Below are 230,686 nucleotides of genomic sequence, written 5' to 3'. Positions count from 1 at the left end.
CAGTTGCTGGAAACCTTCAACGACACCGCCGTGCCGTTCGACGCCGCGCTCACCGTGGTGCATCGCCTGGAGCAGGCCGCAGCAAGCCACCCGGAGCGGCCCGCGGTCGAGTACCGGGATGGCGTCCTGAGCGCGGGCGAACTGAACGCGCGCGCCAACCGCATCGCGCACCGCCTGCTGGCCGCCGCCGAGCTGGGGCCGGACGCGCGGGTCGCGATCTGCATGCACCGGTCGGCGCACTTGATGGCGGCGATCCTTGCCGTCTGGAAGTGCGGCGCCGCCTATCTTCCGATCGACCCCAACTATCCGGCGGCCCGCATCCGCACCATTCTCGAGGATTCCGGCGCCGCCCTCGTGCTGACCTGCGACGGCCTCCTGCCCGCGGCGCTGGCCGGGATCGCGCCGGTCGTGTCGCTCGACGCCGTCGGCGACGCCGGCGACGACACCAATCCCGGCCGCCCCGTGTCGCCCGACAGCCTCGCCTACGTGATCTACACGTCCGGCTCCACCGGCAAGCCCAAAGGGGCGATGGTCGAGCACGCCGGCATGCTGAATCACATGCTCGCCGAGATCGACGAGTTTTCGATCTCGGCATCGTCGGTGATCGCGCAAACCGCGCCGCACTGCTTCGATATTTCGGTCTGGCAATTTTTCACGGCGCCGCTCGTCGGCGGCAAGACCGTGATCGTCGACGACGAATGCATTCGCGACCCCGCGAGCTTCGTTGCGTATCTGGAAACCGCCCGGATCGGCATCCTCGAACTGGTGCCGTCCTATCTGTCCGCCGTGCTCGACCGCGCGTCGGAGCAGCCGGCGCGGATGCGGCACCTGCGGCACCTGCTCGTCACCGGCGAGATGGTCAGCCCGGCGCTGGTGAAACAGTGGTTCGACGCGTTCCCGGACATCCCGCTGGTGAACGCGTACGGCCCGGCCGAAGCGTCCGACGACATCGCCCAGCACCGCATGACGTGCGCGCCGGCCACGCCTTACGTACCGGTCGGCAAGCCGATCCGCAACGTGCGCATCTACGTCGTCGACCCGCAGATGAACCTGTGCCCGATCGGGATTCCCGGCGAGCTTTGCGTGTCCGGCGTCGCCGTCGGCCGCGGCTACCTGAACGACGAGGCCGCGACGCGCGAGGCTTTCGTCGAGGATCCGTTCCATCCGGAGCGCGGCGTCCGCCTGTACCGCACCCGCGACATCGGCTGCTACCTGCCCGATGGAACGATCGTGCTGCACGGCCGCAAGGACCACCAACTGAAGATCCGCGGCTACCGCATCGAGCTCGGGGAGATCGACAACGCGCTGGCCGCCATTCCGGAAATCCGCCAGGCGGCCGCGCTCGACTATCGCGACGAGGCCGGCCGCGCCGCGCTGTGCGCGTATGTCGCGTTCCGCGACGGCGTGTCGCTGAGCGACGCCCGGATTGCCGCCGCGTTGTCCGCCACGCTGCCGGACTACATGGTGCCCGGCATCTACGTGGTGCTCGACGCGCTGCCCCTGAGCGGCAACGGCAAGATCGATCGCAAGGCGCTGCCGCCGCTGGAGCGCTCGCGACTAGCCGCCACGGCACACGCGCCGACGCCGCCCCGCACGCCCACCGAGACGCTGCTGTGCCGCATCTGGGGCGAAGCGCTGGGCATTCCGTCGCCCGGCATCCACGACAACCTCTTCGCGCTGGGCGGCGACTCGATTCTCAGCATGCGCATCGTGTCGCTGGCCGCGAAGGCGGGCCTGAAGATCACCACCCGGCTCATCTTCCAGCATCCGACGGTTGCCGAACTCGCCGCCGTGGCGACGCGCGGCACGGTCGGCGCGGCCGAGTTCGTCGCGTCGTCCGGCCCGCTGCCGCTCACACCCATCCAGCAGCGTTTCTTCGCGCAGCACAAGGACGACCCGGACCAGTACAACCAGGCGATCCTGCTCGACGTGCCGGCGGATTTCGATCCGGTCGTGCTGCGCCAGGCGCTGCGCCACGCGGCCAAATGGCATGACGCGCTGCGGCTGCGTTTTCGCGCGGGCGCGTCCGGCTGGATCCAGGAAGTCGTCGACGATCCGGAAGTGCCCGTCGTCGTGTCCGACCTTGCGCGCGACCAGCTCGCGCAGCACGTCGCACAGTCGCATGCGAGCCTGAATCTCACGCACGGCCCCGTCGTGCGCGCGGACCTGTTTCGCCTCGACGAAGGCCGTTCGCTCCGCCTGCTGCTGGTCGCCCATCATCTCGTGGTCGACGGCGTGTCGTGGGGCGCGCTGCTCGAAACCGTGTACGACGCCTATACGCGCCTGCGCAACGGCAAGGCGCCCGAATTCGCGGGCGGCAGCGCGACCTGGACCGCATGGACCCGGGCGATCTCGAACTGGGCCGGCTCCGGCGCCGCCGACGCCGACCTCGCCCATTGGCAGGCCCTCGCGCGTGCCGCGCTGCCCGGCCTGCCGCTCGATCGCGATGCGTCCGCCGACGCCAATACCGTGTCGTCCGCCGAAACGATCGTGGTCGAGCTGGGCGAAGCCGCCACGACGGCGTTGCTGGGCGCCGCGCCCCGCGCCCATGACGCGCAGGTCAACGACCTGCTGCTGGCCGCGCTTGCGCGTGCCGTCAGCGACTGGAGCGGCTGCGCCGACGTGCTGCTGGATCTCGAAGCGCACGGGCGCGAGGAACTGATCGACGACCTCGACATCTCGCGCACGGTGGGCTGGTTTACGTCGGTTTTCCCGGTCGTGCTGACCGTCGATGCCGGCTCGCACGATCCGGCGCGCCTGATTGCGTCGGTCAAGTCGCAGCTGCGCGCCGTGCCGAACGCGGGCATCAGCTACGGCCTGCTGCAGGACCGGCTCGACGGCCCGGCTCCGCAGCCGCCACTGCTGTTCAACTACCTGGGCCAGACCGACCAGCTGTTCACCGCCGCACGCGACTGGAAACAGGCCGCGGAGCCAAGCGGCGACGGCCGCCATGCGAACCAGCGGCGCGAGCACCTGCTCGACGTCAACGCCTACGTGACCGGCAACCGCCTGCACGTTGCGTGGGAGTTCAGCCGGGCCTGCCACGACACGGACACCATCCGGCGCGTCGCGCAGGCCTACATCGCGGCGCTCGACACCCTGGTCGCCGGCCACGCCGTGGAGTCCGCGTCGTCCCGGCCCGCGACCGGCCTGCCGCAGGCGCCGGCCTCGGTGCGGCCGGACGAGATCGCCGACGTCTACGCGCTCACACCGACCCAGCAGGGCATGCTGTTCCACAGCCTGTACGAACCCGCGTCGGATGCGTACTTCAGCAGCCTGAATTTCACGATCGACGGGGCGCTCGACACCGAACGGTTCCGTCGCGCGTGGGATACCGTGGCGCACCGGCACGACATCCTGCGAACCTCGTTTCACTGGGAAGACATCGAAAGCCCCGTGCAGGTCGTGCATCGCCGCATCGACTTGCCGTGGCACGACGAGGATCTGCGCGCGGCGTCCGCCGCGGAAGCCGAACAGCGCTGGGAAGCCTACGCGGCGCAAGACCGGGCGCGCGGCTTCGACTTTGCCCGCGCCCCGCTGATGCGGCTCGCGCTGTTCCGCGTGGGCGATCACGCATGGCGCTTCCATTGGAGCCATCACCACATCCTGCTCGACGGGTGGAGCTCCGCCCGGCTCCTGAGCGAAGTGGCCGCCGCCTACCAGGCGCCGGCGGCCGAAGGTGCTCAGGAGCGGGACGCGCCGCCCGCCTTCGCCGATTACGTGCGCTGGCTGGCATGCCAGGACGCTGCCGCGGCGGAACATTTCTGGAAGACGAAGCTGGCGGATTTCCCGGCGACGACGCCGCTCGTGTTGGGCCGCCCCGAACTCGACGGCACGGCCGCGCCGGGCGCCTACGTGGAAGAGCCGCTGCTGCTCTCCGAAAGCGACACGCAACGGCTCGTCACCTTCGCGCAAACCAGCCGTCTCACCCTGAACACGCTCGCGCAGGGCGCGTGGGCGCAGTTGCTGAGCCGCTATAGCGGCGAACCGGACGTCGTGTTCGGCACGATCGTGTCCGGCCGGCCGGCGTCGCTGCCGGCGTCGGACGAAATGGTCGGGCTGTTCATCAACACGCTGCCGGTGCGGGTGCGCATCGACGCGCGGCCGACGTCCGCGTGGCTCGCGCAATTGCAGATGGATCTCGCGCAGCAGGAGGACTATGCGCACTATCCGCTGGCCGACATCCAGACATTCGCCGGCCTGCCGCCCGGCGTGCCGCTCTTCGAAAGCCTGCTCATCTTCCAGAACTATCCGGTCGAGGAAGCGCTGGCCGATGCGCTGCCCGGCCTGCGGATCGGCGCATTCCAGGTGTCCGATCCGAACAATTACCCGCTGACGCTGGTCGTGACGCCGGGCAAGCGCCTGTCGCTGCAGGTGCTGTACGACGACGGCCGGTTCGATCGCGACACGATCGTCCGCCTGCTGCGCCATGTCGAGACCCTGCTCACCGGCCTGGCCGGCGCGGCGGATCGCCCGAACCGCAGCCTTGCGCTGCTCACCGCCGCCGAGCGGGACGCGATCCTGCACGGCGGCAACGATACGTTCGCGCCGGTGCCGTCCGACCGGACGCTGCCCGACCTGATCGAGGCCGTCGCCGCCGCGCACCCGGAACGCATCGCGATCCGCTGCGGCACGGAGGTGCGCACCTATCGGGAGCTCGTCGAAGGCGCCGGCCGGATCGCCGCGCATCTGCTGCAGACAGCGCCGCTCCAGCCTGACGACCGGATCGCCGTCTGGATGCCGCGCTCGCCGCTGATGCTGGAAACGATCCTGGCCATCTGGAAGTGCGGCGCGGCGTATGTGCCGGTCGATCCGGCCTATCCGGCCCAGCGGGTCGAGACCCTCCTGACGCTGGCCCGGCCGGCCGTCATCGTCGGCACGGACTGCCAGCCGCCGCCGGCGCTGGCGTCGATCCCGCGGGTCGATCCCGCTCGCCTGCCCGCCCGTCAGGATGCCGAAGCGCCGACGCCGCGCTGCCGGCCGGCGGACCTCGCCTACGTGATCTTCACGTCGGGTTCGACCGGCCAGCCGAAGGGCGCGATGGTCGAACATCGCGGCATGCTCAATCACGTGCTCGCGATGGCGCGCAGGGTCGGGCTCGGCGCGCGGAGCGCGGTCGCCCAGACCGCGTCGCACTGCTCCGACATTTCGGTCTGGCAGTGCTTCGCGGCGCTGGCGTCGGGCGGCACGACGGTGATCTATCCCGATGCCGTGATTCTCGAGCCCGCGCGCCTGATCGACAGCCTGCACCGCGACCGCATCACGGCGATGCAATTCGTGCCGTCCTATCTGGCGACCTTTCTCGGCGAACTGGAACGGCACGCGGCACCGGCCTTCCCGCACCTCGAAACGCTGCTGACGATCGGCGAAACGCTGCAGCCCGCGTCCGTACAAGCCTGGTTCCGCCTGAATCCGGCGGTGCGGCTCATCAACGCCTATGGGCCGACCGAAGCGTCGGACTCCGTCGCGCATTACAGCATGACGCGCGCGCCGGATCTGCCGGCGATCCCGATCGGCCGGCCGATCGAGAACCTGCGCGTCTACGTCGTGGACGCCGACATGAATCCGTGCCCGGCCGGCGTCAAGGGCGAGATCTGCATCGGGGGCGTCGGCGTCGGGCGCGGCTACCTGTTCGACGAAGCCCGCACCCGGGCGGTGTTCCGCGACGATCCGTTCAGCCCGGAACCGGGCGCGCGCCTGTATCGCACCGGCGATATCGGCTGCTTCGGGGCGGACGGCAATCTCCACTTCTTCGGCCGCCGCGACTTCCAGGTCAAGATCCGCGGATATCGCATCGAGCTCGGCGAAATCGAAGCCGCGCTGACCGGTCTCGCCGGCATCTCCCACGCCGTCGTGGTCGCTCGCGAGACGCCGGATGCGGGCATGACCCTGTGCGGCTATGCGTCGGGATCCGGCTGGACGCCCCAACGCCTGCGCGACGCCCTGCGCGAACAGCTGCCCGCGCATATGGTGCCCGACACCGTGATGCTGCTGCCGGCGCTACCGGTCATGCCGAACGGCAAGATCAACCGCGCCGCGCTGCCGCTCCCGGAGGCCGCGTCCGCACCCGACGGCGTGGCGGCCGAACCGCGCACGCCGGTCGAAGCGGCGCTGCTGCGTATCTTCGCGGAGGTGCTCGGCCGCCGGCCGAACGGCGTCGACGACGACTTCTTCGAGCATGGCGGCCAAAGCCTCAAGGCGATCCAGATGGTCAGCCGGATCCGGCGCGAACTGAAGCTGAACGTCGCGGTCGCCGACATCTTTCATGCGCCGACGCCGCGCGCGCTCGCGCGGAAGCTGGCGTCCCTGCCTGCCGGCGACGCCACCACCGACGACGCCGATGCGCTCATCCCGGCGCTGGCCGTGCAACCGTCCTACGCGGTGTCCCGCGCCCAGAAGCGGATCTGGCTCGCCAGCCGCAGCGCGGATCCATCCACGTACAACATGGCAGGCGCGCTGCAACTGGACGGCGCCGTCGACACCGCGCGCCTCGTCCGTGCGTTCGACTTGCTGGTCGATCGCCACGAGAGCCTGCGCACCGTGTTTGCGATGATCGAAGGCGAGTTGCGGCAACGCATCCTCACCCGCGAAGCCTCCGGTTTCCGGGTCGAGCAACAAGATCTCGCGGACGACGCCGGGCCGCAGGCGATCGATGCGCTGATTCGCGCGGAAAGCGCGCAGCCGTTCGATCTCGCGACGGGGCCGCTCTTTCGCGTCAAGCTGGTCCGGCTCGCGCCGGCGAAGCATCTGCTGCTGCTGAACATGCACCACGCGATATCGGATGCCTGGTCGATACGCGTGCTGACCGACGACCTGCATGCGCTGTATGCGGGACGCGACCTGCCGCCGCTGTCGATCCAGTATCGCGACTACGCCGCGTGGCACAACGCGAGCCTCGCCGGTCCGCGCGCCGCCGCGCATCGCGCGTACTGGCTCGAGCAACTGGCGCCGCCGCTGCCCCGCCTGCAACTGGCGTCGGACTTCCCGCGTCCCGAGCGGCCCGGTCATGCCGGGCAGACGCTCGAAGTCGAGCTACCGGAGCCGCAGGCGGCGGGACTCGCGACGCTGGCGCGCGCTCACCATACGTCGCTCCATGCGGTGCTCCTCGCGTCGTTCTGCGTGCTGATGCACTGCTATACGGGGCGTGAGGACATCGTCATCGGCAGCGTGTCGGCCGGGCGCGACAGCGAGCAGCTCGAATCGCAGATCGGCGTGTACCTGAACACCGTCGTGCTGCGCGTCCCGGTGCGGAAATCCGCGACCGTCGCGGAGGTGATCGACGGCGTGGCGAAAGCCTCCGCGGACGCGCTGGCGCATGCGTCCTATCCGTTCGACGTGTTGCTGGAGGACCTGAAGATTCGCACCCCGGCGGGCCATTTCCCGATCTTCGACATTCAAGCGAACTACGTGTCGATGCCGGCGCCGCGGCCCGGCCTCCGCATCACGGACCTCTCGCAGGCGGACACGACGGCCAAGTTCGACCTGTCCTTCCAGGTCGTGGAAAGCGAAGGCCGGCACCTGATCCAGTTCATCTACAACACCCACCTGTTCCGCCCGTCGACCATCGCCGCGATGCGCGATCGGCTGCTCGCGATCCACGACGTCTTCCGCCGCGATCCGGCCACGCCGGTCGATCGCATCCCGCTCTCCGACGATGCGCCCGCCGCCGGCCCACGGGTCCGGGTCGGCCTGCGCCTGAAGCGCGCGCCCGAGGTCACGGCCGACGACGCGCTCGAGGAGAAGACGTGATGCGGGCCCGCCGAGCGTGCTGCTTCGGGTTGTTTCAGGTGAACCAAACGTCTCAAGGAGTTTTCAGTGCAAAACAATAACGTGCTGGTCACCGACCATCGCTATGCGCACATCGCGCAGTTCTGGCGCGACAGCCTTTCCCAGGTTGCCGGCGTCTACCGGATCGCGCCGCACGCCCCGAGTCGGCAGCCGGGCCCGCTGTCCCGCACGGTGCGGCTCACGCCCGCGTCGCTCGACCTGTTGCGGCGCATCGGCGACGGCGAGCTTGCCGAATTCGCCGTCACGGCGGCGGGCATTGCGCTCCTGCTCTGGAAATACTTCCGGATGCCGGTCACGGTGCTCGGCACGCCGGGGCTGGCCGAGCACGCGCCGGCCCCGGCCGCCACCGTTCCGCTGATCATCGAGGTCCGTCCCGACGAGCGCATCGAGGACTACCTGGCGCGCGTGGCGGGGATCGTCGAAGACAGCTACGCCGAGCCTCAATTCCCGCTCGAAACGCTCGTGCGCAACGAAAAGGACATGGATCTCGCGCAGCTCACGAAAGTCGCGCTGGCGGACGATCGGGTGCACCACGCGCCGACCGGCCGTGACGACGACCTGCAGTTGCATCTGCGGCTCGCGCGCGGCGAAATCGAGCTCCGCTATAGCGGAGCCATCGAGCCTTTCATCATCGACGGTTTCGCCGGCAGCCTGGGCGTGGTGCTGGAGGCCTTCGAACACCTCGACGCGCTCGTCGGCGACATCGAAGCGGCCCCGCCGGAAGAGCGCCCGCTGCTGGCCGCCTTCAACGCAACCGCGACGGTCGGCCCCAGCCACCCGACGGTCGTCGACATGTTCGAAGCGCAGGTTGCCCGCACGCCGGCGGCGCCGGCCCTGGTCACCGACAGTTCGCTGATGACCTACGCCGAGCTGAACGCCCGCGCCAACAGCCTCGCGCATCAATTGCGCGAACACCACGGCGTCGGGCCGGAATCGCTGGTCGGCATCATGCTCGACCGTTCCGAATGGATGATCGTCGCGATTCTCGGCATATTGAAGGCGGGGGCGGCGTTCGTTCCGCTGGACCCGGCGTATCCGGCCGAACGGATCAACCACATCCTCGGCGACACCGGCCTGTCGCTGCTGGTGACCCAATCGAGCCAGCTCGCGCAGTGGTATGAATTCTCCGGCGCGACGCTGCTGCTGGACCAGGAACTCCCCGGCTGGACGCCGCTGCCGGACAACCCGCCGTACCGTGCCGAACCGGCGCACCTGGCCTACGTGCTCTACACGTCCGGCTCGACCGGGAAGCCCAAGGGCTGCCTGCTCGAACACCGAAACCTGGCCCACTACATCGCGTGGGCCGCCGGGTATTACTTTCCGGACGGCACGACCGGCAGTTTCGGCCTGTACAGCTCGCTGTGCTTCGATTTCACGCTCACCAACATCTTCTGCCCGCTGGTGCGCGGCAAGACGCTGCGCATCTATCCGCAGTCGGAAAGCATCGACACCATCCTGGCCCGGATGTTCCAGCCCGGCAGCGGCGTCGACACCCTCAAGCTCACGCCCACCCACATTCACCTGCTGGAATACATGAACCTGCCACGCTCCGGCGTGCGCAAGGTGATCGTCGGCGGCGAGGAGCTGACGCCCCAGCACATCGCCACGCTGCGCAAGATCGATCCCACGATCGACATCTACAACGAGTACGGCCCCACCGAGGCGACGGTCGGCTGCATCGTCGAGCGCGTCGAGGACGCGCCGTCCACGGTGCTGATCGGCCGGCCCATCGCCAACACCCGGGTGTACATGCTCGACGACGCGCTGCGGCCGGTTCCGCTCGGCGTGCCCGGGGAAATCTGCCTCGCCGGCGCCGGCCTAGCGCGCGGCTACCACCAGCGGCCCGACGTCACCGCCGCGAAATTCGTCGAGCATCCGTTTCCCGGCGAAGCGCGCATCTATCGCACCGGCGACATCGGCCGGTGGCTACCCGACGGACGTATCCAGTGCTACGGACGCGTCGACCACCAGGTCAAGATCCGCGGGCACCGTGTCGAACTCGGCGAGATCGAGGCCGCGATCGCCGCGCACGAGGATGTCGTCGGCGCGGCGGTCATGGTGCGCGAATCCGCCCACGGGGTGCGCAAGCTGGCGGCCTACGTCAAGGGCGCCGCGAACCTGAGCGTGCCGGATCTCCGGGCCTATCTGGCCGCGAAGCTGCCGGACTACATGGTCCCGTCCGACATCGTCCCGATCGCCGAATTTCCGCTCAACGCGAACGGCAAGCTGGATCGCCCGGCGCTCCTGGCTATGGAGCCTGCCGCCGCGCCCGACGCCGCCCATCTCGACGCCACGCCGATCCAGCTCGAGCTGGTGCGCATCTGGCGCGACGTGCTCGACAATCCGACCGTCGACCTCACCGGCCGCTTCTTCGACTACGGCGGCGATTCGCTGCAGGCCATGCAGCTGGTCTCGCGGATCTGGAGCAGCTTCGCCGTCGAGATCGGCATCGACGCGATCTTCGAACTCCAGACCATCAGCGCGGTGTCCGACCTGATCGAAGCGTCGTCGCCCCGCGCCGGTTCGACGGCCGGCCACATCCTGCCCCGCTCGCGCGCGAACGACCTGCCGCTGTCGTTTCCGCAGCAGCGGCTGTGGTTCCTCGCGCAGCTGGAAGGCCCGTCGGCCACCTACAACATCTCGAGCGCGCTGCGCTTCGACGGCGAACTGGACATCGCGCGCCTGCGGGCCGCCGTGTCCGAGATCAGCCGGCGTCACGAGATCCTGCGCACGACGTTTCCCGCCGTCGACGGCCGCGGGGTTCAACGCATCGCGCCGCCGGCGCCGGTCGCGCTCGACGTCGTCGACGTCGCCGACGAATCCGACACGCTCGCGCTGCTCGCGGCGCAAGCCGACCGCCCGTTCGATCTCGCCGCCGGGCCGCTCTATCGCGTCGTGCTGTACCGCGTCCATGAACGCCTGCACGTCTTCGGCATCGTGATGCATCACATCGTTTCCGATGCATGGTCGTCAGGCATCCTCATCGGCGAACTGGCCGCGCTCTATGCCGGCCGGTCGCTACCGGAGCTGGCCATCCAGTACGCGGACTACGCGGTGTGGCAGCACGAGCGCCTGGCGTCCGCCGACACGCATCGGAAACTGGCGCTGCTGAGCGCCGCGCTGGCGGACGCGCCGGACCTGATCGAACTGCCCACCGACCGCCCCCGGCCCGCCATCCAGCAGTTCCGCGGCGCGGTCCTGCCGTTCCAGTTGAGCGGCGCACGCGCCGACGGGCTGCGCGCGATCGCGCGCGCGTCCGGCACCAGCACGTTCATGGTCGTGCTCGCCGCGTATGCGCTGCTGCTGTCGCGATACAGCAACCAGCAGGATCTCGTCATCGGCTCCCCGATCGCCAATCGGCGCTCCAGCATGACCGAGCCGCTGATCGGCTTCTTCGCGAACATGCTCGCGCTGCGCGTGGACCTGTCGGGCAATCCGACCTTCGGCGAACTGCTCGCGCGCGTGAAGCGCGTCGCGCTGGACGGCTACAGCCGACAGGAGATTCCGTTCGAGCAGGTGGTGGACGCGCTCGAACTCGAACGCAACCTGAGCCGCACGCCGGTTTTCCAGGTCGTGTTCGCGTACGAGAAAGCGCAGCCCCAGGCGGTGAGCTTCCCCGGTCTGGTGGCCACGCCGGTATCGGTGGAGACCCATACCGCGAAGTTCGACCTCACGCTCCATGTCCAGGATGCCGACGACGGCCTCGCGGGCTCGCTGGAATACAACCTGGACCTGTTCGACGCCGCCACGATCGAGCGCATGGCGGAACACTTCCGTACGCTCATCGACGCCGTGATCGCCGATCCGGACCGGCCGCTCGGCACGCTGTCGCTGTCGAGCGACGCGGAGCGGCACTTGCTGACCGTCGAGTGGAACCGGACCGACACGGATTTCGGCGAGGCCGCCGCGCAACCGTTGCATCGGCTGTTCGAACAGCAGGTCGAGCGCACGCCGGATGCCGTCGCCGCCGTCTTCGACGACGTCTCGCTCACCTACGCCGAACTCAACCTGCGCGCCAACCGCCTCGCCCACCGTCTCATCGAACTCGGCGTCGGCCCCGATGCGCTCGTCGGCGTCGCGATGGAACGCTCGCTCGACATGAGCGTCGCGCTGCTCGCGATCCTCAAGGCCGGCGGCGCTTATGTCCCCGTCGACCCCGACTACCCCGCCGAACGCGTGCGCTTCATGATCGACCACGCGCAGTTGCGCTGGCTCCTCACCCAGCAGCACCTGCTCGCCGCGCTGCCCGACACCGACGCCCGCGTGATCGCCGTCGATACCGACGATCTCGATCTCGATGCCGCACCTGCGTCCAACCCCGCACCCGCGCTGAACGGCGACAACCTCGCCTACATGATCTACACGTCCGGGTCGACCGGCCGGCCCAAGGGCGCGCTCAACACCCATCGCGCCATCACCAACCGCATCCTCTGGATGCAGCACGCCTACGCGCTCGACGCCGACGATGCCGTGCTGCAGAAGACCCCGTTCAGCTTCGATGTCTCGGTTTGGGAACTCTTCTGGCCGCTCGTCACCGGCGCGCGCCTGGTGTTCGCCCGCCCAGGCGGCCAGCGCGAGACCGACTACCTCGTCGACCTCATCGAGCGCGAACGGATCACCACGATCCACTTCGTGCCGTCGATGCTGCGCGCGTTCCTCGACCATCCGGACCTCGCCGCGCACTGCGCGTCGCTGCGGCGCGTCGTGTGCAGCGGCGAGGCGCTGCCCCACGACCTGCAGCAGCGCTGCCTCGAGCGCCTGGACGTCAAGCTCTACAACCTCTACGGCCCCACCGAGGCCGCCGTCGACGTGAGCGCGTGGGAATGCCGGCGCGACGACCCGCACCGCATCGTCCCGATCGGCCGGCCCATCGCCAACACCCGCCTCTACATCGTCGACGCGCAGATGCAGCCCGTGCCGGTCGGCGTGCCCGGCGAATTGCTGATCGGCGGCACGCCGGTCGGGCGCGGCTACCACGGCGAACCCGAACTGAGCGCCGAGAAGTTCATCGCCGATCCGTTCTCCTCCGACCCGCTCGCGCGCCTCTACCGCACCGGCGATCTCGCACGCTACCACCCCGACGGCAACATCGAGTTCCTCGGCCGCATCGATCACCAGATCAAGCTGCGCGGCCTGCGCATCGAACCCGGCGAAATCGAGGCGGCGCTGCGCGCGCATCCGTCGGTCGACGACTGCGTCGTGATCGCGAGAACCGAAGGAGCCCGAACCTTCCTGATCGCCTATGTCGCGACCGCGGCGCCGGACCTCGCCGATCTGCGCGGCTTCCTGGGCGGCAAGCTCGTCGACTACATGGTGCCGTCGCAGTTCGTCGCGCTCGAGTCCCTGCCGATGCTGCCCAACGGCAAGATCAACCGCAAGGCGCTGCCGCTCCCGGCGGATGCGGTCGACGCGCCCCAGCCGCACGCGCCCGCCGTCACGCCCCGGGAAATCCTGCTGGCGTCGATCTGGCAAGACGTGCTGCAACTGCCTTGCGTCGGCATCCACGACAATTTCTTCGAACTCGGCGGCGACTCCATCCTGAGCATCCAGGTAATCGCGCGCGCCAATCAGGCCGGGCTGCGCGTGACGGCGAAGCAGCTGTTCCAGTATCAGACGATCGCGCAGCTGGCCGCCGCACCCGAGGCGCGGGCGGCGCACGCGCCAACCGTGAGCCCGCTGGGCGATGCGCCGCTCACACCGGTGCAGCACTGGTTCTTCGAACAGGAGATCGATGCACCGTCGCACTACAATCAAACGGTCCTGATCCAGGTGCCGGCGGATATCGATGCGTCGAGGCTCGCCGACGCGTTCCGGCAAGTCTACGAACATCACGACGCGTTGCGACTGCGTTTCTCGCATGGTGCGGACGGATGGACCCAGCAAGTCGTCGCGGGCGGCGAGATGCCGGCGCTCTTTGCGAAACAGGTGATCGCCGGCGACGCCGACGAACGTCTGGCGGCGATGCGCGCCGCCGCCGCCGACGCGGAGCGCGGCATCGACATCACGCACGGCCCGTTGCTCGCGGCCCGGCTCTTCTGCCTGGCCGACGAGCCGCTCGCCCGCCTGTTCGTGTCGGTCCATCACCTGGCGGTGGACGGCGTGTCGTGGCGCGTGCTCCTCGAGGACTTGCATGCCGCCTACCACGGCCGGCCGCTGCCCGAGAAAACGACTTCGTTCCGCGAATGGGCATTGCATCTGCAGCAACTGGCCCGGTCGCCCGCGATCGGCGACGAAGCCCGACTGTGGCAAGCCCTCCTTGCGCAGCAGGTCGAGCCGATTCCGGTCGACTATCCGGCCGCGGGTGCGGCCAACCACGGCGCCAACAACAGGGCCAACAACGCGGTCGGCGACGCGTCATCCGTTTCATTCGAACTGGACGAAGCCGCCACCGCCGCGTTGCTGCGCCGGCTGCCACGGGCCTACGACACCCGCATCAACGACGTCCTGCTCGTCGCGCTCGCGCAAGCCTGCAGCATGGTCACGGGTAACACCCGCACCCGGATCGATCTCGAGAGTCACGGCCGCCACGTGTCGGATGCGCCGCTCGACCTCACCCGGACGGTGGGCTGGTTCACGTCCATCTACCCCGTCGTGCTCGACGCCGACGCGATGCACACGCCGGAGGACGCGCTGCGTGACGCGCGGCAGCAGCTGCGCCGGATTCCGGCCGACGGCCTCGGTTATTCGCTGCTCCGCTACCTGAGCCCCGACGCCGCCGTGCGCGACAGTCTCGCCGCGTTGCCGAAGGCCGATATCCTCTTCAACTATCACGGGCAGCTCGATACCGTGCTGCGGCAATCCGACGGCTGGCGCCCGGCGGCCGAAGATCTCGGCTCGCTGCGCGCCGGGCAGTCGCAGCGCACGCACGCATTCGAGATCGTCGCGGCTGTCGTCGACGGCAAGCTTCAGGTGGACTGGCGCTACGGCGAGCGGCTCCACCGGCGGCAGACGGTCGAGAACCTGGCCGCGCACTTCAAGGACCGGTTGCTCGACTTCGCGGCGTCGGTCCCCGACACCGCATGGGACGACATCGAGGACAGCTACCCGCTCTCGTCGCTGCAGCAGGGCATCCTGTTCCATTCGCTGTACGACCTGGATCCTGCCGCCTATTTCCAGCAGTTCAGCTTTGTCGTCAGCGGCCCGCTCCAGGTGCCGGCGCTCCGGCAGGCGTGGGCCAATGCGCTCGCGCGCCATGGCGTGCTGCGCACCGCGTTCGCGTGGGCCAATCGCGATCATCCGGTCCAGACCGTGCTGCGCACGGTCGAGCTGCCGTGGACCGTGCTCGACTGGCGGCACCGCGATGCGTCCCGCCGTGCGCAGGACTTCGATGCGTTCCTCGCCGACGACCGCAAGCGCGGCTTCGATCTTCAGCGGGCGCCGTTGTTCCGCTGCACGCTGATCCAGGAAACGGACACGCGCCATCGCTTCTGCTGGAGCGCGCACCACATCATCCTCGACGGCTGGAGCACCGCGACCCTGATGAAGGAGGTGTTCGCCGACTACCTGTCGCTCGCCCGCACCGGCGCGCCCGCGGTCGCAGCGTCGGCGCCGGGCTACCGCGCGTACATCGACTGGCTCGCGCGTCATCCCCGCTCGGCCGACGAAACCTGGTGGCGCGCCGAACTGGCCGGCTTCCATGCCGCCACGCCGATCGCGGCCAGTCCGGCCCGGCAGATCGCCGGCGACGCCGCGCGCGAGGACACGCGCAGGACGCAGCAATTCCTGCTGGACGAAACCCTGACCGCACGGCTGCAAGCGCTGACGCGTGCTCATCGCGTCACCCTCAACGTCCTGATCCGCGCGGCCTGGGCGTTGGTGCTGCGGCGCCACGCCGGCACCGACGATGTCGTCTTCGGCGTCACCGTGTCCGGCCGCCCGCCGATGCTCGACGGCGTCGAGTCGATCGTGGGGCTGTTCATCAACACGCTGCCGCTGCGCTTGCGTATCGCGCCGGAGCGCCCGTTCATCGAATGGCTGGCGGAAGTCCATGCGGCCCAGACGGCGATGGAGCCGCATTCGTACAGCTCGCTGGTCGATATCCAGTCGTGGAGCGACGTGCCCGCCCGCGACAGTCTGTTCGACAGCCTGCTGGTCTTCGAGAACTTCCCGGTGGCCGCCGCCCCCGATCTCGGGCCGGACGACATCGAGATCCTCGACACCCGCGCGTTCGCGGAATCGAATTACCCGCTGACCCTGACCGTGCACCCGAACGAGCGCATCGGCTTCCATATTTCGCACGATGCACACCGCGTCGCACCGGATGTCGTGCGGCAGATGCTCGGCACCCTCCGCACCTTGCTGGAACGATTCGCCGACGACCCGACCCGGCGCACCGGCGAGCTCGCCGATCCGCCGGCCGCCGGCGGCTCGCCGAGCGCACCGCGCGGCGAGCCCGGGCCGGCCACCGAAGCCGCCGCCGGGGCGGCCGCGGCGGCATGCGCCGTCGCGCCTACGGCGGACGAAAGCACGTTGCTGGAGATCTGGCGGCGGATCTTCAAAAGAGACGACATCAAGATCAGCGACAACTATTTCGACCTCGGCGGCCACTCGATCATCGCGATCCAGCTGATGGCCAATGTCGAGAAGGCGTTCGATCGCCGGCTGCCGATTTCCTGCCTGTTCGAGAACCCGACCATCGAGAAACTGGCGGCGGCGCTGGCCACGAAAGAACCGTCCGCGCCCGCCGGCGGACTCGTGCCGATTCGCGACGGCGGCCCCGCCGCGCCGCTCTTCCTTCTGCCGGGCGCCGGCGGGAACGTGGTCTACTTCCACCCGCTCGCGCACCACCTGAGCGGCGCCCACCCGATCTACGGGCTGGAGGCGCTCGGCCTCGACGGCTCGTGCGCGCCGCTCACCCGCGTGGAAGACATCGCGGCCCGTCATATCGAACGCATCTGGCCGCGGGTGGGCGCGGGTCCGTACTACCTGGCGGGCCACTCGTTCGGCACGCAGGTGGCGTTCGAAATGAGCCGGCAACTTGTCGACAAGGGCGCCGACGTGAAACTGCTGGCGATCTTCGACGCGTCCGCGCCCATCGACAGCCCGGCCGCCGCTTACTGGCAGGACTGGGACGACACCGAATGGCTGGTCGCGATCGCCCATGAAATCGGCACCTTCCTCGGGACCGACCTCCAGGTGACGCGAGCCGACCTCGTCGATCTCGATCCCGACGGCCAGGCCGGTCTGATCCTCGAGCGGATCGGCGACCGCGGCAACTGGTTCGCGGACGCCGGGTCCGACCGCCTGCGCGCCTACCTGCGCGTCTACCAGGCCAACTTCAAGTCGCACTACGCGCCGCAAGCCACCCCGCTGCCCGTGCCGATCGCGTTGTTCCGCAGCACCGAACGCGATCCCGGCGACTACGCGCCGTCTGCCGAGATCGCGCAGCTTCGCCTGGACCCGAGCTGGGGATGGTCCCGCTTCTCGGCGCTCCCCGTCGCGGTGACGGACGTCCCCGGCGACCACCTGACCATGCTGCTCGATCCGCATGCCGGCGTCCTCGCCGCCCATGTCAATTCGTTTCTGGAAAAACTGCCCTCATGAAAACAACGCCGACGATCGACAACACTTTCGCCCGCAAGGTCTGCATCAACCTGGACCGGCGCCCCGACCGCTGGGAAGCGATGCAACGAAAATTCGCAGAGCAGAACATCTGCACGGTGGAACGGCTGTCCGCCGTCGATGCCAGGCTGGTGAGCGTGCCGGAATCGTTGAGCCATATGCGTCCGCAGGACTACGGCTGCACGATGAGCCATCTCGCCGCCGTGAAACAGGCCCAGGCCGCCGGCGCGAGCGAAGTCCTGATCTTCGAGGACGACGCGTTCTTCGACGCCGATTTCGCCGCGCGCTTTCCCGAGTTCATCGCGCAAGTGCCGGACGACTGGCACATGCTGTTCCTGGGCGCGTATCACTTCACGCCGCCCATTCCCGTCGCGCCGAACATCGTCAAGGCCGTGGAGACGCTCACCGCGCACGCGTACGTCGTCCGGGACTCGCTGTACGACGCGTTCATCGCGATCAACGAAAACCCGCCGGCGATCAACGACCGTAACAACCTCGTCCTGCAGCAGACCTTCAATTGCTACTGCTTCGAGCCGAACCTGGTCGGACAGGAGTCCGGCTACTCCGACATCATGGACGAAGTGATGCCGGAAAAGCCGCTGACCTATTCGATGCCCATTCCGGACGGCTGGTAATGCCTGCGTCCCGTGCTCGCCGCGATCCCTCACTCGACAGGCCATTGACCCTCATGCAAATCACCCCCGTTGACCCCGAAGCGGCGTTCGTACAGGCCGCGCTGAATGCGCTTCACCGGGACTGCAAGCTCGGCGACGCGATTTCACTGGCTTATGGGAAATGCGAATCGGCTGCCGGCGTGATCGACCTGATTTTTCCGTTGATCACGAAGAAAGTGCGGATCGATTACATCCTCATGTACAGCATCGAAAGCAATCCCCGCACGCTCCTGCAATTTCTTCGGCAGGTCGATGCGCGGCTGACAGGGAACGAAAACTGGACGGCCGCCTCGGTCGAGGCCGCGTTGCGCAGCGTGGCCGATTCGGCGGACGGCGTCGGCTGGGAGCGTGCGCAGCGCCTGCTGAAGTGCTGCATCCTGTTTTCCGATTCGCCGCTGGAAATCGTGAAAAGCATCACGTTCCTGGGCAAGCACGAAACCTCGTCGAGGTTGAGATCAGCGGCACGAAACGTCGAACTCAGCCACCTGATCAACTGAGACCTACTGGCCACTCATGGATTCCGCTCAAAGCAAATCGCCGCCATGGCATTCCGCCGTCACCCTGATGTGGCGCAGTCATCCCTGGCTGACGCTGGGCACGGTCCTGACGGGCCTCGTCAGCGGCGTCGCGTCGATCGTGGGCGTCGGGTTGATCAGCACCGTGCTGCGTGACCCGGACGATCGACAGACGCTGTTGCTGATCTTCATTGCGGTGAATGTCGTCGCGGTGGTCTGCAGGAGCTGCGCTGCCGTGATGCCTTCCTATGCCTGCATGAAAGTCATGACGCGATTGCGCGTCAACCTGTGCAAAAGGATCCTGGCGACCCCGCTGGATGAAATCGACCGGCGCGGCGCCCCCAATGTCCTGACCATGCTGACGCAAGACATTCCGCAGCTGAGCCAGACCCTGCTCACCATCCCGACGATCATCGTTCAATCGGTCGTCCTGATCTGCAGCATCGCCTATCTCGCCTACCTCTCCTGGATCGTGTTCGCTTCGACGATCATCCTGACCATCGTCGGCCTGGTGCTTTATCTGTTTTTCTATCGAAAGGCGGTCAATTTCACGGAGCGGGTTCGCGATGAATTCGTCCAGTTCAACGAATATACCCATGGCCTCGTGTTCGGAATCAAGGAGCTCAAGCTCAACCGGGCCAGGCGACGCTGGTTTACCCGGGCCGCGATCGAGTTGTCGTCGAAGCGCGTGGCGGGATTCAATTACATCGAACGCTTCTGGTTCATGAGCGGCGACAGCATCGGCCAGATCACGGTAGCGGTCCTGCTCGGATGCCTGCTGTTCGGCGTGCCTTCGCTCGGCGTCGTGGACCCGTCCGTACTCACGGCGAGCATTCTGGCCGTGCTCTACATGATGGGGCCCTTGACCATGCTGATCAATATCCTGCCGGTGGTGGCCGAAGGCAAGACCGCGCTCGCCAGGCTGGCTGAATTCGGTTTCCTGATCGACGACACGCAGGATTCACGCACCGAGCCGCCCTCTCCGGGCACCGTGGAATCCCCGTCGGCGAAGTCATGGAAGGTCATCGAGTTGAACGAGGTGACGATGAACTACCGCGACGACGCGTCGTCGGTCGACTTCGTGCTCGGCCCGATCAACATGACGATTCATGCGGGCGAACTGGTCTATGTCATCGGCGGAAACGGCAGCGGCAAGAGCACGTTGGGCAAGGTGCTCAGCGGCCTCTATGCGCCTACCGGCGGCACCATTTCCCTCGATGGAAAAATCATCGACGACGAGGCCAGGGAACGCTACCGAAACCTGTTTTCCGCCGTCTTCACCGATTTCCATTTGTTCAACCGCATCATAGGACCGGATCGGGGCAATGAACGCATCGAGCTTGCCCGGAAATACCTCGAAACCCTGAAATTGGCGGACAAGATCGAGATTTCCGGCCGGACGTTCTCGACAACCCGGGCCTTGTCGACCGGGCAACGCAAGCGCCTGGCGTTGCTTTGCGCGTACATCGAGGATCGTCCGATTTATATCCTGGACGAATGGGCCGCCGATCAGGATCCGATCTTCAAGCGATTTTTCTATGAAGTGCTGGTACCCGATCTGAAATCCCGCGGGAAATGCGTCGTCATCATTACCCACGACGATCAGTATTTCAAGCTGGCGGATCGGGTCATTCGCCTGGATAGCGGCCGCATCTTCTCCGATACGGCCCTGTGCGACGCCCGGGCCGAAGCTGCCGGATGAGCGGCGATCCGGATGCGGACACGGTGCGCGCTGTCTGTCGCCGACGGGCGGAACAGCCGCCGCGCGCCGTACCGGATTCGGCGACCGGCGATGCTGCGGCTGTCCCGGCAATCCGTTACAGACGCGTGCGCGGGCGGGTGTTTAAATCATGTCGGCATCCATGCGCACAAGCGCAGCTTCAACGTCTCATCAGGAATCCTTTCATGGAGTTCAGCAGATTGTTCGCACACGTCGGCGAAGCGATCTCGAGCAGCGGCAGCCGACGTTTCCCCCGAATGATGTACAACCTGATCTCCGCGGCGGTCCCCGTCGACGAGATCCGCATTTCGGAGCTTGCGGTCGACGCCGCGCCCGACGGCAATCCCGGGGTGCGCAGCCTCGGTGCGGTCGGTGCGGCGCTCGCGAAGGCCGACCCGGCCGCTGCCTGTTGCGGGCCGCAGTTGCCGCCGCACGCGGCTGCGAGCCGCCTGCACGTCGACGACACGCTCGCCGGCCACGACCCGATCCACGCGCAGCTCGACCGTTTCGTCCTCATGCAGGCGGCGATCGTGTCGCCGCGTTGCGCGCAATTCCACCTCGTGACCCGCAAGCGGAACCACTGTTACGTGATCTCGTTGTATCGCACGAGTACGTTCGACGATTTCTCGCCGCTGGAGCGGACCTTCCTCAAGGAACTCTCGCACGTGCTGTTTCCGATCGTCGCGAGCCATGTCGCGGCGCGCGATTCGGCTGCACCGGCCGCCCGTATGATCACCGCCGCGCCGCCGGCGACGCAATCGGGCCGGGAGCGCGTGGCGCGGCGGTTCGCCGACCGGCTGCGGCAAGCCGGCGTCAAGCTGTCGACGCGCGAGATCGAGGCCTGCACGGCACTGCTGGCCGGCGACACGGTGCCCGCCATCGCCGTACGTTTCGCGCTGCGCGAAAGCACCGTCGAGACCTACCTGAAGCGGGCAGCCGTCAAGCTGGGCTTCGGCGGGCGTCATGGCCTGACGCGCTGGATGCTCGACGAGACGGCCGGAGCCGCGACGGAAGCCGGCCGGGACGGCGCGAGAAGCGTGCGGCGCGACTACGCGCCGCCGCGCATCGGAACCTGACGGCCCGCTGCCCGAACGCGCATGCGTGGCGGCATGGCGTGCGTCGGGTGCGGCACGCCAGGCACTTCAGCGCGCGCAACGCCGACGCAGGCGACGCACGAAACAACAGGACGGCTGCCGCCGGCCCCCACCTCGAGTCGCACGCCGGCAATCCGGCCGGCGACGCAGCCCGGGCTGCCATACCCGATGACATCGTCGTCATCGCCCGCTACGACGAGCGTCGGCGCGGGCACGCGCGTCAGCCATCCCGGCACGTCGGCCGGCGGTGTTCGTCGTGCGTCGACGGTGTGACGGCGTCACGCCGCCGACGCGCACGGCACGGAATCGTCGATCATCCATTTCGTGAGCCCGTGCCGGCCGCTGATGCCGAGCTTCACCGCGGCGCGCTTGATGTACGTCTCGACCGTACTCTCCTTCACGCCGAGCTCGCCGGCCATTTCGCGCAGCATCTTGCCCGCGAGCAGGCCGAGGCACACTTCGTTTTCACGTGCCGACAGCGCAACCCCCGCGCGCGCGAGCCGCGATTCGAACTCGTGACGCAGCGCCTCGACGCCGGGCATGCCTGCCGCCGCACCGGGCGCCGTCGTGCTTTCGAGCTCGCCGTGCCGGCGCGTCGACGCATGCCACTCGACGAGCGGCAGCAGCGTATCGGCGAAATTCTTCAGGAACGACATCTCCTGCAACGAGAAGTCGCGATGCGATGCCGTGCGATGCAGCGAGATCACGTAGCGGCGATTCGCCTTGCCCGACACGAGATGGCACTGAAATCCGCCGCCCGGTCCGCGCGACGGCGCGGCTTCGCCGCCATTGCCGCCCCGCAGCAGCGGATTGATGTGAATGAGCTGCCGGTCGCAGGCCGCCAGGATCCGGTTCAACGGCGGATGCGCGGCCGGTTCCCGCTCGCCGTGCGAGGCCGGCGCGCCGCGCCCGTCGCCGCCCGGCGCGCCGAACGCGCCGAGCGACTGGACGCGGACGACTTCGCCCGCCGGCTCGTCGAGCGTCCATTCGGTCATCCGGGTGATCGCGAGCGGAATCGATTCGACCAGCAATGCATGCATGTCGGATGCGAACCGCTCACTGCCGGCGCTCGAAATCACCTTCCCGAGCTTCGCGAACATCTGATTCTCCTTGTTGTGCGTGCTTGAGGACGTGGCGCAACGCCGGCACGGGTGAGCCGGCACGGTTTGCGCGGCGCGCATCTGGCCTCGCTGCGTCGCGCGCCTTCTTCGGCGGGCCACGCGCCGCCGCCATCGCGCGCCGATGCGTTCGGCTCACGCGATACGACGGCGCGCCGTTCCCTGTTCAGCCCGATGCGAGATCGCATGCGGGGACGGTGGCCGCGCCGCATTCAACGGTCGGCTGCGGGCCCAATGCGTCGGCGCCCCATTCGCGATCGCACCATCGCGCGTCGAATGGCACGGCAACGTGGCGCGGGCCGTCGGGCAAGCATCCATCGCCCGCGATCCGTAAGACGCAGTGCGCGTGCGAACGATCTTCAGGCGCGGCGAATGCCGCCTCGACACTGACGATCGAGCGATCCGATGACAAGCGTGAAACAGGCACGATGTTTCCCCCGTATTGGACGGCGCGATGCGGTCGGCGTCGTATTGATGGACGATCATGACTGGCGAAGCTGCAACAGGCTGAAACGTCCATTTCAAGCGATGCGCGTTGCTGGATGAAAACGCGTCGCCACCAGACGTGCTGAATACCTGAATTGGAAAACCCGGCGCCGCCCCGGAGTGGGCGCGTGCCCGGCGAATTCAACGAAAAATCGCGATCAAAAAGCGAAACGATTCTTTCCATTGAATTTTATCCATGTATATCCCAGCCGCGTATGATAGCGACGATTTAAGACATTTGTGGTTAACCTGACATCTATTTTTAAATCACACCGCTCGCGAACCGGAAATCGCTCAATCCACACGCCACCCATTGGCATGATTATGAATGCGCGGATAAACCAACATCCGCTTACCACGAACTTTTGCAACAATCACCCAAGCGACGCATACCACGAATTTTCATCCGGGCGCCTTATTCGATCAAAGAATTTCCGAATTTCACCATACCCACCCGCTCACCGAGCTGGCTTCAAATATTGTCCACCTGACGTTATTTCGATTCGCTCAACGATCGATTCAATTCGCGCGGCAGCAAAGCATAATTTCCGCCTCCAGCCTGCGACAGGCTTGCCACCGATACCGGCGTTGCAAAATATCCACAAGGGGAGAAGTCACCTCTCGTCACGAAATTTCCATATTAAGTAATCGGAAATTCGTCAACCCCGCCGCTTGCCACCCGACAGATAAATTGCTAGGCTTTCGACCGAAATACATGACATATCGTCAATCAATTTTGAACATCGGCCGGGTTTATTTAAAAAACCGAAACATGGGAATTAATATTCACGTGAAATCATTTTTTATCGATCGCCTCGGCTAGCGCTTCGCCGCACGCGATTTCGTCGAATCTCCCTATCTGCTTGCCGCCAGAATGGGCCGACGGCCAATTGAAGAAGTCGCCCGGCGGTTTTTCGATGTCCTTTTAGATGCCCATGGTGATGCGCGGTCGCGCATTGCCGAACGCACCGTCTTTTTCAATCCTGGCCTGCCAACGCGCAACGCTTTCCACGCGCCGTGCCTGCTCGAATTGCCACACGAGTCTCAACGCGTCATTTGTCGTCTTTCCAATCTGCAAAACAATTCCGAACAATTGGAGCACACCATGAGTCACGACTTCCGAGACGAACCTGCGCCGCGTCGCGCCTTCCTGGCCGACATGGCAAAGCTCGCGGCGGCCGGCATCGTCACCGGCTGGACCCCGCTCTATCAGATTGCGGCGCATGCGCGGACAGCCGGCGACACCCCGCCCGGCTTCCCGGCCGACATCCCGCTTTACAAGCAGGCGTTCCAGAACTGGAGCGGCGAGATCGCCGTGCAGGACGCATGGACCGCCGCGCCGCGCTCCGCCGACGACGTCGTCGCGACGGTCAACTGGGCGCGCGCAAACGGCTACCGGATACGCCCGCGCGGCTACATGCACAACTGGTCGCCGCTGACGCTGGACCCGGGCGCCGGCGCCGCGAACCTCGTGCTGCTCGATACGACGAAGTCGCTGACGGCCGTCTCCGTCGACACGACGGCGCGTCCGGCGCGCGTCACCGCCCAGACGGGCGTCTCGCTGGAGTCGCTGCTCGCGACGCTCGAGCCGTATGGCCTCGGCGTGATTGCCGCGCCCGCACCGGGCGACATCACGCTCGGCGGCGCGCTCGCGATCGATGCCCACGGCACCGCGGTGCCGGCGGCCGGTGAAACCTTGCAACCGGGCCACACCTACGGCTCGCTGAGCAATCTCGTGGTCGCGCTCACCGCGGTCGTGTTCGATCCGGCCCGGCAGCAATACGTGCTGCGCCGGTTCGAGCGCAGCGATCCCGAGATCGGCGCGTTCCTCACGCACATCGGGCGGGCGTTCATCGTCGAAGTCACGCTGACGGCAGGCCCGAACCAGCGGCTACGCTGCCAGAGCTACGTCGACATTCCGGCATCCGAACTGTTTGCGCCGGCTGGCGCGACGGGCCGGACGATCGCGTCGTTTCTCGACGCCTCGGGCCGGGTGGAAGCCATCTGGTTCCCGTTTACGACCAAACCGTGGCTCAAGGTCTGGACGCCGACGCCCAGCAAGCCGTTCCTGTCGCGCGCCGTCACGCAGCCGTACAACTATCCGTTCTCCGATTCGATCTCGCAGTCCATCTCGGATCTCGTCAAGCGGATCGTGATCGGCGGCGAAGGCGGATTGACGCCGCTGTTCGGCCAGACGCAGCTGGCCATCACGACGGCCGGTCTCGCACTCACGCTCAGCGGCGACATCTGGGGCTGGTCGCGCACCGTGCTGCAGTACATTCGACCGACGACGCTGCGCGTCACCGCGAACGGCTACGCGGTACTGGCGCGGCGCGCCGACGTGCAGCGCGTGATCAGCGAGTTCGTGCAGTTCTATCAGAACCGCGTCGACACGTACAAGGCGCGCGGCGAGTATCCGATGAACGGTCCCGTCGAGATCCGTGTCACCGGTCTCGACAAGCCGGCCGATGCCGGCGCGGGCGCGGTCGTGCCGGCCTTGTCCGCGCTCAAGCCGCGCCCCGACCGGCCGGAATGGGATACCGCCGTATGGTTCGACATCCTGACGTTGCCGGGCACGCCGGCCGCCGATCGCTTCTATCGCGAGATCGAGCAATGGATGCTCGCGAACTACACCGGCTCGTATGCGACGGTGCGCCCGGAATGGTCGAAGGGCTGGGCCTATACCGACACGGCCGCCTGGCAAGACGACACGATGCTCACCACCACGATTCCGAACCTGCATCGTGAAGGCCAGCCGGCGTCGAGCAACTGGGATACGGCGCGCGCGACCCTCGAACGCTACGACCCGCACCGGATCTTCCGGTCGCCGCTGCTCGACCGGCTGATGCCGTAGCGATCCCGGCGGAAGCCGGCCGCCACGGCTGTCACCGGACGGATCACGATGACCGTGCGCGAACCGGACAGGTTCAAGGTCATTCAGGACGTGGCGAACGGCAAGCCCGAGCCGTGGCGAACGGCAGCGTCACGGCGAGCGCCGGCCGGGCGGCGCAATGCTTCATCACGCGATACGACACCCAGCCACCCGCGCCCTTGACGACGAGCATCAGCGTGCGGAACAGGCCGAACGCCCAGGTCGCGCCATGCATCGGCACGAGCGCCTTCAGCACCACCGGCCAGTCGCTCTCCAGCACCGACACGACGACGCCGAGCAGCATGCGGTACCGCAGGTGGACGGTCATTGGCCGTCGTTGCCGCCGGACTCGAGCAGCAGGTACTCGCCGTCTTCCGCACTGCCGCAGCCGATCTCGACGAAGCCGCACGCGGCATAGAACGCCAGCGCCGGCGCGTTGGCGCGCAGGCACTTGAGCCGGTAACGCGTGGCCGGCCAGCCCGGCAGCGCGCGCAGCAGCGCCCGGCCGACGCCGCTCCGGTGGTGCGGCCGGTGCACGTGCAGGTGGTGGATGAAGTGGTCGGGCTCCCAGACCGACACGAAGCCGGCGAGTCGCCCGCCGTCGTCCTCGGCGACCCTCAACCGCTCGCCTTCCGTCTGGGCCTCGAAGTCGGCCAGCTGGAACGCGCCGGCCGGCTGCCAGACGAAGGTCTCGCGGCGCGAGCGCAGGAACAGCTCGCGCAGGGCCGGCGTATCGGCGGCCACGGCGTCACGTACGATAATCTTCATGATTCGCTTACCTCGCGGCAGTTGTGGTTGCCGGGCCGGCACAGCCTGGCAGGCTCTCCATCACGTCGGTGACGAAGCGCTCGGTGTCCCAGCTGTGGTCCATCGTCGCGCCCAGCCGTGTGATGACCGCGCGGCACGACGACACGTTGCTGAGCCCCGCCGGGCAGCGTGACTGGTTGCGCGCGTCGCAGCACACGGTCGGCTTCCGCGAGTTCGACGGTGGGCACTTCTATCTGTTGGAAAACCCGGCCGTCGTTCAGCACGCGATCGGCGAGGCGTTGGCCGATGCGGTACGGTGCGACACCGCTGAGGCTTCGTCCAGCCAGTGCCGCCGACATCGACGCGCGCCGTGATGCCGGCACTCGCGCGCTCGCCAGGACGGCCAGACGCCGCGACGCAGGCATCACGAGGCGCCGTCGCGCCCCTTCGGAAACACGCCGCGGCTCATCGCGTCGAGCTGCCGGACGATCTCCGCGCGCAACTCGGCCGACACCTCGATGCTGTCGAGCAGTTTCGAGATCCACAGCCCGTCGGCGGCGAGCCGGCAAATCATCAAGGTCGCGGCCTGCTCGAGCGGCACCGGGTCGGGCCGCGCCCATTCGCGCATCGGCACCGACCATCGCTCGCGCGTGTCCTGGTCGGTAATCATCGACGCAACCAGCACGCGCAGCACATCGGTGCTCGCAGCCGGATGCGACTCGTCGAGCACCGCATGCACGTACGCCCGCGCCGCCGCACCGGCGCCGTCGGCATCCGCCGCCACCCGCGCGGCCATCTGCGCGGCGAACCGCTCGGTCGCCTGACCGAACAGCGCATCCAGCAACCCCTGCTTGTTCGCGAAGTGATATTGCAGCGCGCCCTTCGTCACGCCGGCGCGCTCGGCCACCGCGTCGAGCGTCAACGCGGCCACGCCGTGATGTGTCGCGATTTCCGATGCGGCCGCCAGCAACTGCGCGCGCACCTGATCAGGCGCTTTTTTTCGACGCACGCCGGCGGTGGCGGCAGCCGGCGCCGACGATGCCACAGGCGCCCGCGCACCGGCCGTTCCAGCCGGTTCGACGGGCGCGGACGCAGCGTGCGGCGCAGGTTCGAGGTGTTTTTTCATGGTGCGGATGGTAGCACCCGGCGTCTCGATATAAACATTCCGGCCGGATGGTATGATCCGCCGCATGACGACATCCACCCCCTCCCCCTGGTCCGCGCTCGATACCGCCATCGCCCGCGGACGCGACGCCCTCGTGCGTCTCCAGCAGCCCGACGGCAGCTGGTGTTTCGAACTCGAATCCGATGCGACGATCACCGCGGAATACATCCTGATGATGCATTTCATGGACAAGATCGACGACATCCGCCAGGAGAAGATGGCGCGCTACCTGCGCGCGAACCAGCGGCTCGACACGCACGGCGGCTGGGCGCTGTACGTCGACGGCGATCCGGACGTGTCGTGCAGCGTGAAGGCGTACTTCGCGCTGAAGGCGGCCGGCGACAGCGAGCATGCGCCGCACATGATCCGCGCGCGCGACGCGATCCTGAAACTCGGCGGCGCGGCACGCTCGAACGTGTTCACGCGCATCCTGCTCGCGACGTTCGGCCAGGTGCCGTGGCGCGCGACGCCGTTCATGCCGATCGAATTCGTGCTGTTCCCGAAGTGGGTGCCGATCTCGATGTACAAGGTCGCGTACTGGGCGCGCACGACGATGGTGCCGCTGCTCGTGCTGTGTTCGCTGAAGGCGCGCGCCCGCAATCCGCGCAACATCTCGATCCGCGAGCTGTTCGTCACGCCGCCGGACGAGGAACGTCACTACTTCCCGCCCGCGCGCGGGATGCGCAAGCTGTTCCTCGCGCTCGACCGCACGGTGCGTCATGTCGAGCCGCTGATGCCGAAGCGCCTGCGGCAGCGCGCGATCCGCCATGCCGAGGCGTGGTGCGCGGAGCGCATGAACGGCGAGGACGGGCTCGGCGGCATCTTCCCGCCGATCGTGTATGCCAATCAAATGATGCAGGTGCTCGGCTACCCGGACGATCACCCGCATCGCCGCGACTGCGACGATGCGCTCGAAAAGCTGCTGGTCACGCGGCCCGACGGGAGCATGGTTTGCCAGCCGTGCCTGTCGCCGGTGTGGGATACCGCGTGGAGCACGATGGCGCTCGAGCAGGCGCGCGGCGTGGCGGTGGCGGAAGACGGCGAGCCCGGCGACGCACGGCGCGCACTCGACGAGCGCATCGCACGCGCATACGAGTGGCTGGCCGAACGCCAGGTGAACGACCTGCGCGGCGACTGGATCGAGAACGCGCCGGCCGACGTCCAGCCGGGCGGATGGGCGTTCCAGTACGCGAACCCGTATTACCCCGACATCGACGACACGGCGGTCGTCACCGCGATGCTCGATCGCCGTGGCCGCACGCATTGCAACGCGGATGGCACGAACCCGTATGCGCCGCGCGTCGCGCGCGCGCTCGACTGGATGCGCGGGCTGCAATCGCGCAACGGCGGCTTCGCGGCGTTCGACGCCAACTGCGACCGCATGTACCTGAATGCGATCCCGTTCGCCGATCACGGCGCACTGCTCGATCCGCCGACCGAGGACGTGTCGGGCCGCGTGCTGCTGTGCTTCGGCGTGACGAAACGCGCGGACGAACGCGCATCGCTCGCGCGCTGCATCGACTACGTGAAGCGCACGCAGCAGCCCGACGGCAGCTGGTGGGGCCGCTGGGGCACGAACTACATCTACGGTACGTGGAGCGTGCTGGCCGGCCTCGCGCTTGCCGACGAGGACAAGTCGCAGCCGTATATCCAACGCGCGATCGAATGGCTGCGCTCGCGGCAGCATGCGGACGGGGGCTGGGGCGAGACGAACGACAGCTACATCGACCCGAAGCTGGGCGGCACCAATGGCGGCGAGAGCACGTCGAACTTCACCGCGTGGGCGCTGCTCGCGCAGATGGCGTTCGGCGACTGCGAATCCGATTCGGTGAAGCGCGGCATCGCGTATCTGCAGTCGGTCCAGCAGGAAGACGGCTTCTGGTGGCACCGCTCGCACAACGCGCCGGGCTTTCCGCGCATCTTCTACCTGAAGTATCACGGCTATACCGCGTACTTCCCGCTGTGGGCGCTCGCGCGCTATCGGCGGCTGGCGGGCGCAGCGGCGGCGCGGGCTTCGGCCGCGCGCGGTGCGGCGGCAGTCGCCGCACCGGACACGGCGGTCGCCTGAGCGCTCACATGGCGGCGCAAGGCCGTCACACGAAGCCTTCGTCAACCAGCGTACAACCCTGCGCCGTGATCTCGTGCCGCTGGCCCGAGCCCCCGGCCACGCGGCTCCAGCTTTCGGACACGAGCACGGCCGCGGCGCCGTCGTTGCGCAGCGCATAGCCGAATCCGCCGTACATGCCCGGCACCGCGAACCACATGCGTGCGGCCTGCGCATCGAGTTCAAGCAGCGGTTCGAGTTCGGGCAGGCGCAGCGCGTCGACGCGCAAGTGTGCGATGCGGCCGAGAATCATCTCGTGGAAGTGGCGCTGGATGTCGCGCAGCGTTTCGTCGGGTACGAAGCGCCGCGGCTGCGGCGTCAGCAGATCGACGAGATGTCGATGCCCGCGCTGCTCGGCAAGATCGACCGGGCGCGCGCCATGTGCATCGCGCAGCATGCGCCACGCGCCGAGCTGCAACAGCTCGACGACAACCTCTTCCGGTGCGCCGCCGCAGGCCGCCTGATGCAGCGGCGTATAGCGCGACGTGCCGCCCAGCCGTGTCGCGTTGACGAGCCTCGACTGCTTCGCCACGAGATCCAGCATCGTCGCCCAGTCGCCGTTGCGCGCCGCATCGGCCAACGCATGCCTGCGCGCGACCTCGGCTTCGTCGAGCACGTCGGCGCCCGTGATTCCATCCCATGTGATGCTCAATCGGCTCTCCTCGTGTTTCGCGCCAGCGCTATCGTAGCGCGATCACGCAATGCCTCTTCGGATAGACGACGCATCGAGCACGTCATGATCCAGCAGCAGGTTCAGAAGCTGGCGGCGTGATTCGATGCCGAGCCGACGCGCCTGCCGCGCCCGCGCCATCCAGGTTGCCGCCGCACGCGCCGAGCACGCCGGCCAAGAGCAGCCCCCACAGCAGCCGCGCGCGAGTGGTCTTCCGCATGTTCCCCCCTGACTGGACTATCCGGACACGCCCGGAGATCTGCCCGGATTCTGCACAGGGGATGCGATGCACGTATTTCGTTTTGCAGAAGCGTGCCGATACAGGTATCGGTTTTTTTGGAGAGAGCCGGCCAGGTGGAACGGCCGGCTCGTCGGTGGAAACGTTACCGCCGGCCGTCGAGCGCCGCGAGGATCCCGTACGCGGCCTTCACGCGGTCCTCGTTCGGATAGCTGCGGTTCGCGAGCATCACGATCGCGATCCGCTTCGACGGGACGAACGCGACATAGGTACTGAAGCCGTTGGTCGAGCCCGTCTTGTTGATCCACGTATCCGCGCTCGGCGCGAGCGGCGGCTCGATCGCGGTGGCCGGCAACCCGTCGCGCAGCATCTTCATCGAGTTGCCTTCGAGCAGCGTCGGCAGCGCGACCGGATACGGATACTGTTCCCAGATCAGGTCCTGCGTCAGCGGCCCCGCGCGGAAATAGCCGGTGTGCGTGCGTTCGAGCGCGCGCTGCAGGCGCGGCGCGGTTCCGGTCAGCCCCATGTTCGCCTGCACGAAGCGCAGCAAATCGGCCGCCGTGGTCCGGACGCCGTACGCCGGCTGCCACAGCATGCCGCCCGTCATCCGGATGGGCTTGCCGTCCTGCGTATAGCCCTGCGCGTAGTCGGCCTGGCGTGCTTCCGGCACGTCGATGTACGTGTGCGTCATGCCGAGCGCAGGAAAGAGCCGCTGCTCCATCAGCGCCGCGAAATCCTTGTGCATCGCCTTCGCGGTGAGCCACCCGAGCATACCGACCGACACGTTCGAATACGTACGGTACGTACCCGGCGCATGCGCGGGCCGCCAAGCGCCGAGATAGCGGATCAGGCCTGCGTCGTCGCGGATGCTGTCCGGCACCTGCACCGGCATGCCGCCGGACGTGTGCGTACCGAGCTGCAGCAGCGTCAAGACACCGAACGGCTTGCCCTGCAGCGCGGGCAGGTACTTGGCAGCCGGGTCGGTGAGCGACAGTTCGCCGCCCTCCTGCGCGTCGGCCGCGAGTGTCGCGGTCAGTGTCTTGCTGACGGAGCCGATTTCGAACAGCGTATCGCCCGTGACGGGCTTGCCGGTTTGCGTCGACATCACGCCGTAGTCGAACACGTAGGGCTTGCCGTCGGCGACGATGCCGACCGCCATGCCGGGAATCGCATACTGCTTCATCAGCGGCGCGATGTGGCGGGTGACGGTGTCGTGGAGATCGTCCTGCGTGGCGGCGGCCGCGCGGCCGGCCGTGGCGGCGGCGCATGCGGCGACGAGCAGGGTCGCGGCGAAGCGTGTCGCGTTGAATCGCATGGTTGCGGTTCCCTTGATTTCTGATGGTTGCGTGAACAACGGATCCGGCCGCGCCACGCGGAAATCGCATGGCCGGCCTGCCGAAGCAGGACTATCTCCTGTCGGCACGCGGCGGACAATCGACGATATGTTGCGCGAGCCTAAAGAAAAACTAATGAGATACCCGAAGCCTTGCGTTGCCCGGACGCCATTCAGGAACGCTCGCCGGTTTGCCGGAAAACCTGCCGGTTTTAACAGCATGCCATTCGACGACCGAATCGCACCGCGTCGAAAATCGGTGAAAAAGAGATAAGTCTTGTCAGATCGGCATACGCGGGTACGCGGCGCGATCGAACGGGCATCCCGACGCGCGCGCGTGCACGGCGGCCATGATCCTGCGCGGCTACGGACACCGCGCGGGCGCATTCGGCTTCGCCCGCGACGGCGCGCATTCCCGCCATCGCTACATCGACGAACTGCGACGGCACGCCGAAGGCGGTCATCCGGCGGCGATGGCCGCGTTATCGGGTTTCCTCTGCGACGGCCGCGACAAGTCGCACTACCACTACCGCGAAAGCGTGCGCTGGATCATGGGCGCACAGGCCGTCGCCCCCGACGACGAATACGTGCTCTACATGACGCGCGCATGCCACGAGGACGGCATGCTCGGCAAGCTGTTGTACAAGCTGCACCGAAAGCAGATCAAGGCGCACGAGATTCCGGGCAGCGACAACGCGATGGTGTGAGCCCCAGGGCGACGAACGCGCGGGCCCACGGTCGGGCCGGATGAATTCATCGTGCTCGCCCGGCACGATCGTAACCGGTACGGCGATCGCCGCGAGATTCCGCGCGCTGTAATCCGGTTGCGTGCGCATCGTTTCGCCGACCGCCGCGACGCATGCGTCGAACCGGTCCGGCGTCGCGCACGGTTCCGCGTCGTCCTTGCGGTGCCGCGCGAAGCAGCGGAACAGGGCCGGTCGTCGCGCGGGCTGCGGCCGCAGCCGGTCAGGCCTGCGTCGACACCAGCCCGCCTGCCGTCGAGCCACCCGTTTTCTCGATCGCCGCCGCCAGTTGCGAGATCGCGGTCGCGAGCGCGCCCGAGATCGCGCCGGCTTCCGCGCTCAGCGACTGCTGTTCGACCGCGGCGGCCGGATCGTCCTTCGCGCGCTGCGCCGCGCTCGCCATCTGGCGCTCGATCGTGGCCAGCTGTTTCTGCAGCCGATCGATCAACGCTTTCAGCTGGGCGACCGCCGGGCTGTCCGACGATCCGCCCGAGCCGCCGAGCGTTTCGCCGGTGGCGCCGGTCGAACCCTGCGTGCCGGTGGCGCCCGTCGTGCTCGTCGCACCGGTGGGATTCGTCGCGCCGTCGGTGGACGACGTTGCGGCGGGCGCGGCCGAGTGGGTCGCCGCGGCGCCCGACGACGTATTCGCGGTCAGGCCGCCGTCCGCCAGCGGGGCGCGCGTGGTTGTGGAGAAATCGATTTGCATGGTGTCGGTCCGTGAGTCGGTTGTGTCGGTAAACGACGAATCGTGACGGGGGCAGGAACCACCTTCCAACTCGTTTACGGCATTCGTCACACGAAACTTGAGTCTCGGGGACGGACGGGATTTGCCGAAGATCGCCGCGTTTTCGCCGCGAAAGGGCCAGATTGGCGACACGGCGGCGCTGGTAAAATTGCCGGTTTGCCGGCCCGGATTCGCGTGCCGACCGCCGCGGGGCTCGAGCGCGCGACGCCGCCGGCCTCGACTCCCGTCCTTCCGGGTTCGGCGCGCCCGCCACGCGCGTTGGCGCCGCGGTCGAGGCTTCGCGGCCGGCTTTTCCGTCCGCCGGCATGCCCCGCGCGCCGATTCGCGCGGCGCACGCCGTTCGGCGCGCACTCACTTCATCACGCATTCGAGGAACACACGATGGCCCGCATCGGCGCCTTCTGCATCACGACGTGGCTTGCCGCCGCGATTCTCTACTTCGGCCAGCACTCCGTCGCGATGATCGTGTTGAGCGGTGTCGTCGTCTTCGGCGGATTCGATCTGCTGCGTCCGTAAGCGCGCGTGGCGGCGACGCCCTGCGCGGCCGCGACGGCCGACGCGACTGTGATAGCCTCTCCCGCACCATCCATCACGCGCACGCCTCGCCGGCGAACGGGAGACAGGAACTTGAATCGCGACCTGAACCGCCATCCAACGGCGCTCGCCTGCAAAGTGTGTTCGGCCCAGGCGCGCATCTGCGGCCTGGTCGATTTTTCGCGCTGCGGCGCCGATGTCATGGCCGGCAAGAAAGTCGACCCGTATGCCGGCATCCCGATCTACTACCACGCGTGCGAGCAATGCGGCTTCACGTGGGCGCCCGCGTTCGACGACTGGACGCACGACGATTTCGCGCAGCATGTGTACAACGCCGACTATGCGCGCCACGACCCCGATTACCTCGAGATCCGTCCGCAACAGCACGCCGACCTGATCTGCGGCAGTTTTCCGGAAATGCGCGAAGGCCGGATTCTCGACTTCGGCTCGGGGCTGGGCTTGCTGGAACGGAAGCTGTCGTCGCGCGGCTTCGCGGACGTCACCTCGTACGATCCGTTCTCGCACCCGGTTCCGCCCGAAGGCCGGTTCGATACGATCCTGTCGTTCGAAGTGTTCGAGCATCATCCGGCGCCGCTGGCACTCTTCGACCAGATCGCGCGCTACCGGAAGCCCGACGGCGCGTTGCTGTTCCAGACGTCGCTGATCGACCGCGACATCATCGAACGCGGCATCGATCAGTGGTGGTACTGCGCGCCGCGCAACGGGCACCTCTCGTTTCACACCACGCGGTCACTGACGCTGCTCGCCCAACGCCACGGGCTCGAATACGGCGCGTTCAGCTCCGAACTGCACGTCATCTTCGATCGTGCGGCGACGCCGCGCTGGCTCGACAGGTTTCTCAAGCCGTAACGGCTTGCCGGCCCGCCGGCAAGCAACGAGCGCCGCGCGCATTCACGCGGCGTTTCACCGGCTGGCTCCCGCTTGCGCTTGCGCGGCATCACGCGGCACACGCCACCGTCAGCAGAGCGCGAACGTCGGCACGGCCGGCACGGTGGGCGCGACCGTCGCGGAACCGGCGGCGCCCGATGCCGGATCGATATCGCCGTTACAGCCGGCGAGCCAGCGCATCCTGGCGAGTGCTGCGCTGTAAGACAGGAATTTCCGGCGCGATTTCGATGTCGTGTCGTTCTCCCGAATTGCGTCGTTTCGACGGGCACACACGGCAGCCCCTGCGCGCGCCCGCTTGCGTTTATCGCGCGCCGGCCTGGCGCATGCGCGTCGCGGCCGACGATCCGCCGGCCGTCATCTGCGTGTAGTCCGCATTCGGACCGGACGGCGGCGTCAGGTTGTCGGCGGCCGCCCACTGCGTCGGCGTCGCGGACAGCGCGTAGTGCATCGTGCCGCCATTGGCGATCTTGCCCAGCGGCAGCCATGAACCCGCGTAGTCGGCGCCGTTGACCTTCAGCGACTGGACATACGCAAACGACGGGCGCCCCGCACTGTCGATCGTCACCTGCTGGTCGCTGTCGAGCCGCAGCGTCTTGCCGTTGCCGAGCCAGACGGTGATCCCGCTGAACTGCGGCGTGGACAATGCCAGCCCCGCCTCCGACGGAATGACCGGGAACATCCCGAGCGCCGCCCACACGTACCAGCTCGACGTCGCGCCCATGTCGTCGTTGCCCGGCAGCCCGTCGCGGCCGGTCGTGAACGCCTTCGACATGATGATCGGGAGAACGTACTGTGCGCCGCTCGGCTGCCCGGCCCAGTTGTATCCCCACGGCGACTGGAACGACGGTTCGTTGCCGATATACAGGTGGTTCGACGATTCGCCGCCGTTCAGGCTGCCGGAGGACGGCACGGTCGAGAACGGCGTCGTGATCGCAAACAGGTTGTTCAGCCGCGTGACGGCCGCCTGCTTGCCGCCGATCGCGTCGATCAGCGCGCTCCAGTCCTGCGCGAAGGTCCAGAAGTAGTTCGGTTCCGTCGATTCGTGGAACGAACCCTGCACGAGCGTGCCCAGCGTGCCGGGCGCCGAGCCGGCCGGCGGCGCGTTGCGCGCGGCGATCACCTTGTTCGTGTCGTCGAAGATGTTGCGCCACCACCCCGCCCGCGTGTACAGCGTGCCGATGTCGTCGGTCGTCACGCCGACCGATGGCGCGTTCAGCACGCTGGCGGGCAGCGCCTGCAGGAATGCGGCGGCGGAACGGTCGCTCAGGACGCGCTCGATGGTTGCCGACGACGAGTGACCGTCGTCGCTCTGCGACAGGTAGTGGGCCGTCAGGAAATTGGCGAGCCCCGCTGCGCTCGTGCGGTCGTTGCAGGCGCTGGACGGATCGAACACGGACTGCTTCGTCAGGCGTGCGGCCGACACCAGGTCGAAATCGGTCGCGCCGAACTTGTACGCACCGGCAATCACGTTCAGCGCGTTGTCGCCTGCCATCGGCGTCGAGTCGTCACTGCCGTCGACCCAGTGCGGGAACGCGCCGCACTGCAACGCGTCGACGACGAGCGACTGCATCATGTCGCTCGATTCCTTCGGTGCGAGCAGCGCCAGCAACTGCGCCTGCGACCGGTAGGTATCCCACAGCGAGAAGCCCGTGTAGTGGTCGCCCGTGCCGCCCAGCGAGCCGTCGGCGCGCCGGAACGCATAGTCGCCAACCCTGGCCGTCGCGCGCGGCGCAACGGTGCCGGTCTGGTCGACCGACGTCGGATAGCTGCCGTCCGCGTTCCTGGGCTGGCGCATGCTGCGGAATTCGCCGTTCGTGTCGCTGTAGAGCGTCGGCGTGCCGAACACGCGATAGAGCGCGGTGTAGAACTTCGTCAGATTCGCCTTCTGCGTCGCGTTCAGCGCGGCGGGGGTCGCGGCCTCGTCGATCTGGATCGTGTTGAGCCGGTCGTTCCACAAGCCGGACGCGTTCTTGCGTGCGTCGTCGAACGCGAGTTTCTCGCCTTCGGCTTTCAGGTTCGCCTGCGCATTCCGGACGCTGACGGACGACACCCCGACTTTCACGGTGACGGTCCGGTCCGCGTCGGTCAGGTCGAACTGCAGCGTCGCCGCGCCGTTGCTGGCGGTATTCACCGCCGACGTGCCCGCCTGCTTGCGCAGCGGCTTGTCGAAGGTCGCATAGAAATACACGGGTGCGTTCCAGACCGTGCCGTACGGCGTGCAGAACGCGGGCGCCACGGCCTGCCCGCTCATCGACTTGCCGTCGCTCGCGCGCGCCAGCGCGACGTGGTTCGCGGTGACTTTCGTGGCGCCAGCATCGCTGTTGCCATTCAGCTTCGCGTCGATCGAGAAGAAGCCCTTGTCCTTGTTCGTGTACGTGAAGCGCGCGATGCCGGAGCGCGCGGTCGCGCTCAGTTCCGTCACGATGCCGTTCGACAGCCGGACCTTGTAGTACCCGGGTTCGGCCGTTTCATCCGCGTAGCGGTACCCGATGCCGACCGGCCGGCCGCCCGATGCCACGGCCGTTGCCGCATCGGTCGGCAGCATCGCGACCGTGCCCTGTCCCGGGCACCCGACACCGCTCAGGTGCGTCACGCTGAAGAAGTCGATCGTGCCGCCCGTCCCGCCCGACGACAGGTAGCCGCCCGAGCCGTTGAAGTCGTCGCGCGGCGTGTTCGGCCCGAAATTCACCATCCCGAACGGCACCATCGCACCCGGGCTCACGTTGCCCGCGTAACCGGAATCCGCGTTGACCTGCGTGCCGATCAACGGATTGACGAACTGCGTCAACGCCATGTTGCTGCGTTTCGGCGCAGCCGGTTGATCGGGCTGGGACGGTTGCGACGGCCCCGCGGTCGGCGGCACGGTCGACGGCGTGTCTCCCGCGCCGTTGTCGGCCGTCCGGACCCCGTTCACGTCGTCGCCGCCACACGCGGCCAACGCCGCGCAAGTCATCGCGGCGACGAGCAAGAGTCGTGGATGTTTCATTTTTCGTTTAGCACCGTTAATTAAAACGATTGATCCGGCGCCGATCGTTGCCACCGCAACCGTCGCCTCCACAGCCCTGTCTCCGGGAACGTTACAGGCTTCCCAGGGGCTTACAGTGCCGCAACGACTGTTTATTCACTACGAGAAGTTTCCCGAATTTTCAGTTTGTTTAACTAAACAATTCGGCGTTAAGCGGCTTGGGGTACCCATATCCACCATTTGTTGCGTTGCAACGGCGACACATGGAAGGGGCATGGAAGGGCGCCAGGTGAATCCGGGCGCCGCATGAACTAACGAAACCGAACGAGTCGATGCCGGGCGCGTCAGCGCGGCAACGTGCGCAACGAAGACGGGCCGCCCGACAGCGCGATCCGCTTGCCCGTATCGTGCAGCGTGCCGCCTTCGACCGAATAGAGCGCGAGTTGCCGCTCGACGTTGAACTGCACGATCACGTGCCGGCTGTCGGCGGTGAACACGATGCCCTGCGCGGCTTCGCCGCCGGGCAGCTCGCTCACCTTCACGGCCTGCCCGTTGCGGATCTCGAACAACAGCACCTTGCCGATCTTGTGGCGGCCCGGATTGTCGGGCGTCAGGTTCGAGCCGTCCATCGCCTGCACGGCGATCCACTTCCCGTTCGGCGAGATCGCGACGCCCTCCGGCAGCGACGGCACCGTCAGGTACTGGACCGTGCGGAACGGCACGCGCGACACGTCGATCAGCGCGACCGAATCGGCGTCGCCCGCCAGCGTGCCCGTATAGCCCGGCAGCCCCGCGAGCCCGACGTTGCTGACGACGGCCCAGCGGTTGTCGCTCGACACGTCGATCGTGTAAGGCGCGACGCCGGTGCTCAGGCGCGACCCGCTGTCGGTCACCTTGCCGTCGTCGACGTTCAGCACCGCGATGCCCTGCTCGTCGCGCAGCGACACGAGCGCATGCTTGCCGTCATGCGTGAAGCTGATCCCGGCCAGCCGCTTCTTGCCGATCTTCAGGTTGCCGTCCAGCGTCACGTTCGTGCCGTCGATGCGCAGGATCGACACGCTGCCGTCGACGTTCGCGACCAGCGCGAGCTTGCCCGAGCGGTCGATCGCGATCCCTTGCGGATGCGTGCCGAGCTCGATGCGCGCGATCGACGGCGGCGCGGCGTCGAGATTCACGACTTGCAGGAACGTGTCGAACACGAGCTGCTTCGCGGCCGTGTCGTAACGTGTCGGCGCGCCGACGAGCGCGAGCTTCGCGTCGGGCGTGATCGCGACCGCCTGCGGCGGCCCCTGGATGCCGTTCTCGACATCGACCTGCAGCGCGACCTTCGGCGGGAACGTGCTGGCGTCGAGCAGCGTCAGCGTGTCGGCGGGCGGCGCGGCCAGATAGGTGTCGCGGCCCTCGACGCGCTGGTACTTGCCGTCGTTGCCGGACACGATCCAGTCGGCGGCATGGGCGGCAACGGCCGTCGTGGCGAGGGTCAGCGCGGCGAGCAGGCGCGCGCTGCGCGGGCGGAAAGGATTCGAATGCATGGCGGTCGGTTCTCCGGATCGGTTGCGGACGCAATGAATGGATCGACCCAGCTGCTCGACGGGTCGACGCCACCGCATGATGCCCGAAAGCCGGCCAATCCGGCGCCTCGCGCCCGGTTCGTTTCCGTCAATCCGTCCGCTGCGTCCGCTGTGCGCCGGACGACGGCCACGCGTCGACATCGTCGAGCGGATACACGGGCCGCGCGAGCCGCTCGTAGCGGAACAGCCCGTAGTCGGAACCCGTCACGCCGCGGCTGTCGCACTCGACCAGCGCGGCCGCGATCGGCACGAACACCGGCCGGCAATACATCCGCGACTTCAGCAGCAGGAAGCGCGCACGGCGCGGATCGACACCGACGCTCTCGAACACGCCGAGATCCCAGGGCTCCTGCGTACGCTCGCTGATGACCAGCGTGGCCGCGCCGATATCAAGCACGGCCGTGCGGCCCATGTATGCGCGCTGGCCCGTGTAAGTCGGCCCCGTGATCACGTATTCGCCGTCGGTGAGCGCGCGCACGATGCCGGTCGCGCGGAACGGCTCGCGCCGCACGCCGCCGTGCGACGGCAGGCGGTTGCCGACCGGTACCGTGACGGTCGCGCCGACACCCGCGTCGATCAGCGCCGCGACGGCCTGCGGGTCGCACAGCGGCCCGCTGACGATGCCGTCGAGCCCATACTCGAGCGCGGCCTCGAGCAGGTCCATCGTGTCGCACGGGCCGCCCGACATGCAGTTGTCGCCGTGATCGAGCATCAGCACGGGGCGATCCGCGCCACGCGCGAGCGCCGCAGCCTGTGCAACCGATTCGGCGAGCGGCGCGCTGCGATAGACGAAATCGTCGCGCTCGTCCCAGATCTGCCGTGCGATGCGCTCGGCCACCGCGTCGGCCGCGGCCCGGTCGCCATCGGCCACCACGACGACGCTGATGCACGGCGCGGGAATGTCCGCGAGCGAGAAGCCGGGCAGCACCGAGACGGCGAGCATCCCGTCGGCCTCGGCCGCGCGCGCGGCCTCCACCGCGCGCCGCATCGCACCTTCCGCGCTCGCGCTGCGCAGCGTCGAGGTCATCAGCGGCGGCTGCCGCCACGCGAGCACGGGCCGCGCGCGGCCGTGCAACTGGTCGAGCAGCACGCGTGCCGCATGCTCGCCGGTCTCGACCATGTCGACGTGCGGGTAGGTCTTGAAACTGACGATCACGTCCGCGTGATCGATCATCTTCTGCGTGACGTTCGCGTGCAGGTCGAGCGCGACCGCGATCGGTGCGCCGGGCAGCGCCGCGCGCACACGCGCGAGCAGGTCGCCCTCGCCGTCCACGCTCTGCTCGGCCACCATCGCGCCGTGCAGGTCGAGCATCACCGCATCGCAGCCGGGCGCTGCCGCGACGATCGCGTCGCAGATCGCCGCATACGCGTCGGCCGCGACGGGCCCGCTCGGGTTCGCGGCCGCCGATACGGGCGTCACGATTTCAGCGCCCTCACGCTCGGCCGCATCGATGAACGCGGCCATCGCGGTGCGCATCCCGCGGTTCGCGCGATACGCGTCGTCGCCCCAGTCGGGGCCGGTGCGGCCGAACGCGGCAAGCGGCGTCGGCACCGGCGAGAACGTGTTGGTCTCGTGGTTCATCCGCGCGATCAGGATCTTCATCGCACGCGGCCCACCGCGCCGCGCATGCGTTCGGTCATCTCCGTCATCTGCATCGTCGAATTCCTCCCAATCGATCAATCGATGTACAGGGGTGCGGTGCCCCTTCCCGCGGGACGCCGCCGCCCGGGCAGCGCATCCGCGCGTCGCTCAAGCGTACCCCGTCGTGCCCTTCGTCTCCAGATACTCGACGAGGCCGAACTCCGCATACTCGCGGCCGTTGCCCGAGCGCTTGTAGCCGCCGAACGGCGCGGCCGGATTCCATGGCGGGTAGTTGATGTGGACATTGCCGACCCGCAGCCGCGCCGCCACCCTGCGCGCCCGCTCGGGATCCTTCGACTGCACGTAGGCCGCGAGCCCGTAGACCGAATCGTTCGCGAGCGCGACGGCCTCGTCCTCGGTGCGGTAGGTCATGATCGCGAGCACCGGCCCGAAGATTTCCTCGCGCGCGATCGTCATGTCCGGCGTGACGTTCGAGAACACCGTCGGCCGCACGTAGAACCCGTCGCCGAGCCCGTCCGGCCGCCCGGGGCCGCCGGCGACGAGCGTCGCGCCTGCTTCGATTCCGAGCCGGATGAAGTGCTGGATGCGGTCGAACTGCGTGCGGCTGACCACCGGCCCGATGCCGGTTTCCGTCGAACGCGGATCGCCGACGACCGTGCGTTCCGCCTCCCGCCGCGCGGCCTGCTCGGCCTGCGCGAGATCGTCGACGTGCACCAGCATGCGCGTCGGCGCATTGCACGACTGGCCGCTGTTGCTGAAGCAGCTGCGCACGCCGCGCGTGACCGCCTCGTCGATATCGGCGTCGGGCAGGATCAGGTTCGGGCTCTTGCTGCCGAGCTCCTGGTGCACGCGCTTCACGGTATCGGCGGCCGCCTTGGCGACCTCCACACCCGCGCGCGTCGACCCCGTGAACGACACCATGTCGACGACCGGATGCCGCGACAGCGCGTCGCCCACTTCATGCCCGTAGCCGTGCACGAGGTTGAACACGCCGGGCGGCACGCCGGCTTCGTGCAGGATCTCCGCGAACAGGATCGCGCTGAACGGCGCGATCTCGCTCGGCTTGAGCACCATCGTGCAGCCGGCCGCGAGCGCCGGCGCGACCTTGCACACGATCTGGTTGATCGGCCAGTTCCACGGCGTGATCAGCGCGCACACGCCGATCGGCTCGTGCGACACCAGCAGCGAATCGGTCTGCGTGCTGAAGCGGAACGACTGCAGCGCGCGGATCGTCTGCTCGAGGTGCGCGGTGCCGACCGCGGCCTGCGCTGAGCGCGCGAACGCGATCGGCGCGCCCATCTCCTGGCTGATCGTCTGCGCGACCTCCTCGTAGCGGCGCTGATAGATCTCGAGCACGCGCCGCAGCAACGCGACGCGCTCGTCCACCGGCCAGCGCGAATACGTGTCGAACGCCTGCTTCGCCGCGCCGACCGCGCGATCGACGTCGGCCGCGCCGCCGATCCTGAGCTGCGCATACGGCCGCGCGGTGCTCGGGTCGATCACGTCGATCGACCGCGCATCGGCCGGATCGAGCCACCGGCCGTCGATATAGGACTGTTGTGAGGTTCGCATCGCATGCTCCTGAAATGAAGGACGCCGCGCTCAGCGCGTGGCCCGTGCATAGGTGTCGACGAGGACGTCGCGGATCTTCGCGACGAACCACACGATCTCGTCACGCGACATCACGAGCGGCGGAGAGAATTGCACGATCGGCGTGCCTTCGTGATCGACGCCGGCGCGACACAGCAGCCCTGCGTCGAAGATCGCGGGCGCGAGCAGCGTCGACACGAACGCCTGCGCACTGATGCCGGCCGCCCAGCGGCGCGCGGCCTTGTCGGTCACGAGTTCGAGCGAGTAGTGATAGCCGTCGCCGCGCACGTCGCCGACGCACGGCAGTTCGAGCAGGCCGTCGAGCGTCTGGCGGAACACCGCTTCGTTGCCGCGCACGTTCTCGAGCACGCCTTCGCGCGCCATGATCGCGAGGTTCGCGAGCGCGGCCGTGCACGCGACCGGGTGGCCGCCGTACGTCGCGCCGTGCAGGAACATCTGCTGCGGGCCGTCGAGCACCGTGTCGACCACCGCATCGCTCGCGATCACGCCGCCGAGCGGCACGTAGCCCGACGCGATGCCTTTCGCGAACGTGATGATGTCCGGCTTCAACCCGTAGCGCGCGGAGCCGAAATATTCGCCGAGCCGGCCGAACCCGCAGATCACCTCGTCCGCGACGAGCAGCACGCCGTGCCGGTCGCAGATGTCGCGCAGCCCGGCGGCATAACCGGCCGGCGGCGTCAGGCTGCCGCCCGCGTTCTGCAGCGGCTCGACGACGATCGCGGCGACGGTATCCGGCCCCTCCTGCACGATCAGCGATTCGATCTCGTCGAGCAGGTGGCGCGTGAACTGCGCTTCCGTCTCGCCCGCCGGGCGCCCGTAGCGCTTCGTGTTGCCCACGTGCCGCACGCCCGACATCAGCGGCTCGAAATGCTTGCGGAAGTTCGTCATCCCGTTCAGCGCGAGCGCACCGAACGACGTGCCGTGATACGCGACGCGACGCGCGATGAACTTGCGCCGCTGCGGCTCGCCGCGCGCCTGATGGTACTGGCGCACCAGCTTGATCGCCGATTCGTTCGACTCCGAGCCGCTCGACGTGAAGAACACGCGATTCAGGCCTTCCGGCGCGAGCGCCGCGAGCTTGTGCGCGAGACGGATCGCCGGTTCGTGGCCATAGCCCCAGTTGGTCGCGAACGGCAGCCGCACCATCTGCTCGCGGATCGCGTCGCCGATTTCCGCGCCGTGGCTGTAGCCGACCTGCACGCAATACAGCCCGGCCAGCCCGTCGAAGTAGCGCTTGCCGTTGCGGTCGACGAGCCAGCAGCCTTCGCCGCGGTCGAACACGGTCAGCGCGTGGTCGCGATACGCATCGGCGTGCGTGAAATGCATCAGCAGGTGGCGTTTGCCGATGGCCTGCAGGTCCGCACCGGGATTGACGTCAACGGCGTTCATGGATGATTCCTCCTTCAGGGTTTCAGAGCCGGCGGCCGGCAACCGGCCACCGGTCGTTCAATTCATCGACAGCGTCGGTGCCGGGCGCGTGAAGCCGCGCGTCAGCCACACGAGCTGGCAGAGGCCGAGCACGAGCCAGCCGATGCCGACGTAGAACGTCTGGCGCGACAGGCCCGACCAGAGCCACACGTTCATCGCGAAGCCGATCGCCGGCATCACGCCGAACGTGATCCAGCCCGCGAAGCGGCGATGCTCGGCGCGGCACAGATAGCTGCGCATCACGCACAGGTTCACGACCGCGAACGCGACGAGCGCACCGAAGCTGATCATCGTCGACGCGAGGTCGAGCGTGATGAACAGCGCGGACAGCGACACGATGCCGACCGCGAGCGTCGCGCGCACCGGCGTGCGCAGCCGCGCATGCAGATGGCCGAATACGCGTTCGGGCAGCACCCGGTCGCGCCCCATCGCGAACAGCACGCGCGTCACGCTCGCCTGCCCGGCCATCGCGCTCGCGAAACAGCCGGCCACGTACACCGCGACGAAGAACGCCGACAGCGTGCCGCCGCCGATGCGCCGCATCAGTTCGAGGCTGGCCGAATCGAGATCCTTGAATGCGTGCCAGTCGGGAAACACTACTTGCCCGACGTAGGCCACCAGCATGAACAGCACGCCGCTCGCGAGCGTGCAGAGCAGGATCGCGCGCGGCACCGTGCGCGTCGGCTCGCGTGTTTCCTCCGACAGCGTGGTAACCGCATCGAAACCGAGGAACGACAGGCACAGGATCGCGGACCCGGCGAAAATCGCATGCGCATCGCCCGACGACGGCAGCGCGACGGCCATCGATAGCCCTTCACCCGCCGCGACCCGCGCGGAAGCGACGAAGAAGATCGTGATGAACACGAGCTGGCTCGCGATCAGGATCAGGTTCACGCGATTGACGAGCCGGATGCCGACGATGTTCAGCCCGGTGATCAGCACGATGCTGCCGACGATCCACACGCCGGCCGGCACGCCAGGGAAAATCTGCTTCATGTAGATGCCGATCGCGAGGTAGCTGATCATCGGGATGAACAGGTAGTCCATCAGCAGGGCCCAACCGACCATGAAGCCGGCCGACGTGCCGAAGTTTCGGCTGGCGAACGTATAGGCGGACCCGGCGCTCGGCATCAGCCGCGCCATGTGGCCGTAGCTGCGCGCGGTGAACAGCATGGCGACCAGCGTGAGCGCATACGCGGCCGTCAGGTGCCCGTTCGTCTCGCTCGTGACGAGCCCGTAGGTCGTGAACACCGTCATCGGCAACATGTACGCGAGGCCGAAGATCACCAGCGTCGCGAGCCCGATCGGACGGGGCTGGCGGCGCTCGTCCGCATCGCCTCGCATGGCGTGCGCGCCGAACTCATGCGTCGCGGCGGCCGATGCGTATCGACCTGGGCTGTCGTTGTCCATGCTGTCCTCACGTGGGTGGCGTTCACGGCGTCAACACTCGTTCGCCCGGCGCGGCCGGCGGCGCACGGCTGGAAGAAAGTGTGGTGCGCCAAAAAATCGGCCACGAATGAGAAAAGCGGACGTATTCAGGGGATATTTACGGACACGGTGCCGCGCGTCGCGCCGGCGAGTCATGCATGATGCGGTGCCGCACTGGCGTTTTGCGGACATTCCGGCTATGTTCTACGCGACCCCGTCGCCCCGTCAGCCCCATGAACAGCCGCTCCCATCCCAACCCGAGCCGGGCCGAGCGCAGCCTGCGCTCGTCGCTCGGCCTCGCGCGCCCGGCCGGGCGCCAGGAGGACATTCCCGCCACCGTCCACGCGATCGCGGTCGCGCTGGACGAGTGCCGCGTGCGGCATATCGACGGCGCCGCGCTGCTCGAAGGCACGGGGCTCGGCGCCGACGAAGTCGCGTCGCCGAACCTGCACGTGAATCGCGGCCAGGAGCAGCGCTGCTTCCGCAACCTGCTGCAACGCAGCGGCGTGCCGTCGATCGGGCTGTCGATCGGCGCGCGGTTGCATGTGTCGACGCTCGGCCTCGCCGGCTACGCGATGCTGATCAGCGGCTCCGTGATGCAGGCATTCCGGTGCATGAGCCAGTTTCCGCTGTTCATGGGGCTGTATTTCGACGTGCGTATCGATGCGCATCCGGACGGCATGAGCGTGACAATCGGCCGTTACAACGGCGAGCCCGATCTCGAGGTGTTCCAGGTCGACATGTGCCTGTCCAGCCTGCGCCTGATCGTGTCCGATCTCGTCGGCAAGCCCGTCTGGCCCGCGCAGGTGCAGCTCGCGCGCCGCACACCGCGCAACGCGGCCGACTACACGCGCCACTTCGGCTGCAAGGTCGCGTTCAACGCGAACGACAACCGCCTCGTCTTCACGTCGGTGAACGGCACGGAGATGCCGCTTCTCGCGAACGAAGTCAGCTTCAATGCGTTGCATGGCCAGTGCGAGGCGCTCGAACGGCAGTGGGCCGCGTCGGTCGGCACGCGCTTCGCCGATCGCGCGAGGGAGCTGATGGCGCGCGACCTCGCGCGCTTCAAGTCGATGACGTCGCTCGCGAACGCGCTGCACCTGACGGAGCGCACGCTGCGCCGGCGGCTCGACAAGGACGGCCTCACGTTTCAGGCGCTGCTCGACGACGTGCGCCGCGACGAGGCGGTGCGGATGCTCGACGACCCTGAGCTGACGGTCGCGGCCATTGCGGAACGTCTCGGCTACAGCGAGCCGCGCAGTTTCCGCCATGCGTATCGGCGCTGGACCGGGCACGCGCCGCGCGCCGGCTTGGACTCCGACGCGTGAAGCGCAACGGGCGCCCGTCTGGACAACCCACGGTAAGCGCTCCCGACGAGCGATGGCAATCCGGCTGCGTTGCCGGTATCAGGACGCTCCGCACACGTAATTCATGACCAGCGTCTGAATGGAGTCTCGCTGGACATAGTCGTAGTCATCCGCGTCTTCACGAGAAACATGAACCTGGCCCGGTTGAGTTCCAGTCATGCGGGTCTTGCCCATCGCCCAGGTCTTGTTCGCGCAGTCGAATATCCAAATGGAAACGAGGCTCTTCACCGGAAACGGCGCCGAAAAACGGCGCGGCTCGGCGTAGACGATCCTGACCGTCACCCACGAATTGAGCGGGCGTCGCTCGACAGAAGCAGGGGCGACATAGAGCGCGATAGCCGGACCCGGGCCAAGCGTGACCCAGTTCTCCGCCCATGCGCCGCTTGCGACGAGCGCAAGCAATGCGCCCGCGATCCAGCGTTTTTTCATTTTCATTCCTCGAATCCGGTTCGATGAATTCCGGCGTCCCGATTCTACTTTCCCTGTCGACGCGAAGTGCGCATTTCGATCCGGATCATTCGCCGGCCTCGACGTATTTCGGTTGATCGACATCCGGTCATGCGTATCGATTATTTATCGAAAAGCCCCCAACCCGGAATGAAGATCGCCTCGAATCGACTCGCGTAGAATGCCCGCAACAATCAAGCATCAAGCCGAGCGGGCCGCCCTTTCATTCCACTCGCACCGGCGCAACGCGAACAAGACAACTCGAACAAGCCCCGTGGCATCCGCCGACGGCGCCGCCCCGACCGGGCGGGCGCCACCGCGACATCGCCCGCCGACGAAGCATCCATGAGCAAACCGATCCTGTACCTCCTTGCCGGCAACGGCAGCGCGGCCGACTGGTGGGACGATGCGCTGCCCCACTTCCGGCATTCCCGGCCCGTGCCGCTGGAACTCCCGGGCTTCGGCGACAACCCCGCGCCGCCCTGCGAGGATCTCGCCGCGTATGCGCAAGCGCTGCTGGACGCGACCGAGCCGGGCCACGCGATCATGGCGGTCGGCGTGAATGCGCTGCTGGTGCTGCACGCATTGCAGCGACGCCCCGGCCACTTCAGCCGCAGCGTGCTGCTCGCGCCCGTCGGCGCATTTCTGTGGGAACGGCGCCTGCCGAAACTGATGGCGCCGAAACCGCTGCGCAAGACGATCCACTGGCTGCTCGCGCACTACCCGGCGCTGTTCGCCCGCAAATTCTCGAACCTGACCTGGACACGCGCGCAGTACCGCCGCATGGGCGCCGGCTATGCGCGCTGCCGCGCGTTCCTGCCGCACTGGGATCTCGTGCGCGCCGATACCGCGCTGCCGCTGCTCGAGTGGGTCACCGATCGCATCGAACTCGTGTGGGGCGACCAGGACAACGTGCTCGGGGTGCGCCAGGCCGCTGCGTGGTCGGCCATCCTCGCGCGCGCCGACCTCACCGTCACGCTGCAGGCCGGCTGGGGACACTATCCGTGGATCGACGCGCCGGCGGCGTTCGTGCAATGGCTCGAAGCGGGCGACGCCGGCTTCGTCGCGCATACCAAAGGCGGGCGCCTGGCGCTTGCCGCGATGGCCGGCCTGCCCGTGCCGCCCGCGCTGTCGCTGACCCGCGCCGACGATCCGCGCCTGCCCGGCTTTCTGGCGAGCCAGCCGGACGCCGAGTGGGCGATCCGCTCGTCGAGCCACGGTGAGGATCAGGCCGACGCGGCCAACGCTGGCCTGCATACGACGTTCCTGCGCGTCCCGGCCGCGCAGGCGGCCGCACGCGTGGCCGAGTTGCTCGACGGCGGCCTCGAGGAAACGGTCGTGCAGCGCTTCATCGCGCCCGTGCTGTCGGGCATCGCGTTCGTGCGGCATCTGGCCGTCGAAGTCGAATGGGTGGAAGGCCACCTCGAAACGCTCGCCGACGGACAGGCCAGCCCGCAACGCGCGATCCTGTCGCGGCTCGGCGAGCCCTGGCAGCGCGGCACGTTCCCGGCCGCGCACGGCCTGAGCGCGACGCAGCTATGGACCTTCCTGCAGCGCGTGCTGCGCGCGTTCCACTACGTGCCGGGCGATGTCGAATGGGCGTGGGACGGCCAGCAGCTGTGGCTGCTGCAGTACCGTCCGATCAGCCGCTACGGCTGGCATCGACACCTGACCGCCGCGAACATCGCCGAGATCCTGCCGCCTCAGCCGAGCCGGCTGGTCGAGTACGCGCAACGACGCGCGGCCGGCAGCATCCCCGCCATCATGGCGCGCTGGGATGCGCGCGTACTGCAGGATAACGAACCATTCACCGCGCTCTATGGCGGCGCGTCGTACATCAACAACGACCTGTTTCTCGCCCGTCTCGCCGACTGGGGCGTCTCGGCCGGCAACTACAGCGGCGAGATCGGCGGCGCGACGCCGCCGCTGCGCTGGCGTCCGCTGCGGCTGCTGCGTTCGCTGCCGGTGTTCTGGCGCATGCTGCGCGTCGCACGCGGGCATCTGCCGACGCTCGAGCGCGGCTTGCAGCGCTTCGACCAGGAGCTCGCGACACTCGTCGAGCGGCGCGCCGACGGCCAGCAACTGGCCGACTGGTTCACGCGCTTCTACGTGTTCGTCGTGCAGGGCAACCTGTGCATCGCGTCGTCGCTGGCCAGCAGCGGCGGCGCGCTGTGGGGCCGTCCGCCGACCGCATACGGCCAGCTCGACGACAGCCCGCATCGGCTGCCGTGGGAAACCGATCCGGGCACCGCGCGGCCCGCACCCACCGACCTGCCGCTACAGCCATTTCCCGACTGGCCGCTGCCCATCCGCGTGCTCCAAGCACTCGGCGCGCCCGGCATGCGCGGCTGGTATCTACAGGTACGCGAGTGGTATCGCGACAACCTGATGCGCGTGTTCTTCCGCCTGCATCATGCGATGCCGGCGGCCGACCGCGACGTGTGGTTCGCGCCCCATCCCGATCGCCGCGAACGCAACGGCAGCTTCTGGCAGGACGGCAGCGAAGGCGCTGACGAGGCGGCCGGCTTCATGATCTATCCGGGCCACACGCAAGGTGTGCTCGGCCTCGACATCCTGCTGGAAGACACGCTCGACCCGGGCCGGCACGCGCAGTACCAGGCGGCGCGCGCCGTGATCGCGCGCATGGGCGGCCGGCTGTCGCACGGCGCGACGCTGCTGCGCGAACTGCGCAAGCCGTCGGCCGTGCTGCCGCGCGTCGATGCCACGTGGATCGGGCGCGAGGTGCGGCTCAGCGACGGCCGACTGACGCTGGTCGAGTAAGCGCGACACGGTTGCCGCGCGCCTGCGCCGGTACTCAGCGCACCGGCGTGCGGACTTTCCCGTCGACCTTCAGCGTGCGCCGGTCGTGCGCGGCTTCGTATTCGACCGTCTGCGCGGGCGTCACGGCGCCGTACGAACGACCGTTCACGTAGACGGTGCCGTCCCGCAGCTCGACCCGGTCGCCGTTGACCGTCGCGGTGGCCCGTTCGCCCTGCAACACCGCGCCCGAACAGCCGGCGGTCGAGAAGCTGCGGACCGACGTGCCCGGCATCGCGGCGACCCCGCCCTGATCCGCCGCTTGCGTTGCACTGCAAGGCGGCGCATCCATGCTGCCGGCAGCGTGGACCGTGCCGGCGCCGATGCCGCACCCGGCAAGCAACGCAATCGTCATCGGCTTCAGATGGTTCATGGCGAGCTCCGTTGTCCGCAGCCGCGGATCGATGACCGGCCGACGCCCGCGTTCGCATGGCAGGCGGTCCGGAGGCACCCAGTATGCGTCCGGTTCGTGGCACGCCGCCATCCGCACCAGTACCACTCACCGCCATCTCGGCTCACGCCGACTTCGGCCTCCGGAAACGCGCCCCCCGGCATGACCCGCCCCCATGAAGATCCACCTTGATCAAGTTGCGACACGCAACTATTATTGATTGCGATCCGCAACCTTCCCGGGCCAACCATGGACCTCATCGACGCTCCCGCCAAGCCTCGCGAAGCGACCATCCTCGAGCTGCGCGACTTCTCCCGCAAACTGGTTCGCGAGCTCGGCTTCATGCGCGCGACGCTGGCCGACAGCGACTGGGCGCCCTCGGCCGTCCACGCGATCCTCGAGATCGGGATGGCGCCCGGCATCAACGCCCGCGATCTGGGCAACCTCCTGCGGCTGGACAAATCGAACACGAGCCGGCAACTCGCGCGGCTCGAGGCAGCCGGCGTCGTGGAGCGGCGCGTGTCGAGCGACGACGCGCGCGCGAGCGAGCTGTACCTGACCGCCGACGGAAAAAAGCTCCAGAAACGAATCGACACGTTCGCGACGGATCAGGTGTCGAATGCGCTGCGCCGCATGGTGCCCGCCGACCAGCAGGCACTGCTGCGCTCGCTCGCGCTGTATGCCGATGCGCTCGCCCAGGACAACGCCGCCAAAGCGCCTGCCGCGGCGCTCGACGCGCCAACGATCCGCGAAGGCTACCAGCCGGGTTGTATCGGCGATATCGCGGGCCTTCATGCGCGCTTTTATTCGGAACACTGGGGCTTCGGCGCCTTTTTCGAAAAGCGGGTGGCGACCGAGCTGGCCGAGTTCGCCGGTGCGCTGCCGGCTGAAGGCAAGGCGCTTTGGCTGTGCCAGGAAGACGGGCGGACGCTCGCGTCGCTCGCGATCGATGGCGACCCGGCAACGGGTGTCGCGCACCTGCGCTGGTTCATCGTGAACGATGCGCTGCGCGGGTCGGGCGTCGGCCGCCGGCTCATGACGGAAGCCATGCGCTTCGTCGACACACGGCGGTTTCGCGAAACCTATCTGTGGACGTTCAAGGGACTGGACTCGGCGCGCCATCTGTACGAGTCGTTCGGCTTCACGCTGACCCACGAATCCGCGGGCACACAGTGGGGAACCGAGGTGGTCGAGCAGCGCTTCAGCCGGCCGGGGCCATCGGGCAGTTGACGGTCGGCGGGCTATCGCCGCCCTGAAGCTGATCGGCGCCGTCTACGCGACGACGCGCGGCACGGTGTATTCGACGACGAATGCAAACGACGTGATGCGTGTCACGCAAGAGCGCGCGCTGACGCTGCAGCGCTTCGAATCGGATGTCGCGACGCAGGGCTTCGACCTGACCGGGCGCCTGCCGCCGGTGACCGATCCGACACCCGAGCGCGTCGCGACCGTCCCGCCACGCGGTGCGCGTTTCGAACCAAGGTTCTCCCCTGCGTGGGTTCAACTCATTCGGGCCGCCTGCCCGATCAATCCGATGAGCCAGCGCAGGCCGCTGTCGCCCTGATGCGCGGTCTTCCACAACGCGCTGACCTGATGGATCGGCGTATCGAACGGCAACGGGCTGATGCGCAGGCCAAGACTACGGCTCCAGGTGCGGGCGATGTAGTCGGGCACCGTCACCAGCACGGGGTTGTCGCGTGCGATGAAAGGCTGGGTGGCAAAGTGCGGATTGGAAAATATCACGCGCCGTTGCTTGCCCAGCGCCTCCAGCCGTTCGTCGATCAATCCTCGAAGTTCTCCCTTGAACGAGGTGAGCGCATGCGGATGCGCCAGAAACTCGCTCAAGCTCAACGTGTCCCCTCGCGTCCGTATCAACTCCGGGTTGTAGAGGCAGACGAAGCGCCAATCCAGCAGCGTGCGCTGCTGTTGCCATTGAGCGCATTCGTTGAACACCCCCAACGCGACCTCGATCTCATTGCGTTCAAACATGCTGGAGACACGGTGGCAATCCGTATCCAGCGAGATGAGCCTCACGCCCGGCGCCTCGGCGGCCAGCAATTTCAACAACGAAGGAAACAGCGTCACCGCAATCGCCTCGGAAACACCGATCCGGAACGTCCGATTGGCGTCCCGGGCATCGAACGGCTGGCCAACCCGCATGGTCTCGTGAAGGCCGATCAGCAGCGCGTCGATCTGCCGGGAAAGCTCCAGCGCGCGAGGCGTGGGTTCCATTCCCGAGCGGCCGCGCACGAACAACTCGTCGCCAAAGGCGGCGCGCAGTCGTTTCAGCGCACCGCTCACCGCGGGCTGACCAAGAAACAGCCGCTCCGCCGCACGCGTGACGTGGCGCTCCTGCATGAGCGCATGGAAGACCAGCAGCAAATTGAGATCGAATCGACGAAGATCATTCTCAATGATGGAAGTCATCATGACAAACAATTGGAGTGATAGTCGGCCTAGCATGCATGCTATCTCCACCCGCTGCAACCGACGCAGCGCGAACATCGAGGAATGCTCGCGAACGGGCCGCGGCCCGGGTCAGCGCGGTCTCCCCCGGTGTGATGGAAACACCGTAGTGGAACACCGTGACCGGCGAAGCCCGGCAGGCCTGCTTCGCACGGCATGCAAGCGACTTGCCGGCGGGATGCGTCGGTCAGCCTGACGATGGCGCGCAGGCCATCGCCTTTCTCGTCGGGAATGGCTATACCACCGGCACCATCATGGAATGCGATGGCGGCTTGCGTCTCGTCTGAGCACGAGATGCGTGCTCGACATCCGGCGCTGCGACCCATGGAAGGTCCTGCGTCCTATGACTGAATCGAACGGCATTGGCGTTTCGAGCGCCGGTGACGACAAGGCGCACGCGAAGAAGTCGATCCTTGCGCCGCTACGCCTCTTTATCTCAACTTGTTTGAAAGGAGAAAAATTCGTGTCCAGGCAAATCTTCATCAACCTGCCCGTGCAGGATCTGTCAAAAGCAACGGCCTTCTATACCGCCATCGGCGCCGGCAAAAATCCACAATTCAGCGACGACACAAGTTCCTGCATGGTGTTGTCGGACACCATCTTCGTGATGCTCATGACGCGTGAGAAATGGACGCACTTCACGAAGAAACCCATCGCCGACGCCCGGCGCGAAAGCGAGGTGATGCTGGCGCTCAGCGCAGAGGATCGCGACAGCGTGGACAGGATGACTGAAGCCGCCGGCGCGAACGGCGGCACGGCGGACGTCAATGCCAAGCAAGACCTCGGCTTCATGTACGGACGCAGCTTCGAAGACCCCGATGGCCATATCTGGGAAGTGATTTTCGTCGATATGTCCCAGATGCCCCAGCAATGAAATACAGGAATCCATAGTTTTTGTTCCGCATCGTTTACCTGTGAATTCACGGGCCAAACCGCCGTGAAAAATGGAAATCGATGAAAATCGCACACGCCGGAACAATGATCTTCGGTGGCAGCTCAGGGATGGGGCTCGCACTGGCGCAACGCTGTCTCGATGCCGGTGCAAGCGTCATCGTCATCGGGCGCAGCGAAAACAAACACGAGCGTGCTCGCGAAGCATTGGCCAGCGCAGCGAGGCTGGCTATCGTCGTCGCCGATATCGCGCAACCGAGGCCGTTCCCCAAGATTGGCCAGGTTCATCACGGCCCGGCCCCTGTCTGCTACAGCGATGATCCCGCCGGGGCTCGCCGCACGGGGCTCCCCGTCCCGCCCCCCGGCGCTCGCCTAGCTGCGGCGACTGCCGAAGAGCCGCATCAGCATCAGGAACAGGTTGAGAAAGTCGAGATAGAGCGCAAGCGCCCCCATGATCGCCTTCTTGCCGGCGATCTCGCCCGCTTCGCCCGCGATGTAGATACGCTTGATGCGTTGCGTGTCGTACGCGGTGAGTCCCGTGAACACGAGCACGCCGATCACGGAAACGACGAACTGCAGCGCCGACGAAGCCAGGAAGAGATTCACGAACCCCGCGATGATGATGCCGATCAGCCCCATGAACAGAAAGGAGCCGAAGCGCGAGAGATCGGCCCGTGTCGAGTAGCCATAGAGGCTCGTTGCGCCGAACGTGGCCGCGCTGATGAAGAACACGCGCGCAATGCTTTCGCCCGTATACACGAGGAAGATACCGGAAAGCGAGAGCCCGACCAGCGCGGCGTAGGCCCAGAAACTGATCTGCGCCGCGCCGAAGCTGATGTGCTCGATGCGCAAGCTCAGAAACATGACCAGCGCCAGCGGTGCGAGCAGCACCACCCAGAAGAGGGGCGTTCCGGCGATCGACCGGTAAAACCCGGTTGACGCGCCGAGGTACGCAACGGCGCCCGTCAGCGCCAGGCCCCCGGCCATATAGTTGTAGATGCGCCGCACATACTGCCGAAGGCCCACGTCGTCGCCGCCCGATACGCGCTGCGACTCTTCTGCTCGCGCCCCCTGTCGAAAGTCGTTTCCCATGATCGATTCTCCTCGGATCGCATTCGTGGCGGCCGCGCTTCGTCGTAGCCGTTCCCGTGATCAATCTCGCCCCTCGGGTCACCGGGCACCTTGACGCACATCAAGCCCATCCGGCGCCGCCCCCGCTCTGCAGGGCCTCGCGCGCATCCGAATGGCAGCGCACGAAGCCGCGGATCTGCTTGAGTTGCGTCAAGCCGCGCGCGATACGCACCGGCATGGCCTGCCGCATCCGGGTCGGTTGACGCATCTCAATCGCCGTGCCCGGAACACGGATATCGTGGCCCGAGCGCTCGCCAATGACGGCAGCGCGATCCGGCGTCCCCGGGCGTCGACAGCGGTTTCACCCAATCTGAACAGGGGCATTTCCATGCAACGCAGCACACGGGATTCGGATCGAGCCTCCCGCCGACGCGCGGCCGGCATCGATCGGGACAACAGCCGGTTCTATCTGGTGGGCGGCGGCATCGCGTCGCTGGCGGCGGCAGCCTTTCTGATCCGGGACGGCGACATTCGCGGCTGCAATATCACGATCATCGAAGCGCTCGATCGCCTCGGCGGCAGCCTGGACGGCGCGGGCTCGGCCGAGGAAGGCTACGTGATCCGGGGCGGCCGCATGCTCGAAAGCAAATACCTCTGCACCTACGATCTGTTTTCATCGATCCCGACGCTCGACAAGCGAGGTTCCGTCACCCGCGAAATCTTCGACTGGAACGAGACCATGCGGACCGCGTCGAAGTCGCGCCTGGTGCGCGACGGCCGACGGGTGAACAAGCCGCCCTTCGGGCTCGACGAAGCGCACATCGTCGCGCTGGAACGCCTGTCGATCGAGCCGGAAAGCATGCTCGGAGACAGCCGGATCTCGGATCACTTCAACGCCGGTTTCTTCACGACGAATTTCTGGCTGATGTGGTGCACGACCTTCGCGTTCCAGCCCTGGCACAGCGCGGTCGAATTCAGGCGCTATCTGCTCCGGTTCGCGCACATGGTGTCCGGATTCAACCAGCTCCAGGGCATCATGCGCACGGTCTACAACCAGTACGACTCGCTGGTGAGGCCGCTCGAGAAATGGCTCGACGAGCGCGGCGTGCGGTTCGAGTCGAATACCCGCGTGACCGATCTCGTGTTGAGCCGCACCGAGGGCGACACCCGCGTCGAGGAAATCGTCTGCGAGCGCGACGGCGTCACCCGCCGAATCGCGGTGCGCGAAGGCGATTGCGCGATCGTCACGCTGGGCTCCATGACGGAAGGATCGAGCCTCGGCGGCATGGACCGCCCCGCGACGCTCAACGGCCGGGCCGACGCCGGCGCGTGGGCGCTGTGGGAGAAGATCGCCGCAGGACGGCCGGCATTCGGACGCCCGGCCGCGTTCGCCGATCACATCGACGAATCCAAATGGCTGTCGTTCACGGCCACGCTGCGCGAACCCGTCCTGCTCCAGCGGATTCGCGACCTGACCGGCAATGTGCCCGGCGAAGGCGGCCTGATCACCTTCGCGGAGTCGAACTGGCTGATGTCGATCGTCGTGCCGCATCAGCCGCATTTCCTCGGTCAGCCCGAGGACGTCAGCGTGTTGTGGGGATACGGGCTGTTCGTCGACGCGCCCGGCAACTTCGTCGAGAAGCCGATGGCGGCCTGCACGGGGCGCGAGATCATGACCGAATTGCTCGGACATCTGCGACTCGCCGAGCAGGCTGGCGACCTCCTCGCCAGGCTCACCTGCATCCCGTGCATGATGCCGTTCATCACGAGCCAGTTCCTGGCGCGCCAGGACGGCGACCGGCCGCAGGTGACGCCGGAAGGCACGGCCAATCTTGCTTTCGTGGGGCAGTTCTGCGAGTTGCCGGACGACGTCGTGTTTACCGTCGAATACTCGATCCGCAGCGCGCAGACGGCCGTCGCGGCACTGCTCGATCTCGACCGGCGGCCGCCCCCGGTCTACAAGGGACAGCACGACCCACGGGTGCTGTATCGAGCATTCACGACGCTGCACGATGCCTGAGCGCGGGCGGATCGTGGTTGGCGGGTTGCACTGCCGGCCTCCCGATCCCGCCCCGAGCATGCTTGACCCATGTCAACGGCCCGGACGCTGCCGCGACCGACGATGTTGCCACCCGGAACGATGTGCGCCGTGGCGCTTCATGCAGACATCCGAACGACGGGCCCTGCCGCACGCGGAGTCCGTCTGACGCGATCCGACTGTCGCGCGGCGGACGCATGATCGGACGCCGCCCATCGATGCCGGCGCGTGACAAAGGGCCGGCCTCGTCGTTATCGCATCGCACGGTGAAAACCGGGCGATTCGCCACGTGTCGAGTGTCCGTCACGCGGCGCGTCACTTGCAGGAGCATGGCATGACCCAAGCCGACCCAACCTCCCCCGCCCCGCTTTCCGACGCGCTGCTGCATCGCATGAACGCGTGGTGGCGGGCCGCCAACTATCTGTCGGTCGGGCAGATCTACCTGCTCGACAATCCGCTCCTTCGCGAGCCGCTGCAGATCGCGCACGTCAAGCCTCGCCTGCTCGGCCATTGGGGCACGACGCCGGGGCTGAACTTCATCTACGTCCATCTGAACCGCGCGATCAACGCGCGCGATCTCGACGTGCTGTTCATCGCCGGCCCGGGCCACGGCGGCCCCGGCATGCTCGCCAACGCCTGGCTCGAAGGGGTGTACAGCGACACCTATCCGAACGTGCCGCAAAACGCCGAGGGCATGGCCGCGCTGTTCCGCCAGTTCAGCTTCCCCGGCGGCGTGCCGAGCCACGTCGCGCCGCAGACGCCGGGCTCCATTCACGAAGGCGGCGAACTCGGCTACTCGCTGTCGCATGCATTCGGCGCGGCCTTCGATCACCCCGGGCTGATCGTCGCCTGCGTCGTGGGCGACGGCGAGGCGGAAACCGGGCCGCTCGCCACTGCCTGGCATTCGAACAAGTTCCTCGATCCGGCCTCGGACGGCGCAGTGCTGCCCATCCTGCATCTGAACGGCTACAAGATCGCCAGTCCGTCGATCCTCAGCCGCATCGGCCAGGACGAACTGGAGAGCCTGCTGACCGGCTATGGCTATCGGCCGCTGTTCGTCTCGGGCGACGAGCCGATGGCCACGCACCAGCGCATGGCGGCCGCGCTCGACGACGCGCTGGACGACATTCGCGGCATCCAGGCGCGGGCGCGCAGCGCAGGCAACCTCGGCCGCCCTCGCTGGCCGATGATCGTGCTGCGCACACCCAAGGGCTGGACCGGCCCGAAGCGCGTCGACGGCCTGAAAACGGAGGGCAGCTTCCGCTCGCATCAGGTGCCGATCGCCGACCTGAAACAACCGGCGCACCTGCACTTGCTGGAAGACTGGCTTAGCAGCTATCGCCCCGACGAACTGTTCGACGCGGACGGGCGTCCGTGCGAGGCGATCCGGTCGCTGGCGCCGGCCGGATCGCGCAGGATGAGCGCGAATCCGGTGGCGAACGGCGGCGGCGAGGCGCGCGAGTTGCGGATGCCGGATTTCACCTGCCACGCGGTGGCGGTGCCCGCGCCCGGGCAGGTCGACGCACAGGCCACGCGCGTGATGGGCGGCTTCCTGCGCGACGTGATGTCCGCGAATCTGGCCGACCGGACGTTTCGCGTGTTCGGCCCGGACGAAACGGAATCCAACCGCTTGTCGGCGCTGTTCGACGTCACCGCGCGCACCTGGATGGCCGCGACCGATCCCGACGACGTCCAGCTCGCGCCCGACGGCCGGGTCATGGAGATGCTCAGCGAGCATACCTGCCAAGGCTGGCTCGAAGGCTATCTGCTGACCGGGCGGCACGGGCTGATGTCGTGCTACGAAGCGTTCATCCATATCGTGGATTCGATGTTCAACCAGCATGCGAAATGGTTGAAGGCGTGCCGGGAAATCCGCTGGCGGCGGCCGCTGCCGTCGCTCAACTACCTGCTGACCTCGCACGTCTGGCGGCAGGACCACAACGGCTTCAGCCACCAGGATCCGGGGTTCATCGATTTCGCGGTCAACAAGAAGGCCGACACGGTGCGCGTCTACCTGCCGCCGGACGCGAACACGCTGCTGGTCGTCACCGATCACGCGCTGCGCACCTGGAACCGGATCAACGTGATCGTCGCCGGCAAGCAGCCGGCACCGCAATGGCTCGACCTGGATGCCGCGATCCGGCATTGCAGCGCCGGCGCGGGCATCTGGGAGTGGGCGGGAAACGACGGCGACGGCGAGCCGGATGTCGTGATGGCTTGCGCGGGCGACGTGCCGACGCTCGAGACGCTCGCCGCCGTCGACCTGCTGCGCATCCATCTGCCGGCGTTGCGCGTCCGGGTCGTCAACGTCGTCGACCTGATGACGCTGGAGCCTGCCGACGTCCATCCGCACGGGTTGAGCGACGCGGATTTCGACGCGATGTTCACGACGAACCGGCCGGTGATCTTCGCGCATCACAGCTACCCCGCCCTGATTCACCGGCTGACCTATCGCCGCGCGAATCACGCGAATTTCCATGTGCACGGTTTCATCGAGGAAGGGACGACCACGACGCCGTTCGACATGACGGTCCTCAACCGGGTCGACCGCTTCCATCTGTGCGAGGCCGTGCTCGATCACGTGGGCGAACAAGTGCAGGCGGGTGCGCATTTCAGGCAGTACCTGCGCGACAGGCTGGTCGAGCATCGACGTCATGTGGACCGGTACGGCGACGACCTGCCGGAAATCCGCGACTGGCGCTGGCAGGCGACGCCGGGCAGCCGGAACCCGATGCGGTGAGCCGCTCGATCAAGCGGGGCGAGTCGCTGTACCGCGCGCACGATCCGTTCCAGAGTCTCTACTCGGCCCGCACCGGCTCGTTCAAGACGATCGTCATGCATCGCGACGGCCAGGCGCAAGTGACCGGATTCCAGATCGCCGGCGAGCGCGTTCCGGCGTTTGACTTGCATCAATCGCCTGCGCGGGGCCGCGCATAGACTGGGTCGGACGACTTGCCGAACGCACCGCGCGATGACGACCGCTCCAATGACACGCATGCCGGGATACCTGCTCGCCCTCGCGTGGCGCGCGGGCGGAACGGCGTCCGGCCCAGGTGCGGCCAAGCCGAGACTCGGCGGCCGCGCGCACTGGGGCGACACCGCGATGCCGCTGCCCGCCGAGCGTGGCGGCCCGCTGTCTTCCGAGGACGCGCATACGCTGATTCGCTGGGTCATGAGCCAGTAAAAGCGTCGGCCGCCGGTGACGGCGGCCGCCCTCCTTCGTCGATTCGGAGCCCATCGTGCGAATCACCCTGCATCTCGATACTTTCGCCTGCGACAACCCTTCGGCCTATGCCATTCTCTGGATCGACACGGCCATGCGTCGCTGGTCGCGCGAAGGTCATGCGGGGATGGACCTGCCCGCGTGGGGGACGCTCGTCCGCGAAGGCAGCGCCACGCTGATGGCCGGTCCCGACGACGCCGGCGCGCTGTGCTGGCTCGACGATTTCGATCTCGACGCACCGTCCGGGCCGTTCGAAGGCCAGGCCGGCATCGCGCGTTGGCTGCGCGATGCCCGGCAGGCGCCAGTGGCTGGCGCATGGCGGGTGCAGTGTATCGACGATACGGCCGAGACGCCGGAGCACGAGATATTCACGGGCGACGAGGAAGATTAGCCGGACCACCGGCGCCGACTGCGCCGCCTCCATCGCCGCGCCGGATCGACTCACGCCTGGCGAACCGCGGTGGGCCGGTGGGCCGATGCGTCGAGCCACGGCGAATGGTGTCCGATGCGCGGGACGTGTCAGCTCAGGTTGTCGTGGGTCTCGGCAGCGGCGATCCCGGCAAGTTGCCGCTCGGCGATGTCGAATGCCCGCTTCAGCGCGTCCATGGGATCCATGCCCGTCATATGCGGAACGGGACGAAATTCCCCCTTGCGCGTGATCAGATCGAGTCGCACGTCATACGTCGGCTGGCGGGTCGACGCGCCCATGGCCTCGATCGCGAGATGGCAACCGGCCAGTTGCAGACTGAACGGCTCGAGGCGCATCAGCTGGATGCTCGCTTCCGCCTCCAGCTGAGCCGACCCGGCGAAGCCGGAATAAGCGATCTGCATCCCGATTCCCATGTTCCGCTCCTGTTGATCGCGCCGATCGGCGGCGAGAACCGGTTCATCAGTGTGGGGCACTCGCCATACCCGATTCCGTGCATCCATCTTCCGGGGCGACGGCCCGGCCTCATTGATGTGCGTCAAGCGACGGACATCGCCGCACGCTGTCCGCCAACCGGCGCGGGTCTCGCGAAATCGGTGCCGGCCAGCCGGCCGGGAGCGCAGCGGGGCCCCACCAACGCCGGCTCGTTCAGTCGGAGACCATGCAGACATCGGCGATCTGCCAGGGCAACAGCCGCAGGCCGATCGGTAGCCCGGACGGTGGCAATCATCGGCACCGTACCGTCAGCCACACGCGGCAACCGGACGGCCACGGTGCCCGGCACCGCGCGCCGGATACCGCGGCGGCCTGCGGGGCAGCAGGTCGGGCCCTGCACCTGCCCGCGCCGCCCGCCGCACGAAACCGTCGAACGCGGCGAACGAAGCCAGACCTTCATCTTCGAAGCTTCGGAATCCGCAGCGTTGACTTTCATCAAGCGCGAGCACGGTTCCGACTGGCCCTCGAAAAAACAACGGCGCCGCCCGGATTGCCTGGCGGCGCCGTCGACGACGACGCGCAGCGTCCCCCGGTTCGCGCTAGCGCGCTTCGATCAGATCCATCACCTCGACCTACCTCCCCGCCTGGACACCGACCACCGACGCACCCGAGTCAACGCGACGTATCTTCCGCGGTCGACGCTGCGCGCGCATGGCGACCGCGATTTTCCGTCAACCGCGCAGTGAAATATCGGTTCCATATCGAGCGCGCGTGATTGCGCGCACCTTGATGAGACATGTGCCGACACTATAATTTTTGAAGGCAGATTCGCATTCGAACGGTCATTTCGAACTCATCGAAAAAAGGACGCATTGGCGCCGCCCTCCCGTCCGGTCGTCGGATCGGTAAAGTATGATGGTTGTCTCGTCCCGCCGATTCCCGCTGCGCCCATATCGGCCGGATTCTCCATCATCAGCCAGGCGCGAGCGCAGGAGCCACGCATGCTGGACAACCCGCCCATTACCGAAAATCACCTGCTTGCCGCGCTGCCGGAAAACGAACGCGCGCACCTCGCCCCTCACCTGACCCTTGTCGACATGCCGTTGGGAAACGTGCTGTACGAGTCGGGCGGCCAGATGCATCACGTCTATTTTCCAACCACGTCAATCGTGTCGCTGCTGTATGTGATGGAGGATGGCTCGTCCGCTGAAATCGCGATCGTCGGCCATGAGGGCATGATCGGCGTGTCGCTGTTCATGGGCGGCGAAACGACGCCGAGCCGCGCCGTCGTGCAAAGCGCGGGGCAGGCCTACCGGCTCGACGCGCGCATCCTGAAAGAAGAATTCCGGCGCGGCAATGCGATGCAGCGCCTGTTGTTGCGCTATACCCAGGCGCTCATCACGCAGATGGCCCAGACCGCGGTGTGCAACCGACATCACTCGATCGACCAGCAACTTTGCCGCTGGCTGCTGCTCAGCCTCGACCGCCTGCCTTCGAACCAGCTGCGCATGACGCAGGAACTGATCGCCAACATGCTGGGCGTGCGCAGGTCGGGCGTGACCGAAGCGGCCCTGAAGCTGCAGGACGCGGGCCTCATCCGCTACAACTACGGCCATATCGAAGTGCTGGATCGCCCCGGACTCGAAAAACGCGTGTGCGAATGTTATGGGGTGGTCAAACGCGAATTCGATCGCCTGCTTCCCGATCTGAAGCGACTCTAGCCGCTACTGCGCCGCATCGTACCGGCCGTTCCCGCACGTGCCCCTGGCGCCACGCGAAGGCGTGGAAGCGACCCGATATCTCCGTGGCAACGTCTCATCCGGCTACCCTGTACACCGGGAACATCGGCGCGCCATCGCCACGATCGATACCTCCGCGATCAGCGATATCGCTGAATACCGGCGACGACTCGATGGATTGCGGTCACGCAGGGCGCTGACCCGCGCCGCGCCGTGCAACCCGCGCTAACGGTGCTTGACGTGCGACAACTTCCGGTGATGCTTTCGATGTGCCGGGCGGGAAATCATCCTGGTGACACCGCCGATCGACGGCGGATCGCTGGCGGGGAATGTCCCCTCGACTGCCTCGTCGACATTGCGTTCGCTCTTGCCGCCGTTCGTATGCTGCTCTCGATACCTGCTGCGCATAACCGCCTCCGTGGCGCTGAGTGTCGGACGAGGCTGGCCGGCTTCGACTGACCGGCGTATCGACGGCCAGCCAGCGTGGAATCCCGCCGATTACGACGCCAGCATAGGCCCGATTTGAAAATTCCGCTGGACGCGGATCGCGAGCCACCGCGAAGCGCCGCGCATCGGGAGACGAGCCACGCGCACCGGCAAACCGTCCGGCATCGGACAGACTGAGCCACGCGTCCCGCGTATAGCTAAGCTACCGGGCCGAATTTTCCGTCGACCGAGTGAGTCGCGGTACGTCGACTCCTTCAGAAATTTCATCAGGATCCACCATGACACCCGCTCTTCTCGCCGCCCCCCGAAAGATTGCCTACGCGTTCTCCCTGGCGGCAACAGTCACCTTCGGCGCAGCCGTCTTCCCCCAACTCTCGAAGGCCGCCGGACCCGCACCGGACCGGTCACCGCCCCACGTCATGACCGTGGCCGCCCAAAAGTCGGTCGACGGGCGCATCAACAGCCTGCACCAGCGACTTGGCATCACACCCGGCCAGGAATCCCTGTGGCAGCCAGTCGCGCAGGTGATGCGGGACAACGCGAAAGCGATGGAGACGCTCAGGAAGATCCGTAGCGATCATGCGAGCAGCATGAGCGCGATGGACGATCTCCACTCCTATGGCGATGTCGCCAACGTGCACGCCGATGGCGTCAAAAAGCTGACCACGGCATTTCAGCCGCTGTACGACAGCATGTCCAATACGCAAAAGCAGAACGCGGATGCGATTTTCCGTGGCAACGACCACCACCTGATCAAGAAACAATAGTTCCGGACCGTCCGCCGATACCGGCTGTCGATGGCAGTCACTGACCAGCGGATTCCGGATCCGTACACTGGAGAACATGATGGACGTTTCTATCGGACATGCACGGCGAACCACAATGGCGCCGAGATCGGGCATGCGACTCGTCGGCCTGATAGTCGCGATCGGCTGCCTTTTCGCCGCACCGCCGTTGCATGCGGAGAGAATGAATCACGGTTTGGACCAGGGCAATCACGCGCGCATGACACATCAGGATGGTCGTCACTACGGCCATTACCGGAACGGTGGCCACGACGGTTATGACGGCGACGAGGAGTATGCGTATGGCGCGCCTCCGATGGTTTACGCGCCGGTACCGGCACCAGGCATCTCGCTGTTCATGCCGCTGCGGCTGCGCTGAGACACGAACCGAATCCGGCAGCCTCGGTCGCCCGGCAGCCCGTCGACGTGTGGATCCTAACTGCTTCGCGATCCTGACGACGAAGACCGAGAGGATGTTCCGCGACATATCGGGAAGGACGGCTCGCCGCCGGATGGATCACCCCCGTGCTCAAGCGGGTGCATGCTTTGTACGGTTTCGTACCGCATCGGCCATTCGGCGCGTGTAGCGTTTCAACCATGCCGACCATCCGAGGGGACGCGATCGGCAGGAATCGCTCGGCACCAACGGACAAACGACTGGATGCCACGGTGTGACAGGCAGTTCAGCCGGATCACCGACGTGCCGGGCATCGCTCTGGCGAGGACATCATGTTGCGAAGCATTCGAAGGTTGCACGGAGACACGGTTCGAGCGAAGGACGGCGATATCGGCCACATCCACCAGGCCTACTTCGACGATGGCAACTGGTGCATCCGTTACCTCGTCGTCGAGACGGGCGACTGGCTGCACGACAGGCAAGTGCTGGTCTCGCCATATTCCGTCACGCATGCCGATCCCGAGACCCGCACGCTATACGTCAGCCTCACGCAACAGCAGGTGAGGGACAGTCCGAATGTGGACACGCACAAGCCGGTATCGCGCCAGCACGAGATCGAGTACCTGCGTTACTACAACTACCCGACCTACTGGGGTGGCCCGAACCTTTGGGGAATGGGCGCATACCCTGCTTTCGATCCCGCCGGGCCGTCGCAGGACGCCGACGCGGGCGATCCGCTTCTCCCGCACACCGCGCCGGCCGGCACAGCGGCGGATACGCATCTGCGCAGCACCGGCGAGGTCGACGGATATCGGCTCGAAGCCAAGGACGGACATATCGGTCACGTGTCCGACTTCATTTACGACGATGAAGCCTGGGTGATCCGCTATCTGGCAATCGACACGTCGAGCTGGTGGTCGACCGGCAAGGAAGTGCTGATCGCGACTCACTGGCTCGACCAGGTGGACTGGCCCACGGAAACGGTATCGACCACGCTCACGCGCGACGCGATCCGCCAGAGCCCGCCATACGACGACTCGCAGCTCGTTCATCGCAGCTACGAGATCGAGTTGCACGAGTTCTACGGCAAGCACGGCTATTGGCACGGAGACCGATAACGCTGACCCGCGCAACGGGTAGCCAACGCAACCCCCTTCCATGCGGGATATCGCGTGACAGGACGCCAGGGAGCAGCTGCATGACCTCAACCGATTTCCCGCCAACCGAAGGTTCGGCACTCGATGCGCTCTGCATCAATACGCTGCGCTTCCTGTCGATCGATGCCGTGCAGAAAGCAGCGAGCGGACATCCAGGCTTGCCGCTCGGCGCCGCACCGATGGCCTATGCGCTATGGATGCGCCATCTCAAGCATCACCCCGCCAATCCGGCGTGGCTCGATCGCGATCGCTTCATCCTGTCGGCCGGACATGGTTCGATGCTGCTGTACAGCCTGCTTCACCTCACCGGTTACGACCTGCCGCTCGATCAGATCGTCCGCTTCCGGCAATCGGGCAGCCTCACGCCCGGCCATCCGGAGCGTGGCCTCACGCCGGGCGTCGAGACGACCACCGGCCCGCTCGGCCAGGGCCTCGCCAACGCCGTCGGCATGGCGATGGCGGAAACGCGGCTCGCCGCGTGCTACAACCGCCCCGGTTTCGAGATCGTGGATCACCGCACCTATGCACTCGTCAGCGACGGCGACCTGATGGAAGGCGTCGCGGCGGAAGCCGCATCGCTTGCCGGCCATCTCCGGCTCGGCAAGCTGATCTGCCTGTACGACGACAATCGCGTCACGCTATCCGCCGGCACCGCGATCACCTTCACCGAAGATCGCGCGCAACGGTTCGACGCCTACGGCTGGCATACGGAAACGGTCGACGACGGCAACGACCTGGCCGCCATCGACGCGGCGCTGCTCGCCGCACGTGCCGAGCAGCGGCGTCCGTCGTTGATCCTCGTGCGCACGCATCTCGGCTACGGCTCGCCCAACCGGCAAGACACCTACCAGGCTCACGGATCGCCGCTCGGCGACGCCGAGGTGCGCCTGACCAAGCACAACCTCGGCTGGCCGCCCGATCCCGCGTTTCATATCCCCGCACCGGCGCTCGCGCATTTTCGCCGGGCGCTGGCGGAGGGGCAAATACGGGAAGCGCACTGGAACACCTTGTTCGCAGCCTATGCGCGCGCGTTTCCCGAGCTGGCGGAGATGCTGCTGAGCTCGGTGCGCGGCGCGCTGCCCGACAGTTGGGACCGCGATATCCCGGTCTTTCCGGCCGATCCGAAAGGCATGGCGACGCGGGTCGCATCCGGCAAGGTGCTGAACGCCCTCGCCCCCCGCGTCCCGTCGCTCATCGGCGGCTCCGCCGATCTGAATCCCTCCACCTTCACCGCGCTGACCGGGCACGGCGATTTCGAGGCCGCCGGCATGAACGCGCTCGACCGGCAAGGTTCCGACGGCGGCGGCTGGAGCCGCAGCGGCCGCAATCTGCATTTCGGCGTGCGCGAGCATGCAATGGGCGCGATCCTGAACGGCCTGGCGGCCCACGGCGGCATCGTGCCGTTCGGCGCGACCTTCCTGATCTTTTCCGACTACATGCGTCCGCCGATCCGGCTCGCCGCATTGATGCGTCTGCAGGTGATCTACGTGTTCACGCACGACAGCCTCGCCGTCGGCGAGGACGGTGCGACGCATCAGCCGATGGAACAGCTTGCCGGCCTGCGCGCGGTCCCGGGCCTGCTGGTGATTCGACCGGCCGATGCCAACGAAACGGCCGTCGCGTGGCGTGTGGCGCTCGAAGCGCGAGAACGGCCGACCGCGCTGATCCTGACCCGCCAGGACGTGCCGACCATCGATCGCCTCCGGTTCGCGCCGGCAGAGGGCTTGCGGCGCGGCGGCTACGTGCTCGCCGATGCCCCCGACGGCCGCCCCGCGCTGATCCTGATCGCGACAGGCTCGGAAGTCGGGCTCGCGCTGGCCGCGCACGCCGAGTTGCTCGCGCGCGGCGTGGCGGTTCGGGTGGTGTCGCTGCCCTGCTGGAGATTGTTCGACGCTCAGCCCCAGTCGTATCAGGACGCCGTGCTGCCGAAGTCGGTCGGTGCGCGGCTGGCGATCGAAGCGGGCGTGTCGCAAGGCTGGCACCGCTATGTCGGCGATCGTGGCGACGTACTCGGCATTGCGGGTTTCGGCGCGTCGGCGCCGGGCGCCGAGCTGATGCGCGATTTCGGCTTCACGGTCGAGAACGTCTGCGACCGCGCACTGAAACTGCTCGCGTGACCGTTGGGCGGCCCATGCGCGTATCAGGCGTTCGAGCCGCCACCGGCATTGCGCGTGCCGGCTTCGAGCACCGCGTCGACCATCGACTGCGCATCGGACACGATGCGCGCCACGTGATCCTCTCCGTTGAAGCTTTCCGCATAGATCCGGTAGAGATCTTCGGTACCTGACGGCCGCGCGGCAAACCAGCCGTGCTCCGTCATCACCTTGATGCCCCCGATCGCGGCCCGGTTGCCCGGCGCCCGATCGAGTATCCGGACGATCGCCTCTCCCGCCAGTTCGGTGTGCGTGAACTGATGCGGCGTTAGCCGCGCCAGCAGCGCGCGCTGCTCAGGTGTGGCTGCGGCCTGTACCCTCCGTTCGGCGGGCGCGCCGAAGCGGTGCGCCAGGTCGCGGTAATGCTCCGCCGGATCGCGGCCGGTTCGGATCGTGATTTCGGCCGACAGCAACGCGGGAACGATGCCGTCCTTGTCGGTCGTCCAGGGTTGCCCGTCGAGCTGCAGGCACGTGGCCCCCGCACTCTCCTCGCCGGCGAACCCCAGCGTGCCGTCGAGCAATCCGCCGACGAACCACTTGAAGCCGACGGGCACTTCGTAGATTGCGCGATCGTGTGCGCGGGCGACACGATCGATCATCTCGCTGCAGACGACCGACTTGCCGACCGCCGCGCGAGCGGGCCATTTCGGCCGATGCGCGAGCAGATAGTCGACAAGCACCGCGAGATAGTGATTGGGCGGCAGCAAACCATCGCTGCGTGTGACGATCCCGTGCCGGTCGTGGTCGGTATCGCACGCAAACGCGACATCGAATTGGTCTTTCCGCGCGATCAGGCTCTGCATCGCATACGGCGACGACGGATCCATGCGGATCCGCCCGTCCCAGTCGACGCTCATGAAGCGAAAAGTCGGATCGACTTCCTCGCTGACGATCGCGAGATTCAGTTGGTAACGCTCGGCAATCGCACCCCAGTAGTGCACGCCGGCGCCGCCGAGCGGATCGACGCCGAGCCGGATCGGCGCGCCGCGCAGGATGTCCATGTCGATGACGCTGGCCAGGTCGTCGACATACGCCGCGAGGAAGTCGTACCGGTGCGTCGTGGCGGCATTCGATGCCGTCGACAACGAGACGTGGCTCACCCCCGCGAGCCGCGCTTCGAGCAGATCGTTCGCGGCCGCTTCGATCCATCGGGTGACGGCTTCCCCGGCCGGGCCGCCGGTCGCCTGGTTGTACTTGATGCCGCCGTTGTCCGGCGGATTGTGCGACGGCGTCACGACGATGCCGTCGGCGAACCCGGCATTGCGTCCCCGGTTGTACGTCAGGATCGCGCGCGAAACGGCCGGCGTGGGCGTGTATTCACCCGGCGGCGCCAGCATGACCTCGACGCCATTGGCAGCCAGCACTTCAAGCACGCTCGCCTGCGCCGGTTCGGAAAGCGCATGCGTATCGATGCCGACAAACACCGGACCGTGGATGCCGTGCGAACGTCGATACCGGCAGATCGCCTGCGTGATCGCGAGGACATGCCACTCGTTGAAGCTGCGGGTCAACGCGGAACCCCGGTGTCCCGACGTGCCGAACGTCACGCGTTGCGCCGGGACTGCCGGGTCCGGCATATCGGTGTAGTACGCGGTCACGAGGCGGGGAACGTCGATCCACAGCGCGTAAGGCGCGAGCCGGCCTGCCAGCGGACTGACGGGCATCGCGGCCGGCGCGCCCGGCGGGTCGGATGTAGCGGGATTCAACATGCCTCCTGTCTGGGACCCAGCCGCCATTCTCGTTCGAGCGCGAGCCATGACTACCGCCACGCGCCCGGCGGATGGCGGGCGCCGCCGCGCCCCCCTCGAACGCGCGACGCGGCGGCCGTGCTCAATGCGCGGCCAGCTTGCCCGCTCGACGCTCGAGCATGAGGAGAAGGGCGATGATGCTGACGAGATGCATGCGTTCCGAGGGTGCCAAACGGCCATGCTCCAGAATCGATTCCAGCCGAATGCGCCAGAGGGCCCATGGCGCAGGCTCACCGAGCGTGACGCGTGCAATGAGTCGTTCGAGTGAACGCAGATCTCCCTCTATTGCGGTATGCGCCATGGTCACGCTCCGATTGTCATGAGGATCGGCGAACAGTCTATGACGAAGCACTGCACCACTCTGCCCGCTACCGTACATCGCGTGCATGCCGGTTCGGGCGCGTCGTCCCGGCCGCGTCAGCAGCAGCCACGCGTCATTTCGATCGCGATAGTTGCGACGGTTGCGCCCGGTTCTTTGTCCGCCATCGGACAGACGCCGAATCGACACGCTGCGAACGTGGTACGACCGGAGCGATATTGTGCGACGAATGCAAGGCATCGACGCCCAGTCCGGTGTGTGCCGTCCCGCGCGTGCCGCGTGCCGCCTGAACGACACCGCATGGCGACCTGCGTTCGACGCTCGACGCGCGGCGAGCGCGACGTTACCCACGCAGGACATTCAAAGTGACCGAAACCATCGGATGCCTCATCTTCGGAGCCCTGCTGATTTTCATGGGACTCATCGGGTCGTCGCTCAAGCGTCTGCCGCTGAGCGCGGCCATGGTGTATCTCGGGATCGGCTTTCTGATCGGACCGGCCGGCCTCGGCTTCCTGTCGCTGACATTGCCGGACGACGTCACGCACTTGCGCATCGCGGCCGAAATCGGCTTGCTGATCTCGCTGTTCGCGATCGGCCTGAGGCTGCGTGTCCCGCCCGCCGATCGCCGCTGGATGCTGCCGATTCGGCTTGGCGTCGTCGCGATGATCTTCACCGTCGCGTCGATCGCCGCGCTCGGCATGCTGGTGCTGCATTTGAGTCTCGGCGTCGCGGTACTGCTGGGCGCGATGATCGCGCCGACGGATCCCGTGCTCGCTCATGACGTCGGCGTGCGCGACGCGGGTGACGTCGAACTGGTGCGTTTTTCGTTGTCCGGCGAAGGCGGGATCAACGACGGCACCGCCTACCCTTGCGCGGTGATCGGCCTGCTTGCGTGCGGGTCTGGCACGATGTCGGAGCTTCACTGGAGCATGCTCGGCGGCATTGCATGGGGTATCACCTCCGGCGTGGGCGCCGGCTGGCTGCTCGGCTTCGCCACCGCCCGGCTCGTCGCATTCCTGCGCAGCCGCCACGGACAGGCGCTCGGCCTCGAAGGGTTCTTCGCGCTGGGCCTGATCATGCTGTCGTACGGCGTGACGCTCGCCATTCATGGCTACGGGTTCCTGGCCGTGTTCGCCGCGGGCGTCGCGATGCGGCGTGTCGAGCATCGAACGAGCGGCCGGAAGACGTCGAAGGAGACGGTCGGCATCGTGGACAGCGAGGATGTCGAGGCCACCGCCACCGATCCCGACAAAGCCCATGCCTTCGTCGCGGAGTCGGTCATGGGATTCACGATCGAGCTCGAACACATCGCCGAAGCCGTGCTGATCCTGCTGATCGGTGCGCTCGTCTCCCGCTATTGGGTTGACATGCTCACCTGGGCCGGCGCGGCCGTGGTCGCGACCCTGCTGTTCGTCATCCGGCCGGCGGCCACCGGGCTCGCGCTGATAGGATCCCAGGCGTCGCGCCACCAGCGCCGGCTGATCAGCTGGTTCGGCATTCGCGGCGTGGGTTCCCTGTATTACCTGATGCTGGCCCTCGAGCAAGGGCCGCGTGCGCAACTGTTGCCGCTGGTTCCATGGGTACTGGCCATCATCGCCATGTCGATCGTGCTGCACGGCATTTCAGCCGCGCCGCTCATGCGTCGCTATGCGTGAGATCCAGCGCGGGCGCGGTGGCGCGATGCGTACGCGGGTCGAACGGTTCGGCGGGATGCCACACCCGACACTCGCGGTGTCGGGCGGCAGTCTTCCCATGAACCTGCAGCGTCGATAATGTCCCGCGTCACAGCCTGCCCAGCAGCATCAGGATGAGTAACGCGACCAATACCAAGCCCAGCAATCCGCTTGGACCATAACCCCAGCCGTTGCTATAGCGCCAGGTCGGGATCACCCCGACCATCAGCAGCACGACAACGATCAGTAGAAGAAGTCCCAGTGACATGTCGTCTCTCCTCAATCAATCATCCGGCGGGTCATGGCGCAGTGCGTTCGCCCCGATGGCCATCGAATGCAATCGAACCGATGTGTCCGCCGATACGCTCCCGTGCGCTTCCATGTCGACGCGCGCACGCGCCGTTCGCCGCCTGTCGCGTCGAAATGGGCGGTGCCGTATCTCGAATGCCGGAGTAGCCGGGAAGTCAGTCGTCCTGCTCCTTCATGCAGAACACGTGCTCGATGCACCCGGTTCGGGACGTGCATCGACTCTTTCGAAATCAATGTAGGCGGACGCACGCATGGAGTCTGTCCGGCAACGTACCGGACGCGTGCGGATTATCGCGGACATCGGCGCAAATCATCGGCGTGCCGGTCCGAAGCGACGCCAGCCGCCACTGCACGGCATCGTACCGACTTCCGCTGTTCGCTCGTCCATTCTGGGTCGGCACGCGCGCATGCGCTGCCGATGCCGATACGCGCTCGGCGCCACAACGCGCCGACACACTGCCGATGGTCTCGCCGTGCTCCGGTTCGAGCGGCCGGATCCATGCGAAGCGGCATTCACCGGAGAAGCTCATGAACGACCTGACTCGGAAAGCCCGCGGCATGCCGCAACAGCATCGGAAATATGCGCAAGATACCGCGACCGATGACGGAATGCCCATTGCCCCCGAAAAGCCGAGGCTGACGAACCCGAACGCGCGCGAGCAACCGCGCACCGCGGAGCAAAAGCGTTCCGACGCGAGCGCGCGTCCGGGAACGGTATGTCGATCGACTCGATAGCGTATTCAGCCCGCTTCAGCCACCACGCGCTCAGGGTCGTGCGATGCGCCGGCCCACACCCGTCAACGGGCGGCAGAGTGCCCTCGTTGCACTCCGGAGCGTGAAGATGGCGCGGTCGGCCCGCGCCTATGTCCGGGGCAATCCGTCAGATTCCACGAATGGCTCGAGAGCCTGGAGCGCCGCACGTTGCCGGAAGAACCCCCGGTCCGGATTGGCGGCAACTGCCACGCAGGGCAATCCGGGCCCCGTCGCGAATGCTCAGGGGCACGTCGACAGTCGATGATCGCGGGCGCCGCCCGCGAGGTTCGTCACCTGCTTTTTCGCGAGCGGCTTGGTTCAGTGGAGATGTCCACCGAACAGCCCGAGCAACCCGATGACGATGAGGTAGATCGCCACGATGTAATTCAACAGACGGGGCACCACCAGAATCAGAATGCCGGCGATCAGCGAAACCAGTGGGCCCGCGCTCGTGAGAATGTGCATACGCCCCTCCGCAAGAATGAAAACAACCAATGGAAACCAAGCCGCTCTGCGTCCGCCGCTCGTTACAGCGACTTGAGCCGGGTGACCTTCGTGCCTTCCAGCGTCACGCCGGCCATCAATCCGTTGTTCGTCAGTACGAATGCTTCGATCGGCGCGGTCGCGGTGCTGGTGTCGACATTGCCGTTCGCGCCGACTTTCAGTACTGCCACCGACGCGTCGCCGCCCACCGACCAGCCTTCGCTGTTACGGAAGCGACCAAGCGCATCCTCGGTCATGAACAGGAAAATGATGGCTTTCGATTGCGCACCGATCTGCAGGCCGATCGAGCCGGTCGTGGTGCTGTAGTAACCGACCGTGCTGCCGGCAACGCGCAGCGAGCCTTCGCCGTACTGGGCGCCGACGAAGAAGCCGGCCGCGATGACCGACGGGAATACCAGCACGCCGCGCGCCTTGCCGACGAGTTCACGCGAGCCTTTGGCGGTCGTGTAAAGGCGTGCGAGGGTCGAGTCGACGCCTGCATCGATGGTGTGGCGTTTGTCGGTCTGGTGACCACTGGCGTCGGATGTACCGGTCGTCGTGCATCCCGAGACCGCGAGGCAGATAGCCAGGATCGATCCCGGCGTACCCCATAGAAATGTTCGTCGCCGCATGATTCACCCCAGGTTGTTCGTGGATCCCCCTGACGCTACACACAGGCGAATGCGAATGCGGTACGAAAGCGTACCAAGCCTGCAAAAACAGACAACCTTCTCAACCTGGCTTCGCGGCGATCGATGAAATCGCCGCCCGCATGCATACGCTGGCGCGCCGGCGGCGATCCGCGTACGGCATCGTACCGACTTCCATCGCGATTGCGCTCAGTGTGTCTTCGGGCGCACCGGTTGTTCCGCGTAAAGCGCCCGATACGACGCTTCGATGGTTCCAGGTTTCGTACCGATCAAGCAGGCGACCCATGTCAAGGAGCAGTGTGATGAACAGGGATCAGGTGAGAGGCCGCATCGCGGAAGCGAAAGGCAGACTGAAGGAAATGGTCGGCAGGATCATGGGAAATCGATCGACCAGAATGCAGGGCACGGTCGAGCAGGTCGTCGGAAAGACACACGCGTCATTCGGTGACGCGAAAGAGCAATTCAGGAAGCGGCCGTAGGGGGTTCGCGCGAACGGTTCCGTAGCGCCGCGCGATTGGGCTACGTGATGCGGATTCACTGGATGTTGACCGCGCGTGCAGGCAACATCCGGCGAGACCCGTTTCCCGACTGACCGTCACGATGCCGCAATGCGTCGGGGGTGGTGGTCGCCATGCGCAGCGGCAAGCGGCTTGTGCTGCTCGTTTCCCACGCCGGGAAAGAACGCGTCCCACGCGTCCCGGACACCTTTCGCCGCGGTCGCATCTGCGGTCGCATCCACTGCGTCGCCCGACTTGTCCGGATCGGAGCGCAAGCCTCGCCAGCGCGTAAAGGTGAGCATCGGTTTTTCCGTCCATTCGCCATCGCCAAACTTCGCAAACGCCGTGTCGCCGCTCACCAGTCTCACTTCATACCATCCGTCGCGAACGGGCGCGTATTGGTCCAGCGCAAACCATCGTGTAGATTGGGTTTTCATCATTGCCTCATGGATCCATGAATCGTTGTACAGGACAAAATCCGGTCTCGCCTGGTCGACGCATGCGCGCTAGCTAGTCCGCACACCGATTCAGCCACAGACGGCCTGCCGCCGTCATGTTGATCGAACCGCCGGTGCGCGACTCGTATGCAAGCCCGTGAGCCAATAGTTCATCGGCTATGGCGCGTGGAATATCAGCCTGGGAATCCGGAATTCGATCAAGCGATTTGAGGGTCTCGACGACCTCGAGTGAAAGTGGGATGCACATGGCGGCCTCCTCGGTGTTGAGTTCATCGTGAACCGGAAGACGCGCGTTGGTCTGTACGGTATCGACTATTTGGAAGCAGATTCTTCCGCAACCGCACCGCAACCCGGTGATCGACCCGCATCGAAAATATGCTTCGGCATCCGATATTGTTATTGCGAAACCATTGTCGAGCGCGCACACTGAAGATACCTGCCGGCTTGTTGTCAAGGCATCGGCGCCCTTGAATCCTTCGGCGCCAATCGTTGCTCTGTCAGGAGCAAATCATGACCATCCCCACGCTCGAATATCGCGGACATGAACTCCGCGTCTATTCACAAATGCTTTTCCCGCCGTTCGGCGATCCCCACGCTCCCGGCCCGAAGCGTTTTGCTTCAGTCGTTCGCATCGACACGATTCCGGCGACCTCCGCAACGGCACCGCGTTACTCGACCATTTTCGAGCATGGCGCTCCGCAAACGGCGGCGCTCGCACTCGATCTGGCGATGCAATTCGGCAAGGACATCGTGGACGGCAAGATCGCCCCTGCGGCGATCTGATCCGTGCGCCACATCCGACCCGACGCGAGCACACCTCACTCAGGAGCGATCCATGAAATATCACTCAGGCACCTCAATCGATCGGCGCGATGACGCGACCCGGCAAAAGCAGCGGGATGATCTGGCCCGTGCCGACGTCGAACGCGCCGAAAAGCGCATCCGCCAAGATGCCGGCATCAATTCCAATGCGAGCAAGTGGCGTTATTCGCGTCCAGACAATCGGGCGAGATAAGCTGTGCTAGCACCGCACACTGTGGCAGGCCGGTCCCGCATGGCGGGTCACCGGCGTGCCGGGATCACGCATACCGGCGCAGACGCATCGAGAAATCGGCAATCGCCTTGATGCCGCTCTGCTCCGCGCAACGGCACCAATCCTGCAACTGAACCAGCAATTGCTCGTGCGACGCGTGTGACCACGTCCATAGCTCGAGCAACGCCTCGTACATATCGACGTACACGCGCATTCGCCGGTTCGCATTGGGGCTCGTCAGCGCCCGCAGATCGGGCTTGCCCCGATGGCCCCAGGCCTGGCGCAACCAGCGTTTCATGGCGAGCGCGAACGCGCGCTTGTCGTCGCGGCTCATGTCCTTGATACGGTGCAGTTCCCGCCGGCAGGCGGGTTCGAGCATGCGCGCATAGGCGGCCATCACCGCATGGCGGTTGCGGATGACCGCTTGCAGCGTTGCGTCGTCGACCACTGCCTTGTTCGGGAGCAGGCGCGGCTTCGTAGCGACGCGCCGAACGGTCGCCAGTCTCAACGCCGCCAACAGGCGGATGTACAGCCAGCCGATGTCGAACTCGAACCATCGGTTCGACAGCCTGGCGGACGTCACGTATGCGTGGTGATTGTTATGCAGTTCTTCCCCGCCGATCAGGATGCCCAGCGGGAAAATGTTGGTGCTCGCATCGGGCGTCGCAAAATTCCGATAACCGCTGAAGTGGCCGCAACCGTTGACTACGCCGCCGGCCCAGAACGGAATCCACATCATCTGGATCGCCCACGCCGCCACGCCGGGCAGCCCGAACAGCCCGACGTCGATCACGGCGAGCAACCCGACGCCGAGATTCGGATAGCGGGCATAGACGTGGCGTTCGAGCCAGTCGTCGGGCGTACCCGATCCATACCGGCGCAGCGTTTCCTCGTTCCGCACTGCCTCCCGGTACAGTTCCGCGCCACGAAGCAGCACAGTCGCGAGGCCACGGGTTCGCGGGCTATGCGGATCCTCCGGGGTCTCGCTTCTCGCGTGATGCTTGCGATGCACCGCGACCCACTGCAGGGTCAGCATGCCGGTCGTCAACCATAGCCAGAACCGGAAAAAGTGGCTGACGCACGGGCGCAGATCCAGCGCCCGATGCGCCTGACAGCGGTGCAGGTACACGGTCACGCTGATGATGGTGACATGCGTGAGCACGAACACGACCCCCGCAAGCTGCCACCAGGGCAGCCTCAGCTCGCCGTTCAGGAGAAATGCCAACATACCGGTCGCACTCCGGGTCACACACGTATTCGCGCGCTTCGCCGCGACGGCGAGTGCGCGTGCCGATTCCCTACCCGTCGGCCGGCCTATTTCCCGACCTGGTTGCCGACAACGCCGCCGACGGCCGCGCCGCCCACCGTGCCCAACGCACTGCCGCCCGTCAGGACCGCGCCGGCGACGCCACCGACACCCGCCCCGATCACGGTATCCGTTCCGCGGCGAGACATACCGCCGCAACCCGCCAGCACGACGATCGTCAACGTGACGATCGCCATCTCGACTGCCATGGAATGTAGCTTTCTCATGATCATCCCCTCGGGTTGCCGCCGCGCCGTCCGATCCGGCACGACGCACGGAAGCCCATGCGCTGACATCCCGATGAAGTTCGGGACGTCGGTTCATGATGGGCGGTGAATCGCGCACAGTCCGTCCGCTAACGTACCGGCCCGGATGCCGCCCCGTCGCCTCACAGAAGCACCGCTTGCGCCGCCCCCAGCGTCACGACCACGCTGTGACGCCGACCGTCGTCCACGAGTCGCACCATCGCTTCTCCGGCGGCGAGCCGCACGCCATCCACGACGAGGCGGGACACGCCGCCGCTGACGTCGTCCGGATTCTCGACGACGATGTCGTAGTGCGACGCCCCGTGGCGCAGCGTTGCCCTGAAGCCCGGCCAGGATCGCGGTATGCACGGTTGAATGGACAGCAGGTCGCCATGCCTGCGCAGGCCGAGCAGGCCTTCGATGCCCGCACGATATAGCCAGCCCGCCGAGCCGGTGTACCAGGTCCATCCGCCACGGCCGACATGCGGCGCGACCGAATAGACGTCGGCCGCGACCACGTACGGTTCCACCCGATAACGATTCGCGCCGCTGCGCGTGCGGCTGCGATTGACCGGATTGAGCAGCGCGAACAGCTTCGCGGCGCGATCTCCGTCACCCATTTGCGCAAACGCAAGCACCGACCACGTGGCCGCATGCGTGTACTGGCCGCCGTTTTCCCGGATGCCCGGCGGATAGCCCTTGATATAGCCGGGATCGACCGGCGATCGATCGAACGGCGGCGCGAACAGCAATGCCAAGCCATCGTCGCGGCGGATCAGCCGCGCCTCCAGCGCGTCCATAGCCTGCGCGGCGCGCGCCGGGTCCGCCGCGCCCGACAGCACGCTCCACGACTGCGCGATCGCGTCGATCGCACATTCGGCGTTGCCGGCCGAGCCGAGCGGCGTACCGTCGTCGAAGTAGCCACGCCGATACCACTCGCCATCCCACCCCGAATCGGCAAGCGCATCGCGCAACGCGCCGGCGCGCGTCAGCCAGCGCGCCGCCAGTTCGCCCGCGCCGCGCGCCGTGGCGAGCGGGGCGAACGCCGTGAGCGTCGCATGCAGGAACCACCCGAGCCAGACGCTTTCGCCCCGCCCGGCCTCGCCGACCCGGTTCATGCCGTCGTTCCAGTCGCCCGTGCCGAACAACGGCAGGCCATGCTCGCCGACCTGCGCGAGACTCGACTCCAGCCCGCGCACGCAATGCTCGAACAGCGACGCGCTCGTTTCCGAGACGCGCGGGATGAAAAACGCGTCGTGCTCGTCGGCGGCCAGCGGTCGCCCGTCGATGAACGGGATCGACGCATCGAGAATCGCGCGGTCGCCGCTGACGTCGACGTAGTGCGCAACCGCATGGGCGAGCCAGACGCGATCGTCGGAGATCCGCGTGCGTACGCCGCTGCCGCTTTCGGGCAGCCACCAGTGCTGCATGTCGCCCTCGGGAAACTGGCGCGCCGCCACCCGCAGCAGATGCTCGCGCGTCAGGGCCGGGCGGGCGACCGCGAGCGCCATGCCGTCCTGCAGCTGGTCGCGAAATCCGTACGCGCCGCTCGCCTGATAGAAGCCCGCACGCGCCCAGATCCGGCACGACAGGGTCTGGTACAGCAGCCAGCGATTCAGCATCAGATCCATCGCGCGATCGGGCGTTTCGACCTGAACGGCGCCGAGCGTCTCGTCCCAGAACGCCGTCACGGCGGCGAATATCGCGTCGAGATTCGCCTGACGGTAATGCGCGATCAACTGTCGCGCCGTTGCCGCATCGGCGCCTTCGCCGAGCAGCAAGACGATTTCGACGCTGCCGCCGGGTTCGAGATCGACCGTGGTCTGCAACGCGGCACACGGGTCGAGCCCGGCGCCGACGCGGCCCGACAACGGCGACGCGCCGGCCCTCCCCGGAAAACCGGCGGGATCGCTCAGGACGCCATTGCGGCCGATGAACTCGCGCCGATCCGCGCTCCACGAGGTTTGCAGGCCGCATAAATCGGCGAACGCCACGCTGCCGCGATACACCTGACTCCAGTCGTTGCGGGCAAACAGCGCGCCGGTCGGCGGATCGATCTCGCTCGCGGTGTGGGGCGCCGCGACGCTGCGCGGCGCCCCCAGCGCCCACTCCGCATAGGTGGCGACCGACAGCCGGCGGCGCCGACTCGACAGGTTGCGCAACGTCAGGCGGGAAATCTTGACAGGATCGGCCAGCGGCACGAACTGCAGCAACTCGACGGCGACGTCGGCGGCGGAATGCGCAAACCGGCTGTAGCCCTGGCCATGACTCGCCACGAAAGCGCTCGCGCTCGGCGCGTCGTCGCCGATCGAACCCGCCTGCGGCCCCCAGCGCACGCCCGTCTCGTCGTCGCGGATGTAGAACACTTCGCTCGGCGGATCGGTGACCGGGTCGTTCGACCACGGCGTCAGCGGATGCTCGCGGCTGTTCGTCACCCAGGTATAGCCGCCCCCCTCCGCCGATGTCAGGAAGCCGCACGACGGATTCGCGACGACGTTGACCCACGGCATCGGCGTGCATTGACCGGGCTGCAGGATCACGACGTATTCGCGGCCGCCGCGCGCGAAACCGCCGATGCCGTTGAAGTATTCGAGACCGGCGCCGGCCTGTGCGCCCTTCGGTGACGGAATCGCAGGCGGCAGCAGCGGCGGGCTCGCGGCATCCGGGCGCGCGGGCAGCGGCGAAGCCCCGAGGCGCCGCAATTGATCCACCAGACGGCCATTGCGCGCGGCAAGCACGGCCCGCGCAACGGCCGGAAACAGCGCGCGCGCCGCCACCGCCATCAGGTCCTCGCGCAGCACGAAAATACTGCCCCGTCCGGCTTCGCCCGGCGGCTGCCGGGGCCGCACCAGCCCCTCGAGCGCCGCCTGCAAATCCTGCACATACGACGCCGCGCGCTCGTTGATGATGACCAGATCGACCTCGAGCCGCTTCATCCGCCAGTACTCGTGCGCGCGAATCAACTGCCGCACCATGGCGATGTGCTCGATGTCGTCGATCCGGACCAGCAGTATCGGCAGATCCCCCGATACGCCATGCGTCCATAACGGCGACGCGCCCACGCCGCCCGCCGCCGATATCGCTGCCGCATGGCGCAGCAGCGCCGCGGAGCCCGGCCGCATCGACGCATCGCTGTAGAGCATGTATCCGGCCAGCTGCTGGAACAACGCGGCCTCGTCGAGGCTCACCGCGCTGTGCCGCAGTTGCACCTGCGCCTGGGTCCACGCGAGCATCGCCGCACGCGCGAACGATTCGCCGTCGCGATGCTTGTCAACCAGATCGAGCAACTGCGCGCGCGAATCCGCGACGATGGTCCAGTAGACGATGCTCGCCTTCGCGCCCGGCTCGATGCGCAGTTGCCGCCGCAACGTGAACGCCGCGTCCAGCACCGCGCCTTCGGAAGCGCTCAGCGCACGCCGTTCGGTCAGCGCAAGCGGCAAGCGAACGCTGCGTCCGCGTCCGATGACACGCAATCGATCGGTATCGAATTCTTCCGCGCCGACGGTTTCGCCGGCAGTCACCGCCAGATGAGCGGCCCAAACCTCCGCCTCGTTCGGCGCGCGCTTGCGGCGCGTCGCCAGGATGGCGCCGGATGCCGGCATGTACTCGGTCTCGATGAACAGCTTCGAGAATGCGGGATGCGCGTGATCGGCGGCGGCCGGCGCGAGCACGATTTCCGCGTACGACGTGAATTCGATCACGCGCGGCCGGGTGCCCGTGTTGGCTACCGACACCCGACGCACCTCTGCGTCGTCCTCGGCGGATACCACCACCTCGAGCGACGTCGTCAAGGTGCCGTCGCGACGCACGAACTCGGCGCGATCCTCGGTGAACGTCACGTCGTAGCTGTCCGGCACCACGCCAGTGGGCTGCCATGTGGCCGACCAGACGTCACCGTTCTCGGCGTCTCGCAGATACAGATAGCTGCCCCAATCGTCGCGCGTCGCGTCCTCCCGCCAGCGCGTAACGGCCAGATCGTCGCGACGGCTGTAGCCGGACCCCGCGGCCGTGAGCATCACGGCATAGCGGCCGTTGGACAGCAGATGCGTGACGGGGGCGGGATCGTTCGCGGACAGCAGGCGCCGCGCCACGCCGGCATCGATCCCATGCATCCTGCCGGCGGGGCGCGTGTCGACCCGCGGCCGCCCTGCCGCGACCCGGCCCGGCACCCGCTCCTGCAACAGCAGCTCGGTGGCTCGAACGGCCGGTTCCGCATGGAAGAAGGTACGAATGCGCCCGCCCAGCAACGCATTGGCGATCGCCACGATCGACATGCCCTGGTGATGCGCCATGAACGCCTGCACGATGGCAACCGGCACGCCTTCCGGCACGCGTGCGGGCGTATAGTCGAGCGCTTCGTAGAAGCCGAAGCGCCCGCACGCGCCGGCCGTGCGCAGCCGTTCGAAGTTGCACGCGGCGGCATGCGGCGCGACCATCGCCGCTAGCGCGGTCGCATAGGGCGCGACCACCAGATTCTGGTCGAGATCGCGCTTGAGCCCCAGCTCCGGCACGCCGAAGCTCGAATACTGATAGGTCAGCTCGATGTCGCGCGTGTTGTACGCCGACTCGGACATGCCCCACGGCAGCCGCAGCCCGTCGCCATAGGCGATCTGCCGACGCACCACCAGATGGTTGGTCCGCGCGAGCAGGCTGCTGTCCGGCGCGCGCATCACGAGCGACGGCATCAGGTATTCGAACATCGATCCCGACCACGAGACCAGCGCGGCGCCGTGCCCGATCGGCGTCGCCAGGCGGCCGAGCCGGAACCAGTGGCGCGCCGGGACATCCCCTTTCGCGATCGCGACGAAGCTCGCCAGGCGAGCCTCCGACGCCAGCAGGTCGTAGTTGCCCGGATCGCGCTGGCCGTCGGCCACGGCATAGCCGATCGAAAGCAGGTTCCGCACCGGGTCGAGCAGAAAGCCGAACTCCATCGCATAGGCCATCTGCAACGCGGAATCGGCCAGCACCTGAAGACGCTTGTTCAGCACGTCCGCTTCGTCCGGCGTGCGCGTCGCGTCACGACAATGCCCTTGCACCCCGTGCTCCAGCGCCTGCGCCCAGAACAGCACGTCGTCGACGTCGCCGCCCCGCACCCGGCCGACCTCGTCCATCAGCGCGCGCGCGACGTCGGCGACTGTCGCAGCGAGGATCGTGATCGCGTTCCATTCCGTCGCGGCGCGGCCGTCCGTCGCGGCGAGCGTGTCCTCCAGTTCGGTCGCGGCCCGCTCGAATTCGCCGTGCAAGGCCGTCCGGGCGTCGCCATTTCGGCACACGGCCTTGCGCAACAGCGCCAGCGTATCGCCGATCCCTTCATGCGCGGCCTGCCATCCCACGCCAGCGGGCTGATTCGCCCACGCCCGGCAACCGTTGCCGAGCGCGATCAGGTGCCCGGCAAGATTGCCGCTGTCGACCGACGATACATACCGCGGCTCGAGAGGCCGCAGGTCGCGCGTGTCGTACCAGTTGTAGAAATGGCCCCGATAGCGCGACATCAGCCGCATCGTCGCGAGCGTCGCCTCCAGCCGCGACACCGCGTCCAGCGTGCCGAGCCAGCCGAACTCGCGGGCGCTGACGACGGACAACAGGTACAGCCCGATATTGGTGGGCGAAGTCCGGCGCGCACAAACGGGCTTCGGGTCCTCCTGGAAATTGTCCGGCGGCAGCATCTGATCGTCCGCCGTCACGAACGTCTCGAAATAACGCCAGGTCCGGCGCGCGTCGCGCCGCAGTTGACGCGCATCGTGCGGGGTCACCGCCAGTTCGCCCGCCGGCCGTGGTGCACGGCTCAGCCAATACGCGATCGCCGGCGCGGCGAGCCAGACGAGTGCGAACGGCACGGCCAGCCAGCCCGTATGACGATCGAAGCGCCAGCCCGCCGTCAGGCTGGCAGCCGCGGCAAGCAGCGCGAGCGTCACGCCGCCGCGCATTTGCAGATAGGTGGACGCGAGGGTCCGCCGGTCGCGCGCGCCCGCTGCGGCCGCTGTCGTCCATTCGAGCAGGTGGCGACGGCTGATCCCCAAGCGAAACAGCGTGCGCGCGATCGCGTCGCCCATCGACCACGCCTGCTGCGGCAGCATGACGATCGACAGGCCGAACCGCGTCAACGCGAAGCGCAGCTCCATCGACCACGCATGGAGCACGCTGCGCGTCGTCATCCTGACATGCGTGCGCCGCCAGCGCGGCACCAGTCCGCTCAATACGGGCAACAGGAACGGCAGCGCGATCGTCACCAGCACGAAGGCGCTCCAGCCGAGCGATACGGGGAGCGGCTGCATCCATCCGGCCAGTAGCGCGATCAACATGGCGGGCGCCGTGAGCGTGCGGCGCAGGTTGTCCAGCATCTTCCAGCGGCCGACCGCCGTCAGCCGTTCATGGCCGGAAATCAACCAAGGCAGGAGCTGCCAGTCCCCGCGCGCCCACCGGTGCAGGCGTCCCGCCGCGACGTCGTAGCGGGACGGCGACGCTTCGACGACCTCGACATCCGACGCCAGCCCGGCCCGCGCGAAAATGCCTTCGAACAGATCGTGACTGAGCACCGTGTTCTCCGGCACGCGGCCGGCGAGCACCGCCTCGAACGCATCGACGTCGTAGATGCCCTTGCCCGCATAGGAGCCCTCGTCGAACAGGTCCTGGTAGACATCCGATACGGCCGACACGTAGGGATCGATGCCGTGCGCGCTCGACGACACGCGCTGGAACAGCGACCCCTCGTCGCCGCTTGCGAGGGACGACGTGACGCGCGGCTGAAGCACGCCGTAGCCTTCGACGATGCGCCGGCTCGCCGAATCGAATACCGGCCGGTTGAGCGGGTGCGCCATCTTGCCGACCAGGCGGCGCACGGTATCGCGCAGCAGCCGCGTATCGGCATCGAGCGTGATCACGTAGCGCACGTCAGGCGGCACGCGCGGCGGCCTGCCTGCCAGCGCGACGAACGTCGTGTCCGACGCCCCGCGCAGCAACCGGTTCAGCTCGTGCAGCTTGCCGCGCTTGCGCTCCCAGCCCATCCAGCACCGTTCGCCGTCGTTCCACACGCGCTTGCGGTGCAGCAGCAGAAAGCGCTCGCCCTCGCCCGGCGCCGCCGGATAAAGTCGATTCAACCGGTCGATACCCGCCGCCGCGGATGCCAGCAGCCCATCGTCGCTGTCTGCGTGCGGGGTGGGCGCGTCCACCCAGTCGGAGAGCAAGGCGAAGTAAAGCGCGCCGTCAGGGCTCGCCAGGTGATGAATTTCCAGTTGCTCGATCTGCTCGCCGAGCGCCGCTTCCGTCGTCAGCAGCACCGGCACGACGACCATCGTGCGCAGGCCCGGCGGAATGCCGTCGAGCAAGGCGAGGCCGGGCAGGATCTTCGCACCGACATCGCGCATCACGCTGCGATTGACGAGCGCGATCGCGGTATCCAGCGCGGGTAGCAGGCCGGCGACGCCGAGCCAGATCAGCCAGTGACCGGGCGGCTCGATGCGAGTGAGCCACGCCAGCATGGCCGTGAGCAGCAGTGCCGCAATCAGCCCGATACGGCCGAGATAGCCGCCGAGACCGGCGTGGCGCGTCAGGCGCCGCAACCACAACGCAACGGGCGGCCGATAGCCGATCTCCGCCTCGAACGCGGTGCGGCCGTCCGCCAGCAGGTAGTAACCGGGGTCCGTCTCGCGGGCCGGCACCGCGCCGCCGGCCGGCACGCGGCTCGCCCCTTGCGCCGCTGCATCGGCGACGACGCGACGGGCAATCTCGAGTTCGCTGACGGGCGCGCCGCGGGCAAGCGCTTCCACCGCGTCGCGATACAGGTTGCGCGTGGGGAAATCCATCTCCGCGAAGCCCGGATGGCTGCGCAGCACCTGATCGACCAGGCTGATGCGCTCGAACAGATCGGTCCAGTCCACCTCCGAAATCAGCCGCATGCTGGTGATCACGTTGCGCACGGTCAGGCTGGCGGCGCCCTGCTGATGGTTGACGGAGGCGACGATCTGGTCCGGCGTCGCGCCGCGCGCCGCCAGGTGCCGATGCAGCCACGCCAGCGCCGGCGCGACGGCCGGATCGGGATCATGCAGCCGCTGAATCAGTTGCACCGCGAACGCATCGTGCAATACGGCCTGCTCATAACGGGCGACGAGCGGCTCCGTTTCCACCCGTGCCTGCCCGCGTTCGCCGAGCAGGCGATCCGCGAGCGCGTCGGCGTCGAGTCGCGCGTGCCGATCGTCGATGATCTGGTCCGCGAGTCGCCGCAGGTTTTCGATCAAGACGATCCGCAGCGTGATCGCCACTGCCCACAGTTCGCCGATCGTCAGCGGTTCCACGGCCTGATAGGCGAGCATGAAGCGGCATAGCATATCGGGATCGAAGCGGCTGTCCGTATGGGCGACGAATGACCAGTTGATCTCGAATACGCGCGGATACCCGGCAAACGGCCCGTTGCCGAGCTTGGGCAGTTGCCGGTAATAGCGCGGGGAAAGATCGTCGCGGATCTGCCGTACCTGCTCCGCGACAAGATAGTAGTTGTCGAGCAGCCACTCCGCTGCCGGCGTGATTTCCTCGCCGCGCGCATCCGCGGCCACCGTGTTCCGGTACGCCTTCAGCAGATGATCCGCGTTGTCCTTCAGCCGCGTCGCCAGAGACGGGCCAGAGGGCGCCCCGGGAAGTACCTTCTGCGCACGCGCCAGACTGCCCGCATGCTGCGCAAGCCGTTCATCGCCGAAGAACTCCTCGCGAATCGGCCGTGCATTGCTCCATGGCGATGTCCGGCGTCGCGAAACACGCGCAACGTGAATCTTCAACGCACCTTCTCCCAATGACCGCACCACCCGTCCGGCGTCATACCCGGTGCGTCGCACCATCAACCCGCCTCCGACAGCGATTTCGCGATGGGTTCGAAACGCACGTCGCGATGCTGCGCGGATCGATCGGCGGCGTTCGCGCACGCCATCGACACGAACGCATCGCGAGTCATGCGCAGCGCGCTCGCCGTCATGTCGATGTCGCGCACGATGCGCTTCGGCAGGCACAGCGCGATCCGCACGGAACTCGAGGTCACGCCGGTCAGGTCGATATCGAAGAACCGCCAGATTCCGTTACCCAGGTCGACATCCGACGCCTGCAATATCGCCATGTCCGTGGTCGGCGGCGGCACGAGACGCGCGGAGCGGTCATAGCAGGCCATGACCTGTCGCGCCGCGGCCGCCTGCAACTCGCCATACGAGTCGCCCTCCACATCGATTTCCGGAAAATCCGGAAGCGCGCCGCGATAGCGGGGATTCCCGTGATGCGTGATATAGACCGGATATTTCATGAACCGCTCCCGACAGAAAATGACGACGAACGTCATCATGCGTCGCGGCGGCCCGACGAGTCGGTACGCTGAAGAACAGTCTGCGGGGCACGTTTCGTGGTGACCTGCCCGCCGTTCACACCCCGGATCGCCCGATGCCTCGCCACCCGGTCAGTCAGGCACAACGCGCTCGATCGAGGTACGGCACCGTACCGATCGGCACTGCAATGGCGCGCACACTCACATCAAGGGCCTCTGTCCCTGTTGCCAGAATGCCCAAGACGACCTGGGTGCGGCGTGCTTCATCGCTCATCCGGCAGGCCGTTGTCACCCAAACGGAGCCTCACCATGAATCCCGTCACACTCGTTTTATCGGCTGCGTTCGTCCTCGCGGCATTCGCCGTCGGCGCGTGGGGCTACCTGTATCTCGCGGTCTCCCTTTTTATCGTCGCGGTCCTGATCGCGTTGTCCGTGCGGGTCGCCAACGTCTGGGAAAAGTTCGTGATCCTTCGGATTGGCAAGTTGCAAAGCGTCAAGGGTGCCGGTTTCTTCATGATCATTCCAATCCTGGACAATGTTGTCGCGATCATCGACGAACGTATTCAAACCACCGCCTTCAACGCCGAACAAGCGCTGACCAAAGACACCGTTCCTGTCAATGTCGACGCCGTGATTTTCTGGCACGTCCATGACGCGCAGAAAGCCGCGCTCGCCATCACCGACTACCGGCAAGCCATTGACCGCGTTGCGCAAACCTCACTGCGGGAAATGATCGGGGCATCGATGCTGGCTGCATTGTTGTCGGATCGCAAGGCGGCCGACATGCACTTGCGCGACGAGATTGGCAGAAAGACCGTGGAATGGGGCGTGACCGTCCGCTCGGTCGAGACCCGCGATGTCGCGATCCCGGTCGCGCTGCAGGATTCGATGTCGCGCCAGGCGCAAGCCGAGCGCGAAAAGCAGGCACGGGTGATCCTCGGCTCGGCGGAGGCCGAAATCGCCGCCAAGTTCGTCGAAGCGTCGCAGGTCTACGAAAATCATCCGGGTGCGCTTCAGTTGCGGGCGATGAACATCATCTACGAAACGACGAAGGAACGCGGCGCGACGATCCTGATTCCCAGTGCGATGGTGGACAGCCTGAATCCGGTGCTCGCGCTTGCGATTGCCGGGCATGACGCGGCAGGCGCCGCGCCCGTGCCTTCGCTCAAGACAGCGGCGTAATCGCCAACTGGCATTCACTCCGCTGCGACGCCTTGCGCAGATCGCCCGGCGAGTGCATCGCGCCTCGTCCCGTCAACCGGTACACCTGTTTTGCACTTCGACCCGTGCAACACCTGCCCCCGGAGGGGGCGCGTTCGCCGATTTCGTCGCGGCGCGTGATGGCGAGCCCGGCGCGCAGTCGCGCGCCGTTCGCGCGACGCCCGGGCCTCAGGGTTCGATCAGGCGCGAATGGTCGGTGAAGGCCACGCCCGTGTCGGCCGGGCTCGCGAGCTGCGCGGACTGGCGCGCGGGTTCGCGCGTCGCGGCCAGCCAGCGCGTGAACTCGGCGGCGGTCATGCCGACCGCCGCGGCCGAGCCCGACGACGATGCCGCGGCAAGCGCCGCGTCGTCGTGGCGCGCCGCACGCACCTTCGGCGCGGCGGCACTCGCGGCGGCCGGCGCAACCGATGCGGTTGACGCCGCCGGCGGGCGGGCCGGGGCGATGCGGGCGTGCTTGCGGCTCGGTGCGGTCGCGGGCGTCGGTGCGGCGGCGGGCACGACGGTCGTGACGATCTCCTGCGGGTTCTTCGCTGCCGGGCTATCCGTCTGCATCGCGAACGATTCCTGCCGATCCGCCACCGGCTGCATGCTTTCCGGCGCAACGACGGCGGCCACCGGCGCCGCGACGCCCGCCTCCGGCGTTACCGAGATCGCCGCCTCGTAGAACGTGTCCGGTGACGGCGCACGCTTGCGGATGTCGATGATGTGCGTCGCCGCGACGCATACGGAGCCGAACACGAGGCCGACGAGCAGCGTCATCAGCGTCGGCCGCAACCGGCGCCGGCCGTGCGACGCCGCCCACGCGCGATTCTCGGTGCCGAAATCCGCCGCCCGGACAGCCGCGATGCGCGGCGCCTCGAACGGCTCGCGCGTCACGCGCAGATCGAACACGCTCGGCCGGGGCCGCCGGCTCGCGACGAACGGCGTGCGCCGCCGGCCATACGGCGGCGGCACGTCGGAATATGGATGCGCGAGCGGTAGCGCAAAAACGCCGGTGATGTCCTGCATGCCCATGATGATATTGACGCGGCACTGCACGACGTCCGCCGTGACGACCCGCGCTCCCGTAGAGTGACTCGATGATGGCGAGTATCGCCGTTCGTGCCGCGCGCCGTAAATCGGACCAGGCCGGATCGGCGCGTCGATACCGTCAGCCTGGTCCTACCGGCGGGCGAACGGCCGCGCCGGATGCGCGCACCCCAACCGGCCGCGACGCACATCGATCCCGTCATTCATCGTCAACGCCCGGCGAGCCTGCCGGCCCGTACGCATCGGGCCGATCAGGCAGCGTTCAGAACCGGCCGCGCAGGCCGATGAACACCTCGTTCGACGACAACTTCGACTTCAGCTGCTCGTCGCGCGCGAGCACGCGGTTCGCGAACGTGTTGTAGCCGGTCTCGACGTTGCCCATGTCGACATAGCGATATCCGACATCGATCGAGAAGCGCTTGTTGATCGCATAGCTGACGCCCGCGCCGGCCGAATACGCGAGGTTGGTCTGCGTGCGCGACGCGAAGCGGCGCGTGTCGTTGGTCTGCCAGCCGTCGGCCGATACGATCGCCACGCCCACGCCGAGCGTGCCGTACACCGAGAAACCGCGGCCAAGATCGAAATCCTTGTAGCCGTTCAGCATCAAGCGCTGCGCCGACACGTGGAACTCGTTCGCGTTCGCGTCGAACGGCGCCCAGTAGCTGACGAAGTTGTCGGTGCGCTTGAACGTGTATTCGCCTTCCGCGCGCCAGCCGTTGCCGAACTGGTAGCCGAGCGCCACCGCGCCCGTCACGCTCGAATTGCCGTCGGGGCCGCCGACGCGATTCGTCACGCGCGGGCTCGTCAGTTCCATGTTGGTTGCGTTGTCGAACGCGCCGACCACGCGCGCGGTGGCGTAGTAGCCCGCGTCGCCCGGGTTCTGCCGCTTCGTTTCCGGTGCAATCGTGTCGGCCAATGCAGCGCCCGAGAACAGCAGGGCGAGCGACGACGGGAGGGCGAATTGCTTGATCATGAACAGGCGTCCTTCTCGATGATTCGTGGAAAACCTCATCGTAAGGAGTGCACCGCATTCGCAGAACCCGTTCGCCTACGGGTTGCGCCTCCGTAGCGCTACGGAGGCGACGCCGCCGCGAACGCCGCATAGTCGCGCACGAGTTCGACGAGCGACGCCGCGTGCAGCTTGTCGAACACGTTCGCGCGATACGTCTCCACGGTGCGCGGCGACAATCCGAGCACGCGTGCGATTTCCTTGTTGCTGCGGCCGCGCACGATGCCGTCGAGCACCTCCCGCTCGCGCATGCTCAGCGTGGCGACCCGCGCCGCGCGCAACTGCTCCTCGCCATCACCGTCGCGCCGGTTCTCGTGCTGGCGGATCGCCTGCTGCACGGCGTCGATCAATTCGTCGTCGTCGACGGGCTTGCGCAGGAAGTCGCTCGCGCCGCGCTTGAACGCGCGCCGGCATGCATCGACGTTGCCGTGGCCCGTCAGCACGATCACCGGCAGTGCGCGCCGCGCGCTCAACCGGTCGAGCGCGTCGAGACCGCTCATGCCCGGCATGCGCAGGTCGAGCAGCACGCAGCCGAGCGCGCGATCGTCGGCGTCGGCGAGAAACGCCTGGGCGTCCGCATAACAACGCGTCGGCAGCCCGACCGTGCGCAGCAGCAGCGCGAGACCGTCGCGCACGGGTTCATCGTCGTCGACGATCGCGACGATCGGCATGTCGTGCGGCATCGCTTGTGTCCCGTTCATGCGCCCGCCTCCTCGGCCAGCGGCAGCAGCAGCGTCGCCTCGACGCCGCCCGACGGCCGGTTGCGGATCATCAGCGTGCCGTCCTGCCGCTGCGCGAGCGTGTCGCACAGCGGCAGCCCGAGGCCGAGCCCGTTGTCGCGCGTCGTGAAGAACGGCTCGAACAGGCGCGGCAGCGCGTCGTCCGGTACGCCGGGGCCGTTGTCGACGACGCTGAAGCGATAGTGCCGGCCCGCGCGGCCGCCGCTGATGCGAATCTCGCCGAACGGCATGCCGGCCAGCGCGTCGCGCGCATTGCGGATCAGGTTGTGCAGGATCTGTTCGACCGCGACCGGCTCGGCCACCGGCGCGGCGCGCGGCGCCGCGTTGTGCCACTGCAGCGCGATGCCTTCGCGCGCGAGTTCGTCGCGATGCAGGAACAGCACGGCCTCCATCACCGCATCGGGATCGAGCGCGAGGGCGCGTCCGCCGCCGGCCGACGTCATCGCGCCACGCAGCCGGTCGAGGATCGCCGCCGCGCGCTTGGCCTGCGCGACGCTCGACTGCAGCGCGCGCCGCACGCCGTCGCGTTCGGCCGGCAGGTCGAGCATGCGTTCGGCGGCGCGCGTATGCGCGACGATCGCGGTCAGCGGCTGGTTCAGCTCGTGCGCGATCCCGGCCGCCATCTCGCCGAGCGTGTCGGGGCGGCCGAAGCGGTCGATCCGCTCGCGCGCGTGCTCGCGCCGCCGCGCTTCCCGCAAGCGCCATGCGCCGAGCGCACCCGCGACGAGCAGCGCGGCCACCGCGTTCCACAGCGCGATCGGCAGCCACGGCAGGTCGGCCACGGTCAGCGTGCGCGTGGTCTTCAGCACGAACGCCTGCGGCTGCGCAGGCAGGCGCTTCTCCAGATGCATCGTCCAGCCGAACGGGGTCGCGGGCGCGTCGCGCCGCAGCAGGCCGAAGGTGCGATCGCGCAGTTGCAGCGTCGCCGACGACAGCGCATCGGGCCAGTCGCCCGGCTGCAGCAACCGGCGCGGATCGATCAGCACCGCCCATCCCGTATCGCCGACGAGCCAGTAGCCGCCGTTCGCGTCGAACGTCAGCGCGAACGTCGCGGCGCCGTCGCGCGAGGGCACGCCGGCGGGCAGCCGCCCGCCCGTGCCGAGCCACCCGCCGCCGCGCTGCCGGTGCGCGAGCGCGTCGAGCTGCGGCATGCGCTCGCGCAGGCTGTCGAGCATGTTCGACGGCGGCGCGGACAACGCGGTGGCGCCGAGCGTCGCGAGGATCGCTTCGTGCTGCGCGGCCTTCTGCGCGAGCAGGCGAATCACGATGCTCGAGTTCTGGAAGAAGCGGTCGTGCGCGTCGGCGACGAAGCGCGACGTGACGAACGCCGTGCCGGCCAGGCTGAGTGCGAGCCAGGCGAACAGCACGGCGGCGCGGAGGGAAGGTTTCATTGTCGTTGGCGGAAACGGACGGCAGGCAAAACGCAAGGGATGCGCGGCCGGCGCACCACACATCGCACATGGCGCACGCATCGGCTGCAAGGTTGCATGCGCAACGACATGAAAATGCCGCCGCGCCACGCGGGTTCCGTCACATTGTCGGCACGACGCCGCTGCCCATGGTCCGATAACGCCGACGGCAACGGTCAGCCCCGTCCTAAATCGCGGCACCGCCCGCGCTTTCCGGAAAAAACCTGCAGAAAACCCGCGCACATTCGGACTGGGCCGATGTTCTTGCGATGCCGAACACCCCACAATGGCCTCACCTGCCGCTCGCTGCCTGGATGCGGGCGGCCGGGGTTTCCATAGTCGATATTTGTCCCGCCGCCCCCGGCGGGATCTTTTTTCCGAAGCCGTTGCATCGTGACCGACGCATCTCCGCTCGCCATCGCAATTCTGACGATCGACCACCCGAGCCGCCACGCGTTCGACGATCGCCTGCGCCGCGCCGGATACGGCTACGACCGCCTGCGCATCGACGACATCCTCAGGAAATCCGGCTACCGCCCCACCCGCTTCGAATACCTGCCCGAGCTGCTGTCCGCCTGCGACGCGCGGCCGTTCGACCTGTTCGTCGTGCAGTGCGAATCGGCCTGCTTCCGCACGCTCGAGGCGATCCGCACGCTGCGCGCGCGCTTTTCGGATACCGCGCCGATCCTGTCGATCAGCCAGCGCGACGACAAAACGGCGCGCGCCGTCTGCTTCGCGGCGGGCGCCAACGAGCACCTGCCCTACGCGTCGCCGCCCGAGCTGCTCGTCGCGAGCGTATCGACCTGGCTCCGATGGGCACACCACCGGACCACGCATCATCGGCACTGGCGGGTCGGCCGCTTCGAGTTCGATGCGGCCGAACGCACGATCCGCGTCGGCGGCCGCGAGCACGTGCTGACCGAGAAGCACTTCCAGATCACGACGGCGTTCTTCCTGAACATGGGCCGCGCGCTCGGACGCGCGCACCTGAGCCAGCTCGTGTGGGGCTCGCTCGTCGCGACGGCGAGCCGCCGCGTCGATACGCACGTCGCCGCCCTGCGCGACCGGCTCGAACTCGACGGCCGGCACGGCGTGCGGCTGATGACGATGTACGGGTTCGGCTATCGGCTCGTGATGTGCGAACCGGGCGATACCGGCGGGACCGACGAGGCCAACGAAGCCGACGAGGCCGGCACCCTGCACGACATCGACGGCATGCCCTGAACGCCCGGCCGTGCAAGCGCGGGCCCGCGCTGCCGCCATGCAGCACGGGAACGGGTCCGACTCCATTATCATGGCGGAACCCTGGCCGACTCCCCGCTCCCGATGGACCACCGCGCCGCACCCGATCGCCCGCGCCCGGCCGCCCGCGCCGCGGCCCCTTCCCGCCCGCCGGTCGGCCGCCGGCAGCGCGCGCTGCTCTACGGCGGCGGCATCGCCGTGACGATCGCGATCCTGCTCGCCAGCGGCCTGATGCTGTATGCGGTCGCGAAGGAAACCATCCACGAGCGCTACACGGCGTTCGCCGTGCGCCACTTCCTCGTCCAGTTCGAATTCAAGCTGCGCATGACCGGCATGGTTTCGCTCGTCACCCACGACGAGGCGTTCCACGCCACGCGCGCGACCGACCCCACGCTGGTCGCCGACCTCGACGCCGGGCACGGCCGGCTCGAACTGAAAGGCAGCGAGCGCATCCCGTCGATGCTGGTGCTCGCCGACCTGTCGCCGGCCACGCCGGCAGCGTCGTACGAACGCGATCTCGCGATGGCGAGCGACCTCACCTATCGCGTCGGCGCGTATCTCGCGAACCACGATACCGAGCGCGCCGTCGCGGGCTACGTGTACCGCCCCGATCGCCGCTTCGCGCTGGTGATCCCGGCCCCCGCCGCGGGTTCGGTGGGGGCGGGCGCGGCCGGCGCGTCGGCGTTGCTCGCGCAGGTCGCGGCCGGCCTCGAACCGCCCGCCGCCGGCCGGTTCATCTGGCACGCACCCGCTTACGATCCGGTGCAGCGGCGCGACGTGTTCCGGCTCGTCGGCGCCGCGTATGCCGGCGGCCGGCCGTTCGAGGTGCTCGTGTCGACGCTGCCCGTCGACGTGCTGCGCACGCGCCTGACCACGGAGTACGCGACCAACGGCGCGATCATCGCCGATGCGCAGGGCAACGCGCTGCTGCGCACCGGCGCGGCCGTGAGCGACGCGGCCACGCTCGCCACGCTGAAGCGCCTCGCCGCCCGCACCCGCGCGGCGACCGGCAGCGGCCCGCGCACCGCCTACGGCGGCGGCCTGTTCGCGCTGAGCCAGCCGATCCCCGATACCGACTGGACGGTCGTGCAGGCGTTCACGCTGCGCTCGCTCGCCGCCGCGATCGGCCTGCAGGCCGGCTGGTACGTCGCGGTGATGCTGGCCGCGCTCGCGCTCGTGTGGGGGCTGCTGGTGCTGTTCGACCGCCGCGTGCTGAAGCCCGACGATGCGCGCACGCGCCGCGTGGTCGAAAGCGAGAACCTGAACCGGACGATCGTCGAAGCCGCGCCGTCCGGCATCGCGCTGCTGTCGCTCGCCGACGGCACCGTGCTGCTGCAGAACGACACGATGCGCGCCTACGACGCGCGCATCGCCGCCGCGCCGTCTCTCGCGGCGCGGCTGCTGGCCCGCTTCGACGCGTCGCCCGGCGCGAGCGCGTGGCAATCCGACCTGCACGTCACGCTGCCGGCCGGCGGCGACGAAACCGTCGACCTGCTCGTCAATCTCGTGCGCACCCGCTACCGCGACGCGGACGTCGTGCTGTGCAACTTCTCCGACATCACGTCGCAGAAGAACATCGAGCGCAAGCTCGACGAGGCGCTGCGCGCGGCCGACGCCGCGAACGACGCGAAATCCGCGTTCCTCGCGACGATGAGCCATGAAATCCGTACGCCGCTCAACGCGATCCTCGGCAACCTCGAGCTGATCGGCCGCGAGCCGCTCGCCGACACGCAGCGCGAGCGGCTGCAGACGGTCGAGGGCGCGTCGTCGGTGCTGCTGAACCTGATCAGCGACATCCTCGACCTGTCGAAGATCGAGGCCGGCCAGATGACGATCGAGGCGATCCCGTTCGATCTTGCGGAGGCGATCGAGCAGACCGGCGCAATGTTCGAGCCGCTCGCGACGGCGAAGGGGCTGCAGTACGACGTCGTCGTCGACGATGCGCTCGCGTCGCGCTACGTCGGCGATCCGGTGCGGATCCGGCAGATCGCCGCGAACCTCGTCGGCAACGCGATCAAGTTCACCGACCGCGGCGACGTGACGCTCGAAGTCTATTTGCGCGACGATGCGGACCCGGCGTCGCCCGTCGTGATCGGCGTGAGCGACACGGGCATCGGCATGACCGACGCGCAGCGCGCGGCGCTGTTCCGGCCGTTTACGCAGGCCGATACGTCGATCACGCGCCGCTACGGCGGCACGGGGCTCGGGCTCGCGCTGACCCAGCACCTCACGCAGATGATGCACGGCGCGATCGACGTGAAGAGCGCGCCCGGCGAAGGCAGCACGTTCGTCGTCACGCTGCCGCTGCGCGCGGCGACCGATGCGGAGATCGCGCAGCACCGCGCCGAAACCGCCGACGCGGACGCCGACACCGTCTCAGCGCGGCCGGCGCTGGCCGCGCGCGTGCTCGTCGTCGACGATCATCCGGTGAACCGCACGCTGCAGCAGAGCCAGCTCGTCACGCTCGGCTACGCGGCCGATGCGGCCGACGACGGCGCGTCGGCGTTGCGCCGCTGCGCCGACACGCGCTACGACCTCGTGATGACCGACCTGAACATGCCCGGCATGGACGGCTACACGCTCGCGCGCGTGCTGCGCGCCCGCTACCCCGATTTGCCGGTGATCGCGATCACCGCGCATGCGAGCGCGGCCGAACATGCGCGATGCGCCGAAGCCGGCATCGTCGCGGTGCTCGTGAAGCCGGTGCTGCTCGACACGATCGACCGCACCGTGCGCCGCTTCGCGAAGGTGGCGGCGGCCAGCCAGCCCGCGCGAAACACGCTCGTCGATCTGGCGGAAGGCCCGTTGCCGCCGGACGTGCATCGGTTGTTCAGCGACACGCTCGACCGCTCGCTCGCGGCGATTCGCGATGCGCTCGCGCGTGGCGACGTGCCCGCGCTGCGGGCGGAACTGCATTCGCTGCGCGGCGCGTTCGCGACGATCCACGAGCACGCGGTGGCCGATGCGGTGCGCGACATGCAGGACCTCGTGCAGGCCGGCGATCCGGCCGCGCTCGGGCCGCTGGTCGACCGCACCGAGCGCCTCGCGCGCGACACACTCCGGCGCCGCGCGGCGCAGGCGCCGCAAGCCTGAGCGGCCGCCGGCCGGCGGCTGTTTTTCCTTTCCTCCCAGCCCTCTCCCGGGCCGCCCGTCGCGGCGGCCCGTTCGCGCGTTCGCGCGTGTAGGACCAGCCCTACAAACATCCCTTTCCGAATAGGTTTTGGACGACAGATTCGGACGAGACCGATCCCTACCATTGGCTCATCAACCTGACGAACTGAAAGGAGTAGGGTCAATGAACAAGACGTATCGCAACATCTGGAACACGGCGACAGGCACATGGACGGCCGTGGCCGAAACGGCGCGCTCGCGCTCGAAGGGGTCGGCACGCGCGGCGCGCCAGGCCGTGGCGGCGCTCGCGCTCGGCAGCGCGTCGATCGGCGGCGCGTTCGCGGCGGATGCGTGTACGACCGAGGATGGCATCGCGGGTTCGGTCGATGCGGCAGGTGTGTGCAAGGTCACGGCCCCGCGCACGATCGGCACGGATGCGATCGGTACGGATTCGATCGGCACGACGGCCGCGCTCACCGACGACTACTTCAAGGTCCAGACTGCGACAGGCGGGAGCGTCGGTGCCGTGGCCTCAGGCGCCAACGCCGTTGCGATCGGGCAATCCGTGACGTCTAGCGGTTCCAGTTCGGTTGCGATCGGCTCGGGCACCGCCGCATCCGGCCTTCATTCGATGGCACTCGGGGCGTCTTCGAGCGTCGTCGGAAACAGCAACCTGGCGGTGGGCGATGGTGCAACCGTCACATCGCTGACCACCGCGCCGACGAACGCCATTGCAATCGGCAAGGGCGCCAACGTATCCGACTCAGGGGTGGCCGGAGCCACCGGCTCGATCGCAATCGGCACGAACGCGGCGGCCGGCGGCACGGGCACGATCATGATCGGGACGAGTGCGCGCCATTCGGGCTCCGGCGCGACGGTCGTGGGTACCAATGCGAGCGCGATGGGCGGCGGCGCGGGTGTTGCGATGGGGGTCAACAGTGCGGCCGCTGGCAGTGCTTCGGTTGCGATGGGCCCGGACGCAACAGCCACCGGCACGGGCTCGATTGCAATCGGCAATCAGGCTGCAACCACGGCCGCCAACAGCGTGGCACTCGGCAATACCGCCACGGGCAGCGCCGTCAATACCACCGCGATCGGCAGCAATGCCAAGGCAACCGGTGCCAACGCGACCGCGTTCGGCCAGAGCGCGTCCGCCGGCGGCCAGTCGGCGATCGGCATCGGCTTCCGGGCCAATGCGCAAGGCACCAACGCGGTTACCCTCGGCGTGGATTCCGCGGCCACTTCAACGTCCACCGTGGCGATCGGTGATAGAGCATCGGCAAGTGGTACGTACGGGATTGCGCTTGGGGCCACCAGTGTTGCGAGCGGCAACAATAGCGCGGCAATCGGTAACGGTGCAAAGGCGGCCGGTAGCGGCGACATCGCATTCGGTTTCAATGCCGTGGCAGATCATGGCTCCCCCACCCTCGGCCAGTCCTCGATCGCAATTGGTTCGTATTCGAATGCGACGGGCGCAGGCTCGCTCGCGCTTGGCGGGGTGAATACGGCCAGCGGTTCGAACTCGGTGGCCTTGGGGATTTTCTCTTCGGCGGGCGGCACGAACAGCGTGGCGCTGGGCGCGAATAGCGTGACGGCAGCCGACAATACCGTTTCCGTCGGCTCGGCCACGCTGAAACGCAAGATCGTCAACGTTGCCGCCGGCACCGACGGCACGGACGCGGTCAACGTGGATCAGATGAACGCCGCGGTCGCGGCGGCGGACAATCCGTACATCCAGGTCCTGGGCGCCACCTCGGGTGCGACGGCCGCGGTTGCGACAGGATCGGCTGCAATGGCAATCGGGAATAGCGCATCGGCAACGGGCGCCAATACGCTGGCCCTGGGGTCCGGAGCCACTGCCAGCGCCATCTATGGCGCGGCAATCGGTACCGGCGCAACGGCGGCTGGTAGCGGTGACATTGCATTCGGTTTGAATGCAGTGGCAAATCATGGATCCCCCACCAGCGGCCAGGGCGCGGTCGCAATTGGTGCGTATTCAAATGCGACGGGCGCAGGTGCCGTCGCGCTCGGCGGGTCGAATACGGCCAGTGGTTCGAACTCGGTAGCCTTGGGGATTTTCACTTCGGCGAGCGGTACGAACAGCGTAGCGCTGGGCGCAAATAGCGTGGCGACGGCCGACAATACCGTTTCCGTCGGCTCGGCTTCGCTGAAACGCAAGATCGTCAACATGGCCGCCGGCACGCAAGCCTACGATGCGGTGAACGTCAGCCAGCTCGCGCCGGTCGTGACCGCACTCGGCGGTGGCGCAACCATCGATCCGACGACGGGCGCCGTGACCGACCCGACGTACACGCTCACCAACGGCGGCGCGCAAACGACGGTCGGGGGCGCACTCGGTGCACTCGACGGCGCGCTCACGACCGCCAACGGCAACATCGCACGCAACACGGGCGACATCACGACGATCAACACCAAGCTCGACGGCCTGTCGAACGGCACGGTCGGCCTCGTCCAGCAATCGGCTGCCGGTGCTGACCTGACGGTCGGCGCGAGCACCGACGGCGCAGCCGTCGACTTCACCGGCACGGCCGGCGCTCGCAAGCTGACTGGCGTCGACGCAGGCACGGTCTCGGCGTCGAGCAAGGATGCGGTGAACGGCTCGCAACTGCACGGCGTGGCGGGCAGCGTTGCATCGGCCATCGGCGGCGGTTCCGTCGTGAACGCCGACGGTTCGATCTCGGCGCCGAGCTTCACGGTAGGCGATGGCAGCGGTGGCACGACCACGGTCCGCTCCGTCGGCGGTGCGGTAGCCAACCTCGACGGTCGTGTGACGACGAACGAAGGCGACATCGCATCGCTGGCCGACCAGATCGGCAACGGCACGGTCGGCCTCGTCCAGCAATCGGCTGCTGGCGCGGACATCACGGTCGGCGCAAGCACCGACGGCACAACCGTCGACTTCACCGGCACGGCCGGCGCACGCAAGCTGACCGGCGTCGATGCAGGCACGGTTTCGGCATCGAGCACGGATGCGGTGAACGGCTCGCAACTGCACGGCGTGTCGAGCAGCGTCGCATCGGCCATCGGCGGCGGTTCCGTCGTCAATGCCGACGGTTCGATCTCCGCACCGAGCTTCACGGTCGGCGACGGCAGCGGAGGCACCACCGCGGTTCGCTCGGTCGGCGCCGCGGTCACCAACCTCGACGGTCGTGTGACGACGAACGAAGGCGACATCGCATCGCTGGCCGACCAGATCGGCAGCGGCACGCTCGGCCTCGTCCAGCAATCGGCTGCTGGCGCGGACATCACGGTCGGCGCAAGCACCGACGGCACAACCGTCGACTTCACCGGCACGGCCGGCGCACGCAAGCTGACCGGCGTCGATGCAGGCACGGTTTCGGCATCGAGCACGGATGCGGTGAACGGCTCGCAACTGCACGGCGTGTCGAGCAGCGTCGCATCGGCCATCGGCGGCGGTTCCGTCGTCAATGCCGACGGTTCGATCTCCGCACCGAGCTTCACGGTCGGTGACGGCAGCGGCGGCACCACTACGGTTCGCTCGGTCGGCGCCGCGGTCGCCAACCTCGACGGTCGCGTGACGACGAACGAAGGCGACATCGCGTCGCTGGCCGATCAAATCGGCAGCGGCACGCTCGGCCTCGTCCAGCAATCGGCTGCCGGCGCTGACATCACCGTCGGCGCGAATACCGACGGCGCAGCCGTCGACTTCACCGGCACGGCCGGCGCACGCAAGCTGACCGGCGTCGATGCAGGCGCGGTCTCGGCGACGAGCACCGACGCGGTGAACGGCTCGCAACTGCACGGCGTGTCGAGCAGCGTCGCATCGGCCATCGGCGGTGGCTCGATCGTCAACGCCGACGGCTCGATCTCCGCACCTAGCTTCACGGTCGGTAACGGCAGCGGCGGCACCACCACGGTTCGCTCGGTCGGCGGCGCAGTCGCCAACCTCGACGGTCGTGTGACGACGAACGAAGGCGACATCGCATCGCTGGCCGACCAGATCGGCAGCGGCACGGTCGGCCTGGTTCAGCAATCGGCTGCTGGTGCTGACATCACCGTCGGCGCGAACACCGACGGCGCAGCGGTGAACTTCACCGGCACGACCGGCGCTCGCAAGCTGACCGGCGTCGACGCAGGCGCGGTTTCCGCATCGAGCACCGACGCGGTGAACGGTTCGCAACTGCACGGCGTGGCCGACAGCGTCGCATCGGCGATCGGCGGCGGCTCCGTCGTGAACGCCGACGGTTCGATCTCGGCGCCGAGCTTCACGGTCGGCGACGGCAGCGGCGGTTCGACCACGGTCCATTCGATCGGCGACGTCGTGACCAACATCGACGGTCGCGTGACGACGAACGAAGGCGCGGTGGCGTCGCTGGCCGACCAGATCGGCAGCGGCACGCTCGGCCTGGTTCAGCAAGCTGCCCCGGGCGCCAACCTGACGGTCGGCGCGAACACCGACGGCGCTGCGGTGAGCTTCGTCGGCACGGCTGGCGCACGCAAGCTGTCGGGCGTCGCGAACGGCGTGAACGACGACGATGCGGTGACGATCGCCCAGTTGAAGGCGACGGGCCTCATCGACTACACGGGCAAGGAAATCGCGGCCGTGACGTATGACGACATCTCGCTTGCCAGCGTGACCTTCGGCGGTTCGGATGGCACCAAGCTGCTCAACGTCGGGCCGGGCCTGATCGCGGCGGGCAGCATGGAAGCCGTGAATGGTGGTCAGTTGCACGACCTCCAGGATCAGTTCGCGCGGAAATACGCCGAACTCGACGGCCGGGTCGGCGAACTCGAAACCGGTGGCGGTTCGGGTGGCGGCGGTGGTGGTGACGGTGGCGGCAGCGTTGGCCCCGGCACCGGCGGCGATGGCTCGCTCGTCGTCGGCGACGGCTCCGCAGCCTCGGGCGAGAACAGCTCGGCGATCGGCCAGGGTTCGGCCGCATCGGGTGACGGCAGCACGGCGGTCGGCCAGGGTTCGAACGCATCGGGCGGCAACAGCTCGGCGATCGGCCAGGGTTCGAACGCATCGGGCAGCAACAGCTCGGCGATCGGCCAGGGCGCGGTGGCTTCGGGCGAAAGCAGCACCGCCATCGGCCAAGGTTCGAGCGCGACCGGCAGCGGTTCGGTGGCGATCGGCGCGGGCTCCGTGGCGACCGAAGCGAACACCGTGTCGTTCGGTGACGGCACCGCCGCAGGCAACCGCCGGCTCGTGAACGTCGCGGACGGCGTCAACGCCAGCGACGCGGCGACGAAGGGTCAGCTCGATCGTGCAATCAACGGCATGCAAGGCCAGATCAACGACGTCGCGAAGAACGCGTACGCCGGGGTCGCGGCAGCGATGGCGATGCCGAACCTGACGCCGTCGCAGCCGGGCAAGACCGTCGGCGCGGCCGGCGCCGCGAACTACAAGAGCGGCTCGGCGATCGCGGCCGGTGCGACCTACCGGACGCGCGACGGCAAGTGGCTGATGAACGGCGCCGTGTCCGTCACGTCGACGGGCGATGCAGGCGTGCGTGCCCAGGTCGGCTACGAGTTCTGACCGGACGGCTTCGCCTCGCGCGGAGCATCGACCCGAAGCGGGGGAGCGATCCCCCGCTGGTTCGGCCGACGGCCAGTGACGGTTCCGAACGAGCCGCCACCGGCCGTCGGCGCGACGACATCGCGTCCGGCCTGCTTGCACGCCGGACGCTCATGCATTCGTGCCGACCTCCGCCGCACGGCACCCGTCGCGCGGCGCAACATGCAGGTACAACCGACATGCCAGGAAACTTCCCCATCCGCATCGTGATCGCCGACGACCATCCGGCGGTGGTCATCGGCGCGCGCTACGAACTGTCCGCGACGAATACGCTCTCGGTGGTCGCAAGCGCCAACAACTCGACCGAACTGATGGAAACCCTCGCGAGCCATCCGTGCGACGTGCTCGTGTCCGACTACGCGATGCCGGGCACCGAATACGGCGACGGCCTCGCGATGTTCTCCGCGATCCTGAAGCGTTACCCGAATCTGCGCATCGTCGTGATGACGATGATGGAGAACGCGGTGGCGCTGCGCGCGCTGCTCGACCTCGGCATCGCATGCGTGGTCAGCAAGTCCGACATGACGAGCCACCTGACGATGGCGATTCACGCGGCCTATACGAACGGCCGCTACCTGTCGCCATCGATGGACCGCATCCTGCGGGCCGCCGGCAACACGGGCGGCAAGGCGCCGGCGCTGTCCGCGCGCGAGCTGGAAGTGATCCGCCTGTTCGCGTCGGGCCTGTCGGTCAACGACATCGCCGAGCAATTGAGCCGCAGCAAGAAGACGATCAGCACGCAGAAGAGTTCGGCGATGCAGAAACTGGGCATCGAGCGCGACGTCGATCTCGTCCGCTACGCGATCGCGTGCGGGCTGGTGTCCGACTACGGTTATGCGACGCCGCTGCCGGCCATCGACGAAACCCCGCGCTGACGCCACGACGACGACGCCGGCCCACGGCCGGCCGCCCGGACGAACGATCCGGCACCCGATCCTGACCGGCCCGCCGGTCAGGCCGGATCGGTGTGCCCGTCCCCTTCCCCTGCCTGCTCCGCCGGCTTGCCCTCACCGCCGGACGCCGCGACGATCCCGTGCTCCATCGCGTAGCGCAGCAGGTCGATATCCTTTTCCACACCGAGCTTCTGCATCGCGCGCGCCTTCTGCGTGCTGATCGTCTTCTTGCTGCGGCTCAGTTGCTCGGCGATCTCGTTGACGGTCATCCCCTGCGCATACAGCCGCACGACCTCGATCTCGCGGCTGCTCAGGCTCGGCGCCTGGTCGACGATCCGCGCGCTCGAATGCGCGGACAGCGTGCGCACGACCTTCTCCACCGACGGCGAATAGTAGGTGCCGCCCGTCGCGGCCGCATGCACGGCCGGAATCAGGTGGTCGATCGCATCCGACTTGCTGACGATGCACGCGATACCGAGCCGCACCAGCGCGCCGACCACCGCCGCGTTGTCGAGCATGGTCAGCACGACCAGCTTCACGGCCGGGTAATTGCGTTGCAGGTAGGAAAACAGCGCGATGCCGTCGCCGTGCGCGTTGCCGGGCATCGCGTAGTCGGACACCAGGACGTCGCACGCACCTGCATCGAGCAGCGCGATCAGCTCGGTCGAATTGCCGGCCGTGCCGGCGAGCCGGATCGTCGGCACCGACGACAGCCCATGCTGGACGCCGACGAGCGTTGCCGGATGGTCGTCGGCCAGTACCACACGTATCTGATAGCTTCCCATAGTCGTCCGAGTATTCACCGCTGTCGCGGGGGGCCGAACGGCCGCCCGATTGCCGGCGACGGCGCATGCGCGCCGTTCTTTCTGGATCGTAATTGGGCGCTAGTTTCGCATGAAACCGGGGCGATCAGACAAGGATCGGACGGGAGCGGCCGCCACAACGCGCGCCGCAAAAGGAAAAAGCCGCCGGCTCGATCGGAGCGGGCGGCTTGGCATGCCTGCCGGGACAACGGGGTGCGGCGGTCGATTGCGCCCCGTTCCTCCATCGGCTCGTGACCGACGAAGGCCCTGGCGGCGCCGGCGAACCGGCGCCGCGATACGTCAACGCGTCATTTCACGTCCAGGCGGATCTCGACGCGGCGGTTCTGCGCGCGGCCGTCGGCCGTCGCATTGGATGCCACGGGGTCGGCCGCGCCGAGGCCCTCGGCGGAGAACGAGCGGGCCTGCAGACCGTTCGAGCGCAGGTAGTTCACCACGGTGCGCGCCCGCGCTTCCGACAGCGTGCGGTTATGCGCGGCGCTGCCCGTCGAATCGGTGAAGCCGGTGATCGCGACGCGCGCGAATTCCACGCCGCGGTTGGCCGCGATGAAGCGATCGAGGTCGTTGCGGGCCTGCGACGTGAGCGCCGCGCTGTCGGTCGCGAAATTCGCGTCGCCCTGCAGCAGCACCTGGCGTTGCGGAACCGGTTGCGGCGCAGGCTGCGGGGCCGGTGCCGGTGCAGGCTGCACGACCGGCTGCGGCTTGCCGCACATGAACGTGATTTCGCGCGGGTCCTTCATCGGCGCACGGCTGTACACGCGGTCGATCATCTCGAGCGGCGTGAAGCCCTTGCCCTGGCAGAACTCTTCCGCCGCGCGCGCACACGCATTGGCGCTGCCGAGCAGCCCGTCGCAGCTCACGCGGAACACGTTGTCCGGCTTGCCCGGAATCGATACCGCGCGAATGTCGTAAGTGAGCCCCGATTGCGTCGTACACGCACCGAGCACCATCGCGAACGCGCCGATCGACGCGACGCGCAAAAGCTTTGAAGTCATGGTCTTGAATGGGCGTCCGCCCGCAGGCGGACGCGCTTGTATGAGAGGGTTGAAAGATCGGAACGGCGTTGCACGGGCGGGGCGCATGGCCCCGCCCCGCGCATTACCACTGGTACGACGCACCCACGCCAACCGTGTTGCCGCCGCTCGACAGACCCACGCCGGCCTTCATCTTCAGGTTCTGCGTGATGCGGGCTTCGCCGCCGAACGCCACTGCCTGATAGCCCTTGTAGGTCGCGCCGCCGACACCGAACGACAGCGTCTTGCCCGGATCCACGCCCGGAATCATCGTCAGCGCAGTGGCTGCCGCAATACCCGAGTACGCGTTCTTCGACACGTCGTTGATCTGGCTCCCCAGACCGCCGACCGCGCGATCGAGCTGACCCTTCGTCGCGGCGTCGTTCGCGCCCACGCCGTCGGCGATGTTCACGATGCGGCGGTTGCCGGTGTCGGTGCCGTTGCCGAACGAGACGGTGTTCGCTTCGTTCGCCACGGAGCCCGAGCCGATCGCCACCGAACCGCTGCCGGTTGCGTTCGAGCCCTGGCCGATCGCCGTCGCGTTCTCGCCGTTCGCAGCCGAACCCGAGCCGATCGCCGTGCCGCCGGCTGCACCCACCGTCGAACCGGAGCCGATCGCCGTGCCGTTGTTCACGCCGGTGCCGATGGTCGACGCGCCGGAGCCCGCTGCCACGTTGCCGGTGCCGGTGCCGGCGTTCGCCGCCAACGAGCCGCCCGCGGTCTGGTCGGTCGCGCCGAAGTACGGGCTATCGCCCGAACCGCCGCCGTTGCCACCGCCGCTGCCGGGGTTCTGCTCGAGTGCGCCGACACGGTCGTCGAGGCCGCTGAACCGGTCGCTCAGCTCGGTCAACTGCCCGTAGTTCACGGCGTCGTACCGGCTTGCGCCGTCCGCGACGTTCGTCAGCCGCACCGGTGCCGCGCCCGACCCACCGAGGGTCACCGAACCGTAGTTCGGCGTGCCGTCGCGGTTCAGGTCGTAACGCACCGCGAGCGAATCGGTCGCGCCATAGGCCGCCGCCGCTTGCACGGCTTCCGCCACGGTCGAGTACTTCTGGCCGTTCACTTCGATCGCCGTGTTCGCGAGCGCGCCGTTCGCGTCGACCGTCGTGCCGCCACCGATCGTTTCCGCCACGCTCTGCGCGGTGCCATGCAGTTGCGAGCCGTTGATCGCGTCCGTGCTGGTCGCGCTCACCGCACCCGCCGCCACGTTCGTGATCGTCGTGCCGTTCGTGCCCTTCAACTTGACTTCGTTGAAGTTCGCCGATTCGTCATCGTTCGTGCTGTACGTCACTGCCAGCGACGTCAGGCCCGAACCCGGGTTCGTCGGATCGACCGGCGCGACGAGGCCCGCGCCCTTCAGCTGGGCCACGTTCACCGCATCGGTGTCGTCCGTACCGGCCGCGACGTTCTTCACCTGCACCGGGCCGGCCGACTTGCCGCCGCCCAGCGTCACCGCGTTGTAGTTCGGCGTGCCGTCCGCGTTGCGGTCGTAAGTCACCGCGGCGATCGATTGACCGGTCACCGGATCCACCAGCCCCGAATCGGCAAGCTGGTTGTTGATCAACGTGATGTTCTTCGTGTTGGTCACGACACGACCATCCAGGTTGTCCAGTGCGTCGCCGACGTTGCGGTAGTCGGCCTTCGCCGTGACATCCGCCGGATCGGTCAGCGAGTAGGTCGGCGCCGTCACGTTGCCACTGGCGTCGACGGTCGAGCCGCCACCCAGCGAATCCGCGACGCTCTTCGACACGCCATACAGCTGCGAGCCGTTCACCGCGTCCGTGCTGGCCGTGTTCACCGCACCCGCCTTCACGTTCGTCAGCGTCGTGCCGTCCGTGCCCCTCAGCTTCACTTCGTCGAAGTTCGCCGAACCATCGTCGTTCGTGCCGTACGTCACCGCCAGCGACATCAGGCCTGCACCCGGATTGGTCGGATCGACCGGCGCAACCAGGCCCGAATCCTTCAGCTGACCGACGTTCACCGCGTCATGACGATCCACGCCATCCGCCACGTTCGACAGCGTCACCGGGCCGGCCGACTTGCCACCGCCCAGCGTCACCGTGTTGTAGTTCGGCGTGCCGTCCGTATTACGGTCGTACGTCACTGCGGCGATCGACTTGCCGTCGTCGCCGATCAGGCCCGAGCCCTTCAGCTGGCTCACGTTCACTGCATCCGTGTCGGCAACACCCGCCTTCACGTTTGCGAGCGTCGTGCCGTTCGTACCCTTCAGCTTGACCTCATCGAAGTTCGCCGAGCCGTCGGCGTTCTTGCCGTACGTCACCGCCAGCGACGTCAGGCCTGCGCCCGGATTGGTCGGATCGACCGGCGCAACGAGGCCCGAGTCCTGCAACTGACCCAGGTTCACCGCGTCATGACGATCCACGCCATCCGCCACGTTCGACAGCGTCACCGGGCCGGTCGACTTGCCACCGCCCAGCGTCACCGCGTTGTAGTTCGGCGTGCCGTCCGCGTTGCGGTTGTATGTGACCGCAGCGATCGCCTGGCCATCGTCGCCGATCAGGCCCGAGCCCTTCAACTGGCTCACGTTCACTGCATCCGTGTCGGCAACACCCGCCTTCACGTTTGCGAGCGTCGTGCCGTTCGTGCCGCCACCCAGCGTGACCTTGTCCTTCGTCGCGCTGTCGTACGTCACTGCCAACGACGTCAGGTTGCCGTTGCCGTCGTCGCCCACCAGGCCCGAACTCTTCAGTTGGCCGAGGTTCAGTGCGTCGCCGTCGTCGGTTGCATCCGCCACGTGCTTCAGTTGCGTCGGGTTCGTGCCGTTACCCAGCGTCACCGAACCGTAGTTCGGCGTGCCGTCCGTATTACGGTCGTACGTCACCGCGGCGATCGCCTTCCCGTCGTCGCCGATCAGGCCCGAGCCCTTCAGCTGGCTCACGTTCACCGCGTCCTTGTCCGCAACGCCGGCCTTCACGTTCGCAAGCGTCGTGCCGTCCGTGCCCTTCAGCTTCACTTCGTCGAAGTTCGCCGAATCGTCCGCGTTCTTGCTGTACGTCACCGCGAGCGATGCCAGGCCTGCACCCGGGTTCGTCGGATCGACCGGCGCAACGAGGCCCGAATCCTGCAACTGACCCAGGTTCACCGCGTCTTGACGATCCGTACCGTTCGCCACGTGCTTCAGCTGCGTCGGGTTCGTACCGTCGCCCAGCGTCACCGAACCGAGGTTCGGCGTGCCATCCGCGTTACGGTCGTACGTCACCGCGGCAATCGACTTGCCGTCGTCGCCGATCAGGCCCGAGCCCTTCAGTTGGCTCACGTTCACCGCGTCCTTGTCCGCAACGCCTGCCTTCACATTCGACAGCGTCGTGCCGTCCGTGCCGCCGCCCAGCGTGACCGTGTCCTTCGTCGCGCTGTCGTACGTCACCGCCAACGACGTCAGATTGCCGTTGCCGTCGTCACCCACCAGACCCGAGCTCTTCAGCTGGCCGAGGTTCAGTGCGTCGCCGTCGTCGGTTGCGTCCGCCACGTGCTTCAGTTGCGTCGGATTCGTACCGTTACCCAGCGTCACCGAACCATAGTTCGGCGTGCCGTCCGTGTTACGGTCGTACGTCACTGCGGCGATCGACTTGCCGTCGTCACCGATCAGGCCCGAGCCCTTCAGCTGGCTCACGTTCACTGCGTCCGTATCGGCAATACCGGCCTTCACGTTGGCGAGCGTCGTGCCGTTCGTACCCTTCAGCTTCACTTCGTCGAAGTTCGCCGAACCGTCGGTGTTCGTGCCGTACGTCACCGCCAGCGACGTCAGACCCGCACCCGGATTCGTCGGATCGACCGGCGCAACGAGGCCCGAATCCTGCAGCTGACCCAGGTTCACCGCGTCTTGACGATCCGTACCGTTCGCTACGTGCTTCAGCTGCGTCGGGTTCGTACCGTCGCCCAGCGTCACCGAACCGTAGTTCGGCGTGCCGTCTGCGTTACGGTCGTACGTCACCGCAGCAATCGCCTTGCCGTCGTCGCCGATCAGGCCCGAGCCCTTCAGCTGGCTCACGTTCACCGCGTCCTTGTCGGCAACACCCGCCTTCACGTTCGACAGCGTCGTGCCGTCCGTGCCGCCGCCCAGCGTGACCTTGTCCTTCGTCGCGCTGTCGTACGTCACCGCCAGCGACGTCAGGTTGCCGTTGCCGTCGTCGCCCACCAGGCCCGAGCTCTTCAGCTGGCCGAGGTTCAGCGCGTCGCCGTCGTCGGTTGCGTCCGCCACGTGCTTCAGTTGCGTAGGGTTCGTGCCGTTACCCAGCGTCACCGAACCATAGTTCGGCGTGCCGTCCGAGTTACGGTCGTACGTCACCGCGGCGATCGCCTTGCCGTCGTCGCCGATCAGGCCCGAGCCCTTCAGCTGGCTCACGTTCACTGCGTCCTTGTCGGCAACACCGGCCTTCACGTTTGCCAGCGTCGTGCCGTCCGTGCCGCCGCCCAGCGTGACCGAACCAAGGTTCGGCGTGCCGTCCGCGTTACGGTCGTACGTCACTGCAGCAATCGCCTTGCCGTCGTCACCGATCAGGCCCGAGCCCTTCAGCTGGCTCACGTTCACCGCGTCCTTGTCGGCAACACCCGCCTTCACGTTCGACAGCGTCGTGCCGTCCGTGCCGCCACCCAGCGTGACCGAACCGAGGTTCGGCGTGCCGTCCGTATTACGGTCGTAAGTCACCGCGGCAATCGCCTTGCCGTCATCACCGATCAGGCCCGAGTCCTTCAGCTGGCTCACGTTCACCGCGTCCTTGTCAGCAACACCCGCCTTTACGTTCGACAGGGTTGTGCCGTCAGTGCCGCCACCCAGCGTGACCGTATCCTTTGTCGCGCTGTCGTACGTCACCGCCAACGACGTCAGGTTGCCCTTGCCGTCGTCGCCCACCAGGCCCGAGTTTTTCAGCTGGCCGAGGTTCAGCGCGTCGCCGTCGTCCGTCGCATCCGCGACATGCTTCAGTTGCGTCGGGTTCGTACCGTCGCCCAGCGTGACCGAACCGTAGTTCGGCGTACCGTCCGTATTACGGTCGTACGTCACCGCAGCGATCGCCTTGCCGTCGTCGCCAATCAAACCCGAGCCCTTCAGCTGGCTCACGTTCACCGCATCCTTGTCCGCAACGCCGGCCTTCACGTTCGACAGGATCGTGCCGTCCGTGCCGCCGGCCAGCGTGACCGAACCGAGGTTCGGCGTGCCGTCTGCGTTGCGGTCGTACGTCACTGCAGCAATCGCCTTGCCGTCATCGCCGATCAGGCCCGAGCCCTTCAGCTGGCTCACGTTCACCGCATCCTTGTCCGCAACGCCTGCCTTTACGTTCGACAACGTCGTGCCGTCCGTGCCGCCACCCAGCGTGACCGAACCGAGGTTCGGCGTGCCGTCCGCGTTACGATCGTAAGTCACCGCAGCAATCGCCTTGCCGTCATCGCCGATCAGCCCCGAGTCCTTCAGCTGGCTCACGTTCACCGCGTCCGTGTCGGCAACACCCGCCTTCACGTTCGACAGCGTCGTGCCATCCGTGCCCTTCAGCGTGACCACTTCGAAGTTCGGCGTACCGTCGCCATTCACGCCGTAGGTCACCGCCAGCGGATTCGTGCCACCGCCCAGGTTGGACAGCGCATTCAGCGCATCGCCCACATTGCGATAGGTGGTGCCGCCGATGGTGTACGTCGGATTCGTGATGGAACCGTCCGCGCCGACCGCTGCATTGCCGCCGAAGGCTGCCACGGCGTCCTTCAACTGGCTCACGTTCACCGCATCCGTATTTTCCGTACCGCGCGCGACATAAATGATCTGACGCTGCTGCCCCGTCGAGCCCACCGAGATCGAGTTCAGTCGATCCGCCACCGAGTTGGAGCCCAGCGCGACCGAGTTCAACGCCGTGCTTGTGACGTTGGCCTGACGGCCGATGGCGATCGAGTTCGTGGCGAGCGGGTCAACCTGCGCGGTCGTGCCGAATGCCAGGGAATCGGACGCATTGGCCCGCGCCGTATTACCGAGTGCAATGGCGTTGACGCCCGCGGCTCGTGCGTTGAAGCCCGCGGCGATAGCGTTGTTGCCCGTAGCGCCCGTGCCGTTGCCCAACGCGAGTGCGTTCGTACCGGACGCCGAGCCGTGTCCCAATGCGACCGCGCCCGTAGCCGCTGCCGATGCACCCGCGCCGAGCGCGACCGCACCGGAACCCGTCGCGATCGACTGTGCGCCGATTGCGATCGACGTATCGCCGGTCGCGCTGGCTTCCGCGCCAATCGCCACGCCGAACGTGCCCGGACGAACAAATGCGTTGTCGCTGCCGTCGCCAAGGCCGTCGACCTGAACATACGGATCCGTGCCCGCGAGCGTGCCGATCGCGTCCAGTCGGCTGTTCACGTCCTGGATCGCTTGCTTGGTCGTCGTGTTGACGTTGTCGATGGCCGCCTGCGTGTTCGTCGACGAGACACCCAGCAAGTCGTTGACCTGGCCGAGGGTCGCCGCATCGCTGTCGGCTTCGCCGTTCTGCACGTTCGTGATTCGACGTTGCAGGCCCGTTGCGCTATTACCGACGGAAACGGTGCGGATCTCGTCCGCGACCGAGCCGAGGCCCAGTGCGATGGCGTTGAGGCCCGTCGCCTGCGCGGCGACACCCGTGCCGCGCCCGCCGATATACGGGTTACCGTTCGCCACGCTCTGCTGCAACTGCTGCACGTTGACCGCATCGGTCGCCGCGACACCCGCGGCAACGTTCGATACCTTCACCGGGCCGGTCGAATTGCCGCCGCCCAGCGTCACTGCGTTGTAGTTCGCCGTGCCGTCCGTGTTACGGTCGTACGTGACCGCGGCAATCGCCTTGCCGTCGTCGCCGATCAGGCCCGAACCCTTCAGCTGGTTCACGTTCACCGCGTCCTTGTCGTCGACGCCGGCCTTCACGTTCGACAGCGTTGTGCCGTCAGCCCCCTTCAGCTTCACTTCGTCGAAGTTCGCCGAACCGTCCGCGTTCGTGCCGTACGTCACCGCGAGCGACGTCACGCCCGCACCCGGGTTCTTCGGATCGACCGGTGCGACCAGGCCCGAATCCTGCAACTGACCCAGGTTCACCGCGTCTTGACGATCCACGCCATCCGCCACGTGCTTCAGTTGCGTCGGGTTCGTGCCGTCGCCCAGCGTCACCGAACCATAGTTCGTCGTGCCGTCCGTATTACGGTCGTACGTCACCGCCGCAATCGCCTTGCCATCGTCGCCGATCAGGCCCGAGCCCTTCAGCTGGCTCACGTTCACTGCGTCCTTGTCGGCAACGCCGGCCTTCACGTTCGCAAGCGTCGTGCCGTCCGTGCCGCCGCCCAGCGTCACCTTGTCCTTCGCCGTAGTGTCGTACACCACCGCCAACGATTCGCCCGTATCTGGGTCGATCACACCGCCACCCTTCAGTGAATCCTCCAGCGAACCGACGCGCGTGTTCGTCGCGAACAGTTGCGAACCGTTCACGGTGTCCGTGCTCGTGCCCGACAGCGTACCGTCCGCGACGTTGGTGATCTTGCGTTCGTTGCCGACGCTGCCAACCGATACGGTGTTGGACGCAGCGATCGATCCGTTACCCAACGCGACCGAATTGCCGCCGGCCGCAGTTGCATTAACGCCCAACGCAACTGCGTCCGCAACGGCATGCGCGTTAGTGCCGAGCGATGTGCCGTTCAGGCCAGCCGCCGATTTCGTACCGATAGCCGTTGCGTTCGCATTTTGCGCACGTGCACCCTGGCCGATTGCCACGCCATCCTGCGCAGCAATCACGTCATTGCCGATTGCAATGCTGTTGGCCATGCCTGCCGTAGCGCTACTGCCGATCGCGACGCCGCCGGCCACGAACGTTTTCGCGTTCGAGCCGATGGCAACCGAACCGGCGCCCGTGGCACTTGCAGCATCGCTGCCGTCGCCTGCGCCGTTCGCCTTGAAGTACGGGCTGTTGCCGTCGACAGTCGCGATGGCCGCGTTCAGTTGGGCGACGTTCACCGCGTCGTAGTCTTGCGTACCGGCCGCGACGTTCGCGATCTTGCGCTTCAGCGAGTCCGAGCCGACGGAAACCGTATTGTCGGCCGTTGCCACGCTACTCGCGCCCAGCGCTACGCTGTTCGCGCCGGTCGCCAAGCTGTAAACCCCCAAGGCCGCCGAGTTCGTACCACTGGCGGTATTCGCCCCGCCGAGCGCGAGCGCGCCCGGGCCAGTCGCATTTGCCAACGCACCAATTGCGATCCCGCTCCGGCCGTCGGTGGCGGACCCATGATTCGCCACTGCATTGAAACCGAACGCGAGGTCACCGCTACCGGCTGCCGTTGCACCGATACCGATTGCCGTGCCGTTGTTGCCGCTCGCAACACTGGTGGCCCCGAGCGCAATCCCGCCCGTGCCGCTGGCAGACGCCCTTTGGCCGAGCGCGACCGTGTTCAGGGCCGATGCATTGGCAGCATTGCCCACCGCAGTGGCATTGGTCGCGCCAGCAACGGCCAGAGAGCCGAGTGCCACCGTATTGTTCGCGTTGGCGTGCGAATTCACACCTGCCGCAATGGAGTTAATGCCTGTCGCTTCCGCACGCGTGCCGAGCGCCACCGCATTATCCGCGGATGCCAGCGAACTGCCACCGAGCGCAACGGCCGAAGTCCCGGTGCCGCTCGCATTCGCGCCGATAGCAGTCGCGCTATTGCCTGCCTGCGCCGCTACCGCCGGGGCGTACGTCCCTGATCTGACGTTTATGTACGGATCGTCGGTAGCCGCGATCGCGGCGTTCAGCTGATTCACGTTAACGGCGTCCGTACCCTCCGTCCCGGCAGCCACGTTCGTGATCTGACGCTGCTGCGCCGCCGATCCGACAGACACCGCATTGGCGCGATTCGCCACACTGTTCGTGCCCAATGCGATGGACGAAGCCGCGCTGGCCGTCGAGTTGGTACCGAGCGAAACACCAGAGCTTCCCGAAGCCATCGCGCCGTAACCCACCGCGACCCCGCCTCCGCCACCCATCGCGCTTGCTTCGCCGCCGAGAACCGTCGCGGAAGAGCCCGAATGCCGCGCGTTCGTACCGATCACGATCGAACCGGTACCGGCAGCCGTTGCACTGTTGCCGATCGCGATCGAACCGTTCGCGCCCGTCACGTCGCCGTCGATTGCCCTGGCGCCCGTTCCGATCGCAATCATGTTCGTCGGAACAAAACGACCGGTCTGCGCGACGGCGGCTCCGCCGCCCACCGCCAGGTTGCCGGTACCAATCGCCGATGCGAATGTCCCAAGCGCCGTGGAGTTGGTGCCGGTCGCCGCTGCGCCACGCCCCAAAGCCGTCGCTGACGCGCCGGTGGCGGCAGCGCCCACGCCAACAGCCGTTGTTTCCAATCCGGTCGCTCGCGCGAGCGTACCGAGCGCCACCGCATTTTGCGCGCTTGCTACCGTATTGCCGCCGAGCGCGACAGCCGATATTCCCGTGGCGCTCGCATTCGGACCGATGGCCGTCGCGCTATTGTTCCCAACGGTTGCGGCCGCATTGGCTGCATACGTTCCGGTGCTGAAGGCCACATAGGCGTTATCCGTCGCAGCGATCGCAGCATTCAACTGGTTCAAGTTGACCGCGTCCGTGCCTGCCGTACCGGCGGCCAGGTTCTGGATGCGGTTGTTCGTCATGCTGACGGTATTGGCAAAATCCGTTGTGCCCGTGATATGAACGCCATTGGCACCGTAAATCATCAAATGACCGTCCCGGCTGCCCGCCACCGATGCAGTGCTAGGCGTCCAGCCGGGCCCGGATGCTCCGTACATGTCACCACCATTTCCCAGCACAAAAGACGGCGCATGCCCTCCGTAGGTTGGATTGTTGGTGCCGATCGCCGCACAATTTGCGTTCGTCGTGTAAGAGGCGTAGCCGATCGTATGGCCAACCGCCCCGTTCGCTCCCCCGCACAGGTTCAGCGCACCATTCCCGTTCGCCGTCTGCGCATCCGCGTCGATCATGAACCCGACGCCGCCGACACCCGCCATGACCGCAACCGCGGCCGATACCGACGAACGCATCGTCGAGTTCGATTTCTTGCGCGCACGCACCGTTTCGGCCGCTGCGACCCATGTACCTGTCTTCGGATTCCAGACGGTTCGGTAAGTTTTGTTCACGTCGATTGCCTCTTTACGAAAGTGTGAGACGAGATTTGAGCTACGTGAGCCAATATATTTTTTACAAGTGCGTTCGATAATCAGACAGCCATACGCGGCAAAACTTATTTCTTCGGACTGGTCCGAATATGACGATGCCTGACACTTTCGCGAGGAAAACGCGTCACGACTCGCTCCCGAAACACACGAACGTTTGACATGCGCGCCGCTCGCACCGTATAAACGCAGCGCGCGGGCTCGCATCGAAACTAGGACCAGTCCTACCGCTCCAGACGTATTGCTTCGGACTGCCCTACATACCGGTGCCCCCGCCATCTTGATAATTGGCTCGTTCCCCGAGCCGGCAGTGCAATCGCCTGCCATCCCACACGGCTTACGGATATCGCTACGCGTCGCGATTCACGAATGGCTCCCGCCGTCCGTATCGCGCGCGGCCCACGATTTGCGCATTGATTTCACGGTATTCGTCCCATGCCTATCCGAAACCTGTTCGCGTCCCCGGTGGATGCCAACGCGCCGTTCGCGTCGATCGACGGCGAGGCGCGCGACCTGAGCCTGCTGCACCGCTACCAGCGCTTCACGCTGTACGGCGGCGCGGCCGTGCTGTCGTTCGTGATCCTGTTCGCGACGAGCGTGCTGCTCGACGGCTCGGTGCGCGACTACATCGCCAAGCGGCGCGAGCTGTTCACCACGCACAAGGCGCTCGTCGAACTGGAGATCGATGCGAAACAGGCGTCGGTGCGGCGCTCGGTGATCAACGCAGAGCTGCTGTGGAACAGCCACCCGCACCATTCGCACAGCGCGGCCGAGGCGCTCGCGCGCGACGGCCACGTCGTGCTGTCGCCGTTGCGCAACGTGAGCGACATCTTCGTGGCCACAACGCCTGAAGCACTGACCGGCGGCGACGCCGACAAATACGTGCAGCTGATGGAGCGCCTGACGATCTCGGTGGCGGCCGCCGAGCGGCAATCGGGGATGCCGCTGTCGGGCTACGCGTACAGCCCCGACCGCAACGTGCTCGCGATCACGCCGCCGCCGTCGATGCCGTATCGCGACGTGCTGGAGCACATCGGCGTGGCCGACACGCGCGCACTGATCGATCGCCTCGCGTTCAACATCGCAGACTGGTCGAACCCGGCCGTCGCGCGCTACTGGCGCGCGACGCGCCGCATCGCGTGGGAGCCGCCCGCGATCGATCCGCTCACCGGCAAGAAGGTGTTTCGCCTCGTCGAACCGGCGTTCGACGGCCCGCGGCATTTCATGACCTTCGTCAGCGACCTCGACGTGAACGTGCTCGACGACCGGCTGAAGCAGGCGCCGGAAGACGCTGTGGTGATGCTGGTCGACCAGGCCGGCCGCGTGCTGCTGGACGAGGACCGCACGCGCGCGTCGATCGACGGCACCGCGCTGATGCGCCACGCGCTCGCCGAGAACGCGTGGCGGCGCGGCCTCGACCGCTTCGACGAAAGCTATCTGCACGGCGTGTTCACGATCAGCGACCGGATCGCCGACACGGGCTTCGCGATCGTCTATGCGTATTCGTGGCGCACGATCGCGATCGCGATCTGGCCGACGATCGTGCGCGAATTCGGCGTGGCCGCGCTGATCCTCGCCGTGCTGTGGGCGCTCGTGATCGCATTCGACCTGAAGGTGTTCGCGCCGGTGTTCCGCCGCTCGCGCCGCGTGTTCGAAACCGACGAGATGAGCCGCGCGATCATCGCGACCTCGCCGTTCGGCATCGTGCTCGTGTCGCTCGACAGCGACACGGTGCTGCTGCGCAACCGGATGCACGAGCTGTACGAAAGCGCGGCCGGCGAGCCGCCGCTGCACGAGCGCCTGCTCGCGCGCTACCGGCAAGGCGCCGACGGCGCGCCGGTGCAGCTCGACGTGGAATTCCCCGTGACGCTCGACGACGGCCGCGCGCGCGACCTGCTCGTCAACTTCGTGCGCGTGCGCTACCGCGGCAAGGACACGCTGCTGTGCGGCTTCTCCGACATCACGACGCGCGCCGACACCGAGCGCGCGCTCGACAGCGCGAACCGCGCGAAATCGACGTTCCTCGCGACGATCAGCCACGAGATCCGCACGCCGCTGAACGCGATGCTCGGCAATCTCGAACTGCTCGACAAGGCGCCCGACCGCAATCGCGAGAAGTCGCGGCTGCACGCGGTCACGTCGGCCGCGCGGATGCTGCTCGACATGCTGAACAACGTGCTCGACATGACCAAGATCGAAGCCGACCGGATGACACTCGAAGCGACCAGCTTCCGCATCGACGAGCTGGCGCGCGACATCGTCGAGCTGTTCGAGCCGATCGCGCGCGCGAAAGGCGTGGCGCTGCGCGTCGACGTCGATGCGCAGGCCGAGCGGCCGTACGTGGGCGATCCGCTGCGGGTGCGGCAGATCGTCGTCAACCTGGTCAGCAACGCGATCAAGTTCACCGATCGCGGCACGGTCGCGCTCTCCGTGACGGCGCCCGTGGCCGACGGCACGCCGGTGATGATCCGCGTCAGCGATTCCGGCATCGGCATGACGGCCGCGCAACTCGAACACGTGTTCGAGCCGTTCGCGCAGGCCGACGAATCGATCGCGCGCCGCTTCGGCGGCACGGGCATCGGCCTGCCGTTGAGCAACCGGCTCGCGGAATCGATGGGCGGGCGCATCGCCGTGGACAGCGTGCCGAACGTCGGCTCGACCTTCGTCGTGTCGCTGCCGCTGCCGCTCGACCCTCAGCACGGAATGCAGCCCGCGCCGGCCGGCGGCGATACGCCCGACCTGCGCGTGCTGTTCGTCGACGACAACCCGGTCAACCGCTCGCTCGTGCACGACCAGCTCGACGTGCTCGGCTATCGCGCCGACGTGGCGTCGAGCGTCGCGGAGGCGCTCGATCTCGTCGAGCGGCACGACTACGCGATCGTGATGACCGACCTCAACATGCCGGGCCTCGACGGCTATGCGCTCGCGCGGATGCTGCGCGAGCGCGGCCGCGCACTGCCGATCCTGGCCGTGACCGCGCATGCGGAGCCGGACGAGATGCGGCTGTCGAAGGAAGCGGGCATCGACGAGATCGTCACGAAGCCGACGTCGCTGCGTTCGCTCGAACAGGCGATCGCGAAATACACGGGCCCGTGGCGGCCGGGCCGCGCACTGCTGCCGGCGCCGGCCAGCACGCGCGGGCCGCTGCCGCGCGACCTGCGTGCGGCGCTGGCCGATGCGACGCATCGGGCCAATGCGGCGATCGCGCGGGCGCTCGAATACGGCGACCTGAAGGCCGCCCGCGCGGAGATCCACAGCATGCGCGGCGCGTTCGCGATGATCGGCGAGCGCGACGTGTCGGGCCTGTGCGCGTCGCTGGAAGCGCTGGCGCTGGCCGGCGACGCGGTGGCGTTCGCGCGGGAGTTCGAGCAGTACCGAAGCCGCGCCGAAAGCGCGCTCGCGCGGCGTGCCGAAGCAGGCACGGAGCCGCGTGCCGATCCGCTCGCGATGGCGGCGGCAACGAAGCAGTGAGCATGGAGGGAGAGCGAAGCGGGCATTCGGTTCGCTTCGGTTCGTCCGGATGACGAAGGAAGGAAGTGCGCGGCAACCGCGGGCCGGTGTTCGACGCTCGCATGAGGCAGCGTGAGGAGTAGTGCTACAACCGACGTAGCGCGCATTACGGCCGGGCCCAACGACCGCCGTCGAATATGCGTCACGGTGCCGCGCAAACCAAGCTTACCGTCACGGGATGCCGTATCCAATAGGACTGAACCGATTTGCGCTCGGATTTTTTCCCGTCAATCAACCGCCATTCGTTGACGGATGGCGGCCGGTTCGTCGTTTCGCGCAGTCACGCCTGGATCGTCGGCGTCTCGCGTGCATTCATCGTCATGATGAGCGGCGAATGAGCGCGTCGTGAGGTGTGCCACAGGTGTCTCGAAGCGATCGACCGACACGCTTTTCAACATATTGGCGATGAATCGACGATGCGGCCAGCCGACGCAAGCGCCGCGAAAGCGTTGACCAGCAAGCATCCGAGCCATAGGCCTGATGGCCAGTTCTGCAGAAACGCAAATAACCATCACCCGAAACCGTTCGAACTTGGCTACAGTGGTTGCACGTTTTCGCAAGGAGGTTCAGGTCATGTCGCCACGCCACGCATGTGACGAAGTGACGATCGGAATCCAACGCGTAAACGAGCGCGGCCTGCAGATGTAGGAGCACCCGCAGGCCGCTGACCACAACCAACTCAACCACGGAGTTGACCATGGCTGACGCGAATCATAGCGCACCATTTATTTTCCAAGACTGTTTCGTCAACACTGAGACATCGTCTCAATCTCGCCGCATCGTCCCGCACCTGAGGCTCACCGATATGGCGCCACCTGTCCTGCATCTGTGGATGAAGCTGTCCGGCCGGTGGATCGAGGCAGCGGGCTTCGAGCCCGAGCAGCGCCTGCAGATCGAGGTGTCGCACCAGCGGCTGGTGATCACGCCGATCGACGCCGCGGGCAGCGATCCTGTCGGGAAGGTCGGGAAGCATGGATTCCCCGCTGTCGAACCCGCGACGGAGCGGCGGCAGCGGCAGTTCTCGGTGATCACGGGGGAAGCACAATGAGTCACGACAATCAGCATCACGACGCCGACAACGTGCCGGACGATTTCGACTACTACGACGTCGGGGAACTGGCGGCCAAGTCTGCACTCGTGCTGAAACTCAACGCATTGATCGCCACGCGCGGTCTGAGTGAGGACGAGGCTGCGGCGCTCGCGGAAATGGTCCGGGCGGCGGTCACGCCCGAGCAGCGCGAGCGGCTCCGGAACGTTACGCTGGATCATCTGATGGTGATGCTGGCGGCATTTGGCCAGCATGTGGAAATCGTGGTGCGGCCCGTGGGGGAATCGGGCCCGGCGGGTATCACGGTGTCGGTCTGACAGCGGGTGTAGCCCGATAAGGAAGGGGTAGCAGCCTTAAGCGCGCCGGCGCGCTTAAGGCAGTGTCAGGCGTCGGTGCCATCAAGAAAATCACGACTGCGGCCTGGCCGAACGGTCGGCACCTAAGCGGCTTCGGCGCCCCACTCCTTCCATTTAACGTGGACGATTGTCACAGCCAATCGGAACAGGCTGATTCTGCAATCAGTCAAGCGGATCTCTGACGTGTTCCGCATGATCAAGCAACGATCTCTGCTTTCCAAACGTCGGAAGTCTGCCAACGCGTTCCGTCATCCGCGTTGAATCCGCAAAATAGCCGCTGCCGTCGTCACCGGCAGCGGCTCACCCGTGGGATCGCCCGACCGCCTCGCGCCTGATACACACACCGATTGCCGAATCGCCGCTTGCGCGGTCGGTTCGTCGTTTCACGCGATCAGACCTGGATCGTCGACGTCTCGCGCGCATTCATCGTCACGGCGAGCGGCGGAAACGTGGCCGCGCTGCGCATCGCGCCGTAGAACTTGTTCATCACGACGTCGATGCCGCAGTTCGGCATCATGCGGCCCAGTCCGTGCGAATACAGCACCTCGGGTTCCAGCGGAAAACAGCGATCGAGCAGGAAACGCGCGCCGGCCGGCGAGATCGTGTACGCGCAGATCCCGTAGAACTCGAGCAGGTTCATCACAAGCACCGGGCCGCGGTCGCTCTGGAAATCGCCGATCGCATCGGCGAGCGCCGCCTCGTCGAAGCGCATCGTCACCGGCGTGCGGCTGTTGAAGATCGACCCGCGCAGGATCGAATCGAAGTTGTAGCCCCACGCGACGAAATCGTGACGCCCGGGGTTGTCGCGCAGGAATTGCCGCGTGGCGTCGTGGAAGTCCGGCCGGAAGATCGCATCGTCTTCGGCGATCGTCACGAGCTCGCTGCCGGACGCGATATCGGTCCACAGGCGGTGCGTGGTCATCGCGATGCCGAACGCGCCGGGCGTGTACGGCAGCCCGGGCCCGAACAGGCCGGATGCCGCGAGATCGTCATCCGACAGCGCACGCCCGTCGATCGCATCGACGAACGCGAAATCCAGATGGGGATTGTTGGCGCGGAACGCGCGCTGGCGCGCGTGGCTGCGGCGCAGCGAAATGACCTGGACGGTCGGGCGCACGGCCAGCTCTCCGGCAAGCGAGGCGGGCATGTTCGTCGCCATCATTGCCAGCCCGTCACGACCGAGATCCCGAACACGATGCCGAGCACGATGCCCACCGCGCGGCCTTGCAGGGTCGGCTTCAACGCGGCCGGCTCGAAGAACGGATCGATCGCATCCACCCGATTGCGCCATGCGGCGAACACCGGCGGCACGAGCAGCACGAACGCCATCAGCAACGCCGTGACCAGCGTGACCGACAGGCCGCCCGCATTCCATCGCGTGCCGGTTTCGATCACGAAATACACGAGCGCGACGGTCGCCGAACTCGCGATCATGCTGACCACCGCGCCTTTCACCAGATTATCTGCATCACTCATCGACTGTCCTCCATCGCCAGATTCATGCCGATCGATATCGGCGGATGCTGCGTATTACAGGCGAGTTGGACGCGAATCTCTATCGGACGGGTCTTATTGTCCGCGGGCGGCACGGCGGAATCGGACCCGGCCTATACCGGCGGACCCGGGCCGCCGCGGCGGCGCGGCCTCGAACAAAGGCGACGCATGCGCCGTAGACAGGGCGGTAACACGCCGCCCCGCCCGGTGGGCAGCCCCCGTGACGCATCGTGTGATGCCCTTTTAGGACTGGTCCGATTCAGTTGCCGACCGCGCGTGCTTAAAGTGGAACCCATCACGGCGCCTGGCTTTCCGCCGCAACCGGCATGACGCCCGACGCCTTCGCGTCCGGAACGTCTCGACACGAACGTTCGGCGCCCCTTTCCCGATTGACGATGCAACCGGTCGCCGCGCCGATGCGCGAACGGTTTCCCGGAGCGATTTCACATGCAGATCACGACGCACGACATGCCCCCTCTCGCCGACCGCCCGCATCTGCGGGACAACCACGACGATGCCATTCAGGCCGCATCGACCGGCGCGCAAGCGGCGCCCGGCAAGCTCGATGCATCCGTCGCCGACACCACGCAGGCGCTGATCGATCGCGGCGACCTCACGCGCGCCGTCGAGCTTGCTGCCGAGCACTGGCGGATGTATCCGGCGTCGCCGGCGGCGGCGTTCAACTACGGTTACGCGCTCCAGGTGGCCGGCCGTCACGCGGAAGCGATCGCGCCGTACCGCAAGACGCTCGACCTGGCGCCCGCGTGGCCGTCGCTGAAGAACAATCTCGCGCTCGCGATCCGCCTGTCGGGCGGCGATCCCGACGAGGAACACGCGTTCATCGAAGGCGCGCTCGACGACGATCCGAAAGACGCCCGGGCCTGGACGAATGCGGTGATCACGCGTCTCGACCGGTTCGACCTGGACGGCGCGCGACGCGCGGCCACGCGTGCCGTGTGGCTCGCGCCGGACAACCCGCTCGCGACGAACAACGCGGTCACGATGTTCAAGGAGGCGCAGGAGTGGGGCGACGCCGAGCGATATGCGCTGCACACCTGCGCGCTCGATCCGCACAACCCGGCACGCCGCTACAACCTGTCGCTGCTGCGCCTCGCGCGCGGCGAGTTCGCGTCGGGCTGGGCCGATTACGAAACCCGCTGGAGCGGCGCGGGCGAGCTGCGCGGCAAGCTGCCCGAATTCGCGCAGCCGCGCTGGCGCGGCGAATCGCTCGCCGGCAAAACGCTGCTCGTCTGGGGCGAACAAGGGCTCGGCGACGTGCTGCAGTTCAGCCGCTACGTGCCGCTGCTCGCGGAGCGCGTGCATCGGGAAGGCGGTCGCATCGTGTGGAACGTGTTTCCGAAGCTGAAGGCGCTGATCGCGCGCAGCCTCGGCCATCACGTCGACATTCTCGACGCCGGCATCCAGATCGAACGCCTGCCCGGCCACGACTACGAACTGCCGCTGATGAGCATTCCGTGGATGCTCGGCCTCGACGCCGACGCGCTCGCCACGTCCGTGCCCTATCTCCATGCGGACGCCGCGGCCACCGACGCATGGCGCAGGGCGCTCGCCGGCGAGCGACGGATGAAGGTCGGCCTCGCCTGGACCGGCAGCCTCACGCACCAGCGCAACCGCTTCCGCCGGGTCGGGCTCGAACGCTACGCGGACGCATTCGGCAACTTGCAGCAGGACGTCGCGTTCTACTCGCTGCAGCCGGGTGCGCAACACGACATCGAGGCAGCGCGCGCGGCCGGCTTCGACGTGGCGGACATGACGCACGAATGGAACACGTTCGACGACACCGCCGCGTTCATCGGCGCGCTCGATCTCGTGATCACCGTGTGCACGTCGGTCGCGCACCTGAGCGGCGCGCTCGGCCAGCCCACGTGGGTGCTGCTCGATGCGAACCCGCACTGGGTCTGGCAGCACGACCGGCGCGACAGCCTGTTCTATCCGGGCGCGTCGCTGTACCGGCAACGGACCTTCGCCGACTGGGAGCCCGTGCTCGACGAGGCGGCGGCGGATCTGCGCGATCTCGCCCGCCGCGAAGTCGAATAACCGGGAGCGCGGCATGCACTACAACATCTGCGTCGTCCGGCCACCGGACAACCCGCACACGGCGGCGTTCGACGAACTCGCGGAAGTCATTGCGTACGGGCTGCACGATCTCGGCCACGCCGTCCACATGAACGACAACGTCCTGATGCCCGGCGCGCGCAACATCATGATCGGCTGCCATCATGCGGAGCCGCACTCGATCGAACACGTGCCGGCCGATACGATCGTCGTCAACACGGAGCAGATTCACGTGGACGAGCGCGACTGGAACGAGCGGATCTACTTCTGGACCTCGCGCTTCGAAACCTGGGACTACAGCGAGCGCAATCTCGCGAAGCTCCACAGCGTCGGCATACGCGATACGCGCCATCTGAAACTCGGTTTTCATCCGGCGCTGCGCCGCATTCCGACGAACGTCGCGCAAGACATCGACGTGCTTTTCTATGGTTCGATCGGGCCGCGACGCCAGGCCGTACTCGATGCGCTGGCCGCGCGCGGGCTGAAAGTATGCGCCGTGTATGGCGTGTATGGCGAAGCGCGCGACGCGCTGATCGCGCGCGCGAAAGTCGTGCTGAACCTGCATCACTATGTGTCGCACATCTTCGAGATCGTGCGCGTGTTCTACCTGATGACCAACGGCAAGGCGATCGTCGGCGAAGTGTCGCCGACGACGGCGGTCGACGCCGACTATGCGGGCGGGTTCCGCGCGGCGCCGTATGACGCGCTGGTCGATGCCTGCGTCGAGCTGGTGCATCACGCCGAACAGCGTCGCAGGCTCGAAGCGGCGGCACTGGACACGATCGCGCGGATGCCGCAGGCACGGGAACTCGCCGCGCTGCTGACGCCGGAGACGGTGGCTGGGTAAGCACACGGCGCATTCGATCGATCGTCGCCCCAAGAATCAGGCCAGTCTGATTTCCCGGCGAAACACCATTCCGGACAATAGCGCTGCCGGATGACCGGGGCCGCCTCGCCGGTCGATCGATGCGACGCACACCGCTGCGTCCCGACGCCACTTTCCGGAGCCGGCGCTTCTTCACACCGCGGCGTTCGCCGCACGCAACCGGACGACATCATCATGAAAGCACGCGCCACCGTCCTGTGCCGACGCGGCGACCGGATTCTGCTGGTCGCCCGATCGCACGCCCGCTGGACGCTACCCGGCGGCCGCCCCAAACCCGGCGAATCGCTGAGCGATGCAGCACGCCGCGAACTCGCGGAAGAAACCGGGCTCGCCTGCCTGAACCTGCGCTACCTGTTTCGCGCGGCCGGCAAGCACAAGTTGCATCACGTGTTCCTGGCGGATCCCGACGCACACGCGACGGCCCGTCCGTCGCAGGAAATCGCGCACTGCGCGTGGGTCGATCGGCTGACGCTCGCGTCGATCGATTGCAGCGCGCCGACGCCCGCGATCGTCGAACTCGCACTCGACATGACGCACGACGCGCCGCCCGTGACCTTCATGATTCATGTCGAAGCGGCACAGGCAGTGCTGACAGAGTGATTTTTTGAGGGGGCTGCGATGGGGGGCGGGTCTTGAGCAGAGGCCGCAGTGGGGGCGTCGCTGCGATTAGCGTGTATGAACCCGTCTCTTCTGGTCGCCAGCTTTGGCAAAAACACTAGCTCCCTGGTTGTATCGATAAAAAAACTCGGCGGGCCATGAGCCCGCCGAGCCTCTTTCCGTCGACACCTGTTACTGCTGAATCGTCGCCTGCGCGGCCAGCTTGTCGACCAGCGCGGTCATCGCGCTTTGCCGGGCCTGCTGCTCCAGTTGCTGTCGCAGCACGCCCTTGGCCTTGTCGAAGCTCGGCACGACCACCGGGCGCTTGTCGTCGAGCTTCACGAACGCGTACGCGTTGCCGATCCGGATCGGGCCGGACACGGCGCCCGGCTTCAGCGACGTCATCGCCTGCGCGAGCGGCATCGGCAGCCCGCCCGTACGGCCCTCGGCCAGCGGCGTCTTCAGCTCGCTCCACTCGGCCACGCCGCCGTTGGCGGTCGTGTTGTACTTCTTCGCGACCGTGTCGAAGGCCGCGCCCTGCTTCAGCTCGGCGGCCGCCGCATTCGCCTTCGCGGCATCGGCCACGGCCAGCACTTCCGCACGGTATTCGAACTGCGCCGCATTCGCGACGATATAGTCGTAACGCGCCTTCACCTGCGCATCGGTCACCGGCTGCGCGCCCAGCGCGTCGCGCAGGTACAGCTCGGCCGCCGCGTTGGCACGCGCACGCGACACGATGCCCTGCACTTCGGGGCGGCTGCCGTAGTTCGCCTTGTCGGCGGCCTGCTCGACCAGTTGGCGCACGATCAGGTCGCGCTTCACCGCGTCGCGCAGTGCCGGCGTATCCGCTTGCCCGGAGGCCTTGACGATCGTGTCCACGTCGCTCTGCACGATCGGCGTGTTGTTCACGACGGCGACGACGCCGGACGGCAGCGGGGCCGCGCCGGCCTCGGCCGCAACGACGCTCGTCATGCCGGTGGCGCAGACGAGTGCGATCACGGCGGGAATGGCTTGAATACGAGTCTTCATGATGGAGTCCTTGATGATTGACCGCGCACGAAGGCTGCGCGTCTAAACGATGAAAACGACATGGCGCCGGCGAGCACCGCTCGATCGCGATGCTTCGTCGGTGATGCACCGCTCGGGGTGGATCGGAATCGCACATGACGCGGGGCGAACTGCCGCGCCGCATCCCCGTTGCCGTGACCGGCGACGGCAATACGCCGCGTGCGGAACCCGTTGGCGGCCGCCAACAGGAAAGAGTGCCCTGCGCTCGCATACGGCAGCGTTGTTACGTTGGCCGCTCGGTCCACTCGATCGGCCGCGACCGTGCCCACCGGCCGCCGCAAGGCACTCTTTCCTGTCGCTCGGCCGGGCGCCACGTTCCTTGCCGCGCATCGAGCGCGGAAAAAAGACGCCGCCCGCATCGGGCGGCGTTCGGAACGAAGACAAGCTTCGGATACGAGGTGTCGAACGAATCACCATGCAACCGTTCGACCGACACATTGTCGGCAGACGCCGCCGACGACACAATCAGCCTGGTCCTACATCGGGCGGGTTTCGTCTCACCTCGATGAGAACCGCGGCGCGGCCTGGCTCGGCGCGTTCCCGTGACGGGTTCCGGATGGACAGCGCACGACGTCCCCCCTGAATCAGACCGGTCTGATTGGAACGCATCGGGCCCATACGAATAATGAAATGGCTCCCGGTCGGGCATGCATCCCGCGCCGCCGCGAGCGACTACTTTTCATCTTCCCGTCGCGAGGATCCAGTTTGAGTCATCGCATCAACCTGACGCAGGTCGTCACGGCCATCCGGCGAGCGGCGCTGCCGCTGTTTGCCGCCACCGTCGCCGTCGCAAGCGGCGTGCATGCTGTCGCCGCCGTCCCGGCGCAAGATCAGCACGACTTCGATTACGCCCATCATCAGGCGTGGCAGATCGAGTCGGGCGATTCGCAATCGCCGATCGACATTCGATCAGGCGCCGTCGTGCAGGCGGAACGCTTGCCCGGCGTGAACGACGCGATCGTCGTACAGGTCGCGCGCGGCGGCGCGACCGTCGTGGACAACGGACACACCGTCCAGGTCGTACCGAAGGCAAGCGCCGCGATCATCCGAGGCCGTCACTTCAGTTTGCTTCAGGCGCATTTCCACGCACCGGCCGAGCACACGATCGACGGCCGGCGTTATCCGCTCGAAGGCCACTTCGTGTTCCGTGCGCAGGACGGCCGGCTGGCCGTCGTGGCCGTGCTGTACCGCGCCGGCGCGGAAAACGCGCAGTTCGCGTCGATCGTGCGCGCGGCGCGGCGCGACGTTGCGTCGCCGCTCGCATCGTTCAATGCGGCACGGCTGATGCCGGACGATCTCGACAGCTATTACCACTACCTCGGCTCGCTGACGACACCGCCGCTCACCGAGAACGTCGAATGGTATGTGCTGCAGGACCCGGTGGAACTGTCGCCGGCCGACATCGCCGCGTTCACGCAGCACTACTCGCACAACGCACGCGCCACGCAGCCGCTGAACGGGCGCCCGCTGCTGAAATATCGACCGAACTGACGCACGCGGTCCGCAAAAAAAAACGCCGCCCCAACGGGCGGCGCATCGAACGAAGCCTCGCTTCGGATACGGAGAATCGAACGACAATCACCCAACGCTCGACCCGCCGCATTGTCGCGGAGCAACTGGCCGTGACGCAATCGGACCGGTCCGAGCACCCGCCCATTTTCAGACTGGGCCGATTCATTTCGGCCACCCCACCATTCGACAATGCTTCCACCCTGCCCGATCCGCTAGCCGGTGCCGCCGGCCGGGAAATCGACCACACAGGAAAAGCACATGAACGATGCAGGATCGCCAACCCGCCATGCCGCCAATATCGCCGACAACGCGCGACACGATGCCGGCGGCCACACGCTGCAGCGCGGCCTGAGCTGGAAAGATGCGTTCTGGGTCACGAGCGGCGTGCCCGCCGGCGTGCTGTTCACGATCGGCGGCGTGTCCGCGACGATCGGCCACCCCGCATGGGCGATCTGGATCGCCGCGATCACGATGGGCCTGATCCAGAGCGCGACCTACGCGGAAATCTCCAGCCTGTTTCCGCACAAATCCGGCGGCGCGTCCGTGTACGGCGCGATCGGCTGGGTCCGTTACAGCAAGCTGATCGCGCCGGTGTCCGTGTGGTGCAACTGGCTCGCGTGGTCGCCGATGCTCGCGCTCGGCTGCGGGCTCGCGGCGAGTTACGCGCTCACGAGCCTGTTCCCGGCTGACGCGGCCGTGCTGACCTGGCAGCTCAAGCTGGCCGACCTGAGCTTCATCAAGCCCGGCCTGTCGTTGCGAATCAACGCGATCTTCATCATCGCGGCGATCCTGTTGCTGATCACGTTCAAGCTTCAGCACAGCGGCGCGTCGAAGGCCGCGAAGACGCAGCGCATTCTCGGTATCGCGTCGCTCACGCCGCTCTTGATCGTCGGCATCGTGCCGTTCGTCACCGGCGACGTGCCGATGTCGAACCTGCTGCCGCTGCTGCCGCTCGGCCGCGACGCGCAAGGGCATCTCACCGCCGCGACATTCGGTGCGTGGAACGGACAAGGCGCGACGATGGCGCTCGGCGCAATGTTCATGGCCGGCTGGGCGGCGTACGGCTTCGAGACGGCCGTGTGCTACACGCGCGAATTCCGCGACCCGCGCCGCGACACGGCCAAGGCGATCTTCTGGTCGGGTGCGCTGTGCCTCGTCGTGATGACACTCGTGCCGATGGCATTCCAGGGCGCGCTCGGCACGCAGGCGATGCTCGATCCCGCGATTCGCGACGGCACGGGCGTCGCCGCGGCCATGGCGAAGATCGTCGGCGGCGGCGCGTGGGTGGCGAACGCGGTCGTCGTGATGCTGATGCTGTCGATCCTGCTGGTCGTGATGACGTCGATGATGGGCTCGTCGCGCACGCTGTACCAGGCGTCGGTCGACGGCTGGCTACCGAAATACCTGTCGCACGTGAACGAACACGGCGCACCGACACGCGCGATGTGGACCGATCTCGGCTTCAACCTCGTGCTGCTGATGATGTCGGACTACATGACGGTGCTGTCGATCTCGAACGTCTGCTACATGTTGTTCGTGTTCCTGAATTTGCAGTCGGGCTGGATCCACCGGATGGATCGAGGCAACTGGGATCGTCCGTTCCGCTGCCCGACCTGGCTGCTCGTCGCGGGCGCCGTCTGCGGCTATGCGAACCTCGTGTATGCGGGCGCGGGCGCCGATCTGCAAGGCGAAGGCACGCTGCGCAACGGGCTGATCGCGATGCTGCTGATCGTGCCGGTATTCGTCTACCGCCACTACTGGCAGGACCGCGGCCGCTTCCCCGCCCAGATGCAGCACGACATGGAGTTCGACGTGCCCAAGCGAAGCATGTGGCTGCATCTCGCGCCGTATGCGGCGCTGATCGGCGCGGTGCTGACGGTCGCAGGTTCTTATTATTTTGCGTGGAGCCGTTGAGCACGCATTGCCGGCCGCTGCCCCAGCGGCGTTGAAGCCGTGTCGGCGTGCGTCGACGGCCGGCCCGGGTGCGCGTGACGCATCCGTGTCGGCCGTCGACAGTACGAGGCCCCGGAGCGGGCGTTCGATGGTGGCCGGTGGGCGCGGCCACGTCACGACTCAGATGCTGGTCGTGCTGCACACTCTAAAGAAACGCTGCCAGATGCGAGCATCGAGCGCCCGCCCCCGGATCTTGCCGCCGTTCAGGCGGCGACGACCATGACACCCGTTCGCGCACCGTTGCCGGACGGCGAATACCGGGCAACCTGCAAGGAACGCAACGATCTCGCCGCCGCGCTCAACGGCCATGCCGCCGTGTATCCGAATGCGCGGTTGACGATCGAGCGCGGCGTGGCGATTTTTCATCGCGACGGCGAAGCGCTGTGGACCTGCGACGCGGCCTATGCGGCCGCATACTTCAGGATCGATCGCGTGTGAGCGGCCGCGCGATCAACCAGGCGATAGCCAGCCCGTCTTTCATTGGACCTGATTGACTTTGCGTCAGAAAAAAACGGCCGCCCGGGAAGGCGGCACAAAAAGAGAAGATCGCGGGATGACGAGATAGCGGGCAGGCACCACGCCGGCCCGCCCCTCGCAGGCTCGCGTGGACTGCACTGAGTCCATCGGCCTGTCCCGATCATGCGCGCCGGCGCATGCACCGGCGCTCGACGGCTAGCGCCCCTGCCCCGCCAGCGGCAACAGGAACTCCGACAGGCCCGTCAGCATGATCTGCACGCCGACGCACAGCAGCAGGAACGCCGACACGCGCATCGCGACCTTGGTGCCCTCCGCACCGAGATAATGCGCAAGCGTGGTCGCCCGGCTATACACCTGCCAGATCACGAGCGACACGAGCGCAGCCACGGCGAGCGATACGACGCCGGAAACCAGATAGTCGCCGACGTTATGCGCGCGGTTCGCATGCAACGCAATGCCCGCCGCGATCGAACCGGGGCCGATCGTCAGCGGCACGGCAAGCGGAAAGAACGCGCGTGCCATCAGGCTGTTCAGGTCGCCGCTCGGGCCGGCCGCATCGCCACCCGGCACGTCGGGCGCGTTCAGCATGTGCCACCCCGCGACAGCCACCGCGAAGCCGCCGCCGATCCGCAGCGCTTCCATCGAGATCCCGAAGAAGTTCAATACGGGTGCGCCCGCGAAGAAGATCACCAGCAGCGTGAAGAAGATGTTCGTCGCGACTTTCTTGGCGAGCAGCGCGCGCTCGGCATCGGTGATCGACTGCGTGCGTTCGAGAAACACGAACGCCATGCCGATCGGGTTGATGATCCCCACCAGGCCGGTAAAGCCGAACAGGATTTCAGGTAACAGGCGGTCAAGCGACATCGGGTCGATGCTCCGTCATCGAGAGGTAGACAAGGCGGCCGCGCAGCCGAACGAGCACGAACGGGCGCGGCGACGGGGGATTGTCGATCGCCCGCGCCGCGACGTAAATCATCCTGGTCCGAATTCGCGCGTGGAAATCGCCGCGCAGCGTCCCGCGCGCTGGCCGCCCGTTTGCCGTTCGGTCATCACGCGAAGTCCGCGAGCACGGCAAGGCATGCGGACGACAGAACCGGACTGGTCCGACATTCAAACACCACCGAACCTCCCGTTGCCCGATGGTTCAACGCGATCGCGCTCAATAGAATGAATCAAACGATCCGCCGTGCATTGCATCGCGCCTTGCGGATCAAGACAACAGGAATCAGATACCCGAGGCGGCCTCGAAATCCGCATGCGAGCGCAATCCGCATGTGCTGCGCCGTCGTGTTTCGAGGCAACATGAAATGCAGAAAAACCCGATTCGACATCGTGAATTGATCGTATTCCTGATCGATATCGGCATGATCGTCACGATCGCGATGACGATGCTCGGCGAGTCGATGTGGTCGCTCGCGGCGCTCCGTACGGAAACGCTGCTCGTCGCATCGAGCGCGCTGTTCGCGACGTTCCTGCTGAGTCTCTCCGATCGGACCCTGAACGACGCCGGCGTACGTGCGACACGCTACCTGCTGCGCACGCTCGCACTGTGGCTCGTCGCGCAAGGCAGCGTGTTCGCGATGATGATCGCGCTGTCCGCGGTCAGCCTCGCATCGGTTGCGTGGTTCATACGATGGACGTTCGGCGTGGCGATCGCGCTGGTGACGTTTCGCATCGGCCTCTTTCTGTGGCGATGCCGCCGCCTGCGCGCGCCGCGGCGCCACCGGGCGATCGCGATCGTGGGAACCGGCGAGCGCATCGCGCGGCTGGCCGCCGGGATCGGCGGCGCGTCCTCGCCGTTCCGGCTCGTCGCGATCTGCCAGACGTCGGCCCACGACACGCCGATCGACGGCGCGTTGCCCGTTCTGCACGACCTCGCCGCGTTTTCCCGGCAGGTGCGGCAACAGCGTGCGAGCGAGATCTGGATCGCGCTGCCGTTGAGCGACGAGCACACGATCGTCAGCGTCATCGACGAATTCCGTCACGACTTCGTCGACATGCGCCTGCTGCCCGACGTGAGCCAGCTTGCGCTGTTCGGCAGTCAGGTCGACGAAATACTCGGCGAACCCGCGATCTCGCTGGCGGTTTCGCCCCTGTCGCTGCGGGCACGGATGGCGAAGGCCGTATTCGATCGCGTGTTCGCGGCCGCGGCACTGATCGCGCTGATGCCGCTGCTACTCGCGATCGGCGTCGCGGTGAAGCTGTCGTCGCCGGGGCCGGTGTTCTTCACGCAGAAACGCCGCGGCGCCGATGGCGAAACCTTCGACATCTACAAGTTCCGCACGATGAAACTGCACGTCGAGCGAGACGGCACGGTGGCGCAGGCGACGCGCAACGATCCGCGCGTCACGGCCGTCGGCGCGCTGTTGCGGCGTACCAGCCTCGACGAGCTGCCGCAGTTCATCAACGTGCTGCTCGGCGACATGTCGGTGGTCGGCCCGCGCCCACACGCGGTGGAACACGACGCGCAGTACCGCACGCTCGTCGACGGCTACATCCACCGCTACCGGATCAAGCCCGGCATCACGGGATGGGCGCAGGTCAACGGGCTGCGCGGCGCGACCGAACACGTCGAACGCATGCAGTCGCGCATCGAATACGACCTGTACTACCTGCGCAACTGGTCGTTCTCGCTCGATCTGCGAATCATCGGCGCGACCGTCCTGAAAGGGATCGTGCATCCCAACGCTTACTGAGCGGCAGACCCGTTCGCTTCAACGGCGAACGCGGCGCGCTCTCCACTGAACCCGCGTTGCCCGGATACCCCGGGCGGAACGCGCGCGGCCGCCGCATCCCCGGCGCCGCCATCAAGGAAAGAGCAGATGAAAACCTCGAACGCCCCGACACGGGGCGGACATGGCTGGCGCGTCATGCGCGGCCTCGCGCTCGCGACGGCGGCCGGTGCGCTGTTGTCCGCCTGCGCGCTCGCGCCGGGCATGCGGATGGATCATCCATTCGTCCAGAGCCTGCGGCTCCCCCCTGCATCGGATGCCGGGCCCGCCGCCGCGGCCGCGAACGAGCCGGTATCGCCAGCCGCATCGTCGCAATCGGCGAACGTTCCGCCGGCGCGCCTGCCGGTGCCCATCGTGCCCATCGACCCGGCGCTGATCCAGCGTCAGCGCGCCGTGGAATCAGCCGCGCTCGCGACGCTCGCCGCCCCTGCTCCGGCGCGCGCGTCGTCCTACCGGATCGGCCCCGGCGACGTGCTGCAGATCACCGTGTGGGATCACCCCGAGCTGGCCGCCGCGCAGCCCGGATCGCAGCAGACGCCGCCGCGCGCGGCCGATCCGGTGGCCGGGTTCGTCGTCGACGATCGCGGCAACCTGACGTTTCCGTATGCCGGCCAGCTGAAGGTCGCCGGACTGACCGCCGCCGACGCGCAGGCGCGCGTCGCGCAGGCGCTCGCGCGCGTGTATCGCGATCCGCAGGTGACGCTGCGGGTCGCGTCGTACCGTTCGCAGCAGGTCTACGTCGACGGCGAAGTGCATACGCCGGGCGCGCTGGCCGTCAACGACGTGCCGATGACGCTCGCCGACGCGCTGTCCCGCGCGGGCGGCTTCACGCCCGCGGCCGACCAGAGCGACGTGACGCTGGTTCGCGACGGCGTGCCGGTTCGCGTCGACCTCGCCGGCATGATCCGTGCGCATCGCAATCCGGCCGACATCGTGCTGCGCGCCGGCGATCTGCTGAAGATCGCCGCGCGCGACGACAACGGCGTCTACGTGATGGGCGAAGTCAATCGCCCGCTGCTCGCGCTGCCGAAGCGCAACGGCCGCCTCACGCTCAGCGATGCATTGCTGCAAGCCGGCAGCATCAATTCGAACACCGCGGACGCCGCGCAGATGTTCGTGATCCGCGGCGGCAAGCGCGGCACGCCGACCGTGTTCCATCTCGACGCGCGCTCGCCCGTCGCGATGGTGCTCGCGAACGAGTTCGAGCTGGAGCCCAAGGACATCGTCTACGTCGACGGCAACGGTCTCGTCCGCTTCAGCCGCGTGCTCGCGTTGCTGCTGCCGAGCGTCAACACCGGCGCCGCCGCGGCGATCGCGACCAAATGAGCGCGCGCCCGTCCCTGCTCGTCGTGTGCGAAGGCAACCTTTGCCGCAGCCCGATCGCGGCCGCGCTGCTGGCCGCGCGGCTGCCGCACGCGACAGTGCGCTCCGCCGGCCTGGCCGCGCGCGTCGGGCATCCAGCCGATCCGCTCGCGCGCGACGTCGCACGCGAGCTCGGGCTCGATCTCGACGCCCATGTGGCCGGCCCCGTCACGGTCGACCTGTGCCGGCAGGCCGACCTGATCCTCGTGATGGACCGCGCGCAGCAGCGCGATCTCGAATCGCGGCACCTGTTCGCGCGCGGCCGCGTGTTCCGCCTCGGCGAGCACGCTCTCGCGCCCGGCGGCACGCGCGCCGGCTTCGACGTTCCCGATCCCTATCGCGGCACGCGCGACACCTTCGTGCGCTGCGCATCGCTGATCGCCGCCGCCGTCGAAGGCTGGCGTCCGCTCATCCTCGCGCGCTGGCCCGACCGGCCGGCCGACCTTTCCTCCTCAACGACATCATGACCGCACCGCCTTCCCGCGAACCCGCCGCCGAAAGCGAGTTCGACCTCATTCACGCACTCGACGTGCTCGGCGGCATGCGCTGGACGATCGCCGCGCTGACCGCCGCCGGCATCGGCATCGGCACGCTGTACGCGTTCCTCGCGCCGCCGACCTATCAGGCCGACCTGATGATCCAGACCGACGACGGCGGCGACACCGCCGCGAAGAACCTGCTCGGCGATGCCGCGTCGTTCTTCAACGTCAATGCGCCGGCGTCGGCCGAGGCGCAGATCCTGTCGTCCCGGCTCGTGGTGACGCGCGCCGTGGACGACCTGCGCAGCTACATCGTCGCCACGCCGAAGCGCTTTCCGCTGATCGGCGGTTTCGTGTCGCGTTTCAACGATGGCGCGGTGCGCCCGGGCCTGCTCGGCGTCGGCGGCTACGCCTGGGGCCAGGAAAGCGCGCAGGTCGCGCGCTTCGACGTGCCGCGGCGCACGGAAGGCGACACGTTCAGCCTGACGCGGATCGACGCGCAGCACTACCGGCTGTCCGGCCCGGATCTGGCCGACGACGCGATCGGGCGCATCGGCCGCGCCGAAACCTTTGCCACGCGCTACGGCCCGCTGTCCATCGAGGTGGCCGGTTTCGACGCGCTGCCCGGCACGCGCTTCCGCCTGATCCGCAACGGCCGCGCCGACACGATCGATGCGCTGCGCACCGCGCTCGACGTGCAGGAGAAGATCAAGCAGTCCGGTGTGCTCGTCGCGACGCTGCGCGGCGACGATCCGGCCGCGATCAGCGCGACGCTCAACGCGCTCGCGAACCGCTATGTCGAACAGAACGTCGAACGCCGATCGGGAGAAGCCGCCCGCTCGCTCGCGTTCCTGCAGGAGCAACTGCCGATCGTCAAGCGCCAGCTCGAACAGGCCGAGCAGCGCTATGCGACGCTGCGCAGCAGCGGGCATTCGATCGACCTCGCCGAGGAAGGCAAGCTCGCGCTGCAGCAGAGCGTGGACGTGCAGGCGCGCGTGCTCGAACTCCAGCAGAAACGCGACGAGCTGTCGCGGCGCTTCATGCCGTCCCATCCCGACATGGCCGCGCTCGACGCCCAGCTCGCGACGCTGCGGCGCCAGCAAGGCCTGCTCGACACGAACATCGCGCGGCTGCCGGAACGGCAACGCGACGAAGTGCGCGCGCAACTCGACGTGAAGGTCGGCACCGATCTCTACACGGCACTGCTGAACAACATTCAGCAGCTCGAACTGGTGAAGGCCGGCAAGACCGGCAACGTGCGCGTCGTCGATACGGCCGTCGTGCCGGACGATCCCGTGCGACCGAACCGGCCGGTCGTGATCGGCGTCGCCGCGCTGGTCGGGCTCGCGCTCGGCATGCTCGTCGCGTTCGCGCGCGACTTCCTCTACGGCGGCCTGCGCGGCATCGACGAGATCGAACGGCACGCGGGGCTGCCCGTGCTGGCCGTGGTGCCGTCGGCCGACGGCCAGCGCGCGATGACGCGCGCGATCGCGCGCCGGGAGGCCGGCCCGTCGCTGCTCGCGCTCGCCGAACCGTACGAGCCGGCGATCGAAAGCCTGCGCAGCCTGCAGACCGCCATGCATTTCTCGCTGGCGCACGAAGAGCATGCGGTCGTGCTGATCACCGGCCCGGTGCCCGGCGCCGGCAAGTCGTTCGTCGCGGCGAACTTCGCGGCCGTGCAGGCGGCGGACGGCAAGCGCGTGCTGCTGATCGACGGCGATCTGCGCAAGGGCCATCTGCACCAGGTCTTCGGCGTCGCGCGCGACAACGGCTTCGCCGATGCGCTCGCGGGACGCGCCGCGCCCGACGGCGTCGTGCACCGCGCGGTCGCCCCGAATCTCGACTTCATCGCGACCGGCACCTTGCCGCACGCACCCGCCGCGCTGCTGCAGCGGGCCAGCCTGGGCGCGCTGCTCGAGCAATGGCGCGCGCACTACGACACGGTCGTGATCGACGCGCCGCCGGTGCTCGCCGCCGCCGACGCAAGCTGGCTCGGCACGCACGCGAACGCGATCCTGCTGGTCGTGCGCGCCGGCCGCACCAAGGCCGGCGAACTGGTCGAGACCGCGAAGCGTCTCGCGGGCCGCGGCAGCGCGGCGCCCAAGGTCGTCCTGAACGGCATCGACCCGCGCGGCGGCCGTTGCGCGTACGGCACGAAATACGGCGGTTATCGCTATACCGAATACCGCTATGCGAACGAGTCCGACGACACGTCCGGACGCGGCTGGCGCGCCGCGCTGCGCCGCCTGACCGGGAGGGCGAAATGACATTCGCCGATACCGACCTGCACCGCGCCGGCCCCGCCGCCGCCCCCGCTCGCCTGCCCGACCGCAGCGGCCCGCCGCTGCGCATCGCGATGGTGGTCGAGGCGGCCGGCGGCGGCGTCGCCGTCCACCTCGTCGACCTGATCGCCGGCCTCAAGGCGCGCGCGAACGTCGAGATCCACCTGGTCGCGCCGCTCGGCGCACGTTTCGACGACGCGATCCTGGCCCGCGCGCTGATCCACTGCGCATCGTTCCATCGGCTGCCGTTCCGCCGCTCGGTCGGCCTGCACGACGCCCGCGCCGCGCGCGCGCTGCACCGGCTGCTGGACGCGATCGAGCCGGACGTCGTCCACAGCCACAGCTCGAAGGCCGGCGCGCTCGCGCGCCTGTGCACGGGGCCGTGGAAACAGGTCTACACGCCGCATGCCGTCTATACGCTGAACCCGACGCTGTCCGCCGCGAAGCGCTGCCTCTACGGCGGCATCGAGCGCTGGCTCGGCAATCGCCGCTCCGACGCGGTGATCGCCGTCTCCGGGGACGAAGCCGAGCACCTGCATGCGCTCGGCATCGCGCGCGAACGCATCCGCACGATCCCGAACGGCGTGACGCCGCCCGCACTGCTGCCGCGCGCCGCCGCGCGGGCCGTGCTCGGCGTCGCCGACGACGCATTCGTGGTCGGCTTCGTCGGCCGTTTCGACGCGCAGAAAGGCGTCGACCGGCTGGTGCGCATCGCACGCACGCTCGCCGCGCGCTACGACGACCGGCTGCAGATCGTCGCGATCGGTTCCGGCGACTTCAACCGGGCCGCCGGTGCCGAAGCGAACGACCTGCCGATGAACCTGCGCGTCGCGGGGCGTATCGACCACGCGCGCCGCTACTTCTCGGCGTTCGACACGTTCGCGCTGCCGAGCCGTTACGAAGGCTTTCCGTACGTCTGCATCGAAGCTGTCGCCGCGCACGTACCGATCGTCGCGACCCGCGTCGCGGGCGCGACCGAACTGGTGGACGGCTACCACGTCGGGCTGACCGTCGGCAACGACGACCGCCCCGGCGAATTCGCCGACGCGGTGGCGCGCCTCGCCGATTTTCCCGCGCGACTCGCGGACATGCGCCGGCAGTGCGCGCTCGCCGCCCGCCATTACTCGGCGGACGCGATGGTCGAACGCACGCTCGCCGTCTACCAGAACCTGCTCGAGGAACCCGCTCGATGAACCAGCCCGTTCATGTCGCGCTGCTGCATGCGTACAGCACGCGCAATTCCGGCGACGGCCTGCTCGTCGACCTGTCGATCGGCCTGCTGCGCGACGCGTTCGGCCCGCACGTGCGGGTCTCCGTCGTCGCGGCCGATCCGGCATCGTTTGCGCACTTGCCCGACGTCCATTCCGCCCCCGTGCTGGCGGCGCGCGGCACGGCGCGCCTCGCGCAGGCGAGCGTCGCGCCGCTGCCGCTCGTGCTCAATCCGTCGCTCGGCGCGCTGCGCAACCTGCTGAGTCGCGTCGACCTGATCGTCGGCGTCGGCGGCGGCTACCTGCGTGCGCGCAGCGCGACCGAAGCGCTGAAGCTCGAGGCCGGCCACCTGCTGCAGATGCGGCTGGCGCGCGCCGCGCGCAAGCCGACCGTCTATCTGCCGCAAAGCATCGGGCCCGCCGCGAGCCGGTCGTGGCTCGCCGCGCACATGCGGACGATGCTCGCGTCGTTCGACGACGTGTTCGTGCGCGACGACCGCTCGGCCGCGTTCCTGGCGCGCAACGCGAACACGCGACGCGCGCCGGATCTCGCGGTGCTCGAATTCGGCCGCGGCCGCGCCGGGTTCGCGGCGCGCCGCCCCGCGCCCGGCGCGGCGCCCGCGCATGTCGCGATCGTGCTGCGCAAGCCGCCCGCGTGGACCGCCGCGCAACGCGCGCGCTACCACGCGTCGACCGCCGCGCTGATCGAGCGGCTGTGCACCGCGTGCCGGCTGACGTTCGCAGTCCAGAGCACCGGCCGCGGCAACGACGACAGCGCGTACTACCGCTCGCTCGGCATCGACGCGGCGCATTCGCTCAAGGACGTGCTCGCGCACGACACGCCCGACGCCGTCGTGTCGGTGCGCCTGCACGGCGCGCTCGAATCGATCCTGCACGGCGTGCCCGCGTATCACCTGAGCTACGAACGCAAGGGTTTCGGCGCCTACGCCGATCTCGGCGTCGCGGACTGGGTCGCGAACGCGGCGGATTTCGACGCGGCTGCGGTCGCGCACACCCTGCTCGCCCCCGGCGCGCTCGACCGTTTCCGCGACGCGACGCGCGGCGGGCTCGCGCGCCTGCAGTCGGCGCGCGACACCCTGGTCGCGACGCTGCACGACGCCGTCTACCGGCCCTCCACCCGATGAAGGCGCTCAGGTCCCGGCTCGGGCTGCGCGTCGGCTCGCTCGCGATGAAGTTCGCGTTGACGATCGTCGTCGCGCGCACGCTCGGCTTCGACGCCGTCGCCGCCTACGGCTTCGCCGTCGCGGCCTCGGTCGTCGCGTCGAAGGTGCTCGGGCTCGGCTTCAGCACCGAGCTGAACCGGCGGCTGTCAGGCGATGCGCCGGCCGATGCGATCCGCACCGCGACGCGCCTGTTCGCGCTCTACGGCATCGTGTATGCAGTGCTCTGCGCGCCGCTCGCGGTTCCCGGCTGGGCGGCCGGCATGCTGCCTGTCGCGACGCTGCCGAACCTGCCGCTCGCGCTCGTCGCGCTGATCGCCTGCGCCGAACACGCGGCGCTGGAGGTCAACACCTATCTGTTTTCGCTGCATCGCGCGCGGGCCGCGTCCTGGTTGCTGTTCGTGCGGACCGGCGCCTGGGCCGGCGTCGCGATCGCGGCGCTGGCGGCCGGCGCGATCGGATCGATCGACGCGCTGTTCGCGCTCTGGCTGGCCGCCGACGTCGCGGTCGTCGCGGCGGGCTGGCTCGTCGTCGCGCGGGTCGCGTGCGCGCTGCCGGCGTCGCGGGCGCCGGCCGGGCCGCACGTGTCGCGCGGCCTGGCGGGTGTCTGGCTGGACGGCCTGCCGTTCTTCGTCGCGTTGCTGCTGATGTCGGTCCTGCAATATCTCGAACGCTTCGCCGCGGCCGGCGTGCTGCCGGCCGCCGAACTTGGCCGCTATGTGTTCGTCTGGTCGATCGCGAATGCGATCCAGACCGTCGCGGCGGCAACCGTCGTCGCGGTCGCCGCACCGCGCCTGGTGCGTGCGCGCGAGGCGGCGCCCGGCGCGTTTCGACGCGAACTCGTGCGCTCGATCGGCGCGTCGTTCGCGCTGACGGCCGCGGCGGCCGTCGCGATCGCCGCGCTGCACGGGCCGCTGTTCCGGCTCGCGCACGAACCCGCCGATACGCTGCAGGCCGCCGGCCTCGCGATCCTGCTGATGTCGTTCGTGCTGCGCGCGCTTGCCGACGTGCTGTGGGCGGCGGCCGTCGCGCTGCGCGCGGGCCGCCCGGTCGCGCTCGCGATGGCCGGGCTGACGCTCGCGTGCCTGCCGGTGTCGATCGGCTTCGTCCGTGGCCTCGGCGCGCTCGGCGCGGCGTGCGCGCATCTCGCCGCGAGCGTCGCGATCGCCGCCGCGCTCATCTGGATCGTCGCGTCCGGCCTGGCCCGCACGGCGGGCGCCGAACCGGGAGCCGCCGATGCTGCGTAGGCTGATGGCGAGCGGGCCGCTACTGAGCCGGCGGCTGGTCGATGCGATCGCCGCGTGCGTCGCACTGCTGTATCTCGCGGTCTATGCGAACGCGCGCGCGCTGCTGCCCGAGTTCATCTTCCGCGACGCCGACAAGATCGAGACGCAGATCGGCGGCGGCGCAACCTACGACGGCACGTCGTTCGATGCGGTCGGCCGCTTCTATCAGGCGCTCGGCAATGCCGGCACGAGCGTGTTCGTCGCCGCGCTCGGCGTGCTGTTCATCTGGCTCGCGCTGCGGCAGACGCGCCGCGCGGGCTCGCTGTGCGCGAACCTCGTGCTGATCGCGCCCTGCCTGTTCTTCAACCTGTTCGTCGCGAGCAAGGACACGCTCGTCGTGCTGATCGCCGTGCTGCTGGCGTGGGTCGCGCGCCGCGCCGGCACGATGCGGACGCTGGCGGCCGCCGTCGTGCTCTATGCCGGCTACGCCGCGTTCATCCGCAGCTATTTCGTGCTGATCGTGCTGTGCGCGGGCGGCGCGTGGGCGTTTCGCCGGGTTCCCCTCCCCCTGAAGGCCGTCGGGCTGCTGCTGCTCGGCGCGGCATTGATCGCGCTGCCGGATGCCGTCTACTACTTGCTCCAGCATCCGCGCGACATGGCGGTCGACTATCTCGTCTACGAATCGCCGTTCGGCGCGCGGACGAGCTTCTACAACCCGTATCCGCCCGATTCGTTCATGCACTTCGTCGGCAATTACGCGTACTCGGTCGTGCGGCTCAACCTGCCGATCCTGTTCTCGTTCGACGTGAAAGGAGTCGCGATGCAGGGCTTCATCGCGTTCGTGCTCGCGTCGGCGTGGCCGCGTGTCGCGCCCGCGGCCGGCACGGGCGCCGCGTCGCTGCGCGGGGGCGAGGCGCTGGCCTGCCTGGTGCTCGGCCATGTCGCCGTGTCGATGCTGTTCGAACCCGATCTCGGCAGCTACACGCGGCACCTGTCGAGCGTGGCGCTGTTCGTCGCGGTGCTGTGGCCGCTGCGTACGGCCCGCGCGTCAGCCGCCGCCCGGCCGGCCTGAGCGGGCGCGCGGCTGTCCGGCGCGGAGCGCCTGCTCCACCGCGTCGAGCGCCGGCTTGGCCGTGCGATCCGCGCGGACCAGCCCGTAGTTCCGCTGCGCGGCGTCCGGGCCGCTCGGCGTGTCGGCCCATTCGTAGATCGAGATCAGCGGCGTCGCCAGCTCACCCGACGCCCGCAATAGCGTCGTCAGGCGCTGCACCTGACGCAGGTCGCCCTCGACGCCGGCCGACGTTGCGCCATCCTCGGTGATGGCGACCGGCAGGCCGTAACGCGCCCGCACATCCTGCGCCGCCGCGCGAATCTGCGCGGGCGTCATGCCATAGGCGTGGTACGAGATCGCGTCGACGCATCCGGCCAGCGACGGCGCCAGCGGTTCCAGCAGCCGATCCGGCGCCGACCCCGCGAAAGGCGCCCGCGAGAACGCAAAGCCGATGACCGGCACGCGCGGGCGGCTCGCGCCGAAGCGCGCGCAGACGGCCTGCATGAACGGCGCGAATGTCGTGTCGACATCCCCGGTCGGCCAGTATTTGCCGAGATCGGGTTCGTTCCACAGCTCGATCGCCAACAGCCGCGCACGGTACGCGTCGGCAAGCTGCGTCACCGTGCCGGCCACGCTCGCGCCCGCTTCGGCGAGCGCGGCCGCGCGCCGGTCGGGCGGGGTATCGCGCGGCGCCAGCGGTTCGAGGGCGCGAATGGTCAGCAGTACCGGCAATTGCGCGGCATGCGCCGTCGCGACCGCGGCGTCGAATGCCGCGCGATAGGCGGGCTGCTCCAGCCGGTCGGTCCAGACGCCCATCCGCACGAAACCGAAACCCGCGCGCCGGATGCGTTGCGCGTCGTCCGCCGTGAACGACTGCAGTTTGACCTGCACGCCGACGAGCGGCGCGTCATCGTGTGCCGGCGCGGGCCACTGCGCGCGATCGCGCGCGACGGCATATCCGGTCGTCAACGCGAGCGCGACGATCAGCGGATACCGAAAGGCGATAGGCATGGAAGTGTTCTCATGAAGCGCCACGTGCCGGTGCAGGCCGGCACGACAGCCGAAAAAACGAAGAACCGGCGCGTCGCGAGAACGTCGCCGGTTCGACCTGTCATCTGCAGGCAGTATGCCTGCGCCGCATCCCTGTTACGTCCGGTTGTACTGCTCGATATCGAGCGCGCCTTCCGCCCGCGCGACCAGCACGGCAGCCACGGTGTCGCCCGTCACGTTCGCGGCCGTGCACGCCATGTCGATCAGCCGGTCGACCGCCGCGATCACGACGATCACCTCGATCGGCAGCCCGACCGACGCCAGCACGAGGCTCATCACGACGAGCGCCGCGCCCGGCACGCCTGCCGCGCCGATCGACGCGAGCGTCGTCGTCACGACGACCATCGCCATCTGCCCCGCCGACAATTCGATGCCGTAGGCATGGCTCGCGAAGATCGCAACCGTGCCGAGATAGACCGCGAGGCCCGCCATGTTGATCGTCGAGCCGAGCGGCAGCACGAAGCTCGCGATGCGGCTGTCGACGCCGAGCCGCGTCCGGCAGGTCTCGAGATTGAGCGGCAGCGTCGCGGCGCTGCTGGCCGACGAGTACGCGAACAGCTGCACCGGCACCATCTTGCGCAGGAACGGCCACGGCTTGAGCCCGCGCAGCGCCAGCAACAGGCTGCTGAACACGAGCATCACGACCAGCAGCACGACATAGTTGACCGCGACCAGCGAGCCGAGATGGCCCAGCGCGGAGAAGCCGTGATCCGCCGTCACGTAGGCGATCAGCCCGAACACGCCGACCGGCGCGAACTTCAGCACCATGCCGATGAGCCGGAACACGACCGCCGACAGGCTGTCGAAGAACGCGCGCACCGGCGCGCCGCGCTCCCCGGACAGGTTGATCGCGAGTCCGAAGAAAACCGCGAACACGATCGTCGGCAGCAGCGCGCCATCGGCGAACGCCTTGAACGGGTTCGACGGGATCGCGGCCATCAGCGCGTCCTTCAGCGACGCGGTCGCGCCGAGCTGCGCGGCGTCGATGCCGGCCGGCAGGCTGAAGCCCTTGCCGACCCCGGCCAGCGTCGCCGCGGCCATCGCGAGCATGGCGGCGGACGCCATCAGCACCGCGTAGACCGCGATCGACTTCCACGCGATCCGGCGCATCGCGGCGAGATCCGACAACGACGTGATGCCGCACACGAGCGACACGAACACGACCGGAATCACGCACATCCGGATCAACGAGATGAAAATGTCGCCGAGCGGCTGCAGCAGCGTCGCCGGCTCGCCGGCGAAATGACCGACGGCGGCGCCGAGCAGCATCGCCAGCAGGATCTGCTGCCACATCGCGAGGCGCGGCAGCGCGGACAGGGTACGCATCTTGTTCATGGAGTCTCCTTCGTGCGGGGTACCGGCGGTTCGTGCGCGTCGCTCACGAAACCGCGGCGCCGGGTTGACCGTTCGATTCATTGTCCGGGCCCGCATGCGATCCGGCAGTAGGACCAGGCTGATTCTCGTGTCCGGTTGTCCGGGAAAATCGCGACAAGGACAAGAAGGCGGGCAGCGGCGAGCGGCGATCGTCGCGGTGGAAGGCGGCCCTGAACGTCGAACGCGCAAGCGCGAATGCCCTGTGCTCGCATCTGGCAGCGTGAATTTTCCAAACACCCGCCGATATGAAATCGGCTTGCGACCGCGCCCACCGGCCGCCACAGGACATTCACGCTTGCGCGTTCGCGCGGTCCGGCGATCCGGCGATCCGGCGAAAAAACGGGCCGCCCGACACCGGGCGGCCCAACCAGATCACCCTACCGACGGCACACCCCGCCGCCGATGCAGCCATTGTTGCGTAGCGGGCCGGCGAAGTGAATCAGCCGGGTCCGATATCCGATCGGCGCCGCCGGTCAGAGCAGCAGCAGCGCCGCCGTCGCGACGATCGTCGGCCCGATCGCCGCCGCCAGCAAGCCGCCGACACTCACCGATTCGTCTTGAAAGCCTTTGCGCACGATCGCGAGCCCAGCCGGGTTCGGCGCATTGGCGATCACGGTCAAGCCGCCGCCCGCGACCGCGCCTGCCACGAGCATGTACTTCGCTTCGTCCGGGATGCCCGCGATCAACGAGCCGAGATAGGTGATCGCCGCGTTGTCCATGATCGCGGTGAGGCCGAGTGCGCCCGCATACAGCGCATGGGCGTCCATCGACTCGACGACGGGTTGCAGCCACCACTGCTGGAGCCCGCCGAGCACGACGAGGCCGCCCAGGAAGAACGCGACGAGCAGGCTCTCGCGCAGCATCAGCGGCGACTGGTAGCGCTCGTACGCGTGCGTGAAGCCGAGGAAGAACAGCAGCAGGCCGACGAAGATCACCGGATGGTGCGCGCTCAGCACGACGCCGACCAGGAAACCGAGATGAATCAGCGTGACGCCCACCGGCACGCGCACGGCGTCCGGCTGCGCGGCCGGCGCAGGCGCGGCGGCCAGTGCGCCGCGCATCAGCACGGTCAGCACGCTCGCGTTGATCAGCACCGCGACGAGCGCCTTCCAGCCGAACTGCGCGGCCATGAACGCGCTGTCCCAGCCCCACGCGGACGCGACCATCAGCACCGGCGGCGCCGCGTACGCGGTGAGCGTGCCGCCGATCGACACGTTGACGAACAGCACGCCGAGCGCGAGATACTTCCAGTACTCCTTGACGGGCGCGCCGAACAGCCGGTCGCGCAGGATCAGCGCGGCGAGCGTCATCGCGGCCGGCTCGGTGATGAACGAGCCGAGCAGCGGAATCAGCGCGAGCGACAGCCACACGACGGCCACCCCGGTGTCGACCGGCAGCATGCGCGCGATGCGCAGCACGATGCCGGTGACCGCGTCGAGGATCGGCTTGCTCGCCGCGATCACCATGATCGTGAAGACGAACAGCGGCTCGGTGAATTCGCGCGATTCCGCATAGTCGAGCGCGAGCTTCGGGCCGGCCAGCGCCGTCATCGCGATCAGCAGCACGAGCGCCCAGAAGCCGAACACGACCTCGACCTCGCCGAGAAAATGGAACAGGCCCGCATGACGCGGATGGCGATGCGCGAGCACTTCGAAGCGCTTCGCGAAGAAGGTGTGGAGCAGCGCGAGACCGAAGATGATCGCGCCGGCAAGTTCGACGGTATGAGGCATGGCGGATTCCTGGATGAGCCGGCGCGCAACCGGGCCGGAGGGTCAGAGGTGACGGACGAACCGGCGAGCGCAACGACCGGCCGTTCCTGGACACTCAAAGGGTATCGTGCGCACTGACCTCATTGAATCGGACCAGTCCGATACTGCCGTTCCACGCGGGCACGTCGGTTTCGTCGCGCTTCGTCGCGTTCCGTCGCCCGGACAGCCGGCAACGGCAGGCCCGGTCATGCCGCGCGGACGTCGCGGCGCACACGCGTCGACGCTGATCGTCGCGCTATCGCAGCGCCTGCTCCGTCGAAAACGCGTGTTCCACGAAGCGGATCACGTCGTCGAGCGACGACGTGCACGTGGCCCCCGCCGCGAGCTCACGAAACGCCCCGTCCGGCCCGAAGCAGACGAGCGGCTTGCGCCAGCGCCGCGCGAGCGCAATTTCCTCGGCCGTGCCGTGCCCACCCGGCAGCGCAACGATCAGGTCGCTGCTCAGCACGTTCACGTAGTTGCGGTTAATCGTATCCGGGGCGGCGTCCGGCTCGCGGCGCGGCAGCGGCGTGAGGATCGGGATGTCGACGAACGGATGCGGATAGCCGTCGAGCGGCACGAAGCCCGCGCGCGGATCGGCCTGCGTCGGCAGGATGCCGATCGATCGGCCGGCCCGCCCCGGCACGCCGGCGAACGCGCGCGCAACCGCCAGCATCACGCCCTGCCCGCCGCCCGTCAGCAGGTTGAAGCCGGCCTGCGCGAGCCAGGCGCCGAGCGGCTCCGAAAACGCGAGCCACGGCGCCTTGCCCGAGCCCATCACGCCGATCGTCTTGTTCTGCTGCTGCATCGTGGTTTCCGGTGAGATCGTGGGGGGCGCGCGATCGCCGCGCTCATTCGAGTTCGACGCCCTTGAGTTCGGGAATCAGGCACAGCGTCGCGACCATGTCGAGCACGTAGAGGCCGGCGAGCAGCGCGATGGCCGTCTGGAACGAGTAGTGCGCGGCCAGCGCGCCGACCGCGACCGGGCCGAAGCCGCCGACCGCGCGGCCGATATTCCACAGCACGTTCTGCGCGGTCGCGCGCGCGGCCGTCGGATAGCCTTCCGACATCAGCGTTCCGTAGCCGCCGACCATCCCGTTGACGAACATGCCCATCAGCGCACCGGCCCACAGCATCGCGGCCGGGTCCGACAGCCGCGCATACGCGATGACCGTCACGACCGAGCCGAGCTGGTACAGCAGGAACGTCGGCTTGCGCCCGATGCGGTCGGCCAACTGCCCGAACACCCAGACGCCGATCATCATCCCGACGACCGTCGCCGCCGTCCACAGCCCCGACTTCGTCAGCGAGAAGCCCATCTGTTTCGACAGGAAGGTCGGCAGCCAGATCATGATCCCGTAGTAGCCGAAGTTCTGGACCGAACACAGGATCACGATGCCGAGGCTCGTGCGCGTGGTCCGGCCGTCCGCGACCAGCAGGCGAAACGCGTTGGGCTTCGGCTGGGCTGCGCGCCGCACGAACGCTTCAGGCTCGTGCAGCTTGTTGCGCATCGCCCAGGCGAGCAGCGCGGGCAGCACGCCGACCAGGAACATCCCGCGCCAGCCGACGTGCATCAGCAGGAACGGCGTCAGCAGCGCGGCCAGCAGTACGCCGGCCTGCCAGCCGAGCGCGACGTAGCACGACACGCGTGCGCGCTTGCTGGCCGGCCACGCTTCCGCCGCGAGCGCCATGCCGATCCCGAACTCGCCGCCCAGTCCGATGCCCGCTATGGTGCGGTACACCAGCAGATCCCGGAAACCCTGCGCGAACGCGCACAGCCCGGTGAAGATCGCGAACAGCAGGATCGTCCAGGTCAGCACGCGCACGCGCCCGTAACGGTCGCTCAGCGCACCGAACAGGATGCCGCCGGCGACGGCGCCGATCAGCGTCCACGTGACCAGCGCGCCGCCCTGCCCGGGCGTCAGGTGCAGCGCCGCCGTGATCGCCGGCAGCATGAAGCCGAGGATCAGCAGGTCGAAGCCGTCCATCGCATAGCCGATCGCCGATCCGGCCAGCGCTTTCCACGCATACGCGCCGACCTGCTCCGCGCGCGGGGCCGACGGGCCGCCGAGCGACGAGGATTTCATGTTTGCTGCCATGGTGTCCCGCCACGATTGTCCGGCGACATTCTAAGGCCTGTGCCCGTGCCCGACGGGCCGGCCAACCCGCCGCCGGCGAGGGTGCGCGCGCGTCGGCACCCGCTTGCGGGGCGGCGGGCGGGAATCGGCGGGCAGCGAACGGGAGGGAAAAACGGCGATCCGGTGGCGGCGAGGCCGGCAATGTCGCGGTCAGGCCGGACACCGGATGAAAAACAGCATATTGGCGCAGTGTTGCCGGCCGGCCCGCTTGCGCGAACCGGACGGCGCCGGGCGGCCTCGCGGCCCGGCCGGCTTCAGCCCTGGTCGTCTCCGGGCCACCAGGTCTTGGCCCCGCGGTCGACGGCGAGCGTATCGAGATCCTTGCCTTCGAGCCATTTCGGGCGCGGGCCGCGGCCCGACCACGAGCGGCCGGTCGTCGGATCGTAGTACTTCGCAGGTGCCTTGCGTTTTCGCTGGACGATATAGCCAAGCGCGCTCAGTACTTCCTGCTGCGAAATTCCCAAAAGCTCGACCTGTTCCTTGAATGCCGCGAGCGCGGCCTGCTTCTCCTTCTGCTTCGCGTCCGACAGCTTGATGTTCAGGTCCCGAAGTTGTGCTTCGAGTTCCTGCAGGGCCTGGGTCATGTATTCATCCTCTTTGGGCATGTTTTGGCAAAAAGCTCCGATGGCGGAACCTACCACGAAGTTCCGCCGATCGGGGCTGTCAAATGTATGACTCGTATGCCTGAGCCGGCATGGCTTGCGCGATACGCACTAAACGACGTCACGCGTCAATCAACGGCAAGACAGGACCGGGCCGGCAACGCGCAACCCGCCATGGACGAAGGCACGGCGAGCGGCTGCGGCAAGTAAGCGCCGCACTTGGCACGGCGCGGCATGGCGCGAATGATAGCAGTGCTGGGCGCCGTGTTGCAGAATCCGACGGCCGGCGTGGATGCGAACCGGCCGTTTACCTGCAGCCGTCGCGGGCTTCCCACGCGATCCGGTCGAACAGCGCGCGCAGCTTCGCGCCGCGCGCCGCGTTCAGCGCGGCCGCATGCGCGACGCGCCCGGCGAGATGCGCGCGGAAATCCGGATGCGCCTCGCGATTCTGCGACGCCGGCCCGCTCCGGATGCAGTTGGTCAGGATAGCCTTCAGGAGATCGAACTCGTCGCGCGCCAGATTCGGATGACGATTGACGACCACGCCGGCCAGTTGTTGCCGCATGCCGCGCCGCATCACGCGCGTCTTGCGCAGTTGCAGCGCAAAGCCCTCCTCGAGCGCGATCGCGGCGACCCGGACCTGCAGCCGCTCGACGTCGCGCGCCAGCGCGCCGCCGCCGGAAAAGGCGAGATCGTCGGCATAGCGCGTGTAGGTTGCGCCGAGCGATCGCGCGAGCGCGGCGAGCCGCATGTCGAACCGGAATGCGCTCAGGTTCGCCAGCGCCGGGGACGTCGGCGCCCCTTGCGGCAGATGCCGTTCGCGATAGCGCTGGCGGCCGATCCAGTCGAACCGGTCGCGCAGGTCGGGCGCGAGCAGCCGCGCGGACGGCACGCGATTGGTGCACAGCCCGGTGAGCGTCCGCGCGACTTCGGCCGGATACCCGAGCGTGACGAACAGCGCGTGCACGCGGGCGGCGCGTATCGATACGAAGAAATCCGCCAGATCGAAACGGACGACGACATCGCGATCCGCATGCGGCGCCGCGAACGACACGATGCCGTGCCCCTTGCGAAAACCGTGCACCGCACCGTGCGGCGCGATGCGATCGAGCAGCCCGTGCAGGATGCGGCGCTGCGCTTCGCGCAGCCGGCCTTTCGGGATTTCGACGAGACGGCTGCCGCCGCTGCGCTTGTCGTGCGCCACGTACGTGTAGTGATGCAGCGGCGTGGCGCTGCCGCGCGCGTCGACACGCCAGTGGTCGGACAGCCAGTCGAGCGCCGGCGCGCTCACGCCGAGCCAGCCGGCAAGATCGCCGGGCGTCGCCCATTGCGGCACGTCGCAGCCGGCGAGCGGCGCCGGCACCGGCCGCTGGACTGGCGCGCGCCGCACGACACGGATCGCGGCCGGCCGATCGTTGCCGTACCAGGCGAGCACGAAAGCCGGCGCATCGGCGAGGACCGCCGCCAGCGTACCGATGTCGACGTCGTCCCAGCCCGCACCGAAGCGGGCGAGCGCGGCATCCGCGACTTCGTGCGTCCACGGTGGCGCGCTGCCGAGCACGGCCGCCATCCGGGACAGGACGCCGGCGCGTTCAGGCGCACCGGCCAGCATGGCTTCGGCAATCGTGCGGGTGGTGTCGAACAGGGAGCCGGACATGGGAATCGATGGGCGGGACGGTGAGCCAACGTGACTGGTGCTGCGAGGAGTCGTGTTGCGCATCGCGCAACCGTGCTCCTTGCGACGCATCGGGGTGTCGATCTGATCCACGGGGTAGCCCCGTAGTCCTGGAACATCGGTTGCCTGTTCCGGGCGTGTGCTTGACCCACCGGCCCGCGATGCGACTTTAATGGCCGCGAACGCGGCGTGTCAAACCGGGCTACTTGTTCGAATGCGTCAGGGGGCGGGCCATTGCATCGTCACGTGTTTGCCGTGCGGGGGCCCGGTGTCCTGACGCTCCGGGCAGGTTCGGGAACTCGCGCAGTGTAGCGTCTTTCCGGGCCGGGTCGACCCGGCCGGGGCCGACTTCGAAGGATGTGCGCCGCGCAGCGCGCACCGGACGAGCCATGCGCTCGAACGCTTGAGCCCCCCATGAACACCCATGCGCTTCACCCGTCGCACCATCAACCATCGAATCAATATTCGCCGCCGATTATTTAAATATCGGAATAATCAAAAAACGAAAATAACGGTTCGCAGAATTCAATTAAATAGAATTCAAACAAAATTATCGAATCCGATTAACGATAAATTAATACGATTGGCGCCATCAAATTCAAATAAATAACCTTCGTTGTGCGTCGCAACACCGTGAATCAAAAATCAACGAGATCCGGAGGCGCAGCACGACTTATTTCATTCGTGCTTGGTCGCATCGTTTCCACCTTGTCAGGCCACTGTTGATTTCCAGACACTTGTGAATCAGCAATCCGGAAGACGGACACGTCTCCCGGACTTGACCGACGTCGTCATATCGCATCAATTCATTCAATACAAAAGGAAAATCATGAAGAAGATTGCAACCGTGCTGTTTTCAGCACTGATGCTGGCCTCCACGTGCGCGTCCGCACAGGCGCTTTGCAAGGCCGGCAAGATCGACAAGATCGAAACCGACCCCACCGGCAACCTGCTGGTGACCATTAACGACGGTGTCTACTCGTTCAGCGCCAAGGAAGTTTATTCAATTATTTACCAGGCGTATTCAGAAAACCGGAATCTTTTTATCTACGGCAATAATTGCGCGAATGGCTCGCCGGCGACCCGCTTTGCCATTCGCTAATCAAGCTTAAAATGCTCGACGATTATCGGTACGTGGAGCCTGGAGCTGGATTGACACTCTGAATCCAGCGCCATCGCGGGCTGGGGTGTCGGCGCTGCGCTTCATGACACCTTCATGCCCGCTACCTGATCAACCCCCTGCCAGTTCCACCCCGGCCCCCTCGAAACAGGCCGTGCTTACCGTGACGGGACAGGCATTATCGGGCCTTTGTCGCCGCAGGCGGCATCAGCGATCCAGCAACCGCCCCAGCCGCATCATCGTGACGTTCACGCCGAGATGGCGCATCGACGGTTGCACGATCACGCAGTTGTCGTACGGCGTGACGATCGCGTCGTCGCCGTCGCGCGCGATCTCGGTGCCGGCCCGCTCGATCACCTCGAGCCCCGTGAACGGTTGCGAGAACCGGAAATCCATCGAACGCGCGACGACCGGCTCCGTGATCTCCACGAACTTCTGACGCACCGGCGCGGCTTGCGTAAGAAAAGCCGCGACGTCGTCGCGCGCAACCACGCCCGCATGCAGCAGGAAGCGCGCCGCGCTGTCGAGCGCGACATCGCGCGCGCGCGCGGCGAAGTGCTGGCCCGTCTCGATCAGCAGCGCATTCTTCGCGCTCGCCGGATCGCCGAAACCGCCGTAATCGCGCAGCCGCGTGCCGTTCGCATGGCCGCGATCGATGATCACGTGCTCCGGCGTGCCGATTGCGGCCGCCAGCGCGATCGCCTTGTCGAGCGGCCCGGTCATCATCAACGGTGCGGACGCTTCGTGCATCGAATGAATGTCGAGCAGCAGGTCGACCGTATCGAGCAGCGGACGCATCGCGCGCGCACGCGCGAGTTCGCGGCTGTCGCGCGTGCCGTCGAGCGCGGCCGGCGTCCACACGCGATTCATGTCCTCGTCGAGGTAGCGCGTCGCATCGGCATTCACCGCGCTGAAGTGCTCGTATGCGCCGACGTTGCCGAAGCCGAGCGACAGGCGGCCCGCCACCGGACGCAGGCCGGCGGCCAGCAACGTGTCCACCGCAATCGCACCGCTGACTTCGTTGCCGTGCGTCAGCGCGAGGATCATCACGTGCTTGCCGGGCCGGCCGCTGTCGAACGTGTGCAGATACTCGATGCCCGTATTGCCCGCGCGCCAGCGCGCGATGTCGGGGAAGGCCACTTCGATCGGATAGGCCGGCAACGCGGCGCGGATGGCTTCAAGCGTGGTCATGTCGGAAAGGCTCAACAGGGTTCGGGAAAGGCGCGGCCGGCGTGTGCCGGTTGCGCCGGAATCGGGTTCGCGGCCGGCGCGTCACGCCCCGGTCGCACGCGTCGACGGCGCGCCGGCGGCCGCCGCGCCGCGCATCCGGCGGCCGAGCGAGATCACCGACGTGATCCCGAGCACGGCCGTCGCCATCACGTAGAAACTCGGTGCCAGCTTGTTGTGCGTCGCGTCGATCAGCCAGGTCACGATCAGCGGCGCGAAGCCGCCGAACAGCGTCACCGAGAAGTTGTACGACAGCGCGAGGCCCGTGCCGCGCGTGCTCGTCGGGAAGATGTCGGCGAGCAGCGCCGGTAGCGGCGCGAGGCTCACCGCGATCAGCAGGCCGACCAGCGCCTGCACCGCGAGCAGCGTCTCGACCGTCGGATAGCGGTTCAACATCACGAACAGCGGCCACGTCGTGACGCCGACCAGGATCAGCGCGATCAGCATCACGCGAATGCGGCCGAAACGATCCGACAGGTGCCCGACGACCGGTGCGGCGACCATCAGCATCGCGCCCGTGACGACCGCGCCGAGATACGACGACGTGGCCGGGATATGCAGTTGCTTGACCGCGTACGTCGGCATGTACAGCTTGTGCACGTAGTTGAACGCCGTGGCCGTCGCGACGACGCCCGCGCCGAGCAGCAGGTTCGCGCGATCGCGAGCGAACACGTCGCGCAGCGGCGACTTCGCTCGCCCCTTCTCGCCGAGCCGGCGGAAATCGGCCGGTTCGTCGATGTTGCGGCGGATGTAGAGCCCGACCGGGCCGATCAGCAGCCCGACCGAGAACGCGACGCGCCAGCCCCACGCATGCAGTTGGTCGGTCGTCAGCAGCAGGCTCAGCAGCGCGGACACGCCAGCCGCGAGCACCGTCGCGAGCCCCTGCGTCGACATCTGCCAGCTCGCGAAGAAGCCGCGCCGCTTCGCATCGGCCTGCTCGACCATGAACGCCGTCGCCGCGCCGAATTCGCCGCCGGTCGAGAAACCCTGCAGCATCCGCGCGACGATGATCAGCAGCGGCGACGCGATGCCGATCTGCGCATACGTCGGCGCGAACGCGATCATCGCGGTGCCGAGCATCATCAGCCCGATCGACATCGTCAGCGACGCCTTGCGGCCCGCGCGGTCCGCATAGCTGCCGAGCACGATCGAGCCGAGCGGGCGCGTGACGAACGAAATGCCGAACGTGCCCACCGACAGCAGCAGCGAAGTCGCCGCGTCGTGCGTGGGGAAGAACAGCTGGCCGATGACGATCGCGAAATAGCCGTAGATCAGCAGGTCGTAGAACTCCAGCGCGTTCCCGATGCTCGCGGCGCAGATCTCGCGCCACGGATTGTGCGGGGCCGGCGTCGCGGCGTGTGTGTTGCGGGTCATCCCTGTGCTCCTCCGGTAACGCTGGCCATCAGGATTTTGAAAGACGGTGCGCGGCTTTGCCGGCGGCCGTTCGGGCCAGTCAAGCGCGGAGTGTAGGCAACGCGGGGCGGGCGTTCGTGCCGTTTCGGCACGCAATCGTGCCGATCGGCGCGCGGGCCCCGGAACCGCCGCTCACGGCAGGCTATGCCGCGCCGTCGTCGCGCGACGGCGCGGTGCGCCAGATCGCATCCAGCACCGGGTGCGGGTCGTTCCGGCGCCGATACAGTGCGATGTCGAAGCCGATCTGCCAGTCGGCGCCCCCGACGATCGCGAGTTCGCCGCGCCGCACGTCATCGGCGACGAGCCGCTGCGGCAGCCACGCGAGGCCGAGCCCGCGACGCGCCATCGCGAGAATCGCTTCATACGAATCGGCCTGGTACACGGGGCGCAGCGTCGGGCGGTTCGGCATTTCGGCAAGATGCCGCGCGAGCACCGCGCGCAGCGTCAGGGTGCGCGCGAACGCGAGCCATGGCACCGGCGCCTGCCCCGCCGGCAGCCGGTAGCGCACGCTGCCGCGCGCATCGAACGCACTGACCGGCACCAGCACCTCGCGCGCGACCGACAGCCAGTCGAAGCGGTCGCGATCGATCAGCAGCCGCGTATGCGGGCTCGAATAGACGATCAGCATGTCGGCATCGCCGGCCGTGAGTTGCAGGATCGCTTCCTCCGCGCTGCCGGTCGATACGGTCGCCGTGAAGAAGCCTGCGCGCGCAACCGTCTCGTCGTACCAGTCGGGGAAGAAGGTGGCCGAGAGCGTGCGGCCGGTCGCGATCCTGAGATTGTTCTCCAGCACCGGCGTCGCTTCCTGAAGTTGCGTGCGGGCGCCATGCAGGATGTCGAGCGCGTTCGACGCCGCATCGAGGAACACGGTGCCGGCCGCCGTCAGTTCGAGCGGCTTCGTGCGCGCGATCAGGCGCGTGCCGACCCATTCCTCGAGCGACCGGATGCGGCGGCCGAACGCCGGATGCGTGACGAAGCGGTTCTCCGCCGCGCGCGTGAAGCTGCGCGTGCGCGCGAGTTCGACGAAGTCTTCGAGCCATTTCAGTTGCATGGCTGGGCTCCTGGGTGGGCGACGAGGTGCGGGCCGGTGCGCGCTCGCGAACGGCATTCATGGCGCGGCCGCCGGCATGGGCAGATGCGGCTCATGTGGCTCATGTGGCTCGTGTGGCTCGTGTGGCTCGTGTGGCTCATGTGGCTCGTGCGGCTCTGCGGCTCTGCGGCTCTGCGGCTCTGCGGCTCATGCGTCGCAGGCCGTGCAGGCCACGCGGGCCGCGCGTAGCGCCCGGATCCTACAGCGCCTGCGGCGCATCGCGCAGCACGGCGCGCAGCGCGGTATCGAACGGCGTCGCGTGATCGATCCCGGCCGCGCGCACGCGCGACGCGTCCAGATGGCAATCGTACGGGCGCGGCGTCGCGTCGGTCGGCTGGTCGATTCGCTCGAGCGCGGCTTCGACGCCGAGCGCGGCCGCGATCCGCTGCGCGATGTCGTACTTCGTCATCGGCTCCTCGCCCGACCAGTGACGGAGGCCCGTGATCGACGCCCCCGCGAGATGGCGCAGCGTCAGGTCGCGGATGACGTCCGCGACATCCGGCGTATAGGTCGGGTAACGGATCGCCCAAGCGTCCATGCCGACCGCGCCGGCGCCCGGCCGAGCGGATGCGACGATCGCCGGCACGAGGCTCGTGACGGCCGATTCGCTCCAGTCGACGATCGGGCCGAAGAGCAGCGGCAGACGCAGCACGCACGACAGCGGCGACGCGGCGAGCAGCGCTGCCTCGCCCTCCAGCTTCGTGCGGCCGTAGATGTTCAGCGGATTCGGGGCGGCGTCCTCGCGGTATGGGGCAGCCTTGCCGTCGAAGACGTAGTCGGTGGAGATGCCGAGCGTCCATGCGCCGTGGCGCGCGGCAAGCGCACCGATGCGGGCCGGGGCGGTGACGTTGATCGCGCGGGCGCCGGCAGGATCGCGTTCGCAGACGTCCGGACGGCGTTCGGCCGCGCAGATGATCACGGCGGCCGGTTGGCGGGTGGCGAAGAGGTGTTCGAGGGCCGGCTCGTCGAGGACGTCGAGTTCGGCGAGGTTTTCCGGTGGCAGTGCGAGGCGTTTTGCGCCCGCGCTTTGCGGGTTCCGGAGGGTCGCGACGAGGTTCAACGACGATTCGCGGGCCAGGGACGCGGCAACCGCACGGCCGAGGAGGCCGGCGGCGCCGATGAGCAGGACGGTCGGGAGGACGGTCGACGTGGTCGGGTTTGGCATGGGCGGCAATCCGGGTGACGTGGGGGCGCGAAGTCGCGATCGACATTCGAGCCACGGTGGTGCGGAGGATAGCCGAGTATCGCGGCCGGCACATCGTGTGCGGCAGATCGGAAACGCCTCGACGGACGGGTGTCATGTGCGCCGCGGCCGACGGCCGGCCCGGCGCACCGTCCGCCGGGATGATGCCCGTGCTGCCGGCGACGTCGGCTCGCCGCGCGGCCGCCCCTGCGCGAGTGCGATCCGCGGAGCGGCCACACCGCGCCCCTCGCCAACAAGCAAAGCCCGGTGCGCTTGCGCGCACCGGGCGGTCACATCGGCAGGCAACGCCGCCCCGCCTTACTTCCGGTCGAGCGAATACCGCCCCGGCCCGGTCAGGGCGAGCAACAGCAACCCGCCGATGATGCTCACGTTCTTGTAGAAGTTGATCATCGCCATGTATTGCTCCATCCCCTGCAGCGCCCAGTAGCGATGGCCGATCAGCGCGGTCGCGAGCGTATAGGCGGCGAACACGAGTGCGAGCGGACGCGTATAGAAGCCGATCGCGATCAGCAGGCCACCGGCCAGTTCGACCCCGACCGCGATCGCGGCTGCCAGTTCGGGCGCCGGGTTCCCCGTCGACGCCATGTACGCGACCGTGCCCGAGAAGCCGTTCAGCTTCTGCCAGCCGAACAGCACGAACAGGATCATCAACAACACGCGAGCCGCCAGCAGCAGTTCGTCCTTCTTCGATTCCAGCGAAACGTAACGCATGACAATCACCCTTGAATTGACGGTTTGATGCGTCCGGTGCCGATACGCGCCACATTGGCGCGCCAGGTCGGCAACGAACCACTCCTCGCACGATCGGACAGCAAGCCGGCCGGCCTGCCGCCGAAGAATCCGTCCGGCCGCGCCGCTCCCGGCGCGCTCCGGATCGGTTCTGGCGAAGCACGGATGCAGTCTACTGTCCTGCCACAAATCATCAATCCGTCAAAACAAGATTCGCTGTCTCACATAAGTGGACAATCGAGCGAAACAAGGCCATGACGCGGCAGCGGCGAATCCGATCAAATCGACCTGCCCTTATGTTTCAAGAACATGAAAACTGCCCGCGCATATCCGGATTCCGTATCCACTCGATATTGAAGCGCCAATTGGCGCAAGCAGGCCATATCGACGTATCGCCATGCGTTATTCGACGATACGTTATGTGCATGAACCTGAAATCAATGAATTAAGCGTGCAACTCGGCGTTCTTTCCAATCGGCGAATCATCCTGTTTCGGACAAAGACACCCGGCCTGGAAATGCGCATTGGGAAGCGAAAACGTTTCCCACGCGAGCGGGTTGATGTCGGCGGCGGCGGTTTTCGTCCAGTGGGCAAGGGTTTCAGCCCGATAGCCGCCGGCAGGAACACCTTCCACACACCGTCGATCGATCCGGTGTTTAGCAGGGCAAGCGAGACAACGTGATCAGGCATTCACGCGCTCGGCAAGTTTTCACTGCCGGCAAAAATCCTTGAATAAATACAATTGAAGTGATGAGTTAACGGCAAAAAATCGCAAACCTTTAGCCCGCGCTACACCGTCGCATTTCCGTCTGCATTTTTCTCAACATGCATTACAAAAAATTACCAAGCAATACCGATTTAAATATACGATAGCGCACGTCCTTACGTTTTCCCGACACTCCCGTGAACCCCGGAACGCGTCGCACCGGACACGGCCGGCAGGCGAACCGCCGCAGGCCGTCACGGCAGCCGCTCGTCACGGGATCGCTTTTCAACCGGAGACCACCCATGGCAACGAACACGCCTGTGAACAGCAGCGCGAACGCGAACAGCCTGATGCAACAGGCGGCGCAATCGATCATCAACGGCTCGACCGGCAATCCGGCGATGGACGTCGGCACGCTCGTCAAGACGCTGGTGAACGCGAAGACGGCCGGCCGGGTCGCGGCGCTCGCCGCGTCGCAGCAGACCGGCACCACGCAGATTTCCGCATTCGGTGCGCTGTCGTCGGCGCTGGGGGCGCTCGAGGCGGGCCTCGCGTCGCTGACGAATGGCGCGCTGCAGTCGACGTTTACCGCGGTCGCGAGCGGCAAGGGCCTGACCGCGACGGCGGGCGCAGGCGCGGTTGCCGGCACCTATACGGTCGGCGTCACGCAGGTCGCAACCGCGCAGGCGCTGGCTTCGTCGGGCTTCGACGGTAGCAAGGCGCTCGGCACCGGCACGCTGACGCTGTCGCTCGGCAGCCAGTCGTTCAAGGTCGACGTGAACGGCACGAACAACACGCTGTCGGGCATCGCGGCCGCGATCAACGCCGCATCGAACAACCCGGGGATCAGCGCGACCGTCATCAACGGCACCGACGGCGCGCACCTCGTGCTCGCGTCGACGAAGACGGGCTCGGCGAACGCGATCAGCGTCGCGGTCGGCAACGTGGCCAACGACACCGGGCTGTCGAACCTCGGCGTCACGTCGACGGCCGACACGACCGGCGGCGCGTCGAAGATCGACTCGGCGAACAGCGCGGCCGCGTGGCGGCAAAGCGCCGTTGCGCAGGACGCGAAGTTCACGCTCAACGGCATCGCGTCGACCAGCGCGAGCAACACGGTGTCGGGCGTGCTGAACGGCGTCACGCTGAACCTGTCGGCGGCCGCGGTCAGCGCGACCGATACGCAGACGCTGACGGTCAGCACCGATACGAAGTCGCAGGCGGCCACGATCACGAATTTCGTGAGCCTGTACAACACCGTCGTCAAGACCATGGGCGCACTGTCGAGCTACACGGCAGGGGCAAGCTCGCAGGGCGCGCTGATCGGCGATTCGACGCTGAACACGATCCGCAACTCGCTTGCGTCGATCGTCGCGCGCGGCGTCCCCAACGAGAACGGCAACGGGCACACGAACCTGATGGCGATCGGCATCTCGCTCGAGAAGGACGGCACGCTGAAGGTCGACAGCGCGAAGCTCGACAGTGCGCTGACCAACAACCCGTCGGGCGTCGCGCGCCTGTTCAACTCGACGAACGGGATGGGCAAGCACCTGACCGACCAGATCGCGCCCTTCACGAAGAAAGGCGGGATGATCGAGGTGCGCACGAACGCGCTGAGCGCCGACCTGAAGCGCGTCACGCAGCAGCAGACGGATCTGGCCGACTATGCCGCGCAGCTGACCAAGCAGTACCAGGCGCAGTTCACGGCGCTCAACACGCTGATGGCCAAGATGAACTCGAACACGCAGTACCTGACCCGACTGTTCGGCGGCGCCAACAGCAGCGGCACGCTGGCGAACAAGTGACGAGCGGCCGGGCCGCACGATGATCGTGGCGGCGGCCGCCGGTCAATGGATCGACCGGCTCGCGCCGCCGCGCGCGCCTCTGCTCGCAATGTCCCGCCAGGACACATCGCTCACGCCCGGCGGTGCGCGAGCGCGCGACGGGCTCCCTTCCCCGGTTCGCGCCATCGCGGCACGCAGCCTGTCCGCGGTTCGCGCGAACCGGACGCGCCGTCAGCCGAGACCTTCTACCCGATCGGCGAACAAGTCGATCGCACGCGACACCTGACGCCCGAAATAGCCCGGCCGCTCGTGCTCGTAGGCGCGCAGCAGCGACGTGCATTCACGCTCGGCCCAGCGCCACACGGGGCCCTGCTTCGCGAAGACCGGATGCGCGTGCAGCTCGGCCGGTACCGTGTGCTCGTCGTCCCAGCCCCAGAAATACGCCTGGCGCGCACGTGCGAACGGCATCCCCAGATTGCTCGCCACGGTCTCGTCGTGGCGCAGCGTGAAATCGACGATTTCCTTGCGCGCACGGCCGCCGATATCGTGACGCGCCTCGATCCAGCAGTGATACCTCGCCAGCTGCGACAGATGCCGCGCGGTGCGGCGGCGCTCGCGCGTCGTGCACAGCGCATACAGGTTGCCGCCGCCGAAATCCAGCACCTCCCCACCCGCGAACGGCCGGTAAGGCTTGCCGGTCAGCAGTGTCAGCACCTGCGCGCCGACGATCGCGTAGTCGGCACATCGCATGTAGCCGCTGCGCGTCGTCGCTTCCGACACGCTCCGGTGGACGGCCTCGTCAATCACGGCGTGCAGCGTGGCATCTACTGGTGCCGCCAGGATCGGCGGCTGGCTCGTCGTCGTGACGGGGTGCACGGGAAGCGGATGCGGATTCAACGGTTCGTCGGCAAAAAAGCGCTCGGCGGCGCGATATTACGAATCGTTACAAGAAACGGCGGAAGCGTTTGATCAGATTTGTGTGCTTTTGTCGTCCGACGTGGACATGCGCGGGGCAGCGGGTGGGGGTTGCCGCAACCCGCGGGGTACAACGGATCGGTGGGACGAGCGGTGGCGTCGCGCTCGATGCCCGGCGCTTGGCGCCCAGCGCGTGCGGCTTGCGGCTTGGGGCTTGCGGCTTGCGGCTTGCCGGCGGCTCGATCGTGCGATGAGACGAGTGAAGGTGGGGCCGTGCGTCGGCGACACGCCGTCATTCGTGACAACGGACAGCCTGAAACCGGCTGGTCAGTGCGGCGGCCTGACTGCGACAGGCGGCTTAACCACCTTCAACAGCATTGTTGAAAATCCCGACGGATTCGCCGCATTGCACGTTCGGCCTGAACGCCGCGCCGGGTTCACGCCATCCGGGGCAAGGCCGATACACCCCTCGCGCCGCTTGTCGCAACACGTCCGAGACGCATCGCGACAAGCCGGCCGTGCTTGTAGCCACCGTGCGCCGCCACCACGCGCGCCCCGACGAACCCGTGCGATGGCGGCCGCCCGCCCGGCACGCCACCCCACCGCGCCCGGCAAACCTCGAACGGCGCACCGCGTGCCGGGTTACGCGGCGATCCGTCGACGGAAATGCTCGGTCCCGGCCACGATCTTGTCGAGCACCGCATCGAGCGCCCAGAACCGTTCACGCACGTCGTAGTCGATCGCGCGGCAACGGATCGATGCGAAGGTGCCGATCCGCTGGTGATAGAGCTTCGCGAGCGCCGGATACCCCAGCGCCTCCGACACCGCCGAAACGACGAGGAACGTCGAGAGCTCGTCGGCCAGCGCCGGGTTCGTATCCCCTTGCGTGCGCAACCACCGGTACAGGTCCGGATGGAAGTTGGTGAACACGCCGTTGAAGCCGGCGGAACCCGCCTTCATCGCGTCCCAGGCAATCGCGGCGTTCGCGTTGAGGATCTTCAGCGGCGAGCCCTCGGCGAGCGCGACCCGCCGCTTCACCGTCTCCAGGTCGCAGCTCACGTCCTTGAGCATCACGAAGCGGCCCGTGTCGATGCACGCGCGCAGTTCGTCATCCGACAGCAGCCGCCGGTACGGCGCCGGACACTCGTACAGCCCGAGCGGCAGACCCGACGGCAATCGCGCGAGCAGCCGGTGAAGATGGTCGAGCAACGCGGCGCTGCCCTTGCGCTGCGGATCGAGCCGGTTGGTCACGAGCACGACGCCCTGCGCGCCCGATTCGGCCGCCGCGCACAGCTCCTCGGCCTGCGCGTCGAGATCGTCGCTGATGTGCCCGGACGCGACGACGGGCACGCGCCCGGCCACCCGCTCGACCACGAAGCGCGCGAGTTCCGCGCGTTCGGCCAGGCTCAGGAACTGCATCTCGCTCGACTGCGCGACCGCGAACAACGCATCGGCGCCGTGTGCCAGATACCATTCGATGAGCCGCTCGAGCCCGGCGTAGTCGATCGCGCCGGCATCGTCGAACGGCGTCAGCATCACCGGGACGATGCCCTCGATGGTCACGTTCGATTGCTGCGGGTGTTGCATCTGTTTCTCCTTGCTTCAGTGAATGCGGGGCGCCTACCGCGTGCTCAGGCCGGCAACGGCCCGGGCGCCGCGTTCGCGGCCTGCTCGGGAATCGGCTTGCGCACCAGCAGCAGGTACGCCATCGCGCCCGCGAACGCGATCGCCGCGGCCGTCAGCAGCGCCGGCACGAACGACCACTTCTGCGCAATGATGCCCGTCAGGATCGGCGCAAGCGCGCCGCCGACGAAACCGCCGAAATTCTGGATCGCGCCGAGCGACGCGATGCGGCTCGGCGGCGCGGCCGCCGTCGCGAGCGCCCACGAGCAGGCCGACGCCGCGTTGGCGAGAAAGATCACGACCGAAATGCACGCGAGCGCGACCGTGTTGCTCTGCACGAGCGCGGCGGGAATCGTGAATGCCACCATCCCGAGCATCGCGACCACCACCGCATTGCGCCGGCTCACGACCGGCGAACGGCTGCGGCGCGTGACCAGGTCCGACAACCAGCCGGCCAGCAGCGAGCCGACGAATCCGCACAGGAACGGCACCGACGCGGCAAAGCCGGTGCGGATCAGGCTCATGTGCCGCTCCATCGTCAGGTAGCCCGGCAGCCAGGTCAGGTACACCCAGTTCAGGTACACGGAACCGAAATAGCCGATCAGCATCCCCCAGGTCGTGCCGTGCGAGAACAGGCCGCGCCATTCGGCGAACGTCAGCTTCGGCGCCGCGACCGCGCTTTGCGCATCGGCGTCGAGATAATTGCGCTCGGCGGCAGTCAGTTGCGCGCGCACCGGGTCGCGGTACAGCGCGAACCAGGCGACGGCGACGACGAGACCGGCCGCGCCCGTCGCGATGAACGCCCAGCGCCAGTCGAACGACGCGACGAGGATCGACAGCAGCAACGGCGCGAGCGCGGTGCCGAGCGGCGACGCGGCGTTGAAGATCCCGGTCGGCGTGCCGCGCGCGCGCAGCGGAAACCAGTTGCTCACCACCCGCGCGGCCGACGGAAACTGCGGTGCCTCGCCGATGCCGAGCACGATGCGCGCGACGATGAACCAGCCGAACGTCGACACGATGCCGCCCGCCGCCTGTGCGAACGACCACACGATCAAGCCGACCCCGAGCAGCCGGCGCGGCCCGATGCGGTCGACCAGCCCGCCGACCGGGAACTGGCACAGCGCATAGCTCCACGAGAAGGCCGACAGCAGCAGCCCCATCTGTGAGAGCGACAGGCCGAGATCGCCGCGGATCGCCGAGCTTGCGACGGCCAGCGTGCCGCGATCGAGATAGTTGACGATCCCGCTCACCATCAACAGCGCGAGCGCGATGCGTTGTCCGCGCCGGATACGTGGCGGTGCGGGCGGAACGGTCGGGGTTTCGTTCATTGCAGTTGTCTCCATGTCACTGGTATCGGCCGGTTCCGGCCTGTCCGTCTCATGCGGAATTCAGGTTTCCAGGCGCGCCACTTCGTCACGCGTCGGGATCGAGGTCTGTGCGCCGTAGCGCGTCACGCTGATCGCGGCGGCGCGCTGGCCGAAGCCGATCGCGTCGATCATCGATGCGCCACCCGCGCGGGCGGCCGCGAACCCGCCGACGAACGTGTCGCCGGCCGCGGTCGTATCGACGGCGACCACCGACATCGCCCGCAGGCAACCGTTGCCCGCACCGCCGCGCCAGCACACGCCGCGCGCGCCAAGCGTGACCAGCACGTTGCCCACGCCCTTCGCGCATAGCGCATCGGCGGCACGCACGGCGGACGCGTCGTCGCCGACGGCGACGCCGGTCAGCGACTCGGCTTCGGTTTCGTTGACGACGAGGTAGTCGACCCGTGCCAGCAGCGCGTCGAACAGCGGCTGGGCAGGCGCGGGATTGAGCAGCACCGGCGTGTGGTGCGCGGAGGCACAGGCAATGGCGCGCGCGACCGTCGTCACCGGCACTTCGAGCTGGCACACCAGCATCGCGGCCCCGGCGATCGCTTCGCGCGCCGCGTCGATCCGGCCGGCATCGAGACGCGCATTCGCACCGGGCACGACAACGATGCTGTTCGCGCCGCCCTCGTCGACCGTGATCGTGGCCACCCCGGTCGCCGTACCGCCGATCCGGTCGAGATGCGTCACGTCGATGCCCTCTGCCGCCAGCGCGTCGTAGAGGCGCGCACCGAACGCGTCGTCGCCGACGCAGCCGATCATCGCGACCGACGCGCCCAGGCGCGCGGCCGCGACCGCCTGGTTCGCCCCCTTGCCGCCGTGAACGGTCTGGAAATCCGTGCCGAGCAGCGTCTCGCCCGGCACCGGCAGGCGCGGCGCGCGCGTGACGAGGTCGATGTTCACGCTGCCGACAACGGCGATGCGAGGGGGATAGGTGTAGCTCATTTCCGAATGTAACCGCTTACATTTACGACGGACAAAATGGCCGGAACGGCCGTCGTCGATGAAAATTTCACGATATGGATAGAATCCAGGTCTGACATAATAGGAAAGCACGTCAAGATAGCGCTTACATTCTCACAGGGTCGAGCGAGAATGCAAGCGGCGCCACCGTGAATCGAGGGTAAACAATGACGCATTTGACAACACGTGGCGCCGCCACCGCCACGCCGGGAGCCGGCCGATGAGCGCGCCACCGTCCCGCGGCGGCGCGACCCGCGCGCGCCGCGGCAGCGGCCGCTCGGTGCTCGGCGACGTCGCGAAACTGGCCGGCGTGTCGACCGCCACCGTCTCGCGCGTGTACAACGATCCCGGCAAGGTGTCGGCCGACGTGCAGCAGCGCGTGCGCGACGCGGCGCGCACGCTGAACTGGATTCCGAATGCGGCGGGGCGTGCGCTCGCGTCCACGCGCACCCACATCACCGGCGCGATCATTCCGACGCTCGACGACCAGGTGTTCGCATCGCAGGTCGCGGGCATGCAGACGGTCATGGCCGAGCACGGCATCACGCTGTTCCTCGGCTGCTCGAACTACGATCCCGCGCAGGCGCTGGCCCAGGTGCGCGCGATGCTGTCGCGCGGCGTGGAAGCCGTGTCGCTGGTCGGCGAAGCGTATCCGCCGGAACTGTTCGAACTGCTTGCGATGCACCGCGTGCCGTACGTCGTCACTTATGCGTATCGCGACGACAGCCCGCACTGCTGTATCGGCTTCGACAACCGCGCGGCGTTCGCGCGGCTCACCACCCACCTGCTCGACCTCGGCCACCGCGATTTCGCGATCATCATGCAGCCGTCGGCGGACAACGACCGCGTGCAGGCCCGCCTGCGCGGCATTCACGACACGCTGGCCGCGCGCGGGCTCGCGGTACGCCCGGTCCATCAGCACGAAGGCGCGGCCACGATCGCGTTCGGGCGGGCGAGCCTGCGCGCGATCGCCGGCAGCGACGCGGCGACGCGGCCGACGGCCGTGATCTGCGGCAACGATGCGCTCGCGCTGGGCGCGTTGCTCGAGGCGCAGGCGCTCGGCATCGACGTGCCCGCGCAATTGTCGATCACCGGGTTCGACGATATCGCGCTCGCGCGCGAGATCCAGCCGCCGCTGACGACGATGTGGGTCGACACCGACGCGATCGGGCGCCAGGCCGCGCAGGCCTTGCTCGACGCGCTCGAGAACGGCGCAACGGGGCCCGGTCATGCGGTGCAGCCGGAGTTGCGCGCGCGGGAATCGGCTGCGGCGCCGGCGCACGCGCGCGCAGCAAAAAGGAAATGAAGATACGCCGGGCGGCTTCGGCCGCCCGGCCCGCCCGTCACTGCATCACGTCGACCGGCAGCGTCTTGTCGAGATGGTCATGCCACGCCAGGATGGTCTTCGGCACGCGCTTCTTCCACGCCGGCACGTTCGTGTAATAGCGCATCCGGACGTTGTTCTGCGCGTCGAACACGAGCACCCCGATCCACAGATCGTTACCGCGGCGCATCACGATCGCCGCGTTCGTCGTCGCGATGCCGCGCACCCAGTACGACGCCACGTGCGCGTTCAGCCCGTCGAGATCCTTCTCGTCGGTGCCGTAATTGACGATGTCGACGAGCGTCTGGTAATCGGCGCCGAGCAGTGTGTGCGCGGCCGCGTTCTGCGTCGCGTCGTCAACGACCTTGAGGCTCAGCAGGTCGGCCGCCGGCTTCGCCTGGAACTGCGCCTCGGTCACATACTCGCCGCCGTAGAACACGCCCAAGCCGGCGCCGCAATCGACATCCGCGCCGTGTTGCGTGACGCCGATGCGCGCGCCCTTCCGTTCGAAATCGAGCCGGCACCTGTCCTTGCGGTAGGTGCCGCTGTCGCCGTGCAGCACGATGTCACCGTCGAGCTCGCCCGTATTCGCACCGTTGTTGCCGCCCAGCTCGAAATGCAGGCGCGGCGGCGTGCCGGTGAACGTCAGCACGCCGCCGAACGACGGGTTGTCGCTCGTCATGTACCACGTCTGCTGCCAGCGGTCGGCAGCCAGCGGCTTGCCGTTCAGGCTCGCGAGCCGTTCGCGGTAGCGATCGCCCAGGCACGATGCGTCGGCGTCGCACCGGTCGCGCTGCTTGAGCCACTTCAACTGCGCGGCCTTCAGTGCGGCCGTATCGCCGCCTTTTGCGAGCGCCTGCTTCCACGCCGCCGAGAGGTCGCCGTCGAGCTTCGACAGCGCGGCGTCCGCGCAAATGGCCTTCTCGGTTGGTGAAGCGGCTTTCGCGCAGTCGAAGCCGGCCGCGTGCGCGGCGAGCGGCAGCAGTGCCAGCCACGCGGCGGACGCGATGGATCGCAGATGCGTGTGGGATGCATCACGTGCGGGAGGCGCGGCTTGCCCGCGCGCATTCGATCGGTTCTGGATGGTCATCGGCTTGGATCGTTGCTGGATCGCGCGCGTGCAGACGCTATCTGCACGCGGCATTCGAGATAAAAACGGCCGGCCCGGCACGTGGCGCATACGGTTGCTCGCCGAAGCCTAACCCGAATGCGCGACGTCGATCAATCGACGTTCGATGCAGGCGCAACCGTCGAGGCTGCCACGCTGCATCGCATGATGCCGTCACTCAGTGCGGCTTGCACGGCGGCATCGATGAACCCGATGAACACCATCCCGCCGTCTCCTTCGTGCGCGGCCAGCCCTTCGTCTTCCATCGACGAGAACCGGATGCGCCGCGCGGCGGCCTGACAGACGCGCGCAGCGACCGTGCCGTGCGCATCGGCCACGCGCACGACGCCCTTCGCACGCAGGACCATGCGCGGCAACGCCTTCAGCCACGCGCGCAGCCACGCCTTGTCGAGCACGTCCGGCGTGGCAACGGTGACACGCGCGAACGCCGGCATCGCGTCATGTCCGATCGCCCGCGGTACGAACGCGCAAACCCGACAGGCATCAGCCGTCGATCGCCATCAGCTCGTAACTCGTGCTCCGGCCGCCGGACGACGAGCGACGCAGCACGCCGTGCTCGACGAGTTCGGTGATGTCCCGCAGCGCGGTGTCTTGCGAGCACTTCGCAAGCGCTGCCCACTTGGTGGTCGTCAGCTTCCCCTCGAAGCCGTCGAGCAGGCGATTCATGACCTTCACCTGGCGTTCGTTCATCGCGAAGCCCGCACAGCGCTGCCAGAAGCGCGCCTTGACCAGCACCGCGTCGAGTGTCGCGTGCGCGTGATCGATGGCCCTGCCGAGCGCGGTCAGGAACCAGGCGAGCCATTCCGTGACGTCGAGCGACCCGCGCTGCGTCCGCTCCAGCACGTCGTAGTACGCGTTGCGCTCGCGCTGGATTTGCGCCGACAGGCTGTAGAAGCGCTGCGGGCTGCGGTCGGCGCGCGCGAGGACCAGATCCCCGAGCGCGCGCGCAATCCGGCCGTTGCCGTCGTCGAAGGGATGGAGCGTGACGAACCACAGGTGCGCCAGGCCGGCGCGGATCAGCAAGGGCTCGGCCGGTGCGGCATTGAGCCATGCGAGAAAACGCGCGATCTCGCCGGCGACGCGCGCGGCGGGCGGCGCCTCGAAATGCACGCGCTGCCGGCCGATCGGACCGGACACGACCTGCATCGGCCCGGTGGCATCCGTGCGCCAGCCGCCGACCGTGATCCGCGACATCCCCGAGTAGCCGGTCGGGAACAGTGCCGCATGCCATCCGAACAGACGGGCGTCCGTAACCGGCGCCGCCGCATGGGCCGTCGCGTCCAGCACCATGTCGACCACGCCCTCGACGTGACGATCGACCGGCGCCAGTGCGCCGATATCGACCCCGAGCCGGCGAGCGATCGACGACCGGACCGATGCCACGTTCAGGCTTTCGCCCTCGATCGCGCTGGTCTTGACGACGTCCTCCGTCAGCGCGGCCAGGCTGGCCTCGTCGCGCAACGCCAGGCCGACATCCGCCAGCCGCCCGGCCAGCATGCCTTGCGCACGGCTGACGTCGGCAAGCGGCGTCGCCAGTGCGGGGAGGTCGAAGCGCCATGCAGGCCAGTCGGCCGACTCCCAGATGTAGGTGTAATCTCCGCTCATGATGCGGAGATTATCCCACCGATTCCCCGCATGACTCAATATTCTCTGCAAATTATGCGGAGAATAGCACCCTCATTCCCCGCAACCCCGTCCGTTACCGCGCCCGCCCGGCCCCGCCCTTCGCCGCCGGCGCAACCTCGCCGAGCCGTTCCGCGAGAAACCCGATGAACGTGCGCAGCGTGACGAACCCTTCCCGATGCTGCGGAAACACCGCATTGAGCGTGATCGGCGACGGTGCATACGCGTCGAGCACCGGCACGAGCGCGCCGCTGTCGAGCGCCCCGCCGACGATGAAATCCGGTAGCAGCGCGATGCCGAGCCCCGCGATCGCCGCGTCGCGCACCACTTCACCGTTGTTCGCGACGAGCGGCCCCTGCACGTCGAACGTGCGCGCCACGCCGTCGACACGGAATTCCCAGCCGATGCGCCGCTCGCGCCCGTACAGCACGCATGTATGGCCGGCGAGATCGGCCGGCGTCTGCGGCGTGCCGTGCCGCTTCAGGTAGGCGGGGCTCGCGCACGCGACCATCCGCCACGCGCCGAGCGGGCGCGCGATCAACGTCGAATCCTCGAGCGAGCCGATCCGCAGCACGAGATCGAAGCCCTCGCCGATCAGGTCGACGCGCCGGTCGGTCAGGTCGAGATTCAGCCGCACGGCCGGATGCGCGGACAGGAATTCGGCGATCAGCGGCGACACGTGCGTGATCCCGAACGACAGCGGCGCGCTGATTTTCAGCGACCCGTGCAGTTCGGTGCTGCGCACCGACATCGCCTGCTCGGCGTCGGCGATCTCCGCGAGGATCCGCTGCGCGCGCACATAAAACTCCTGCCCTGATTCGGTCACCGCGAGGTTGCGCGTGTTCCGGTGCAACAACCGCACGCCGAGCGACGCCTCCAGCGCCATCGTGCGCCGGCTGACGAACTGCTTGGACAGCATCAGCTGGTCGGCCGCCGCCGTGAAGCTGCCCGCATCGACCGTCGCGACGAAGATCCTCAGATCGTTGAGTTCCATATTGTCCACTCCATAGCGACAGTCATTATCTCTACAGCGATTTATTTGTCAAATCGATTGACCTAAGATGCATCTCAACGAACGGCCGAGCCCACTTCCGAGGTCCGGCGTCTTGAGGAACAAAAATCATGATCGAAATCCGTGCAGCAAACCAACGTGGCCGTGCGGAGCATGGCTGGCTCAGCTCCCGTCATTCGTTTTCGTTCGCGAATTACTACGATCCGAAGCAAGTCGGCTTCTCCGACCTGCTGGTGATCAACGACGACCGCGTCGCCCCGGCCCGCGGCTTCGGCACGCACCCGCACCGCGACATGGAGATCCTGTCGTACGTGCTCGACGGCGCGCTGGAACACAAGGACTCGATGGGCACCGGCTCGGTGATCGTGCCAGGCGACGTGCAGCTGATGAGCGCCGGCACCGGCGTGCGCCACAGCGAGTTCAACCACTCGCCGGAACTGCCGGTCCACTTCCTGCAGATCTGGGTCGGGCCGTCCGAAAAGGGTGCCGAGCCGCGCTATCAGCAGACGAACGTCACGGCCGACGACAAGCGCGGCAAGCTCGCGCTCGTCGTATCGCCGACCGGCGACGCCGGTTCGCTGAAGATCCGGCAGGACACGCGTATCTACGCGGGCCTGTTCGACGGTGATGAACGCGCGACGCTGGAACTGGCGCCGAACCGCTTTGCTTACGTGCACGTGGCACGCGGCAGCGTGACGGTCAACGGTGTGGCGCTCGGCGAAGGCGACGGCGTGCGCATCCGCGACGAACAGGCGCTGACGTTCGCCGACGGGAAGGATGCCGAAGTGCTGGCGTTCGACCTGCGGCCGGTCGAAGTCACGGCCGAGTGGGCATGAAGCCCGTTCGGGAAACCGGGCCCCGCTGAACGCGGGGCCCTTTTAATCGGAGATTCGCAACATGGCCAAGGTACTCGTTCTTTACTACTCGTCCTACGGGCACGTCGAAACGATGGCGCAGCACATCGCGGAAGGCGCACGATCGGTGGCGGGCGTCGAGGTCGCGCTCAAGCGCGTGCCGGAAACGATTCCCGTCGACCAGGCCCGCGCGATCGGCGTGAAGGTCGACCAGGCGGCACCGGTCGCGACGGTGGACGAACTCGCCGACTACGATGCGATCATCTTCGGCACGCCGACCCGCTTCGGCAACATGGCCGGCCAGATGCGCACGTTCCTCGACCAGACCGGCGGCCTGTGGATGAAGGGTGCGCTCGTCGGCAAGATCGGCAGCGTGTTCGCGTCGACCGGCACGCAGCACGGCGGCCAGGAAACGACGATCACGTCGTTCCACACGACGCTGCTGCACCACGGGATGGTGATCGTGGGTGTGCCGTATGCATGCAGCGGCCTCGTCAACATGAACGAAATCACCGGCGGCACACCGTACGGCGCGACCACGCTCGCCGGCGCGGACGGCAGCCGCCAGCCGAGCGCGAACGAGCTCGACATCGCGCGCTACCAGGGCAAGCACGTCGCGGAACTCGCGAGCAAGCTCGCGTCGTAACACGGCGGCCTCGCGGCCCCGCACCCGCACGAACGGCGCCGGTCGATCCGGCGCCGTTCGTGCCGGGTACCGGGTCCGGCCGTTACTGGCCCGACGCCGGGGCGGCCGGCGCCGCCTTCGTCGCGGGCGCCTTCGAGACGGCGTTCTGCGGATAGTTGCTCTGGTCGTTGGTCAGCCGGTAGCCGCTACCCGTGCCGATCGCCTTCAGGTCCGACGCATGCTTCGCCCGGGCGGCCTTGCGGGCGGCCTTCTTCTGCGCCTTGTCGATCTGCTTCTGCGTCGGCGCGGACGCCGGATCCTGCGCGTATGCCGCCGGCGCGGCGGTCAACAGCAGACCGAACGACGCCGTTACTGCCACTGCCACCGAAACCACGCGAGCCTTCTTCATGGCCGGATCTCCTTGTCGATTGTCGATTGTTGGTTGTGGGTCGGACACCGGCGCGCACTCGACCGCTTGCGACAACGGCGCCGATGCAACGTTAGCCGAACAGTATGCACTTGTCCCTGTGCGTTCCTGAATTCTCCCGATAACGGCCACGATACATGCGCACCGCATGCGCCGTCGTTCCGGCGTCCCGCGCGCGCCATCAGGGAAACCGATAACCCGGCGCGGCCCGGCCGGCGCTCAGATCCAGCGCGACAGCACCGGCAGCAGGATCGGCACGACGAAGGCCGTCAGCACGCCGTTCAACCCCATCCCGAGCCCGGCGAACGCGCCGGCCTCCTCGCTGACCTGGAACGCGCGCGCGGTGCCGATCCCGTGCGACGCGACGCCGAGCGCGAACCCGCGCACGGCCGGTTCGTCGACGCGCAGTACGTTGAGGATCCCGCGCGCGCACACGGCCCCGAAGATCCCGGTCGAGATCACGAGCACCGCGGTGAGCGACGGAATCCCGCCGATTTCGGCCGCGACGGCCATCGCGATCGGCGTCGTCGCCGACTTCGGCGCGAGCGACGCGATCGTCTGGTGCGACGCGCCGAACAGCGCCGCGATGCCGACCGCCGACACGATCGCGGTCAGCGAGCCCGCGAGCAGGCCGACCAGCAGCGGCACTGCGGCGCGGCGCAGCTTCGACCACTGGCGGTACAGCGGCAGTGCGAGCGCGACGGTCGCGGGGCCGAGCAGGAAGTGGACGAACTGCGCGCCTTCGAAATATGTCGGATACGGCGTATGGGTGATCGTCAGCAGCACGACGATCAGCGCGACCGCGATCAGCACCGGGTTCGCGAGCGGGTTGAAGCGCGCCCGCGCATAGACGGCCTGCGCGAACAGATAGGCGATCAGCGTGATGGTCAGGCCCAGCAACGGGGTCGCGGCGAGATAGACCCAGATCGCGCCGAGTTTCGGGAAGGCCGTCACGGCGTGCCCTCCGCCGCACCGCCCGCGCGCCGCTGGCGGCGCAGCAGCGCGCGCGTGACGAGCGCGGTCACGGCGATCGCGAGCGTGGTGCTGACGGCCAGCGCGACGACGACCGCGACCGCATCGCCGCGCACGCGGTCGGCCGACACCATGATGCCGACGCCGGCCGGCACGAACAGCAGCGACAGGTGGCGGAGCAGCTCGAGCGCGGTCGGCTCGATCGCGTCTGCCACCTGAGGGCGCAGCATCACGAAGCCGAACAGCAGCAGCATGCCGATCACGGGGCCCGGCACCGGCAGGCCGAACAGGTAGGACACGCCTTCCCCGAGACACTGGAAGGTCAGCAAGACCGCGAACGCCTGCAGCATGAGCCACTTCTCCCGAACGGGGCCGCGCTGCCGGGCGGCCGCACGACCGATGGCCGGCGGCTTGCGGCGCCGGCGTGAACGATACGCGCGATCGTACCAACTTCATGCGCGATCGAACATCGCCGCGTGCGGCTGCGGGAAGACGCTGCCGGCTGACCGGGTGATTCCGTGCGTCGCGCGTGCGGTGCGGCCCACGTTCCCGGTGATCGTCGGTGGCGGCAACGCACTTACCTCACGCGACAGCCACTCCAGGCAACCGGCCTGCAACGGGATCGAATCGATGCGACACTGGCCGCCGAGCGGCGCGACAACGACGCGATCTTCGGCCAGACGGACGTTCCGGCCGAGCCGCGCCGCCGCCCCGACATCGAGCCGCGCCGGTCGGCGTGGACGCATCAAGGAGAGGTTTCAATGTTTTCGTGGTTTGAACGGCGCCTGCCGACTTTCCCGCTCGACGATCCCGCCACACCGCCGCGGGGTTTCTTCTCGTTCGTCTGGGCGTGCACGAAAGGCGCGCGCGGCTGGATCCTGCTGATCGCGCTGACGTCGGCCGCGCTGGCCGCATACGAAGCCGCGCTGTTCGCGATGATGGGCCGCGTGGTCGACTGGCTCGCATCCGCATCGCCTGCCGATTTCGGCGGCCGGCACTTCGGCACGCTCGCCGGGTTCGCGGCGATCCTCGCCGGCAGTGCGCTGCTGATCGCGCTGCATACGATGGTCAAGCACCAGGTGCTCGCGATCAACTTCCCGATGCGGCTGCGCTGGCTGTTTCACCGGCTGATGCTCGACCAGAGCCTGTCGTTCTACGCGAACGAGTTCGCGGGCCGCGTGACCACCAAGATCATGCAGACCGCGCTCGCGGTGCGCGATGCGCTGTTCATGTCGGTCGACGTCGTGATCGGCGTCACCGCGTACCTGATCGGCATCCTCGCGCTCGCGGCGAGCTTCGACTGGCGGCTGATGATCCCGCTCGTGCTGTGGGCGCTCGGCTACGGCCTGGCGTGCGCGTATTTCGTGCCGCGCCTCGGCGCCGTCGGTAGCCGCCAGGCCGATGCGCGCGCGCTGATGACGGGCCGCATCACCGACGCGTATTCGAACATCACGACCGTGAAGCTGTTCTCGCACACGCGGCGCGAAGCCGACCACGCGCGCCGCGCGATGGAAGCGTTCAAGGCGACCGGCGACGCGCAGATGCGGCTCGTCAGCGCGTTCGAGGTCGTCAATCACCTGCTGTCGACGCTGCTGCTGGTGAGCTCGACCGGCCTCGCGCTGTATCTGTGGATGCACGGCGAGGCAAGCGCGGGCGTCGTCGCGGCGGTGATCGCGATGGCGCTGCGCCTGTCGAGCTATTCGCACTGGATCATGTGGGAGATGACCGAGCTGTTCGAGAACGTCGGCACGATCCAGGACGGCATCAACACGCTGACGAAGGTGCACAGCGTGGTCGACGCGCCCGATGCGAAGCCGCTCGCGGTGCGGCGCGGCGAAATCGTGTTCGACAACGTGCAGTTCGCGCACGAGGACAACGACCGCGCCGTATTCGACGGGTTGAACCTGACGATCCGGCCCGGCGAGCGGATCGGCCTGATCGGCCGCTCGGGCGCCGGCAAGTCGACGCTCGTGAACCTGCTGCTGCGCTTCTACGACGTGGGCGGCGGCACGATCCGGATCGACGGGCAGGACATCGCGCACGTGACGCAGGACAGCCTGCGCGGCGCGATCGGGATGGTCACGCAGGATACGTCGCTGCTGCACCGGACGATGCGCGAAAACCTGCTGTACGGGCGCCCCGACGCGACCGAGCGCGAGATGCGCGACGCGGCCGCGCGCGCGGAAGCGTCCGAGTTCATCGACCGGCTGCGCGACCGCCACGGCCGCAGCGGCTACGACGTCGAGGTCGGCGAGCGCGGCGTGAAGCTGTCGGGCGGCCAGCGGCAGCGCGTCGCGATCGCGCGCGTGATGCTCAAGGACGCGCCGATCCTCGTGCTCGACGAGGCAACCAGCGCGCTCGATTCCGAGGTCGAAGTCGCGATCCAGCGCAGCCTCGACGACCTGATGAGCGGCAAGACGGTGATCGCGATCGCACACCGGCTGTCGACGATCGCGGCGATGGACCGGCTGATCGTGCTCGACGAAGGGCGCATTGTCGAGGAAGGCACCCATCAGCAGTTGCTGCAGGCGGGCGGCATCTATGCGGCGCTGTGGGCGCACCAGAGCGGCGGGTTCCTCGGCGAAACGGCGGACGCGGAAGGCGCGGAGCAGTAAGCGGTACCGCCGTGGCATCGAGAAACACACTATGAAGCCCATCTCGGCTGGAATCGCTGGTTCTACGGCAACGACGACTTCCCGTGCGTCCAGCTGCTGTGGCCGGACCGCAACGGGATCTTTCCGTGGCAGCCGGAAGCCGACGACGCGTTGAATGCGGCGCAGCCGCGGCTGTACGTATCGGGCGACGGTCGACAATGATCCCCGCGCCGGATCGCGCGACACGCCGCCAGCGCGCCGCGCGGCCCAAGGCTACAAGCGCACGACCGTCGACTTCAGCTCGGTGTACTTGTCGAGCGCATGCAGCGACTTGTCTCGACCATTGCCCGAGCGCTTGTAACCGCCGAACGGGAAGTTCATGTCGTCGCTGCCGTCGCCATAGCAGTTGACCCACACGGTGCCCGCGCGCAGCCGCCGCGCAACCGCATGCGCGGTCGAGAGGTCTGCCGACCATACGGCCGCGGCCAACCCGTACTCGGTATCGTTGGCGATCCGCACGGCCTCGTCGACATCGTCGAACACGATCACCGACAGCACCGGCCCGAAAATCTCCTCGCGTGCGATCCTCGCATCGGGTTTCACCTCGAACACCGTCGGTTCGACATAGAACCCGCCCGTCTCCTCGCGCACGCGAGCGCCGCCCGTGACGAGCTTGCCCTCGTCGCGCCCGGCGCCGATATACCCCATCACGCGATCGAGCTGCATGCGATCGACGATCGCCCCCATCGTCACCGACGGATCGAGCGGATGCCCGGGCGCGTAACGTCGCGACGCGTCAACCAGCTTCGCGACGAATGCATCCTTGATGTCGCGATGCACGAGCAGGCGAGAGCCGGCCGTGCACACTTCGCCCATGTTGAAGAAGATCGCGTCGGCAGCCGCCTGCGCGGCGCGGTCGAGATCCTGGCAATCGCGCAGCACGATGTTCGGCGACTTGCCGCCGAGCTCGAGCCACACGCGCTTCAGGTTCGACCGCGCGGCGCACGCCATGATCTGCTGCCCCGTGTGCGCCGACCCCGTGAACGCAATGCAGTCGACATCGCGATGCAGTGCGAGCGCCCTGCCCGGCTCCGCGCCGCCCGGCACGACGCTGAACACGCCGGGCGGCACGCCGGCGTCGCACGCGAGTTGCGCAACACGGATCGCCGTGAGCGGCGATTTCTCCGACGGCTTGAGCACGACGCTGTTACCGGCCGCGAGCGCCGGCGCGAATTTCCACGCGGCCATCAGCAGCGGGAAATTCCACGGCACCACGGCCGCGACGACGCCGATCGGCTCGCGTGTGACCAGCCCGACCAGATGGTGGTCGACCGGCGCGACTTCGCCGCCGACCTTGTCGATCGCCTCCGCATACCAGTCGACGCAATGCGCGGCGGCCGGCACGTCGATCGCCGTGGTATCGGCGATCGGCTTGCCGGTGTCGAGCGTCTCGAGCAGCGCGAGTTCGTCGAGATGCGCTCGCATCAGCGCGGCCCAGCGCTGCAGCACCGCCTTGCGGGCGCGCGGATTCATGCCGGCCCAGCTCCGCGCGTCGAACGCGCGGCGCGCGGCTGCGACCGCGAGGTCGACGTCGTCGGCACCGCAATCGGCCACGTGCGCGAGCACGTGGCCATCGATCGGGCTCACGCAGGCGAAGGTCGCACCGCCTTGCGCGTGGCGCACGTCGCCGTCGATGAACGCGCGGCCTTCGACCCGCAGCTCCGCCGCGCGAGCTTGCCAGTCTTCGAATGTCGGTTGATTCATGCGTTTCCTCGTGAAAAGTCGTGCATCACGACCCCGTGACCGGATCGATCGGCGTGAAGATACCCGCGCGTGCCTCGATCGCTTCGCCCGCGGCGAGACACAGCGCTTCCTGGAAGCGTCCGGCGACGAGCTGCACGCCGGTCGGCACGCCATCGCGGATGCCGGTCGGCACCGACAGCCCCGGCAACCCGAGCAGCGCGGTCGCGAGCAGCGGCCCCTGCCGGTCCACGATCGCGCGCATCGCGTCGTCGCCGTGCTGATCGGCGTCGATCGCGAACGGCCGTGCGCACGACACCGGCATCAGCAGCAGCGGATAGCGCACGAGGAACTGCTGCCAGTCGCGCAGCAGCGCGGTGCGCCGCGCGAGGCCGCTCATGTAGCCCTCGAGGTCCAGCGGCGTCGCGAGACGGCGCTGGCTCGCGAACGCGGTACGGATCGCCGCATCGCCGTGCTGCATGATGACGTCGCCGAGGCCGCTGCGCGCCTCGTTGGTCACCAGGTCCAGCCACAGTTCGCACGCTTCGGCGATCCGCGGCGGCTCCGCTTCCTCGACGATGCAGCCTGCTTCTTCGAGCCAGCGCGCGGCCTGCCGGATCGCATCGACCACCACCGGATCGGACGGCACGCCCGGCAGCGCCGGGCACACGGCCACGCGCGCGGGAAACGCGGCGTCGTGCGCAATCGGCGCGACCGGCATCCACCATGCGTCGCGTGCGTCGCCTGCCGTCATCGCGTCGAGCGCGAGCCGCAGATCGCCGACCGTGCGCGCGAGCGGCCCCTGCACGGACGCGAGCTGCACCGCGAGCGTGCGGTCCTTCGACTGTGTCGGGTTGTACGCCGGCACGCGCCCGGTGCTGGGCCGCAGCCCGGCGACGCCGCACGCGTAGGCCGGATAGCGGATCGAGCCGCCCAGGTCGTTGCCGTGCGCGATCGCGCCGATGCCGGCGGCCACGGCCGCGGCCGCGCCGCCGCTGGAACCGCCCGGCGTCAGCGACGGATTCCACGGATTCGACGTACGGCCGTGCAGGTCGTTGTCGGTGAACCAGCGGTACGAAAACGCCGGCGCATTGCTACGCCCGATCACGATCGCGCCGGCCTTGCGCAGGTTCGCGGTCACCGGGCTGTCCTCGTGGGCGATCAGGTCCGAAAACGCGCGCACGCCGTTGGTCGTCGCGCAGCCCGCCGTGTCGACGTTGATCTTCACGGTCACCGGCACGCCGTGCAACGGGCCGACCGGTGCGCCGCGCGCGATCGCGGCATCGGCATCGGACGCGGCCTGCAACGCGCTGTCGGCCATCACGTCGACGATCGCGTTGATCATCGGGTTCACCGCTTCGAGCCGCTGCAGGCAGCTGCGCGTGAGTTCGGTGGCCGACACGTCGCGACGCGCGACACACTCGGCCATCTCGGCCGCGCTGAGACGCCACAAATCCAGGGTCATGGGTTGCTCCTCGTTGATCTCGATGGTTGTCCTGAACCGGCCGTGCGTCACGCGCCCGGCTGCCCGGCCTGCGGCGCGTGCGACGCATAGATCTTGCGGCACGCTTCGACGACTTCCCACGTGCCGCGAAAGCCAGGCGGAATCACGAACCGGTCGCCCGCACGCAGCACGCGCTCACGGCCGTCCGCATCGCGCACGATCGCGACGCCGCTCAGCATCTCGCAATACTCCGACTCGTCGTACTCGATCGTCCAGCGGCCGGGCGTGCAAGCCCAGATCCCGCAACTGAACTGCCCGCACGGGCTGATGTAGTGATGCGACAGCGTCTGCAGCGGATTGCCGTCGAGCAGCAGCCCGCTCGGCACGCGGCTCTGCGTGAGCTTCGCCGGCGCCCGCATCAGGTCGACGAGATTCGTGATGTTGGTCATGAGTGCCTCCAGGGCGTGAGTGATTCGAAACGTTTCGGTGCCGCACGGACGGGCGAGCCGCCCGCACGGGTCAGAGCAGGTCCATCATCCGGTGCCAGGTCATCGCAAGCGCCAGCATCGGCGTGCGCAGCGCGCGCCCGCCCGGGAAGTCGCGATGGCGAATCCGGCCGAACAGGTCGAAGCGCGCGGCCTGCGCATCGATTGCTTCCGCGATCAGCCGCCCCGCCAGGCCCGTCACGTTGACGCCGTGCCCGGAAAAGCCCTGCGCGAAATACACGGTCGGCTCGAGCCGGCCGAAATGCGGCGCGCGATTCATCGTCGCGTCGATCAGCCCGCCCCACGCGTAGTCGATCCGCACGTCGGCGAGCTGCGGGAACGTCTTCAGCATGTCGCGTCGCATCGCGGCCGCGAGGTCGCGCGGCGTGTTCGTCGAGCTGCTCGCCTTGCCGCCCCACAGCAGCCGGCGGTCGCGCGTCAGCCGGAAATAGTCGAGCGCCGAACGGGTGTCGCAGATCGCCGCATCGGCCGGCATCGTCTCGGCCGCGCGCGCGTCGCCGAGCGGCTCCGTCGCGATCAGGTACGTCGCAACCGGAATGATCTTGCGCGCGAGCGCCGGCGCAAGCTGCCCCAGGTACGCGTTGCAGGCCAGCACGACATGACGGGCATCCACGTGTCCGCGTGCGCACGTGACGCGGTGATGCGGCGCGGCGCGATCGAGCGCGAGCGCGGGCGTGTCCTCGTGGATCGTCACGCCGGCTTCGCGCGCAGCCCGCGCGAGGCCGAGCGTGTAGTTCAGCGGATGCAGGTGACCGCTGCCTTCGTCACGGAGGCCGCCAACGTATCGGTCCGACGCGACGAAGCGATGCATGTCGGCGCGCTCGACGAATTCGTAGCCGCGATAGCCGAAGCGGCGCGCCGCGGTCTCTCTCCACGCGCGCAGTGCATCGAGATGGCGCGGCTTGTTCGCGGCGGTCAGGTAACCGGAGGTCAGGTCGCAATCGATGCCGTACCGCTCGACCCGCTGCCGGACGATCTCGACCGACTCCAGCCCCATCGCCCATACGCGCCGCACGTCGTCTTCCGGCAGGTAGGCCGAGAACGTATCGATATCGCACGCGTACCCGGCGATCAGCTGGCCGCCGTTGCGGCCGCTCGCGCCCCAGCCGATCTTCGACGCTTCGACGAGCACGACCGAATGGCCGCGCTCGGCAAGCTCGAGCGCCGCGGACAGGCCCGTCAGCCCGCCGCCGATCACGCAGACGTCGGCCGTCGCGGCCCCGTCGAGCGACGGATGCCGCGCACGGTTGTTGGCCGTCGCTGCATAGTAGGACTGAACATGTTGCTGGTTTTGGAACTTGAGCATGTGCAAGACTCGCGAACGGTGTCGCGTCAGAACGCGTAGATGAGTTGGGTGGCGAGCAGGTCGTTCGACTTCGCGTACGACCCGTCGTGACGCAGGAAGACCTTGTTGCTCGCCCAGTCGTGCCGGTATTCGACCTTCACCGTCACTTGCTGGGTCGGGTAGAACAGCAGGTCGAACGCGGCGGCCTGCCGGGTCGCGCCCTTGCACTCGAAGCCGACGCCGCCGTTCGCCTTCGACATGGCGAGGCAGTCCGCATCGATGCCGAAGCCGTTGTACGGATCCATCCCGTTGCCGTTCAGGCCGATCGACGAGCCGCCGCCGCCGTTCTTCCGGTTCACGAGCAGGTCGTAGCGCAGCGTCGCGCCCATGCGGCCGACCACTGGCGCGTTGAACTTGCGGTGCGCGAGCAGCGACAGCCCGAACCACTGCGCGAGCCCGCCGTTGAACGCGCCGTGCTGCTGCTGGCCGTAATCGAACTCGGCGTTGTACTGTGCATCCGCGAGCGTGTAGGTCGCATCGGCTTCGCCGAAGAAGAACGCGCCGTACGCGCCCGGCGCGTTGCCGCCCACGCCGTAGCGCACATTGCCGGTTGCCGGATCGACCGCGCTCGGCAGCGTCTGCCGGCCGATGCTGATCGAGCCGCCGACGTCGAGCGCGCTGCCGCGCAGGTAATCGACGCGCGCGGTGACGGTCGGCACCTTGTTGCTCGTCGTGATCGGGTCGCCGAGCGCGTTGACGCCGGTCTGCGTGACCGCGCCCGCGCTGCGGAACTGCTCGTTGCCGACGAAGAACTTCCACGCCCAGTGCCCGTCCGCGCTCTGGTAGTTGATCCCCGCACCGATCGACGAGCCCGGATCGGAGAAGTCGTACAGCAGGTTGTGCGTGAGCGTGAGCATCTGGCTCGACTGCTGGTATTCGTAGCCGCCGAAGCCCGTCACGAGCCCGCCGACGAATGCCGTCGTCCCCGACAGCGGCACCGTGACGACCGCCGTGTTGATGATGTCGAGCCCGCTCGCGCCGCTGCCCGTCATCATCGACAGGCCCGCGCCACGGTTCGGCATCAGCGTGATTTCCGCGGACGGTGCGGTCGGACCGACGCCGAACGTCTTCTTGATGTCGAGGAACACATCGCCGAACGTGCTGTTGTAGTAGGTGTACGCGTTCTCGTGGTTCGCGAACTGGAACGACGACGTGCCGGCACCGCGGTTGTAGACGTAAGTCGGGTCGAGATAGCCGGTCACCGACAGCCCCGCGATCGGGCCCGTGCGCGCGGCATCGGTCAGCGAATCGACCTTCAGTTGCTGGTTCGCGACCTGCTGCCGGATTTCCGACACGTCGTCGTTGGTCAGCACGGCCGGCGCCTGTCCATAGCCGGGCGCGGACGGATCAGCCACCGCGCCGGTCGCCGCGGCCGACGCCACCGGTGCGGCCGAAGGCCTCGTGCCGAGCCGCGATTGCAGCGCGCTCATCTGCCGTTGCAGCGCCGCGACCTGCTGCTGCAGCGCCCGGATCTGGTCGGCGCTCGAATTCGCCGCGGCCAGCCCCGGCAGCGCTCCGGCGATCAGCGCACAGAGCATCTTCTTTTTCATGGCATGTCTCCTGGTCGTTCGTCATTTCGTGGGATGCGGGATGCGGTCGTGCAGCGGCGGCGCGGCCGGCGGACGCACGGGCGGCATGGCGGACGGCGCCGCGGGGGCGCCGGATACCCCGGGCGCGAGTGCCGCGTGCCACATCCGCGTGTCGCGCGCCTGCCGACGCTCGCGGGCCAGCATGGCGCGGTTCACGACGACGACGCCGATCGTCACCGCCGTGATGAACACCGTGGCGAGCGCATTCATCTCCGGGTTGAGCCCCATCCGCACGCGGGAAAACACGACGAGCGGCAGCGTCGTCGAGCCGGGACCCGACAGGAACGCAGACAGGATCACGTCGTCGATCGACACCGTGAACGCGAGCAGCCAGCCGGACACCAGCGCCTGCGCGATCAGCGGCAGCGTGATCACGAAGCACACCTTCCACGGCCGCGCGCCGAGGTCGAGCGCGGCCTCCTCGATCGAACGATCGAGCGCCTTCACGCGCGACTGCACGATCACCGCGACGAACGACAGGCACAACATCACGTGGCCGATCCAGATCGTCAGCCAGCCGCGCCCGGCCGGCCAGCCGAAGGCCTGCTGCATCGCGACGAACAGCAGCAGCAGCGAGATGCCCTGAATCACCTCCGGAATCACCAGCGGCGCGTTGATCATCGCGGCATACAGCGTGAAGCCACGAAAGCGCCCCATGCGGGCGAGCACGAAGCCGGCCCAGGTGCCGATCGCGACCGACGCGGTCGCCGTCAGCAGCGCGATCTTCAACGACAGCCATGCGGCCGTGAGCAATTCGTCATCGCGAAGCAGCGCGCCGTACCACTTCAGCGAGAAACCCGACCACACCGTGACCAGCTTCGACGCGTTGAACGAGTAGACGACCAGGCTGACGATCGGGATGTACAGGAACAGGAAGCCCGCGCCCAGCACGCACGCGGACAGGATGCGATGCGCGCGGGTCATGGCCTGGCCTCCGCTTCGGCCTGGTTGTAATGGAGCAGCGCCATCGGCACGAGCAGCAGCAGCACCATCGTCACCGTCACCGCGGACGCCATCGGCCAATCCATGTTGTTGAAAAATTCATCCCACATCACGCGGCCAAGCATCAGCGTGTTCGCGCCGCCGAGCAGCTCGGGAATCACGTATTCGCCGACCGCCGGAATGAACACGAGCAGGCTGCCCGCGACGATACCGTTCTTCGACAGCGGCAGCGTGATGCGCCAGAACGCGGACCACGGCGTTGCGCCGAGATCGTTCGCGGCCTCGAGCAACGTGAGGTCCATCTTCACGAGGTGCGCGTACAGCGGCATCACCATGAACGGCAGGTACGAATAGACCATCCCGATGTAGACGCCCGCGTCGCTGTGATACAGCCGCAGCGGCGTCGCGATCACGCCGAGCGCCGCCAGCACATGATTCAGCAGCCCGTCGTCCTTCATGATCCCGACCCACGCATAGACGCGGATCAGGAACGACGTCCAGAACGGCAGCATCACGGCCATCATCAGCAGGTTGCGGCGGGCCGGCGCCGAGCGCGCGATGCAGTACGCGATCGGATAGCCGGCCAGCAGGCACATCAGCGTCGATGCCGCGGCCATCTTCAGCGAGCTGACGTAGGTGTTCAGGTACAGGTCGTCCTGCAGCAGCAGCGCGTAATGCTTCAGCGACAGCACGACCTGCACGGTGCCTGCCTCCAGCCGCGCGAGTGCGGTGTACGGCGGGATGCCGAGCATCGGGTCGGCGAAGCTGATCTTCAGCACCAGCACGAACGGCAGCGCGAAGAAGATCGCGAGCCACATGAACGGCACGCCGATCGCGACGCTGCGGCCCGACGGCAACAAGCGCGACAGCGCGGCGAAGCGGCCCGGGCAGGCGCGGCAGGCGCCGGTGCCCGCGGCGCCTGCAGGCACCGGCGCGGAAGGCGTGGAAGCGGAGGTTCTCATCATGGCGTCCTCACTGCGTCAGCACGACGCCGCTGGCCGGCGACCACGACACGAACACGTCGTCGTTCCACGCCGGCGCGCCGTCGTTCATCAGGTGCGAGCTCGACAGGTTCGACACCACCGTCTTGCCGCTCGGCAGGCGCACGTGATACAGCGAGTAGCTGCCCATGTACGCGATGTCGGTCACGACGCCGTGCGCCCAGTTGTGTTTCGAACCCGGCTTCTCGCGCGACACGTGCACGCGTTCCGGGCGCACCGAGATGCCGACCGGCATCCCGAGCGGGCCCGTCACGCCGTGGCTCACATACATGCGTGCCTCGAGGTCGTCGCTCTCGACGAAGATGTGATCGGGCTCGTCCTCGACCACGCGCCCCTCGAACAGGTTGGTCGAGCCGATGAATTCGGCCGAGAAGCGGCTGTTCGGGTATTCGTAGACTTCGCCCGGCGAGCCGATCTGCACGATCTTGCCTTCGCTCATCACCGCGAGGCGGCTCGCCATCGTCATCGCCTCTTCCTGGTCGTGCGTAACCATCACGCAGGTCACGTCGACCTTCTCGATGATGTTCACCAGTTCGAGCTGGGTCTTCTGGCGGATCTTCTTGTCGAGCGCGGACATCGGCTCGTCGAGCAGCAGCAGCTTCGGGCGCTTGACCAGCGAGCGGGCCAGCGCGACGCGCTGCTGCTGGCCGCCGGACAGCTGGTGCGGCTTGCGCTTCGCGTACTTGCTCATCTGCACGAGCGCGAGCGCATCGGCCACGCGCTCCTTGATCTCGTTTTTCGGCGTGCCTTCCTGCTTCAGGCCGAACGCGACGTTCGATTCGACCGTCATGTGCGGGAACAGCGCGTACGACTGGAACATCATGTTCACCGGACGGCGGTACGGCGGCAGCGCGGCGAGATCCTCGCCGTCGACGAAGATCCTGCCGGAGGTGGCCGTCTCGAGCCCGGCGAGCATGCGCAGCAACGTCGACTTGCCGCAGCCCGAGCTGCCGAGCAGCGCAAACAGTTCGTTTTTAGCGATCGTCAGGTTCACGTTGTCGACGGCCGTGCTGTCGCCGAATTTCTTCACGACGTTTTCGATGCGCACGAACGTGTCCGCATCGCGGCGGGTGCCGGCCGCAACCGAGGCGGCAGGGAGCGTAGGGATCATCGTCGTTTCCCTCAACCGCCCGACTTCAGCTGCAACCACAGACGGTTCTGCATCCGCGCGATGTCGGCGCTGCGCGGCATCGCGAGCGACGCTTTTGCGATCGTCGCGTCCGACAGGTAGATGCTCGGGTCCTGCACGATCGCCGGCGTCACGAACGGGCGCGCGGCCTTGTTGGCGCTCGGGTAGAAGATCTCGTTCGTGATCGCCGCGTTGGTCTTCGGGTCCTCGATGTAGTTGATCCACTTCAGCGCGGCTTCCGGATGCGGCGCGTCCTTCGGGATCGCCATCACGTCGAACCACAGCAGGCCGCCTTCCTTCGGATTCACGTAGCGGATCTCGTACGCGCGCTTCGCGTCCAGCGTACGCCGCCGCGCGATGCCGACGTCGCCTGACCAGCCCAGCACGACGCAGACATCGTTGTTCGCCAGGTCGTCCGCATAGCCGGCCGAGCTGAACTGCGTGACGTACGGGCGGATCTTCCTCAGCGCCTCGTAGGCCGCCTGATAGTCGGCCGGGTTCTTGCTCTCGGGATCCTTGCCCAGGTATTGCAGCGCCGCCGCGAACGCGGCGTCCGGCGCATCGAGCAGCGAGATGCCGCAGCCTTTCAGCTTCGCCGCGTTCGCTGGGTCGAACAGCAGCGCCCAGCTGTCGGTCGGCGCGGTGTCGCCGAGGCGCTTCCTGACCGCCTCGACGTTGTAGCCGATCCCCGTCGTGCCCCACGCCCACGGTACGCCGTACTGGTTGCCCGGGTCGGCCTTCGCGACCATCTTCATCAGCACCGGGTCGAGGTTCGCGAGATTCGGCAGCTTCGACTTGTCGAGCTTCTGGTACACGCCGGCCTGGATCTGCTGCGCGAGGTAGTTGGACGTCGGCACGACGATGTCGTAGCCCGAGCTGCCCGCGAGCAGCTTCGTCTGCAGCGTATCGTCGCTGTCGTAGCTGTCGTAGCGCACCTTGATGCCCGACTGCTTCTCGAAGGTGGGCACGGTGTCCTTCGCGATGTACTCCGACCAGTTGTACACGTTCAGGTTGGCCTCGCCGGCATGGGCGGACAGGCTGGCCGCGAGGGCCAGCCCGGCTGAAGCGACGCACGCGGCGCGCAAGACCGGGTGACGACGGATACGGATACGCATGGGGAGTCTCCTTGTGATGGGGATCGGCCGTTGCGCCCGGTCCGGGTCCGGACTCGCGTCAACGCCGTCAAGCGGTGTTCAGCACAAGGGGCAATGTAGAGATCGCGGCCCGCACCGTCAGTCCCGAAAACCGGGACAAACGGCAACGCCGTTCGGGGCCGCTTGGGTAGATTCCCGCGTAGGCAGTCGAAAATATTCGTGATACCTGTAGCGCCACCTGACATCCTCGAAACTCGACGCCATGAGCGCTGCGCTTCCCGCCCCCGATCTCCCGCTGAGCCACGTCGCGTTCGTGACCGAAACGCTCGGCGACATCGCGCAAGTCGTCGGGACGCCGCAGTTCATGCGCGCCGTCTACGACACCCTCGTGCGCTACGTCGACTTCGACGCCGTGCATCTCGACTACGAGCGCAGTGCATCGTCGAGCCGCCGCAGCATCGGCTGGATCGGCAGCTTCGGCCGCGAGCCCGAGCTGGTTGCGCAGGTCATGCGCCACTACTACCGCAGTTACGCAAGCGACGATGCAACCTACGCGGCGATCGAAACCGAAAACGATGTGCAGTTGCTGCAGGTGTCCGCGCAGCGCGTGGCGAGCGAGCTGCGCCATCTGTTCTTCGATGCCGGCGACATTCACGACGAATGCGTGATCGCGGGCGTGACGGGCGGCACGCGTTACTCGATCTCGATCGCGCGCTCGCGGCGGTTGCCGCCGTTTTCGCTGAAGGAGCTGAGCCTGTTGAAGCAACTTTCCCAGGTCGTGCTGCCGCTGGCGTCCGCGCACAAGCGCCTGCTCGGCGCGATCCCGGCGGACGACGCGCCACGCGACGAGTTCGATCTCGACCTCGTCGCGCAATGGCTGCCGCAATGGCAGGAACGCTTGACCGCGCGCGAGATGCACGTGTGCGCGTCGTTCATCCAGGGCATGACGTCGGCCGCCATCGCACAAGCGATGGGGCTCAAGACGTCCACGGTCGACACGTACGCGAAGCGCGCGTTCGCGAAGCTCGGCGTCGACTCGCGCCGGCAGCTGATGACGCTCGTGCTGAGAAACGCGTCGCGGCGGCACGACGCATAGCGCCCCTGTGCACCGGCCGTCAACCGGTTGCGCGCGCATCCATCCCCGCACCGCCTCATAACGATCCGACTATTTATTGGTTCCCTCGACGATGCGCTGTCCGTATCGTTCACCGACTCGTCAGACCAATCGACCAACGGGGGAATCCAACAATGAAACAGATCCGTTCATTCGCACTGCTCGCACTGCCGGCCGCGCTCCACGCAGCCGGCGCTCACGCGCAAAGCAGCGTCACGCTGTACGGTATCGCCGATGCGGGCATCGCCTACGTGCACAACGCGCAGAACGCGAACGGCAGCAACGCGTCGAGCCTCGTCAAGTTCAGCAGCGGCAACCTGTCGGGTAGCCGCTGGGGGCTGCGCGGCACCGAGGATCTCGGCGGCGGCCTGGCCGCGCTGTTCCAGCTCGAAAACGGCTTCAACATCGGCACGGGCGCGCTCGGCCAGGGCAGTCGCGAATTCGGCCGCAAGGCCGTCGTCGGCCTCGCGAGCAGCACGTACGGCACCGTCACGCTCGGCCGCCAGTACGATCCGGTCGTCGATCTCGTGCAGGGCCTCACGCAGGACAATTACTTCGGCGGCGTGTTCGCGACGCCGGGCGACCTCGACAACTACGACAACAGCCTGCGCGTCAGCAACTCGGTGAAGTACACGAGCCCGCTGATCTCGGGCTTCCAGTTCGAAGGCCTGTACGGTTTCGGCGGCGTCGCGGGCGCCACCGGCAGCGGCCGCACGTACAGCTTCGGCGCAAGCTACGCGAACGGCCCGCTGTCGCTCGGCGCCGGCTTCTTCTACGCGAACGGCGGCTCCAGCGTCGCGAACGGCGTGCGTACGTGGTCGAGCAGCTCGGACACGCTGTTCAACACCGTGATCAACCAGGGCTTCTCGAGCGCGAAGTCGATCCAGATCGTGCGCGTGGCCGGCCAGTACGTCGCCGGGCCCGCCACCTTCGGCCTTGCGTATTCGAATACGCAGTACGGCGCCGACACGCTGTCGGCATTCAGCCAGAACGCGAAGTTCAACAACGGCTCGGCGTTCTTCAACTGGCAGTTCTCGCCGGCGCTGCGCGCGGGCGTCGGCTACAACTACACGTCGCTGACGGGGCCGAGTTCCGCACACTACAACCAGGTCAACCTCGGCGCGGACTACGCGCTGTCGAAACGCACCGACCTGTATGCGCTGTTCGGCTACCAGAAGGCGAGCGGCAACACGCTCAACGCGAACGGCGCGGTCGTGAAGGCCGCCGCGTCGGTCGGCTCGTACGGCGTGAACTCCGGCACCGATACGCAGGAGCTCGCGATCGTCGGGATTCGCCACAAGTTCTGATCGCGCCGCCGCGCGGCGGCAACGACGACAGCCGGCAGGCGCGCACCGCGGTGCGCGCCTGCGGCGTTTACACTGTCGCGATCCCGTTCCGCTCACTACATGGAGGCCGGCATGCTGACCGTATGGGGGCGCCGCAATGCATTCAACGTCCAGAAGGTGATGTGGCTCGTCGACGAGCTCGCGCTCGCGCATCGGCACGTGCCGGCCGGAGGCCAGTTCGGCGTGCTCGACACGCCCGCTTTTCTCGCGATGAACCCGCACGGGCGCGTGCCCGTGATCGACGACGGCGGCACGGTCGTCTGGGAATCGCACAGCATCCTGCGCTACCTCGCCGCGCGTTACGGACGCCCCGGCTTCTGGCGCGACGACCCCGCCGAACAATCGCGCGCCGACCGCTGGATGGACTGGTCGCAATCCACGCTGCAGCCGGCGTTCCTGAACGGCGTGTTCCGGGGCTACTTCCGGACGCCGCCCGAGCAGCGCGACACGGCGCGCGTCGAGCAGAGCATCGCGGCGTGCGCGCAGCACTTCCAGGCGCTCGATGCGGCGCTGGCCGGGCAAGCGTTTCTCGCAGGCGACGCGCTTACGCTCGCCGACATTGCGGCCGGCACGCACCTGTATCGCTACTTCGAACTCGACATCGCACGGCCGGACCTCCCGCACGTGCAAGCCTGGTACGAACGGCTGAAAGCGCGGCCCGCATATCGCACGCACGTGATGATTCCGTTCGACGACTTGCGCGGGCGGCTCGATTAGCAGATGCGCTGGCCGCGGATCTGCGCGGAAACACCGCCTGACGTCGGCGCATTCCACCGAATCCGCTCACGCCGCCGAACGGATGCATGCCGCCGAATCCGTGGCCGGCGGTGCCGGCAGGGAGCGCGCCATGGCGAAAGCCACCGCCGATCGGTACGCCGAAGCGGCAATGGTCCATCCCGTTGAAGTGGACGACGCGCTCGCAGTGGTGGAAATGGTGCAAATGATCGACACGGGCAACCGCGACTATCGTTGCCGCGGTTGGCGTCGGGCCTGGCGCGTGGCGAGGCGGTAAACGACCGCTCCGGTGATCCCGAATACCAGATGGGCCACGAGCGTGATCGCGCCACGAACCGGGATGAACCACGGGAAGATCGCGGTGAAGGCGTACAGGTTGACGCCGTACAGGATGAGGCCGAACGCGCCGCCTGCGAGTAGCGCGGCCGCAAGCGACAGGTTGCGAATCACCTTCGCCAGCACGGCCGCATAGGCCAGCGACAACACCAGGTGCACGAAGGTCGCGGCCGCCATGACCCGCGGATCGAAGCCGGCCGATGCGCCGAGCACGCCGCGCCCCATCACGATCGCCGCCGTGAGGCGTGTGTCGCGCAACAGGTTCGCGATGGCGTCGTCGCCGACGATCGGCCAGAGCAGCAGCTCGACGACCGTCGAACCGAACGCCGCACCCAACGCTGCCCAGAGAACCGGGACGAAACCGGCTCGTTTCAATTGACGCTCCCGTCGCAACCGGTCGATGCCTCGAAGCGGCCTGCGCGCCGCCGGCTAGGGCGCCGGTCGCGCAGCGTGTGCCCGCGATACCGAACCGGGCCACCACGCAAAATTACGACGCCCCTTCGCAATCCGTCCAGTACGCGAAGGGATCGCGATGATTCGGATAGTTCTCGTCGAGCCATTTCACCAACGTTGCCCGCGCGTTGTCCATGTCGGCTTTCAGCGACGAGGTGGTCAATTCGTGCACTTCGATGGCTTTTTCGCGATCGATCACGAAGCAGTTCCAGTCGGGGCCGTCGAGATCCGGATCGTCGGACGCCTTCGACGACTTGCCCCAGCCCAGCCCCTTGCGTGCGTCGATGTAATAGCGCGGATGCACTTTCAGATACGACATCTCGCCGCCCTGCAGGCTGCTCTCCGCGCGCAGCACGTCGTGCCCGTCGACGATCTGCGTGACTTCCGGAAGCCGGCGCGCTCGCCATCCGGCGGGCAGCGTCGCGATGGCCTTGACGCTGTCGTACATCCCCCACTCCAGCCCCCAGGCCTCGGCCATGCGCTTCATGAATGCGTTCGCATTCGGATAGCCGCGCAACTGGATCCGGGTCGACAGCGTGACTTCGATCCCGCCGCGGCCGCCCGTGCCGGCGGATGCGTCGTCTGCGCTCGCTTCGAACGGATTGCCCGGACGCGACGCGCGCGTCGCATCCGCGGGCGCCATGCCCGAAAACAGCTGGTCGAGCGCGGCACGCGCTTTCGACGACTTGTCTGGCTTGTTCATTGTTGACCTCGCTTGCATCCGCACGGATGCATGTATTTTCGAATTTCGTTCATCGCTCCACCTCATCGTTATTCGCGGTCGCATTGTCGTCGATCCGGCGGCCCGAGCCTAGTGCCCCATATCGCACAACGCTTTCTTCACCCCCACCGGCGCACCGTGGCAGGTCTCGCGGCGGCAGGCCGGCTAACCTTCTGCCCCCACCGCCGCTCGCATCCGCTCCATCAACGCCAGCACCTCAGGCCGATTTTCCCCCTTCGCGTGCACGAAGTAATACCTGAGCACCGAATCGACCTCGTGCCGGCTCACGCGTACGAGGCCGCTGCGCTTGAGATAGGCGTCGGCGAGCGGTACCCGCGCCAGCGCCACGCCGAGTCCGGCCTCGGCCGCGGCCAGCACGAGGTTGTAATCCTCGAAGCGGCGATCCTGCGCGCGCGGCTTGAACGGCACGCCCAATGCATCGAACCACGTGCGCCAGCCGGTCACATCGGAATCGTGCAGCAACGGCAGGTCGAGCAACGCGGCATCGCCGCGCCGGCGGCGCGCCTTGGCCAGTTGTGCGGCGAGCCGCGGATGCGCGACCGGATAGAGCCGCTCCGGCATGAACGCGCGGGTCTCGAGCTGACGCCAGTTGCCGCGCCCGTACCGGACCGACAGGTCCGCTTCGCCGCCGGCGATATCCACGTTGCGAAGATCGATGCCGAGTTCGATCCGCAATGCGGGCGCCTCGCTCTCGAGCGCATGCTGGCGCTCGAACAGCCAGAGCTGCGCGAAGGCCGGCACCACGCTCATCCTGACCAGTCGCGGCGTACGCGGCGAGCGCCACTGATCGGCCGCGCTGTCGATGATCGCGAATGCCTGTTCGATCCGGCCGACGAAGCGCTGGCCGTCCGGCGTCAGGCGCACGCCGCGCGCATGACGTTCGAACAATTTCAGCCCGAGCCAGTTTTCGACAGCGGCCACCCGCCGGCTGATCGCGCCGTGCGTCACGCCGGAAACATCGGCCGCCGCCAGGAACGAACCCTCGCGCGCGACCGTGCACACCGTCTCCAGGCTCGCGAGCGGCGGCCGCGAACCCGGCGCCGGCGCGCGCTTCGCGCGGGTTGAAGCGCTGGCCGTCCGCCGGTTCGAGCTGTGAATCATGGTCATATCTGCGTGCTGATCTGTGCGCTAGCTTAGCATCTTGCCACATCGCATCATTGGCGCATGAACACACTCTCCACACCGTCGTCGCGCCCTGCGCGACAGCCGCTGATCGCGGCCGGCGCGGTCGCCTTCACGATCGTTTCGTGGGCGTCCGCTTTCCCGTTCATCCGGATCGGCCTGCATGGCCTGACTCCGCTGCAGCTCGCGGCGGCGCGCTTCGCCACCGCGGCCGTGCTGATCGTCGCGTGGCTGATCGCGCGGCGGCCACGCGTGCCGACACGGAGCGACGCACTGCGCTTCCTGCTGTGCGGCTTGCTCGGCATCGCGCTCTACAACGCGCTGCTCAATACCGGCGAACAGACCGTCTCGGCCGGCGCGGCGAGCTTCATCGTGAACACGCTGCCGATCTTCACGGCGCTGCTGGCCGCCGTGTTTCTCGGCGAGCGCTTCAATCGCTGGGGCTGGCTCGGCTCGCTGGTCAGCCTCGCCGGCATCGCGGTGATCGCGCGCGGGCAACCGGGCGGCCTCGTGCTCGGCGCGGGCAGCACGCTGATTCTCGGTGCGGCCCTGTGCTCGGCCAGCTATTTCGTGCTGCAGCGGCGGCTGATTCCGGTATACGGCGCGCTGGCCTGCACCGCGTACACGCTGCTGGCCGGCGCGCTGCTGCTCGCACCGTGGCTGCCGGGCGCACTCGCAGCGCTGGGCAGCGGGTCGCGCGACACGACGCTGGCCGTGCTGACGCTCGGCATCTTCCCCGCCGCGCTCGGTTACGCGACGTGGACGTTCGCACTCGGCTACTTCGGCGCGGCGCGCGCCGCCAACTTCCTCTATCTGACGCCTGCGGTCGCGACGGTCCTGTCGATGGCACTGACGGGCGAGCGGCCCGGCATCGAGACGGTGTGCGGCGGCCTGCTGGCAATTGCCGGCGTGATCTTCGTGGCGTTGCGCGGACGTTCGTAGGCTCGACGCCGCATCGGGCCGGCCCGATCGCCCCGGCGATCCGCAAGCGAGCCGGCCAGGACGAACCCCGGTACCTGCGAAGCCGAACGCGTTGCGTGGGCGGTCGATCGCCGCCAGTTCGCCGATGCCGGCGGGCTTGACCGTTAGTTGCATCAAAGCGCAAGTCGATCCCGATGAAGCATGGCCCCGCAACCGGATGCGCAATCGAAATCGCCCAAACTGTGCAGACAAATCGACCGAACAGTTCCGGATTGACCGCACATCAGTGTCCATGGCTTCCCCCCGGCCACCGGCCGAATAATGGATGCGGCCGTAAGGCCGTCGACAGTGAATCGCAGGCTGTAGCCTGCCGCGATGCACGATTTCCGGCATCCGGTGCCTTCGAATGCCGGGCGCCGGCCGTGCTGCACACGCCCCGCTACGCGATTCGCTGCAGCGCGCAAAATCGGCTTCATATATATTCATACGAATTGCACCGTATCCGGCCCCGGTTTGCCCGCTCACCCGGGCGACGCGTCGAGCGGCCGGACGCGATGCAAGTGAAGCCCATGATGGCTATGGAGACTCGTCCGATCGCCCCGACCTCGCCGTCGGCCGGTCGAGACGTCAATAGAAAGACATTCAAATCGGAGAAGGCAGATGGAACGAAGCACTGTCGGCATGCGCTGCAAACCCCTGGTCACCGTCGCACTGGCTGCCGCCGCGTTCGCGGCCGCGTCGACCGCGATGGCCGACCAGGTCGTCAAGATCGGCAGCGTCGAACCGACGACGGGCGGCATTTCGCACCTCGGCAAGGACAACGAGAACGGCGCGCGCCTCGCAGTCGAGGAAATCAATGCGAAGGGGCTCACGATCGGCGGCAAGAAGATCACGCTGCAACTCGATGCGCAGGATGACGCGGCCGACCCGCGGCAGGCCACGCAGGTCGCGCAGAAGCTGGTCGACGACAAGGTCGTCGCCGTCATCGGCCACCTGAACTCGGGCACGTCGATCCCGGCGTCGAAGATCTACAGCGACGCGGGCATCGTGCAGATCTCGCCGTCGGCCACGAACCCGACCTACACGCAGCAAGGCTTCAAGACGACCTACCGCGTCGTCGCGACCGACGCGCAGCAAGGCCCGGCGCTCGCGAGCTACGCGCAGTCGAAGGGCGTGAAGAGCGTGGCGGTGATCGACGATTCGACCGCGTACGGCCAGGGCCTCGCGAACGAGTTCGAGAAGAAGGCGAAAGCGCTCGGCCTGAAGGTCCTGTCGCACGACGCGACGAACGACAAGGCGGTCGACTTCCGCGCGATTCTGACGAAGGTCAAGGGCGAGAACCCGGACGCGATCATGTACGGCGGCATGGACGCCACCGGCGGCCCGCTCGCGAAGCAGGCGAAGCAGCTCGGCCTGCGCGCGAAGATCCTGTCCGGCGACGGCGTGTGCACCGACTCGCTCGCCGAACTGGCCGGCCCGGCGGCCGACAACGTGCTGTGCTCGCAGGCCGGCGCTGCGCTCGAGAAGATGCCGGGCGGCGCGGCCTTCCTCGCGAAGTACCAGAAGCGCTTCAACCAGGGCATCAAGTTCGATGCGCCGTTCGCGTATGACGCGGTCTACATCGCGGTCGACGCGATGAAGCGCGCGAACTCGACCGATCCGGCGAAGATCCTCGCGGCGATGCCGGCGACGAAGTACGAAGGCGTGATCGGCACGACGACGTTCGATGCGAAGGGCGATCTGACGCACGGGATCATCTCGATCTACGGCTACAAGAGCGGCAAGAAGACCTTCCTCGACCAGGTGAAGATGTAACCCGCCGCCGCGCCGGCACGACGGGAACGCCACCCGTCGTCGTCGGCGCCGGCGCCGCGCGGGCCGATTTCTGATTCACGGAGACAAAGCATCATGTGTGCAATGGCGTATGCGGAATTCCAACAGGAGTTGAAGAAGGCACAGCTGACGGCGCGCGAGTTCGCCCGCCTGATCCGGATGAACGAAAGCTCGATCACGAACTACTCGAGCAAGGGCACGGTCCCGTCCCACCTCGCGGTCATCGCGACACTGATCGGCACGATGGCGGCGCACGAGATCGATTTCCGGCGCGTGATCCGGCAGATGCGGATCGATCCGAAACGGCCGCGCGGCGGCGGCGCGTTTCCCGCAGCAGACAAGCCGCACGCCGGAAAGACGACCAAAGCCGACGCCTGAGCACAGGCGTGCGTCGACAGCGGCACGGTGCCTACCGCTCGACGCTGAAACGAACGTCATCTCGCGGGCAACGCGAAACGCCACGCCCGATCGTCACCCCGCCGCCCGCACGTGATCGAGCAGCGCCTGCAACGGATGGCGCACCTGCTTCGACGACATCCGCTTCACCTGGCTGCGGCACGAATAGCCGGTCGCCAGCGCCTCGCCTTCGTCCTCCGGCCCGTCCACGTGCGCCGCCCACGACTGCGAATAGATCGTCTTCGACGTCGCGAGATTGCGCGCCTCGTGCCCGTAGGTGCCCGACATCCCGCAGCACCCGGCCGCCTGGACCTGCAAACGCAGCCCGCGTCGCGCGAACACCTGCGCCCATTGCTTGCCGCTGTCGGGCGCATTGGTCTTCTCGGTGCAGTGCGGCAGCAACCGGTACGCCGTGGGCACGCCGCCGGCGCCCGCTCCCGTACCGTCTTCCGGCAGTGCCTGCAGCAGCCATTCCTGCGGCAGCGCGACCTTCGGCACATCGGTGAGCCCGGTCACCTTCAGGTATTCCTGCCGATACGTGAGCGTCATCGCCGGATCGAGGCCGACCAGCGCGACGCCCGAGCGCGCCAGCGCGGCCAGCTGCGTCGCATTGCGGATCGCCGCGCGCTCAAAGGCGCGCAGAAAACCCTGCACGTGCAGCGCCTTGCCGTTCGGCGCGAGCGGCGCGAGCCACACCTGAAAGCCGATGCGCGCCGCCAGCTCGATCAGCGTCGCCAGTTGCTCGGTATCGAAATAGCGCGTGAACGTGTCCTGCACGATGACGACGCTGCGTGCGCGCTGCGCGTCGCTCAGCGCGGCGAGCGCCTGCGGGTCGGCCGGTTTCACGCGCCATCGACGGATCACGGCCGCGAGATCGAAGCGGCTCAGCAGCGGGCTGTCGACCATGCCGACGTGCCGCTCCAGCACCGTGCGCACCCATCCCGCCCGCATCAGCCCGTTGTACAGCGCGGGCACCCGCGCCATCCACGGCATCGTGAATTCGAGCGAACCGATCAGGTAGTCGCGCAGCGGCCGCAGGTAGCGCTGGTGATACAGCTCGAGAAAGCGCGAGCGAAACTCCGGCACGTTCACCTTCACCGGGCACTGCCCCGCGCACGACTTGCACGCGAGGCACCCGGCCATCGCGTCGTACACCTCGTGCGAGAAATCGGCTTCGCCGTTGCGCGCCGCGCGGCTGTTGCGCCAGCGCGCGGCAAGGCCGCTCAGGAACGGCTGCCGCGCACGCGCCGCCGCGACGACGTCGACGCCGGCCTGCCCTTGCAGGCGCAACCATTCGCGCATCAGCGACGCACGCCCCTTCGGCGATTGCACGCGTTCGCGTGTCGCCTTCCACGACGGGCACATCGCATCGTCCGGGTCGAAGTTGTAGCACGCGCCGTTGCCGTTGCAGTGCATCGCGGTGCCGTAGCGCTGCCACACCCGTTCGTCGATCTGCCGGTCGTGGTCGCCGCGCGTCGGCACTTCGTCGATCTTCAGCAGCCGCATCGTGGGGTCCGGCGGCGTCGCGATCTTGCCCGGGTTGAACTGGTTGTGCGGATCGAACGCGGCCTTCAGTTGCTGCAGCGACGGATACAGCTCGCCGAAAAACGCCGGCGCATATTCGGAGCGCACGCCCTTGCCGTGCTCGCCCCACAACAGGCCGCCGTGGCGCTGCGTGAGCGCCGCCACCGCATCCGACACGGGCCGCACCAGCGCCGCCTGCTTCGGGTCCTTCATGTCGAGCGCCGGCCGCACGTGCAGCACGCCCGCGTCGACGTGCCCGAACATCCCGTATTGCAGCCCGTGGCCGTCGAGCAGTGCGCGGAATTCGGCGATGTACGCGGGAAGGTTTTCGGGCGGCACCGCGGTGTCCTCGACGAACGGCTGCGGGCGCGCCTCGCCCTGCACGTTGCCGAGCAGGCCGACCGCGCGCTTGCGCATCGCATACACGCGCTTCACCGCGTCGTCGCCGGCCGCGAGCGTGTGGCCCAGGCGCTCGACGCTCGTATCGGTGCGCAGATGGTCGACGAACGCGCGCACGCGCGCATCGACGTCATCCGCATCGTCGCCGCTGAATTCGATCAGGTTGATGCCGAGCGTCGGCCGAGCGTCGTCCTGCGGGAAATACTCGGCCACGCTGCTCCACACGAAGTCCTTCATCGCCAGCATCAGCACCTTCGAGTCGACCGTCTCGATCGACAGCGGCTGGTGCGCGAGCAGCGCGCGCGCGTCGCGCAGCGCGTCCATGAAGCCCGCGTAGCGCACGTTGACCAGCACCGAATACTTCGGGATCGGCAGCACGTTGAGCTTCGCCTCGACGACGAAGCCGAGCGAGCCTTCGGCGCCGCACAGCACGCTGTTCAGGTTGAAGCGGCCATCGGGTTCGCGCAGGTGCGCGAGGTCATAGCCGGTCAGGCAGCGATTGAGCTTCGGAAACTTCGCTTCGATCAGCGCCGCCTTGTCGTCGCTGATGCGCCGCGCGGTGCGGTAGACCTTGCCGATACGATCCTGCCGCGCGCAGCGGCGCTCCAGCTCGTCGTCCGCGAGCGCGTCGCTGTGCAACTGTTCGCCGCCCATCAGCACGAACTCGAGCTCGAGCACGTGGTCGCGCGTCTTGCCGTACGTGCAGCTGCCCTGCCCGCTCGCGTCGGTGTTGATCATCCCGCCGACGGTCGCGCGGTTCGACGTCGACAGTTCCGGCGCGAAAAACAGCCCGTGCGGCTTCAGCGCCGCATTGAGCTGATCCTTGACGACACCGGCCTGCACGCGCACCCAGCGCTGCTCGACGTCGATTTCAAGGATCCGGTTCATGTTGCGCGACAGGTCGACAACCACGCCGTCGGTCAGCGATTGCCCGTTGGTGCCCGTACCGCCACCGCGCGCGGCCACCGCGACGTCGCGATGCGCGGGCTGGGCGAGCAGCCGCGCCAGCAGTCGGACGTCGTCCGTATGCGCGGGGCAGACCACCGCTTGCGGCAGGCGCTGGTAGATCGAGTTGTCGGTGGCCTGCACCGTCCGGTTCGCGTGGTCCGCGCGGATTTCCCCGGCGAATCCGGCGGCCTGCAGCGCGGCGAGAAAGTCACGGTATGCCTGCGCGGGCGGGCTGGCGGGACGGGGCAACGAGACGATCGACATGGGGTAGAAGCGGCAGTGTGGGTGGAACCGGCCGGCTCGCGCGGCCGAAACATGATTTTTTAGCAAGTTTCCACGCGACCGGGAATTCCAGTATCTTTGGATATTTCGCGAGAAACAAACGAATTCTGCTCCGGCGAATATTGCATAAAACTCATGAATTACCGTCGCCTCACCCCGTCGATGTCACTGCTGCTCGTGTTCGAGGCCGCCGCGCGGCATGAAAGCTATACGCGCGCGGCCGAGGAGCTGTCGCTGAGCCAGAGCGCGATCAGCCGGCAGGTTCAGACCCTCGAAGACCAACTCGGCGTGCCGCTGTTCCGGCGCGAGGGCCGCTCGGTCAAGCTGACCGAAGTGGGACGCCGCTACTTCACCGAGCTGAGCGGTGCACTCGGGCGCATCCGCGGCGCGACGCTGCAGGCGATGTCGCACCAGGCGGGCGCCGGCACGCTGCGGCTCGCGACGCTGCCCACATTCGGCTCGAAATGGCTGCTGCCGCACCTGCACGATTTCTACGCCGCGCATCCGGGCGTGACCGTGCACCTTCATTCGCGGATCGGCGGCGTCGATTTTCTCAACGACGACCTCGATGCGGCCATTACCGTCGGCGCGGGCGACTGGCCGGGCCTGCGCGCGCACCGGCTGTACAACGAGTTCCTGATCGCGATCGCGCCGCCGGACGCGGGCAGCGCAAGCCGCCGCAAGGCCGGCGCACGCACGCCGGCATGGGCCGCGAAGCAGACGCTGCTCGGCGTGACGAGCAACCAGCAGGCGTGGGCGGAATGGTTTTCGCACTATCGGCTCGACCATCGGCAGATGCGCATCGGCCCGAGCTTCGAGCTCACGTCGCACCTGATCCAGGCCGTGCGGGCCGGGATGGGGATCGGGCTGGTGCCGAAGGTGCTGGTGGAAGACGAGCTGAGCCGCAACGAACTCGTGTCGATCGGCGACGCGATCACCAGCCAGCGCAGCTACTACCTCATCTACCCGCCGGGGAACGAGACGCTGCCGTCGCTCGTCGCGTTCCGCGAATGGCTGCTGAAGTCGTGCTGAAGCGCGACCGCCAGCGGGCCGCTCAGGTGCGCCATTCGCCGAGAATCTGCTCGGCCAGGTAGTCGCACGGCGGGCGCGCGGACTGCGCGCTGCGCGCGAGCACGACCTCGAGTTCGCCGAGCGACGGCAGCCCGTGGCTTTCCGACAACTGCACGAGATGATCGGGAATGCAGCAGCGCGCGAGCGGCGCGACCGCCAGCCCGGCCTCCACCATGCTGAGCAGGCCAAGGTGGCTCGGGCTTTCGTACGACATCCGGTACGGGATCTTCCGCCGGTTCAGCGCCTTGACCGCCTGATCGCGCGCCATGCTGCCGCCGTGCGTGAAGAAGGCCACCGGCAGCGGCCGCTCCTCCCACACGTTGCGCTTCGGCGACCCGACCCAGACGAGCGGTTCGAGCCGGATCAGCTCGCCGGTCACGCCCTTGATCCGCGTGAGGCATGCGAGATCGACCGTGTTGTCCTTCAGCATCGGCACGAGCGCGCTGCTCGGCTGGCCAATCACGCGCACTTCCACGCGCGGATGCATCGCGGCGAACTTGCCGAGCACCTGCGGCAGCAGCGACGAAATGTAGTCGTCGGGCACGCCGATCGTCACGCGGCCGCGGATCTCCGGGCGTACGACCGACGCCCATGCCTCGTCGCGCATCGCCAGCATCCGGCGACCGTATTCGGCGAGCATCGTGCCGTCGTCGGTCGGCGTCACGTTGCGCGTGTCGCGGATGAAGAGCGGCTTGCCGAGCGCGTCTTCCAGCGCCTTGATCTGCATGCTCACCGCCGACGGCGACCGGTGCACGGCCTGCGCGCCCTGCGCGAACGATCCGGATTCGGCGACGGCCACCACCATCGCGAGCACATCGAGGTCGAGCTTTTTCATCGAATTCAGAAAAACTGATTAATCGATTCAGTTTATCCCGTTTTACTGTTCTCCTCCACGGCCGGACAATGCATCTCGTCAGCCCTCACCCGTTGCAGGAATCATCAGACATGCATACGTCCGGATCGCTCTACGGATTTCTCGTCATCGGCGGCATGCTCGCGGTCACGCCCGGGCCGAACATGGTCTACGTGATGTCGCGCTCGATCGCGCAAGGTCGCACGGCGGGGCTCATTTCACTCGGCGGCGTGATGATCGGCTACCTGTTCTACATGTTCGGCGCGGCGTTCGGCATCACGACGCTGTTCATGAGCGTGCCCTATGCGGGCAGCGGGCTGGCCGTGATCGGTGCCGCATACCTGCTGTATCTCGCGTGGCAGGCCGTCAGGCCCGGTGGCCGCTCGCCGTTCGAGGTGCAGGCGTTGCCCAGCGAGCGGCCGCTCCGGTTGCTCGCGATGGGGGCGACGACCAGCGTGCTGAACCCGAAGCTCGCGATGCTGTTCATCTCGTTGCTGCCGCAGTTCATCGACTACCGGAACGGCAGCGTGCTCGGGCAATCGCTGTTTCTCGGTTCGCTGCTGATCACAGCATTCGCTTGCGCGAACGGGCTGGTGGCGATCGGTTCGAGCCGCATCGCGAAATTCCTGCACGATCGCCCGACGCTGCTGCTCGCGCAGCGCTGGGCGATGGGGCTCATTCTCGGCGGGCTCGGCGTGCAGATGCTGGTCGATGCGTCGAGGATGGCCGGGGTGGCGTAACGGCCGCGAGCGAGCCGCTGAAGCGGAATCGGCCGGCCGTCACGCAAGAACGCCTCCATCGCCGCGGCTCGGTCACTTCGTCAGCAATTCCGCCTCAAGCTCGCGCAAGCGCTCCGGAAACCGGACGCGCAGCACCAGAAACCACCCGAGCCCGATCGCCAGCAGCACGACGAACACATAAGGCAGCCACGCGTAGACGCCCGCCGGCACCGGATACACGCTGCCGGCCAGCGGAATCGCGAGCAGCACGACCGCGACGACACTGATCGCCACATGCCGCGCGCGCAGCCGGTGCTGCCGGCGCAGATAAAGCGGCGCGCCGATCGCCACCAGTACGTACGCAAGCAGCCAGCCGTACGTCGCGATCGAGCTGAGATAGCCATATGAATCGAGCAGTGCGGTGCCGCGCGCGGTGAACACCAGCGCAGTGGCCAGCGCCAGCGCCGTAATCAGCGCCACTGCGACGTGCGGCGTCGCATTCCGCTCGTGCGCTTGCCCGGTCGACGCATGCAGCACGCCCTGCCGCCCGAACGTATAGACGATTCGCGCCGCCGCATTGATCGACGAGAAGAACGCCGCGAAGAAACTCAGCGCCACGCCCGCGTCGATCAGCACACCGACCCAGCCGGCCCCGAGCCGATGCGCGAGCACCGCGAGCGGACCGTCGACCTGATCGAGCGGCGGCGTCTGCCCGTGAAACGCGCTCACCATCCCGTAGGCGCCGATCACGAACAGGATCGCCGGCCCGACGACACTGATCAGCACCGCGCGCGGAATCGCGCGGAACGGGTCGCGTGCCTCCGCACCGAGCACGGTCGCACTCTCGAACCCCGTGAAGCTGAAGAACGCGAGCACCATCCCGAGCTGAAGCTGCGTCGGCTTCACGCCTTCGAGCGTGAGTTGCGCGCGATCGACCGGATGCCCGCCGAACGCGATCGTCCCGATCACGACGACGGCGATCAGCAGCAGCGTCGCGAGTTCGACGAACAGCGTGAAGCGCGTAGACAGCCGGATGTCGCGAAACGCGATGTACCACGCGGCGAACGCGGTGACGACCGTCAGCCCGAGCACCGCGCCGAGCGGCGTCGCACTGCCGAGCAGCCCGGTCTCGCGGCCCAACACCAGAAATGTGTTGATCGTCCCCTGCAGGATGCCCGCGGCGGCCACCGCATAGGCAATCAGCAGCGACCAGCCGCAGATCGCGCCCCAGACCGGCCCGATGCCGGCCGACACGTACGCATACAACGCGCCCGGCGACGCCGAATCGCGCGCGAACACCGAGATGCTCCACGACGCAAACAGCAGCGCGACGATCGCGAACAGGTAGGCCAGCCACGTGCCGTTGCCGGCCGTCGCGAATACGGCGGGGATCAGCACACCGATCCCGCCCGACACGCCGACGAGGCCGATCGACTGCGCGATCAGTTCGGGCAGGCTCAGGTAGTTGCGCCGCAGGCCGCCTGCCTGGGGTACGGCATTCCGCACGGGCAGTGCCTGCGCGGAGCTTGCTGGATGACTCATGGGTTAGCCTCGTCAGGAGCCGGTCAGTTCCAGGAATGGCGCGCGGGCTTCACGCCGTTGAGGTAGTAGTTGCCGATCGCGTGATACTTCCAGCGCACCGGGTCGTGCAGCGTATGCACGCGCGCGTTGCGCCAGTGGCGGTCGAAGTTGTATTTCGCGAGGGTCGACTTGCTGCCGCCGAGCTCGAACAGCTTGCTCGCCGCGAGCAGCGACACCTCGGTCGTCGCGATCTTCGCCTCGCCGACCGCGATCGCGGCCTGCGCGACCGTCTCCTCGCTCGGCTCGCGCTTCGCCGCGTCGACGAAGCGCCCCGAGCGCGCGAGCAGCGCTTCGGCCGCGTGCACGCGGTACGCGATATCGCCGATCTGCGCGACCGTCAGCGGATCCTCGCTCGCGCGTTCGACGCCGCTGTCGATCCACGGGCGCGCATGCTGCTGCACGAACGCGATCGTGTCCTGCAGCGCCGCGCGTGCAATCCCCAGGTCGATCGCGGCGGTCGTGATCTGCGCGAACGGGCCCGCGAAGGTCGGGCGGTCGTACGAACGCTGCGTGTGGAAGATTTCGAACGGGCTGACGCGCACGTTGTCGACGATCACCGTGCCGCTCGCGGTCGTGCGCTGCCCGAAGCCGCTCCAGTCATCCACGACGGTCAGCCCCGGCGCACCCTGCCGCACGAATGCGAGCACGGCCTGATCCGACTCGTCGAGCGCGAGCACCGGAATCCAGTGCGCGAACAGTGTGCCGGTCGAATAGAACTTGCGGCCGTTCAGCACGAACGCGTCGCCGTCGCGGCGCACACGCGTCCGGATGTCGAGCACGTTCTTGCCGCCTGCTTCGGAAAACGCATTCCCATAGCGTGCGCCCTTCAGCACGAGATCGAAGAAGAAGCGCTTCTGCGCATCGCTGCCCTCGAGGCGGATATCCTCGATCAGGCAGTAATGGTTCTGCGGGATCTGGCCGAGCGACGGGTCCGCCTGAGAAACGATCGCGATCACTTCCGCGAGCGTCACGTTCGACACCTCCGCGCCGCCATATTCGCGCGGCACGGTGATGCCCCACAGGCCGCTCGACGAGAACAGCTCGACCTCGTCGAACGGCAGCTTCCGCTCGCGGTCGCGCAACGCGGCGTGCTCGGCCAGTCGTGCCGCGACCTGGTGTGCGACATCGAGTGCCTCGGCATCCGAGCCGATGACGGGAACGGGCGTGACGCCCGCTTGCGGTTGCACGTTTTCTTCGATGATTTCCGTGGACATGTCATTTCCGGCAAAGCTCATGAACCGGCCCGCGGTGCCGTGAAGCATCCGCCGACCTCCTGTTTCGATATCCGAAACGTCAAACCCGGATGACCCACCAGCGCGGTCGGCGTCACCCCTTCGGTCAACCCGCGCGCGGCACGCGTGAATGCCCGCCGCGCACCGGCCTGCGCATTACGCAGCAACCGCCTGTCGCTGCGCCTCGAGTTCGCGCACGAGCGGCAGCACGCGCTTGCCGAAGTACTCGACTTCCTCGATGAAATGCAGGAACCCCGCAAGCACGAGATCGACACCGATCGCCTTCAGGGCGACGATGCGCTCGGCGATCTGCCGCGGCGTGCCGATCAGGTTCGTGCGGAAGCCGTCGTTGTACTGCACGAGATCCTCGAACGTCGACTTCGCCCAGTTGCCTTCGCCCTCCGGCGACGCGCTGCCGGCCTGCTTGACCGCATCGCCGAACGCATGCACGGCCTCGACGTGCGCGTGCCGGATGATGTCGTCGAGCACGGCCTTCGCCTCTTCCTCGGTATCGCGCGCGATCACGAACGCGTTGACGCCGATGCGCACGCGATGGTTGTTTGCCGCCGCCTTCGCGCGGATGTCGTCGATCTGCGCCTTCAGGTTCTCCGGCGTATTGCCGTTCGTGAAGTACCAGTCCGATACGCTCGCCGCGTTGTCGCGCGCCGCCCGCGAGCTGCCGCCCTGGAAGATCTCCGGATGCGGCTTCTGCACCGGCTTCGGGCTCAGCGTGTAGTCGTTGAAGCGGTAGAAGTCGCCCTTGAACGTGAAGTTGTCCTGCGTCCAGATGCCCTTCAGCGCCTGGATGAATTCCTTCGAGCGCCGATAGCGTTCGTCATGCTCGAGCCACGGCTCGCCGATCGCGGTGAATTCGCCCTTGAACCAGCCGCTCACGACGTTGATCGCGATGCGGCCGTTCGAGATGTGGTCGATCGTCGCGAGCTGCTTCGCGACCACGGCCGGATGCCACGGCCCCGGCAGGATCGCGGCGAGCACCTTGAGCTTCGTCGTCGCATGCAGCAGCGCCTGGCTGAACGACACCGACTCGTGCTGGTATTCGGCGCCGTAGCCGGCGGTGAAGCGGATCTGGCTCAGCGCGTACTCGAAGCCGGCCGCTTCGGCCGTGCGCGCGAGCTGCTGGTTGTATTCTAGGCTCCAGTCGGTGCGCTGCTCGATCGTGCTGACGACGAGGCCGCCGCTGACGTTCGGCACCCAGTAGGCGAACTTGACGCCGTCGGCGGAAGAATCGGTATGGCTCATGAGTGTGTCCTGGTCGGAAGAGAAAACGCAGGCCGCCTACGCGGCCGCGACGGAAAGCGCATGCGGGCGCAGTTGCGGCACCGCGCGATCGACGGCAAGCGCGATACGCGCGCGCAGCGCCGGGTTCGTGATCTGGTACTGGTCGAAATCGCTTTCGGACGCATACACGCCGATCGGCAGCGTGCGGGCCTGGAAGAAGCTGAACAGCGGACGGAGTTGATGGTCGATCACGAGCGCATGACGCTCGCTGCCGCCGGTGGCCGCCAGCAGCACGGGCACGTCGATCAGCGCTTCGTGATGCACGAGGTCGAACAGGTGCTTGAAGAGCCCCGTGTACGACGCGCGATACACGGGGCTCGCGACGACGAGCGCATCGGCCGTCTCGATCGCGCGGATCTGCGCATCGAGGTCGGCCGGTACCTGCGCGCGCGTCAGCGCGCCGGCCAGCCGGGCGCCGATCTCGCCGAGTTCGATCAGCCGTGTTTCGATCGGCAGCGCGGCGCCGAGCGCCGCGACGATCGCGTCGGTCAGCGCCAGCGTGCGGGACGGCCGTTGCAGGCCGCCCGATATCGCGACCACGTTGATTGCATGGCTCATCGGTTGCATTCCCCTTGTCGAGTCGGGTGCCGACGCACCCGTCACGTCATGATCAGCAAGGAGCGTGCCATTTCAACGATCGCGACGACGAACAATCGTCTGCATGACGAAATGCATCGCGATCGACGGCCCGTCATGGCGTCCCCGACAAACGCCGCACGTTGATAAGCGTGCCAGCCGCGGCATCACAACCATATTCCGCAGCGCGATGAACTCGGGGAAACAACGCTGCTGATACGCTGCTGCGTGATCAGCAGCGCTGTGTCCAGCAGGCGTATTTCTCTGCTTCGACACGGATTCCGTCAGGCACGGCGCGTCCCGTCCGTGCCGTAGCGTCGACACGCCCGCTGCAGGCGTCACCTTGCGCGCCACCGATCGCTGCGCCGCGCGACCTTGCCGTGCACGACCGCGTCCAGCGCAGCAATCCCGCATTGGTTATCAGAAATCGATGTTTCCCGCGTTGCGCAAAACGTTGAACACTCTGCTGATCACGCAGCACCCGGTCAGCAACGCCCGCCGCGCCCTGACCGTTTTCGTGCAGCAACCCGACGCATTCATCGCCATGACATCCATTTCCGTATCGCCCCGCGCGGAAGGCCTGCGCGTCGCCGCGCCGCCCCGCGGCGAACCGGCGCCCGCCGACGCCCTGCAAACCGCCGAGCGCCTGGCGGCCGGCTTTGCAAGCACGGCGGCCGAACGCGACCATCGGGGCGGCACGCCGAAGGCCGAGCGCGACCAGTTGCGCGACAGCGGCCTGCTCGCGCTGAGCATCCCGGCCGCCTATGGCGGCCTCGGCGCGAGCTGGCGCACGACGCTCGACGTCGTCCGCGTGCTCGCTGCAGCGGACAGTTCGCTCGCGCACGTATTCGGTTTCCACCACCTGATGCTCGCGACCGTGCGGTTGTTCGGCGCGCCCGCACAGTGGGAATCGTGGTTCGAACGCACCGCGCGCCAGCAATGGTTCTGGGGCAACGCGCTGAATCCGCTCGACGAGCGCACGCTCAGCCGCTCGCGCGGCGCATGGCATGAATTCAGCGGCCAGAAGAGTTTCTGCTCGGGGGCGCTCGATTCGCAGATGCTGATCGCGTCCGCGCACGATGCCGACACACGTGCGTTCCTGATCGCCGCCGTGCCGACCCAGCGCAGCGGCATCTCGATCGCGGACGACTGGAACAACATCGGCCAGCGCCAGACCGACAGCGGCACGGTCACGTTCGAGCAAGTACGCGTCGAGGATCACGAACTGCTGACGGACCCCGGCCCGCTGTCGACGCCATTCGCGTGCCTGCGCCCGCTCGTCGCGCAGCTCGTGCTGACGAACGTGTATCTCGGCATCGCCGAAGCCGCGTTCAACGACGCGCGGCACTACACGCTGCACGAGGCGCGGCCGTGGCCCGGCGCGCAGGTCGCGAGCACCGGCGACGATCCGTACATCCTCGGCCAGTACGGCGAATTCTGGGTCGGGCTCGAAGCCGCACGCGTGCTCGCCGATCGCGCGGCGGACCAGCTCGACGCAGCATGGTCGCGCGGTGCGGCGCTCGCACATGCGGAGCGCGGCCAGGTTGCGCTCGCCACGGCCGCGGCCAAGGTGTCGGCCGCGCGCACCGGGCTCGATCTCTGCACGCGGATGTTCGACGTCGCCGGCGCGCGCGCAACGCACGGCGCGCTGCGGCTCGACCGGCACTGGCGCAACCTGCGCACCCACACGCTCCACGACCCGCTCGCATACAAGATTCGCGAGATCGGCGAATGGGCGCTCAAGCGAACCCCTCCGACGCCGGGCTTCTACTCGTGAACCACTCCCCTTCCGATGCGTGGCCCGACGCCGCGCCCGTCCTCACGCTGCCCGATCGGCCCGCGCTTGCGACGTCCATTCGTGCCCGCGCGCAGGTGTTCGTCGATCCGCGCTCGGTCGCGCTGCTCGAACGGATTCGCCTGGTCGCGCCGAGCGATGCGAACGTGCTGATCGTCGGCGAGACCGGCACCGGCAAGGAACTGATCGCGCGCCACGTACACGGCCTCAGCCGCCGCAATGGCGGGCCGTTCATCGCGGTGAACTGCGGCGCCTTCTCCGAAACGCTCGTCGAGAGCGAACTGTTCGGCCACGAGAAAGGCGCGTTTACCGGCGCGTTCAGCGCGAAGCCCGGCTGGTTCGAAGCCGCGAACGGCGGCACGCTGTTTCTCGACGAGATCGGCGACCTGCCGCTGTCGATGCAGGTCAAGCTCCTGCGCGTGCTGCAGGAGCGCGAGGTCGTGCGGCTCGGTTCGCGCACGGGCGTGCCGATCGACGTGCGCGTGGTCGCCGCGACCAACGTGGATCTGCAGCAGGCCGTCGCGAACGGGCAGTTTCGCGGCGACCTGTTCTACCGGCTCAACGTCGTGCAGCTCGCGGTGCCGACGTTGCGCGAGCGCCCGGGCGACATCCTGCCGCTCGCGCGCCACTTCTTCGACGACTACCGGAGCCGCCTCGGCTACGGGCCGCGCAGCATCGATCCGCGCGCCGAGCGCCGGCTCGAGGCACATGGCTGGCCCGGCAATATCCGCGAACTCGAGAACGTGATCCATCACGCGCTACTCGTGAGTCGCCACGACGCACTGCAGGAGGCCGACCTGCACATCGCGCCGCCGGGCGTACGGACCGCCGCCGCGCGCACGCCGGAGCAGGAACCCGGCCCGGCCGCCGGCGCGCAAGCCGCGCTCGAACGCGCGCTGCGCGACCTGTTCGACGAGGATCACGGCAACCTGTTCGAACGCATCGAGGACACCGTGATGCGCGTCGCATTCGAATTCAGCCACCGCAACCAGATCCAGGCCGCACGGCTGCTCGGCATCAGCCGCAACGTGCTGCGCGCGCGGCTGATTCGAGCGAAGGAAATTGCGGCGGTGAAGTAGCCGCGTATGGGAGCGCGCCGCTGCGTTGCTCCGGCGCGATCGCACCGCGATCCTTACAGCAACGTCCGAACCTGATGTATCGTGGCGCGAAGCGTGCGCCTCGTCTGCCTCCCGCATCCGGCCGTCCGTTACGTGACCGCCTGCACCCGGCGACCGCGCGCCCGCACGATCCTCCGCAACACGAAAGGCCGTCCGACGCCCGTGCGGGCCCGGCCGTGCCGTTCTCACCCGTCCGGAATCCGTCGCCATGAAAAAGCTTGTCAACCGCCCGTCCGATGTCGTGAGAGAAATGCTCGAAGGCATCGCGCGGCAATCGCCGCATGTCGCGATCCTCGGCGACGAGCATGTGCTCGTCCGCCAGCCGCTGCCCGAGCCGGCGCTACGCCCCGTCGCCATACTCTCCGGCGGCGGCAGCGGCCACGAGCCCGCACACGGCGGCTATGTCGGCGAAGGGATGTTGAGCGCGGCCGTCTGCGGAGAAGTGTTCACGTCGCCGTCCACCGACGCCGTGCTCGCCGCGATCCGCGCAAGCGCCGGCCCCAACGGCGCGCTGCTGATCGTGAAGAACTACACCGGCGACCGGCTCAATTTCGGGCTCGCCGCCGAACTCGCGCGCGCCGAGGGCATTCCGGTCGAGACCGTCATCGTCGCCGACGACGTGGCGCTGCGCGGCCGCGTCGAGCGCGGCCAGCGGCGCGGCATCGCCGGCACCGTGCTGATCCACAAGCTCGCCGGCGCGGCCGCCGCGCGCGGGCTGCCGCTCGCCCGCGTCGCGGCCATCGCGCGAGACGCGGCAGCCGAACTCGGCACGATGGGCGTCGCACTCGACGGCTGCACGATCCCGGGCGCCGACAAGTCGGGCTTCAGCCTCGGCGATCACGAGATCGAACTCGGTCTCGGCATCCATGGCGAGAAAGGCGTCGAACGCCGCGCGCCGCTGCCGGTCGATGCGCTGGTCGACACGCTGCTGTCGAGTATCGTCGCCGATCTCGTGCTCGACCGCGGCGAACGCGTTGCGCTGTTCGTCAACGGCCTCGGCGCGACGCCCGACATGGAACTCGCGATCGTGCTGCGCGCCGCGCACGACAACCTGCACCGGCGCGGCATCGTCGTCGCGCGCGCGTGGGCCGGCACGTTCCTGTCGGCGCTGAACATGCCCGGCTGCTCGATCTCGGTGCTGCGGCTGAACGACGAGCGCGCGGTGCTGCTCGACGCGCCGACGCAAGCGCGCGCATGGCCGGGCGGCGGCGCGGTGAACATGCAGATCCGCGTGGCCGCGGCCGCTGCGCCAGAAGCGCCGTTGCCGCCGCTCGACACGAACGGCCGCGCGTGGGCGACGCGCCTGCGACCGGCGCTGCACGCGGTCGCGCAGACGCTGACCGATCACGAGCAGACGCTGACGGATCTCGATGCGGCGGCCGGCGACGGCGATCTCGGCGCGAGCATGCTGCGCGCCGCGCAGGCGATCCTCACACTGCCGGAAACCGCGTACGGCACGCCGGCCGGCGCACTTGCGGCGCTCGGCGCCGCGTTGCGCCGCGCGATCGCCGGCAGCTCGGGGCCGTTCTATGCAACGGCGCTGCTGCGCGCGTCGCGCCGGCTGGCCGATATCGCCGAGCCGTCGGCACGCGACTGGGCGGCGGCGTTCCGCGGCGCGGTGGATGCGATCAGCGAACTGGGCGGCGCGCACGCCGGCGACCGCACGATGCTCGATGCGCTGATACCGGCCGTCGCGGCATTCGAGCGTGCGCTCGACGACGATCGCGATCCCGCCGGCGCATGGGCGGCCGCGGTCGAAGCCGCCGAGCGCGGCGCGCAGGAAACCGCACGCATGACGCCGCGCGCCGGGCGCGCGAGCTATCTCGGCGAACGTGCGATCGGCACGCCGGACGGCGGTGCAGTGGCGGTGTCGTATTGGCTGCGTGCGTTGCAGGCACACATCGGGTGAAGGTCGAAGGCGCGCCATCGGCATCGCGCCTTCCATGCATCGGCACGCAAGACGCCCTTTCGCGTCAGGTGCCGATGCAGCGGATCGTTCCGATGCCGCGCGGCTTCACCGCCGTCGACATCCGCATCGAGCGTCCGCCATCCATCAGCGCGTCTTCGTCCGCCCGGGCAACAACGTCGCGCCGACCGACGCCACGCCGAAACTCGCAAGCCAGCACCAGTAGCCGATCGCGTCGAGATGCACGGGTTCGACGTCCCCCGCTTCGTTGACGGCGATCTGGCGCTGCGACAGGAAGCTCATCCCGAACAGCAAGGCCAGTACGGCCAGCACGACCGCCTGCGCGCGGTAGCGCTTCACCGTCAGCAGCCAGGCGGCAAACACAAGCGGATTCGCGAGCCACGCATAGATGCCGCCGAGCACGCCCATCCAGCCCGTCAGCAGCACCTGCCAGCCGTCGGCCCACGGATGCGGGTCGGGCGCACCGGTGCGGAACGGCGCGGTGAACATGGCGACCAGATAGAGCGCCACGCTGATCGCGAGCAGCGCGGTGGCGGCGCGCCCCATCGGCGGGCGAACGGGCGCAGGGGCGGAGATCGATGGTTTCATCGGCGGGCCGGGCGTCCGATGCGGGTCGTTCAGACGCCTTCGACCAGCACGGCGCGATAGCGCGCGCCCTTGAACCGGTGCTGGGCAACGGCCTGGTATTCGGGGCCGTGATACCACGCGTGCGCGGCTTCCTTCGACGGGAACTCGACGATCACGACGCCTTCCGGGGCTTCGCCCTCGAGCGTTTCCTGCGGCCCGTAGGCGGCGAGCACCTTTACCGGATGCCCGGCGAGCGTCGCGCCGACCTTGCTCTGGTAGAGGTCGAATTCGTGCGGGTCCTGCATGCTTTCACGTGTAAACACAATATAGGTGGCCAAGATACGTGCTCCTGATGCGATGCGTGGAAGGGGGAAGGGCCGGCCGCGCGCCGCGCCGTTCGGCGGGACGTCATGCGACCTGCTCGCAGCTTACCGGGAATTGCCGACGAACGTCGGGGCCCGCCCGAGTGGCCGCCCGGGCAGTTGCGGCGTGCGGTACCGGTCACCCGCGTGCGGATCTCGCCCCATCGAAGATGAACGGCACGGCGCCGTTACGCCAGGGTCGCGGTGGCCTGCATCGTCAGCCAGCCGTCGCGATCCTGCGCCCACAGTTCGATCGTCTTGCCGTCCTCCGACGGCTTGCCGCATAGCGTGAACGGCTCCCCGTCGAAAGTCGGGCGCACCGCGCGAAACGCGAAGCTCGCGAGCGTCGCGTCGGGCCGTTCGCGGTGCACGAGATCGACGAGCAGCGTCGCGATCAGCGGGCCGTGCACGACGAGCCCCGGATAGCCTTCCTCCTGCGTCGCGTAGCTGCGGTCGTAGTGGATGCGATGACCGTTGAAGGTCAGCGCCGAATAGCGGAACAGCATCACCGCGTCAGCCGTGACCGTGCGCGACCACGTCTCGCCTGCCGGCGCCGCGACCGGCTTCGGCGCCGGCGAGCCCGGTTGCGGCGCATCGCGATAGACGATGTCGTGCTCTTCCTCGACGCACAACGCGCCGTCACACTCGATCCGGTGCTGCACCGTCACGAATGCGAGCCGGCCGCTGCGGCCCGTCTTGTCCTCGATGTTCGCGATCGTGGATTCGCGCGTCGCGCGCCGCCCCGTGCGCAGCGGCGCATGGAACGTCAGGCGGCCGCCGGCCCACATGCGGCGCGGCAACGGCACGGGCGGCAGGAAGCCGCCGCGCTTCGGGTGGCCATCGAGGCCGACTTCGGCCAGCGGCGCGACGGGCAGGAAATAGAGCCAGTGCCACAGCGGCGGCACGACGTCGTCGGGCGACGGGCGGTCGAGCGTGGCGGCCAGCGCGTTCAGCGGGAACGCGGTGATGTCGTCGCCGAGCGTTTCGGTCTTGCCAAGCCACGCGTCGAGCGACGCCTGGGCGGGGGGCTGCGAGGATGAGGTGGGCACGCGCGGAATCTCCGGGAGGCTTGCAACAGTCTTAATATGCGCGCCGCGCGCCGTTTCGCGAAGCCGGATTTCCAGAGCCCCTGCTTCGAAATGGCCTGACCTGCCGAGCGGCCCTGCCGGACGACTTTCGTCTGATCATTCGATCGCGGCCGCCGCGCGCAGGCGGGGCGCCGTGCCGACAACCTTACCGCTTGACCATCCCCGGCACGCCGCCTAAATTGCATCAGACGGGCCGGCCGCGCGGCGAGCGGCGTGTCATTCGGGTGACAAAACGATAGTTTGCTATCGAATTATTTTGCCCCTATCATCTCGCCCATGACCAATCTGCACGACCTCCGTCTCGCCGTCAGCAGCCTGCTGGTGCTGTCCGCGCGCAAGTGGCGCCGTACCAGCGACGGCGTGCTGACCGCGTACAACGTGTCCGAGGCCTGCGCGGCGCCGCTGCTGATCGCCGGGCGCCTCGGCGAAGGCGTGCGTCAAGGCACGCTCGCCGAACACGTCGGCATCGAAGGACCGTCGCTCGTACGCCTGCTCGACCAGCTGTGCGCGGCCGGCCTCGCGCGCCGCGACGAGGATCCGCACGATCGCCGCGCGAAAACGATCTCGCTGACGGCCACCGGCCGCGCGGTCACCGCGAAGATGGAGGAAGACCTGCGCGTGCTGCGTGCCCAGGTGCTCAAGGGTGTCACGCGCGCCGATCTCGAAGCGACGCTGCGCGTGCTCGACGCCTTCAATGCATCCGAGTCGCACCCGCCCGCCGCACGTGCCTCCCACACCGGCAACGCCACGTCATGACCTTTCCGAGCCTTCGCGACTGGCTGTTCTCGGGCAAGACGTTCGCCGCGTCGATGCTGGCGCTGTACCTCGGCCTGTATTTCCAGCTGCCGCGCCCGTACTGGGCGATGGCGAGCGTCTACATCGTGTCGAATCCGTTCGTCGGCGCGACGCGCTCGAAGGCGCTGTATCGCGCGCTCGGCACCGCGCTCGGCGCGGCCGCCGCGATCTTCTTCGTGCCGCCGTTCGTCGAGACGCCGCTGCTGTTCGCGATCATCGTCGCCACCTGGTGCGGCACGCTGCTCTACCTCGCGATCTCCGACCGCACCGCGCGCAGCTACGTATTTATGCTCGCCGGCTATACGATGCCGCTGATCGCGCTGCCGACCGTGACCGATCCGTCGACCGTGTTCGACGTCGCGATCGCACGTACCGAGGAGATCGTGCTCGGCATCGTGTGCGCAAGCGTGGTCGGCAGCGCGATCTTCCCGAACCGGCTCGCGCCGACGCTGATCGAACGCACCGACGCGTGGTTCAAGGATGCCGCGTTCTACGGCCGCGAGACGCTGTCCGGGCACATCGCCGGCAAGGCGCTGTCCGCGTGCCGGCAACGCCTCGCGTCGACCATCACGGGCCTCGAGTTCCTGCTGAGCCAGCTGAGCTACGACCATGCCCATCCGCGCATCCTCGCGCGCGCGCAGGCGCTTGCAGGCCGGATGCAGCTGTTCCTGCCGCTGATGTCGTCGCTCGCCGATCCGTTGATCGCGCTGATGCGCGACCTGCACGTCCGGCCGGCCGGGCTCGACGAGTTGCTTGCCGATGCCGCGAAATGGTTCGACGCGCCGCTGCCGGCCGTCAAGGCCGGCACCGACGGCGACATGGCCGACGACCCGGTCGCGCAACGCCTGCGCGAACGCATCGCGGCGCTGCAGCCGGCCGACGATGCGCTCGCGAGCTGGGACGGCGCGCTGCTGTCGAACGCGCTGTGGCGGCTGCGCCAGGTCATCGACATCTGGCAGGACTGCCGCTCGCTGCGCGCGTTGATCGGCAACGAAGCGGGCGTCTGGCAGCCGCGCTACCGGCACTGGCGGCTCGGCGGCACCGAACGTTTCTTCGATCGCGGGATGATGCTGTTCTCGACGCTGACCGTCGCCGCCGCAATCGTGTTCGCGAGCTGGCTGTGGATCGCGTCCGGCTGGCACGACGGCGCCGCGGCCGTCACGCTCGTGGCCGTGTCCTGCAGCTTCTTCGCCGCACTCGACGAGCCGGCGCCGCTGGTGTTCAAGTTCTTCCTCGCGACGACCGCGAGCGTCGTGTTCGCGGGCCTGTACCTGTTCGTCGTGCTGCCGCACGTGCACGACTTCGCGATGCTCGTCGTGATGTTTGCAGGCCCGTTCATCCTGATCGGCACGCTGCTGCCGCGCCCGCAGTTCAACATGGTGACGATGCTCGTCGCCGTGAACACGGCCACCTTCATCAGCATCCAGGGTGCGTACGACGCAGATTTCTTCGTGTTCCTGAACAGCAACCTCGCGGGCGTCGCCGGGCTGCTGTTCGCGTATGTATGGACGCGCGCGACGCGGCCGTTCGGTGCGGAACTCGCGGTGCGGCGCCTGCTGCGCTCGGGCTGGGAAGACGTCGCACGCTCCGCGTCGACGCAACCGCTCGACGACCAGCGCAACCACGCGTCGCGCATGCTCGACCGTGTCACGCACTTGCTGCCGCGCCTCGGCGCGTCCGACGACCATCGCCACCCGTCGATCGAAAGCTTCCGCGACCTGCGTATCGCGCTGAATGCGCTCGACTTGCGCCGCTCACGCCGCCGGCTGTCGGGCGACGTGCCCGATGCGATCGATCGCGTGCTGGCCGGCGTCACGGACCACTACACGCGCTGCGCCGCCGCGAACGCGCGCCAGCCGGCGCCGCCGGCGCTGCTCGCGACGATCGACGACGCACTGCGCCGCGTCGCGGGTCGCAACCTGCCGGGCGCCGCGCCGGCGGACAGCGGCACGGCGCCCGCTGCACCGGCCACGCCCGCCATGCATCGCCGTCTGCGCGACACGCTGCACGCGCTCGTCGGCCTGCGCCTGTCGCTGTATCCGGCCGCGGCCGGGCAGCCGCCGCAGGCGGCCGACGGAGCACGCGCATGATCCCGCTTTCCCATCCGTCTTTCCGACCGCGACCATGATCGGCGAAATCGACATCTTCGGCGTATTCGTGCCGGCCCCGCTCGTGCTGATGCTGATCGCCTACCTGATCAACATCGTCGTGCGTGCCGTGCTCGAGCGCGTCGGCTTCTACCGCCTCGTCTGGCACCGTTCGATCTTCGACCTCGGCATCTACGTATTCGTGTTTGCCGCCGTCGTGATCGTTTCCCACCATCTCGTGGCTACCTAACGTGAAAAAAACCTGGCTCTCGGCAGGGCAAATCCTGCTCACCCTGATCGTCGTCGTCGTGGCCGCCATCGTGCTGTGGCGCATCGTCAACTACTACATGTTCTCGCCGTGGACCCGCGACGGTCACGTGCGCGCCGACGTGATCCAGGTTGCACCGGACGTGGCGGGCCTCATCACGTCGGTGCAAGTCGCCGACAACCAGGAGGTCAAGCGCGGCCAGGTGCTGTTCGTGATCGACCAGGCCCGTTACACGCTCGCGGAGCGGCTCGCCGAAGCCACGCTCGCGCAGCGCCGCGCGACGCTCGCCCAGGCCAAGCGCGAATACGCGCGCAACCTGCAGCTCGGGAACCTGGTCGCGAGCGAACAGGTCGAGGAAAGCCGCACGCGCGTCGAACAGGGCGAAGCCGCCGTCGCGGACGCGCAGGTGTCGCTCGACACGGCGAAGCTGAACCTGCAGCGCACGACGATCGTCAGTCCCGTGGACGGCTACCTGAACGACCGCGCGCCGCGCGTCGGCGAATACGTGCCGGCCGGCCGCGCGGTGCTGTCGGTCGTCGATCGCGATTCGTTCCGCGTCGACGGCTACTTCGAGGAAACCAAGCTGCGCGGCATCCACATCGGCCAGCCGGTCGACATCATCGTGATGGGAGAGCCGCGCGCGCTGCGCGGCCACGTGCAGAGCATCGTCGCCGCGATCGAGGATCGCGACCGCACGCAGGGCGCGAACCTGCTGCCGAACGTGAACCCCGCATTCAGCTGGGTGCGGCTCGCGCAGCGCGTACCGGTGCGCGTGGTGCTCGACGAAGTGCCCGACGATTTCCGGATGATCGCGGGCCGCACCGCGACCGTCTCGATGCGCGAAGCCGACACGCGCCGCAACGACAAGGCGAAACCTGCAGCCGGCGCATCGGCGGCAGCCACCGGCGCTTCGGCGGCCGTCACGCCGGTAGCGACGGCTTCCGGCACGGCCGCCGGCGCAGCAGGAGCATCGCAATGAAACGGCACGGTCTGCGTCTCGCCGCGACGCTCGCGCCGCTTGCGCTCGCACTCGGCGCGTGCAAGTCCGTTGGCCCCGATTACACGCTGCCGCAGCAGGCGTACGTGAATGCGCCGCTCGCGAACCATGCGCTCGACGACGCGAACGGCACGCTCGTGTCGCGCGACGCCGTGCCCGGCAACTGGTGGCAGCTCTACGACGACCCCGTGCTCGACGGGCTCGTGCGCGATGCGCTGAAGTCGAACACCGACCTACGCGTCGCCGCGGCCAACCTCGCACGCTCGCGTGCGGCGCTGGAAGTCGCGAGCCAGCAGGGCGGCTTTTCGGGTGGCGCGGAAGCCGCCGTGCAACGCGCACAGGAATCGGCCGAGCAATACCTGCTCGAGAACAAGCTGCCGGTCGTCAACGAAGGCATGGTCGGCATCAACGTGTCGTACGAGATCGACCTGTTCGGCAAGCTGCGGCGCGGCGTCGAAGCCGCGCGCGCGGACAGCGAAGCCGTTCGGGCCGCCGGCGACCTGGCGCGCATCACGGTCGTCGCCGACGTCGTGCGCGCGTACGTCGAATCGTGTTCGGCCGGTGACGAGCTGGCCGTCGCGAAGCAGTCGCTCGCGCTGCAAAAGCAGCGCGTCGCGCTGTCACAGCGGCTGCGCGATGCCGGCCGCGGCAACCAGACCGACGTGACGCGCGGCGTGACGCAGGTGCGCACCCTTGCCGCCGATATCCCGCGCTTCGAAGGCCGCCGCAAGGTCGCGCAATACCAGCTCGCCGCCTTGCTCGCGCGCTCGCCGGCCGACCTGCCGAAGGCCGTCGCCGAATGCGAGCGCCTGCCGAAGCTGCGCCAGCCGATTCCGATCGGCGACGGCGCCGCGCTGCTGCGCCGCCGCCCCGACGTGCGCGCCGCCGAACGGCAACTCGCCGCGGCGACCGCGCAGATCGGCGTGGCAACCGCCGCGCTGTACCCGTCGATCAGCATCGGCGCGTCGGCCGGCTCGGTCGGTGTCGCCGCCGACCTGTTCTCGTCCACGACGAATCGCTGGTCGTTCGGCCCACTGATCAGCTGGTCGTTCCCCGTCAACGGCCAGCGTGCGCGCGTGCGCGAGGCCGAAGCCGCGACGGGCGGCGCGCTCGCGCACTTCGACGGCGTCGTGCTGAACGCGCTGCGCGAAACGCAGTCGAGCCTCGCGACCTATGCGGCCGACGTGCAGCGCACGGAAGCGCTGCGCACGGCCTACGAATCGGCACGCAATTCCGCCGACGAAACGCATCGTCTCTATCTGGCCGGCCGCGAGTCGTTCATCTCCGATCTCGACGCGACGCGCACGCTGACGAGCGTGCAGGCGCAAGTGGCGGCAGCCGAAGGCCAGGTCGCCACCGACCAGGTGCGGCTTTTCCTCGCGCTGGGCGGCGGGTGGGAATCCGAGGGTGCGGCGCCTGCGACGGATGCCCGTCCCGACGCCACACGGGCCGCCGCGACACCCGCGACCAGCAAGTAATCACGGTAGCGTTATCACCATCGATACGTCGCGCATGTCTGGCGAAACGCCCGGTGGTGGCGGGTTTTGCTGATTCGCGCCATAGCGCCTGACGGACGACGGACACCCGCGTTGACGGTAAACTGGCCGATGCATTTCCATTCATCTTTCGCCGCGGAACCCGCGGCGGCATCCACTCGGAGATCGATCATGCGAACCAGCGCCCGCAACCACTTCGCCGGCCAGGTCAGCGCCGTCAAGACCGGCGCCGTCAACGACGAAGTCATGCTCCGCACGCAGGACGGTCTCGACATCGTCGCCGTGATCACTCACGGCAGCGCGGCTTCACTGGGCCTCGCGGCCGGCTCGAAGGCGTTCGCACTCGTGAAGGCGTCGTCGGTCATCGTGATGGTCGACGTCGACAGCAGCAAGGTGTCGGCCCGCAACTGCGTCGCGGGCACCGTATCGTCGGTCGCGAAAGGCGCGGTCAATTCGGAAGTCGTGATCAAGGCCGCGGGCGGCGCCGAGATCGTCGCGATCATCACCAACGACAGCGTCGATCGCCTCGGCCTCGCGAGCGGCGCGGCCGCGTCCGCGATCTTCAAGGCATCGAGCGTGATCGTCGGCGTCGAGTGAACGCGTGACGATCGCGATTGCGATCCGTTTGTCACGGTGCATTCACGCGAAGCGCGCCGTGCGGCGGTCGGTCGGATACACGCGATGACAGCCGCGTTCGATCACGCTCGGCAACGAGCGCTGCAGTCCGCAGCGGCCAACGCCGCCACGCCCAAGGCACGCCTGTTCGGCGCCCTCATTGCAACGCGCGCGCGCCGCAACGAACTCGGGCTGCTCGGCCTGTCTCATCCGCAACTGGCCGGCCTGCTGGCACGGCAGTTTCCGCGCCTGCCCGCGGCCGATGTCGCAGCACTCGTGCCGACGGCCGCGATGGTACTGCTGCCATCCACCCACGCGACGTTCGTCGCGGCGCTGCACACACGGCTGATGGACGACGCGAATCCCGCCGCCGACCGCGACGACGCCGGCTGTCTCGCGTCGATCATCGCGCACGCCTGCCTGCGCCCGGATCATCTGTGGCGCGATCTCGGGCTCGACGGACGTGACGCGGTATCCGCGATGCTCGATCGCTATTTCCCTGCGCTCGCCGCGCGCAACGTCGCTCACCTGCGCTGGAAGCAATTCCTCGCACAGGAAGTGGCCGAATCGCTCGGTGTGCCGCCGGGCCCGGCCCCCGGGTGCCCGGGCTGCGAGGATTTCGGCGTCTGCTTTCCTCACGCGCAATAACCACGCACGGCGGCCCAGGCCGCCCATTCGATTCGTCGCTTCGTCATCCGGAGAAACAGCCTTGACCGGCATTGCGAGCGCCAACCTGCCGTCGCGCGATTTCGAAGTCACGTCCCGCTTCGACGAAAAACCGGGGTTCGCTGAAACTTGACGCGACGACGGCTGGAGGATCCTCAAGCGCGGCAACCTGTTGCTGGAATGCTTCCCGCATCCCGAACTCGATCCGGCGACCTGCGGGTTCAATTGCTGTTCCGGCTCGAGAACATCCGCACGTTCTTCGACGACGTGCTCGCAGCCGGCATTCCGGAGCAGGCGACCGGCTGGCCCCGCACGCACCGTGCCGACGCACGACGCATGAGTTGGCACGGTCGCCGCACTGATCGATCCGGACGGTTCGCTGATCCGGTTGATCCAGGCCGATGACTAGGCCCGCACCCGCCGTTGCTGCTGCAATCGGACGGCGCTGCATACAGATACGCGCGATGTGGCGAACGCCCCATAAACGGTCACCTTGTGATCCGTCTCGTCCGCCTTTCATGACGCGGTCAATGCCGGTGCCGATGGTGAATGTCCGGAAAATGCGCATGGCTGTGCGTGATCGGCAAATGCACGTGCGGATGAGCATGCGGTTCGTTGCCGTCGTACGCAAAATCGTGCACATGCTGGTGATGTTCATCGTGCCGATGCCGATGCGTGTGCTCGAGCTGCTCGTGCGTGTGCGTATGTTCATGCCGTTCGCGGACGTGCAGCCAGATACCGAGCGCCATCAGCGCGGCGGCGATCCAGAACGTCGCGGGCGGCAGCGCGGGCCAGATCAGCAGCGACAGCACGACGCCGAACAGCGGCGCGATCGAGAAGTACGCGCCCGTGCGCGCGCTGCCGAGATGACGCAGGGCGACGACGAACAGCACGAGGCTGATCCCGTAGCCGCCGAGCCCCGTCAGCATCGCGGCAGCCGTGACCGGGACCGCCGGCAGCGTCGCGCCGGTCGCCAGCGCGATGGCGATGTTCACGGGTCCGGCGATCAGTCCTTTCGCGCACGCGATGACCATCGCGTCGTTTGCGGCCACCTTGCGGGTCAGGTTGTTGTCGACCGCCCAGCACAGGCATGCGCCGACGATCAGCAACGCACCGACCGGCACGCCGGCCCGCCCCGGCGTCCACGACAGCAGCATGCCGCCGGCGACGATCGCGACCATCCCGAGGAACACCTGCGAATCCACGTTCTCGCGAAACACGACCCACGCGATGACAGCCGTCAGCACGCCCTCGAGATTGAGCAGCAATGCGCTCGTCGCTGCTGGCGTGCTCGATAGCCCGAGCATCAGCAAAGCCGGGCCGGCCACCCCGCCCGCCGCAATCGCTCCGGCCAGCCACGGCAGGTCTGCACGCTGCAGTGTCGCGGCGTTTGCGATCGGCGCATGACGGTTGCGCAGGCGGCGAAGCAGGATCCCGATACCGAGCCCGACGCCGCTGCCGAGATAGAACAGGCCGGCGACCATGAACGGTGACATCGCGCCAACGAGTGCCTTGGCGAGCGGTGTCGCGGCGCCGAACAGCGCGGCAGCGGTGAGCGCGACGAGAATCGCGGAATGTCTCGAGTACATGATCCGGTTTGAATGGACGTTGACAGGCGCCGGCCGTGGCAGCGGACCGTGCCGCAGTGGGCTTTTCGTACCTTTCGAAATGCAAGCTGCATCGCATCGGCCGGCTTGCGCGCGCGAACCGACGGCCCAGCCGGGATTATCGCGCGTCGTCATGTCACGATGACCTGGCCGCGAACGCTCTCAGGCCAATCGATGGCCCGGTATCATTTTATTTTAGGAAAACGAAATAATTGATGGAACTATTTCCGCATTCAGGACATATGAACCGTCCATGCGCAAACGGCAAAGTCGAAACATCGCACATGCAGTGCCGATCGACACACTTTCTTCGTCCGGTCGTGTGATCTGTTCGAGGCGGGACAGGTGCGGACCCGGCACGTCGAGTGCCGGTGAGAGCAGTCCCGACCTGCCTCTGTCGAGGCAGGTCGGTCCGTCGTGTCATTCACCGCAGGCGAGGTGCATGCGGATCGCGCCGTGCGGCATGCAGCGGCGCGGTGCCGGTTACTCGTTTCCGGCCGTTTGCTGCTCGACCTGCGGCGCTGCGTCGGCTTGCGCTTCCACGTCTGCCGGTTGCGGCTCGGCGGCGGCCTCGGCCTGCTGCCCGGCCTTCGGCTGCTGCTGCGGGCCCTTGGCCGCTTGCGCTGTGCCCTTGCCGGGGCGGCGCGCCTTCAGCCGGCGCGCCCGCGCCGCGTCGTCATGCGTGACGCGCCCTGCTTCGTTGCCCTGCAGGTCGACCCGCACGGCGTCTTCGACAAGGCACGACCAGTAACGGTTGCCACGGCACCACGTCGACATCGCTTCGCGCAGTTCGGCTTCGTTGAGCCCGACGGCCTGTGCTTCACGTGCGAGATCGTCCCAGATACCGACCTTGAGCGGCACTTTGGGGGCCGGATTCTTCGGGAACGCGCGCGGAAACTTACGCTGCAGTTTGCCGATCGCAACGATGACCGGATCGACCGGCGCCGACGGCTTCGCCGATGCAGGCTTCGCGCGATGCGGTGCTTTGCCGCCGGCCGCAGCCGGCTTGGCACCACGCTGCGGCTGGTCGCCGGACTTCGGCTTCGCGCCGGTGTCCGCCGGCGCAGCCGGCCGCTTCGCGTTGCGCTCCTGCTTGGCCTTCGCTGCGAGCTGCGCCCGCAATTCGGCAAGTTGTTCAAAACCCATAAATTCAATCCACCAGGAATATAAGGTGTGGTTCGTGCGGTCATGCCGCGCGGCGCAAAAGCTTCGCCGCCATGCGGGCGCCCCGTCTGCCGCCGTTGCGGAACACAACGGGGCCGCATCGCGCACGCCACTCTGTTTTCAGGCACCCGGCCACGATGCCGGACAAGGCAGGAGTGGAAGTATACCGGTACGCGTGACGGCTGGTTGACTCGCTGGTCTGCATTGGCCCGATTCGGGGTACCGGAAATGCGTCCATGCGGTCGTGTTGCGCATTATAGGGATACGTTGCCGGAAGTCACGCCGTTCACCCTCTACAGCGGAAATCGGGGCCATCTTGCGCGCCGCGACTGCGCCCGGCGGCACTGATCGACGCCCGACACGTGATATTCCGCGTCGGGACGTCGAACGCGGATCCCGCCGCATCGGTACGTCGCGGGCCCCGGCTGCGATTCCGCATCCCGGACAGCGGCGTCGCCTGCGCGCGAATCAACGATCACGGCGATGGATCGGCGCAAGTGCCGTGCCCATTCGATCACATCGGCGCCCGCGCATGACTCGTTGCGTCCGCATCGATCCCGTGGCGCACGAAAAGGCCGGAAAGTGCGTAGTATGGCCGGATCGATGTCGTCGGCAGCGTACCTCGGCCCGTTTCGCCGCGCCCCCCGGCGAGCCGTCGGCATCTCCCTTGCCTGCCAAAAGAACGAACCGGTTGTACGAAACGGAGCAGATACATGGTCCCCCCAGACGACATCCCGCACGACGGCATTACACGCGAGGAGATTCACCATCGACAGATCGACATGCGCGGCTATCGGCGCAGCGACGGCCAGTTCGAAGTCACCGCCTGCCTCGCGGACCGCAAGACCTTTGATTTCACGCCGCCGGGCGGCACGCGGACGGTCGCTGCGCTGTCGCCGATCCACGACCTCGGCGTGACGCTGGTCTTCGACTCCGACATGGTCGTCCGGGCCGTGTCCACGTTCCTCCGGTCGCATCCGTATGCGCAGTGCCCGGGCGGCGGAGACTCGCTGCAGGCGCTCGTCGGATTGAGCATCGGTGCGGGCTGGAACAGCGAGATTCGCAAGCGCCTGCCGTCCTGCGATACGTGCACGCATCTGAAGGAATTGCTCGGGCCGATCGCCACCACCGCCTATCAGACGATGGTCGGCATGCGTCAGTCGTCGCTCGAAGAGCGCGACAGCGACGGAAAACCGCGCAAGATCGACAGCTGCCACGCCTATGGCGCATCGCGCGATCTCGTGAAACGTCTTTGGCCCGAATATCACCGGCCTTCGGAAACCGCAAAGGACAGCTAAGGGCTGGGCGTTCGGCCAGCCCCGTGCCACAGGATCGGGACTGCTCGAGAACGCGCGCGTCGCGTGCACAAACGTGCGTCGACCGGTCGTCGCAGTCTCGGTGCTGCCGATCAAAAAACGCCCAGTGCAAGGCCCGCTGCAAGACCGGCGCCCAGTTCGGCGCAGCGCGCGAGATCGTCGGCGTCGATCGTCTTCGCCGCGAGGATGCGTTCCGGTGTCTGCGCGTGCGTACAGACGATCAGGCCCGGTGCCACGTTCTTCAACCGCCATCCGGTCGCGATCCGGTCGATCTGGCGCAACGCGTTCTGCCCATCGCTTCCCGCGCAGATCATCACCGCATAAGGGCGGCCATTCACGCGATCGAGCGCCGCGTAGTAGCAGCGGTCGAAGAAATCCTTCATCAGCCCGGACATGGCCGCGAGATTCTCCGGCGTGGCGAACAGGTAGGCGTCGGCGGCCAGCACGTCGTCCGCGCTCGTCGCATCCGCGCGCTGCAGCCTGACGTCGACGCCGAGCTGCTCGCGCGCAGCGCCGGCAGCCGCTTCAGCCATCTGTTGCGTGCCTCCGGTCATCGTGTGATAGACGATCAACAGCGTCTTCATTCGTCGTTACTCGCGTTCGGTTTCAGGTGCGCTGACGGCATCGCCGATTTCCGCTGAATGGCCAGACCAGATGAGGCTGTTCCGCGTTCGCCTGCGCGGATCTGCCGATTTGCCGGCTCGTCATGGCAACGCACGCATCGATCATGCGCGTTGCGCCGGGTTCGGTTCGAGCTAGTTCGACCGGACGCACGATCAGTCCGTTACGGCACGCGGTGCATCCGTGTGTTCCGGTCGCGCGTAGTACGCGAGAAACATGTCGGCAGCGGATTGCGCGACTGTTTGCTGCTCCGGCTCCGCGAGCGGCGGCTGGCCCATCGTGATCTGCGGCCAGAACGCGAATGCTTTCACGACACCGTGCAACTGATGCGCGGCAAACACCGGATCGGTCACGGACAGGCGCCCGGCCGCCGCGGCCGTCCGCACCCAGACCGTCATGTCTTCCTCGCGCTCGCCAAGGCGCTCGACCATGTCACGCGCACGTTCCGGCGAATGGATGGCCGCCCCGATCGCGACGCGTGCGAGCGAGAGAAATGCCTCGTCGCTGAGCAGGCGCATTTTGCGATTCAGCAACGCGAGCAATTGCTCGCGCAGCGGCACATCGGCACGATAGGTTGGCGAGCTGCCGGTACGGGTCGCATCCCACAATTTTTGCAGGATCGCGGCGAACAACGTTTCCTTGCTCGGGAAGTGGTTATAGACCGTGCGCTTCGACACGTCCGCACGCGCGGCGATGCGGTCCATGCTGGTCGCGTCGTAACCCGATGCGAGAAATTCCTCAATGGCCGCGTCGACGATGGCCGCGCGCTTTCGATCGGTCAGGCGCAGAGGGGGAGTACGGGTATCCATTCAGAAATTTTACACCGGGGAGTTTACTTATCCCAGAAATAAACTACACTGCTCAGTGTACTTTCCCCTCAGGACCAACCGACATGGCATCGCCTCTCGTTTTGATTCATCGCATTCTGGGTTTTGCGGCCGCCCGACGCGGCCGCGCGCTTTCTGGCGGCTCGCCGCAGCACAATGGCGAGCGCTTCAGCAATGTCGCGCCCCGTCCGGTCGAGGGGTTGGGCAAGACGCTCGGGATTGCCTGGAACATGCTGTTCAACAAGCCGCGCAATACCGTGCCGGCCGGGCTGCTACCCGTCGATTCGCTGACGCGTGCGGCACTCGACGCAGCCCCCGATCGCAGCCTGTACCGGCTGGGTCATTCGACGCTGCTGCTCAAGCTGCGCGGAGAATTCTGGCTGACCGATCCGGTGTTTGCCGAGCGCGCGTCGCCGTTTCGGCGTGTCGGCCCAAAGCGTTTCCATGCGCCGCCGATCGCGCTTGAAGATCTTCCGCCGCTGCGCGGCGTGATCCTGTCGCACGATCACTACGATCATCTCGACCGCGACACGGTGCTCGCGCTCGCGGCAACCACCGGTGAGTTCGTGACAACGCTGGGGGTCGGCGACCGCCTGATCGAATGGGGTATCGACGCGAAGAAAGTCCGACAGCTCGACTGGTGGCAAAGCGTGGACGTGGCCGGCCTGACGCTGACCGCGACACCTGCCCAGCACTTTTCCGGGCGCAGCCTGTTCGACGGCAACAGCACGCTGTGGGCCTCCTGGGTCATCGTCGACGACGACTTGCGCGTGTTCTTCAGCGGCGACACGGGCTACTTCGACGGTTTCCGGACGATCGGCGAGCGCCTCGGGCCGTTCGACGTCACGCTGATCGAAACAGGCGCATACGACGCGCAATGGCCGTACGTGCACATGCAACCGGAAGAGACCGTGCAGGCGCACATCGATTTGCGCGGGCGCTGGCTGGTCCCGATCCACAACGGCACGTTCGATCTCGCGATGCATCGCTGGCAGGAACCGTTCGAGCGCGTCACGGCGCTCGCGATCGTGCGCGGCGTCGAACTGTCGACGCCCAGGATGGGCGAGCGCCTCGCACTCGACGAGCCGCACCGCGGCGAGCGGTGGTGGCGCACGGTCGACGAACGCGTGACGTCCGTTGCCACGACATCGCGCCGCTGGCTACTTTGCACATCGCAGGCGACTAAGTAGGCACACCGGTCGTTGCATATTTTTTCCCCGGAGCGCGGCAATGCCGCGACTCCGGCAGGCGCGTTGCCGGCGCACCCGTACGTCGACGATCTGGCGGTGCAGGTACAAATGAGCAGATCGACCTTCGACCACCACTTCCGCCCGCTCGCTGGCAAAAGTCCGCTGCAGTACCAGAAATGGATATGGCTCAACGAAGCACGTCGGCTAATGCGTCCCGAGCGGCTCGACGCCGCGTCGGCGTCGTTCAGGGTCGGATATGCGAGCCCGACTCGGTTCAATTGGGAATATAGCCGGCTGATCGGTAATTCTCCGAGGAGAGATATCGATAGCCTGCGAAGCGGAGCGGACGTTGTTCTGCCTGTGGTCGCAACTTATGGGTCACTGGGACGGTACCGGAGATTCAGGATGCCGCGTTTGGTGGTATCCGCAGAATGGACGGATCGACCTTGCACGCGTGAAGTGTCGATCCGGTCGATCTGGTTGAGCCAGACGAGCGCAGCGGGATACGTGCTGGGTGCCAGCTCCGAATTGATTACTCGGCGGGTCGCCTGCAAATTTCAATTTGAGTACCGAGCGGTGCGTGGGCACCTCGCGACGTCGGATCCGTATCCGCGCAAGCATCCGTCGGCTAGGGACAAGTCGCCTCATACCAACTTCGTTAATTGATGAGGACTTTGCCCCCTCCGCAATTAAGTCTTCTTAATGTCTTCCTGACGCTCGGCCGCTAGCTCTCGAGTGCTGGGAATCACGCGCCACGCCGCAATCCAACGATTTGTGCGACTAGAGTGTGCGTTGTCACGTGACAACTCGCGTGGATAGATCGTCACTGCACATCCAACTGATTCGCCGCAGTTCGATGCGTCTGCGGCATCAGACCAGCTCGAAACATATTAAATACTACATATTACGTGTCTATTGATACGATTCACGGCGTATTTGCGCCAGCGTCGGAGCGAAGCATGCGAAATGATCATGCGCCCCTATTTACACGGATGATCTCGTCGATTTCGCGTGAAACAACATGAAGAATATAGCGCAACTCATTGCCACATAAGGATTTCAACGAACACCGGATTTCTCGCAAATGTTTCACGATCCGGCCCGTTTGAGTTGACGCGGGGCCTTCGACACCGAAGTTTGTCGCAAATCGGGGCCACTGATGCGTAGTTGAGCGCGGAAGCTCCTGGCTGCACTGGTCGCAACTCAGGGGTACGCGTGACAAAGCCTATACCCTCCCCCGCCAGCCAACATGCGACGAACGTGATCTGAACACTTCACATAAATGGGGCCATATCAAAGACGACCGATGATACACATTCGCGTGTGTAGCCCAGCAACCATTCCGCTGACGCATGATTGCGAATAGTCAGTGATAAAGGCCCAGGGTCTGGAGACCAACTGATAACTCAGACTCTTCGACACAGGTGCCTCCCGCCTGACATGGGCGTAACCTGGCACTTCGACACGGAAGCCCCCCCGATACAACACTTCAGTTGTCACGTGACAACACGCCAGCGAACTCGCCCAGAAAAGTGCATTTCGAGACGAGCCAACGGTAGCGAATCTCATCGTTCACGATCCACTTATTCACGTTCAATGGAGTCCGATCACAAAGCCTCCTGAGAGACGATTCCTCACTGACGCTGTCTTCCGTTCTGAATCGATTGTCACGTGACAACTCATCGCGCGCGAGGTAGTCGCGCCGAGCCAAAGACAGAATTTCGGGCGTCGAAATGATCTCGCCATAACCGGAAGCTCGATTGAATCAAAGATTTCCTGACACCGGATTCCGTTGAGAGGGAGCAAATCCCTACTGCTTGTCACGTGACAACTGAGTTTTCCAGCGACGCCCTAGGAATTGATTGCAGCTCCGACGAGTTCTATCAAGAACACTACGAGATCAGCAGCCTCTCGCCACTCGCTAACGCCACCATCAACATTGAAATGCGTCGAATTTTCTCTCGATCTTCGTACGTACTTTCAATCGTGATCGCCAATTTTATTTTTACTCGACCACCAGTCGCGACGACTCGTTGGCCATTCGGCCCACTTGTCACGTGACAACCACATCGATCACCAAAACATACATCTCGACGAAGGGTTTTCTGGACATTTTGATAGTAATTGCATATATTACGCAAAACTCCGTGGAGGGATTTAATGGCTTTCAAGATCGCCGTCAGCAATCAAAAAGGTGGAACTGGAAAGACAACCATCTCCGTCAATATCGCCGCTGCGTTCGAAGCCGGCGGCAACAAAGTCGCCCTGATCGATGCCGACCCTCAAGGCACGTCCGTCCGGTGGGTGACGAGCGGCGAGAACACGTTGCCGATGACGGTTCTTTCTCTGGCCCCTGCCGGTCGCGGCATCGGCGGCGAGATCAAGAAACAGGACGCGAACTTCGACGTCATTGTTGTCGATTGTCCTGGCAACCTCGAAGACCCGCGAATTGCCTCCGTGCTCGAGGTCGCCGACTTCTGCCTCGTGCCGCTGTCGCCGTCGCCGGCCGACCTCTACAGCACCGTCGCGATGATCCGCATGATCGAGTCGATGCGATCCATCCGTAACCCGAATCTTTCTTCCGCATTAATGCTGAATAGTGTTAATGGAAAAACTAAAATGCGTGAAGAAATTTTAAAAATTCTAAGAGCTGAAGAAATAGGGGAGCATCTGCTCGACAGCCAGATCGCGCAACGCGAGGTCTACCGTCAGACATTTGCGCTCGGCACCACGATCCACCACCACAATCGATACCTGAAGGGCCTGAAGGAAGCCCGGGCGGAAATCGAAAAGCTGGTCACGGAAATGGCCCAATACATCGCGTCGACGCGCGCTACCGGAGCCGCCCATGGCTAAGGACACTTCGAAAGACAAGAAGCCGACCGGCAACCTGCATCTCGCAGCGGGCCTGTTGCGCGGGCTCGCGCAGGAAAATGCGGCTCTCGAAACGCGACTGCCCGAACCGGCGATCGCACCGAACGTCGTCGGCGAGACAGCGCCCATCAGCGCCCCGGCTGCAGCGACGCCCGCCGGCACGCCGGATCTTGGCGCGCCTCAGAAAGTATTGGTCAAGGATTGCATTCCGAATCCGTTCAACCCGCGGGTGTTCTATTCCGAGTCGAGCCTGCACGAGCTCGCCCTGACGCTGAAACGGGAAGGGCAGATCGAGCCGATCAAGGTTACGCGACTCCCTGAGTTTCCCGGCAAGCTCGTGGTGATCGACGGGCAACGTCGGCTCCGCGCGACGAGCATCAACGGCGATGAAACCATCAACGCCACGTTCCGCACGGATCACACGCCCGAGCAGCTCTACACGATCGCGTATCGCGCGAACCACGACCACGAACGCCAGACGATCTTCGACGATGCGGTCGCGTGGAAGCGTCTCCTCGACGAGAAGGTCTTTTCCGACCAGAACACGCTGGCGGAAAAGATCGGCAAGGACAAGGCTTCGATCAGCAAGACGCTGTCGCTCAACGCGCTCCCGAACACCCTCCTGGAACGGATGGCGAGCGCGAACGACGTAGTCGGCCTGCAAGCGGCGTACTTCCTGAAGCTGATCTTCGAACGCCTGGGCGAGCCGACGGCCGACCGGCTGTTGACGGCCGTGATCGACCGGAAAAAATCGGTTCGAGATCTGGAGAATTTCCTGCGTGCACAGAGCGACGGCAGCAAGAAAGCGGGGCGCACGCGCTACAGCGTTCGCCACGATTTCGCGCTCGAATCGCGCGCGATCGGCCAGTTGAAGACCTATCCGGACGGACGCCTGGATCTGCAGCTCAAGGGCGTCGACGCATCGCACCAGGAGGCGCTCGCCGACAAGCTCAAGACCGTCATCGACGCGTACGTTGCCGAGCTGGCAACGACCGCGCAGCAGTAACGCGCGAAAAGCAGAAGGCCTCGCATCCGGGTGTGCACCGCGAAGCCGGACGACAATGTCCGGCTCGCGACGCACACCGGCCGCGAGGCCTTGTTCAGTTGCCTGCGAGACTGCTTTTCAGCAGGAATTCCAGCAAGTCGTCCGAGGTCGGTTCGCCCCACGTATCCAGCGCGAGCCATCGGAAGAAGCTGGTCTGCGCGAGCTTGCTCGCCTTCTTCTTCGGCGACAGCGTGAGGTCTTTCGAGCCTGCCACCGTCTCGTTGTAACGCTCGATCAGCTTGGTCTGGTCGTCGATCTCCAGTTCGCGGAAATACGCGCCGGCTTCCTCGACCTTTGCTGCCAGATATTTGTCGCGAATCTGTTCCTGCTTGCTCTGCGCGGATTCCTTCGCCGGCGCGGCCGCCTCCGTTCCCTGCCCGTCGGACAGCGTGTAGCCGTGCGTCAGCGCCTTGCGGAAATAGGCGGCCACGTTATCGACCGGGGCCGCATTCTTCTTCGTAGTCCGATTGAGCGTATAGGCAATCGCCGCCTTGATACGCTGCACACCGTATTGCGTAATCAGCCGGCGTGCTTCCGAACGCGGGATGCCGAACTTGGCGACCTCCTCGACCAGCGCTTCGTTCTTGACGTCGCCGTCCTCGACCGTATCGGTGCTCTGCTTGCGCGTCACCTTGAACTGAACCGCCTCCACGCTCCGGCCGGACTTGTGTTCGATCAACTCGAGCGTGTGATCCGAAACTTCGTTCACCTCCTGAATGCACGGCACCAGGACCTTGCTCTTGAACAGCTTGTATTCCTTGTACGACTGCGACGCCTTGTCCTGGCCGAGAATGAGGTCACGAAATTTCGGTAGCGGGATTTTCGCGGTGATGCCGATCCCCTCGTAGCGCACCGTGTTTTCCCACAACGCGAGCGAGTGCGACCGCCGGAACTCGCGGGCGATCCGCATATCGATCAGTGCGTAGATCTCGGGGTTGAGCAACTCGCTGCGAATCTGGTCGGAGAAGCTGTACTTCAGCACCGATTGCTCGAGTTCAGCGCCGGCGAGCAGGCCCGATGCTTTCCAGACTGTCGACCGATCCGCGGCCAGATAGTCCCAGTTGACGACGGTACTGATCAGCGAGTTGACCGTGTCCTTCACGTACTTCGTGTTGTTGCTGTTCAACCCGCTCTCGTGCGAAAGCGACGCAATCGAGATCGAGAAGCTCGTCCGGCCTGGCTCGAACGCCTCCTGTCGAAGCGCGTTCTTGATCAGCGAGCTGAACATCTTGCGCTGCTGCAGACCGATCTTTCCGGACTTGGGCGCGATATGAATCGCCTGGACCGCCTTGCGCAGCAAGTCGGGAGGCTCGGGTGTCTGAAACAGCGAAACCTGTTTGTCTGAGCCTTTGCTTGCGGGCTTGCGCGGCAT

General features: G+C 67.4%; 176 protein-coding genes and 8 pseudogenes (1 of these 184 cut by a window edge). 88 read left to right on the top strand and 96 right to left on the bottom strand.

Features of this window, described 5'->3' with window-relative positions:
* The 6 genes from ACPTTC_RS34925 to ACPTTC_RS34900 form a co-directional block, all read left to right on the top strand.
* Nucleotides 1–7,749, top strand: the 3' portion of a protein-coding gene (locus ACPTTC_RS34925) for an amino acid adenylation domain-containing protein (protein ID WP_423395905.1). It extends 1,347 nt beyond the left edge of the window; 7,749 of the gene's 9,096 nt are visible here — the last part of the coding sequence; its start codon lies off the left edge, out of view; the stop codon is at nucleotides 7,747–7,749.
* 66 nt (nucleotides 7,750–7,815) lie between these two features.
* On the top strand, nucleotides 7,816–17,331 hold the full coding sequence (locus ACPTTC_RS34920; RefSeq protein WP_423395904.1) for an amino acid adenylation domain-containing protein: 9,516 nt from the start codon (nucleotides 7,816–7,818) through the stop codon (nucleotides 17,329–17,331).
* Nucleotides 17,328–17,984, top strand: coding sequence for a glycosyltransferase family 25 protein (locus ACPTTC_RS34915; protein ID WP_423395903.1), 657 nt, complete (start codon nucleotides 17,328–17,330; stop codon nucleotides 17,982–17,984). Before ACPTTC_RS34920 ends, ACPTTC_RS34915 begins: the two co-directional genes overlap by 4 nt.
* On the top strand, nucleotides 17,984–18,520 hold the full coding sequence (locus tag ACPTTC_RS34910; RefSeq protein WP_423395902.1) for a hypothetical protein: 537 nt from the start codon (nucleotides 17,984–17,986) through the stop codon (nucleotides 18,518–18,520). The genes ACPTTC_RS34915 and ACPTTC_RS34910 overlap by 1 nt, the downstream gene beginning before the upstream one ends.
* Before the next feature lie 16 nt (nucleotides 18,521–18,536).
* Nucleotides 18,537–20,240, top strand: coding sequence for a cyclic peptide export ABC transporter (locus ACPTTC_RS34905; protein WP_423395901.1), 1,704 nt, complete (start codon nucleotides 18,537–18,539; stop codon nucleotides 20,238–20,240).
* Nucleotides 20,241–20,443: 203 nt separating this feature from the next.
* On the top strand, nucleotides 20,444–21,334 hold the full coding sequence (locus tag ACPTTC_RS34900) for a helix-turn-helix transcriptional regulator (RefSeq protein ID WP_423395900.1): 891 nt from the start codon (nucleotides 20,444–20,446) through the stop codon (nucleotides 21,332–21,334).
* A gap of 296 nt (nucleotides 21,335–21,630) precedes the next feature.
* On the opposite strand, the gene ACPTTC_RS34895 is transcribed toward ACPTTC_RS34900, so the two are convergent.
* From ACPTTC_RS34895 to ACPTTC_RS34885, 3 genes are all read right to left on the bottom strand, one after another.
* On the bottom strand, nucleotides 21,631–22,452 hold the full coding sequence (locus ACPTTC_RS34895; protein ID WP_423395899.1) for a helix-turn-helix domain-containing protein: 822 nt from the start codon (nucleotides 22,450–22,452) through the stop codon (nucleotides 21,631–21,633).
* A 184-nt stretch (nucleotides 22,453–22,636) separates the two neighbouring features.
* The gene (locus ACPTTC_RS34890; protein WP_423395898.1) at nucleotides 22,637–23,140 is read right to left on the bottom strand and encodes a hypothetical protein; all 504 of its coding nucleotides are present in this window, start codon (nucleotides 23,138–23,140) and stop codon (nucleotides 22,637–22,639) included.
* A 741-nt stretch (nucleotides 23,141–23,881) separates the two neighbouring features.
* The gene (locus tag ACPTTC_RS34885) at nucleotides 23,882–24,058 is read right to left on the bottom strand and encodes a hypothetical protein (protein ID WP_423395897.1); all 177 of its coding nucleotides are present in this window, start codon (nucleotides 24,056–24,058) and stop codon (nucleotides 23,882–23,884) included.
* A gap of 3 nt (nucleotides 24,059–24,061) precedes the next feature.
* Between ACPTTC_RS34885 and ACPTTC_RS34880 the strand changes: the two genes are divergently transcribed.
* Nucleotides 24,062–25,810 carry a cholesterol oxidase substrate-binding domain-containing protein gene (locus tag ACPTTC_RS34880; RefSeq protein WP_423395896.1) on the top strand — a complete coding sequence of 583 codons (1,749 nt, stop codon included), beginning with the start codon at nucleotides 24,062–24,064 and terminating at the stop codon, nucleotides 25,808–25,810.
* Nucleotides 25,811–25,889: 79 nt separating this feature from the next.
* On the opposite strand, the gene ACPTTC_RS34875 is transcribed toward ACPTTC_RS34880, so the two are convergent.
* Together ACPTTC_RS34875 and ACPTTC_RS34870 are read right to left on the bottom strand one after the other, a co-directional pair.
* On the bottom strand, nucleotides 25,890–26,156 hold the full coding sequence (locus tag ACPTTC_RS34875) for a hypothetical protein (RefSeq protein WP_423395895.1): 267 nt from the start codon (nucleotides 26,154–26,156) through the stop codon (nucleotides 25,890–25,892).
* On the bottom strand, nucleotides 26,153–26,596 hold the full coding sequence (locus tag ACPTTC_RS34870) for a GNAT family N-acetyltransferase (protein ID WP_423395894.1): 444 nt from the start codon (nucleotides 26,594–26,596) through the stop codon (nucleotides 26,153–26,155). The genes ACPTTC_RS34875 and ACPTTC_RS34870 overlap by 4 nt, the downstream gene beginning before the upstream one ends.
* Nucleotides 26,597–26,679: 83 nt before the next feature.
* Here ACPTTC_RS34870 and ACPTTC_RS34865 point away from each other — a divergent pair, with 83 nt between their 5' ends.
* Complete coding sequence (locus ACPTTC_RS34865) at nucleotides 26,680–26,949, top strand: hypothetical protein (protein ID WP_423395893.1); 270 nt, start codon at nucleotides 26,680–26,682, stop codon at nucleotides 26,947–26,949.
* 50 nt (nucleotides 26,950–26,999) lie between these two features.
* On the opposite strand, the gene ACPTTC_RS34860 is transcribed toward ACPTTC_RS34865, so the two are convergent.
* A complete protein-coding gene (locus ACPTTC_RS34860; protein WP_423395892.1) occupies nucleotides 27,000–27,701 on the bottom strand; it encodes a TetR/AcrR family transcriptional regulator in 702 nt (233 codons plus the stop codon).
* 52 nt (nucleotides 27,702–27,753) lie between these two features.
* Between ACPTTC_RS34860 and shc the strand changes: the two genes are divergently transcribed.
* Complete coding sequence (shc, locus tag ACPTTC_RS34855; RefSeq protein ID WP_423395891.1) at nucleotides 27,754–29,808, top strand: squalene--hopene cyclase; 2,055 nt, start codon at nucleotides 27,754–27,756, stop codon at nucleotides 29,806–29,808.
* A 25-nt stretch (nucleotides 29,809–29,833) separates the two neighbouring features.
* Here the strand turns inward: shc and ACPTTC_RS34850 are convergent, their stop codons facing one another.
* A complete protein-coding gene (locus tag ACPTTC_RS34850; protein WP_423395890.1) occupies nucleotides 29,834–30,496 on the bottom strand; it encodes an ankyrin repeat domain-containing protein in 663 nt (220 codons plus the stop codon).
* A 401-nt stretch (nucleotides 30,497–30,897) separates the two neighbouring features.
* Nucleotides 30,898–32,067, bottom strand: a complete 1,170-nt coding sequence (gene ampC, locus ACPTTC_RS34845; protein ID WP_423395889.1) for a class C beta-lactamase — start codon at nucleotides 32,065–32,067, stop codon at nucleotides 30,898–30,900.
* A gap of 368 nt (nucleotides 32,068–32,435) precedes the next feature.
* On the opposite strand from ampC, the gene ACPTTC_RS34840 reads away from it, so the two are divergent.
* On the top strand, nucleotides 32,436–32,792 hold the full coding sequence (locus ACPTTC_RS34840; protein ID WP_423396592.1) for a hypothetical protein: 357 nt from the start codon (nucleotides 32,436–32,438) through the stop codon (nucleotides 32,790–32,792).
* A gap of 6 nt (nucleotides 32,793–32,798) precedes the next feature.
* Here ACPTTC_RS34840 and ACPTTC_RS34835 read toward each other — a convergent pair.
* Nucleotides 32,799–33,023 (bottom strand): annotated as a pseudogene (locus ACPTTC_RS34835) (alpha/beta hydrolase); the annotation flags it as partial.
* Between the two features lie 28 nt (nucleotides 33,024–33,051).
* Nucleotides 33,052–33,534: a hypothetical protein gene (locus tag ACPTTC_RS34830; protein WP_423395888.1), complete on the bottom strand. Its 483-nt coding sequence runs from the start codon at nucleotides 33,532–33,534 to the stop codon at nucleotides 33,052–33,054.
* Between the two features lie 420 nt (nucleotides 33,535–33,954).
* On the opposite strand from ACPTTC_RS34830, the gene ACPTTC_RS34825 reads away from it, so the two are divergent.
* Both ACPTTC_RS34825 and ACPTTC_RS34820 read left to right on the top strand, forming a co-directional pair.
* On the top strand, nucleotides 33,955–34,089 hold the full coding sequence (locus tag ACPTTC_RS34825; RefSeq protein WP_006767081.1) for a hypothetical protein: 135 nt from the start codon (nucleotides 33,955–33,957) through the stop codon (nucleotides 34,087–34,089).
* Between the two features lie 111 nt (nucleotides 34,090–34,200).
* Nucleotides 34,201–34,977: a class I SAM-dependent methyltransferase gene (locus ACPTTC_RS34820; RefSeq protein WP_423395887.1), complete on the top strand. Its 777-nt coding sequence runs from the start codon at nucleotides 34,201–34,203 to the stop codon at nucleotides 34,975–34,977.
* A gap of 340 nt (nucleotides 34,978–35,317) precedes the next feature.
* Here ACPTTC_RS34820 and ACPTTC_RS34815 read toward each other — a convergent pair whose 3' ends face one another.
* The 6 genes from ACPTTC_RS34815 to ACPTTC_RS34790 all read right to left on the bottom strand — a co-directional run bounded on the left by ACPTTC_RS34815 (nucleotide 35,318) and on the right by ACPTTC_RS34790 (nucleotide 45,604).
* Entirely contained in the window at nucleotides 35,318–38,002 is a 2,685-nt protein-coding gene (locus ACPTTC_RS34815; protein WP_423395886.1) for a glycoside hydrolase domain-containing protein, read from the bottom strand.
* Nucleotides 38,003–38,325: 323 nt separating this feature from the next.
* Nucleotides 38,326–39,513, bottom strand: coding sequence for a YncE family protein (locus tag ACPTTC_RS34810; RefSeq protein ID WP_423395885.1), 1,188 nt, complete (start codon nucleotides 39,511–39,513; stop codon nucleotides 38,326–38,328).
* A 127-nt stretch (nucleotides 39,514–39,640) separates the two neighbouring features.
* Nucleotides 39,641–41,155 (bottom strand): M81 family metallopeptidase, encoded by a 1,515-nt coding sequence (locus ACPTTC_RS34805; RefSeq protein WP_423395884.1) that lies wholly within the window; start codon nucleotides 41,153–41,155, stop codon nucleotides 39,641–39,643.
* Between the two features lie 147 nt (nucleotides 41,156–41,302).
* Complete coding sequence (locus ACPTTC_RS34800; RefSeq protein WP_423395883.1) at nucleotides 41,303–42,727, bottom strand: aldehyde dehydrogenase family protein; 1,425 nt, start codon at nucleotides 42,725–42,727, stop codon at nucleotides 41,303–41,305.
* A gap of 30 nt (nucleotides 42,728–42,757) precedes the next feature.
* Nucleotides 42,758–44,155 (bottom strand): aspartate aminotransferase family protein, encoded by a 1,398-nt coding sequence (locus ACPTTC_RS34795; RefSeq protein ID WP_423395882.1) that lies wholly within the window; start codon nucleotides 44,153–44,155, stop codon nucleotides 42,758–42,760.
* A gap of 57 nt (nucleotides 44,156–44,212) precedes the next feature.
* Nucleotides 44,213–45,604 (bottom strand): APC family permease, encoded by a 1,392-nt coding sequence (locus tag ACPTTC_RS34790; RefSeq protein ID WP_423395881.1) that lies wholly within the window; start codon nucleotides 45,602–45,604, stop codon nucleotides 44,213–44,215.
* Between the two features lie 251 nt (nucleotides 45,605–45,855).
* On the opposite strand from ACPTTC_RS34790, the gene ACPTTC_RS34785 reads away from it, so the two are divergent.
* Nucleotides 45,856–46,950 (top strand): AraC family transcriptional regulator ligand-binding domain-containing protein, encoded by a 1,095-nt coding sequence (locus ACPTTC_RS34785; protein WP_423395880.1) that lies wholly within the window; start codon nucleotides 45,856–45,858, stop codon nucleotides 46,948–46,950.
* A gap of 78 nt (nucleotides 46,951–47,028) precedes the next feature.
* On the opposite strand, the gene ACPTTC_RS34780 is transcribed toward ACPTTC_RS34785, so the two are convergent.
* A complete protein-coding gene (locus tag ACPTTC_RS34780; RefSeq protein WP_423395879.1) occupies nucleotides 47,029–47,424 on the bottom strand; it encodes a surface-adhesin E family protein in 396 nt (131 codons plus the stop codon).
* Nucleotides 47,425–47,781: 357 nt separating this feature from the next.
* On the opposite strand from ACPTTC_RS34780, the gene ACPTTC_RS34775 reads away from it, so the two are divergent.
* On the top strand, nucleotides 47,782–50,217 hold the full coding sequence (locus ACPTTC_RS34775) for a PEP-utilizing enzyme (protein ID WP_423395878.1): 2,436 nt from the start codon (nucleotides 47,782–47,784) through the stop codon (nucleotides 50,215–50,217).
* Between the two features lie 34 nt (nucleotides 50,218–50,251).
* On the opposite strand, the gene ACPTTC_RS34770 is transcribed toward ACPTTC_RS34775, so the two are convergent.
* On the bottom strand, nucleotides 50,252–50,626 hold the full coding sequence (locus ACPTTC_RS34770; RefSeq protein WP_423395877.1) for a sugar ABC transporter ATPase: 375 nt from the start codon (nucleotides 50,624–50,626) through the stop codon (nucleotides 50,252–50,254).
* Between the two features lie 267 nt (nucleotides 50,627–50,893).
* Here ACPTTC_RS34770 and ACPTTC_RS34765 point away from each other — a divergent pair, with 267 nt between their 5' ends.
* A complete protein-coding gene (locus tag ACPTTC_RS34765) occupies nucleotides 50,894–51,874 on the top strand; it encodes a bifunctional helix-turn-helix transcriptional regulator/GNAT family N-acetyltransferase (RefSeq protein ID WP_423395876.1) in 981 nt (326 codons plus the stop codon).
* Nucleotides 51,875–52,144: 270 nt separating this feature from the next.
* Here ACPTTC_RS34765 and ACPTTC_RS34760 read toward each other — a convergent pair whose 3' ends face one another.
* Nucleotides 52,145–53,074, bottom strand: coding sequence for a LysR family transcriptional regulator (locus ACPTTC_RS34760; protein WP_423395875.1), 930 nt, complete (start codon nucleotides 53,072–53,074; stop codon nucleotides 52,145–52,147).
* A gap of 155 nt (nucleotides 53,075–53,229) precedes the next feature.
* Between ACPTTC_RS34760 and ACPTTC_RS34755 the strand changes: the two genes are divergently transcribed.
* The 3 genes and pseudogenes from ACPTTC_RS34755 to ACPTTC_RS34745 form a co-directional block, all read left to right on the top strand.
* A complete protein-coding gene (locus tag ACPTTC_RS34755) occupies nucleotides 53,230–53,397 on the top strand; it encodes a hypothetical protein (RefSeq protein ID WP_423395874.1) in 168 nt (55 codons plus the stop codon).
* A gap of 176 nt (nucleotides 53,398–53,573) precedes the next feature.
* Nucleotides 53,574–53,984, top strand: coding sequence for a VOC family protein (locus tag ACPTTC_RS34750; protein ID WP_423396560.1), 411 nt, complete (start codon nucleotides 53,574–53,576; stop codon nucleotides 53,982–53,984).
* Between the two features lie 80 nt (nucleotides 53,985–54,064).
* Nucleotides 54,065–54,247 (top strand): annotated as a pseudogene (locus ACPTTC_RS34745) (SDR family NAD(P)-dependent oxidoreductase); the annotation flags it as partial.
* 126 nt (nucleotides 54,248–54,373) lie between these two features.
* On the opposite strand, the gene ACPTTC_RS34740 reads toward ACPTTC_RS34745, so the two are convergent.
* Both ACPTTC_RS34740 and ACPTTC_RS34735 read right to left on the bottom strand, forming a co-directional pair.
* Nucleotides 54,374–55,093 (bottom strand): Bax inhibitor-1/YccA family protein, encoded by a 720-nt coding sequence (locus tag ACPTTC_RS34740; RefSeq protein WP_423395873.1) that lies wholly within the window; start codon nucleotides 55,091–55,093, stop codon nucleotides 54,374–54,376.
* Between the two features lie 100 nt (nucleotides 55,094–55,193).
* A complete protein-coding gene (locus ACPTTC_RS34735) occupies nucleotides 55,194–55,340 on the bottom strand; it encodes a hypothetical protein (RefSeq protein ID WP_423395872.1) in 147 nt (48 codons plus the stop codon).
* A 120-nt stretch (nucleotides 55,341–55,460) separates the two neighbouring features.
* Here ACPTTC_RS34735 and ACPTTC_RS34730 point away from each other — a divergent pair, with 120 nt between their 5' ends.
* From ACPTTC_RS34730 to ACPTTC_RS34710, 5 genes and pseudogenes are all read left to right on the top strand, one after another.
* Entirely contained in the window at nucleotides 55,461–57,092 is a 1,632-nt protein-coding gene (locus ACPTTC_RS34730) for an oleate hydratase (protein ID WP_423395871.1), read from the top strand.
* Between the two features lie 352 nt (nucleotides 57,093–57,444).
* Complete coding sequence (locus ACPTTC_RS34725) at nucleotides 57,445–59,850, top strand: phosphoketolase family protein (protein ID WP_423395870.1); 2,406 nt, start codon at nucleotides 57,445–57,447, stop codon at nucleotides 59,848–59,850.
* Nucleotides 59,850–59,996, top strand: a pseudogene (locus tag ACPTTC_RS34720) (Crp/Fnr family transcriptional regulator); the annotation flags it as partial. The gene ACPTTC_RS34725 and the pseudogene ACPTTC_RS34720, both read left to right, overlap by 1 nt.
* A 175-nt stretch (nucleotides 59,997–60,171) precedes the next feature.
* Nucleotides 60,172–60,294, top strand: a pseudogene (locus tag ACPTTC_RS34715) (cytochrome C); the annotation flags it as partial.
* A 55-nt stretch (nucleotides 60,295–60,349) separates the two neighbouring features.
* Nucleotides 60,350–60,724, top strand: a complete 375-nt coding sequence (locus ACPTTC_RS34710; protein ID WP_423395869.1) for a DUF3564 family protein — start codon at nucleotides 60,350–60,352, stop codon at nucleotides 60,722–60,724.
* Nucleotides 60,725–60,852: 128 nt separating this feature from the next.
* On the opposite strand, the gene ACPTTC_RS34705 is transcribed toward ACPTTC_RS34710, so the two are convergent.
* The gene (locus tag ACPTTC_RS34705) at nucleotides 60,853–61,164 is read right to left on the bottom strand and encodes a hypothetical protein (RefSeq protein ID WP_423396559.1); all 312 of its coding nucleotides are present in this window, start codon (nucleotides 61,162–61,164) and stop codon (nucleotides 60,853–60,855) included.
* A 315-nt stretch (nucleotides 61,165–61,479) separates the two neighbouring features.
* Here ACPTTC_RS34705 and ACPTTC_RS34700 point away from each other — a divergent pair, with 315 nt between their 5' ends.
* Together ACPTTC_RS34700 and ACPTTC_RS34695 are read left to right on the top strand one after the other, a co-directional pair.
* On the top strand, nucleotides 61,480–61,941 hold the full coding sequence (locus ACPTTC_RS34700) for a hypothetical protein (RefSeq protein WP_423395868.1): 462 nt from the start codon (nucleotides 61,480–61,482) through the stop codon (nucleotides 61,939–61,941).
* Between the two features lie 255 nt (nucleotides 61,942–62,196).
* Nucleotides 62,197–62,916: a Crp/Fnr family transcriptional regulator gene (locus ACPTTC_RS34695; RefSeq protein WP_423395867.1), complete on the top strand. Its 720-nt coding sequence runs from the start codon at nucleotides 62,197–62,199 to the stop codon at nucleotides 62,914–62,916.
* 243 nt (nucleotides 62,917–63,159) lie between these two features.
* On the opposite strand, the gene ACPTTC_RS34690 is transcribed toward ACPTTC_RS34695, so the two are convergent.
* Nucleotides 63,160–63,342, bottom strand: a complete 183-nt coding sequence (locus ACPTTC_RS34690) for a hypothetical protein (RefSeq protein WP_105821277.1) — start codon at nucleotides 63,340–63,342, stop codon at nucleotides 63,160–63,162.
* Nucleotides 63,343–63,659: 317 nt separating this feature from the next.
* Between ACPTTC_RS34690 and ACPTTC_RS34685 the strand changes: the two genes are divergently transcribed.
* From ACPTTC_RS34685 to tkt, 4 genes are all read left to right on the top strand, one after another.
* Complete coding sequence (locus ACPTTC_RS34685; protein WP_423395866.1) at nucleotides 63,660–64,148, top strand: Spy/CpxP family protein refolding chaperone; 489 nt, start codon at nucleotides 63,660–63,662, stop codon at nucleotides 64,146–64,148.
* A gap of 133 nt (nucleotides 64,149–64,281) precedes the next feature.
* On the top strand, nucleotides 64,282–64,545 hold the full coding sequence (locus ACPTTC_RS34680; protein ID WP_226248740.1) for a hypothetical protein: 264 nt from the start codon (nucleotides 64,282–64,284) through the stop codon (nucleotides 64,543–64,545).
* A 350-nt stretch (nucleotides 64,546–64,895) separates the two neighbouring features.
* On the top strand, nucleotides 64,896–65,681 hold the full coding sequence (locus tag ACPTTC_RS34675; protein ID WP_089484724.1) for a PRC-barrel domain-containing protein: 786 nt from the start codon (nucleotides 64,896–64,898) through the stop codon (nucleotides 65,679–65,681).
* An 80-nt stretch (nucleotides 65,682–65,761) separates the two neighbouring features.
* Nucleotides 65,762–67,837, top strand: a complete 2,076-nt coding sequence (gene tkt / locus ACPTTC_RS34670) for a transketolase (protein WP_423395865.1) — start codon at nucleotides 65,762–65,764, stop codon at nucleotides 67,835–67,837.
* A 23-nt stretch (nucleotides 67,838–67,860) separates the two neighbouring features.
* Here the strand turns inward: tkt and pgm are convergent, their stop codons facing one another.
* Entirely contained in the window at nucleotides 67,861–69,537 is a 1,677-nt protein-coding gene (gene pgm / locus ACPTTC_RS34665; RefSeq protein WP_423396558.1) for a phosphoglucomutase (alpha-D-glucose-1,6-bisphosphate-dependent), read from the bottom strand.
* Nucleotides 69,538–69,703: 166 nt separating this feature from the next.
* Nucleotides 69,704–69,922, bottom strand: a complete 219-nt coding sequence (locus ACPTTC_RS34660) for a hypothetical protein (RefSeq protein WP_089448720.1) — start codon at nucleotides 69,920–69,922, stop codon at nucleotides 69,704–69,706.
* Nucleotides 69,923–70,305: 383 nt separating this feature from the next.
* On the opposite strand from ACPTTC_RS34660, the gene ACPTTC_RS34655 reads away from it, so the two are divergent.
* Nucleotides 70,306–71,595, top strand: a complete 1,290-nt coding sequence (locus ACPTTC_RS34655) for a cation:proton antiporter (RefSeq protein ID WP_423395864.1) — start codon at nucleotides 70,306–70,308, stop codon at nucleotides 71,593–71,595.
* Nucleotides 71,596–71,722: 127 nt separating this feature from the next.
* Here ACPTTC_RS34655 and ACPTTC_RS34650 read toward each other — a convergent pair whose 3' ends face one another.
* Nucleotides 71,723–71,881: a DUF3309 family protein gene (locus ACPTTC_RS34650; RefSeq protein ID WP_105801283.1), complete on the bottom strand. Its 159-nt coding sequence runs from the start codon at nucleotides 71,879–71,881 to the stop codon at nucleotides 71,723–71,725.
* Between the two features lie 569 nt (nucleotides 71,882–72,450).
* Between ACPTTC_RS34650 and ACPTTC_RS34645 the strand changes: the two genes are divergently transcribed.
* Nucleotides 72,451–72,657, top strand: coding sequence for a hypothetical protein (locus ACPTTC_RS34645; protein WP_423395863.1), 207 nt, complete (start codon nucleotides 72,451–72,453; stop codon nucleotides 72,655–72,657).
* A gap of 336 nt (nucleotides 72,658–72,993) precedes the next feature.
* Here ACPTTC_RS34645 and ACPTTC_RS34640 read toward each other — a convergent pair whose 3' ends face one another.
* Entirely contained in the window at nucleotides 72,994–73,140 is a 147-nt protein-coding gene (locus ACPTTC_RS34640) for a DUF3096 domain-containing protein (protein WP_006413561.1), read from the bottom strand.
* Nucleotides 73,141–73,202: 62 nt separating this feature from the next.
* On the bottom strand, nucleotides 73,203–73,790 hold the full coding sequence (locus tag ACPTTC_RS34635) for a BPSL1445 family SYLF domain-containing lipoprotein (protein WP_423395862.1): 588 nt from the start codon (nucleotides 73,788–73,790) through the stop codon (nucleotides 73,203–73,205).
* 320 nt (nucleotides 73,791–74,110) lie between these two features.
* On the opposite strand from ACPTTC_RS34635, the gene ACPTTC_RS34630 reads away from it, so the two are divergent.
* Nucleotides 74,111–74,287 (top strand): CsbD family protein, encoded by a 177-nt coding sequence (locus ACPTTC_RS34630; RefSeq protein ID WP_423395861.1) that lies wholly within the window; start codon nucleotides 74,111–74,113, stop codon nucleotides 74,285–74,287.
* A 116-nt stretch (nucleotides 74,288–74,403) separates the two neighbouring features.
* Here the strand turns inward: ACPTTC_RS34630 and ACPTTC_RS34625 are convergent, their stop codons facing one another.
* Nucleotides 74,404–74,742: a hypothetical protein gene (locus ACPTTC_RS34625; protein ID WP_175966123.1), complete on the bottom strand. Its 339-nt coding sequence runs from the start codon at nucleotides 74,740–74,742 to the stop codon at nucleotides 74,404–74,406.
* A gap of 73 nt (nucleotides 74,743–74,815) precedes the next feature.
* Nucleotides 74,816–75,010, bottom strand: coding sequence for a hypothetical protein (locus tag ACPTTC_RS34620; RefSeq protein ID WP_098553546.1), 195 nt, complete (start codon nucleotides 75,008–75,010; stop codon nucleotides 74,816–74,818).
* Between the two features lie 263 nt (nucleotides 75,011–75,273).
* Between ACPTTC_RS34620 and ACPTTC_RS34615 the strand changes: the two genes are divergently transcribed.
* Both ACPTTC_RS34615 and ACPTTC_RS34610 read left to right on the top strand, forming a co-directional pair.
* A complete protein-coding gene (locus ACPTTC_RS34615) occupies nucleotides 75,274–75,546 on the top strand; it encodes a hypothetical protein (protein WP_175965990.1) in 273 nt (90 codons plus the stop codon).
* A 52-nt stretch (nucleotides 75,547–75,598) separates the two neighbouring features.
* A complete protein-coding gene (locus ACPTTC_RS34610) occupies nucleotides 75,599–75,778 on the top strand; it encodes a hypothetical protein (RefSeq protein ID WP_098553544.1) in 180 nt (59 codons plus the stop codon).
* 64 nt (nucleotides 75,779–75,842) lie between these two features.
* Here ACPTTC_RS34610 and ACPTTC_RS34605 read toward each other — a convergent pair whose 3' ends face one another.
* From ACPTTC_RS34605 to ACPTTC_RS34590, 4 genes are all read right to left on the bottom strand, one after another.
* Nucleotides 75,843–77,024 (bottom strand): DesA family fatty acid desaturase, encoded by a 1,182-nt coding sequence (locus ACPTTC_RS34605; RefSeq protein ID WP_423395860.1) that lies wholly within the window; start codon nucleotides 77,022–77,024, stop codon nucleotides 75,843–75,845.
* 86 nt (nucleotides 77,025–77,110) lie between these two features.
* Nucleotides 77,111–77,311, bottom strand: coding sequence for a glycine zipper 2TM domain-containing protein (locus ACPTTC_RS34600; RefSeq protein ID WP_226248737.1), 201 nt, complete (start codon nucleotides 77,309–77,311; stop codon nucleotides 77,111–77,113).
* Between the two features lie 179 nt (nucleotides 77,312–77,490).
* On the bottom strand, nucleotides 77,491–86,115 hold the full coding sequence (locus ACPTTC_RS34595; protein ID WP_423395859.1) for a GH36-type glycosyl hydrolase domain-containing protein: 8,625 nt from the start codon (nucleotides 86,113–86,115) through the stop codon (nucleotides 77,491–77,493).
* Nucleotides 86,116–86,174: 59 nt separating this feature from the next.
* Nucleotides 86,175–86,627: a type II toxin-antitoxin system HicB family antitoxin gene (locus ACPTTC_RS34590; protein WP_423395858.1), complete on the bottom strand. Its 453-nt coding sequence runs from the start codon at nucleotides 86,625–86,627 to the stop codon at nucleotides 86,175–86,177.
* 327 nt (nucleotides 86,628–86,954) lie between these two features.
* On the opposite strand from ACPTTC_RS34590, the gene ACPTTC_RS34585 reads away from it, so the two are divergent.
* Nucleotides 86,955–87,827 carry a slipin family protein gene (locus tag ACPTTC_RS34585; protein WP_423395857.1) on the top strand — a complete coding sequence of 291 codons (873 nt, stop codon included), beginning with the start codon at nucleotides 86,955–86,957 and terminating at the stop codon, nucleotides 87,825–87,827.
* Nucleotides 87,828–88,034: 207 nt separating this feature from the next.
* Here the strand turns inward: ACPTTC_RS34585 and ACPTTC_RS34580 are convergent, their stop codons facing one another.
* The 4 genes from ACPTTC_RS34580 to ACPTTC_RS34565 all read right to left on the bottom strand — a co-directional run bounded on the left by ACPTTC_RS34580 (nucleotide 88,035) and on the right by ACPTTC_RS34565 (nucleotide 92,035).
* Nucleotides 88,035–88,880 carry a hypothetical protein gene (locus ACPTTC_RS34580; RefSeq protein ID WP_423395856.1) on the bottom strand — a complete coding sequence of 282 codons (846 nt, stop codon included), beginning with the start codon at nucleotides 88,878–88,880 and terminating at the stop codon, nucleotides 88,035–88,037.
* 277 nt (nucleotides 88,881–89,157) lie between these two features.
* On the bottom strand, nucleotides 89,158–89,868 hold the full coding sequence (locus ACPTTC_RS34575) for an outer membrane protein (RefSeq protein WP_423395855.1): 711 nt from the start codon (nucleotides 89,866–89,868) through the stop codon (nucleotides 89,158–89,160).
* 98 nt (nucleotides 89,869–89,966) lie between these two features.
* Nucleotides 89,967–90,605, bottom strand: a complete 639-nt coding sequence (locus ACPTTC_RS34570; protein ID WP_423395854.1) for a response regulator transcription factor — start codon at nucleotides 90,603–90,605, stop codon at nucleotides 89,967–89,969.
* Nucleotides 90,602–92,035 carry a sensor histidine kinase gene (locus ACPTTC_RS34565; RefSeq protein ID WP_423395853.1) on the bottom strand — a complete coding sequence of 478 codons (1,434 nt, stop codon included), beginning with the start codon at nucleotides 92,033–92,035 and terminating at the stop codon, nucleotides 90,602–90,604. Before ACPTTC_RS34565 ends, ACPTTC_RS34570 begins: the two co-directional genes overlap by 4 nt.
* Nucleotides 92,036–92,446: 411 nt before the next feature.
* On the opposite strand from ACPTTC_RS34565, the gene ACPTTC_RS34560 reads away from it, so the two are divergent.
* The 4 genes from ACPTTC_RS34560 (at nucleotide 92,447) to ACPTTC_RS34545 (ending at nucleotide 102,841) form a co-directional block, all read left to right on the top strand.
* Nucleotides 92,447–93,277 carry a response regulator transcription factor gene (locus ACPTTC_RS34560; protein ID WP_423395852.1) on the top strand — a complete coding sequence of 277 codons (831 nt, stop codon included), beginning with the start codon at nucleotides 92,447–92,449 and terminating at the stop codon, nucleotides 93,275–93,277.
* A 102-nt stretch (nucleotides 93,278–93,379) separates the two neighbouring features.
* A complete protein-coding gene (locus tag ACPTTC_RS34555; protein ID WP_423395851.1) occupies nucleotides 93,380–96,388 on the top strand; it encodes a response regulator in 3,009 nt (1,002 codons plus the stop codon).
* Between the two features lie 202 nt (nucleotides 96,389–96,590).
* Complete coding sequence (locus ACPTTC_RS34550) at nucleotides 96,591–101,927, top strand: ESPR-type extended signal peptide-containing protein (protein ID WP_423395850.1); 5,337 nt, start codon at nucleotides 96,591–96,593, stop codon at nucleotides 101,925–101,927.
* 218 nt (nucleotides 101,928–102,145) lie between these two features.
* Nucleotides 102,146–102,841 (top strand): response regulator, encoded by a 696-nt coding sequence (locus tag ACPTTC_RS34545; RefSeq protein ID WP_423395849.1) that lies wholly within the window; start codon nucleotides 102,146–102,148, stop codon nucleotides 102,839–102,841.
* Nucleotides 102,842–102,918: 77 nt separating this feature from the next.
* On the opposite strand, the gene ACPTTC_RS34540 is transcribed toward ACPTTC_RS34545, so the two are convergent.
* The 4 genes and pseudogenes from ACPTTC_RS34540 to ACPTTC_RS34525 form a co-directional block, all read right to left on the bottom strand.
* A complete protein-coding gene (locus tag ACPTTC_RS34540) occupies nucleotides 102,919–103,644 on the bottom strand; it encodes a LuxR C-terminal-related transcriptional regulator (protein ID WP_423395848.1) in 726 nt (241 codons plus the stop codon).
* Between the two features lie 326 nt (nucleotides 103,645–103,970).
* The gene (locus ACPTTC_RS34535; RefSeq protein WP_423395847.1) at nucleotides 103,971–104,675 is read right to left on the bottom strand and encodes an OmpA family protein; all 705 of its coding nucleotides are present in this window, start codon (nucleotides 104,673–104,675) and stop codon (nucleotides 103,971–103,973) included.
* 103 nt (nucleotides 104,676–104,778) lie between these two features.
* Nucleotides 104,779–112,788, bottom strand: a complete 8,010-nt coding sequence (locus ACPTTC_RS34530; RefSeq protein WP_423396557.1) for a beta strand repeat-containing protein — start codon at nucleotides 112,786–112,788, stop codon at nucleotides 104,779–104,781.
* Nucleotides 112,789–112,827: 39 nt separating this feature from the next.
* A pseudogene (locus tag ACPTTC_RS34525) lies at nucleotides 112,828–115,035 on the bottom strand (ESPR-type extended signal peptide-containing protein); the annotation flags it as partial.
* A 228-nt stretch (nucleotides 115,036–115,263) separates the two neighbouring features.
* On the opposite strand from ACPTTC_RS34525, the gene ACPTTC_RS34520 reads away from it, so the two are divergent.
* Nucleotides 115,264–118,299: an ATP-binding protein gene (locus ACPTTC_RS34520; protein ID WP_423395846.1), complete on the top strand. Its 3,036-nt coding sequence runs from the start codon at nucleotides 115,264–115,266 to the stop codon at nucleotides 118,297–118,299.
* 266 nt (nucleotides 118,300–118,565) lie between these two features.
* Here the strand turns inward: ACPTTC_RS34520 and ACPTTC_RS34515 are convergent, their stop codons facing one another.
* Nucleotides 118,566–118,898: a hypothetical protein gene (locus ACPTTC_RS34515; RefSeq protein WP_423395845.1), complete on the bottom strand. Its 333-nt coding sequence runs from the start codon at nucleotides 118,896–118,898 to the stop codon at nucleotides 118,566–118,568.
* A 137-nt stretch (nucleotides 118,899–119,035) separates the two neighbouring features.
* Between ACPTTC_RS34515 and ACPTTC_RS34510 the strand changes: the two genes are divergently transcribed.
* Nucleotides 119,036–119,386, top strand: coding sequence for a SymE family type I addiction module toxin (locus ACPTTC_RS34510; protein ID WP_423395844.1), 351 nt, complete (start codon nucleotides 119,036–119,038; stop codon nucleotides 119,384–119,386).
* The gene (locus tag ACPTTC_RS34505) at nucleotides 119,383–119,703 is read left to right on the top strand and encodes a helix-turn-helix domain-containing protein (protein WP_226201531.1); all 321 of its coding nucleotides are present in this window, start codon (nucleotides 119,383–119,385) and stop codon (nucleotides 119,701–119,703) included. Before ACPTTC_RS34510 ends, ACPTTC_RS34505 begins: the two co-directional genes overlap by 4 nt.
* Nucleotides 119,704–120,133: 430 nt before the next feature.
* Here the strand turns inward: ACPTTC_RS34505 and ACPTTC_RS34500 are convergent, their stop codons facing one another.
* Together ACPTTC_RS34500 and ACPTTC_RS34495 are read right to left on the bottom strand one after the other, a co-directional pair.
* Entirely contained in the window at nucleotides 120,134–120,889 is a 756-nt protein-coding gene (locus ACPTTC_RS34500) for a glycosyltransferase family 25 protein (RefSeq protein ID WP_423395843.1), read from the bottom strand.
* Nucleotides 120,890–120,900: 11 nt separating this feature from the next.
* Complete coding sequence (locus ACPTTC_RS34495) at nucleotides 120,901–121,218, bottom strand: hypothetical protein (protein WP_423395842.1); 318 nt, start codon at nucleotides 121,216–121,218, stop codon at nucleotides 120,901–120,903.
* 465 nt (nucleotides 121,219–121,683) lie between these two features.
* Between ACPTTC_RS34495 and ACPTTC_RS34490 the strand changes: the two genes are divergently transcribed.
* From ACPTTC_RS34490 to ACPTTC_RS34480, 3 genes are all read left to right on the top strand, one after another.
* Entirely contained in the window at nucleotides 121,684–123,294 is a 1,611-nt protein-coding gene (locus ACPTTC_RS34490) for a hypothetical protein (RefSeq protein WP_423395841.1), read from the top strand.
* A 13-nt stretch (nucleotides 123,295–123,307) separates the two neighbouring features.
* The gene (locus tag ACPTTC_RS34485; protein WP_423395840.1) at nucleotides 123,308–124,159 is read left to right on the top strand and encodes a hypothetical protein; all 852 of its coding nucleotides are present in this window, start codon (nucleotides 123,308–123,310) and stop codon (nucleotides 124,157–124,159) included.
* A 213-nt stretch (nucleotides 124,160–124,372) separates the two neighbouring features.
* Nucleotides 124,373–124,798: an NUDIX hydrolase gene (locus ACPTTC_RS34480; protein WP_423395839.1), complete on the top strand. Its 426-nt coding sequence runs from the start codon at nucleotides 124,373–124,375 to the stop codon at nucleotides 124,796–124,798.
* Nucleotides 124,799–124,987: 189 nt separating this feature from the next.
* Here the strand turns inward: ACPTTC_RS34480 and ACPTTC_RS34475 are convergent, their stop codons facing one another.
* A complete protein-coding gene (locus ACPTTC_RS34475; protein WP_423395838.1) occupies nucleotides 124,988–125,824 on the bottom strand; it encodes a peptidyl-prolyl cis-trans isomerase in 837 nt (278 codons plus the stop codon).
* A gap of 744 nt (nucleotides 125,825–126,568) precedes the next feature.
* Here ACPTTC_RS34475 and ACPTTC_RS34470 point away from each other — a divergent pair.
* The 3 genes from ACPTTC_RS34470 (at nucleotide 126,569) to ACPTTC_RS34460 (ending at nucleotide 129,766) form a co-directional block, all read left to right on the top strand.
* The gene (locus ACPTTC_RS34470) at nucleotides 126,569–127,354 is read left to right on the top strand and encodes a carbonic anhydrase (protein ID WP_423395837.1); all 786 of its coding nucleotides are present in this window, start codon (nucleotides 126,569–126,571) and stop codon (nucleotides 127,352–127,354) included.
* Nucleotides 127,355–127,633: 279 nt separating this feature from the next.
* On the top strand, nucleotides 127,634–129,289 hold the full coding sequence (locus tag ACPTTC_RS34465) for an APC family permease (RefSeq protein WP_423395836.1): 1,656 nt from the start codon (nucleotides 127,634–127,636) through the stop codon (nucleotides 129,287–129,289).
* 258 nt (nucleotides 129,290–129,547) lie between these two features.
* Nucleotides 129,548–129,766, top strand: coding sequence for a hypothetical protein (locus tag ACPTTC_RS34460; RefSeq protein ID WP_423395835.1), 219 nt, complete (start codon nucleotides 129,548–129,550; stop codon nucleotides 129,764–129,766).
* Nucleotides 129,767–130,000: 234 nt separating this feature from the next.
* Here ACPTTC_RS34460 and ACPTTC_RS34455 read toward each other — a convergent pair whose 3' ends face one another.
* Nucleotides 130,001–130,669 (bottom strand): MarC family protein, encoded by a 669-nt coding sequence (locus tag ACPTTC_RS34455; protein ID WP_423395834.1) that lies wholly within the window; start codon nucleotides 130,667–130,669, stop codon nucleotides 130,001–130,003.
* Between the two features lie 443 nt (nucleotides 130,670–131,112).
* Here ACPTTC_RS34455 and ACPTTC_RS34450 point away from each other — a divergent pair, with 443 nt between their 5' ends.
* The 8 genes from ACPTTC_RS34450 (at nucleotide 131,113) to ACPTTC_RS34415 (ending at nucleotide 141,347) form a co-directional block, all read left to right on the top strand.
* Nucleotides 131,113–132,501 carry an undecaprenyl-phosphate glucose phosphotransferase gene (locus ACPTTC_RS34450; protein WP_423395833.1) on the top strand — a complete coding sequence of 463 codons (1,389 nt, stop codon included), beginning with the start codon at nucleotides 131,113–131,115 and terminating at the stop codon, nucleotides 132,499–132,501.
* A 126-nt stretch (nucleotides 132,502–132,627) separates the two neighbouring features.
* Entirely contained in the window at nucleotides 132,628–133,863 is a 1,236-nt protein-coding gene (locus ACPTTC_RS34445; protein ID WP_423395832.1) for a polysaccharide biosynthesis/export family protein, read from the top strand.
* Nucleotides 133,860–134,366 carry a low molecular weight protein-tyrosine-phosphatase gene (locus ACPTTC_RS34440; protein WP_423395831.1) on the top strand — a complete coding sequence of 169 codons (507 nt, stop codon included), beginning with the start codon at nucleotides 133,860–133,862 and terminating at the stop codon, nucleotides 134,364–134,366. Before ACPTTC_RS34445 ends, ACPTTC_RS34440 begins: the two co-directional genes overlap by 4 nt.
* Nucleotides 134,363–136,645, top strand: a complete 2,283-nt coding sequence (locus tag ACPTTC_RS34435; RefSeq protein ID WP_423395830.1) for a polysaccharide biosynthesis tyrosine autokinase — start codon at nucleotides 134,363–134,365, stop codon at nucleotides 136,643–136,645. Before ACPTTC_RS34440 ends, ACPTTC_RS34435 begins: the two co-directional genes overlap by 4 nt.
* A complete protein-coding gene (locus ACPTTC_RS34430) occupies nucleotides 136,642–137,853 on the top strand; it encodes a glycosyltransferase family 4 protein (protein WP_423395829.1) in 1,212 nt (403 codons plus the stop codon). Before ACPTTC_RS34435 ends, ACPTTC_RS34430 begins: the two co-directional genes overlap by 4 nt.
* A complete protein-coding gene (locus ACPTTC_RS34425) occupies nucleotides 137,850–139,013 on the top strand; it encodes a polysaccharide pyruvyl transferase family protein (RefSeq protein ID WP_423395828.1) in 1,164 nt (387 codons plus the stop codon). Before ACPTTC_RS34430 ends, ACPTTC_RS34425 begins: the two co-directional genes overlap by 4 nt.
* Complete coding sequence (locus tag ACPTTC_RS34420; RefSeq protein ID WP_423395827.1) at nucleotides 139,010–140,296, top strand: polysaccharide biosynthesis protein; 1,287 nt, start codon at nucleotides 139,010–139,012, stop codon at nucleotides 140,294–140,296. The genes ACPTTC_RS34425 and ACPTTC_RS34420 overlap by 4 nt, the downstream gene beginning before the upstream one ends.
* A complete protein-coding gene (locus tag ACPTTC_RS34415; protein ID WP_423395826.1) occupies nucleotides 140,286–141,347 on the top strand; it encodes a hypothetical protein in 1,062 nt (353 codons plus the stop codon). The genes ACPTTC_RS34420 and ACPTTC_RS34415 overlap by 11 nt, the downstream gene beginning before the upstream one ends.
* Here the strand turns inward: ACPTTC_RS34415 and ACPTTC_RS34410 are convergent.
* The 7 genes from ACPTTC_RS34410 to ACPTTC_RS34380 all read right to left on the bottom strand — a co-directional run bounded on the left by ACPTTC_RS34410 (nucleotide 141,324) and on the right by ACPTTC_RS34380 (nucleotide 149,895).
* Nucleotides 141,324–142,337 (bottom strand): beta-xylosidase, encoded by a 1,014-nt coding sequence (locus ACPTTC_RS34410; protein ID WP_423395825.1) that lies wholly within the window; start codon nucleotides 142,335–142,337, stop codon nucleotides 141,324–141,326. The two genes, ACPTTC_RS34415 and ACPTTC_RS34410, sit on opposite strands and share 24 nt — an antisense overlap.
* 135 nt (nucleotides 142,338–142,472) lie before the next feature.
* Nucleotides 142,473–143,711, bottom strand: coding sequence for a dicarboxylate/amino acid:cation symporter (locus tag ACPTTC_RS34405; RefSeq protein ID WP_423395824.1), 1,239 nt, complete (start codon nucleotides 143,709–143,711; stop codon nucleotides 142,473–142,475).
* Between the two features lie 512 nt (nucleotides 143,712–144,223).
* Entirely contained in the window at nucleotides 144,224–145,480 is a 1,257-nt protein-coding gene (locus ACPTTC_RS34400) for a putative Na+/H+ antiporter (RefSeq protein ID WP_423395823.1), read from the bottom strand.
* Nucleotides 145,481–145,754: 274 nt separating this feature from the next.
* Complete coding sequence (locus tag ACPTTC_RS34395) at nucleotides 145,755–146,306, bottom strand: DNA-binding protein (protein WP_423395822.1); 552 nt, start codon at nucleotides 146,304–146,306, stop codon at nucleotides 145,755–145,757.
* A gap of 43 nt (nucleotides 146,307–146,349) precedes the next feature.
* Nucleotides 146,350–147,597 carry an MFS transporter gene (locus tag ACPTTC_RS34390; protein ID WP_423395821.1) on the bottom strand — a complete coding sequence of 416 codons (1,248 nt, stop codon included), beginning with the start codon at nucleotides 147,595–147,597 and terminating at the stop codon, nucleotides 146,350–146,352.
* Between the two features lie 293 nt (nucleotides 147,598–147,890).
* On the bottom strand, nucleotides 147,891–148,220 hold the full coding sequence (locus ACPTTC_RS34385) for an H-NS family nucleoid-associated regulatory protein (protein WP_059522924.1): 330 nt from the start codon (nucleotides 148,218–148,220) through the stop codon (nucleotides 147,891–147,893).
* 325 nt (nucleotides 148,221–148,545) lie between these two features.
* Complete coding sequence (locus ACPTTC_RS34380) at nucleotides 148,546–149,895, bottom strand: reverse transcriptase family protein (RefSeq protein WP_423395820.1); 1,350 nt, start codon at nucleotides 149,893–149,895, stop codon at nucleotides 148,546–148,548.
* An 847-nt stretch (nucleotides 149,896–150,742) separates the two neighbouring features.
* Here ACPTTC_RS34380 and ACPTTC_RS34375 point away from each other — a divergent pair.
* Complete coding sequence (locus ACPTTC_RS34375) at nucleotides 150,743–151,015, top strand: hypothetical protein (protein WP_175957448.1); 273 nt, start codon at nucleotides 150,743–150,745, stop codon at nucleotides 151,013–151,015.
* Between the two features lie 225 nt (nucleotides 151,016–151,240).
* Here the strand turns inward: ACPTTC_RS34375 and ACPTTC_RS34370 are convergent, their stop codons facing one another.
* From ACPTTC_RS34370 to ACPTTC_RS34350, 5 genes are all read right to left on the bottom strand, one after another.
* A complete protein-coding gene (locus ACPTTC_RS34370; protein ID WP_423395819.1) occupies nucleotides 151,241–152,224 on the bottom strand; it encodes a succinylglutamate desuccinylase in 984 nt (327 codons plus the stop codon).
* 81 nt (nucleotides 152,225–152,305) lie between these two features.
* Nucleotides 152,306–153,634, bottom strand: coding sequence for an MFS transporter (locus ACPTTC_RS34365; RefSeq protein ID WP_423395818.1), 1,329 nt, complete (start codon nucleotides 153,632–153,634; stop codon nucleotides 152,306–152,308).
* Between the two features lie 181 nt (nucleotides 153,635–153,815).
* Nucleotides 153,816–154,724: a LysR family transcriptional regulator gene (locus ACPTTC_RS34360; protein ID WP_175957444.1), complete on the bottom strand. Its 909-nt coding sequence runs from the start codon at nucleotides 154,722–154,724 to the stop codon at nucleotides 153,816–153,818.
* Nucleotides 154,725–154,962: 238 nt separating this feature from the next.
* The gene (locus ACPTTC_RS34355) at nucleotides 154,963–155,928 is read right to left on the bottom strand and encodes a dTDP-4-dehydrorhamnose reductase family protein (RefSeq protein ID WP_423395817.1); all 966 of its coding nucleotides are present in this window, start codon (nucleotides 155,926–155,928) and stop codon (nucleotides 154,963–154,965) included.
* A 336-nt stretch (nucleotides 155,929–156,264) separates the two neighbouring features.
* Nucleotides 156,265–156,678, bottom strand: coding sequence for a DoxX family protein (locus ACPTTC_RS34350; RefSeq protein WP_011350305.1), 414 nt, complete (start codon nucleotides 156,676–156,678; stop codon nucleotides 156,265–156,267).
* 415 nt (nucleotides 156,679–157,093) lie between these two features.
* Between ACPTTC_RS34350 and ACPTTC_RS34345 the strand changes: the two genes are divergently transcribed.
* Together ACPTTC_RS34345 and fliD are read left to right on the top strand one after the other, a co-directional pair.
* Nucleotides 157,094–157,378 carry a hypothetical protein gene (locus ACPTTC_RS34345; protein ID WP_423395816.1) on the top strand — a complete coding sequence of 95 codons (285 nt, stop codon included), beginning with the start codon at nucleotides 157,094–157,096 and terminating at the stop codon, nucleotides 157,376–157,378.
* A gap of 326 nt (nucleotides 157,379–157,704) precedes the next feature.
* Entirely contained in the window at nucleotides 157,705–159,207 is a 1,503-nt protein-coding gene (gene fliD / locus ACPTTC_RS34340) for a flagellar filament capping protein FliD (RefSeq protein WP_423395815.1), read from the top strand.
* 210 nt (nucleotides 159,208–159,417) lie between these two features.
* Here fliD and ACPTTC_RS34335 read toward each other — a convergent pair whose 3' ends face one another.
* From ACPTTC_RS34335 to rbsK, 4 genes are all read right to left on the bottom strand, one after another.
* Nucleotides 159,418–160,062 (bottom strand): hypothetical protein, encoded by a 645-nt coding sequence (locus ACPTTC_RS34335; protein ID WP_423396556.1) that lies wholly within the window; start codon nucleotides 160,060–160,062, stop codon nucleotides 159,418–159,420.
* A gap of 681 nt (nucleotides 160,063–160,743) precedes the next feature.
* Nucleotides 160,744–161,688 carry a dihydrodipicolinate synthase family protein gene (locus ACPTTC_RS34330; RefSeq protein ID WP_423395814.1) on the bottom strand — a complete coding sequence of 315 codons (945 nt, stop codon included), beginning with the start codon at nucleotides 161,686–161,688 and terminating at the stop codon, nucleotides 160,744–160,746.
* A gap of 44 nt (nucleotides 161,689–161,732) precedes the next feature.
* The gene (locus tag ACPTTC_RS34325; RefSeq protein ID WP_423395813.1) at nucleotides 161,733–163,052 is read right to left on the bottom strand and encodes an MFS transporter; all 1,320 of its coding nucleotides are present in this window, start codon (nucleotides 163,050–163,052) and stop codon (nucleotides 161,733–161,735) included.
* 60 nt (nucleotides 163,053–163,112) lie between these two features.
* On the bottom strand, nucleotides 163,113–164,039 hold the full coding sequence (gene rbsK, locus ACPTTC_RS34320; protein WP_423395812.1) for a ribokinase: 927 nt from the start codon (nucleotides 164,037–164,039) through the stop codon (nucleotides 163,113–163,115).
* Nucleotides 164,040–164,277: 238 nt separating this feature from the next.
* Between rbsK and ACPTTC_RS34315 the strand changes: the two genes are divergently transcribed.
* Nucleotides 164,278–165,363, top strand: coding sequence for a LacI family DNA-binding transcriptional regulator (locus ACPTTC_RS34315; RefSeq protein ID WP_423395811.1), 1,086 nt, complete (start codon nucleotides 164,278–164,280; stop codon nucleotides 165,361–165,363).
* A gap of 37 nt (nucleotides 165,364–165,400) precedes the next feature.
* Here the strand turns inward: ACPTTC_RS34315 and ACPTTC_RS34310 are convergent, their stop codons facing one another.
* The 4 genes from ACPTTC_RS34310 to ACPTTC_RS34295 form a co-directional block, all read right to left on the bottom strand.
* A complete protein-coding gene (locus tag ACPTTC_RS34310; RefSeq protein ID WP_423395810.1) occupies nucleotides 165,401–166,471 on the bottom strand; it encodes a lysozyme inhibitor LprI family protein in 1,071 nt (356 codons plus the stop codon).
* A gap of 131 nt (nucleotides 166,472–166,602) precedes the next feature.
* Complete coding sequence (locus ACPTTC_RS34305; RefSeq protein ID WP_423395809.1) at nucleotides 166,603–166,944, bottom strand: GTP-binding protein; 342 nt, start codon at nucleotides 166,942–166,944, stop codon at nucleotides 166,603–166,605.
* A gap of 49 nt (nucleotides 166,945–166,993) precedes the next feature.
* On the bottom strand, nucleotides 166,994–168,115 hold the full coding sequence (locus tag ACPTTC_RS34300; RefSeq protein WP_423395808.1) for a Fic family protein: 1,122 nt from the start codon (nucleotides 168,113–168,115) through the stop codon (nucleotides 166,994–166,996).
* 94 nt (nucleotides 168,116–168,209) lie between these two features.
* The gene (locus ACPTTC_RS34295) at nucleotides 168,210–169,127 is read right to left on the bottom strand and encodes a LysR substrate-binding domain-containing protein (RefSeq protein WP_423395807.1); all 918 of its coding nucleotides are present in this window, start codon (nucleotides 169,125–169,127) and stop codon (nucleotides 168,210–168,212) included.
* 128 nt (nucleotides 169,128–169,255) lie between these two features.
* Between ACPTTC_RS34295 and ACPTTC_RS34290 the strand changes: the two genes are divergently transcribed.
* Entirely contained in the window at nucleotides 169,256–169,981 is a 726-nt protein-coding gene (locus ACPTTC_RS34290) for a pirin family protein (RefSeq protein WP_423395806.1), read from the top strand.
* A 61-nt stretch (nucleotides 169,982–170,042) separates the two neighbouring features.
* Nucleotides 170,043–170,645, top strand: coding sequence for an NAD(P)H:quinone oxidoreductase (gene wrbA / locus ACPTTC_RS34285; RefSeq protein ID WP_175957423.1), 603 nt, complete (start codon nucleotides 170,043–170,045; stop codon nucleotides 170,643–170,645).
* Nucleotides 170,646–170,727: 82 nt separating this feature from the next.
* Here wrbA and ACPTTC_RS34280 read toward each other — a convergent pair whose 3' ends face one another.
* The 3 genes from ACPTTC_RS34280 to ACPTTC_RS34270 all read right to left on the bottom strand — a co-directional run bounded on the left by ACPTTC_RS34280 (nucleotide 170,728) and on the right by ACPTTC_RS34270 (nucleotide 172,373).
* A complete protein-coding gene (locus tag ACPTTC_RS34280) occupies nucleotides 170,728–171,033 on the bottom strand; it encodes a hypothetical protein (RefSeq protein ID WP_175957421.1) in 306 nt (101 codons plus the stop codon).
* A 237-nt stretch (nucleotides 171,034–171,270) separates the two neighbouring features.
* A complete protein-coding gene (locus tag ACPTTC_RS34275; protein ID WP_423395805.1) occupies nucleotides 171,271–172,005 on the bottom strand; it encodes an LrgB family protein in 735 nt (244 codons plus the stop codon).
* Nucleotides 172,002–172,373 carry a CidA/LrgA family protein gene (locus ACPTTC_RS34270; RefSeq protein WP_047853084.1) on the bottom strand — a complete coding sequence of 124 codons (372 nt, stop codon included), beginning with the start codon at nucleotides 172,371–172,373 and terminating at the stop codon, nucleotides 172,002–172,004. The genes ACPTTC_RS34275 and ACPTTC_RS34270 overlap by 4 nt, the downstream gene beginning before the upstream one ends.
* A gap of 411 nt (nucleotides 172,374–172,784) precedes the next feature.
* On the opposite strand from ACPTTC_RS34270, the gene ACPTTC_RS34265 reads away from it, so the two are divergent.
* The gene (locus tag ACPTTC_RS34265; protein WP_423395804.1) at nucleotides 172,785–174,638 is read left to right on the top strand and encodes an ABC transporter ATP-binding protein; all 1,854 of its coding nucleotides are present in this window, start codon (nucleotides 172,785–172,787) and stop codon (nucleotides 174,636–174,638) included.
* A 33-nt stretch (nucleotides 174,639–174,671) separates the two neighbouring features.
* Nucleotides 174,672–174,839, top strand: a pseudogene (locus ACPTTC_RS34260) (DUF4262 domain-containing protein); the annotation flags it as partial.
* Between the two features lie 51 nt (nucleotides 174,840–174,890).
* Here the strand turns inward: ACPTTC_RS34260 and ACPTTC_RS34255 are convergent.
* From ACPTTC_RS34255 to ACPTTC_RS34215, 9 genes are all read right to left on the bottom strand, one after another.
* A complete protein-coding gene (locus tag ACPTTC_RS34255) occupies nucleotides 174,891–176,381 on the bottom strand; it encodes an aldehyde dehydrogenase (RefSeq protein ID WP_423395803.1) in 1,491 nt (496 codons plus the stop codon).
* A gap of 25 nt (nucleotides 176,382–176,406) precedes the next feature.
* Entirely contained in the window at nucleotides 176,407–177,822 is a 1,416-nt protein-coding gene (locus ACPTTC_RS34250) for an amidase family protein (RefSeq protein WP_423395802.1), read from the bottom strand.
* A gap of 47 nt (nucleotides 177,823–177,869) precedes the next feature.
* Nucleotides 177,870–178,250, bottom strand: coding sequence for a cupin domain-containing protein (locus ACPTTC_RS34245; RefSeq protein WP_175969062.1), 381 nt, complete (start codon nucleotides 178,248–178,250; stop codon nucleotides 177,870–177,872).
* 70 nt (nucleotides 178,251–178,320) lie between these two features.
* A complete protein-coding gene (locus tag ACPTTC_RS34240) occupies nucleotides 178,321–179,613 on the bottom strand; it encodes an NAD(P)/FAD-dependent oxidoreductase (RefSeq protein WP_423395801.1) in 1,293 nt (430 codons plus the stop codon).
* A 26-nt stretch (nucleotides 179,614–179,639) separates the two neighbouring features.
* Nucleotides 179,640–181,202: a DUF3138 family protein gene (locus ACPTTC_RS34235; protein ID WP_423395800.1), complete on the bottom strand. Its 1,563-nt coding sequence runs from the start codon at nucleotides 181,200–181,202 to the stop codon at nucleotides 179,640–179,642.
* 21 nt (nucleotides 181,203–181,223) lie between these two features.
* Entirely contained in the window at nucleotides 181,224–182,165 is a 942-nt protein-coding gene (locus ACPTTC_RS34230) for an ABC transporter permease subunit (RefSeq protein WP_423395799.1), read from the bottom strand.
* Nucleotides 182,162–183,145, bottom strand: coding sequence for an ABC transporter permease subunit (locus tag ACPTTC_RS34225; protein ID WP_423396555.1), 984 nt, complete (start codon nucleotides 183,143–183,145; stop codon nucleotides 182,162–182,164). Before ACPTTC_RS34225 ends, ACPTTC_RS34230 begins: the two co-directional genes overlap by 4 nt.
* Before the next feature lie 10 nt (nucleotides 183,146–183,155).
* Nucleotides 183,156–184,295: an ABC transporter ATP-binding protein gene (locus ACPTTC_RS34220; protein WP_423395798.1), complete on the bottom strand. Its 1,140-nt coding sequence runs from the start codon at nucleotides 184,293–184,295 to the stop codon at nucleotides 183,156–183,158.
* An 11-nt stretch (nucleotides 184,296–184,306) separates the two neighbouring features.
* Nucleotides 184,307–185,428 carry a polyamine ABC transporter substrate-binding protein gene (locus ACPTTC_RS34215; protein WP_423395797.1) on the bottom strand — a complete coding sequence of 374 codons (1,122 nt, stop codon included), beginning with the start codon at nucleotides 185,426–185,428 and terminating at the stop codon, nucleotides 184,307–184,309.
* A 241-nt stretch (nucleotides 185,429–185,669) separates the two neighbouring features.
* Between ACPTTC_RS34215 and ACPTTC_RS34210 the strand changes: the two genes are divergently transcribed.
* The 3 genes from ACPTTC_RS34210 (at nucleotide 185,670) to ACPTTC_RS34200 (ending at nucleotide 188,584) form a co-directional block, all read left to right on the top strand.
* Complete coding sequence (locus ACPTTC_RS34210; RefSeq protein WP_423395796.1) at nucleotides 185,670–186,503, top strand: helix-turn-helix transcriptional regulator; 834 nt, start codon at nucleotides 185,670–185,672, stop codon at nucleotides 186,501–186,503.
* Between the two features lie 152 nt (nucleotides 186,504–186,655).
* Nucleotides 186,656–187,828 carry a porin gene (locus tag ACPTTC_RS34205; RefSeq protein WP_175969057.1) on the top strand — a complete coding sequence of 391 codons (1,173 nt, stop codon included), beginning with the start codon at nucleotides 186,656–186,658 and terminating at the stop codon, nucleotides 187,826–187,828.
* Nucleotides 187,829–187,939: 111 nt separating this feature from the next.
* A complete protein-coding gene (locus tag ACPTTC_RS34200; RefSeq protein WP_423395795.1) occupies nucleotides 187,940–188,584 on the top strand; it encodes a glutathione S-transferase family protein in 645 nt (214 codons plus the stop codon).
* A gap of 246 nt (nucleotides 188,585–188,830) precedes the next feature.
* Here the strand turns inward: ACPTTC_RS34200 and ACPTTC_RS34195 are convergent, their stop codons facing one another.
* From ACPTTC_RS34195 to ACPTTC_RS34185, 3 genes are all read right to left on the bottom strand, one after another.
* Nucleotides 188,831–189,313 carry a sodium:proline symporter gene (locus tag ACPTTC_RS34195; protein ID WP_423395794.1) on the bottom strand — a complete coding sequence of 161 codons (483 nt, stop codon included), beginning with the start codon at nucleotides 189,311–189,313 and terminating at the stop codon, nucleotides 188,831–188,833.
* Between the two features lie 112 nt (nucleotides 189,314–189,425).
* Nucleotides 189,426–190,094, bottom strand: a complete 669-nt coding sequence (locus ACPTTC_RS34190; RefSeq protein ID WP_226201125.1) for a nitroreductase — start codon at nucleotides 190,092–190,094, stop codon at nucleotides 189,426–189,428.
* 183 nt (nucleotides 190,095–190,277) lie between these two features.
* Nucleotides 190,278–191,240: a LysR substrate-binding domain-containing protein gene (locus tag ACPTTC_RS34185; protein WP_423395793.1), complete on the bottom strand. Its 963-nt coding sequence runs from the start codon at nucleotides 191,238–191,240 to the stop codon at nucleotides 190,278–190,280.
* 57 nt (nucleotides 191,241–191,297) lie between these two features.
* Here ACPTTC_RS34185 and ACPTTC_RS34180 point away from each other — a divergent pair, with 57 nt between their 5' ends.
* The 3 genes from ACPTTC_RS34180 (at nucleotide 191,298) to ACPTTC_RS34170 (ending at nucleotide 194,387) form a co-directional block, all read left to right on the top strand.
* Nucleotides 191,298–192,197 carry a DMT family transporter gene (locus ACPTTC_RS34180; protein ID WP_423395792.1) on the top strand — a complete coding sequence of 300 codons (900 nt, stop codon included), beginning with the start codon at nucleotides 191,298–191,300 and terminating at the stop codon, nucleotides 192,195–192,197.
* Between the two features lie 639 nt (nucleotides 192,198–192,836).
* Entirely contained in the window at nucleotides 192,837–193,991 is a 1,155-nt protein-coding gene (locus tag ACPTTC_RS34175) for a branched-chain amino acid ABC transporter substrate-binding protein (protein WP_226201128.1), read from the top strand.
* Between the two features lie 93 nt (nucleotides 193,992–194,084).
* On the top strand, nucleotides 194,085–194,387 hold the full coding sequence (locus ACPTTC_RS34170) for an XRE family transcriptional regulator (protein ID WP_423395791.1): 303 nt from the start codon (nucleotides 194,085–194,087) through the stop codon (nucleotides 194,385–194,387).
* A gap of 93 nt (nucleotides 194,388–194,480) precedes the next feature.
* Here ACPTTC_RS34170 and ydiJ read toward each other — a convergent pair whose 3' ends face one another.
* On the bottom strand, nucleotides 194,481–197,540 hold the full coding sequence (gene ydiJ / locus ACPTTC_RS34165) for a D-2-hydroxyglutarate dehydrogenase YdiJ (RefSeq protein WP_423395790.1): 3,060 nt from the start codon (nucleotides 197,538–197,540) through the stop codon (nucleotides 194,481–194,483).
* 153 nt (nucleotides 197,541–197,693) lie between these two features.
* Between ydiJ and ACPTTC_RS34160 the strand changes: the two genes are divergently transcribed.
* Nucleotides 197,694–198,590, top strand: a complete 897-nt coding sequence (locus tag ACPTTC_RS34160; RefSeq protein ID WP_423395789.1) for a LysR substrate-binding domain-containing protein — start codon at nucleotides 197,694–197,696, stop codon at nucleotides 198,588–198,590.
* Between the two features lie 22 nt (nucleotides 198,591–198,612).
* On the opposite strand, the gene ACPTTC_RS34155 is transcribed toward ACPTTC_RS34160, so the two are convergent.
* On the bottom strand, nucleotides 198,613–199,464 hold the full coding sequence (locus tag ACPTTC_RS34155; protein ID WP_226201131.1) for a LysR substrate-binding domain-containing protein: 852 nt from the start codon (nucleotides 199,462–199,464) through the stop codon (nucleotides 198,613–198,615).
* Nucleotides 199,465–199,574: 110 nt separating this feature from the next.
* Between ACPTTC_RS34155 and ACPTTC_RS34150 the strand changes: the two genes are divergently transcribed.
* Entirely contained in the window at nucleotides 199,575–200,222 is a 648-nt protein-coding gene (locus tag ACPTTC_RS34150; protein ID WP_423395788.1) for a LysE family translocator, read from the top strand.
* A 72-nt stretch (nucleotides 200,223–200,294) separates the two neighbouring features.
* On the opposite strand, the gene ACPTTC_RS34145 is transcribed toward ACPTTC_RS34150, so the two are convergent.
* From ACPTTC_RS34145 to msuE, 4 genes are all read right to left on the bottom strand, one after another.
* Nucleotides 200,295–201,743 carry an APC family permease gene (locus ACPTTC_RS34145; RefSeq protein ID WP_423395787.1) on the bottom strand — a complete coding sequence of 483 codons (1,449 nt, stop codon included), beginning with the start codon at nucleotides 201,741–201,743 and terminating at the stop codon, nucleotides 200,295–200,297.
* A gap of 23 nt (nucleotides 201,744–201,766) precedes the next feature.
* Nucleotides 201,767–202,996, bottom strand: coding sequence for an SfnB family sulfur acquisition oxidoreductase (locus tag ACPTTC_RS34140; RefSeq protein WP_423395786.1), 1,230 nt, complete (start codon nucleotides 202,994–202,996; stop codon nucleotides 201,767–201,769).
* A 174-nt stretch (nucleotides 202,997–203,170) separates the two neighbouring features.
* Nucleotides 203,171–204,274 (bottom strand): dimethylsulfone monooxygenase SfnG, encoded by a 1,104-nt coding sequence (gene sfnG / locus ACPTTC_RS34135; RefSeq protein WP_423395785.1) that lies wholly within the window; start codon nucleotides 204,272–204,274, stop codon nucleotides 203,171–203,173.
* Between the two features lie 36 nt (nucleotides 204,275–204,310).
* Entirely contained in the window at nucleotides 204,311–204,871 is a 561-nt protein-coding gene (msuE, locus tag ACPTTC_RS34130) for an FMN reductase (protein WP_423395784.1), read from the bottom strand.
* Nucleotides 204,872–205,433: 562 nt separating this feature from the next.
* On the opposite strand from msuE, the gene ACPTTC_RS34125 reads away from it, so the two are divergent.
* From ACPTTC_RS34125 to ACPTTC_RS34115, 3 genes are all read left to right on the top strand, one after another.
* Nucleotides 205,434–206,666, top strand: a complete 1,233-nt coding sequence (locus ACPTTC_RS34125; protein WP_423396554.1) for an acyl-CoA dehydrogenase family protein — start codon at nucleotides 205,434–205,436, stop codon at nucleotides 206,664–206,666.
* Nucleotides 206,663–207,763: a sigma-54 interaction domain-containing protein gene (locus tag ACPTTC_RS34120; RefSeq protein WP_423395783.1), complete on the top strand. Its 1,101-nt coding sequence runs from the start codon at nucleotides 206,663–206,665 to the stop codon at nucleotides 207,761–207,763. The genes ACPTTC_RS34125 and ACPTTC_RS34120 overlap by 4 nt, the downstream gene beginning before the upstream one ends.
* 247 nt (nucleotides 207,764–208,010) lie before the next feature.
* Nucleotides 208,011–209,711: a dihydroxyacetone kinase family protein gene (locus ACPTTC_RS34115; protein WP_423395782.1), complete on the top strand. Its 1,701-nt coding sequence runs from the start codon at nucleotides 208,011–208,013 to the stop codon at nucleotides 209,709–209,711.
* Between the two features lie 144 nt (nucleotides 209,712–209,855).
* Here ACPTTC_RS34115 and ACPTTC_RS34110 read toward each other — a convergent pair whose 3' ends face one another.
* From ACPTTC_RS34110 to ACPTTC_RS34100, 3 genes are all read right to left on the bottom strand, one after another.
* Nucleotides 209,856–210,317, bottom strand: coding sequence for a hypothetical protein (locus ACPTTC_RS34110; protein ID WP_423395781.1), 462 nt, complete (start codon nucleotides 210,315–210,317; stop codon nucleotides 209,856–209,858).
* Between the two features lie 29 nt (nucleotides 210,318–210,346).
* Entirely contained in the window at nucleotides 210,347–210,634 is a 288-nt protein-coding gene (locus ACPTTC_RS34105) for a DUF1330 domain-containing protein (protein ID WP_423395780.1), read from the bottom strand.
* A gap of 212 nt (nucleotides 210,635–210,846) precedes the next feature.
* Nucleotides 210,847–211,707: an FAS1-like dehydratase domain-containing protein gene (locus ACPTTC_RS34100; RefSeq protein ID WP_423395779.1), complete on the bottom strand. Its 861-nt coding sequence runs from the start codon at nucleotides 211,705–211,707 to the stop codon at nucleotides 210,847–210,849.
* A gap of 315 nt (nucleotides 211,708–212,022) precedes the next feature.
* Here ACPTTC_RS34100 and ACPTTC_RS34095 point away from each other — a divergent pair, with 315 nt between their 5' ends.
* From ACPTTC_RS34095 to ACPTTC_RS34060, 8 genes and pseudogenes are all read left to right on the top strand, one after another.
* Nucleotides 212,023–212,502 (top strand): MarR family winged helix-turn-helix transcriptional regulator, encoded by a 480-nt coding sequence (locus ACPTTC_RS34095; RefSeq protein WP_423395778.1) that lies wholly within the window; start codon nucleotides 212,023–212,025, stop codon nucleotides 212,500–212,502.
* Nucleotides 212,499–214,631 (top strand): FUSC family protein, encoded by a 2,133-nt coding sequence (locus ACPTTC_RS34090; RefSeq protein ID WP_423395777.1) that lies wholly within the window; start codon nucleotides 212,499–212,501, stop codon nucleotides 214,629–214,631. Before ACPTTC_RS34095 ends, ACPTTC_RS34090 begins: the two co-directional genes overlap by 4 nt.
* 34 nt (nucleotides 214,632–214,665) lie before the next feature.
* On the top strand, nucleotides 214,666–214,878 hold the full coding sequence (locus ACPTTC_RS34085; protein ID WP_011350409.1) for a DUF1656 domain-containing protein: 213 nt from the start codon (nucleotides 214,666–214,668) through the stop codon (nucleotides 214,876–214,878).
* Nucleotide 214,879: 1 nt separating this feature from the next.
* The gene (locus ACPTTC_RS34080; protein ID WP_423395776.1) at nucleotides 214,880–215,875 is read left to right on the top strand and encodes an efflux RND transporter periplasmic adaptor subunit; all 996 of its coding nucleotides are present in this window, start codon (nucleotides 214,880–214,882) and stop codon (nucleotides 215,873–215,875) included.
* Nucleotides 215,872–217,371, top strand: coding sequence for an efflux transporter outer membrane subunit (locus tag ACPTTC_RS34075; protein ID WP_423395775.1), 1,500 nt, complete (start codon nucleotides 215,872–215,874; stop codon nucleotides 217,369–217,371). The genes ACPTTC_RS34080 and ACPTTC_RS34075 overlap by 4 nt, the downstream gene beginning before the upstream one ends.
* Before the next feature lie 189 nt (nucleotides 217,372–217,560).
* A complete protein-coding gene (locus ACPTTC_RS34070) occupies nucleotides 217,561–217,986 on the top strand; it encodes a TOBE domain-containing protein (protein WP_423395774.1) in 426 nt (141 codons plus the stop codon).
* 84 nt (nucleotides 217,987–218,070) lie between these two features.
* Complete coding sequence (locus ACPTTC_RS34065) at nucleotides 218,071–218,652, top strand: nitrogen fixation protein NifQ (RefSeq protein WP_423395773.1); 582 nt, start codon at nucleotides 218,071–218,073, stop codon at nucleotides 218,650–218,652.
* Between the two features lie 61 nt (nucleotides 218,653–218,713).
* Nucleotides 218,714–219,079: pseudogene (locus ACPTTC_RS34060) on the top strand (bleomycin resistance protein).
* A gap of 118 nt (nucleotides 219,080–219,197) precedes the next feature.
* Here ACPTTC_RS34060 and ACPTTC_RS34055 read toward each other — a convergent pair.
* Nucleotides 219,198–220,259, bottom strand: a complete 1,062-nt coding sequence (locus ACPTTC_RS34055; protein WP_423395772.1) for a DMT family transporter — start codon at nucleotides 220,257–220,259, stop codon at nucleotides 219,198–219,200.
* Nucleotides 220,260–220,760: 501 nt separating this feature from the next.
* The gene (locus ACPTTC_RS34050; protein ID WP_423396553.1) at nucleotides 220,761–221,423 is read right to left on the bottom strand and encodes a ProQ/FinO family protein; all 663 of its coding nucleotides are present in this window, start codon (nucleotides 221,421–221,423) and stop codon (nucleotides 220,761–220,763) included.
* Nucleotides 221,424–222,154: 731 nt separating this feature from the next.
* Between ACPTTC_RS34050 and ACPTTC_RS34045 the strand changes: the two genes are divergently transcribed.
* Nucleotides 222,155–222,739: a DUF2889 domain-containing protein gene (locus ACPTTC_RS34045; protein ID WP_423395771.1), complete on the top strand. Its 585-nt coding sequence runs from the start codon at nucleotides 222,155–222,157 to the stop codon at nucleotides 222,737–222,739.
* Between the two features lie 110 nt (nucleotides 222,740–222,849).
* On the opposite strand, the gene ACPTTC_RS34040 is transcribed toward ACPTTC_RS34045, so the two are convergent.
* Nucleotides 222,850–223,341 carry a flavodoxin family protein gene (locus ACPTTC_RS34040; RefSeq protein ID WP_423395770.1) on the bottom strand — a complete coding sequence of 164 codons (492 nt, stop codon included), beginning with the start codon at nucleotides 223,339–223,341 and terminating at the stop codon, nucleotides 222,850–222,852.
* A gap of 192 nt (nucleotides 223,342–223,533) precedes the next feature.
* Entirely contained in the window at nucleotides 223,534–224,187 is a 654-nt protein-coding gene (locus tag ACPTTC_RS34035; RefSeq protein WP_226201152.1) for a TetR/AcrR family transcriptional regulator, read from the bottom strand.
* Nucleotides 224,188–224,270: 83 nt separating this feature from the next.
* Here ACPTTC_RS34035 and ACPTTC_RS34030 point away from each other — a divergent pair, with 83 nt between their 5' ends.
* The 4 genes and pseudogenes from ACPTTC_RS34030 to ACPTTC_RS34015 all read left to right on the top strand — a co-directional run bounded on the left by ACPTTC_RS34030 (nucleotide 224,271) and on the right by ACPTTC_RS34015 (nucleotide 229,275).
* Entirely contained in the window at nucleotides 224,271–225,395 is a 1,125-nt protein-coding gene (locus ACPTTC_RS34030) for an MBL fold metallo-hydrolase (RefSeq protein WP_423395769.1), read from the top strand.
* 81 nt (nucleotides 225,396–225,476) lie between these two features.
* Nucleotides 225,477–225,770 (top strand): annotated as a pseudogene (locus ACPTTC_RS34025) (helix-turn-helix domain-containing protein); the annotation flags it as partial.
* 1,785 nt (nucleotides 225,771–227,555) lie between these two features.
* A complete protein-coding gene (locus ACPTTC_RS34020; RefSeq protein ID WP_089430033.1) occupies nucleotides 227,556–228,251 on the top strand; it encodes a ParA family protein in 696 nt (231 codons plus the stop codon).
* Complete coding sequence (locus ACPTTC_RS34015; protein ID WP_423395768.1) at nucleotides 228,244–229,275, top strand: ParB/RepB/Spo0J family partition protein; 1,032 nt, start codon at nucleotides 228,244–228,246, stop codon at nucleotides 229,273–229,275. Before ACPTTC_RS34020 ends, ACPTTC_RS34015 begins: the two co-directional genes overlap by 8 nt.
* 94 nt (nucleotides 229,276–229,369) lie before the next feature.
* Here the strand turns inward: ACPTTC_RS34015 and ACPTTC_RS34010 are convergent, their stop codons facing one another.
* Nucleotides 229,370–230,686 carry a replication initiation protein gene (locus ACPTTC_RS34010; RefSeq protein WP_175957347.1) on the bottom strand — a complete coding sequence of 439 codons (1,317 nt, stop codon included), beginning with the start codon at nucleotides 230,684–230,686 and terminating at the stop codon, nucleotides 229,370–229,372.

Source organism: Burkholderia mycopellens (assembly GCF_964265025.1).
In the GTDB taxonomy this organism is placed as follows: Bacteria; Pseudomonadota; Gammaproteobacteria; order Burkholderiales; family Burkholderiaceae; genus Burkholderia.
The sequence above is the reverse complement of the archived record's forward strand: the minus strand, read 5'-3'. Positions and strand labels throughout refer to the sequence as shown.

Excerpts from the sequence above, each read along its gene's own strand:
- ACPTTC_RS34915 (WP_423395903.1), top strand. The coding sequence starts at position 17,328 with ATGAAAACAACGCCGACGATCGACAACACTTTCGCCCGCAAGGTCTGC.
- ACPTTC_RS34910 (WP_423395902.1), top strand. The coding sequence starts at position 17,984 with ATGCCTGCGTCCCGTGCTCGCCGCGATCCCTCACTCGACAGGCCATTG.
- ACPTTC_RS34905 (WP_423395901.1), top strand. The coding sequence starts at position 18,537 with ATGGATTCCGCTCAAAGCAAATCGCCGCCATGGCATTCCGCCGTCACC.
- ACPTTC_RS34900 (WP_423395900.1), top strand. The coding sequence starts at position 20,444 with ATGGAGTTCAGCAGATTGTTCGCACACGTCGGCGAAGCGATCTCGAGC.
- ACPTTC_RS34895 (WP_423395899.1), bottom strand. The coding sequence starts at position 22,452 with ATGTTCGCGAAGCTCGGGAAGGTGATTTCGAGCGCCGGCAGTGAGCGG.
- ACPTTC_RS34890 (WP_423395898.1), bottom strand. The coding sequence starts at position 23,140 with ATGGAAAGAATCGTTTCGCTTTTTGATCGCGATTTTTCGTTGAATTCG.
- ACPTTC_RS34880 (WP_423395896.1), top strand. The coding sequence starts at position 24,062 with ATGAGTCACGACTTCCGAGACGAACCTGCGCCGCGTCGCGCCTTCCTG.
- ACPTTC_RS34875 (WP_423395895.1), bottom strand. The coding sequence starts at position 26,156 with ATGACCGTCCACCTGCGGTACCGCATGCTGCTCGGCGTCGTCGTGTCG.
- ACPTTC_RS34870 (WP_423395894.1), bottom strand. The coding sequence starts at position 26,596 with ATGAAGATTATCGTACGTGACGCCGTGGCCGCCGATACGCCGGCCCTG.
- ACPTTC_RS34860 (WP_423395892.1), bottom strand. The coding sequence starts at position 27,701 with ATGAAAAAACACCTCGAACCTGCGCCGCACGCTGCGTCCGCGCCCGTC.
- shc (WP_423395891.1), top strand. The coding sequence starts at position 27,754 with ATGATCCGCCGCATGACGACATCCACCCCCTCCCCCTGGTCCGCGCTC.
- ampC (WP_423395889.1), bottom strand. The coding sequence starts at position 32,067 with ATGCGATTCAACGCGACACGCTTCGCCGCGACCCTGCTCGTCGCCGCA.
- ACPTTC_RS34840 (WP_423396592.1), top strand. The coding sequence starts at position 32,436 with ATGATCCTGCGCGGCTACGGACACCGCGCGGGCGCATTCGGCTTCGCC.
- ACPTTC_RS34830 (WP_423395888.1), bottom strand. The coding sequence starts at position 33,534 with ATGCAAATCGATTTCTCCACAACCACGCGCGCCCCGCTGGCGGACGGC.
- ACPTTC_RS34825 (WP_006767081.1), top strand. The coding sequence starts at position 33,955 with ATGGCCCGCATCGGCGCCTTCTGCATCACGACGTGGCTTGCCGCCGCG.
- ACPTTC_RS34815 (WP_423395886.1), bottom strand. The coding sequence starts at position 38,002 with ATGAAACATCCACGACTCTTGCTCGTCGCCGCGATGACTTGCGCGGCG.
- ACPTTC_RS34810 (WP_423395885.1), bottom strand. The coding sequence starts at position 39,513 with ATGCATTCGAATCCTTTCCGCCCGCGCAGCGCGCGCCTGCTCGCCGCG.
- ACPTTC_RS34805 (WP_423395884.1), bottom strand. The coding sequence starts at position 41,155 with ATGAAGATCCTGATCGCGCGGATGAACCACGAGACCAACACGTTCTCG.
- ACPTTC_RS34800 (WP_423395883.1), bottom strand. The coding sequence starts at position 42,727 with ATGCGAACCTCACAACAGTCCTATATCGACGGCCGGTGGCTCGATCCG.
- ACPTTC_RS34795 (WP_423395882.1), bottom strand. The coding sequence starts at position 44,155 with ATGAACGCCGTTGACGTCAATCCCGGTGCGGACCTGCAGGCCATCGGC.
- ACPTTC_RS34790 (WP_423395881.1), bottom strand. The coding sequence starts at position 45,604 with ATGGACAACGACAGCCCAGGTCGATACGCATCGGCCGCCGCGACGCAT.
- ACPTTC_RS34785 (WP_423395880.1), top strand. The coding sequence starts at position 45,856 with ATGAACAGCCGCTCCCATCCCAACCCGAGCCGGGCCGAGCGCAGCCTG.
- ACPTTC_RS34780 (WP_423395879.1), bottom strand. The coding sequence starts at position 47,424 with ATGAAAATGAAAAAACGCTGGATCGCGGGCGCATTGCTTGCGCTCGTC.
- ACPTTC_RS34775 (WP_423395878.1), top strand. The coding sequence starts at position 47,782 with ATGAGCAAACCGATCCTGTACCTCCTTGCCGGCAACGGCAGCGCGGCC.
- ACPTTC_RS34770 (WP_423395877.1), bottom strand. The coding sequence starts at position 50,626 with ATGAACCATCTGAAGCCGATGACGATTGCGTTGCTTGCCGGGTGCGGC.
- ACPTTC_RS34765 (WP_423395876.1), top strand. The coding sequence starts at position 50,894 with ATGGACCTCATCGACGCTCCCGCCAAGCCTCGCGAAGCGACCATCCTC.
- ACPTTC_RS34760 (WP_423395875.1), bottom strand. The coding sequence starts at position 53,074 with ATGATGACTTCCATCATTGAGAATGATCTTCGTCGATTCGATCTCAAT.
- ACPTTC_RS34740 (WP_423395873.1), bottom strand. The coding sequence starts at position 55,093 with ATGGGAAACGACTTTCGACAGGGGGCGCGAGCAGAAGAGTCGCAGCGC.
- ACPTTC_RS34735 (WP_423395872.1), bottom strand. The coding sequence starts at position 55,340 with ATGCGTCAACCGACCCGGATGCGGCAGGCCATGCCGGTGCGTATCGCG.
- ACPTTC_RS34730 (WP_423395871.1), top strand. The coding sequence starts at position 55,461 with ATGCAACGCAGCACACGGGATTCGGATCGAGCCTCCCGCCGACGCGCG.
- ACPTTC_RS34725 (WP_423395870.1), top strand. The coding sequence starts at position 57,445 with ATGACCCAAGCCGACCCAACCTCCCCCGCCCCGCTTTCCGACGCGCTG.
- ACPTTC_RS34705 (WP_423396559.1), bottom strand. The coding sequence starts at position 61,164 with ATGCAGATCGCTTATTCCGGCTTCGCCGGGTCGGCTCAGCTGGAGGCG.
- ACPTTC_RS34695 (WP_423395867.1), top strand. The coding sequence starts at position 62,197 with ATGCTGGACAACCCGCCCATTACCGAAAATCACCTGCTTGCCGCGCTG.
- ACPTTC_RS34690 (WP_105821277.1), bottom strand. The coding sequence starts at position 63,342 with ATGCGCAGCAGGTATCGAGAGCAGCATACGAACGGCGGCAAGAGCGAA.
- ACPTTC_RS34685 (WP_423395866.1), top strand. The coding sequence starts at position 63,660 with ATGACACCCGCTCTTCTCGCCGCCCCCCGAAAGATTGCCTACGCGTTC.
- ACPTTC_RS34680 (WP_226248740.1), top strand. The coding sequence starts at position 64,282 with ATGCGACTCGTCGGCCTGATAGTCGCGATCGGCTGCCTTTTCGCCGCA.
- ACPTTC_RS34675 (WP_089484724.1), top strand. The coding sequence starts at position 64,896 with ATGTTGCGAAGCATTCGAAGGTTGCACGGAGACACGGTTCGAGCGAAG.
- tkt (WP_423395865.1), top strand. The coding sequence starts at position 65,762 with ATGACCTCAACCGATTTCCCGCCAACCGAAGGTTCGGCACTCGATGCG.
- pgm (WP_423396558.1), bottom strand. The coding sequence starts at position 69,537 with ATGCCCGTCAGTCCGCTGGCAGGCCGGCTCGCGCCTTACGCGCTGTGG.
- ACPTTC_RS34660 (WP_089448720.1), bottom strand. The coding sequence starts at position 69,922 with ATGGCGCATACCGCAATAGAGGGAGATCTGCGTTCACTCGAACGACTC.
- ACPTTC_RS34650 (WP_105801283.1), bottom strand. The coding sequence starts at position 71,881 with ATGTCACTGGGACTTCTTCTACTGATCGTTGTCGTGCTGCTGATGGTC.
- ACPTTC_RS34645 (WP_423395863.1), top strand. The coding sequence starts at position 72,451 with ATGAACGACCTGACTCGGAAAGCCCGCGGCATGCCGCAACAGCATCGG.
- ACPTTC_RS34640 (WP_006413561.1), bottom strand. The coding sequence starts at position 73,140 with ATGCACATTCTCACGAGCGCGGGCCCACTGGTTTCGCTGATCGCCGGC.
- ACPTTC_RS34635 (WP_423395862.1), bottom strand. The coding sequence starts at position 73,790 with ATGCGGCGACGAACATTTCTATGGGGTACGCCGGGATCGATCCTGGCT.
- ACPTTC_RS34630 (WP_423395861.1), top strand. The coding sequence starts at position 74,111 with ATGAACAGGGATCAGGTGAGAGGCCGCATCGCGGAAGCGAAAGGCAGA.
- ACPTTC_RS34625 (WP_175966123.1), bottom strand. The coding sequence starts at position 74,742 with ATGAAAACCCAATCTACACGATGGTTTGCGCTGGACCAATACGCGCCC.
- ACPTTC_RS34620 (WP_098553546.1), bottom strand. The coding sequence starts at position 75,010 with ATGTGCATCCCACTTTCACTCGAGGTCGTCGAGACCCTCAAATCGCTT.
- ACPTTC_RS34615 (WP_175965990.1), top strand. The coding sequence starts at position 75,274 with ATGACCATCCCCACGCTCGAATATCGCGGACATGAACTCCGCGTCTAT.
- ACPTTC_RS34610 (WP_098553544.1), top strand. The coding sequence starts at position 75,599 with ATGAAATATCACTCAGGCACCTCAATCGATCGGCGCGATGACGCGACC.
- ACPTTC_RS34605 (WP_423395860.1), bottom strand. The coding sequence starts at position 77,024 with ATGTTGGCATTTCTCCTGAACGGCGAGCTGAGGCTGCCCTGGTGGCAG.
- ACPTTC_RS34600 (WP_226248737.1), bottom strand. The coding sequence starts at position 77,311 with ATGGCAGTCGAGATGGCGATCGTCACGTTGACGATCGTCGTGCTGGCG.
- ACPTTC_RS34590 (WP_423395858.1), bottom strand. The coding sequence starts at position 86,627 with ATGAAATATCCGGTCTATATCACGCATCACGGGAATCCCCGCTATCGC.
- ACPTTC_RS34585 (WP_423395857.1), top strand. The coding sequence starts at position 86,955 with ATGAATCCCGTCACACTCGTTTTATCGGCTGCGTTCGTCCTCGCGGCA.
- ACPTTC_RS34580 (WP_423395856.1), bottom strand. The coding sequence starts at position 88,880 with ATGGGCATGCAGGACATCACCGGCGTTTTTGCGCTACCGCTCGCGCAT.
- ACPTTC_RS34575 (WP_423395855.1), bottom strand. The coding sequence starts at position 89,868 with ATGATCAAGCAATTCGCCCTCCCGTCGTCGCTCGCCCTGCTGTTCTCG.
- ACPTTC_RS34570 (WP_423395854.1), bottom strand. The coding sequence starts at position 90,605 with ATGAACGGGACACAAGCGATGCCGCACGACATGCCGATCGTCGCGATC.
- ACPTTC_RS34565 (WP_423395853.1), bottom strand. The coding sequence starts at position 92,035 with ATGAAACCTTCCCTCCGCGCCGCCGTGCTGTTCGCCTGGCTCGCACTC.
- ACPTTC_RS34555 (WP_423395851.1), top strand. The coding sequence starts at position 93,380 with ATGGACCACCGCGCCGCACCCGATCGCCCGCGCCCGGCCGCCCGCGCC.
- ACPTTC_RS34550 (WP_423395850.1), top strand. The coding sequence starts at position 96,591 with ATGAACAAGACGTATCGCAACATCTGGAACACGGCGACAGGCACATGG.
- ACPTTC_RS34545 (WP_423395849.1), top strand. The coding sequence starts at position 102,146 with ATGCCAGGAAACTTCCCCATCCGCATCGTGATCGCCGACGACCATCCG.
- ACPTTC_RS34540 (WP_423395848.1), bottom strand. The coding sequence starts at position 103,644 with ATGGGAAGCTATCAGATACGTGTGGTACTGGCCGACGACCATCCGGCA.
- ACPTTC_RS34535 (WP_423395847.1), bottom strand. The coding sequence starts at position 104,675 with ATGACTTCAAAGCTTTTGCGCGTCGCGTCGATCGGCGCGTTCGCGATG.
- ACPTTC_RS34520 (WP_423395846.1), top strand. The coding sequence starts at position 115,264 with ATGCCTATCCGAAACCTGTTCGCGTCCCCGGTGGATGCCAACGCGCCG.
- ACPTTC_RS34510 (WP_423395844.1), top strand. The coding sequence starts at position 119,036 with ATGGCTGACGCGAATCATAGCGCACCATTTATTTTCCAAGACTGTTTC.
- ACPTTC_RS34505 (WP_226201531.1), top strand. The coding sequence starts at position 119,383 with ATGAGTCACGACAATCAGCATCACGACGCCGACAACGTGCCGGACGAT.
- ACPTTC_RS34500 (WP_423395843.1), bottom strand. The coding sequence starts at position 120,889 with ATGCCCGCCTCGCTTGCCGGAGAGCTGGCCGTGCGCCCGACCGTCCAG.
- ACPTTC_RS34495 (WP_423395842.1), bottom strand. The coding sequence starts at position 121,218 with ATGAGTGATGCAGATAATCTGGTGAAAGGCGCGGTGGTCAGCATGATC.
- ACPTTC_RS34490 (WP_423395841.1), top strand. The coding sequence starts at position 121,684 with ATGCAGATCACGACGCACGACATGCCCCCTCTCGCCGACCGCCCGCAT.
- ACPTTC_RS34485 (WP_423395840.1), top strand. The coding sequence starts at position 123,308 with ATGCACTACAACATCTGCGTCGTCCGGCCACCGGACAACCCGCACACG.
- ACPTTC_RS34480 (WP_423395839.1), top strand. The coding sequence starts at position 124,373 with ATGAAAGCACGCGCCACCGTCCTGTGCCGACGCGGCGACCGGATTCTG.
- ACPTTC_RS34475 (WP_423395838.1), bottom strand. The coding sequence starts at position 125,824 with ATGAAGACTCGTATTCAAGCCATTCCCGCCGTGATCGCACTCGTCTGC.
- ACPTTC_RS34465 (WP_423395836.1), top strand. The coding sequence starts at position 127,634 with ATGAACGATGCAGGATCGCCAACCCGCCATGCCGCCAATATCGCCGAC.
- ACPTTC_RS34460 (WP_423395835.1), top strand. The coding sequence starts at position 129,548 with ATGACACCCGTTCGCGCACCGTTGCCGGACGGCGAATACCGGGCAACC.
- ACPTTC_RS34455 (WP_423395834.1), bottom strand. The coding sequence starts at position 130,669 with ATGTCGCTTGACCGCCTGTTACCTGAAATCCTGTTCGGCTTTACCGGC.
- ACPTTC_RS34450 (WP_423395833.1), top strand. The coding sequence starts at position 131,113 with ATGCAGAAAAACCCGATTCGACATCGTGAATTGATCGTATTCCTGATC.
- ACPTTC_RS34445 (WP_423395832.1), top strand. The coding sequence starts at position 132,628 with ATGAAAACCTCGAACGCCCCGACACGGGGCGGACATGGCTGGCGCGTC.
- ACPTTC_RS34440 (WP_423395831.1), top strand. The coding sequence starts at position 133,860 with ATGAGCGCGCGCCCGTCCCTGCTCGTCGTGTGCGAAGGCAACCTTTGC.
- ACPTTC_RS34435 (WP_423395830.1), top strand. The coding sequence starts at position 134,363 with ATGACCGCACCGCCTTCCCGCGAACCCGCCGCCGAAAGCGAGTTCGAC.
- ACPTTC_RS34430 (WP_423395829.1), top strand. The coding sequence starts at position 136,642 with ATGACATTCGCCGATACCGACCTGCACCGCGCCGGCCCCGCCGCCGCC.
- ACPTTC_RS34425 (WP_423395828.1), top strand. The coding sequence starts at position 137,850 with ATGAACCAGCCCGTTCATGTCGCGCTGCTGCATGCGTACAGCACGCGC.
- ACPTTC_RS34420 (WP_423395827.1), top strand. The coding sequence starts at position 139,010 with ATGAAGGCGCTCAGGTCCCGGCTCGGGCTGCGCGTCGGCTCGCTCGCG.
- ACPTTC_RS34415 (WP_423395826.1), top strand. The coding sequence starts at position 140,286 with ATGCTGCGTAGGCTGATGGCGAGCGGGCCGCTACTGAGCCGGCGGCTG.
- ACPTTC_RS34410 (WP_423395825.1), bottom strand. The coding sequence starts at position 142,337 with ATGCCTATCGCCTTTCGGTATCCGCTGATCGTCGCGCTCGCGTTGACG.
- ACPTTC_RS34405 (WP_423395824.1), bottom strand. The coding sequence starts at position 143,711 with ATGAACAAGATGCGTACCCTGTCCGCGCTGCCGCGCCTCGCGATGTGG.
- ACPTTC_RS34400 (WP_423395823.1), bottom strand. The coding sequence starts at position 145,480 with ATGCCTCATACCGTCGAACTTGCCGGCGCGATCATCTTCGGTCTCGCG.
- ACPTTC_RS34395 (WP_423395822.1), bottom strand. The coding sequence starts at position 146,306 with ATGCAGCAGCAGAACAAGACGATCGGCGTGATGGGCTCGGGCAAGGCG.
- ACPTTC_RS34390 (WP_423395821.1), bottom strand. The coding sequence starts at position 147,597 with ATGGCAGCAAACATGAAATCCTCGTCGCTCGGCGGCCCGTCGGCCCCG.
- ACPTTC_RS34385 (WP_059522924.1), bottom strand. The coding sequence starts at position 148,220 with ATGACCCAGGCCCTGCAGGAACTCGAAGCACAACTTCGGGACCTGAAC.
- ACPTTC_RS34380 (WP_423395820.1), bottom strand. The coding sequence starts at position 149,895 with ATGTCCGGCTCCCTGTTCGACACCACCCGCACGATTGCCGAAGCCATG.
- ACPTTC_RS34375 (WP_175957448.1), top strand. The coding sequence starts at position 150,743 with ATGAAGAAGATTGCAACCGTGCTGTTTTCAGCACTGATGCTGGCCTCC.
- ACPTTC_RS34370 (WP_423395819.1), bottom strand. The coding sequence starts at position 152,224 with ATGACCACGCTTGAAGCCATCCGCGCCGCGTTGCCGGCCTATCCGATC.
- ACPTTC_RS34365 (WP_423395818.1), bottom strand. The coding sequence starts at position 153,634 with ATGACCCGCAACACACACGCCGCGACGCCGGCCCCGCACAATCCGTGG.
- ACPTTC_RS34360 (WP_175957444.1), bottom strand. The coding sequence starts at position 154,724 with ATGCAACTGAAATGGCTCGAAGACTTCGTCGAACTCGCGCGCACGCGC.
- ACPTTC_RS34355 (WP_423395817.1), bottom strand. The coding sequence starts at position 155,928 with ATGCCAAACCCGACCACGTCGACCGTCCTCCCGACCGTCCTGCTCATC.
- ACPTTC_RS34350 (WP_011350305.1), bottom strand. The coding sequence starts at position 156,678 with ATGCGTTACGTTTCGCTGGAATCGAAGAAGGACGAACTGCTGCTGGCG.
- ACPTTC_RS34345 (WP_423395816.1), top strand. The coding sequence starts at position 157,094 with ATGCGTTATTCGACGATACGTTATGTGCATGAACCTGAAATCAATGAA.
- fliD (WP_423395815.1), top strand. The coding sequence starts at position 157,705 with ATGGCAACGAACACGCCTGTGAACAGCAGCGCGAACGCGAACAGCCTG.
- ACPTTC_RS34330 (WP_423395814.1), bottom strand. The coding sequence starts at position 161,688 with ATGCAACACCCGCAGCAATCGAACGTGACCATCGAGGGCATCGTCCCG.
- ACPTTC_RS34325 (WP_423395813.1), bottom strand. The coding sequence starts at position 163,052 with ATGAACGAAACCCCGACCGTTCCGCCCGCACCGCCACGTATCCGGCGC.
- rbsK (WP_423395812.1), bottom strand. The coding sequence starts at position 164,039 with ATGAGCTACACCTATCCCCCTCGCATCGCCGTTGTCGGCAGCGTGAAC.
- ACPTTC_RS34315 (WP_423395811.1), top strand. The coding sequence starts at position 164,278 with ATGAGCGCGCCACCGTCCCGCGGCGGCGCGACCCGCGCGCGCCGCGGC.
- ACPTTC_RS34310 (WP_423395810.1), bottom strand. The coding sequence starts at position 166,471 with ATGACCATCCAGAACCGATCGAATGCGCGCGGGCAAGCCGCGCCTCCC.
- ACPTTC_RS34305 (WP_423395809.1), bottom strand. The coding sequence starts at position 166,944 with ATGCCGGCGTTCGCGCGTGTCACCGTTGCCACGCCGGACGTGCTCGAC.
- ACPTTC_RS34300 (WP_423395808.1), bottom strand. The coding sequence starts at position 168,115 with ATGAGCGGAGATTACACCTACATCTGGGAGTCGGCCGACTGGCCTGCA.
- ACPTTC_RS34295 (WP_423395807.1), bottom strand. The coding sequence starts at position 169,127 with ATGGAACTCAACGATCTGAGGATCTTCGTCGCGACGGTCGATGCGGGC.
- ACPTTC_RS34290 (WP_423395806.1), top strand. The coding sequence starts at position 169,256 with ATGATCGAAATCCGTGCAGCAAACCAACGTGGCCGTGCGGAGCATGGC.
- wrbA (WP_175957423.1), top strand. The coding sequence starts at position 170,043 with ATGGCCAAGGTACTCGTTCTTTACTACTCGTCCTACGGGCACGTCGAA.
- ACPTTC_RS34280 (WP_175957421.1), bottom strand. The coding sequence starts at position 171,033 with ATGAAGAAGGCTCGCGTGGTTTCGGTGGCAGTGGCAGTAACGGCGTCG.
- ACPTTC_RS34270 (WP_047853084.1), bottom strand. The coding sequence starts at position 172,373 with ATGCTGCAGGCGTTCGCGGTCTTGCTGACCTTCCAGTGTCTCGGGGAA.
- ACPTTC_RS34265 (WP_423395804.1), top strand. The coding sequence starts at position 172,785 with ATGTTTTCGTGGTTTGAACGGCGCCTGCCGACTTTCCCGCTCGACGAT.
- ACPTTC_RS34255 (WP_423395803.1), bottom strand. The coding sequence starts at position 176,381 with ATGAATCAACCGACATTCGAAGACTGGCAAGCTCGCGCGGCGGAGCTG.
- ACPTTC_RS34250 (WP_423395802.1), bottom strand. The coding sequence starts at position 177,822 with ATGACCCTGGATTTGTGGCGTCTCAGCGCGGCCGAGATGGCCGAGTGT.
- ACPTTC_RS34245 (WP_175969062.1), bottom strand. The coding sequence starts at position 178,250 with ATGACCAACATCACGAATCTCGTCGACCTGATGCGGGCGCCGGCGAAG.
- ACPTTC_RS34240 (WP_423395801.1), bottom strand. The coding sequence starts at position 179,613 with ATGCTCAAGTTCCAAAACCAGCAACATGTTCAGTCCTACTATGCAGCG.
- ACPTTC_RS34235 (WP_423395800.1), bottom strand. The coding sequence starts at position 181,202 with ATGAAAAAGAAGATGCTCTGTGCGCTGATCGCCGGAGCGCTGCCGGGG.
- ACPTTC_RS34230 (WP_423395799.1), bottom strand. The coding sequence starts at position 182,165 with ATGACCCGCGCGCATCGCATCCTGTCCGCGTGCGTGCTGGGCGCGGGC.
- ACPTTC_RS34225 (WP_423396555.1), bottom strand. The coding sequence starts at position 183,145 with ATGAGAACCTCCGCTTCCACGCCTTCCGCGCCGGTGCCTGCAGGCGCC.
- ACPTTC_RS34220 (WP_423395798.1), bottom strand. The coding sequence starts at position 184,295 with ATGATCCCTACGCTCCCTGCCGCCTCGGTTGCGGCCGGCACCCGCCGC.
- ACPTTC_RS34215 (WP_423395797.1), bottom strand. The coding sequence starts at position 185,428 with ATGCGTATCCGTATCCGTCGTCACCCGGTCTTGCGCGCCGCGTGCGTC.
- ACPTTC_RS34210 (WP_423395796.1), top strand. The coding sequence starts at position 185,670 with ATGAGCGCTGCGCTTCCCGCCCCCGATCTCCCGCTGAGCCACGTCGCG.
- ACPTTC_RS34205 (WP_175969057.1), top strand. The coding sequence starts at position 186,656 with ATGAAACAGATCCGTTCATTCGCACTGCTCGCACTGCCGGCCGCGCTC.
- ACPTTC_RS34200 (WP_423395795.1), top strand. The coding sequence starts at position 187,940 with ATGCTGACCGTATGGGGGCGCCGCAATGCATTCAACGTCCAGAAGGTG.
- ACPTTC_RS34190 (WP_226201125.1), bottom strand. The coding sequence starts at position 190,094 with ATGAACAAGCCAGACAAGTCGTCGAAAGCGCGTGCCGCGCTCGACCAG.
- ACPTTC_RS34185 (WP_423395793.1), bottom strand. The coding sequence starts at position 191,240 with ATGACCATGATTCACAGCTCGAACCGGCGGACGGCCAGCGCTTCAACC.
- ACPTTC_RS34180 (WP_423395792.1), top strand. The coding sequence starts at position 191,298 with ATGAACACACTCTCCACACCGTCGTCGCGCCCTGCGCGACAGCCGCTG.
- ACPTTC_RS34175 (WP_226201128.1), top strand. The coding sequence starts at position 192,837 with ATGGAACGAAGCACTGTCGGCATGCGCTGCAAACCCCTGGTCACCGTC.
- ACPTTC_RS34170 (WP_423395791.1), top strand. The coding sequence starts at position 194,085 with ATGTGTGCAATGGCGTATGCGGAATTCCAACAGGAGTTGAAGAAGGCA.
- ydiJ (WP_423395790.1), bottom strand. The coding sequence starts at position 197,540 with ATGTCGATCGTCTCGTTGCCCCGTCCCGCCAGCCCGCCCGCGCAGGCA.
- ACPTTC_RS34160 (WP_423395789.1), top strand. The coding sequence starts at position 197,694 with ATGAATTACCGTCGCCTCACCCCGTCGATGTCACTGCTGCTCGTGTTC.
- ACPTTC_RS34155 (WP_226201131.1), bottom strand. The coding sequence starts at position 199,464 with ATGAAAAAGCTCGACCTCGATGTGCTCGCGATGGTGGTGGCCGTCGCC.
- ACPTTC_RS34150 (WP_423395788.1), top strand. The coding sequence starts at position 199,575 with ATGCATACGTCCGGATCGCTCTACGGATTTCTCGTCATCGGCGGCATG.
- ACPTTC_RS34145 (WP_423395787.1), bottom strand. The coding sequence starts at position 201,743 with ATGAGTCATCCAGCAAGCTCCGCGCAGGCACTGCCCGTGCGGAATGCC.
- ACPTTC_RS34140 (WP_423395786.1), bottom strand. The coding sequence starts at position 202,996 with ATGTCCACGGAAATCATCGAAGAAAACGTGCAACCGCAAGCGGGCGTC.
- sfnG (WP_423395785.1), bottom strand. The coding sequence starts at position 204,274 with ATGAGCCATACCGATTCTTCCGCCGACGGCGTCAAGTTCGCCTACTGG.
- msuE (WP_423395784.1), bottom strand. The coding sequence starts at position 204,871 with ATGAGCCATGCAATCAACGTGGTCGCGATATCGGGCGGCCTGCAACGG.
- ACPTTC_RS34125 (WP_423396554.1), top strand. The coding sequence starts at position 205,434 with ATGACATCCATTTCCGTATCGCCCCGCGCGGAAGGCCTGCGCGTCGCC.
- ACPTTC_RS34115 (WP_423395782.1), top strand. The coding sequence starts at position 208,011 with ATGAAAAAGCTTGTCAACCGCCCGTCCGATGTCGTGAGAGAAATGCTC.
- ACPTTC_RS34110 (WP_423395781.1), bottom strand. The coding sequence starts at position 210,317 with ATGAAACCATCGATCTCCGCCCCTGCGCCCGTTCGCCCGCCGATGGGG.
- ACPTTC_RS34095 (WP_423395778.1), top strand. The coding sequence starts at position 212,023 with ATGACCAATCTGCACGACCTCCGTCTCGCCGTCAGCAGCCTGCTGGTG.
- ACPTTC_RS34090 (WP_423395777.1), top strand. The coding sequence starts at position 212,499 with ATGACCTTTCCGAGCCTTCGCGACTGGCTGTTCTCGGGCAAGACGTTC.
- ACPTTC_RS34085 (WP_011350409.1), top strand. The coding sequence starts at position 214,666 with ATGATCGGCGAAATCGACATCTTCGGCGTATTCGTGCCGGCCCCGCTC.
- ACPTTC_RS34075 (WP_423395775.1), top strand. The coding sequence starts at position 215,872 with ATGAAACGGCACGGTCTGCGTCTCGCCGCGACGCTCGCGCCGCTTGCG.
- ACPTTC_RS34070 (WP_423395774.1), top strand. The coding sequence starts at position 217,561 with ATGCGAACCAGCGCCCGCAACCACTTCGCCGGCCAGGTCAGCGCCGTC.
- ACPTTC_RS34065 (WP_423395773.1), top strand. The coding sequence starts at position 218,071 with ATGACAGCCGCGTTCGATCACGCTCGGCAACGAGCGCTGCAGTCCGCA.
- ACPTTC_RS34055 (WP_423395772.1), bottom strand. The coding sequence starts at position 220,259 with ATGTACTCGAGACATTCCGCGATTCTCGTCGCGCTCACCGCTGCCGCG.
- ACPTTC_RS34050 (WP_423396553.1), bottom strand. The coding sequence starts at position 221,423 with ATGGGTTTTGAACAACTTGCCGAATTGCGGGCGCAGCTCGCAGCGAAG.
- ACPTTC_RS34045 (WP_423395771.1), top strand. The coding sequence starts at position 222,155 with ATGGTCCCCCCAGACGACATCCCGCACGACGGCATTACACGCGAGGAG.
- ACPTTC_RS34040 (WP_423395770.1), bottom strand. The coding sequence starts at position 223,341 with ATGAAGACGCTGTTGATCGTCTATCACACGATGACCGGAGGCACGCAA.
- ACPTTC_RS34035 (WP_226201152.1), bottom strand. The coding sequence starts at position 224,187 with ATGGATACCCGTACTCCCCCTCTGCGCCTGACCGATCGAAAGCGCGCG.
- ACPTTC_RS34030 (WP_423395769.1), top strand. The coding sequence starts at position 224,271 with ATGGCATCGCCTCTCGTTTTGATTCATCGCATTCTGGGTTTTGCGGCC.
- ACPTTC_RS34020 (WP_089430033.1), top strand. The coding sequence starts at position 227,556 with ATGGCTTTCAAGATCGCCGTCAGCAATCAAAAAGGTGGAACTGGAAAG.
- ACPTTC_RS34015 (WP_423395768.1), top strand. The coding sequence starts at position 228,244 with ATGGCTAAGGACACTTCGAAAGACAAGAAGCCGACCGGCAACCTGCAT.
- ACPTTC_RS34010 (WP_175957347.1), bottom strand. The coding sequence starts at position 230,686 with ATGCCGCGCAAGCCCGCAAGCAAAGGCTCAGACAAACAGGTTTCGCTG.